Below are 230,686 nucleotides of genomic sequence, written 5' to 3' on the forward strand. Positions count from 1 at the left end.
TAATGTAACATCTTGAGCTAAATCAAATTTTACATTATTGTCTTTATCACCTTTTGTAATGTTAAGATTGGTACTTCCAGTGGAAAAATCTACTCCGCTATCCATAATGACTGTTTTAGCATTTTTACCGTCAACAGATAATTTCCAACCATTTTTTCTTACGACATCTTCTAAGTCTTGCAATTGTCTTAGATTCACTGCGTCTGCATCTTCACTACCAGCCGCTACACCTGTAATTTGTCGTGTTTTGCCAGCATCAACATCACCAACACTAACAGCACCTAATGTAGATTTCCAATAAGATAGCTCATTTTTTGCAGGTCCCTGCAGCACAGAAGTATAACCCGGAACACCAGCAGCCCTATTGGCTACAGAATTGCTTCCTAAAGCAACACCCCCTGCTACCTTCACTTGCGATTTAAAGCCTAAAGCTGTACCGCTGTCCACCTCCACCCGTACAAAACGACCAACAGCAACCGCGTCATTCTTTAGTGCCACTATATCTGCACCAACAGCAACGGATCCACCTCTATGGATCTCAGATTTAGAACCTATGATAACAGATGCCGCTAGCTTTTTATCTCCTTCAGCTAATACCGCCTTCGCTTTATAACCAATAACAACACTGTCCACGGTTTTCGCATCAACATCTTCACCAAAGATGACATTACTTCCCGATACATCACGTTGCATTCCCTCTGTTGAACCACTCCGTAAGATATTAGACACATTAATAATATCTGTATTTTCATCATCCTGTGCAAGCTGTTGGTTTAAAGAGCTATCAACCACAAATGACCGTAGACTGACGAGAGACTTTTTATATTGCCCTCCTGCATCTAGGGTTCTTGCCAATACATTTTTGCTATCCGCCATCAAAACATTCACGACAGGACTATAATCACTTACATCAGAGAGGGTTTTAGTTAAAAAATTTGCATAGTCATTGGCAGCATTAATCTTTTCTAATCCCACTTGATTGAGTACTGTTAAATAATTGTCTTTTGAAACAGAAGAAGCATTCAAACCAGCAACAGAGATAATGCTTTGCGGATAAGAGACACCAGCACTGTTAACACCTTCGAGAAAGGTGTTTCTAAAATCAGGATTTGCTGAAAAAACAGGTGTAACATTCGATAAAAATGTAGCCGCTGTAGCCAATGAAAGAACTTTAACAAAAGAAAAACGAGAAAATTTTAAATCGCTCCCTGCTAATTTTGTATATAATTTTTTCATAATGAACTCCCCAATGAAAAAATAACTATAACCACAAAAAAAACACATTTAAACGCTATAAAGTTCTTTGAAATTGGTTTTTCTAAATATATTCAAAAGCCTAAGGACTGATTGAAAAGATAGAGAAGTTTATAGTTAACGCGCTTTTTTCTCTTACCTTTCCTAAAAAGGTAAGTTTTTTGGTGGTTGTTTTTTTTAATCTTTAAACCTGTTGGTTGTTTTTTGCAAGGGGTAGAATTGGCTTAGTATATTGTTTTTATAACTTCCTCCAGTAAAATTGAAATACGTTTAAATATATATATTTGTCTTACTAGAAATTTTTTTAATAGATTTTTAGAGAGTGAAAGATTTTTTATATTTAAAAGTTAACGCAGAAAATAATGAACTTATAATTTATGAAAAGACTTATTATCTTATTTTGAAATAAGAAGTTCGTTTTGTTGAAAGTGTGCGGTTTTTCTATTTTTTAAACCTGTATTTATTATTATAGCGCTTATCAATTTGTGTATATGTATTTTTACATACGTAACAACAATTCACCCCTGCCTCATGAGATAGGGGTGAAAGGGAATTTTTATGTATTTTGTTTATTATCAATTCAATGTCATATTGAATCCCGCACCTACACCCCAGTGACCTCCAGAAGTTGTTGCGGATATGTTAGAGCGGTATTTTCCATTTTCTGAGGTGTAACCTGCACCAAAGGCAAATGCAGACTGACTGCGCCATAAACCAGTACCAAATCCAACACTTAATTTTCCAGGTGTATCATTGTAGCGTAAGTTAGACACCGCAAGACCAATAGCCGCTGCTTGTCTTGCCTCTTTTTTCACACTCTCAATACTATAGTTTAAAACATCAAACTTCATATCTGTATATTGCTTAGCCCGATCAACAGCATCATCAATCGCATCAATCACAATATTATTAACCCGTTGATCTGTATACTGCTTGGATTCATCAAGAATAATCTTCATCTGTTCTTTAGTATAATCATGAAGTTGACCACCATTTACAGCCTCTTTCGAACCTTTTTCAATTTTACCATCAGCGACATTATCAATCAGAACAGGTTCACTGGCATCCCCCCCCGCTAATGTGATTTTATTGGTTTTTTTGCCGTTTTCATCTCTATCATAACGAACAGCGTCCTCTTCAATGCCGTCAACTCTATTATTGATGTTATCAACTTTGGCATCAATATTGAGAACTGTATCACCAATATCAGCAATCGTATTGGAAATGGTATCAACTCTGTTGGTAAGATGCTTCACATCTTTTTCGACACCAGTGACCCGTTCATTGGTTTCCCAAAGTTGCCCACCATTGACGGCATCTTTCGAGCCTTTTTCAACTTTACCATCAGCTACATTGATAATTTTATTCGGCTTTCCATCGCGACCAGCATCATAGGCTTTTTCTTTATCATTCCACTTTAAAGCATCTGAATCGACCTTGTTGATGACATCATCAATACGGTTATTAATATTTGACATATTTTTATTGACGTCACCAAAAGCATCAGCGACATTATGGTGCTCTGTCTCAACAGTCGTACCATCAGCATTGACTTGAACAATCTTAAAAGTAGGATCTGTCCATTTGCCATTCTCATATTTAGCACCGCCACCGAAATAATTCGCAAGTTGGTTATTCATGGAATAAAGTTGGTTGCCCGTAATGGCATCTGTTGAACCTTGAGCAATCTCACCATCTAAAAGATACTTCAATTTGCTGTTTGTTTTCTGCCCATCTTTTTCATGACGTGCAACAAATGCTTCTTCTTCATCATCCCACAGTAAAGCATCTTTAGAGAAATTTTCAATTTTCTGATTAAACTCATTGGATACATTCGTTAAGCGTTGATTCACATCTTGAACATTATTATCAAGACCTGTTAAAGCATCACCAACATTGTAAAAATTAGCCTTCCCTACTTCACCACCTACAATAGCGGATAAAGTATATTTCAGCCCTTCAAAAGCACCGTTAATGAACTTTGCACCACCGCCAAAAAACTTTGCAATATCTGCTGATATTTTATTAATCTGACTACCATTGATTGCATCGTTGGAATTTTCAGAAATGCTACCATCTTTCACGTTACGAAGAGCAACTGGTCCGTTGTTCTTATCGCCGCCCAAAGTTACACTACCATAATTAACACTATTATCGTCATTCTTATCATAGAGAACCGCAGCAGCAGTTACTGTCTCAATATCTTTCGTAATATCCTTTATGCTTTTATCAAGTTGGTCTTTGTTAACAGCTTCATCCCCCTTCTCTGCTGCCTTAACACCAGAAATGGAACGCGCTACACCAGCATATCCCGCAATATTGATCTCAGTACCAGCTGTATCCTTACCTATGGTAATAACATCTGTATTTTTCTCTTGCTTAACAAGACTATTTTTTACCACTTCGGAAATCTTATTATCAATATTTGTGATAGAAGTATTAACACCTGTAAACGCTTCCGTAACATTATGATAGGTCTCCCCCTGAATAAGGAAAGCTGGTTCTATACCGTTCAATACATCTGTACTACCACCAAAATATTTTGATGTATTTTGAGCAACTTTTGATAAATTATCAGTCACAGCAGTAACATTCTTATTCGTAGCAAACAACTGTGAACCATTTACCGCTTCCGTTGATGTTTGAGAAAGTTCTCCATCTTCTACACCGGAAAGTGTACGATCCATACCACTTTTATTTACAATGCTGATTTCAGTACCACCTGTTGCCTTACCGATAGTGATAAGACCTGACCCATTTTCTTGCTTCACAAGACTATTTTTTGTCACATTATTAATCTGATTATAAATATCTGTGATAGAATTATCGACACCTTCAAAAGCATCAGCGACATTATGGTGTTTTTTCTGAGTAATGGTACCATTCGCTTCACGCTGAGAAATTTTGAACGTAGGATCTATCCACTCTCCATTCTCATAGCTCGCACCACCACCAAAATAATTCGCAATCTGATCACCCATCGTATAAAGTTGGGAACCATTTATTGCATCTGTTGAATCTTCTGAAACATCACCATCTAAAAGATACTTCAGCTTGCTATTTGTTTTCTGTCCATCTGTTCCATGACGTGCAACAAATGCTTGATCCTTTTCACTCCACAGTAAAGCATTTTGAGACAATTTATCAAACTCATTGGTTACATGATGTATATTTTTATTCACATTTTTAACATTTGCATCGAGCCCTGTCAAAGCTTCGCCAACGTTGTAAAAGGTCTTCTGTTCTACTTTACCATCTGTAGAAACTCTAGATAAGTTATATTGTGGACCTGAAAAAACTCCGTTATTAAATTCTGTACCACCACCGAAAAATTCTGCAATATCCTTGGATATTTTATTAATCTGGCTACCATTTATCGCGTCTGTTGACTCTTCTGAAATATCACCATTTAAAAGGTGGGTAATCTTACTATCTGTTTTACGTCCATTTTTTTCATGACGTGCAGCAAATGCTTGTTTACCATCATCCCATAATAAGGCATCTTGAGAGAACTTATCAAATTTATTATCTACATATTTTATACGACTATTCACATTTTTGACATTCGCATCAAGCTTTGTTAAAGCATCACCAACATTTTCAGCTATATACTGAGCTACTTCACCATCTGTAGAAACTGTAGATACGTTATATTGTGGACCTACAAAAGCACCATCCTGAAATGCTGCATTCCCACCAAAGAATTTTGCAATATCTCCAGAAATTGTATTAATCTGGCTACCATTTATAGCTTCTTTCGAGGACTTTCCGATGTTACCATCCGCAATACCAGAGATAACTCGATTTTCACTATTAGAATTGGCAACATTGATTTTGGTACCATCTTTTTGCGCACCAATTGTAATGAGCTTCTGCCCTTCATCCCATTTAACAAGACTATTTGCTGTTACATTGTTAATCTGTGTATAAATATCTGTTATAGAATTATCGACATCTTTAAAAGCATCCGTTACATTATGGTGTTCGTTACCCTGAACAGTAAAAGTTGGCTTGAAACCATCAATCACACCTGTACTACCACCAAAATATTTTGATATATTATCAGCATAATTGAAAAGCTGATGACCATTTATTGCTTCTGTTGAATCAGAACTGACTTTTCCAACTGCAACGCCAGAAATAATTCGATCCTTGCCTTCAGAGTTGGCAATATTGATTTCGATACCTTCTTTTTCAGCACCAATGGTAATATTTTTTTTACTTTTACTCCATTTAACAAGACTATTGTCTTCTATCTCAAACTTCATTTTATATAATTGTGAAAGATTAACAGCATCATGCTCATTGCTACCATCTGCGACTCCTGTAATTTTTGTATTGGCGGCATGAATACCACCCTTGGTCATTCTTGGTCCATCTTTGATCATGAAACCGGCATTACTCATTCTGCTATCCCCTGTTTCTACACGACCAACTTTAATATATTCGCTTAAATCAAACTTTACTTCATTGTTATCACCTCTGGTAATTTTTATATTTGTGTTCTCACTCTCATTATTATCATCGTCTTTCTGCTTAACTGCAACAAACTTTACTGTACTTCCTGCCCCAACATCTGTAGCATTATCACCATCAACAGAAAGCTTCCAGCCTGTTTTAATTCCTGCTGTAAAATCTTGTAATTGTTTATAATTTACTGCATCAGTATCATCAGTACCAGCTTTCACTTTTGTAATCTTTTTGCCACCAGCATCAATACCATTGGCTGTTATGCTTGGACCACCATCAACAAACTTAAAGCCATCGTTGCTCATAATGCTGTTGCCTGTCGTGACACTCGTGAGCTTAAGAGTATCATTCAAAGAAAATGTGACTTTATTACTGTCTTTTGCAATTTTTATATTTTTGCTTCCGTCCTCACCCGCATCCGCAACAAGATCTACTGTACTCCCAGCTTTAACATCTGTAGCATTGTTACCATCAACAGAAAGTTTCCAACCTGTTGCCATCCCTGCTGTAAAGTCTTTCAACTGTTTATAATTTACAGCATCCGTATCTTCTTTCCCTGCCGCTACTCCTTTAATCGTTTTATCACCAGCATGAATACCATTAACAGTTATGCTCGGCCCATTACCATCAGTAAACCCAAAGCCAGCAGCATCCATAATGCTGTCTCCTGCTGTGACAGTCATTACCTGAATATCATCAGCTAGATCAAACGTGACAGTGCGATCACTATCTTTTTCGATCTTGATATTTTTTGTACCGTTATTGTCAGCTGACTGAAAATTTACTGTACCATTTGGACCAATAGCCGTAGCATTTCCACCGTTAACAGCAAGCTGCCAACTCGTTTTGGTTGCATCTTGTACAGCTTTCAGCTGTTTATAATTTACAGCATCAGTATCTTTTTCCCCATCTGCTACGTTTGTGATCTTTTGCTTGGCTGCATCAATACCATCAATAGTCATGCTTGGACCATTATTACCATTAATAAAAAAGCCATCTACAGTCATGCGTGAACCGTTTCCACCGTTAACAAAAAAGCCATCATCACTCATCGTGCTTTGGCCTGTGGAGACTTTTGTCAATTTAAGATGATCATTTAAAGTAAATTCAATTTTATGCTTATTCTCTGTCGTGTTTTTTGCAATCTTTAAGTTGTCTTTTCCCGCTTCTTTTTCACTTTTCACTGAAAAATCTACGACATTGCCTGAATTCACGTCTATAGGATTTGTATCGTTCGCAGAAAGTTTCCAAGCTCCTCCTCCTGCTATGACATCTCTCATAGCTTTCAACTGGGCAACATTCACTGCATCAGTGTCATTACTCCCTGCTGCAACATTTGTAATCTGTCGCGTTAAATTCTGGTTAGTATTACCAACACTAAAATCACCTGCAGTGCTTTTCCATGCAAGATCACTCTTTGTTGTTGTAGTATTTGTTACAGGATCATAACCAAAAACACCACTCTCAACACGAGAGACAGATCCTCCCCCCACAGCAACACCATCTATAACACGTACTTGTGCGTTTATACCAATTGCAACTGAATGAGCCGTCTCAGCATAAGTATGGGAACCTATGGCAATCGAATTTTTACCTTTAGCTATTACTTTTCTTTCCTCCCCGTTGTCTGCAGGTTCCCCACCACCTATTGCAATAGAACCAAGAGCTTGAGCTTCAGCCTTCGTGCCTATAGCAACCGCGTACTCGTCAGTTGCTTTGGTCTTTAATCCTAATGCAATACTATCGTAACCAGATGCAGATGCCACCTTACCAATAGCAACACTATTTATACCGCTCGCTGTTGCATCTGAACCAACCGCAATCGCATCATCCAACGTAGCTTGGGAACGCACACCTATAGAAATGCTATTTTTACCAGAAGCGGTTGCGAGACCACCAAAAGAAACAGCAGATTCGCCCGATGCTTCTGAGCCTACACCCATAGCAACACTTGCTATACCACTTGCAAGTGCGGAAACACCAAAAGCTTGTGCACCCCCTGCCTTTGCTGTCGCACCTGCACCAAATACGGTTGAATAATTACCCGTCGCTGCAGATCCACAACCCGTTGCAAAAGAATAAACACCATAAGCCTCAGGCATAGCATTTGCAGAACCACCGTACAGCGCTCCCATATAGCCACTCACCGGCTGACCACGACTGTTAATCGTCACACCATCACCAGCCCAAGTAACCTTTTCAGTCGTAGCACCATAGGGATGACGTCCAGAAAACTCCTGATCATTAATAAATCTATTATATTGTTCCTTTGCAGTTATTCGATTACCATCAGGAATTGCCTGCTGTTGTTTGCCACCACGACCGATAACATTGTCTGCACCACAGAAATCATCATCACCAGCAAAAACAACACTCCCATGACTACCGTATGGATACAAGACACCACCACCATTTGTGCTTCTAACTGTCTCTCCTGTTATTGAGAGATTCGCAGCAAAAACGGGAGAAACACTCGATAAGAGTGTCGCCATTACCGTACTAAGAGAGACAACTTTAATTAAATTTGGTGTGGAATATTTTTTTTTCATAAGAACCTCCTCCAACAGAGTTCAACATCATTACAACGCGCAGAAACACTCATGACAAAACCCTTAGTTTGCGCACTTCAAAAACCAATAAATCAAGGCAAAACCCTCCCCCCCCTTCGATACCGCTATTTTTTACGGCATCGTCCTACAATCTTTGCAACAACATCGAATCTAGAAAAGTCCCCAACCCTTTTAGCTAGAGGGATTCAAGCTAAAAAATAAATAAAAACACAAGACTTTGAAAATATACCGTTATCTCCATTCAAAAATACTGCGATTTATCTCTTAACAAAAATAGTTTCACTAAAGAGCAATTCTACTTTTCAAATAAAGCGCATCAGAAGAATGGCAAGAGTGTAAAAATAATTTTTTATAAATTTGTAAAAATACTTCTCAATAAATTAGCTGTTCTTATAAGCACAAATTTATGATTTTTTTAACTTATTGCACAATGTAATAGATAATGATTATCATCATAATCTCACTTTTTGTTGCGAGGTAAACTGTTTCAATATATTATATATCTTTTTGAAAGAAATCTGTCTTAAATATAATGATGCACGATCTGTAAAAAGTTTTAACGTGCTCATCTTATCATCTTCATAAAAAGACAAAAGCGCGCCTAATAGTCTTTCGTTCTTCTCTCTTATATATCTGTTACCCTTCTATAGGAACAAAACATCGTCATTGTATTTTCACTGTTGTATAAATTTTTTAATATCACAAACCGAAAAGAAGCTGTTTTCTAAACTCTTTCCTCTCACAGAACCCACTGTATTTTCACTGTTGTCCGTATCTTTTCTTCAACCAACAAATATTTCAGGAATGGCACTATATTAGCTTCTTTTTGAAGAAATTTTGTTTGTATCACTACTCGTCATTCTTTTTATGAACCATTTTATCTTTAATCAGAGAAATATATTGATTTATAATGATAGTTTCTCGTTTTTCAGATCGAATAAGAGACTCGAAGATCGTGAGATTTTCACATTCCAAACTTGGTTATACAGCAGAAAATCAAAAAAGTTTTATTTTTTTAAAGGCTGTTCATTCGTATCTTATGAAATTTTAGATATGCTTTTCAGTTTCGATTTTACGCTTTAAATGTAATTTTAAAAGTGGCAAAGTGGCTTCGACTTCTTCTATATCATTGAGGTTTTGAATAAGCTCTTGCAATCTTCCATAAAGCTCTGCTGCTAATTCCGCAACATCTTCAGGAGAAAGTGTTATTTTTGCATCATGATAGGTCGTATAAACTAAATGTCCCAGCTTTTTCATCAGCCCAGTAGGAATCGCCTGCGGTTTAAAACCAGCGGCTTTCGCCTTTGCCACATCTGAAAACATCTCACCATTTCCCGTTACTAGCCAATCTAATGAAACACCACAAATTTCTTGATATTTGGAGAGCGCAGAGGCTGTAGGCTCACTTATACCAGTTTCATAAGTTCCTACAGAGCCAGCAGTGATACCAAGATGCTCAGCAAACTGCTTACGCTCTGTAAAACCAAGAGCGTGACGCACTTCACGAAAACGTTTTGCCAACTCAGTTTTAGGTTTTGCTTCCGGACGAGCCAAAAAAAACACTCCAAAATCAATATAATTGTTGACTAAATAATTATATTGATTTACATCTATTGTTACTGCCCCTTAAGAAGAGCAGTTATCACATACATAACCCCACAAAAACGGATGTTACAGCATCCATTCAAGCAGGAGCGAAAATTATGACAATTACAAAAAATGCAATCGCCGTGGTATTTTTCTGAGCTGCGCCCCTGTAATATAACCTTGGAAAAACTCAAGCCTATCAGAGGCTATTTTCCAGAGTCAAAAACATTTGGACACAGGCCAATGAAAAAACTAAATGCGCCACTGCCAACTCTATCAGTTTGCATGCCAAGCCAATTCTTGCCAACTGCTTTCTCAAAAGTTGCAGTCATATTCTTTCAAAAGCAAAAAGCCTAATACGATTCTCTTCATTTCATGCTGTGTAATATACCACTGAAATCTTATTACAAAAATATGCTAATGCATTTCCCATAGGTTTTTATAAGGTAAAAAGTTTATCAATGTCTAAAAATCAATATAAAATAGGCAAAATAATTGGTATTCTACAAAAAATGAGATTATCACTCGTTATTAAAAAGTTAGACGTTTACAAACCCTGTTTGCTTATTTTATATATTAATGGCACTGATTTAGCTGTAACTGGCAATAGAGATTTCAGGGTGTTTGGTTTATCGTCAGAATACTCTTCCTCTACGCATATTAAAAGCCTTTTGGCAATGTATTTTAAATGCTATAAATTCTATAGTAAACACATTGCCATCCATATTTACAATTGGGCGCTTCAAAATCTTGGAGTAATAAAATCTTTAATAGGCTTTGATTTAAAAGCGCGTATTTTGCAGAAAATTGACAAAACCATGAGGTTCGTATACATGGCAATTTTAAGTGATGATAGTGGAGTGATACTTAAAAAAGCTGCATGGAAACCCGCAACGTTGAGGAATTAAGCATGACCTCTTTATGCGATAAAGAATTATCTGATACACTGGTTGGTCTTTATGACGACTATCAACGCGGTTTCGACATTGGAGAAGAGCTTAAACTGTGCGTGGATTTGGCGTTATCTCTTGAATTGGAACTCAGTATTCACCGTTTAAGTGAAACAGATGCTGTTTTAAAAAAAGAGATTGTGCAAACCTTGCATCGTCGTAGAAATACTCATTCCAATGAAGATGAAATTGATACAATTTTTCATATGGATTTTGAAAAATAAAAATAATACAATACTCTCCCCATATGATACGATATTACCTCATTGCTTTACTTTCTACTACGCTTAGACAAAAAACTTTCAAGAAGATTTAAAGTGTTACGTTTTCGTCTTCTTAACAGCAGTGAGGTGAATTAAAGAAACGCATCAATTCTTTTAGATCATTATCAAAAAGTAAAGGGTATTCTCTAGCATACATCAATTTATGCTTTATTCATTAAGCACCAACTTTTCATTTTCTCAACTCTCCTTTAAAAGCAAAATATGAAATGTGCTGCAGCGTAGATATTTATAAAATAGCGTATATTGACCACACTTAAATGTAATTTATTGTTTTTCATGTTTATAAAACAGCACTATGAGTATTCCAACAAACGCAACAATGCTTTGAAAAAAATATATCGATTGAGGTGATATGTTACTGTTATCGCTTGCCATAGTGAGGTAGACTCCGAGGATCAAGCATCCAGAGATACCATTAAAACTTGCCTGCAATCTTCCTTGGTATTCAGGATCACAAGAGAGTTGTGATAAAGAAATCGAAAGAGCCCAACTCGAAAGTCCAAATCCAATCATAAAGTAAACAGGAAAAACAACAAAATTGTGTGTATTAACAGATAGAATAGCAAGGCCAATAGCCATAAAAGCTAATAAAATGGCTAATGTTTTCCTTATGGATAAAACTTTACAAAGAAGTGGTGAAAAAAACGCACCTGTCAATACACCCATAGAATAAAGCACCTCAAATATTGCAAAGGTCCTGTTATCCGCATGTAAAACCTCTTGTATATAAGGAACGAGAATAACAGGAATGGTCATCAAAAGAGTCATAATAATCATCTGGCTTATATAAGGTACAACAAGAGCTGGATTCTGTTTAAAATAATGAAGGGATGCTGTATAATTTTCCCACCAATTTTGCTGGTTTTGTTTTTTAGATCTTCGGTTTTTAGGTACCTTCATTGCAAAATTAAATAAACCAGCAATGATAAAGAATATACCACCTATTAGAAGAGTTCCTTTTGTTCCTGCATAGGACAGTATAAATCCACTTAAGCCCATACCTACAATAGTGCCAAGTTCATAAACCATATCGATGGTTGCATTTGCATTGATGAGCTGTTCCTTCAGCACAATACTTTGAATTAAAGAAATAGCTGATGGCATATAAAAAGGGATAAAAATACCCAAAAGAGCAGATAAGACCATCAATTCAATTTCTATACCAAAACGCCAAAGCATTACCCAGCCCACGATTACCAAACCTCTCACAAGATTTGAAATAATAATCTGCGTTTTACGGTTATATTTATCTGCCAATATGCCAAAAATAGGCGCAAAAATAATGCCAGGCGTCCAAAGAAAAAGCATCATCAACGCTACACCACGGATTGAGCCCGTCTGATTGTAAGCGATCCATGACAATGTAATATAATTTAGTCCACTTCCAAATGTAGCAAATAAGCCGCTCAAAGTAAAATAGAGAAAAGTTCTATTTTCAAATAAAGCAATGCGTTCCTTCAAATTTGAAGTGAACATAAATTATCCTCTAAAATGAATACCAGTCGATATGCATAATACATCCTGTTTAAAAACAGGCATTCTTACAATTTTCATTTTAGATCATTAAATTTAAGAAAGCAAAATTTCTTTTTTGAGGCTTTTACAATCTTTGTGCTGTTTTATGATTAATTCTTCTATGAAAATGGAACATTTATGGACAAAAACAAATTTAATATTTTATGTGCGTTTTATTCAGAAGCTACACCTTTATACATATGTGAAACAATTTTACGGTATGGAAGCTTCACTCACATTATTGTCCTTATTATTCCGTGCACTAAAATATGTTCGAGTATATCCTTCCATGTCGTTCTTCTATCACCACACTTTGGCTCTAAAAGAATAAACATACTATTATCTTCACGATAAATACTGCTAACTTTTCTACTCCCCTTCTCTAAATCTTTTAAAATAAGCCAATTACAGTTAGTTTTCCAATTAAAATATATAACGTAATATCTTCCTGAGCAGTTAAATTATTGCAATCATATCTCTAAAGTTTCAGATTTAGAGTACAGATACATAAAGGAGGATTTATCGTGGATAACTTGATTAATAAATGATTTTATTCATAATCAAAACAAACCTTATTTATATGATGTCGTATTTGATGATGAATTAAAGAAATAGGAGCAGTTCCATCAATTGTTATAAACTGCTCATCTATTTCCGATAACACTTTGTAAACTTTTTCAATAAAAGAGAGTTTTTCTTCGTATTTTAAGTTTAAATCATCCCTTTTCTGCAACCGTTCCAGTATAGTAATGGGCGGATCAGCTCTATCTTTTCTCAAACCACTGCCCTCGCTATAAGCATTTGATATCCGATCCCCTCAAAAGCAGCAGAGCAATTCTTGGAAAACATCGCTGAGATATTGAAATATGCCTTGCAAAAGCGTTTAAATCAAATGTTTCACTATATTTTTCGGTATATTCATAAACTGAAATTAAGAATATTATAATAAGACCTCAAACAACGACGACGCCCAAATCAGCCGTAATAAAGCCTCCTAAAACTGAACCAATAATACCTCTCTATCAGACAGACTACCATGTAAAGGTTTTAATACAATACCTTAGCGCTAATGCCATAAATGTTTCTGATAGATAACGAAGTTTATTGTCACAACAACATCTAACAACGGTCAATAGAAAAACCTAAACCTTGAGTATAAATAAAATCAACTTGAAAGCGCAAAATATATCTCTAGGACATAGTTATATTCGTTATCTGGCTTTCCCCTTATTGGCAAGCCTCCGCAACAGACGCAGTAAAAATACCAGCCTCTATCGCTATTCATTCTCCTGAATAATAAGCTATCACTACCATAAACATCAGCGTTCAAATTTTTCCTACCGAAAAAACTTGACATGCCCAGTAATATGTGTGTATTCATTATTTGTAAACATGATGTGTGCTGATTTATAATACTGCGTGTTTTTAAGAGATTCCGAAATGGGGGGGATAATGTGCACAAGAAACTGATGTTTCGGTTTTATGGGCTTGTTGTCTTGCTATATCTTTCTGATATGGTTTTATTTTTAAGTAATCTGTGGAATGCTTATCGCATAACATCCTCATCGGTTTTCCTAGGCGTAACCATGGCTTTGGGCACCATTATGCCCTATCTTTTGAAAAAAAGCGGTCTTGTGCGCATTAAAGCCTCATTGCGGTTGGTCGATTTATACAAAAGGCGAATCATTATCTATAGCCTTCTTTTATTGATTGCACTTTTCCATTACGCTGATTCCCCCTTTGGTTTTATCGCTGTCTCTATCTCTATCGGCTATCTCTCTTTGATTACCTTAAGCACACTCGAGACTTATAATACTAAACTAGCACTTAGTGGTTATATTAGCGCCCAAAAGGCTTCCCGCATTATGCAAACAGTGGTGCAAATTGGCGCCTTTTTGGGAGCAGCATTGAGTGGTTATCTCTTAGAAGCGACCAGCCCTCGAGGGGCAGCGGCTGAAATTGGCTATAATGGTTTGATTGTGACACTTTGTTTGTTTGACATCATTATAAGCCTTATAGCCGGATATATTATCTTTTGCGATGAATACAACGCTACAGATACCACAGCACCTGCAACCGATAAGAAGACAGCACCTATACCGCAAGCGGATGGACTCTCCCGTGAGCTTAAACTTTTATGCGTCTGCATAGGGCTTATTGGCTTTCATATTTGCGCTTATAATACGCTGGCAACCATTCTTTTTCAGAGTGTGAAAAATTTTGGCTCTGAATATTATGGACTTTGCAGTGCGGTTGCGGGCATGGGCGCTTTTTTGGCTGCTTTTATCAAAATCCCTCGCTTTGAATTTATTCTCCCAGCCCTTATGTTGAGCGTGGCTGATCTTATTTTTAGCACCACACAATCGCCCTATTTGGCTGTGGTCTTTTGCTTTTTTATTGGCTTTTCAATGAATACCATGCGAATTAATGCCCGCAAACATACGATTGAAGCGACTAAAACAGAGGCTCAAGCAGAGCTGGTGGGAAGCTATAGCGGTATGCTTTATACTCTCTCCCAATCGGCAGGTTATGTTATCCTTGGTCTTCTTACAAGCTCTGCCCTTATGGGTCCTCAAGCAGCTGTTTATCTTCTCCCCCTTATAGGGCTAATAATCTTTATTTATATTCTTTTCCTTTTATTGCAGCGGAACAAAGTATGAAAAAACCTATTCTTATTGTCGACCCTTTCTCCACGGGTGCCCTCTATGCCCCTGCTTTGCAAAAATTAGGCTATGCTTGCTATGGTGTTGTCTCTCAACAAGCTCCTTTTTCACACTATATGCTTTCTTATCAGGGAGAGGGCATGGCAGAAGCGAAGCTTCATAGTGTAGATGAGATAAAGAAACGCTTTCCTATCGGCGCGATAGAGGCCGTGGTCGCAGGCGCCGAAGGGGGTATTTATTGTGCAGATCAATTGGCGGCTTATTATGGTTGTCTTGGGAATAACCCCTTGACTACCGATTGGCGACGGAAAAAAGCAGCGATGCAAAAACGCCTTTGTGAAAATGATTTATCTTACATCCGATCAAAGATTCTTACAAAAAACGATTGTACTCTCGATGATTTTGAAAGCCACAGCGGCTATGTGGTAAAGCCGAATGATTCTGGTGGAAGCGATGGTGTTTTGTTTTTCTCCAGCCGTGAGAAAGTGGCGGCATGGTCCTCTAGAATCGACTGGACACAAAAAAATATTTTTGGCGCACCTAACGATGCTTATTTGCTCCAAGAAAGATTGGAGGGAGAGGAATACATCGTCGACGCCGTTGTAAATGGAGAGGCTATAAAGATATGTAGTTTGTCACGATATAAAAAAGGTATTCATAATGGAAGTACTTTTGTTTATGAAACGCTTGATGTGCTTGATGCTCAAGATCCCTCTTATGCCCCTCTTATCTCTTATGCAAAACAATGCATTCGCGCACTGGGGATTGAATATGGACCTGCGCATATGGAAATCATGCAAACAGCTCGTGGTCCAGTAATGATCGAAGTAGGAGCCCGTCTCCACGGAGGAATTGCACCCACCTTGTTCGCGCATTGCTATGAAGATGATTTACTTGAAAGCTCCGTTAACCTTATTGCAGGCGTGTTTTCGCAAACCCCAAGTCGCTTTAAGAAAAAAGGGCGTATTATCTTCCTTATCAACGAGATCGACGGTCATATTATAAAAGATGTTAACGTATGGCGGCAAAAGCTTCATTCTTGGGAAAATGTGGTTCATTTTACGCTCTTTTTTAAAGAAAACGAGCCCCTCCCCCTAACCATCGATTTAAATACCTGCCCTGCCATTATAGCAATTTGGGGACACAGTGATGATGAATTATCAGCTTTGGAGAGGGTCATTCGTAGCAATTTCTTATAAAATACAACAATTGGGAGGAAAACATGGATTCAGCAGCGCAAATAATTGAAAATATAGACAAATATGAAAAATGGAAGCAGGTCGTTTTTAAAGAATTCGATGCAACCATGAATAACACAATTAGACCTTTTCCCTGCCTATTCGGTGTAAATGGATACTCAAAAAATATGCTTAGATTTGGGTTCTACAATAAGTTGACCGCAAAAAATATGATGGAAGACCTGATAACTTATTGCGATAACTATAAAAGTTTTGGAAAGAACACATCTTTTGTTGCATTCGAGAAGCCTGCCCCCGTACAAAGTATCGAAGTTTATAGAGAAAAATTCTTGTCTATACTTAAAGATTTGCGAACTCTTGATGACCAAGAATGGCCTAAGCATATACCAAAAAATATGGACAATCCTTTATGGGAGTTCTGCTTTCATGGCGAGCCTATGTTTATAGTTTGCAATACCCCATCCCATATAAACAGAATAAGTAGGAGAAGTTCTACATTTATGTTAACTTTCCAGCCTAGGTGGGTTTTTTCTGATCTGCTCGATACAGAACAAAAAGCAAAAAATGCATTCTCCGCTGTAACAAAAAGACTTGAACCTTTTGATATTATAACAAAATCTCCTTTTTTAGGAAAATATGGCGAACCCCAAAATAGAGAATGGACGCAATACTTCCTGCAAGATAATAATATTGAATCCCCACCTTGCCCATATCATATAATGGAGCACGATAATGACTAAATTTTCTAAAATTAAATTAAATAAAAATATCTATGATATATTCAAAATGATGCTTCCAGAGCAAGGATCAATAGAGATACAAAGAGATTTTCCCAAAAAAAATACACGATTGGCATATTCACCAGGTCGATGAAACTCTCTTAATTATAGAGGGAGAGTTAGATTTTTTCTATAGCGAAAAACATATAACCTGTACACCAGGAGATATTATACATCTACCTGCCAATACAAGGCACAAATCAATTGCGGCAGATGTAGGATGCATATATGCAATTGCTACAGAAAATCTCACTATTGGAGATATTAGAAATGGGTAACCGCACGCTCTTTAATGGATTCTTTCTCATACAGGATTTTATTCTTTTACTCCTGCTTCCCATAATGCGCCCATAGATTCTGCGGAAAATAAGGCTATGAAGTTTACGTCCTCTACCCAAACCAACGTAGAAACTTTTCAGAAACGACATTTTACAGTACAAAATAGAACGTTATTCTTTAGGAATAAAAAATGGATCAAGCTTAACGGATTAAACAAAAAGGAAATAATTTTGTTTACAGCTTTATTGTCGAGCATTCACGAATGGATTCTGGTATTATCTCTATCTGAAACTCCCTACAAGCATGAAGCAGAAAAGTTATCAAGCATATTTAGTATACCTAATGAAAACTGCTATTACCATGCGTGATGGCTCTAAAATGTAGATGGATTTGAATTTTTAAATAATTTTTAACTATTACATCACTTTATTTTCATACTTTTTAAATAATATTCAATAACTTAAGTAAAATAAATATTTTTATTTTGGGTTTTGTTGTGTTGTTAATCTAAAGCATGTGAAGAGAATATATTAAAGAATTAAAATATTTATATATCGAAATTGAAGATGTCCTATTTTACCCAAAAAAGAACTATTATGACATAAGTGAATTTAGCTATTAATCTTTTGTTGCCAACAAGTGGAAAAATGATGCTGAATGTAGAAAAAATTGCATAAGAACCTTTAACAAAAATGATTAAAATTTAGATAGAATTACAAGGTATAAAATAGAATTTATTCCATCAGCGCTGCAATTTTTTCTGGTTAATTTATTCTACCAATATCATTAAAGCTTTCTTCTAATGACATCGTCTATCATTGGAGGGAGATATATGATTGTTTTTCGAATTGTGACAGCACACAAATTTCGTGATTTATTTTGTCCATTAAAAGATGTTTGTTAGTTGAGTAAGTTAAAAAAATACATAGAATTCCGTATAATGAAGTGTGTATGTATAAAACTTCTCAGGATGATCGTATTAATAGCAATGTTAAAGGGGGGCTTTTTTTGGAAAAATTGTAAAGAAATTATGAGTATCTCTAGGAGAAAAAACTCTGATTTTTAAAACAGAGAGAAACATTGATTATAACAGCTTATTAAGCTAAACGCAGAATATTTATCCTAATAATTGATGGTTAATTGTAACGGGATAGTTTTTTGATAATCATAAAGAAAAAGGTATAGAGCGTGTTTCTTTTAGTTAAGAAAGAGTGTTGCTCATTTTTTTTCTAAAAGTAAGCAACTTCAAAGCTAATTTTTTGTTCTTATAGTGGTGAGAAAATAATTGTCGAAGTCAGTGAAGGGAAGCTTCCAATAGATTGTTACAAAGTTTAATAAAAGTTGGAATACTTAAAAATTCTTTAGTTTCTATTATGATTTAAGAATACCAGGTTAGGATACGGAGAATTCAAGAGCTCAAAACTTTGTGATAATATTGGTTTAGAATTACATCTTGTTCATTCAGACGAGATGAGCCAATTATTATATGTCATAGAGACATATGGGTGGAAAATTTAAAAAAAGCTTATCCAGAATCTGACTTAAAGGTTATTGGAACTTTAGTAGTAAGATTGGCTTGGTCTCATGTTTCTCAAAAATTAGTAACCAATCTTGTTGTGACTAGACTAAATTTGGAAGATCTGCTCACTGAGCGTTTTTATAATATTATGAAATGATAAAAATATTAATATTTCTTCTTGTCCGGGACATGAAGCCGGTGCTATTTGTATTTATTATCCGTTGCACCATTGTCCGAAATATATTTTAAGTGGTTGTCATTTGAAATATGCCTTGGAAAATTATTTGGCAAGAGAGCGTACTTATATGTATTGGAAAGTAATTTCCTATTATTTGTCTCAATCTATGGGTACAACGTTGTCAAGTATAGAATTCATGCTGACAGATGACTTGCGAAAAATAAGTGTCTATAACGCATTTAGACTAAAATTTTACGAAAAACTAGAATTTAGTCCCGAAACATATTCGACAATGGAGAAAATCATAAAATGGCTTGAATCTCTGTTTAAAAGGGAGGAGGTTATTGCGTAATTCTGTTTTTCTTATGATTGTGATTGGTTGTTTGACGAGTTTTTGTGCTAGTGGTGTATTATCTATTGGCCTTTCTTTGTTACAATTCCAAGATACAACGGGAGAAACTTCTGCTACTTTAAATGTCGTTAATTTAATCGCAATTGGAATTGCTGGCTTATGTTTGGGAAACATGTTGGCGCACTATCAAGGCTTTATAATTGGGTTTTATAGTCAAATTATTTGCGCTTGTTTATTGTCTTTCTTATTATTTATGAACAATCCGGTGCTTATTTTATTTGTATTTTTTTTACTTGCTCTCTTGATGGGGGTTGATAACCCAAATAACAATAGTGCCTTGAATCAGCTGGTTCCAGCTCCCAAACAAAAAGCTGGAGTTTTTGCATTTTACACTAGTTGCTGTCAGTTTTTTGTTATTATATCCCCATTGCTTATATATTTTATAATTGCGCATTTGGGGCACAAAATAGCTATAGCCTTTATTGTATTTATCTATCTTTTGAATGCCTGCTTATGGTTTCGTATAAAGTCTATACAACAACTAAACAGAGCAAAAGAGCTATTAAAAAAGCCATCTCAAAAAGCTTATGGAGTTGGGTTCAGGTGCCTTTGGCGGATTTCTGCGTTGCGTTTTTTAACGATTAATCGTATTTTGAATAATTCTCTCTATACGGGGCCTATTGTTTTATTGCCACTTGTTCTTGCTTCTATAACATCAGATAATATAAAATTTACAGCTATTCAAAATTCTATTTTTGCTTTGTTAGCACTGGGTTTTGTGATCAATGGTCTTATCTCATCTTATTATTTACGGAAATTTCCATCTTTAATTCGTTTTTTTGTATGGGGGGCACCGGCTTTTGCCGTGATCGCAATCTCTTTTGTTTTATATTTAAATTTTACTCAATATTCCCTTTATATTATGGGTTTTTTATTAGGTATTGGGCAATTTTATTTTAGGATATCGGGAATAACAATTGGACAAGCTATAACACCTAGTGAAAATTTAGCCGAGGTGATTTTGGCAGGCGATGCCAGTGTACGCATCATAACAGCTTTATTTTCTATTGTGCTTTTATATGCAGGAAATTTTTTTTCATTTTCTATATTATACATCCTATGTGTATTTATAGGCTTTTGCGCCCCTTTATTTATTTTGCACGGACTATCTATTTACATACAAAGCTTAAAGATAAAAGAAAGCGCCACATGAATGATATTCAATTATTACGTCAGCCTTTTTTTGATTATCGTATAGATAAAAATTTTGTACAAATATTCATGACATTAATTTTAAATGAGCACATTGCGTGAGAAAAGCTGAGGTGTTCGTTACCTCTCATGTGGATAAAACGCATTTAGCCCGTTAAGCAACGAAATTGCAAATAGCACTATGATCACCATTAATTCTAAAAGCTCTACCAGAAGTTAGTGATAATGGCAAAAATCCTTTAATGATATTTGAAGAGATCGTTTATGCTAGATCAGGTTATCTAAAGATCGAGAGGAGAGGAGCTTAAAAAGTATAAAATTCATGGAAATTCAACAGCAATTTCTAGGTGTACATAATGATAGGCATAGATCGACGCGAACTGGTCAAATTCAAACAATAAAAAATCCTGCAAATGCTGAGCTTTTTAAACTATGTCATATCAAGCATATGAAAGTTCGTTTTAAATTAATGGCGGAGAGAGAGGGATTCGAACCCTCGATATGGTTTCCCATATACACGCGTTCCAGGCGTGCGCCTTCAACCACTCGGCCACCTCTCCAGAAGTTTGCACTATACCCAGAAAGAAATAACGTGCAAGTCTAAACTATACATTCAAAACCCAAAAAACAAATTCATTTATTAAAGTAAGAGCTTTTATCTGTTGAATAACAAGCACATCCCTTCTTTTTAAGAAAAAACTTTTTTCGTGGATAGGTTTGTAGAATACAATAATGAGAATAAAAAGATTGTCACCAGTTATAAACTTTCATGCTCATTTACGCACTTTCTGCTTCACAAAAAAATACTTCTCTTAAAATTGGCATACAGTCCATAGTTTTACACAACCAAATAATTAAAATCACTTACTTATACGTCATAGGAAGGGATGGTATGTGGGGAAAGAACATTTTAAGAGAGGATAAGTGGCTCTTATGCATTTTCTTAAATAGCACGAATTTTTGCAACATTGAGAGCTGTAAAATAGTGTGATGGTGTCAGTTTTCTCTTTCATAGGATTATATAATAAGCCCTACTCTAAATCCTCTATTCAATTTCACACTTCTATATTTAGTTGATACTAAAGAAAATAAAATTCAGAAAAAAACTTTGCATTTTTAATTTAATATGTATGAATATATTTTATTTTCTGAAATGAAAAAATAGTCTCATTTTGATCAAATACAAAATAATAAAAATGCAAACCTGTTTTCATTTTTACCATATACTTTTAAATTCAGCTTTACAGTTTTCAAAATATCTAAAGTAATCTCAATTATTTAAAAGAAATTACGTATTACTTCATACTTTTGATTATCGCATTCTTTAAGCGTGATATGGTCTCATCACAAAACAGAATACTCTAAAAATACTATTTTCTTTCTCATCCACACGTTTGTAAAAAAACATCTCTTAAAGCTTGCCACATCTACCTCATACGGTATCTATGAATGGTATAAAATCTATTGGATAGCATCATCTTTCCTTAAATAAAAAGTAAAAGCCAAGTACTATCAAGCTATTTGTCGCCTAATGTTAAAATATCTATTGCTATTTGAGAGAATGCATAAAAGGAATTTATTCTTTCTTAGAGTGTTTTTATCCATACATTACTCCTCCTTGTAATGTATAAAAGAGTAATTTTTATTAATTAAATATAGAGAACTTTAAAACGAAAAAACCCTACAATATTCAGGGTTCTCATTATGTAAAACGATAAATTACCATTATAAATTAATATACTGTATTAATGTTTTACAGCACTAAAGATCTGATTAGTCTGCAAAATGAGCTCGTTCTTTCCCCTTAATGTTCTTTATCACCTTATATCCTTGCTTAGAGCACGTACAGCTCGTGCAGTTTCACATTGTAATGCTTTTTGTGCTAAAATTTTCATATCTTCAAAACTATGAGTCTGTAAACACGCCTTTACTGGAGAAATATCGCAAGATATCATAGAAAGCTCATTAATTCCCAATCCAGTCAAAATCATTGCACCAAAAGGATCTCCAGCCATACCACCACATACACTAACCCAACACTTATGTTGTGCAGCTCCCTGAATAGTCTGATAAATCATACGCAAAACTGCTGGATCAAGGCTATCAGCTTCAGACACAAGGTACGGATTTTGCCGATCAACAGCCATTGTATACTGTGTTAGGTCATTGGTTCCAATTGAAAAAAAATCAACATGGGCGCTCAATACATCTGCCATAATGGCCGCTGCTGGAACTTCGATCATAATACCAAGTTTTAATTTTGGTGCATTAATATCGTTGCGGATTTCTTCTGCAATCTTTTTTATAGCGACAATCTCTGAAACAGACATGACCATCGGAAACACAATCCATAGATCTCCACCCTCTTTTGCCGCTCGATATAAAGCACGTAATTGAGGCACAAAAAGATCACGTCGACGTAACAAAAGCCGCGTTCCTCGAACACCTAAAAAAGGATTGTCCTCTTTAGATAAATGTAAATGCGTAACCTGTTTATCTCCACCAATATCAAGTGCACGAATAATTAATGGCTTATCTCCTACAGCTGTAATCATCGCCCGATATATATTAAATTGTAGCTCTTCATCCGGAATATATGGATTCTCTAAAAACAAAAATTCCGTGCGCATGAGTCCAACACCTTCAGCCCCTAAATCAAGCGCAACAGGAACCTGATTTGCGTAGTTGACATTAGCCATGATACGAATTCTTTGACCATCTGTCGTTTGCGCTGGTAATCTACATGCATTTATTTCACTGACACGTTTTTGCGCAACAGTATCAATATGCCTTTGAGCATCTTCAACGTCTTCAAGCGTAGGATCAAGATAAATAAACCCGTTATCGCCATCAATAATAGCCTGAATATCAGACTGAATTGCTAAAATATCATCACCTGTAGCAACAACCATTGGAATACCAAGAGTACGCGCCAAAATAGCTGTATGAGATAATGGACCTCCCCATGCTGTTGCTAATCCTTTTACCCTTGTACAATCAAGTTGTGCTACATCAGAAGGAGAAAGGTCATTTGTAACCAGAATTACACCATGTGGAATATCATTTAAAAAGAACGATCTATAGGATGGATTGATTTCACCTAAAACACGTCGACCAACATCAACTAAATTAACAGCACGTGCTGCTAACAAAGGATTATCTACCTTAAAAAACATATCTGAAAATTGACGAACCGCTCTATCCCAAGACCAAGCGACACCATGACCTTCCGCTATAAAACGACAAGCTTGAGCTATTAAATTTTCATCTTCAAGCAAAACCATTTGCGCAGAAAAAATCGCAGCAGAATCTGCTCCCATACGCACTGTAATATCAGAAATCACAGATGCCATTTTATGTTTTGTTTTTGTAAGAGCATTTTCAAGACATGCTGCACCAGCTGCAAAATCAATTGGCTGATCTATTATGGAAATATCATTTTGCCTTAAAACAAAAATCTTACCAAATGCTAATCCTGAACTCGCTCCAACACCAGAAATGCCTTTTTGCATAGAGCGTGGATACCAACCATGAAAAGCCTTTGTTTGAGATTCCATTGCTCTCATCAGACATTTTTCACTAATACTCACTTTTTTTGCAATAGCAATGGCATCATTGAGAAGTTGTGCTCCTTCTGCAGCATCTGTAGAAAAAATCAGAACATCACCATTTTTTGCTCCTAATTGCAATAAACCAACCAAATTTTTCATTTCAACGGTATATTGACCATGGCGAACTCTGATAGAGTTTTGAGCCTTTTTCGCAAAATCAACCCATAGAGAAGCTGGTCGTGCATGAAGACCACTTGGATAATCTAAAGTCCATTCCTGACACACCGAAAGGTCACCAATAAAAGTTTTTTCTATCTTCATCTCTTGGTCAAACAAAGTTGTAACAATTTGCTGTTTGTCCATAGTTGTTGCAAGTACTTCAAGCTGTTTTTTATCAAATAAAAGAGACGTCAATTTTTTACAAATTTCTCTATAGCGATCTGGACACGCTGCAATGGCAATAACCAAATATGCTTTCTTGCCATCCTGCCACTCAACACCAGCAGGCACCTGTATAACAGCAACAGCATCCTTGATAATTAAATCACGATTTTCAGCCATACCATGAGGAATGGCTATACCATTTCCAAGCCAAGTATTGGTTGTTTCTTCACGTGCAAGCATACTTGCCAGATAACACTTATCAACTGCACCAACCTGCACAAGCAATTCAGCAGCAGCATAAATTGCATCATTTTTATGATCAAAAGCAGCTGAAAGTTGTACAGATCTTATAGACAAGATTTCACCATCAGTAAAATCTACATTCATTGTTTCTGCTTTCTCATATCTCATCATGAATTCAAATTGCCTCACATTTGAACACCAATATCTCTGATACATTCCTTTTCAAAGCTGCATTTCCCAAAATACAAGCTATAAATACCACCACAGCTCTCTTTATATTCTACAGAATATAGCTAAGTGAGGTGCTTAAATACCTCAATATAACCGATAAAACAATTAGATATTATTATCCACCTAAGTGCTTAAAACCATCATAAACAAGTCTGCCTCTTACTCTTTTACTTTACAAAGACAAAACCCCATTTTTTACAGCACCAATCACCTGAAAAACTATGCTTTCAAAATGCTCTCATTATCCTAAGTTATCCAACATAACTTTTCATTATTCTCCCTACAAGAAAGCATCCTTCCTAATCATCCGTAACTTCAGCTAATATTTTAATTGATTCCTCAAAGTTTATTTAACCTATTATCCCTCTTTATAAATTCATTACATAATTACAAATTGCTCCATGCAACTTATCATCTTTATTCCGTGCTACCCATCTCTTATGATATCAAACTCTCGATATATAATATTTATATATTTTAAGCTACACCTTTACTTCAATCAATATCGCAAATACACAATGCCCTCTGTCGCACATTTGCAAAGTACGACATCCCCCCCAAGCACCATCACCAACTACTAAAATCAAGAAAAACTCTACAAATAAGATAAATAAAGTAAAAAATGAAAAGCAATTATTGCCTTAACCCTAGCTCTTATGCTTGTTTATTTTCAACAATACACAATAATAGTGAAATCAGAAAAAATATTCTTGAAGGGCGCTGATTGCACGTTGGTTATTTTTATATCTTTAAACACCGTAATCCTTAAAAATATAATTTCACTCTCGATTTACCGAAAATTCCTTAATGCACGTCACTTTCAAAGTAGTTTTGACTACCTTCTTATGGATTTTTATCCCTATGTCTTTTTAAATGAATATCCCCACCTATCCACACTACCACCTAAAAACAGTATGACAACTCATCAATACCACAATGCCGATAAAAAGACCCATCTTTATCAAAATGATTACATCAATAATGCTCTCATTAAATTTCTCATAATTTTCTGAAAACAAACTGCTTCTCTTATAAGAAATTACTCAACGCTTCTTCATACATAAAAAGAAAGTCTCTCCTCACTGATTATTATACAGAAACTTATCAATAAACTCTATCATAATATCAATATGTTCAGTATTTAAATACTAACATAACAGCGCACAAACTTTTTCCCTCATTGAGAAAAGCCATTTCCCCAATTCTACCTTTTTATCTTCTACATTTATTATAGTACCAACGCAAAAAGGGAAAGATGAGATTCATCTTTCCCTTTGAATACTTATAAAACCACAACTACAATTCAATGAAATCCCGTTGATGGCTAGAGAGTGTTACAGATTACTCTGCTGCCTCCAGCATAGGAATGACTGAAACATAGGAACGATTACCCGCTTTGCGTTGAAAAGAAACCTTTCCATTTGATAATGCAAAAAGCGTATGATCTTTTCCAATACCAACATTGTTACCAGGATGCCAACGTGTACCACGCTGGCGAATAATAATATTTCCGGCAATAACGGTTTCACCACCAAATTTTTTAACGCCTAGACGTTTCGATTCTGAATCACGACCATTACGCGAGGAACCACCAGCTTTTTTATGTGCCATAGACGCTCTCCTTTAATCTTTCTTACTCTTTGATGCTACAGACGCTTTCTTCTGCGGCGCAGTCTTTTTTTCAACCGTTTTTTTAGCCGTCTTCTCAACAGAAGCAGCAGCTTTTGTTTCTTGTGGTGTAGTTTCTTCTTCTTTTATAGGTTTCGCAGCAACTTTTTTAGGTTTTGAACCACCCATTAAAATTTCTAAAACACGAAGCCTCGTAAATTCTTGACGATGGCCACGCGTGCGTTTAGAATTTTGGCGACGGCGCTTCTTAAATGCGATAACCTTGCGCCCACGTGCCTGTTCTAAAATCTCAGCTGTCACCAATGCATCAGCAACGACAGGGGTACCAATAACCGCATTACCTTCTTGCCCAACCATTAATATGTCATTGAATTCAACAACATCACCCGCATTTCCACTAACTTTTTCAACTTTTACCACTTGATTAGCAACAATGCGGTATTGCTTACCACCAGTTTTAATGACTGCGAACATTTTTTATCCTTCCGTTCACTCCAGCTCTTATTTAATTTCTGCCTTGAAATAAGGGAAAATAGGCTGCTTTTTATCAGTCGTAATAGATCCCAAAGAAGGATAAAACCTTCTTCAACACAAATATGCGCAGATTTCCCCACGCTTATATTTTGTATATATGAAGGAATTTCTATTCTCTGTCAATAAAGTCCCATAAAAAAGAAAAAAAGGTTGTACCAAAAACAATTGAAGGTTATCTACCCCTTATACACTCAAATAGTGCCGATTTTTGTTTCACTTTATTATGGAGAGATGGCTGAGTGGTTGAAAGCACCGCACTCGAAATGCGGCATAGGGGCAACTCTATCGGGGGTTCAAATCCCTCTCTCTCCGCCACAGTTTATAAAGCGATATTATTAAAACTGTCTTTAATCGTAGCTTTCCGGTTGTAGCTTGTCAGCAGGTTTTGTACCAATTTATTTTTTTCGAAGGATTTTAAGGGGGGGCTCAAAGGGTCTTCAAAGACCTCTCAAAGGTCTTTATCGTTTTTGCGAATAAATTCTCATTTTTACAATTTTTGCACTTTTTTGATTTTCTGTTACATAAATCTAATCCAGATAATAAGAGAAGGCATAGTAAAATTAAAGAATTATCTCATATTTCTCCTCCTTCTACTTTTGCTTAGTTAGTACAAAACCTACTGTAAAATTATATTATTTTGCACGTCTTGCTTGAATATGTGCTAGCAACCCTAATGTTGAACTATCACGATTATCCGCTTTACTTTCTCCACGAAGAATTGGTAGTAACTCGTTTGCTAATTCTTTACCAAGCTCAACACCCCATTGATCAAATGAATTAATATTCATTAAAATCCCTTCAACAAAAGTACGATGTTCATAAAGCGCAATAAGACGACCGAGTGCAAAAGGTGTTAATAAATCCTGAACCAGCGTAATGCTGGGACGGTTTCCTTTAAAACTTCTATGAATAGCTAAATAACCTGCTTCACGTTCATCAACTCCATTTTTTATCAAGATATGCTGAGCATCTTCAATACTACGCCCCTTCATCAAGGCTTTTGACTGTGCTAAACAGTTTGCTAGCAACATCTCATACATAGAATGTAAATTTTTCTCATGCCCTTTTATAAATAAAATAAATTCTACAGGAATAACATCTGTTCCTTGATGCAGAAGCTGAAAAAAAGCATGTTGACTATTTGTTCCTGAATCCCCCCAAACAATTGGACCACTTGAAAAACTTAATGGTTTTCCATCCAGCGAGACTTGCTTACCATTTGATTCCATATCAAGCTGTTGTAAATAAGCTGGAAAATGTATTAAACGCTGTGCATAAGGAATGATAGAACGTGATGAATAACCACAAATAACACGATGCCAGAATCCTAAAAGAGCAAAACGAATAGGAATATTTTTATGCAAAGGCATTGTTTTAAAATGTTGGTCCATTTGCAATGCACCATTGAGAAATTGGCGGAAATTTCCACCACCTATTGCAAACATAACAACAAGTCCAATGGCTGACCAAATTGAATAACGTCCTCCCACCCAATTCCAAAATTTAAAAACTCTTGTGGAATCTATGCCAAATTCTGCTACTTTATCAAGCGCACTTGAAACAGCAACAAAATGCGTACCAATGGCTTCTTCTCCTAAATGTGAACAAATCCACTGACGTGCAACTTGAGCATTGACCATTGTTTCAGCCGTTGTAAAAGTTTTAGAAGCAATGACAAACAGCGTTGTTGCTGGATTCAAAATAGAGAGAGTATCAGAAATATGGGCACTGTCAGCATTAGAAACAAAATGACACTGTGGACCATCATGATAAGGTTTTAAAGCATATGTGACCATTGCAGGACCAAGATCAGAACCACCAATACCAATATTGACAATATCACTTATTCTCTCGCCACTGTTTCCCTTATAGCTGCCATCACGCACCTTTTCAGAAAATCTTTCCATATCTTCAAGGACGTCTTGAATATCGCGAATAAGATTATGACCATCCAACATGAAAATTTCATCAGCAGGTAAACGTAACGCAATATGAAGAACTGAGCGTTTTTCAGTTGTATTAATAGCCTTACCAGAAAACATTGCGTCACGCCGGCCTAACACATCTGCTGCGACAGCTAAATCATCTAGAAGTTGCAATGTTTTAAATGTCACACCACATTTTGAAAAATCGAAAAGAAGATCATCAAGTCTGAGGGAAAAATGGAAAAAACGCTGTTCATCTTCTACAAAATGCCGACGAATATCATAGACCCCATCCTTTGCGGCATGGTTTCTTAAAGCTTTTAATGTGGCTTCAAAAGCCATTTCATTTCGAATCGAAAAGCTATCTCCCATAAGCTTATCCTATACGGTTATTGATAATGAAATCTATGCCCAAACAATAACAAAGCAGAAAGCATCTCCTTTATTGATCGCTATTTTCACTGCTCACATAAAAATGAAGGAATATACAAAATATAAAGTATAAGATCCGAAAATGATATTTTTACAAGAATAAACTTTCAAATCTTTTCTATCATATACATCATTTAACTTGATTGAGTTCTTTTATTAAGCGTAAATTTTCTTCTGCTTTTGGTCTTATAAAACGCCCTAAAAAAAGATAAACAACCGGTGTAACATAAAGCGTAAAAATAGTTGCTAAACCTAAGCCACCAACGATAACCCAACCTAAAGCTATACGAGCTTCTGCGCCAGCACCTTTGGCCAAAACCAAAGGAATACCTCCTAAAATGGCACAAATCATTGTCATACAAACTGGACGAAGGCGAATGTTTGCTGCTTCTTCTACGGCTTCACGCACGCTTCTTCCCTGATCGCGTAATTGATCTGCAAATTCAACAATGAGAATACCATTTTTTGCCATAACACCAATTAACAAAATTAATCCAATTTGGCTGTAAATATTAAGACTTACACCACTTAATAGCATAGCAATTACAGCACAACCAATCCCTAATGGGACAGTGGCCATGATAATGAATCCTGAAATAAAGCTTTCAAACTGAGCAGCCAAAATCAATAAAATAATCAAAAAGGCAATGCCAAAAACAATCATAAAATTGGAAGATGTTTCATTAAGCGTTTCGGCTTCCCCTAAAGGAACCAAGTAGGTTCCTTTCGATAACAAAGGAGAAGCAATTTTCTGTACAGTTTGGTAAGCTTCCCCTAAAGCAATATCTGGAGCAAGATTTGCGCTTAAAATAACAGCACTCATGCGTTTTTCCCGTTTTAGTTGGGGAGCAATAGCTTTTTCATGTAAACGCGCAATAACCGATAAAGGAACATATCGATTGTCTTTGGTTTTTAAAAAAATATTTTCTAAATCGCTAGGACTCTTCATAGAATTTGTACGCGATATCAATTTAACATCGTAAGAATGATCATCCACGTTAATGGAACCAATCTTTTTACCATCCAACATTGCTTGTAATGTATCGCCCAAATTCGTGATATCAATCCCTAAATCGGAGGCTTTTTTTCGATTGATTTCAATAAAAAATTGCGGTTGTGTTGCATCAACAGTAAGGCGTGGGCGAATAAAACGCGGATCATCTTGTAAAGCACTAACCAGCTTATCAGCAATGGGTTGTAATGTTGCATAATCATTGCCAAGAATTGCAAATTGCAACCCTTGCCCAGTTCCACTCACACCTAGAGAATTTCCCTGCGCAGCAAACACAAAAACTGCGGGAAACTGTTTAACCTTTGCATTAACATCTTTCACGATTTCTTGCTGACTACGTAAACGTTTATTCCAAGATGAAAGCAATAAAATCAAAAAAGCAGTATTGGGTGAACCTCCAATACCCGCGATAGAGTAACTGTTAGCAATCTCCCCTGCATCACGTAATGGCTGTAGACTTGCTTCAATTTGCTCTACCTGCTCGTTCAAATATTGTGTCGAAATACCTTGTGGTCCATTAATGACCAAAAAGATAAGAGCTCTATCTTCTGCTGGCGTTAATTCCTGTTGCAGTTTCATATAGCCCCCAATACAAAGCCCCCCAAAAATAAGTGAAGCAAAAACAACAGCCCAAGGTTTTTCTAAACACTTATGCAAACTGTACGTATATGCCTTATGAAAAAAAGTACCTAATTTATATAAAAAAGTAAAATAATGATGGGACTTTTCCTCTTTCTCCTCAATATGTTCTTTGAGAAAACGTGAAGCCAACATGGGACAAAGCGTTAAAGCAACAATTGAAGAAAGCAAAATAGAAATTGCCAAAACAAAACCGAATTCTCTAAAAAGTCCTCCAACTTGCCCAGGAAGAAAGGAAATAGGAACAAACACAGCCACTAATGTCAATGTTGTTGCTAAAACAGCAAAAAATACTTCACGTGTTCCTATCACCGCTGCTGCTCTGGAACCTAATCCCATGTTGCGCCACCGAACAATATTCTCAAGAACAACAATGGCATCATCCACAACAAGCCCTGTTGCTAAAACAAGTCCTAAAAATGTGAGAATATTCAATGAAAACCCTACAAGATAAATAGCTGCAATGGTACCAATCAAAGCGACAGGAAGAGATAAAGCAGGTATCAGCGTTACACGAATGTCTCTGAGAAAAAGAAAAATGACCAAGATAACGCTCAAAATAGCAATGACCAAAGCAACTTCAACCTCATGAAGAGCGCTTTTAATAAAAATTGCATCGTCATTAATAACGTCTATATTTACAGAAGAAGGAACAATACTTTTGAGATTATCAACAACGGCTCTCACACCTTCAGAAATATTAAGAGTGTTGGATTGTGCTTTACGCACGATACCTAATCCAATACCTGTCTTTCCATTGATACGAAGAATAACTGTTTCTATATCCGGCGATAAAGTAACATGCGCAACATCACCAAGATGCACATGAGGCTTTAAAACAACTTGTTCAAAAGATTCTGGTGTTGTTAAACGTGCAGTAGCACGTACAACTAAAGTTTGCTTAGAATTGCGTAATGACCCTACTGGCACATCTGTTGTCATATCAGCAAGAACACGTGAAATATCTGCTACAGTTAATCCATAACTTGCAAGTTTTGCTTGATCTATATCAATCTGAAAAATCTTTGTGCGAGCACTATCGACCTGTACATCACCAACACCATCAACAGCAGAAATAGCATCAACAATCTGATCGTTTACAATCGTGGTTAAATCATCAACACTCATTGTTGGTGACGTTACAACCAAATACATCATGGCAGCAGCATTCGAATCTGCTTTAATAATCAAAGGCAAATCCGCATCTTTCGGTAAAGAATAGGTAACACGAGAGAGAGCATCACGAATATCAGATGCAGCAACATTCAAATCAACACCGACATTAAAGTTAATCTTCACACGGGAGCGTCCAAAAGAAGACGTTGAAGAAATCGCCTTAACACCTGAAACACGAGAAACAGCATCTTCTATAATTTTTGTAACTTCACGATCAATTGTTTCCGCCGATGCACCAGAAAACATCGTCACAATCGTTGTTACGGGAGTATCAACATCGGGTAATTCTCTTACATCAACATTTAACCATGCTGCAAATCCTGCAATGATGATCATAGCATTCAAAACAAGAGTAAAAACCGGTCTGCGAATAAATAAGGTAATGAGACCACCTTGCTCCACCTTTGACGTAGGCTGTTTTGTGCTCAATTCTTGGCTCATTGTATATCCGTTCCATAACCTACTGATAATTGCTGTTGAAGAGACTTTGGATCATCAATAGTTACTTTACTTCCTGGATAAAGCATTTGCACCCCTTGAATGACAACTTGATCACCATTTTCTAGGGGAGCTTTCACGAAAACCTGATACGCTTTATGCTGAATAATTGTTACGGGAATAGACTCTACTTTTCCTTCTCTCACACGCCAAACGAATGATCCTTTACTATTCCATTGAACTGCAAGAGGATTAACGACAGGAAAAGAACCACCATGAAACTGCAAGGAAACAGAAAAGGACATACCAGACATGAGCGTATCTTTTTCATTATTGATTTCAACCTGAACATGAAGTGTGCGACTTTCTGGATCAACGATATTATCAATCGCATAAATATGACCAACAAAAGATCTATCTGGCTGCGCGATTAACGTTGCCGTTACCTCATCTCCTTTATGGATGCGCGACACATATCGTTCAGGGGCCCATATATCGACCAAAATACGTTCTCTATTCTCAATACGGCCTATTACAGTATTAAGGTCCACGTTATTCCCCGCATCAACGGGCAAAATACCAACAACTCCAGGAATCGGTGCTCGAATTGTTCGCCGATCGAGATCTAATTCAGCATTACGCAAAACTAAATTTGCGTTATCCAATTCTAAGCGTGCCATAATTTCTTGAACTTCCGTTGCTGTATTGCTGGCGCGTAATTTAAGAATGCGCGAAAGCGTTAACGCATTGTTATCACGTTGCACTTTTGCTTTTGCAGCCGCTATTTCTTCTTTTTTAGAATCAAGCTTTGCAATCACATCATCGGCTTGTACTTTTGTACCCGCTGATACAAAAAGCTTATCAATAACACCTGAGGATAAAGGGGTAAGCTCGACTTCTGCAAGAGCTTTTCCACTCCCAAGAACGTTAAGTTGTTCATAAAGATCTTGAACTTTTACAAGATCAACGACAACATTTACCGGTGGCCTTCCCATTTTTTCATTTGAAGCTTTATCCGATACTCTTGTTTTATCCACCATAGAAATGGGTTGGTCCGCACTCTTTTTTCCAGCCCAATAGGTAACCGTTAAAACAACGATTAAAAACACCAATGGAAAGCTCTTTTTTAATAACGCCATACATCCGCCCTTGCTGTGCCATCTTCATCTGAAATAGTTTTCAACAGTAATATCGGCGTTTTACACAAAAACCCAACAGCGGGTGTATATATCTTACCCCCACCGCAAAAAACACATCTCATCTCTGCTTGACTATCTTTCATAGATTAAAACGTCAAGTTAACTATCGTTCATATTGCTTTGTATGGTCATGATAAAAAAATGTTCATATCAAAACCAACTGAAGCCATAATATATTATATCTTTTTTTAAAATATCTCATAAAAAAGAGAAATTTTTTTTATTACTATCCAAGTTTCACTTGCATTTCTTTAATGAAACGATTAGGAACCCTTTGTCTTAGACAATGTAAAAAATTGAAATGTATGCACCCGTAGCTCAGCTGGATAGAGCACCAGACTACGAATCTGGGGGTCAGGAGTTCGAATCTCTTCGGGTGCGCCATCATCAACAATATCTTCTTATAAAGTCAGACTTTTTAAATTCTTTATTTTGTGATTTGTTATTTTGTATTTTGTCATTTCATTTTGTTGTGAGTCGTTTCTTTAGCCATTTTGCTAAAATAAGATGTTATGAGTCCTTCAATTCAGCTCTAAGGTGCTTTTATTAGCTTATAATCGTAGCGATTGCATGAGTAGCGTGTGTTGTTGTTTTCTTTTTTCAATCTATGCGCTTGTTTTTGGTCTCTTCCGGATTATACTCTCTACTCAGTTAGGTAATTTTTTACGTGCTTATTTCTAATTATTCCATAACTGGATGCTTCTGGATATTTTATTCCTAGCAGTCCCATCTTAAGAGGGACTTCAGATGTGCCGCCATAAATTCCGGTTTACCACCATGTGAAACTTTTTCAGTGTGTTGTTGGAAAGAATAAATAAACTACTTCTCAAACGTACTACTATGAAACACTTATGGTATCCATTAATATCATCAGCATTTGTTGCAAACCAAAGATTCTTTTTCCTAAAAAACAATAAAACTCTTCTTGTGCTTCTTTAGCATTATCTCTTGCATGGCATATCATCGATTTCTATGATATCTTAATATTTTTCTGTTCTCTATGAATTTTTCTAATTAATCCATGGAGTACAGATCCCAAACGTTAATAAAAGCTAAGTTTAAAGAATTTTTCCATGCCTAAAACTGATATTGAAATTGCTCGCACTGCTAAAAAGCAACATATTATTGAAATTGCACAAAAAATTGGTATCTCACATGAAAATCTCATTCCCTATGGTCATGATAAAGCTAAAATTTCTTCTGAATACATAAAATCGCTTAATAAAAATCCAGATGGTAAACTTATCCTTCTCACAGCTATCAATCCCACACCTGCCGGAGAAGGCAAAACAACAACAACAGTTGGACTAAGTGATGCTCTTAATCTTATTGGTAAAAAAACAATAGCTACCTTGAGAGAACCATCTTTAGGTCCCTGTTTTGGTGTAAAAGGTGGTGCTGCTGGTGGTGGTTATGCGCAAGTCATTCCAATGGATGATCTTAATTTACATTTTACCGGTGATTTTCATGCTATTACAGCTGCTCATAATCTTCTTGCCGCAATGATAGATAATCATCTTTATTGGGGAAACACTCTAAACATTGATCCACGTCGCATTGTTTGGAAACGCGTTCTTGATATGAATGATCGTGCATTGCGCGATATTGTCATTTCATTGGGGGGCATAACAAATGGTTTTCCACGCCAAACAGGTTTTGATATTACTGTTGCATCAGAAATTATGGCGCTTCTTTGTCTCTCTGAAAATTTAGAAAACCTTACACAAAGACTCAAGAAAATTATTGTTGCTTATCGTTATGATAAAACGCCCATCACCGTTGCTGATCTCAATGCGGAAGGTGCAATGGCAGTTCTTCTCAAAGATGCTATACAACCCAATCTCGTACAGACAATTGAAAATAATCCTGTTCTCGTTCATGGAGGACCTTTTGCCAACATTGCTCATGGTTGCAATTCAGTTATAGCAACAAAAACTGCTTTAAAACTTGCTGATTATGTTGTCACAGAAGCAGGGTTTGGAGCAGATCTTGGAGCAGAAAAGTTCTTCAATATCAAATGTAGGCAAGCAGGTATTGTACCAAATGCTACAGTGATCGTCGCAACTATTCGTGCATTAAAAATGAACGGTGGTCTGGATAAAAATAACCTGACAGAAGAAAATATTACCGCTTTAGAAAAAGGAGCTGCCAATCTTTTACGACACATAGAAAATATGAAGCACTACGGTATTCCTTGTGTTGTGGCTATCAATCATTTTGACAGCGATAGCGATGCTGAAATAAAAACATTACAAAAAATAGTTGCAACAACTGGACACAAAGCTATTATCTGTAAGCATTGGGAACAAGGTGGAAAAGGCGCTATAGAACTTGCACAAGAACTCGTTACCTTGATTGAAAAGCACGATTCTGATTTTAAAGTTCTCTATCAAGATGATATTCCACTCGTTCAAAAAATTAATTGTATTATAACAAAGCTATACGGTGGACGTGGCGCCATCATCCCAGCCCCTATTCTCAAACAACTTGAAACTTGGGAAAAAGAAGGTTTTGGCGTCTACCCTATTTGTATGGCAAAAACACCTTATTCTTTTTCTTCTGATCCCAAGCAATACGGCGCTCCTGTTGATTTTGAAATTCCCATACGAGAAGTTCTTCTCTGTGCGGGAGCCGGCTTTATTGTTGTCATTTGTGGAGATGTTATGACCATGCCCCGGGACTACCCCATTATCCCACGGCTGAAAAAATTCATCTTGACGAAAATGATCAAATACAAGGACTTTCATAAATTTATAACCGTAAATTCTATCATTCATTATAAAAAGCGTTTTATTATAAAAAAAATAGAATTTTAAAAAGCGATATAGACAAATGTCTTATTTATATGATATAAGCGTTTGTCCTTTTGGATATGCCTTTAAAAGGACGTAGGTTTTTTCCTATCATTTATGACACTGAAAAAAGCAGGATAGATAGTGCAAGTACTCGTTCGTGATAATAATGTTGACCAAGCGCTCCGTGCGTTGAAAAAAAAGATGCAGCGTGAAGGTATCTTCCGTGAAATGAAAATGCGTACTTATTATGAGAAGCCATCTGAGAAGCGTGCTCGTGAAAAAGCTGAAGCTATTCGTCGTACACGTAAGCTTGCTCGTAAGCGTGCGCAAAGAGAGGGTTTTGTTAGTAACGGACGGACTGTTGCGGTAAAGTAATATACTTTATAATATTATATAATTGCATAAGCAATAGATAGTAAGCTACTAGAAAATTTTATCTTCATAGGCGATTGCAATAAATTGCTTGTGTGTGGGTTTTTGTGTACAATGTTATCTAATATGTTAGTTATTTGAAAATAATAAGATTTCTATCATAGAGGTGGTTTTTATTTCACTCTTATATTTCAAAAAATAGATAACAAACTACACTTGAGATATTTAAGCGACTTTTTCCTATGTAAATTGAGTGCGGGGTGTTTTATTATCACTTTTCGCTATAATTTTCTCCTTCTGGATATCTATTACATCACTGCTTCTTATGTACAAATTTCATGATGAATTTCTTTTTTGTCATTAAATATTCTACATCTTTCGATCATCCTAGGTCTGATTACAAAACAAAAATAACTATCGCAATATGCGATTGTGTGTAAAATATAATATCAAATTCATAATCCTCTTTCCCTTCAGTTATGTAACGAAACAATATAATTCCATAACTTTTTATATCTCTTGATTCTGTTTCTCTAAAGGATGACGAATTTCAACCACTGCACTATAGATTCTTTTTTCTTGATAAATTTCTTCTATTCATCACTTATGTAATTACCCTCATCAGTGTATCGAATAAGCCTTTCTATTTCATTCAACTTTCTTCTATACTGAGTTAGAGAAAAAAAATTGACAATAAACAGAGAAAACACTGTGTTTTAATATGGATGAATGTGCCTTTTATTACCATTTTTGATGGAAATGTTTTTAAAATTTAAATAACGAGTTAAAGTTTCTCAACACTTTCTCATATTGAATCAATGAAGATTATTTTCTTGTACATCATAAGCGGGATTCGTACGCAAATAGAATAAAAGCTATTTAAGAAAAAACAAAAAGGCTTCTTATGAATACCATAAATAATAGGAATAGCATAACATTGAAAGCTGGTAAATAGAACGATGAAGCCAGCTTATCTACCATACGGATAAGCATTATCATGGCATAAGATTAGAGTGTAGCAAATTTTATAAATGAATTATCACGAAAAAGTATCCTGTTAAAATTAGCCTTCATATATCAATCTACTCTATAAATGTTGCTCATATTTTTACGCTTAAATGTTTTATTTATCGTATTATTTTGTTCATTCAAAACTTCTTTTCAAGCCACACAATAATCCCTTTACTGAACAGCTCTTTGTTCATAATATGCATACATGCACTTTTACTTTGAGAAACAAACTCAGAAAAGAGATGCAATACTTTAGCCCTAATTTCCTGTACAAAAACTGCTAAGGCTCCAGTATACTTTACTGTTTTATCACGCCTACAGCTACATAAAAATCTCATGTTTATTTATATCTACTCCCTCATAAACAAGATAAGCACTAAGAAATACAAACCTTTTGTTTTCCTTATTTTGATATTTTTGTAGCAATTTTTTCATCGTTTAGATCTCTTTAACGAGCAATGTGTCATACTTTTTATCAGTTTCCAGTCTTATCTTTCAGATTTTAAATTTCCAATATATGACGAAATAAAGGAGTTCGGTGTGCAAAATTCTCGTTGGTTTCGCATTTCAATACTCATATCATGTATCTTAATAGCAATAGTCATTGTATTGGGTTCACCTCATTTGTTGCATGCACAAACATTTAATCAAAATTTAGGGCCCAGTGGTTTACCACTTCCGCGATTTGCTTCGATTAAACCCACCAGCGTTAATGTACGCGTCGGACCAGGAAGCAACTATTCTATCATTTTCACCTACAAAAAGAAGGGCTTACCTATTGAAATCATTCAAGAATATGATCAATGGCGCAAAATTCGTGATGCAGAAGGCGATGAGGGATGGGTGTATCAATCGCTTTTATCGGGAAAGCGAACTGCTATAACTATTCCATGGCAAAAAGATAAAACAAAAAGGCTGATGCTACGAAAAAAACCCACCGACAACGCAGAACTTGTGGCGGAAGTAGAACCTAACGTCATTGGTAATATCCTCCAATGTGATGGACAATGGTGCGAACTAAACATTAATAATACACGTGGATGGCTTCAGCAACCCCAGTTATGGGGAATCTATCCTGATGAAAAAGTAAAAGGTTGGTGAATACTCAAACTCAACAAGTTTAATTTTTATTCCTCATTGAATATCCTCACTGCCTATCACAAGATTGATTTTTTGGTTTCAATCGCACGATTAAATCAACATGTGAAATTTCCATACCTTCTGGTGGCTTAGGCAAATTTCTAATAATGGGAGCTTCTTCCAAATTATAAGGAATATCAAGAATACGATTTTCGCCTTCTATATAAAAATGGTAGTGATCAGAGGTATTGGTATCAAACCAAGTTTTTGAGCCTTCTACGGCAATAATCCGTAATAATCCCGCTTCCGTAAATTGATGAAGCGTATTATAAACCGTTGCTAAAGATACAGGTACACCTGCCCTCACCGCTTCCTCATAGAGCTCTTCAGCAGTAATATGACGATTTCCTTGAGAAAAAATCATATGTGCAAGTTCCAACCGCTGACGTGTTGGACGCAGACCATTTTGACGCAAACGTTTTTCTAACATAGAAATGGAATAATATTGCACAATTTTTCCACACTCTTTTGTGAACTGCTGCTCTTCATTCATATCTAAATTGTCTGCACTCACTGACATATTACAAACCCAAATATATTCCTGCTAAATAAGATCAAAATACAAAAAAATGGGAATAGTATGGTGTAATCTTGTATTCCATTTTTAAATAATTACCTATGTAGAATACATAAAAAAAGGCTTTTGTCATTAAAAATGATATAAAATCATTTCCCTCTCTTTAAAATTTGCTCTAAAAGTAGGTTGGGAAAAGCGCAGAAATAGAAATAAAGATATATGCAAATAAATGGAGTAACAATGGCTGAACAAAAGTCTCGCTACACTTATGAAGAGCTTCTAAGCTGCGCTCGCGGCGAAATGTTTGGTAGAGGTAATGCGCAATTGCCAGCACCGCCAATGTTAATGATTCATCGAATCACTCAAATTAGTGAAACTGATGGTAAATACGATAAAGGAATGGTTCGCGCCGAATTTGACATTACACCAGACATGTGGTTCTTTAATTGTCACTTTATAGGCGATCCCGTCATGCCAGGATGTCTCGGACTGGATGGTATGTGGCAATTAACAGGTTTTTTTCTTGGTTGGCTAGGCGAACCAGGCAAAGGAAGAGCAATATCAACAGGTGAAGTAAAGTTATCAGGGATGGTAACTCCACAAACCAAAATTCTTGAATATGAAATAGATTTTAAGCGTATTCGACGTGGAAATTTAGTCTTAGGAATAGCTGATGGGTGGCTAAAAGCAGATGGAGAGACTATTTATAAGGCGAACGATTTACGCGTTGCTTTATTCAAAGAAGATTGAACGTTATTTCCGTCAGAAAGAACTTTTCACTATTCTGTATGGAACGAGGAGGTATGAATGCGTCGAGTTGTTGTAACCGGAATGGGAATTGTCTCCGCAATTGGAAATAACCCTGGAGCTGTTTCAACCAGTTTACGTGAAGCAAAATCCGGAATTTCTTACGCACCTCAATATGCTGAATTAGGCTTTCGTAGCAGAGTTTATGGCAAGCCCGATATTAATATAGAAGAACTCGTAGATCGACGTGCTCTACGTTTTCATGGGCGTGGAACAGCATGGAATCACATCGCCATGGATCAAGCAATTGCTGATGCGGGTCTAGAACCGCATGAAGTGTCGAACGAACACACGGGTATTATTATGGGTTCTGGAGGTGCTTCAACACATTCAATCGTAGAAGCTGCTGACATTACACGCCAAAAAGGTCCAAAACGTGTTGGACCTTTTGTTGTCCCTAAAGCGATGAGTTCTACAGCATCTGCAACATTAGCAACTTTCTTTAAAATAAAGGGGATCAATTATTCAATCTCTTCAGCTTGTGCTACCTCCAATCATTGTATTGGTAATGCTTACGAAATGATTCAATATGGTAAACAGAAGCGCATCTTTGCCGGTGGCTGCGAAGATTTGGATTGGACACTATCTGTTTTATTCGATGCCATGGGCGCTATGTCCAGCAGATATAATGACACCCCTCACAAAGCTTCACGTGCTTATGATGTTAATCGTGATGGTTTTGTCATTGCTGGAGGGGCTGGCGTTTTAGTCCTTGAAGATTTAGAACTTGCTAAAGCACGTGGTGCAAAAATCTACGGAGAAATCGTTGGATACGGTGCGACATCCGATGGACATGATATGGTTGCCCCATCAGGAGAGGGAGCAGAACGATGCATGCGCATGGCTCTTGCAACAGTCAATAATAAAATTGATTATATCAATCCCCATGCGACAGCAACTCCTGTTGGTGATCCTCCTGAGATAGAAGCTATCCGTCGTATCTTTGGAGCAGGTGATCAATGCCCCCCCATTTCCGCTACCAAGTCTCTAACAGGACATTCCTTGGGAGCAGCAGGTGTTCACGAAGCAATTTATACATTGTTAATGATGAATCATAATTTTATTTGTGAAAGTGCCCACATTGAAGAACTTGATCCAGCTTTTGCTGATATGCCAATCGTTCGTGAACGACGTGATCATCAACAACTGAATACCGTATTGTCGAATACTTTTGGCTTTGGCGGTACCAATGCAACGCTTGTTTTCCAACGTTATGTATAAACAAAAGCTCTTAGTAATTGAAAAAAGTACGGTCTTACGGAGAATAATATGAAAGGTTTGATGGAGGGCAAACGCGGCCTTATTATGGGAATTGCGAATGACCATTCAATTGCTTGGGGCATTGCCTGTCAGCTCGCACAAGCAGGAGCGGAATTAGCGTTGACTTATCAAGGAAATGCTTTTGGAAAACGTGTTCATCCCCTAGCAGATAAACTTGGCTGCAAATTAGTGCTAGAGTGTGACGTTGAAAAAAGTGAAAATATTGATTACGTCTTTGAGCAACTTGAAAAAGAATGGAAAACAATTGATTTTATTGTCCATGCCATTGGTTTTTCAGATAAAACTCAGCTAAAAGGGCGTTACGTTGATGTTACAACACGTGAAAACTTTCAACGCACGATGGTTATTTCAGCTTATTCCTTTACTGAAATTGCTCAGCGCGCCGGTAAGCTTATGCCCAATGGAGGAACACTTTTAACTCTTACCTATGGTGCTTCACAGCAAGTTGTGCCTAATTATAACATCATGGGTGTTGCTAAAGCAGCTTTAGAAGCTATGGTACGTTATTTAGCTGCGGACTTTGGTCCTCAAAATATCCGTGTCAATGCGATTTCCGCTGGTCCTGTTAGAACTTTAGCAGGTAATGGTATTGCAGCTGCACGTGCAATATTTTCACATCAACGGCGTAATGCCCCATTACGGCGTACCGTAAATATTCATGAAATTGGAAAATCTGCTCTTTATCTACTCTCTGACTTATCATCAGGTGTTACAGGTGAAATTCATTATGTTGATTCAGGATATAACATCATGTCTATGCCAATACTTGAAGAACTGAAAAAAAGTGACGATTCCCAAGAAGGATAAATTTTATTTCATTGCACTAAAAAATAAAATCAATCATGTGCATAGTGCTTTAATCGGGTATTGAGTACTTTCTCAGCTATATAATAGTGTATTGACTTATAATAATATGACGTAAGGAATATGTGCAAATATTTGTAAGAATAAGTCAATACAAAACCAGATGTACGATGCCCTGTTTCGCAAAATATTTTATAAAAATCCGGAATATTTCTTCAATCCATGGTTGATAAATTTTGTATTTTATGACGTTATTTACCTTACTAAAGCATACGCTTTTGTCGTTGCTTATAAATCAATCCCCAGCCCTCATGCCACCGTAGTTTGAAAAAGAGATTAGAGAATTATTAAAATCCTTAGTTTCAGCTTTTGTGTAGCAAATTGAAAAAAATATTCCTACCGTTTGATTTATTCTTGAAACGCAAATACAATCTAATTTAGGATGAATATGAAGGCGTAAAGAAATCAATCATTAATCTTACTATATTCTTTAATGAAAGCATTTCTTCTAATGTATCAGGTAAAATAGAACGCCCAAAAATACTATAGCTGTTGCTCTTTCATGCATTTTTTTAAAGATATCGCTCAATGCACGCCATTCCATTTCACAATGGTACCTGTAAAACGTATAAAAATCCCTGTGAAGTACATAAAATCCTTTTTTCACCACCATTTTAATGTTTATACAGATGACAAACCGACACCGTCATTTTACTTGCCATGTTCTAATATTGAAACAACACTTGAGATGATTCATTAGAAGTATCTTTAATAATTTTTATCCACATATTAATCTACTTGTGACAAGTAAACGCATATTTTTAATTAATTCAATACAAAAATAAATTATTCATATAAACCAATTTATTATCTTTATAATCAGATTATTCTTTCAGTTTAAATGACAGCCACAAACAAGCACAATAACATTTTTTTCAATCTTAGACTTTCAAAGTTATAATTCCAAAAATCATTTCTTGCATATAAAAAACAGAATTGATATGTGAGAAAATAAAAGGCTTAAATATCTCTACTGAACAGCTTCAAGTACCTAGAGCTGTCTCAACATTGGGGGGTGTAATGATGATCGGCTTCCTCCTTCATAAACGTAAAAATGGGGATGTGCACAATGGCTTTATCGTTACACTATTTACGGTCACCGTCGCGAATTAGACTTGGGAGTTTTAAGAGAGATCTCTTTAAAACAAGCGCGTGAATATATAACAGCAATCGTGTTTTTTTGGGCGTTCTATTTTACCTGACACATCAGGGAAATGCTTTCATTAAAAAATGAGAAAAATAAAGGTGTGAGATAATCTCCATTATTTAAAAGATATTGCTTTAGATAGCGTAAAACTGAATTTAAAAATGATTGTAGAAATGGGAACTAGTTTTCATCTTTAAAATTTCATCTTCTTCCCAAAACAGATTGTCTTCTTGTTTTAAAGAATTACAAAAACAGAGATACACAATATCCCTGCCCCGATATTCTTAGCTTATACGTTATATAAATAAGATGCTTCTACCTAATGAGTCTTGTATTATTCTGTTTGCAAATATCATTGTGAGATGAATTTAAGAGACAATAAAAATATCTTGTTCATTACATTACACAAACATGTGTAAGTGGAAACGGATAATTTATCTTCAAAGAGATAGCTCTTAGACAAAAGCAAAAACTTTTATATTTCAGCCATGTTTCATAAAGAATCGAATGATATGAATCTATAATTTGCTGGAATATGACTGCCTTATACAACCATCAATACAATCTATTTTATATGTCTATCATAGCATGTTTCTATTTTTTATGATTTGAATTATTAAAAAACAGGATATTATTGTATTTCGTCCTTGAGGGCGCGGCTTAATAATGTGTTTGCTGCTTCAGTTATGTTTTTACCACAATAGAGAATTTGATAAATTTGTTCTACAATGGGCATTTCTACCCCAATACGCTGCGCCAACGTATGTACTTCCTTGGTATTCAAGTATCCTTCCACAACCTGACCAATTTGTTTTTCCGCTTCTTTTATATCTATTCCTTTACCAAGAAGTATTCCAAAACGACGATTACGTGACTGATTATCAGTACATGTCAAAACCAGATCACCTAAGCCTGTCATTCCCATAAATGTGGAAAGCTCAGCACCCATAGCCCCCCCTAAACGACTGATTTCAGCTAGTCCTCGTGTGATAAGAGCTATTCGTGCATTTGCCCCAAAACCTATGCCATCTGATATTCCTGCACCAATAGCAATAACATTTTTGACTGCTCCCCCTAATTGAACACCAATCATATCTGAACTTTTATAAACTCTAAAACTTTTGTCACAATGAAAAAGTTGCTGCAATTCTTTACCAAACTCAACATCAGAAGCTGCTATCGTCATTGCAGTAGGCCAACCAATAGCTAGTTCTTGAGCAAAAGTTGGTCCAGAAAAAACAGCTAAAGGAATTTTTTCACCTAAAATCTCACGAGCAACCTCTTGTAAGAAACGTCCGGTACCATGTTCTAAACCTTTTGTCGCCCAAATAACGCGTGAATGCTGATCTAAATAAGGCTGAATATTATACAAAACTTGATGAAATACATGGCTTGGAACAGCGATTAATATATTGTGACTTGCTATTATAGCAGTTTCAAGCGAAGCTTCAAGTAATAAATTGTCAGGAAATCGAATATCGGGTAAATATACTTGATTACAACGTTGTTCCTGTAATTCTTTGATATGTTGAGGACTATATCCCCAAAGTAAAACATTATGACCATTACGGGCAAGAGCTATCGCTAATGCAGTACCAAAAGAACCAGCACCTATAACTGTCATTGCAACGGTTTTCATTAAATTTTCTGATTATTCTCTAAATTTTTGATTTCAATTACATATTATTATTACAAATAATTTTAATGCTATCTTTAATATAAATTCTTTAAATCTAAAAATATTACTGCTTCGTAGCTTTTTTATCTCACACAATATAAAAACTTGTTTCGCACATTCTCTTTCTTTGTAGTAAATTTTACAAACATAACTTTTTGTATATTCTACAAATAGCTATTTGTCTCAAAAATTAAAGATTGACTAAATACCCCACGGATTTTCTCTTTTAAATTAAAAGTATATTCAAAATAATGATACTCATTCCACTGATATCTTGTACTTATCTCCTGCTTTATATCCTACGAATTTCTTCTACGAAGCTGATACATGCCGCATCAGAGCTCCGTAGATATTTCTAACAACTACTCCACAGGAAACTGCGTATTTGGATCTTGCTCCATGGGCATTTCTGAACCAGGTGCTTGATCTACAGGAATTTGCGTACCTAGACCCTGCCCCATGGGCATTTCTGAACCAGGTGCCTGATCTACAGGAGTTTGCGTACCTAGACCCTGCCCCATGGGCATTTCTGAACCAGGTGCTTGATCTACAGGAGTTTGCGTATCTAGACCCTGCCCCATGGGCATTTCTGAACCAGGTGCTTGATCTACAGGAGTTTGCGTACCTAGACCCTGCCCCATAGGCATTTCTGAACTAGGTGCCTGTTCTACAAGAGTTTGCGTACTTGCACCTTGCTCCATCGAAACCTCTGAGCCCTGTATCTTTTCTGGCTGTTTTCTTACGGATATATCTTTGGTTGATAACTGCTCAGACACTGAAGAATCATCTCTACTTGATATTTCCGGTTCAATAACACGTCCTGAACCACCCATCATATTATAATTCAAATGAGAAATAGCCCACCAAGTTCCCCCAATAATAACAAAAACGCAAATAGCAGCAAACCACAACGCGCTTAAATTCCACTTGGCGTCTGGACCAGAATTCAAGTGCAAAAAGAAAACAATTTGTACTATAATCTGAATAATCGCCATCCCAATAAGATACGCAACCTTTGTACTAACTGCCCAACTTTCCATCATTCCATACATCACAGGAATAAAAGAACCCAAAGTGAAAAATACAGCCAGAATAAAACCAACCAAATAGGAACCAGTACTGGGACCATGTGTTTCATTTTGCACGCTCATCACAACGCTCCTAATAGATAAACCATGGTGAAAACACCAATCCATACAATATCAAGTAAATGCCAAAAAATGGAAAGGCATGCTAAACGTGTCTTATTGTTCTGATCCAAGCCATTACGACGAAGATGAAAAAACATCACAACCATCCAAAGAAGGCCAACACTTACGTGAAGTCCATGGGTGCCAACCAAAGCAAAAAATGCTGACCAATAAGCAGAGAGAATTTCCCGTCCAAAAAGCTGTAAACCTGTTGCAGGATCAATACCCGCATAAGCATTTGGATCGAAATAAAAAACCTCACTCAAAAGTTCATGAAATTCGTAAAGTTCCATACCAATGAAGCAACACCCCAATACAAAGGTAATAGCCATCCATAAACGCACACCACTGATGTTATTTTTATGTGCTTGTACCATTGCAAAGCCATAAGTGACGGATGAAAACAACAAGAAAGCAGTCTCAACCAAAACAAACTTTAAATCTATAAACTCACTGCCCGCTTTACCACCACCATAAGAAGCAGAAAATACAGCAAAACTTGAAAACAGTGTCGAAAACAGGATTAAGTCTGAAAGAATATAGACCCAAAAACCAAACGTCATTACCGAGCTACTATCGTGGTGAAGTTCATCTATAGTGCTCGCGTTATTCATTGTTACAGCACTCATACTATTACTCCTCGTTCTTTAAGAACAGCCGTAAAGGCATCTTCAGTTTTTTGCACTTCTTCAGCTGGAATATAGTAACCATGATGATCACCTGTTAATGAATGACACACAAGCGTTGCGATAAAACCAACCAGTCCAACCGCAACAAGCCACCAAATATGCCAAACAAGCGCAAAACCAACAACTAATGAGAAGAAGCCAGCAATAATTCCAGCCGATGTATTCGAAGGCATATGAATTTTTGTAAATCCACTTGTCGGCCGTTGATAACCACTTTTCTTTATATTCCAATAAGCATCATCAGACTGTATCTTTGGAAGGAGGGCAAAATTATAGGAAGGAGGCGGTGAAGAGGTAAACCATTCAAGTGTACGTGCATCACCCCAAGAATCATTTAATGTTACCGGTAAGTGCCCTTTATGCTTAATACCGTACCAAATCGCCAAAACAACCTGTAGCACGAAACAAAGGATACCAAGTAAGATAATACAAGCACCCAATGCAGCAATAATAAACATCGGCTGCCAACTAGGTTCCATGTAATGCTGAAGACGACGCGTCGCCCCCATTAAACCAAGCGCATAAACGGGAAAAAAGGCAAGGTAAAAACCAATAAACCAACACCAAAAAGATGTAATACCTAGTATGCGATTTGGTTTATAACCAAAAACTTTTGGAAACCAAAATGCAATCCCCGCTAAGTACGCAAAAACCACACCTCCAATAATTGTATGATGGAAATGTGCTATCAAAAAGAGCGAATTATGAAACTGCCAATCAGCAGGAACAATAGATAATAAAACACCTGTTAATCCACCACCAACAAATGTAAAGATCATACCCATGCACCAAAGCATAGGAGGCTCAAAGCGAATCCGACCTCTATACATCGTAAGCAGCCAATTAAAAACTTTTACACCGGTTGGAACTGCAATAATCATCGTAGCAATACTAAAAAAGGTATTTACAGCTTCACCCCCACCCATTGTGAAGAAATGATGTCCCCAAACAAGAAGCGAAAGAATCAAAATAACCAACATGGCCCATATCATTGAAGTATAACCAAAGAGGCGTTTTGAAGAAAAAGTTGATACAACTTCAGAAACAATTCCAAAAGCAGGAACAACCAAAACATAAACCTCAGGATGACCAAAAACCCAAACATAGTTAATCCATACCATCGGATTTCCGCCACCAACATTGGTAAAGAAATTCATGTTCAAATAACGATCACATGCCAAGAGTGCAAATGCTACAGCCAAAACAGGATAAATGACTACAATAAGAACATTGCTGACAAAAGCACTCCAACAAAAAATAGGCATTCTCATCATTGTCATTCCAGGAGCACGCATTTTAATCATCGTTGCAATGAAATTCACTGATCCCATTGTTGTTGCAATACCAGAAAGCTGAAGTGACCATAAATAATAATCTACCCCTGTATCTGGACTCGTTTGCAATTCTGTAAAAGGTGGATACATCAACCAACCACCACGACCAAAATTCCCAACACCTAGGGATATGTTAATCAATATCGCCCCTGCAGCCGTAATCCAAAAACCTAGATTATTTGCAAAGGGAAAAGCAACATCACGCGCACCAATTTGAAGTGGTATAAGATAATTAAAAAGACCAAATAAAATAGGCGTGGCCATGAAAAAAATCATGATCGTACCATGCGCCGAAAAAATTTGATCAAAATGCTCAGGGGGCAAATAACCTGCTGTTTCACTCCCAAGAGCTAAAGCTTGATGCGTTCGCATCATAAGTGCGTCCGCAAAACCGCGAACAAGCATAATAATTCCAAGAACGATGTACATAATACCTATGCGTTTATGGTCAACCGTTGTAATCCAATTTCGCCATAGAATCCCCCACCACCCAAGTACTGTTAGAGCAATAACAGCAATTAAACCAACCAAAACAATCGCAATACATGTATACAAAACGATCGGTTCATGTGCAAGCGCATGAAAAGCACCTGCCGTAGGATCTGTAAGTCTTCCAAACATTTCTCAACCCATTTCAAATGAAATTCAAGTTTAAAAGAAACCTTTGTTAAAAGGGCTCTTTACTTTATTGACTCTGTTAAATAACATCAGGATCAAATACTGAACATAGTGCACCCCATAGCGTCTGAACAGCAGCACGTTTCATTAAATCTTCATTACATACCGTCTTTTCATCGACACATCGATTAACAACACGATAGTAAAGCCGCTTCTCAACAGGTGCAAAATAACGAACTTCAGCATCTTTTTCCTTCGCAGCAATATCACCCATACGAGGCGCAATAGAAAGTTGACGATAAGATGAACGATCAAGTACTCGACCATTAGCCCGAGCTTTTACAATCCAATCCTCAAAATCCTGCAAAGACACAGAATGCCACTTAAACCGCATACCCGAAAAACCATCACCACTATAATTTGCTGAGGCTCCTTTGAATACTCCTTGCTCTTCAGCGACCAAATGCAACTTAGCATTCATCTGCGGCATAGCGTAAAGAACAGTACCCAATTTGGGAACCCAAAAAGCATTGACAGAATTCTCTGACGTCAATTGCAATAAAACTTGACGTCCTTCAGGCGCATAAATCTCATTAATCGATGCAACACCGTATTCAGGATAAATAAAAAGCCATTTCCAATCAAGAGCAACAGCATCAATCTGTAATGGCTTTCCTTCACCTACAACTTCCACTGGAAGAGGATTTGTAGGTTCAAGCTTATAGGTATAATAAGCTGTTAATGAACCTAAAACCATTACAATTACAACTGGAATACCCCACATCAATGCTTCAATTTTATTTGAATGTGCCCAATCAGGAGAATAGTCCGCTTTCATATTCGATGCACGATATTTTATAGCTAAAAATACCACACTCACCATAACTGGGATAACAATACAAAGCATCACCACCACACAAACAACGATCAAAATGAGCTGTTGACGTGCAACATAACCTGATGGCTGCATAACATCAATTTTACAACCAGACAAAAGCAGTGCTCCCCCTAAAATCACAAGCATTTCTAATTGTCTAACAAAGCTTTTCATCTCTATTTACCCCCGTCATACGCACTAAAAACTGTCATAAATATATACCTCACATTGTACAGATTTGAAAATAATTATCAAGAGAATTAAATGCCTATATTACTCTTATTAAACGCTTACTCTTTACCTATCACAATTTAATTGTTTTGCTTAATTGTTTTGCAATATACTCAAGTGCAAACCGATATCCATCACCTCCACACCCAGTTATGATAGCGTCTACACCTGCAGATGTATAAGAATGGTGACGAAAAGCTTCACGCTGATAAATATGAGATAAATGAACTTCTACTTTCGGCCCTGAAAACATTTTTAGGGCATCAAGAAGTGCAACAGATGTATGACTGTAAGCCGCTGGGTTAATGATCAATCCAGAACTTGCCTCTATTGCTTCTTGTATCCATGCTACTAATTGCCCTTCACAATTACTTTGATAAAAATTTATTATGATATCATTTTTTTTTGCCCATTCTCTGCATCTTTTTTCAATATCTTCTAGAGTTTCAGTTCCATAAATTTCTGGCTCACGTTGACCTAGAAAATTTAAATTAGGACCATTTAAAATCGTTATTATCTCTGACATAGCAAGCCTTTTCTTTCAGATCTATCACTTATTAAAAAAATATTTAGCATGTTTTTACGGCAATAAAGCGCCATCCTTAATCTCAAAGAATTCTGCGCGTCCTTTTAAGTCATCAAATAAAAGACGATCTGTTCCTGTCATAAATGTTTGTACAGCTAAATCATCAAGAATATCAAATAGAGCAGCACGTCGATGCGAATCAAGATGGGCAGCCATTTCATCAAGAAGAAGAATGGGAGATCTTTCCGACATCATACCTGTTAGACGTGCATGACACAAAACTAAACCTGTTAGCAGCGCTTTTTGTTCACCTGTTGAACAAGATGTTGCTGCTCTATTTTTATCAGCATAAAAAACCTGCAAATCTGCACGATGTGGTCCTTCTAACGTCCGACCAGCAGCACGATCCATTGCGCGATTATGCCGCAATCGATCACAAAATTGTTCTTCAACTTCAGTTGCTGATATTTCACTAAGAGCTGTTTCTAAAAAACCATCAATTTGCAAAAAAGCTCGTGGAAAAGGTATCTGTGAGGGCATTTGTGTAAACATGTCATTTAAAAGACGAATAACATCAACACGCGCCGCAGAAATAGCTGTCGCCAATTCTGCCATTTGCTTTTCTAAAGCATCAAACCAAGCACAATCTTCATTTCCATCTAAAAACAAACGATTACGTGCGCGCATAGCTCTATCATAATCGGCTATGCGGCGCCTATGCAAGGGATCAATCGCCAAAACCATACGGTCCAAAAAACTACGGCGCTCAAGTGAAGGACCTGTAAAAAGACCATCCATAGACGGTGTTAGGACACTAATATGACAATAATCTGTTAGGCAATCACTCGACTCATTCACACCATTAATATGGACCTTTCGACTGTTATCGCTAACCTCAAAAGCTGTACCAATCTTTACTTCACCATAAAGAGCGCATTCAAGACGCGCAAATACAACAAATCCTCCACCACCACCATCTACAAAGCTAACGTCAGAATAAACAGCACGCCGCAAACCACGACCAGGAGAAAGAAAAGATAACGCCTCTAAAAGGTTCGTCTTACCAGCACCATTATGGCCAGTAAAAACCACATGCTGACCAGAAAAATGAATATTGAAAAAAGAATAATTGCGATAACGTAAAAGCTTCAGCTGCCTCACTGCCACTTTGTGCACATGACTGGCCATGCATTGCAAAACAACTGCCCCTAAACGCGAATAGGCATCAGTACATAGAGCACATTCGCATCATCATTATCACGAATCAGAGCTGGTGCTCCAGCCTCAGCCAACATAAAAACCATCTCATCACTTGAAAGCTGCCCAGCAATATCCAAAAGATAACGTGAATTAAATCCTATCTCAAGCGGTTCAGATGCATAAGTTACTGATAATTGATCTTCTGCACTGCCCGAATCTGGGCTATTAACAACAAGCCTTAACTGTCCATGCTCAATCGTTAATTTAACTGCACGCCCCCGATCACTTGAAATCGTTGAAACACGATCAACTGCAGAAGAAAAGTCCTGCCTATTAACAATTAATTCTTTATCATTTCCAAGAGGGATAACACGTTGATAATCTGGAAATGTTCCATCAATTAATTTTGATGTAAAAATCACAGAGCCTATAGAAAAACGAATTTTTGTCTCCGAAAGCTCTATACATACATCGCTATCATTTTCTTCTGAAAGAAGTTTTTGCAATTCTCCTACAGCTTTACGGGGAACAATAACACCAGGCATTCCCTCAACTCCCGAAGGAGCTTCCATCTCAACTTGTGCCAAACGATGACCATCAGTTGCAACCAAACGCAATTTCAAAACACCATCATTAATAATATGGAAATAAATACCATTAAGATAATAACGGGTTTCTTCAGTAGAAATAGCAAATTGTGTACAATCAAGTAAATGTTTTAAGCCTGATGCCGATAGAGAAAAACGATAACCAAATTGCCCAGGAAGCGACTCTGGAAAGTCTGCCTTCGGAAGACATTGAAGCTGAAAATGTGCACAACCCGAAACAACGGACATTGTACCTGCTTGATTCTCATCGAGGGATAATACAACTTCATTGCTATCAGGAAGTTTTCGAATGATATCATAGAGCAAATGTGCCGGAACAGTTGTTGCTCCAGCTTGTTTAACATTAACCGCAAAAGATTCCATAACCTCTAAATCAAGGTCTGTTGCTTTTAACTGTACACGGACATTTTCTGCATCAATCAACACATTCGATAAAATAGGAACAGTATTACGGCGCTCTACCACACGGTGAACCCGACCAAGAGACTTGAGAAATTGACTGCGATCAACTGTAATACGCATAAAAGCCCCGTATGATTTACTAAAAACTATAAGAATTCCTTAGAATTAAAGAATAGATCCCTTTAGAGAATCGCCTGCTAGAGTTTATTAAACCTCTCTTAAAATGGCAAGTCACTCCTGCATAAGAAAAAATAAATCTTTTCATTAAATTCTTTAAAGTCTCTCCAAAGAAAGAAACGATAAACACTATACAGCCTGTTCTCCAATCAACCGCTTAAGCAACTCAAGTTCCTTAGCCAAGGTCTGATCACCACAAACCAAATCTTCAATTTTACGCACAGCGTGTAAAACTGTTGTATGATCACGCCCACCAAAACGGCGCCCAATTTCTGGCAATGAGCGAGGAGTTAATACTTTTGCTAAATACATTGCAACTTGCCGTGGCTTCACAACCGTACGTGTTCGACGATTAGATAACAAGTCCTGTTTAGAAACATTATAATGGCGTGCTACCGTACGCTGAATTTCTTCAATCCGAATACGCTTAGGTTCACCAGGACGTGTCAAGTGACCTAATAACTCATCAATCCGCTCTAAAGATAAATCAGACTCAAAAGATTGACGAAACAAGAGCTGATTAAATGCACCTTCAATATCACGCCCAGACCCTAAAACCGTTTTCGCAATATATTCCAAGATATCATCAGAAATTGATACCATGCCATCATCTTGTTGTGCCACCTTCAACCGCTGGCGCAACATTTGCAAACGCATTTCATAATCTGGTGCTTCAATTTCAAGAGCGACCCCTCCCTGAAGACGAGAGCGAACGCGAAGATCAAGCGATTCTAATTCTGCTGGTGGACGATCTGCAGCGACAACAACCTGTTTTGCACTATCAAGCAACATATTAAGCAAATGGCAAAACTCATGTTGTATCGACTTACCCTGCAAAAACTGCATATCATCAATAATCAAAAGGTCGATATCACGAAGCTGTTCTTTAAAAGAAAGAGCATCATTATCACGAATAGCTGTTGCAAAACGCCACATAAAATATTCAGCAGTTAAATAAATAACGCGCGCAGACGTTAAACGCTTCAATGCAGAAGCAGCAATCGCTTGAAGCAAATGTGTTTTTCCTAAGCCAACAGATGCGTGAATAAAAAGAGGATTAAAACGTAAGGCACTTTTATGCCCTTCTGCAATGGAACGCGCTGCTGCTAAAGCAACACGATTAGAAGCCCCCTCAACAAAACTTTCAAAAGTATAGCGAGAATCAAGTGGAGATCCAAAAACTCCCGTTTGAGAATTCTTAACTGAATGCTCTGCGCAACTTTCAACAAAAGATGAAGTCGCCTGCTCCTCTAGCACAACAGGAGGAACACTTCTTTTACAAACGACATCTCTTGAAACGCGTTCCATACCACGAACAATAACTTCAACACGAAGAATTGCTGAATTCTCTTGTTTCCATAAATGTGTCAGAAGAGAACCATAGTGATTATTAATCCATGAACGTAAAAAAGCAGTAGGAACAGAAAGCTTTACAAGAGTATGACTATATTCAGCAAGCTTCACACGTCCAAACCAACTGGTATAAGCCTCAACACCAACCTGCACCTTTAATTGCGCCATAACACGTATAAAAGCCGCCGCACTTTCCTCCTCTGAAACAATAGAATGCCCTATAGAAGCATTTCTACAAACGTTCTCATCACTTTCCGTCATCCTATTCTTTATTATGTTCTCTGCCGACAGGATATTTACCGAAACCCTTTTAAAGGAACTAGCTTTAGAGTTCAATTTATCCACCATCTTCCATCCTGATAAAAATAAAATTTTGTCCTGCCAAACAACTAAAATAAATCTAGCGAAGGCAAAACGCCCTACCCCAAATAAGATTACTCACCCTCCCCTAGGATAGCCTCATCACAACCCCACTAACAAAGATGACCAATAAGATTTACTTGCACTCATGATATGACCCACCCTTCTAAAATGGTAAACATATCCATTAAGAAAACTAAAAAACCGTCAGAAAACCTCTCCAACACAAAAGTTTCGAAAAGCCTAAATCAAAACATCTTGTATTCAACAAAATACAGAATAATGCGCTGATGTGACCCCTTCATGCTTCTTAGTCTTCATAAGAACCATACAAAACAGCAGAGGTAAAATGCAAGAGGTCAAAATAAAATCAAAAAACCCGAAAAAAATGCTTATATTAATGAGGACTGAAAAAAATATTGATTCAATTCATTTTTTTTCTCTAAATTTACCAATAATTAAAGAATCTCTTCAGATTTAAAAAAAAAAATAAAATGCTTGACAAAAAAGACTCTGTACAAATCCACAAAGCTTGTGGATAACCATACCTCCCCCTATAAACTTTCTCTCCTTTTTCAAGTGGAGAATCATTATCGATTCTTATTTTCAATAGAAACTTTTTGAAATAATAAACAAAAAGCCAGCATCCTCATGGATACTGGCTTTGTTCTCAATTAAAGGAGAAAAGCTTAAACGCTGAGAGCCTTCAAACGTTTAGCTAAACGCGATACTTTCCTCGCAGCAGCATTTTTATGAAAAACCCCTTTAGAAACTGCACGCATAATTTCAGGTTCAAAATTCTTAAATGCAATCTCTGCAGATGCCTTATCGCCACCCGCTAAAGCATCATCAAACTTACGTATAAAAGTACGAACGCGTGAACGGCGGGCCTTATTAACCTGTGTGCGCGCCGCAACCTTGCGCACCGCTTTTCGAGCAGAAGGTGTATTCGCCATAAATATAATCTCTCTTTCAACACCTTGGTAAAATGAGTCTCAATAACAACTCTACCAATATAAATAAATCCAACCAAAGCAAAACTATAAAGCTGCCTATAACTGTGTGGTTTATAGCGCAATCCTAAAGCTAACGTCAATTAGATTTTCAAAGATAGCCATAAAAAAACGAAGCCAAACTCTTTGATCCGCAACTTTATAGCTTAATAATAGATATTCCTTAACAAACAAAAGAATTTAAACGGCTAACTTACGCAAGACATATTGCAAAATTCCACCATGATGCAAATAATCTAGCTCATCTTCAGTATCAACACGGCATAATAATGGAACGGTTTTTACCGTACCATCAGAAAAAGTAATTTTCGCTACAGTCTTTTGACGAGGTTTCAAGTTATGAATCCCTTCAATTGTCACCTTTTCATCTCCCTTTAAGCCTAAAGATTTCCAACTTAGTCCCTCTTCAAAGACAAAAGGGACAATGCCCATACCAACAAGATTAGAGCGATGAATCCTTTCAAAAGACTGCACAATCACTGCTTTGACACCAAGAAGATTGGTCCCCTTGGCAGCCCAATCGCGGGATGATCCATTACCATATTCAATACCTGCAAAAACAACGAGTGGAATACCTTCTTGTTTATACGCCATTGCTGCATCGTAAATGGTTTGTTCTACCGCTGACGGATAATGAACCGTATAACCTCCTTCTCGACCATTTTTCCCTAACATGAAATTACGAATGCGAATATTGGCAAAGGTCCCACGCACCATAACTTCATGATTCCCACGACGCGTTCCATACTGATTAAAATCAGCCACTTTAACACCATGATCCATTAAATATTTTCCGGCAGGAGAAGCTGCTTTAATAGAACCAGCAGGAGAAATATGATCCGTCGTGATTTTATCACCAAATAAACCTAAAATCCGTGCATCTTTAATATCTGGTAAGATATCAGGTGTTTTCTGCATATCATCGAAATAAGGTGGATTGCGTACATAGGTGGATTGCTCATCCCAAGAATAGGTAGAACCCGTAGGAATCTGAACTTTTTGCCAATTTTCATCTCCCTTAAAAACATCTGCATACTTTTCGGCAAAAACCTTCCGCGTGACATTTTTTTCGATAAACTCCTGTATTTCTTGAGAAGTTGGCCAAATATCTCTCAAATAAATGGGGTGGCCATTTGAATCTTCACCTAGAGGCTCCTTGGTTAAATCTTTACACACCGTCCCGATGAGCGCATGTGCAACAACTAACGGTGGTGAAGCTAAATAATTCGCTTGCACATCAGGGGAAACACGCCCTTCAAAATTACGATTTCCTGAAAGAACCGCAGATGCAATTATACCATTGTCATTAATCGTTTTGGAAATAGCTGGATGCAAAGGACCAGAATTCCCAATACATGTTGTGCACCCAAATCCTACTAAGTTAAATCCTAATGCATCTAAATCTTTTTGCAGACCCGAATTTTGAAGGTAAGCTTCAACGACTTGTGAACCAGGTGCAAGAGAAGTTTTTACCCATGGTTTACTCTTAAGACCCTTTGCCACAGCATTTCGTGCCAAAAGACCCGCTGCAATAAGAACACTTGGATTCGATGTATTCGTACACGACGTAATCGCAGCGATCACCACATCACCATGACCAAGCGTATATTCTTCACCCTCAACCTGATAACGCTTATCTTGTCCAGAAGTCTTCTTATAGTCTTCGACCAATGCCTTCTCAAAACCCTGCCCAACATTTTCCAACGCAATACGTCCTTCAGGACGTTTAGGACCAGCCATAGAAGGGACAACGGTTCCCATATCTAATTCAATTGTATCACTAAAAATGGGATGAGCCACCATTTCATCATGCCACATCCCTTGTGCTTTGGTATAAGCCTCCACTAAGGCAATCCGACTTTCATCACGCCCTGTCATATTGAGATAACGCACTGTCTCCTTATCAATTGGGAAAAAACCACACGTTGCTCCATATTCAGGTGCCATATTTCCAATCGTTGCCCGATCAGCAAGCGTCATATGCTCCAAACCAGGACCAAAAAACTCAACAAATTTACCGACAACACCCTTCCGACGTAGCATTTGGGTCACCGTTAATACGAGATCGGTGGCTGTTACACCTTCCTTAAGTTTACCTGTTAGACGAAAACCAATCACTTCAGGTAACAACATAGAAACAGGTTGGCCTAACATTGCTGCTTCTGCTTCAATACCACCAACACCCCAACCTAAAACCCCTAAACCATTTACCATAGTCGTATGCGAATCAGTTCCCACACAGGTGTCAGGATAAATCGTCTCACAGCCCTCTTCATTCTTCATCCATACACATTGTGCTAAATATTCTAAGTTAACCTGATGACAAATCCCTGTTCCTGGAGGAACAACGCGAAAATTTTGAAAGGCTTGTTGCCCCCATTTAAGGAAACGATAACGTTCACCATTGCGTTCATATTCATGCTCAACGTTTTCCTTAAAAGCCATGGAATTGCCAAAAGCATCAACAATAACTGAGTGATCAATGATGAGATCAACGGGAATGAGAGGATTGATTTTTTCAGCGTTACCGCCAAGTTTAACCATAGCATCACGCATTGCAGAAAGATCAACAACTGCTGGAACACCTGTAAAATCCTGCATAAGAACACGTGCAGGACGGTAAGCAATTTCTGCCCCAGCGCTCCCTTTGTCGTTTAACCACTTAGCAACATTGAAGATATCCTCTTTTTTAACTGTGCGACCATCTTCGAATCGCAATAAATTTTCGAGAATAACTTTCATCGAAAACGGTAAACGAGAAACACCTTCAAGTCCGTTCTTCTCCGCTTCAATCAAGCTATAATAAATATATTCTTTGCCACCAACATTTAATACTCTACGACAATTAAAGCTATCAATTTGAGTCATGACTGTCCACCCTCATACTATAACCACCCAATTTCCAGGAATGAACAACACAAACTACGAGTCAAGGTCGCAGCTTGAGCGCAGACGCAATTACCTCCGCCATCCATTTCCCCTCCACCCTCTAGGCATAATGCGGAAATCAGCGCCAGAAACCATTTTACACCAGATATTGATGTAAGGTATCCCTTATAGAACTATTTCTAGAACTATTCTAGGTACAATTGCATAAAAAATGTGTTTTTTATTCTATAATGCAATAAAGAATATGAAAATAAAAACAAAATAGGCAATCACATGGTGTTATCAGGCAAAGATTTAGCCGCTTACAGAAACGAGGAAATTCTGTTTAAAGGTCTTTCTTTTTGTTTATTTTCACAGCAACTTATGACAATCACCGGTCCTAATGGTATCGGAAAGTCTACATTACTCCGAATCATTGTCGGTCTTCTTGAAGCTGCTGAAGGTCATATAATACTTAAAGACCATGATCAAATATACCCTGTTGCAACTGCTTGTCATTATCTTGGTCCTCAAAATGCTATGAAACCTCTCTTATCTGTCATTGATAATTTGCAATTTTGGGCAGATTTTTACGGTCAACATTTACGTTTTGCGCATGAAGCTCTTGCCGATATTGGTCTTTCTAACCTTGAACATTTACCCTTTAACGCTCTATCAACTGGACAACAAAGACGCGTAGCTATTGCTCGCCTTTTGCTCTCCTATCGTCCTCTTTGGATTTTAGATGAACCAATATCTGGGCTTGATAACCATGCCCAAAAACTCCTTGCCCGTATTTTCCAACGTCATCTCAATCAAGGTGGTATGATTATCGCTGCAACTCATAATTCCATAGGCATTCCAGAAAACCATAACATCGCTCTGGAAAAATTTTTACCTCTCTAGGAGAGAATAAAATGAAAGCACTGTTCTGGCGTGATCTTAAACTATTATTAGCGCTACAAGCCACTTCACTAACAGGATTATTGTTTTTTATCGCTGTTGTTGTCATAACCCCCTTTACCATTGGACCAGATCCCAAAATTCTTGCACAAATAGGACCAGGTATATTGTGGTTTGGAGCCCTTCTTGCAGGACTCCTCAATCTGAACAAACTTTTCCAAATCGATCGTGATGATGGTAATCTCGACCAATTTATCCTTTCAGGAAAAAGACAAAGTTTTACACTAATTGTCTTTACAAAATGTCTTGCCCATTGGGTAGGAACAATGCTTCCTCTTATTTTTGCCACACCTATTTTAGCCCTCATGCTCCATTTAGATATAACAATAACTTTTACAACAATACTTACCCTTTTATGCGGAACACCAGCTATTATTTTTATTGGTGCTATAGGCGCTGCACTCGCAACCTCATTGTTGCACAGTACTTTGCTTATTTTTATCATTATCTTGCCGTGGATCATTCCAATTATGATTTTTGGTGTTTCCGCTGCTACAGCCCCAATAAACCCAAATACCTCTTTTCTCACTTCTCTAGCTCTTCTCAGCGCTTTTTCACTTCTTTTGAGTCTCTTTAGCTCTTTTGTTGCTGCGATAACGCTTAAACTTTTATCAGAATAATAAAAGATGATTGCCGCATAGCAAAACTCTGCCTATTATGAATTTTATGAATAAACTATCTCGTACATATAAAATCAGGTTACTCCCTGCAAGTTTCACCCTTTTCATGAAAATAAGCAGAGTCGTCTTACCTTGGTTGGCCGGCATAACATTGTGTTTCCTTATCTTAGGGCTTATTCTAGTGATGCATTCCCCTGATGACTATCAACAAGGCATTACTGTTAAGATTATGTACCTTCATGTACCCTTTGCGTGGTTGTCTACATTCTGCTATGTAACGATGAGTGCAGCGGCATTAGGAAATCTGATTTGGAAATATCATCTTGCTGATGTAGCACTTAAATGTGGAGCGCCTATTGGGGCAATTTTTACCGCCTTGGCTCTCATGACAGGAGCGCTTTGGGGGCGACCTACATGGGGAACATGGTGGGTTTGGGATGCACGATTAACATCAGTTTTAATTCTGCTTTTTATCTATCTCTCCATTATCCTGCTTGGGCGTGCTTTTGACAACCAAGTAAAAGCCGCTCGCGCTACTGCAATTCTTACACTTGTTGGATTTGTTAATATCCCTGTTATTAAATTTTCCGTTAATTGGTGGAATACATTGCATCAACCAGCATCATTGTTACGTGCTGGAGGATCAACAATCGACAATGCTATGTTATGGCCCCTTATAACAATGCTCTTTTGTTTTATCTTTATGTTTATTGCTCTTTATTTGATGGCTATGCGAAATGAAATCAATAGTCATTATATCCGAATACTTCAGATTAAAAAATCCCGTCGTGTACAACAACAGGACGCTTCATCATGCTCGACCTAAATGGCATCCACGGCGGACTTTTAGGAAATCTATCTCAGAAAATTGATTTTTTCCTGAGCACCCTTAAACACGAGCAAATTGTTGTTTTAAGCTATGTGCTTTCTGCAATATCCCTCTTATGTCTTATTGGATATATTCTTTGCAAAGCCCTATACCAAAAAAAAATTCTCCAACATCTAAACAAAAAAGAGCTGTCACAAAAAGATAAAGTATAATGAAAAACATCCCTCCAAAACTTAAAAAAAATATATCTTTACCTGTTCTGCTTGTTTTTTTGGGACCATTTGTGCTTTTTCTTCTTCTCATGATGTTTTTTTTCAACTTTATGGATAAAAAACACCTTCAAGATTCTTCTCTTCTCCCAAACGCATTGGCTGAAAAACCTGCTCCCAATATTCATCTTCCTCTTCTTGATAAAGAAAGTTATCTCAATTCAAAACAGTTTAAAGGACGTGTCACATTGGTCAATTTTTGGGGCTCTTGGTGTTTGCCCTGTCGCGAAGAGCATCCTATTCTTATGCAAATTGCACAAGATAAACGTTTTGATCTAATTGGTATTAATTATAAAGATAATAAAACAAACGCCCTGCGCTTTTTAAACAGTTTTGGTAATCCTTTTAAATTTATTGGCTTTGATATTTCAGGATATACAGCCATTGATTGGGGAATATATGGCCCCCCAGAAACCTTTCTCTTGAATAAAGAGAGCATCATTATTGCCAAACATGTTGGTCCCTTAACATGGCAAATTTATCAAAAAAAAATTCTACCAAAAATTGAACAAGCGATTATGACAGAAGAAAAATAATGCAGGTGTGTAAAAACATAACGTTTTATCATGCTATGTATGCTATTTTATTTATACGGCCACTTATTCTTCTTAGAAAGATTTGACAAGAGTATTATCATTGTTGATTCAAAAACATGTCTAAAGAAATATCTGTAGAACAAACCTCCAAAATATGACAAAAATTTTAAGTAGTTTTCATTTTTCTTTAGCGATTAAATATCTGTTTGGGAGCTTTATTTTTGATTATTTGGACAAAACAATATTGCTATAGAACCATCGTTAGCTTAGTGACAGCAACCAACTATTGTTTTCAAAATCATATAGTATTTTTTCTCCGCTTTTTTATCTGAAATACACATTGTTATGAGGGGACTTCACCACTATTCTCATCTTTATAAAATAATAAATCTGCTCTTTTGCAGCGTCATTTTTATATTTATTCCCATTACACTTATCTGTTCGTAATAGACTCCATAAAGTCTATATTGAATCTATACATTCTTATTCTCTCGATAATTTCCCTTATGATTATAACTAATAAGCTTTATTAAGTCTTAATAAGATAAATTCGAGTAAGAAAATATGACTACAATCAAAAAGTCTCATTTAACAGAGAAGATAAGTTATGAGTGCATAATCAATTTATCAATGAACATTATAAAAGAATTCATTGTAAGAAATAAACTTTTGAGATGTAAAAAGTACAAAAGAAGCTTTTTCGAGAGGAGAAAATATATTTTACAGAGAACTCTTTTTTAAGCACTCTATGACGTAATTACTGATCTCAACAGAACGATCACTCGTATACATTAAAAAAACTCTAAGACAAGCAATATTCTAGAAGTTCATATGAGATTATGCGTAAACTTTTATGACGCAAATAAAATAGGCTTTTGTTGCAATCATCATTTTTTATGAAAAATATTTGATTATGTTTTTTCTTCTAAAAATTCTTGCGGTGTAAAACAATATGTTTTTGAGCAAAATTCACATGTGACTGAAATATATTTATTTTTAACCATTTTATTGCGTTCATCAATAGAAAAGCCTTCTAGGATTCCTTTAATTTTTTCGTGTGAACAAGAACATTGATCGACAAGAGAAAAAGGGTTAAAAACTCTAATACCTTGTTCATGAAAAAGACGGAACAAGAGCTGTTTACTACCGACTTGGGGATCTGTTAATTCTGAACTTTCAATCGTTGCCATGAGTATTTTAGCTTCCTGCCATTGGTTATCCAATTGGGTATGAGTTTTCGTTTCTTCTTGCTTTTGATGAGGGGCATCTATTTTATGATGAGATGATTCTTGGGGTAAAAGTTGGATCAAAATACCTCCAGCTCGCCAGCTTTTCTGCTGTTTTCCTTGTTGGTCACGATTAATTAATATAGCAACAGCCAGACGGATATCGGTAGGAATTTGTTCTGATTGATCAAAATAAATACGAGAAGCTTCTTGTAAATTTGATCCATCTAATGCAACTATCCCTTGATAGGGTTGCATATGGGGACCTTGATCAATTGTGAAAGCTAAAGTGCCTTTTCCTAAAAGTGTTTCTGAAGAGGTTTGACCATTGTTTATGGCTTGTTTAAGCTGTTCTTTATCAAAACGAGCGTATCCACGTAAACTGGAAGGAGGCAAAAAATCGCACACCAACATATTAACTGGTCCATCGGAATGAGTTTGTAAAATAAATTTTCCCGTAAGTTTTAGAGAAGTTCCAAGCAGAACCGTTAAAAGTAAAGCTTCTGCTAGAAGATAAGAAACCGGTTCAGGGTATTGATGTCTTGTGAGAATAGAATTTAAAGTTTCCCCAAGTTGTACGGTCCGTCCACGGATATCAAGTTCTTCAACTTGAAAGGGAATAACACCATCATCTTCATGCAAGAAGTTGTTGTTGAGAGAGGCTTCATCTTTAGCTTGTTCACTCATAGCTTTGCCTTTTTTATATAATTTGTTGTAGGGAGGCTATTGTGGAGAGAAAAACGCATCTTGTAAACACCAAGAAAGAATTGCTTTTTGAGCATGAAGACGATTTTCAGCCTCATCGAAAACAACGGAGTGCGGTCCATCAATCACAGAATCAACCACTTCTTCACCACGATGAGCAGGAAGACAATGCATAAAAAGAGCATCAGATTTTGCTAATTTCATGAGAGATTCATTGACTTGATAAGGCTGAAAAATAGAATGACTGCGAGCACGAAATTCTTGTCCCATGGAGACCCATGTATCGGTCATAATACAATCAGCATCTTGAGCCGCTTTTTGGGGATCATGGGTTAGTGTAAGATGCGCTCCTCGTTCACGTGCCCAATGTATAAATTTCTCCTGTGGTTCACTGCCCTTTGGAGTAGCAATACGCAAATGAAAATCAAAAAGAGCTGCGGCTTCAATTAAGGAATGGAGCACATTATTACCATCCCCCATCCACGCAAATATTTTGCCAGCAATTGGCCCTCTATGTTCCTCATAGGTTAAGATATCTGCTAGAATTTGGCAAGGATGTGTATCATCTGTAAGAGCATTAATGACAGGAATTTGTGCATATTGTGCCAATTCGAGCATACGTTGGTGTTTCGTTGTTCGTAATATCACTATATCCACAAAACGGGATAAAACGCGCGCCGTATCAGCTATGGTTTCACTATGACCAAGTTGCATCTCTGAACCCGTGAGCATGATTGTATCTCCGCCAAGCTGGCGCATACTGATATCGAATGAAATACGGGTTCGTGTGGATGGTTTTTCAAAAATCATCGCAAGTGTTTTACCTATAAAAGGTTTTGAATCTTTTCCTGCTTTAAAAGATGCTTTAAGGATCTTTGCATAATCGATCAGTGCACGTGCTATTGCTGGCGTTAAAATGGATAAGTCCGTGAAATGACGAAGAGCATTTGTCATGTGTGTGATATTTGTCTTTCTTTGTTTACTTGCGAAAGATAAGCTATTGCTTTTTCAATACGATGTAAACTTTCATCTATTTCTTCTTCCCTAATGATAAGAGGAGGCAATAAGCGCACAACGTTGTTGTTGGCTGCAACGCTTAAGAGATATTCATTTTCCAAAGCATTAACGACAAGATTTGAAGGTACAATACACTGAATACCCAACATAAGCCCCATCCCCTGAACTGCGCAGATAATATCAGGATAGATATTGAGAATGTACAAAAGTCCACTTTTTAGTTTATCCCCCATACGCTGAACATGGTTGAGAAAACTTGGCTCTAACAAAATATCAAGAACACTATTTCCTACAGCCATTCCAAGAAGATTTCCTCCAAAGGTTGAGCCATGTGTCCCAAGTGTCATGCTTTTTGCAACTTTATCCGTTGCAAGGCAAGCACCTAATGGAAATCCCCCTCCTAATCCTTTTGCGAGGGTAAGAATATCAGGCGTGATATCACTCCATTCATAAGCAAAAAGCTTTCCTGTTCGTCCTATACCCGTTTGGACTTCATCTAAAATCAATAACAGACCATTATCATCGCATATTTTGCGCAAAAATCTTAAATATTCATGAGGAACCGTTCGTATTCCTCCTTCTCCTTGAATAGGTTCAATAAGAATAGCGGCGGTATTTTTATTAATAGTGTTACGCAAAGCGACTTCATCACAAAAAGGTACTTGAATAAATCCACCAGCTTTAGGTCCAAAGCCTTCAAGATATTTTTCATACCCAGTCGCAGCAAGTGCAGCAAGTGTACGTCCATGAAATGCCCCTTCAAAAGTAATTATTTCAATGCGTTCTGAATGACCAGCAGCATAGTAATAATGGCGTGCAGTTTTGAATGCGCACTCCAATGCTTCAGTACCTGAATTGCAGAAAAAAACCTTATCCGCAAAACTATTTGCACAAAGCCGCGTGGCAAAAGATGCTTGTTCAGGAGATTGAAAAATATTAGAAACATGCCAAAGTTTTTCAGCTTGTATTTTGAGCGTATCAACTAATTTTGGATGTGAATACCCTAATGCGTTAACAGCAATACCAGATGTGAAATCAAGATAATGTTCTCCTTTATCGGAAATAAGCCATACACCATGCCCTTGTTCAAAATGCAAATTTCGTCGTGCGAAGCATTCATAAAGTGGTTGTATAGAGACGACATCCATCATAATTCCCTTTATATTTTAGTCTTTTCAATATATATACAAAGCAACACTACAAATAAAACAGCATGGTATATTTCGTTACGGTGCTTTCAACATTTCATTACGATTAGTGATTACACCTATAGAATAGATCATTACACCAATTGAAAAAAAGTCAATGAGGGTTCTACAAATAAGCATTTTGGGAAAAAGCCTTAAACAAAAGTGAAAGTTTAACCTATGATTGATTTGCAAGTTGGGGAAAACATTCTAAATAAACTCTTCAAGAGGTAAAGACTCTTGTCATAGAGTGAGTGCATATTGTAATTTACAATATAATAAGCAAGATGATGTGTTTTGATTTGTAAATCCACAGGTTGGATGATTTTTTTATGCTCACGTAGAGTGTAAAGTTCTTTCATTCAGCGTAATGAAACATTATTTAAACATTTGAAGATGCAACGGGGGAGAGCATCTTAGTGACGTAATCGGAATGGAGTGCTGGTATGGGTTGGACATGTGAACGCGTTGAGCTTCTTAAAAAGCTTTGGAGTGAAGGGTTAAGTGCAAGTCAAATTGCTGCTCAATTAGGTGGGGTCAGTAGAAATGCAGTCATCGGCAAAGTACATCGATTAAAGTTACCAGGACGTGGTAAGACAGCACAAGGAAGCACGCGTGCGCAAAAAACTCCCGTGGGAAGCAGCAGTCCATCATCTCCACGTGTGCGTCGCAACACATCCACGGTATCGCCAATAAACACATCATCTGTAAGTATTGAAGAAACAGCTTTAAAGACAGAATTTGTAGTGGAAGATGTAAAAGAAGTTGATATGTCCACAAAATCCAATGTCGTTGTGCCTATATCACGTCAACTTAATCTTCTACAATTGAGTGAAAATACATGTAGATGGCCGGTTGGCGATCCATTATCAGCAGATTTTCATTTTTGTGGTGCAGATTCTGATGAAAATAGCCCCTATTGTGCCTTTCATGCTAAGCTAGCATTTCAACCAATATCTGAAAGACGTCGGATAAGAGTATAATACCCACGGTAGAATCTCATATTCTACGCCTTCTGCGCTTCGTTATTAAATTTTATTATCGAATTATTATGAGAAAGAAATTTGATGGAGCTTTTAATGAATGAAAAAAATTCTTCATGAAACTATTCAACGAAACTGTATCTTTTGGTGCTATTGCGCAGCTGTGTGTTGTAAAGTTATATTACTGTTTATTTTCATAATTTTCTTTAATTTAGTTGTACTGCTTTTAACACTATCCATAGCAACATCTTTTGAATAAGATCGTTTCTCAATTTCTCATGTTTTTATTCTTCGTGTATTTAATAGAGTAATGCTGTGGTTTATAAAAATAATTTATTGCTTTGCAACCTGAATGAGATCCATCTATATCTCTCTCATTTTAAGTCCTATTATATTGAATCAATCAAAATCTTTCGTTTGGGCGTCACGAGCGAGATGAGAACTGTGGAGAGTTAAAAACACTTAAAGAAAAGCATGCCTCTTATAAATGCTTTCAAGTGCCAAGGACTTAAAGGGTTGTTGCAACATTGGGAGATGGCAAAGTGTATGATGATGCCAGCTTGCTCTTTTATTAAGTATAAAGATAGTGAGTGCTTCATGGATTTATCGTTATACTCTTCACGAATGCCGTCGCAAAATAGGCTTGGGAGCGTTGAGAGATGTTTCTTTAAAACAAGCCTGTGAATATATGCAATTCAATGTCATTCTGTTTTGCGTGAGGGATGTGCCCCGTTAAAGAATGCGAAAAACAAAAGCGTAAAGCAATACGTAGAATGTAAAATAATATCTTTATAATTTTTTATAAAAAATTATAAAGAAGGGAATATTGTATTCAAGGCTCTTACGAAATATACAAAAACAATAAATTATAAGTATAAATAAATATAAAATCTAGAGCGACCACAATAACATCACTTTCCTTCTCCCGACACAAAACGGCGCAACCAAACATAAAGCGCACCTTCTCCGCCATGCTGACGCGCTGCTTGCTCAAACGCGTGGACATAATATCGAAAAGCTGGTGTTGATAACCAATACGGAACAAATCTATACAAAGCTCCATCGCTCCCAACGGATCGTCCTTTTCCTGTAATCACAAGGACATAACGCAATCCTCTCTGCTGAGAGGACTGTAGAAATTTTTTTAATAAAAAATAAGCTTCTTCCTGCATATAACCATGGAGATCAAGACGCGCCTCAAGAGGACAACGACCTTGGGAAATTTTACGATATGCAACATGATCAAAGAAATGAATCTTTTGTGCTTGTGTAACTGACCTCTTTTCTCTTTTAATAATTGTCGAGGATTGTTGATTTTCCTGAGACAATGAGGAGATTTGAGTTACAGGCTGTTTTTTATCATTAATATTTGCAATAGTTTCTGAAGCAGAAGAGAGCATCTTACCGTGAAGCGGTGTTATCGTACGACAAACCATCTCCCATAAAAAACGATCTTGTGGAGCCAATAAATCTATTTTTTGTCTCCATTTACTTGAGGACATTTTAATTTCTCATAAATCATTGAATGCTTATGGAAGAAAAACAAAAAGTATTTTAATTTTCATTTTCTGTAGCAAAAAGCTTCCAGTTGGGATCTGACGATAAACTATTGCGAACAAAAGTCCAAATATCCCTGATTTCTACAATAGCATCAGGATCACCGTCTATACGCTCGCCCTGTTCATTATAAGTAACAGAAATCATCTCACTGACAATACGTATCGTTAAAAGTTCATCTTTTTCTTGTATTGCCGCCGCAACAAATTCGATCTTATTAATTCCAACAAAAGTGAATTCTATTCTTTCTTTATTTTTTTCTCGTTGCTCAATAGCCGTACAAAAGCTCTCAAAAACATCCTGACAAAGCAAGCTTTTAAGTTGATTGCGATCACCTTTGGCAAAAGCTATTACAATCATTTCATACGCAATTTGTGCACCTTTTATAAAAAGTTGAGGAGAAAAATGAGGATCAATTCTATGCAATTCCCGCAAATTTTTATTCAAAACACTCCCCTCCGGTGAAATTTTATCAATTTCACTAAAGTCGTCTTTTTGTGAATTTTTCTGATGAGGGAACGAAACAATATTATCAGCCGTTTCTGCTTCAACTTGTTTTTTAGAACGTCGTGAATAAGGATCAAAGGGTGGCTTTTCAAACCCAATTCGTTTCCCTAATACATTACGGAGTTGCACAAAAATAACAACCATAACAACAAGAGCTATGACAAGTATAACGTCAAATTCCATAGGCGCTGTCAATCTCCAAAGCTTAAGTCTCTAATAAACATTGCAGTCAATACCATTTATCAATAAATATGTAAAATAAGGAATCTTATCATTCAAATATTTTTATAGATTTTGTATTTAAACGGAGTTCTCTTAAGAATTTCTCCCCCTACTCATCCAGAAGGAAACTTTCATGTGATAAAACTTTATTCTATAAATCCTCGTTTTTTTGTTGTTATCTTTCTTTGCATTCTTTTAATCGAGATTGCTGGTTTTATCTTTGTTGGTCAAGAAATTGGTATTTTGGCAACCTTGAGTTTGGTTATTCTCACAACCATAGCTGGGGTTGTTTTATTGCGAATTCAAGGGATTAGCCTTTTAAAAAATATACAAAATGAACTTATCCAAGGACGTACATTAGAGAATAATATTATTAATGATGCTTTCATCATGTTTAGTGCAATTTTACTTATTCTTCCCGGCTTTGTCACTGATCTCTTGGGAATATTACTTCTTATTAAACCAATTCGCTCTGTTGCTTGGCATTTCTTTGCATCATTGAAAAACAAAATGAATCCCAATACTAGAAGAAAAAATAACTCTGAAAAAATAATTGATCTTAAAGCAGAAGATTACACAATTCATGATACGACAGAATCTCCATGGCGCAAAAATGATGATAACCATTGAAATGCCTAAAAAATCTGTAACAAACTAAAAAAATATTCAAGATAAAGAGCGCATTTCTTGCAACCTTTTGCAAGGCGTGATAACCAATCTGGTCTTTAGATCTAAAATAAATATACATATTATAATGAGAGAGGTTTGTCGTATGGCCGAAGGTGAAATGAATAACAGTGGTGGAGAGCCGGTTTTTGCTGTATTAACTCAATATTTAAAAGATTTATCATTCGAAAACCCTGGTGCTCCTCGTTCATTGCGTGCACGTGAAAAATCACCACAAATTGATATCAATATTAACGTCAATGCTAACCCAATTGGTGATGACAATTACGATGTCGTTTTGTCTCTCTCCGTCAAAGCCAATGATGAAACTGAAACCTTGTTTCATGTAGAACTTATTTACGGTGGTGTTTTCCACCTTAAAAACATTCCACAAGAACATGTTATGCCACTGGTCTTTATTGAATGTCCCCGTCTTTTATTTCCATTTGCTCGCCAAATTATATCTGATGCTACTCAAAGTGGTGGTTTTCCACCTTTGTGGATTGATCCTATTGATTTTGCAGCACTCTTCCAAAAGCGTCTTTCTGAAGAACAAAAAGACAATCAAATACAGCCCTCTTAAAAATTTATTTTTTTGCTATCAAAAAGCCCCTTGATATATTATTGGTATATTAGGGGCTTTTTTCCTTTAGACGACTTTTGCGGCATGATAAGCCGCAAGCATTGCAATATTGACAACATCTGTATCGCTTCCACTAAACGGTACAATTTGGACAGATTTTTCCAATCCAATTAAAATAGGACCAATGATGGTTGCTTCACCGAGTTCTTGTAACATTTTGCTTGCAATGGAAGATGCGTGATATCCAGGCATAACCAAAATGTTAGCAGGCTCCGTTAATCCCATAAATGGATATTGCTGCATCAATTTGGAATTGAGTGCCACATCAGCACTCATTTCTCCATCAAACTCAAAATCAACTTTGCGTTCATGCAAAATATTAATCGCATCCTGAATTTGCTGCGTCGTCTTCCCTTTCATATAACCAAATGTAGAAAATGCTAAAAATGCTACCCGTGGTTGATATCCAAATCCTCGCACAAATGAAGCTGCTTGTTCCGCTATATCTGCAAGTTCTTCAGCATTAGGATTTTCATAAACGGCTGTATCCGTAATAAACACAATTCGTCCACGGCAAATAGCCATTGAAATACCAATCAATCGTTCTTTTGGTTTTTCATCAATTGCACGACGTATATCGATCAACGCTGTTTCATAATTGCGTGTCACCCCTGTAACCATTGCATCAGCATCTCCTAGTGCCACCATACACGCAGCAAAATAATTGCGATCATTATTGATACGACGATGACAATCACGCAACAGCCAACCTTGACGCTGCATTTTTTTATAAAGATAATTCGCATAAGCATCTGTACGGCAAGAAAGCTTAGCATTCATAATAGAAATACCTTCACGCTCCAGATCAATTCCAGCGATAACAGCCGCTTCTCTTACTTGCTCTTCACGACCAACCAAAATCGCTTGTCCCAATTTTTGATGAACATAGGAAACGGCTGCCCGCATAACTTGCTCTTCTTCACCTTCTGCAAAGACAATTTGTTTTGGCGCTTGACGAACATGGTTATAAACCCCACGCATCATCGAGGAAGTAGGATCACGTCTCGCATTCAAATCGCGCTCATAGGCCTCTAAATCATCTATGTTCTTTTGCGCAACACCGCTTTCCATTGCTGCTTTTGCTACCGCTATTGAAACAACCGTAAATAAACGCGGATCAAAAGGAACAGGGATGATATAGTTAGGACCAAACTTTAATCGCTTTCCATGATAAGCTTCTGCAACGCTGTCAGGCACTTCTTCATGCGCTAAATTAGCAAGAGCCTTTGCCGCAGCAATCTTCATGTCTTCATTAATAACTCTTGCACGCACATCAAGCGCACCACGAAATATATAAGGAAAACAAAGAACATTATTAATCTGATTTGGATAATCGGAACGTCCTGTTGCGACAATGGCATCATGACGCACTTGCATAACCTCTTCCGGCGTAATTTCTGGATCGGGATTAGCCATAGCAAAAATGATCGGCTGGGGTGCCATGGATCTTACCATTTCAGGAGTAAGAGCACCTTTAGCAGAAACCCCAAAAAATATATCTGCACCTTCCATTGCTTCCATAAGCGTACGTTTATCTGTTTGAATAGCATGCGCAGATTTCCACTGATTCATTCCCTCTTTGCGTCCTTCATAGACCACACCCTTTGTGTCACATAATATGATATTTTCGGAACGAAAGCCCATCGCTTTAATCAATTCAATACAAGCAATCCCTGCAGAACCAGCACCATTACAGACTAACCGCGTATTTTGCATATCACGCCCTGTTAAAGTCAAAGCATTGAGAACACCCGCAGCAACAATAATCGCTGTACCGTGTTGATCATCGTGAAAAACAGGTATATTCATCATCTCGCGTAGGCGGCTTTCAATCATAAAGCACTCTGGCGCCTTAATGTCTTCAAGATTAATTCCACCAAAAGAAGGTTCTAAATGGCGCACCAAATTGATAAAACTTTCTGTATCGTTTATATCAATTTCTAAATCAATGGAATCAATATCCGCAAAACGCTTAAACAACACTGCTTTGCCTTCCATGACCGGCTTAGAGGCAAGTGCCCCTAAGTTGCCTAACCCTAAAATAGCGGTTCCATTTGAAATAACAGCAACAAGATTACCTTTTGCTGTATAATCATAAGCTAGCGCTGGATTTTGAGCAATTGCCTTAACTGGAACTGCAACACCTGGTGAATAAGCAAGTGCTAAATCATGCTGTGTTGCCATAGACTTTGTTGCAATAATCTCAAGCTTTCCTGGTCGACCACGACTATGAAAATCTAGAGCTTCTCTTTCGCTCGCACTGTAAACAGTTTGAGACATTTTCTGATCCTGCTCGCTCTTTTTCATCTCACTTTATTTTCTCCAAAAACAGTGTAAATTTTGCTTGATAATGCGTATAGTCATTAAATTTGATTCATATATTAGAAATCGCTATTCTTGCCTTAGCAAATCTGATGATGCGTTGCAATTTAGAGATAAATAGATATTGAAGTAAACAAAAAAGAGTAAAAACTTCACTTAAAGGAAACAGGCCTCGTACAAATGGATAAAAAAAACAATCATAAAAATAATTTAATTCCACAGCCTGCCTCCCCATCTGCTTCCTCTCAAGAACGTCTTACACCTATGATGGAGCAGTACATAGAAATCAAAGCCGTCCATCATGATTCCCTTCTCTTTTACCGAATGGGGGATTTTTATGAATTATTTTTTAATGATGCGATTGAAGCTGCTCAGGCTTTAGGAATCACACTCACAACACGCGGAAAACATTTAGGACAAGATATTCCTATGTGCGGTGTTCCCGTTCATGCAGCAGATGATTATTTACAAAAACTGATTGCTTGTGGTTACCGAGTTGCTGTTTGTGAACAAATAGAAGATCCTGCTGAAGCAAAAAAACGTGGCTCAAAATCTGTTGTTCGGCGTGATGTTGTTCGCCTTGTAACCCCTGGAACGATAACAGAAGAAAAACTCCTTGATCCAACACGCGCAAATTATTTTATGACACTTTCCCGTATAAAAACTAGCGATGGAGAGGAATTTGCTCTTTCTTGGATTGATATCTCAACAGGCATATTTCGTGTAACAGAGAGCCGCCAAGAAAAACTTTTAGCAGATATTATGCGTGTGGATCCACAAGAAATCATTGTTTCTGATTCATTTTTTCATGATAAATCTCACAAGTCACTTTTTAGTGTTCTTGATCGTATCGTTTCACCTCAACCTGCTTGTCTCTTTGATGCACTCACCGCTGAACGCGATATTTGCAATTATTTTAAACTCTCAACTCTTGAAGGCGTTGCCGATTATTCACGCTGTGAACTCTCTGCAATTGTAGCTGCTATTCGTTATATCGAAAAAACACAAATCACGCATCGCCCTCCCCTCATGCAGCCTGAGCGCCAAAATGAAAGTGCAACTCTTTTTATTGATGCTGCAACCAGACTAAGCCTTGAACTTATTCGAACGACATCAGGTCAACGGGATGGAAGTTTATTAAAAGCTATTGATCGCACTGTAACAGGAGGAGGATCACGCCTTCTTATTGACCGCCTTATTGCTCCCCTCACAACTCCTTCAGCTATTGATACGCGTTTGGATTCTATCGATTTTTTTCTACATAATCCTTCTCTTGCGGAAACGATAAAACTTATTTTAAAGGGGGGACCAGATATGCCCCGCGCCGTTTCACGTTTGGCTCTTGGACGAGGAGGTCCCCGTGATATGGCGACAATCCAGCGCGGCTTTGAAATCATTCGTGAATTGCATCAACTTCTTAATAATGAGCTTCTGCCTCAAGAAATAAGTGATGTACAACAGGTGTTCTCAAACTTACCTACAGCGTTGTACTTTCATTTAGAACAAACATTAGCTGATGATCTCCCACTCCTTAAACGTGATGGTGGTTTTATTCGTTCAAATTATCATAAAGAGCTCGATGAAATGCGTGCTTTACGTGATGAATCGCGCCGTGTCATTGCTGAACTTCAAGCGCAATATGCCCAAGAAACAGATATTAAGACTCTTAAAATAAAGCATAATAATATTCTAGGTTATTTCATTGAAGTAACCAGCACACAAGCATCTGCCCTTACAAATAATCCACAAGCTAAAGCACGTTTTATTCATCGGCAAACAATGGCAAACGCTATGCGTTTTACGACAACAGAGCTTGCTGACCTTGAAAGCCGTATTGCCCACGCTGCCAATCACGCATTGACACTTGAACTAGAGATTTTTGATATTCTCGTTCAGGAAATTACCGAACAAGTTGATTTTATTCGTAAAGCCTCTGAAGCACTTGCTATTTTAGATGTCTCTGTCGCTTTAGCATATCTTGCTGAAGAACAAGGATATTGCCGCCCTAAAATTGATCTTTCACTTACCTTTCATATTACAGCAGGACGCCATCCTGTCGTCGAGCAAGCACTCCGCAAACAAGCAGCAGAACCTTTTATTGCCAATAATTGTGATCTCTCTGTACAAGAAAATCAGCAATATGCAGCAATCTGGCTGTTGACAGGGCCTAATATGGGAGGAAAATCAACTTTTTTGCGGCAAAATGCTCTCATTGCTATTATGGCGCAAATGGGGTCCTTCGTTCCAGCAACTTCAGCACATATTGGTATCGTTGATCGCCTATTTAGTCGCGTTGGGGCTTCCGATGATCTTGCACGGGGGCGCTCAACCTTTATGATGGAAATGGTTGAAACAGCAACGATTCTCAATCATGCTAGCCATCATTCCCTTGTTATTCTTGATGAAATAGGGCGTGGGACATCAACTTTTGATGGACTTTCTATTGCTTGGGCTGCTGTTGAATATCTCCATGAAGTTAACCATTGTCGTGCTATTCTCGCTACCCATTTTCATGAAATGACTGCACTTACCGAAAAACTTGACAGACTGCATAATGTAACCATGAAAGTCAAAAATTGGGATGGTGATGTAGTTTTTCTTCATGAAATCACACCAGGAGCTGCTGACCGTTCCTATGGTGTACAAGTCGCAAAGCTTGCTGGACTTCCCCCAGCCGTTATTACACGAGCAACAGATGTACTCCATCAATTAGAACAAGGTGAAATGGCTGGAAAAGGACATAAACTCATTGATGATTTACCACTCTTTTCTCTTAAAGCAACATCTCCCGTCAATGAAGCAAGAAACAAACATTGTGTACTTCACGAAGCTTTAAAAAATATCCATCCCGATGAACTCTCCCCTAAACAAGCTTTAGAAGCAATTTACCACCTCAAACAGCTTGAAAAGAGTAACCCTTTATAGAAAACAAATGTTATTTTTTATTAAAAAGCTTTCTTAATAGGAGATAAAGTATCCCTTTTTGATATGCCACAGCACAAACTGTTGTTTACCGTATTCCCATCTCTTTTCTACACAATATATTTTGATAAGTGTAATGCATATAGAGGCAAAATCCTATGCATTATATTTCATATTTCCTTAGATCAACATTGGCCCGTATACAAAAAATTGGTCAATATCGACTATTTTTACAAGATAGTCGTTTTTTGCAAAGATTGTCATGAAATCTCCTCCACCTTGCAAATACGCAACATTTAATGAATTATGCTTTTTCACAATCAATATTATTGTTATCATAGCAACAGTTTTAGTTTAAAGCTGTCGGTGTTGGGATGCCTCCCCATTTTTCATAATAAATTCATGGATAATGGATCTCGCATTTTCTTCACATTTTAAGTTATGCTTCACATTTTAAGTTATAAAGAGCTCTTTTACTGTTTTCATATGAAACATATAATCAGATATATCACAGCAGTACTTTATTTTCATAAACATCCTTGAACTCCTTCCCGCACCTCAAAGGATAAGGATTTTCATTCGAATCAAGTCTGCAAACAGTCCAGATTCTAAGGGATTTACCTTAACTTCCTAGTCATGTAATTCACTTAAACTCAAAGTTTGATAAACAAGTCTAAGAATATTCACCACACACTAAATATATTAAGTAGGATGCCGTATATCACAGCTCTAAATGACAGTGTTTTTACGGTACAACAAGATAATGCCACCAGTACAATAAATATCTTTCATAAATATAAGAACAGGAAATCGTAATTTCGTATAAAATTGAAATATGATATGAAACGTAATCATACCATATCTATCTTTATCTGTCTTACATAGCTGCTAAAATAAGCAATCCGCAGCAGCTTTTAGTTGTATTGATAGCTTTTTAATCATACTGATCATGACTCGAAATATTCTGATAAGCTCATAAAATAATTAGCTTAGAATATCGTGTAAAAGATGCAAAAAATCAGAATACTATCTCTCTTTTATAAGACGCATCATTCATCTCATCAAATATTACGTACTGCACCCTTTGCAGCAGATGTGGTCATCGCTGCATAGGCTTTGAGAGCCTTTGAAACTTTACGCTGACGCTTCTCAATCGGTTGCCAAGCGCCTTTTCCTTTTGCTTCCATCTTAGAACGGCGCTGCTTCATCTCAACGTTATCCACCAACATATGAATTCTACGATTTGGAATATCAATTTCTATGATATCCCCCTCCTCCACCAACGCAATTTCTCCTCCTTCAGCAGCTTCTGGTGAAATATGTCCTATCGAGAGCCCTGAACTTCCCCCTGAAAAACGTCCATCCGTAACAAGTGCACAAACCTTGCCCAATCCTTTAGATTTGAGATAACTTGTTGGATAAAGCATTTCTTGCATTCCAGGTCCACCACGTGGACCTTCATAACGGATTAAAACAATTTCACCTGTTTTAATCTTATCAGTTAATATAGCTGAAACAGCTGAATCTTGGCTTTCAAAAATTCTTGCCGGACCTTTAAAAGTTAAAATTGATTGATCAACGCCTGCTGTTTTTACAATGCAGCCATCTTTTGCAAGATTTCCATAAAGAACTGCCAATCCTCCATCTTGTGAATATGCGTGTTCCCTATCGCGAATCACACCTTTTTCACGATCAAGGTCAAGGCTCTCATAGCGACAAGATTGACTAAAAGCTGTCTGTGTTGGAATACCACCAGGAGCGGCACGATAAAATGCATGAACTGTTGGCTCATTAGTTTGCTTTACATCCCAACGGTAAAGAGCTTCTTTCATTGTTTTTGCGTGAACCGTATAAGTTGATGTATCAATGAGTCCCGCCGCATCCAGTTCGCCTAAAAGCCCCATAATACCACCAGCGCGATGAACATCTTCCATATGTACATTTGCAACAGCAGGAGCAACCTTACATAAAACAGGAACACGACGTGAAAGATGATCAATATCCGTCATGGTAAAATCCACCTCACCTTCTTGCGCCGCGGCTAAAAGATGCAGTACTGTATTGGTTGATCCCCCCATGGCAATATCAACGGTCATTGCATTTTCAAAAGCCTTGCGTGAAGCAATAGAGCGCGGCAAGACTGTTTCATCATCTTTTTCATAATAACGTTTAACCAATGCAACAATCTGTTTTCCAGCTTCTTCAAAAAGCATCCGTCGATCTGCATGTGTTGCTAACATTGATCCATTTCCGGGAAGCGAAAGCCCCAATGCTTCCGTTAAGCAATTCATGGAGTTGGCTGTAAACATTCCTGAACAAGAACCACATGTAGGACAAGCAGCACGCTCCATTTCAGCCACTTCTTCTTCTGAATTCTGTTCTGAAGCTGCTGCAACCATGGCATCGACCAAATCAACCGTTAGATCTTGATCCTTCCATTTAATCTTACCTGCTTCCATAGGACCGCCTGAAACAAAGATTGTCGGAATATTCAACCGTAAAGCAGCCATTAACATACCAGGCGTAATTTTGTCACAATTAGAAATACAGACAAGTGCATCTGCACAATGTGCATTAACCATATACTCTACAGAATCAGCAATGATTTCACGTGAGGGCAACGAATAGAGCATTCCATCGTGCCCCATCGCAATTCCATCATCTACAGCAATGGTATTAAATTCTTTCGCAACACCACCGGCAACTGCTATCTGTTGTGCGACTAATTGCCCAAGATCTTTTAAATGAACATGCCCTGGTACAAATTGTGTAAAAGAATTCGCAATCGCAATAATGGGTTTACCAAAATCAGTATCTTTCATCCCTGTTGCACGCCAAAGTCCGCGGGCTCCTGCCATATTACGCCCGTGGGTTGATATTCTTGAACGGTAAGAAGGCATTATTTTTTTCCCCTCAAATAATTCCATTTTGCTTTTTGTGCTGTAACTTCATTATAAAAACAAGAGCTTTAATATTCAAAAGAGAAAAATACCTTGTACTGCGGCATTTGAAGCACAAAATTAAAAGCTCTGCATAAACTTTTTCATAAAGCCTTTGTTTTTTATTACCTGTTAATCAACATCTAATCCTTGTGCAAGTCCACGTTTGAGACAAATATCAAAACGCTTCAGTGTGACATGAACAGTTCCAGATTTTTGTATGCCAGATTTGGTTAGTATATTGCATCTATCTGTTTGCGTAATCTCTGGAATTGGAAAGAATATAAAGAAATCGTGGTAAAAATCTATTATCTCCTTACAATTCAGCTTTACACCTTTCAAACGCATTCATAAAAATATCTTTTAAATAATGATGACGCATTATCTCATGCTTTTGTTTTTACACTCTTCAATAGAGCTACTCCCCTCAGGAAGAACAAAACACACCAAACAAAATACACTTGTATAGCCTTTATGTACTCATTTTAAAGAGACATCTTTCAATGCACTCGAGCCCATTTCACGATAGCGCCTATGAATGGTATAACAGCCCCCGTGAATAATATAAATCTATAAGGGACATCTTCACACTTATGAAGAAGATAACTGACACCATCATACATTTTTCTCATCCCCAATATTGCGAACATCCTTGGTAATTAAGACAATTAACAAGAGATATTTTTATTCCTTCCTTCAAGCGTTTTTATCTACACGGCCTTCCCTGCGTGTGACATACAAGCAAGTGACTTTAATTGTTTTAATACAAGAGGATCTAAAATGAGAGAACCTTATGATATTCGGGACTCTCATTCCAGTTGTAAAAAATTAATTATGAATATAAACCAATACTTATCTCATTATAACTCACATTACACCCTTTACGAAAAAACAGATAGAATTTACAAAGAGTACAGCGTTTTCTCGTAAGGTAATCTAGTGCAGAGTTACAATTTGTAGTTCATGCTCATTGGCTCCAGCAAGAGCGATAGAACGCTCATCGGATAAAATGATAGGATAACCTGTTTCACCAAAGAGAGCCCATATCGTAATGCCTGGGGTCATCGGTGGAAGATCTGGAAAGTTTTTAGCCAGATCATCTGTACAAACTTTTTTTAAATAGGCAATCTGTCCCGCATCAGAGTAGGATGTGTTCTGAAACGACAAGTTTTGTTTGTGTTCTCCCATTTCACTGTTCCTTTACGCCTTAACTTTTATGACTCACCACTACTGACTTTAATTGGAATCTGTTTTATTTCTTTTTTTAATTTTGGTTGATACAGATTAATTGATAAAAGACCATTTTTCAACTCTGCATTTGTAACATGCATCCCTTCCGCGAGAACAAAGGTTCGCTGGAATTGTCGCGCAGCTATACCGCGATATAAATATTGATGATTTTGGTTGTCTGTTTGTTTACCATGAATAACCAATTGATTATCATCGAGTAAAATATTAAGATGGTTAATCTTAAATCCAGCAACAGCCAAAGTTATCCGGATATGATTTGCATCATCACTTTTATGCAAACGTTCAATATTATAGGCTGGGTAAGCCTCATCAGCTTTACCGATACGTTGCAATATTTTTTCTACGGTTTCAAACCCTAAAAGAAAAGGATTGGAGAAAGGCGTCACATGTGTCATTCATGAGTATCCTCTTTAAAACGGCTTTACTTGACCAAACTCTATAAAAGTGTTCGCTGCACTCCTCTCATATGGCGAGCGTGAATGATAACTTCAAGAGAGAAGATTTAAGAGAGTTCAATGCCTCAAAGTAACATAAAATTATCAAAGGTGCGAAATTTATCTAGTATATTGTATAATAAAGATGAAATTGCGGAAATATTTCGCCGTTTTTCTGTGCAACGCCCAACACCTAAGAGTGATCTTAACTATATAAATACTTTTACACTTTTAGTTGCCGTTGTGCTTTCGGCTCAAGCGACAGATGTAAGCGTTAATAAAGCGACAAAAGAATTATTTTGCCTTGCTGATCAACCGGAAAAAATGGTTGCATTAGGGGAAGAAGAAATAGCAAATCATATCCGTTCAATTGGCCTTTGGCGTGCAAAAGCACGTAATGTTTATGCGCTTTGCAACTGTTTAATTGATTATTATGGCGGTCAAGTACCCGATACGCGTGAAGCACTCATGGCCCTTCCTGGAGTGGGGCGCAAAACGGCTAATGTGGTCTTGAATGTTGCTTTTGGTCAGCCTACATTGGCAGTAGATACACATATTTTTCGCTTAAGCAATCGTCTTGGTTTGGCGCCTGGCAAAACACCAGAAATTGTTGAGAAAAAATTATTAAAGATTATACCGGTTCATTATATTCGCCATGCGCATCATTGGCTAATTTTACATGGTCGCTATATTTGTCAAGCCCGTAAACCACAATGTACGCAATGCATTATTGCCGATTTATGTAAAGCAGCCATCAAAACAAATGCAATTCCAGCACCTTTGGTTGAGCTTCAAGGCAATGGAGCGCCGATTTTTTTGTAATACGGTCTTGCTATTTTGTGTATACTAGCTTATGAAAACGTCTTTAAGAGCCGCCCGGCAGGGCATGCCGTGGCTGTTTAAATGCTTGTTCAAGCGTTGGTCCGCTTGAGTGAATAAAATGTTTGATTGAATAAATTAATGTACGGAGTAGCAAAATGCCCAAGATGAAGACCAAATCATCCGCTAAAAAGCGGTTTAAAATCACTGCGTCAGGCAAAATTAAAGTAGCAGCTGCCGGTAAGCGCCACGGCATGATTAAGCGTTCGAATAAATTTATTCGCGATGCACGTGGAACAATGGTTTTGTGTGAACAAGATGCTAAAAAAGTCATTCAGCATTATTTGCCGAATGGTATTTAAACCTTACGCTTTTGATTTTGAGGAGATTATAATATGGCTCGTGTGAAAAGAGGTGTGACAGCACACGCTAAGCACAAAAAAGTTCTTAAACAGGCTGAAGGTTTTTACGGTCGTCGTAAAAATACCATTCGTGCAGCTAAAGCAGCGGTTGATCGTTCAAAGCAATACGCTTATCGTGATCGCAAAAATAGGAAACGTACTTTCCGTGCTTTGTGGATTCAGAGAATTAATGCGGCTGTTCGCGCAGAAGGTTTAACTTATGGACGTTTTATTGATGGCTTATCAAAAGCCGGTATTGAGGTTGATCGTAAGGTTCTTTCAGATATAGCAATCCATGAGGCAGAAGCATTTTCTGCTTTAGTAGCTTCGGCAAAAAAAGCTTTAGAATATTTAAAAGATACGACACCTAATGCTTTCGAAGGCGCTGTCAAATAAGCCAGTCGTGTTCTCTTAAAGCATTCATTTATTCGAGGTCCCGTGCTGGCTATTGCGAGTGCGGGTTTTTCTTTATTAAAAAATAGGCAAAAATATGAATGATATTGAGCATCTGGAACAAGAAATTTGTTTAGCCTTAGAGGCAGCAGGTGATGAACAAGCACTTGAAGAAGTGCGTATTGCAGCATTGGGTAAAAAAGGTAGTATCTCTGAAAAATTAAAAGAATTAGGAAAAATGGATGCTGGCGAGCGCCATAAAGTTGGACCAGTTCTTAATGGATTAAAAAATCGCATTTTAGAATTATGGGCACAAAAGCGTGATCTTTTGAAAAGACAGGCAATGGATGCCCGTCTTTCTCGTGAAACAGTTGATGTTACCTTGCCTGTTCGCTCTTCACCTATAGAACGGGGACGCATTCATCCTATTTCACAAGTGATTGAGGAAATTATTGCCATTTATACAAAGTTGGGTTTTTCTCTTGCAGAGGGACCTGATATTGAAACAGATTATTATAATTTTACGGCATTGAATTTTCCTGAAGGGCATCCAGCGCGTGAAATGCATGATACCTTCTTTTTTGATGTTGATAAAATGGGAGAACGAAAATTATTGCGAACCCATACATCACCCGTACAAATTCGTACACTAGAAAAACAAAAAGCACCGATACGAATCATTATTCCTGGAAAAACTTACCGCATGGATTCGGATGCAACACATTCTCCCATGTTCCATCAGGTAGAAGGTCTTGTCATCGATAAAACCTCCACCATTGCCCATATGATGTGGCTACATGAAACCTTTTGTAAAGAATTTTTTGAAGTTCCCTCTGTAAAAATGCGTTTTCGTCCCTCTTTTTTCCCTTTTACCGAACCATCTATGGAAGTGGATATTCAATGTGATCGTTCTGGTTCAGAAGTAAAGTTCGGAGAAGGACAGGATTGGTTGGAAATTTTAGGATGCGGAATGGTGCATCCCCAGGTGTTGAAAAATGTTGGTTTAGATCCCGATGAATATCAAGGTTTTGCATGGGGCATGGGCATTGATCGTATTGCCATGTTGAAATACGGTATGCCTGATTTGCGGGCTTTTTTTGATGCTGACCTGCGTTGGTTAGACCATTATGGCTTTCGTTGCTTTGATATGCCTGCTTTTTTTCCTAATAAAAACGTGTGATCTTAGTCATCGCTTTCATGTGAGGTTTTAAAATGAAGTTTACATTGTCGTGGTTAAAAGATCACTTAGAAACAAATGCATCTTTGAATGAAATTTGTGAAAAATTAACCGCTATCGGTCTTGAGGTTGATCACGTTGATGATCGGTCTTCTTTAAAAGGTTTTATGATTGCAAAAGTTTTAATAGCAATAAAACATCCTGATGCCGATAAACTTCAAATTTTATCAGTGGATACAGGAACTGCTACACCTGTTCAAGTTGTCTGTGGAGCACCAAATGCACGAGCAGGTCTTGTAGGTGTTCTGGCACTACCAGGCACTTATATCCCAGGACTTGATGTGACATTATCTGTAGGAAAAATCCGCGGGGTTGAAAGTTTTGGGATGATGTGTTCGCAAGCGGAGCTTGAATTATCAAATGAACATGAGGGAATTATCGAACTTCCAGAAGATGCACCTATTGGAGATTCATTTGCAGCTTATGCTGGTTTAGATGATCCGATCATTGATATTGGTTTGACCCCCAATCGTTCCGATTGTACAGGTGTTCGCGGTATTGCTCGTGATCTTTCTGCCGCTGGAATGGGAAAATTAAAAGAATTATCTTTGTCAAAATTTGAGCCTTCTTTTGAAACACCTCTCGATGTTTCATTAGATTTTTCGCAAGGTTCATCATTATGTTTAGGTTTCGCTTGGCGTGAAGTACGCAATGTTCAAAATGGCGAATCACCACAGTGGATGCAACAGCGTTTGAATGCAATTGGTTTGAGACCGATTAATGCGCTTGTTGATATGACCAATTACATCAGTTTTGACCTTGGTCGTCCACTCCATGTTTTTGATGCAGATAAAATTAAAGGTAATTTGTGTGTACGTTGCGCGCGTGAGGGAGAGCAGCTTCAAGCACTGAACGGAAAAATCTATCATCTGGGCGCTAAGAATTGTGTCATTGCAGATGATGAGGGGGTTGTTTCGATTGCCGGTATCATGGGCGGTGAAAGAACGAGTTGTGATGAAACAACACATCGCGTTATTATTGAATCGGCGCTTTGGGATGCGCGAAGCATTGCACAAACAGGAAGAGCATTAGGTCTTATCAGTGATGCACGTTATCGATTTGAACGAGGTGTTGACCCGGCTTTTATAGAAACAGGACTTGAGATTGCAACAGAATTGGTCTTACGTCTTTGTGGTGGTGAAGTATCTAAAAAGAGGATCGTTGGCTATCAGCAACAAGAAATCAAACAGATCGCTTTTCCTTTTTCTGAAATTAAACGTTTAACAAATTTGGAAATAGAGCCTGAAAAAGTCATCTCTATTTTAACAAAACTTGGATTTTTTGTTGAAGGAAAAGGAGATGTTATTACGGTAAAAGTACCATCATGGCGCCCTGATATTATCAGTAAAGCCGATTTGGTGGAAGAGGTTATGAGAATTTATGGGTTAGATAAAATTAAACCTATTCCTTTGGAAAACTTTGCAGAAGGAAAAGATCAAATTTTAACATGCGCACAAATTCGTTCACGTGCTACACGTTTGGCTCTAGTGCAACGTGGTATGAAAGAAGCGGTAACATGGTCTTTTATTTCTGAAAATCAAGCTCTTGCTTTTGGAGGAGGTCAAGAAGAGCTTAAATTAGTTAATCCTATTGCTGCTGATATGTCAATGATGCGTCCTTCCCTTTTACCTAGTTTGATTATAGCGGCACAAAGAAATGCTGATCGTGGTTTTTTCGATCTTGCTTTGTTTGAAGTTTCAAGTATTTATGAGGGCGACACCCCTGATAAACAACACCGTGTTGTTAGTGGAATTCGTCGCGGAACAGAGCAATTTAAAGGGGCTGGGCGTTTTTGGAATGGAAATGCAACCGTCGTTGATGTTTTTGATGCCAAAGCAGATGCTTTAGCTATTTTAGAAGCATGCGATATGGATGTTGGGAAAGTGCAGATTGAAGTTGGAGCACCTGATTGGTATCACCCTGGTCGTTCAGGTGTCATAAAACTTGGATCAAAGATTATTCTTGGTTTTTTTGGTGTTTTTCATCCTGCTACATTAGAAAAGTTAGATGTCAGTGGACCTTTATGCGGCTTTGAAATTTTTCTAGACCGAATTCCAGAATCAAAGAAAAAAACGACCAAAAGCCGCCCTCCTTTGAAACTCTCACCTTTTCAAATGGTGCGGCGTGATTTTGCCTTTATAGCGGATAAAACTGTTGCCTCTTCTCTTATTATTCGGGCGGCAAGTGGAGCCGATAAAAAACTTATTCATTCAGTGCAGGTTTTTGATATTTTTGAAGATTTAAGCTTTGGTGAAGATAAAAAATCTGTTGCAATTGAAGTAACTATTCAGCCCATAGAACGGACTCTAACAGATGAAGATTTAGAAAAGCTTGCCTCAAAGATCGTGGATAATGTTACCAAAATGACAGGTGCATATTTACGCTACTGAGTATTCTCATTTTTTATGAGATATTTTACATGAAGTGGGAGCATTTTTGAGTGCTCCCTTTTTGTTTGGCATTCAAGAGCTATAGAACTTCTTGAAAGGGAACCTCCTTACCAAAACAAGCTGCTTAAATCATCAATTTTTTCAATATGAAAAAACTGTTTTTAAACATCTTGAAAAGTTATTTTTTCTCTTAATCCTTCATTGCAAATGTAAAAGATAACTGCTATTGCTAAATGATAATGCAAATTATTTGCAATAAAAAGAAGGCATATAAAGGAAAGAGAGAATCAATGAACGTAAGAACGTTTTTCACCATAGTTTTTGGAAGTGTTATTTTTTTTACACCCAATTTTGCTTTGTGTGCTGGTAAATTTAAAGCTGTTACGACATTCACTATCATTGCTGATATGGCACGCAATGTAGCAGGTGATGCCGCTGATGTTGAATCCATTACAAAACCAGGTGCGGAAATTCATGAATACCAACCCACCCCACGCGATCTTATGCGTGCTCAGGGAGCTAACCTTGTATTGTGGAATGGTTTAGAGTTAGAGCTTTGGTTTGAAAAGTTTTTTCAAAATATCAAGGATGTTCCAAGTGTTGTTGTTTCAAAAGGTATTATACCCATTAAAATTGGTGAGGGACCCTTTAGCGGTAAACCCAATCCTCATGCGTGGATGTCACCGACCTCTGCTTTGATTTACGTTGATAATATTCGCGATGCTTTTGTAAAATATGATCCTGAACATGCTGAAATTTATAAACAGAATGCTGAAATTTATAAACAGAAAATTCGTGCAACGATTGATCCAATTAGGGCTGAATTAGAAGCTGTACCGCAAGATAAACGTTGGCTTGTGACCAGTGAGGGGGCTTTTAGCTATTTGGCGCGTGATTTTGATCTAAAAGAACTTTATTTATGGCCCATCAATGCTGACCAACAAGGAACACCACAGCAGGTCAAGCATGTTATCGATATGGTTCGCAAATACAATATTCATGCAGTTTTTTCTGAAAGCACTATTTCCCCTGCGCCTGCCAAGCAGGTTGCCAGAGAAACAGGGGCTAAATACGGTGGTGTTCTTTATGTTGATTCTTTAAGTGAGAAAAATGGTGAGGTACCCACTTATATTGATTTATTACGTGTCACGAGTGGACGTATTAGCAATGCTTTAGTAGAGGGAGTAAAAAACCAATGACGGAATGTGGAATTTTTGCCCAAGGAGTAACGGTAACATATCGTAATGGACATACAGCTTTACGCGAAGTGAATTTTGAAAGTCCAAAGGGTTCTATTACGGCATTGGTTGGTGTTAATGGATCCGGTAAGTCAACGTTATTTAAAGCGATTATGGGGTTTGTACGCCCCTCAAAGGGAAAAATTCGTATGTTTGATTTGCCCGTTGATATAGCTTTGAAAAAAAATCTTATTGCTTATGTTCCTCAAAGTGAAGATGTTGATTGGAATTTTCCTGTCTTGGTTGAAGATGTTGTATTGATGGGGCGGTATGGTCATATGAATTTCTTTCGCTATGCCCGTACACAAGATTATGAAGCCGTTCGTATTGCCTTAGAACGCGTTGATATGTTGGCTTTTGCCAAGCGCCAAATTGGAGAACTTTCTGGTGGACAGAAAAAGCGTGTTTTTCTAGCGCGCGCTCTTGCACAGAAAGCAAAAGCTATTTTATTAGATGAGCCGTTTACAGGGGTTGACGTTACAACAGAAGATAAAATCATTGCTTTGTTACAAGATCTCCGTAAAGAAGGAGCAGTGATCTTGGTTTCAACTCACAATTTGGGTTCTGTTCGCGAATTTTGTGATCATACAGTTTTAATAAAAGGTACTGTTTTAGCTTCTGGGTTAACAGAAAAAATCTTTACAAAGGAAAATCTGGAGAAAACTTTTGGAGGGTCTTTGCACCACCATATTTTTGATCTTCAAACCACAAAAAAAAATGATGTTTTCATGGGAAGAAAGCAGTCTGCAGTTTGTGAAGATATTGAAAGAGTGGAGCACGTTGCATGATTTCTTGGTTGCTTGAGCCACTGAGCTATCAATATATGGTGAATGCAATGTGGGTTTCTGGGTTAGTTGGGTGTGTTTGTGCCTTTCTTTCAGCTTTTTTGATGTTAAAAGGTTGGTCATTGATTGGTGATGCACTTTCCCATTCGATTGTTCCTGGTGTAGCAGGAGCTTACCTTTTAGGGTTACCTTTTTCACTCGGCGCTTTTTTTTCTGGTGGTCTTGCAGCAGCAGCAATGCTCTTTTTTAACCACCGGACAAAGCTTAAAGAAGATACCATTATTGGGCTCATTTTTTCTTCCTTTTTTGCCTTTGGGTTGTTTCTCAAATCATTAAAACCAATGGCTGTTAATATTGATACGATTGTTTTGGGAAATATTTTAGCAGTGAGTTCAACAGATATTCTACAATTGGCTTTTATCGGCTTTGTTTCGTTGCTTATATTGCTTTTGAAATGGAAAGATCTTCTTGTGTCATTATTTGATGAAACGCATGCGCATGCCATTGGATTAAACGTAAAATTTTTAAAGATTCTCTTTTTCACATTGCTTGCCGCTTGTACTGTTGCTGCGATGCAAACCGTTGGAGCATTCTTAGTCATTTGTCTTGTTGTGACACCTGGGGCAACGGCCTATCTTTTAAGTGATCGTTTCGTGAACATCTTGGTTATTGCAGTTGTAATTGGAACCTTCACAAGTGTCTTGGGTGTTTATGTGAGTTATTTTTTGAATGCACAAACAGGGGGGGTTGTAGTGCTTTTTCAAGCATCTTTATTTGTTTTGGCTTTTATTTTTGCTCCTAAACATGGGTTTATTGCTGCGCGCTTACGCATAAATGCGGCAAAAAAGGGTGTAATATTATCATGATTGATCAATTACTGCTTCCGTTTCAGTTTTCTTTTATGCTTAAGGGTATGCTTATTGTCATGATTCTTTCTATTCCCATGGCGATGCTTTCCTGTTTTCTTATTTTGAAAGGATGGGCGCTGTTAGGCGATGCCATTTCTCATGCAGTTTTTCCAGGTGTTGTTGTTGGTTATATGACAACACCATGGGTAATCGCATTTTTAACTTCTTTGCCATTTGCTTGGTTTCAGCATATGCGTCCAGAGAATATTACAATGACTTTGATTACTTGCGGTGCTTTTGTTGCAGGAATGGTGTGTGCACTATTAACGGGTTTTTTAGGGAGCAATAGCCGTATCAAACAGGACACGGTGATGGGTGTGGTCTTTTCTTCAATGTTTGGTTTGGGGCTTGTTTTAGCCACGTCTATTTATAGTAGCTTAGATTTGAATCATATTCTATTTGGTAATCTCTTGGGTGTTAACTGGCTTGATATAACGCAGACGGCAATCATTTCCGCTGTTGTCACTTTTATTTTAGCAGCAAAATGGCGCGACTTTATGCTGTATATTTTTGACACAGTTCAAGGACGTGCAATGGGGTTACCAATATCTCTACTCCACTATACCCTGCTAACGATGATTTCTCTTACAATTGTTGCAGCTTTGAAAGCTGTAGGTATCGTACTCGTTATTTCTTTACTGATAGCACCAGGAGCAATTGCCTATCTTGTCACAAAGCGGTTTTCTTTTATGTTAATGATCGCGATACTTGTTGCAGCTTTTTCTGGTTTTTTAGGGATTTATCTCAGCTTATTTATCGGCTCTGATTCTGCTTCCACAATTGTGTTGATCTTGACGTTGATTTTTATGGCTATTTTCATGATGATTTTCTTTCGTCGAAACACAGTTCAAGAGACTTGAAAGTGTTAAAATTCATGCATATCAGCCATGCATTTTTATATATTGTTTCTCATTTTTATTTTAATTAGAGTCCGGGGTGCTAGGTTATTTTTCCTCCTAATATCTAGCAGGTGAATGCAGTAAATTTTCTCCCCCCCAAAACTGCATTCTTAATTAAGAGGCTGCATTGATTTCTTCTGCAGCCTTTTTATTTTTTTGTTTTTCTAAAATCTCTCCTCTTTTCTTGAAATCATTTAAAATGATTATAATATTGTGTAAGCTATTCGGTATTTTCAAGGAACTTATAACAGCAAAGACACTTACACATGAAGGGATAGAGCGTAATTGTGCACTCAGACATGTAAACAGAAAAAAACAGATACAATGTTTTTGTATAGGGTTTTGCGTAGAGGAAAATAGTACGAGAAAATGAAAAAAGATTTGAAGATATCGCACCCTTTACGTATCTGCTATTATATAGCAGGGTGGGCGATGGTTATATTAGGTATTATCGGTGTCGTATTACCTATTATGCCAACTGTGCCTTTTTTATTGGTTGCCTCATGGTGTTTTACGCGTTCTTCTCCACGTTTTCATCAATGGTTGAATAATCATCGTATTTTGGGTCCCCCTATTAAGCGATGGGAAGAAAAAAAAGCAATCTCTCCATTTGTTAAAGTTTTTGCAATGATGAGTATGACAGGAGGATTTTTATCCTTTTTTGTAATGCTACACCCTCCTTTGTGGATTTCTTTACTTGTTGCGGTTATATTATTGCTGATTGCCATTTATATTGTAACACGTCCATCTTCCTAATGATAAAAAAGGCTTTATGGGATACTCTTTTTAGCTTCGGCTTATTTGTAAAAACTATGAGAACTTTTAAGTTTTGAATATAAGCTCTCCATTTCCAAAATGCATATGAAATAGCAAGCTTTTTGAACGCAATTAATTAATAATATGTTTGTGAAATAATTTTTATGAACAAAGAAAATTGTTTATGAACACTCAAAATGTTCTCTCTTGGTAAACAATGATAAATCACATTCATGGAAGAGAGTCTTTATTTCTGTAAAGCATGTTTGTATGAATCTCTACATATACATCATTAAAAAGTCATTGATATGATAGTCATTTCTTTCTAAAAGACATTTCGTTTTTTTCATATTTCTTAATGAGGATATAATACAAAGCTTACTAAACACCATCATTTTTATACTTATACAGTTAAGAAGCCGGTCTATTATATCAATCTTTAATGTTACATCTGTTATTAACTTAAGAATAATTCATAAGAAACAACAGAGTTTTTCAAATGGTTTTATATATACACGCATTCTTATTATAATATGCGAATAAATAATTTTTCTGTCTTTGTATAAAGCTTATTCGAAATAAAAATATTATTGCATTCTTTGTTTTTTAATGAAGTCATGCCCCTCAAGTAAAACAAAAGGTCTCCCAAATCATGTTATTTACACATTTATTTTTAATGAAACATTTCTCAACGCTTTACTCATTTCATAATAGCAGACTATACATGGATAAAGTAAAATCTCCTGTAACATGTATAAAATCTATTTGAGCACCATCATCCTTGCCTTGCAAAATACACACCGACAGTCACCATGCTATTTGTCATCCTCCAATGTTGCCTTAGTAATTCCTAATGCTACAATTATAGCTTGTCATCTGGTTTTGTATATTTTGACACTAAATTTTGTACCAATTTATTTTTTTCAAAGAGTTTAAAGATGTTCTCAAAGGGTTTTGAAAGCCTTTTCTCATTTTTACTTATGGAAACGCACTTTTTTCTGATTTTCGGTAATTTTTGCAATTTTAGGTGTCAAAATCTATTTTGATAAAACGCGCATTTAATGGTCAAAATTGTACATAAAAACAACAAATTACCACGTATTCCTACTTAATCCAACCTCTTCCTACTTAGTATAAAACCTACTGTCAAACTACAACAATAACCCTTAGAACTTGAAAACCTTCATACATGCAAGGAGATGAGTGTGCTTGATTTAACAGGGTTAAAATGAGAAAATCTCCTTGGCTAAACTTCCTTGGCACGTTAAGTGTTTTTTTAATGCGTCGTAAATACTTTTAAGTCTTATCTATCGCGCCTTATGTAAGTGAAGCGTATGCGTGGTAGGCCAAGTAGAATCTGCTCAAAAACAGCCGAACTGTTTACAGACCAGCAAAGGTTAAGAATCCTCATCCTTAGGGTAGAACAAAAATCAATCTTATAAACAATATGATGAGTCAATATACTTGTTTTAAAGAACTGGAAACTATGTCTTTATAGGTCTAGCAATTCGCTTTTTATTACCAAAAAAATTGAGATAACGTTGTACTTCTTTTGAATCACCAATCGTTTTTTCAGGATTATCTGAAAGTTTTACAGCTGGTCGACCATTGGCATAGGTCACCTTACAAACAAGGGAAAGAGCATCAAGAGTTTTGATTTCCTGAGGTGCACAGCCTGTAAAATCATTGGTAAGATCCGTGCCCCATCCAAAACTCATGCGCACTCTACCATGGAAATGATGATAGGTTTTTTCAATTGTATTGACATCAAGAGCATCAGAAAAAATTAAAAGTTTTTTGCGTGGATCTTTTCCTTTTTCTTTCCACCATTGAATAATACGTTCGCCACCTTCAATAGGGGGCGCACTATCGGGTCTGAAACCCGTCCAATCAGCAACCCAATCTGGTGCATTGCGTAAAAATTCTTCTGTACCAAAGGTATCAGGTAAAACAATGAGAAGATTTCCACCATAATAACGATTCCAATCTTGCAAGACTTGATACGGAGCTCTGCGTAATTCATCATCGTTGTTGCTGAGAGCCGCAATAACCATAGGCAATTCGTGTGCATTGGTTCCAAGAGCTTCTAAATCCGTATCCATGGCAAGAAGAACATTAGAAGTTCCAGTAAAAGAATGACCAATGCCTTCTTTTAATGCTTCCACACACCAGCGCTGCCATAAAAAAGAATGGCGGCGCCTTGTCCCAAAGTCAGATATTTTAATATCAGGCAATTTTTTGAGACGTTCAACTTTACTCCACATTTTTGCTTTAGCACGCGCATAAAGTACATCAAGAGCAAAACGATCTAGTTTTTTGAGAGCAGCACGTGAACGTAATTCACTAATAATAGCAAGGGCAGGAATTTCCCACATGGAACTATGGGCCCAGGGTCCATGAAAATGAAGGATATATTGGCCATCTTTGCGGGTGAGTTCATATTCTGGGAGTTGAAAATTCTCAAGCCACTGAAGAAAATCCGGTTCAAAAATTTGTTTGCGTCCATAAAATGTATTACCAGCAAGCCAGATCATTTCTTTTTTTGTAAAGCGCAAACTAAGAGCATGATCAAGTTGAGCACGTAATTCACTCTCATCAATATCATCGGCAAGACGTATTGTTTTAGAGCGACTTATGAGGGAAAAAGTAACATTAACATTAGGGTATAACCCCCAAATCATCTGCACCATAAGAAGCTTATAAAAATCCGTATCAAGAAGTGACCGAATAATGGGATCAAGCTTCCAAGTGTGATTGTAAACACGTCTAGCAATATCCGGATGATTCATAACCTTTTTCTTTCATTTTCATAAAATCTAAAATATTATGCACCAACACGGCTAATATAGACGGTGCAATATAACAACTCTACAGTTTTGGGCAAGAATAAAAAGCCTGCTCTCTTTTTTCATCTTTAAGATTTGACAATACGCATAATTTCATGCTGACCTGTTTTTTGTAACTTTATCCCTATATGAACTTCGGTATATTCTTTGCTATTAACATAGAGCATATTTTTAGGTCCCCATTTTACTTTAATGCGATAAACGGCATCATAAAACTTCATTGTTGCTTCATATTTTGGCCAAATAGAGGGTAAATGTGGCTGCAAAAACAATAGGTCTCCCTGACGCTGTATTCCAAGAATAGCTTGTGTTGCGGCGCGATAAAACCAACCGGCTGAACCTGTATACCAAGTCCAACCGCCTTGACCACATCGTGGTTCAACAGCATAAATATCTGCGGCCATCACATAAGGTTCAACACGATAAATTTCAGGATCTTGTCCATGGGTAATTGGGTTTATCATAGAAAATAAAGCATAAGCTTTATCGTTTTGTTCCATTTCAGCCAACGCAAAAATACTCCAAATGGCACCATGCGTGTATTGACCACCATTTTCTCGAATTCCTGGAGGATAACCTTTTATATAACCAGGCTCGAGCGTACTTTTATCAAAAGGCGGCCAAAAAAGGCGAATGAGTCCGCCTTTTTTATCATAGAGCTGTTCCAACATTGATTTCATCGCTTGTTTTTGACGTTCAGGCGATGCCATTTGAGAAATGACAGCCCAAGATTGAGCAATGGTATCAATTTGACATTCATCATTGATTTTAGAGCCAAGAGGTGTTCCATCATCAAAATAACCACGTCGATACCAAGCACCATCCCAACCGTTTTTCTCTAGGTATTTTGTTAAATGTTCAAGGTACGTACTCCATATTTGCATATGGCTATTATCACCACGTTTTTGGGCTAAAGAGATAAATGCTTGTAATGTGTACCCAAGAAACCATCCTAACCAAATGCTTTCGCCTTTTCCTTCCACACCAACCAAATTCATACCATCATTCCAATCCCCACCTAAAATAAGAGGGAGACCATGTGGTCCGCAGCGTTTAATGGCAAGGTCTAAAGCTAAAGCACAATGTTCATAAACTGTTGCAACCTTTGAGGATTGGGTGGGTTGAAAATAAGCATCCTGTTGCCCACTTTTGAGAACATCACCTTCAATAAAAGGAATGAGCGTATCAAGAAAAGCGTCATCACCAGTGGTAGTGACATAAAGAGCTGTTGCATATGCAAGCCAAACGATATCATCAGAAATGTATGTACGAACACCAGCATTTGTGTCAGGCAACCACCAATGTTGCACATCACCTTCAAGAAATTGGTGCGCTGCTGCATTTAACAATTGTTCACGTGCTAATTGTGGTTCCAGCAATAACAAAGACAAGCTATCTTGTAACTGGTCACGAAAACCAAATGCACCACTCGCTTGGTAAAAGCCTGCGCGTGCCATGATGCGGCATGCGTAGATTTGATAAGGAAGCCAATGGTTGACCATAAGATTAAAAGAAGCATCAGGTGTTTTGACTTGGAAAGGAGAAACAAAATCACTCCATTGCTGTTTTTGTTTTGTGAGCTGAATTTCAAAATCACTTGCACGTACTTGATTGAGTAATTTTTCAGCTTCTTGCCTATTTTCAGCACTACCAAGATAGAATATGATTTCTTTTGTTTGCCCTGGTTGAAGATCAATATCATAAGCGAATGCTGAACAAGGATCACATCCTGCTTCAATGGTATTCGAAAGAGCACCGGCTTTACGGATCGCATTTGGACGTGTTACGGTTCCCGTTGCACCAATAAATTCAGCGCGATTGGTCGTAGTGCTGGTTGGCATTTCGGATGCTGATAAAAATGTAACTTGTTGAGATTTCTCGATGTGATAGGGATTTTGAATAAAATGTGCACCCCATCTGTCCTCATAAGAGGAAACAATAAAGGGGGCATATTTTGTACGGACATTTCCCAAAACCCATTCAACATAATTATAAAGGCGTAAACTGCGTGGTTTTTTCCCTTCATTCGTAAGGATAAGACGTGAAAAGCGAATAGGTTTTTCGGGATCAAGTGTATGAGTCAGTTCTAATGCGATTTCTGAATGTGTTGATTTAAAAGTTGAGAATCCAAACCCATGACAAGCCTCATAGACAATATTTTCGTCACATTCAACAGTAGAAACGGGTGAGAAACGTTTTAAAGACTGGCGATCAACCAGATAAAGAGCTTCTCCTGGTCGGTTAGACGTTGGATCATTCGCCCAAGGAGTTAGTTGATAATCGCGGCTATTGTTAGCCCAAGTAAAAATTGCACCTTCAGCAGAGACATGAAAACCAAATCTGTGATTAGCAATGACATTAATCCACGGATGCGGTGTAGTGGTACGTCCATGAAGACGTATTACATAATGATTGTGCTGATTAAAACCACCGTAACCATTCCAATATCTTAGATCTTCTCCATTTGGGAGAAAAGAGGATGGTTTTTGTTGGCTAATAAGACCAATGGAAGAAAAAAGATTTTGTTCAGTTTGTGTTGTAAATTGCTGTCCTTCGTTATATCTTGGCAAGTTTAATTGATCATAAGATTCTTGATAATTTTTACGAACTGTGAGATTAAAATCATTCTCATCAAGTCGTTTAAGTTGTTCAGATAAAGAGCCATTTTGGGCATCAAGAACGATACGCGCTGATGCAAGAAGCGTTTTAAAACTATTTTCACTCATTTGATCGCGTCGAAGCATGAAAATATGTTGGCGTTCATCTGCTTTTTGCGTGTGGTGATAATAAGATTCACAGACCCACTCAAGAGCGCGTTGTGTATTTTGTATGTAGGAAAATGTTTGTTCATTAAGAATGACCAAATCAACAATGAGTCCGCGCATACGCCAATATTCATGTGCTTTAAGGAGCTCGCGCAGTACAGTTATATTTCCCTCGTTATTTAATCTAAGAAGACAGAGTGGATTGTCTCCTGAGATAGACATAGGCCAAAGATTAGACTGTTTTCCTATCGTTTTTGCTAATATTTCAGAAGGAAGACGCCACGTTCTTTCTGGATAAATAAGCGGTGTTGCATATTTTTGATAGATAATAGCTTCTTTAAGCTGGGTTCCGCTCTGATACAGTGCGACTTGTGAGCGCGTCCATGCCATTGAAAGTTCTTTTTGAAACATATCAGGTTGTCGATAATGTTTAATATGATTATTTAGCGCTTCTTTTGTATGAGCAGCAAAAGTCCAAAAAATAAGTTCTGCTTTTTCATGGGCTGAAATTTTTATACGGCATCGCAATGACATAACAGGGTCAAGAACACAACCTTGACTATTACTGAAACGAGCATTTTGGTCAAATGCAGTGGGCCGATGAATGGATCGCCCCCGACCAATAAACAGAGAGCGATCTGTTTCAGCTTCTGTCTCTTGGAGAATATCTGTTGTACTAGAAACAAAATGGGCAACATAGATTTCAGGATCACTAGGCGAGCGTTTGCGCCTTTTGGCAAAAATTGTTTTACCTTCTTCAGTAATTTCTGTCTCTATAAACATACGGGAAAAAACAGGATGAACTTGGTCTGTATCCATCGTTGCAAGCGCTAATTCACCATAAGAAGTCACTTCAATGAGTCGGTCTTTATTTGTCGTATTCATCAATTGAATACGTCTCCCTTCGCCACATCCTTCAGATGTAATAAGACATTCAAGTGTTGATTTAATACCATCAACCATTTTTGTATATTCAGCCTTTTCATCTGTAAAAATGCTGACAGCTTCTTCTTCAATAACACGTGTTGGCTCACCAGTAACAGACCACCACCGTCCACTATGCGTATCACGTAAGAAGAATAAAGTACCTTGTTGATCTTCTGTTGCATCAGGAATAAAGCGCGTAATCGCATAATCGTGCCAACGGCTGTAACCAGAACCATTCGCTGTTAACATGGTAGAATAAAAGCCATTAGACAAAAGTAAAGTTGCTCGTGGTTTGAGTAACGGGTTTGTAATAATGCGCAAAGGGGCTGCGTCAAATGCTTGAGACTTATTGCGCATACGATTAACAGCTTTGGTATGAATAATAGGAATGAGATGAGGCGCTCTTTCCTGTAAGAGCAATTGTGTTGCTTCAATAACGGGATCACGGTGAAAACGATCACGCATTCGCCCTTGAAAAATAACATTGTTAAGAGCAAGAATAGACATACCATGATGGTGCGCATAATAATTGCGTACAATGGCGTATTTTTCCCCTGTTTTCACGCGTGTTGGAGTAAAATCAACAGAGTCATAATAACCATATGTTCCTAAAGCTCCAAGATCACGGAGTCGTTTTAAATTAGCGACAGCGCAAGCAGGAGCATATTGTGCCGCTAGAAGGCTGGCATAGGGAGCAATGACAGCATTGCGTGAAAGACCACGTTGGAGTCCGAGGTTTGGAACACCAAAATGAGCGTATTGGTAATTCATTAAATGATCGCGAGCATTAAATGCGGCTTCTGAAATACCCCATGGCAATTCCCGTTTATGGGCATATTGTATTTGACAACGAATAATCAATCGATTTGTTTGATCTAAGAGAGACCCTAAAGGTTCATGCATTACGAGAGATGGCATAAGATATTCGAACATTGATCCAGACCATGATAGGAGTGCACCTTTCCCACCTATGGGTACGAGAAGTCGACCAAGACGAAACCAATGTTTAAGTTTTATATCTCCTTTTGCGATGGCAAAAAAGCTTGCAAGACGTGCTTCTGAAGCAAGTAGGTCATAACAATTTTCATCGAGTTTGTTTTCTTGAACACGATATCCAATGGATAAGAGATGCCGTTTAGGCTGTTCTAAAAAGTCAAATTTCATATCAAAGGCTATTTGCCGTGCCATTATAGCCAGCCTGTTTAGGTTTTTACGTAATTTTTCAGTATCACAATGAGCAGTCGCATCATGATGATGAGCGTTACAGGTGTCGATAAGGCATTTAGCCCAAGAAAGCGCACGAGCAGATTCTATCGTTTGAATTTTGTGGTCAAGTTCACCGACTAAGTGCACAATATCGTGGGCTGCAAGTGAAAGATCTATGATGTGAGAAGGGACCGTATTTTCTTGTTCTAAAAAAGTGAAGACAGAGTCATGAAAACGAGTGATGTTTTCTTCGATTTTTTGGCGTAAAGAGCGTAAACTGGGTTGATGATCTGGAACTTCTCTGACAGTTTCTTCAAGAATAGCAAGAACATCCGATAAGCCTTCTCGATCACTTTGGAAAAAAAGAGGCGGTTTTTCAGCCCATTCACTTAAAGCAGAAGAGAGTGTTACCAAATGACCGGCAAGATTTCCTGAATCAACGGTTGATACATAAGTAGGCAAAAGAGGCCTGAGTGTCTCCGTTTCATACCAATTATAGAGATGACCACGAAACTTTTCCATTTTTGTAAGAGAGCGTAATGTACATTCAATACGGGTGATGGTCTCTTCAAAACCAATCCAGCCAAAATCACGTGCTGCAATAATAGAAAGGAGATAAACGCCAATATTCGTAGGCGATGTACGTTGAGCAACAAGAGGTTCAGGATCTTCTTGAAAATTATCGGGAGGCAGATGGTTGTTTTGTGCATTGACAAAGGTTGTATAATAAAGCCATGTCCGCCGTGCAATAGAGCGAAGTTTTTTTTCATCTTTTGAAGAAAGATCAAGGCTATCTTGAAAGGTTGAAGGTTGACTCACAATCCAAGCAATAAAGGGTGAAAAAAACCATGCTATCCCAAAAGGCAAAGCAACCAAGCTTGCAAAACTATCAGAAAAAAGAGGGAGTGCTATAGTAAGAATACCAATAAGCGATGCTGGTGCCATTGTAAAAACATAGACACGCAAACTATTGGGCATTGATTTTGTTGCGGCAGAAGTTTTCCATTCAAGAAGATGCTGGTTTGAAATCGTCATACGATAGAGTGTACGAATAATCGCATCGGTCATAAAATACGCCGAATGAGCAAGAAACGTCGTTTTAAGAAATATATCAGCGCTTGTAAGAGCAATTTTGTTCCAAATTAATTGAAAATGTCCACGCAAAGAATGATCTATATTGGATGAGACAAGCGTTTTTAATACACATAGAATGGGTGAAATGAAGGAGCTAAACAACAAGAATAGTTGCCAGACGATTGCACTCTTTAAAGACAAAAAAGCCCATCCTGCAAATGCTGCGATTAACCACATAAGTGGAGTGAGAGAACGACGTAAATTATCCTGCATTTTCCAACGCGTCACGGAACTTATTTGACGGTGGGAAAAAAGATAAGGCAAAAGCTGCCAATCACCGCGGACCCAACGATGATAACGCATAACATCAATATTGTAAGCGGTTGGATAGTCTTCAATGACTTCTATGCTACTTACCAGAGCAGTACGAGCATAACCTCCTTCTAAGAGATCATGACTAAGAGTAGTATTTTCTTTAATTTTGCCATCAAGCGCTTGTTCAAATGCATCAATATTATAAAGACCTTTACCGATAAAGGTGCCTTCTCCTAAAAGATCTTGATAAGTATCAGAAACAGCAAAAACATAAGGATCAATGCCACGGTTTATAGAAAAAACCCGTTGGAGAATTGATGTTTTTTTTCCTGTTGTAAGAGAAGGAATAATGCGTGGTTGTAAAATGCTATAGCCCTTTACAACCTTTCCACTTTGTAGATCAAAAACGGGATGATTGAGTGGATGGTTAAGCTTTCCAACAAGTTTCGCGACGCTCTCTGGAGTAAGACGTGTATCACAATCCAGCGTCATAACAAAACGGCAATCCATAGGAAGACGTGGATTGGGAGGATAAAAGCTTGTATTTTTATCGCCTCTTAAGAGTCGATTAAGTTCATGAAGTTTTCCTCGCTTTCGTTCCCATCCCATCCAACATTTTTCGCTTGTATTATAAAGGCGTCGGCGATGTAAAAGGAAAAAAAGCGGAAGTTCATCACGATGATAACGATTATTGAGTTTATCAATATTCTTTTGCGCATAGTGCAATAAATCAAGATCATCTTGCGTTTCTCTCAATGGAGCATCCACCCAATCTGTAATGAGTGCAAAATGAATGGCACCTTTAGGATTGGAAAGATAGTGCACTTCAAGATTGCGCACTTGTTCATCAATATCATCGCGTGATGTCATCAAAGTAGGTACAACAACCATTATCCGTGCATGTTTTGGAATACCTTCTTTATATTCATAACCAATGAGTTGTCTTGATGGGACAAACCACGAAACAACAGTATTAAATAAAGCAAAAGCAGCATCGATAGCAGGAAAAAGCGCCAATACAGTAAAGCAAAAAGACATCCATTGTGTCATGCCAGATAGCTGTAAAAGGGCGTAAATTACAAGCAAAAGAGCAAGCGTCAGAAAAGAGACAGGAATGGCGATGACTCTCAATTTTGAGCAACAGGAAGCGCGTGTCCATTTTATGAGAAAGGGCGGAATATATCCACAAGCCTTTTCAAATATACCACAACCATCATCAACAAGGTACCACCCCACACAAGAATGATGAGGCATATCTTTAGAAGTGGAATTTGCCATTTCTACAACTTTATGTGCAACTTCCAGTTCACTAAGAGGCGAAAAGCGAGAAACTTTTTCAATGACTTGTCGATAAATATTGCGTGAGTGAGCATCAATTTCAGAAAAATCACTATTTTTACGCAAAATAGAATCGACACAACTCACTGTTTCAAACCATGCTGTCCAATCAACATCATCTATAGCTTTAAGAGCACGGATAATATTACCCATGGTCACACCATCTGCTGCTTGTCGGGTATGTTCATCGGCTGTTGCAATCTCTAAGCTACTGCCTTGGCTTTTCAATTGCTTTTCAAGCCAAGTTAATGCTACGGTTGAATCGACAGATGCACTGCGCAGGCGATAGAATAAATGTGCTGAAAAAGTTGGATCAACAATAAATGATTTATACTGCGTAAAAAGAGAGTGTAGATTTGTTTTATTTTTTACAAGAGAAATTTTATCTGCAACTTGACTAGCAAGATGGCGCATATGTCGTGCTTTTTCGATACGTACTGAAAGACGACGGACATTTTCAATGAGCAGCATTTGCATAACTGAAGGAAGAGCCCACAATTCACCAATTGTGAGCGCACAAACTTCTTGAAATCCGTTGGTCATAGCAGTGAGTGTTTCTTGTGAAAAGCTGCTATCGGTATGCGCAATATAAAGCCAAGTTAAAGCAAAAATTCGTGGTATTCCGGCTTTGTGTGTAGAAAGAGGAAGTTGCTTTATGAAGGACTTGGGTAGATTACAACGTAGCTTTTGTATGGTTTTATCAATGGTGTAATGATTATCAATGAGCCATTGAGCAGATGGTGCGATGGTTTCATCATTTCGAGCAGCAAAATCACTGGTATGAAAGGCATGAAGAATAAGTTTAACATTTTCATTCAATCTCTTGCGAAAATCTCCTACTCCTTCATATTCAGGGAGTAAAATTTCTTTACCAGAAGCTATATCATGCCCTAAGTTATAAAGATCTTCCTGTACCTTATAAATTGCACGAAGAGGAAAATCCGTATTAATAAAATGATCTTTTTTCTCTTTTTGAGAAAAAAAGCACTTTATGAAAGGTATTATGCACGTCATAGTGTCCCATTGTTATTCAATTACATCGTTTTTTATTTAAATTTTAAGCATTTTATCTGAATAGTGAACCGTTGTTAGATAAAAAACAAACTTTTTGTTTTTATTTGCAAGCATTTATAATTTTTGTTTCAATAATTTAAAAATAAGCAGACAATTTTTTTAGAAAATAAAAAGGTCACTCCTAATGAGTGACCTTAATAATAAAACCAACTTTAATGATTGATGATTAATCTTGTTCTTGTTTTTTCAAAGCTGCACCCAAAATATCACCAAGAGAAGCACCTGAATCTGTAGAACCATATTGTGCAACAGCTTCTTTTTCTTCTGCAATTTCTAAAGCTTTAATCGATACTGAAATTTTACGTGTTTTTTTATCAAATGCTGTGATGCGAGCATCAACCTTTTGCCCAATTGCGAAACGCTCAGGACGTTGCTCATCACGATCACGCGCAAGATCAGCACGCCGAATGGTTGTCTCAAGGTTGTGGTCAATCAATTTCACACCAATGTCATTGTCGTTAACAGCAATCACTTCGCATGTTACAACTGCACCTTTTCGCAATTCGCCAGAAGCAGCTGCTTCTCCAACTTTATCACTGGAAAGCTGCTTAATTCCAAGAGAAATGCGCTCTTTTTCAATATCAACATCAAGGACCACAGCTTTAACGATATCGCCTTTATTGTAAGTATCAATAACTTGTTCACCAGGACGATTCCAATCAAGATCAGACAAATGAACCATACCGTCAACATCGCCTTCAAGCCCAATAAACAGACCAAATTCTGTTTTATTTTTGACCTCTCCTTCAATTTGCGAATTGACAGGAAATTTATTGGCAAAAGCTTCCCATGGATTTTCAAATGTTTGCTTTAAGCCAAGAGAAATACGCCGTTTAGAAGGATCAATCTCAAGAACAACCACTTCTACTTCTTGTGATGTAGACAGAATTTTTCCAGGATGAACATTTTTCTTTGTCCAGCTCATTTCAGAAACATGGATCAGCCCTTCAATTCCTGGTTCAATTTCAACAAAACCACCGTAATCAGTAATGTTGGTAACAGCACCCGTAATTTTTTTACCAATCGGATACCGGACACTGATGCTTTCCCAAGGATCACTTTCAAGCTGTTTCATTCCAAGAGAAATACGGTGCGTATCTTGATTAATGCGAATAATCTGCACTTTAATCGTTTGGCCAATTGTGAGCACTTCAGATGGGTGATTAACACGCCGCCATGCCATATCTGTAACGTGCAAGAGACCATCAATCCCACCAAGATCAACAAAGGCACCATAATCTGTAATATTTTTCACCACACCTTCAACGATTTGGTTTTCTTCAAGATTTTGTACGATTTCTGAACGTTGCTCAGCGCGACTTTCTTCTAAAACAGTGCGGCGTGAGACCACAATATTGCCACGACGACGATCCATCTTCAAAATTTCAAAGGACTGTGAATTATGCATGAGAGGTGAAACATCACGAATGGGACGAATATCAACTTGGCTGCGAGGCAAGAAAGCAACGGCACCATCAAGATCGACTGTAAAACCACCTTTTACTTGGCTAAAGATCACTCCATCAACGCGTGCACCAGCATTGAATTTTTCCTCCAAACGGACCCAACTTTCTTCGCGCCGTGCTTTTTCACGCGATAAAACAGCTTCACCCATCGCATTTTCAATGCGTTCAATGTAAACCTCAACTTCATCGCCAACTTGCAAAGAACCATCTTTTGCTTTAGCTCCAAATTCTTTGAGAGGAATACGTCCTTCGACTTTAAGACCAGCATCAATAATGGCCATGTCTTTTTCGATTGCAATAACACGACCTTTAACAACAGATCCTTCATTAAGATCATTAGTTTGAAAAGATTCTGTTAAAAGGGCTTCAAAATCCGCTGTTGTGGGATTGTATTGTGACATAGGAACTCCTAATATATACCTTGTATTATAAGGTATGAGCGCTAGGTTAGTGTTAACATAAATAACTCCCTAGCCTTTTTCCTTGAATAAAGGAAAAAAAGTTAGCGCTAGGCTGGAAGTTACCTTAACGAATTTATCCAATTATATGCATTTTTATGATTGGATCAATAAAGCTGCATGCAATTTCAAATGTTGCTTCTATACTCAATTCTGACGTATCAAGCAAGTGGGCGTTTTTTGCTGGTTTTAGTGGACTTTGTTTGCGCGTTATATCGCGACTGTCGCGCTGTTCAAGTTGAGCTAGGATTTCATGATAATTTGCTTGAACACCTTTTTTTAAAATCTCTTGGTAGCGGCGTTTGGCGCGTGTTTGAACATTGGCTAGAATATAAAACTTGATATCGGCATCAGGACAAACAATCGTTCCGATATCACGCCCATCAAGCACACAGCCGGGCAAAACTTTAGCAAAGTTGCGTTGTTTTTCGACAAGAATTTTGCGTACAGCAGGGTTAATTGCTATTTTTGAAGCCGCTTCACCAAGTTCATGAGAAGAAAGAAGAGCAGGATTTAAGGTGTTAAAATCAAGTCCTTTAGCATAAATAATAGCATTTTTTTCATCATTAAGAGCTAAATTTTGCTGTAAAAGCGTATGAGCAACACTACGATAAGTAAGACCAGTATCGAGATGACGAAGGCGATAATGTGCAGCAATTTTGCATGCTAAGGTTCCTTTGCCTGAGGCAGCAGGTCCATCAATGGCGATAACAAAAGGCTTCACGCGATTTTTCCCCCAAGTTGTTTTATAAAAGGAATAAATTCTGGAAAGCTCGTAGCAATCATTCGTTTATCATCAATGGTAACAGGTTTTTCTGATACAAGCCCAAAAATGAGAAAACACATAGCAATTCGATGATCAAGATGTGTGGCAACATACCCACCCCCCAAACCTTTGGCAGAACCTTTTCCATAAACAATAAGAAAATCTTGACCTTCTTCACAGTCTACGCAATTAATTTTTAATCCTTGAGCAACAGCAGACAATCGATCTGATTCTTTTACACGCAATTCTTCAATTCCTAGCATAACTGTTTTGCCTTCTGCAAAGGCTGCTGCTACTGCCAAAGCAGGATATTCATCTATCATCGATGAAGCACGTTCTTTGGGCACCGTAACGCCTCTAAGGACCGATGATTTTATCCGTAGATCAGCAACATCCTCTCCACCTGTTTGACGTCGGTTCAAAAATTCAATTTGAGCACCCATTTCCCACAATGTTTCGATAAGTCCTATTCGAGAGTTATTTATCAAAACATTTTCAATGGTGATATCAGAGTCTTCTATAAGAAGGGCTGCGATAATTGGAAAAGCAGCAGAAGAAGGATCACCCGGAATATGAATCGTTTGTCCAGTAAGATGGGGTTGACCATTAAGATAAATCAAACGCGCACCTTCGTTATCTTTTTCTATTTCAAGTTGCGCACCGAATGCTTTTAACATTTTTTCCGTATGATCTCGTGTCAGAACTGGTTCAATAACAGTTGTAGTGCCGGCGGTATTGAGTCCAGCAAGCAGGATTGCTGATTTAATTTGGGAGGAAGCTATTGGAACACGATAACGAATCGGATTAGCCATTTTCGGACCATAAAGCGTTAAAGGAAGGTGATCGTCGCGCGTTGCCTCAATTTCAACCCCCATGAGACGCAGTGGATCAAGGATACGTCCCATTGGACGTTTAGAGAGAGAAGCATCACCAATAAAGGTTGTTTTCATATGATACGGACCAACCATTCCCATAACCAAACGAGCACCTGTTCCAGCGTTTCCAAAGTCTAAAGGTTTTTGTGCAGCTAAAAGGCAACCATTCCCTGTTCCTCGTATGATCCAGAAGTCTTCTTTTTTAATAATACAGGCACCCATAGCTTGCATAGCAGCAGCTGTATTGAGTACATCAGCGCTTTCAAGTAATCCATGAATATATGTCTCACCACTTGCTAATCCTCCCAATATAAGAGAGCGATGAGAGATTGATTTATCTCCTGGTATTTGAATTTTTCCAGAGAGACTACTCGATTTATAGGTGGTTATAGGGATTGCTTTTTGCATGGAAATTCTATTTAATTCTATCTAACTTTTATCAAATTGTGCATCCTTTAGCACATGCTTTAAAAGACGTCATGAAAAAATCACTGTGGAACAGTGTATTTATCTTTGACAAAGGTATTATTTTTCGATTAAGCACCATAAAATTTATCTTTTAATGGAATAATAGTTAATCAAAGAGGCACGGTTTATGGCAAAACAAGAACTTGGAACTAAACGTGTTGATCCAGAAACAGGAAAAAAATTTTACGATCTAAATCGCGATCCTATTGTGTCGCCCTATACAGGAATTTCTTATCCGCGTTCTTACTTTGAAGTTGCAGCAGCTGAAGCAAATAATGAAGAAGAAGTTGATACTGAAGAGCTTGATACAGCACTTGAAAAATCTGCTTTTATGCTTCTTGAAGATGATGATGTGGATTCTAAAGATGACGATCTTCCTGATTTAGAAGATAGTGATGTAGATCTTGGTGATGATGATGATACATTTTTGTCTCATGATGGTGACGATGAAGATGATGACGTTACTGATATTCTCGGAGGCGGTGTTTCTAATGATGACGATGCTTAAAAGAAGTAAAAGAGGACATCTTTTCCATTGAATGTAAATTCTTCTTGATCTTCAATTTTGATCGTTCTAGAAAAGCTGGAATTGTATACTGTCTTTTTGGGACAATTTGTTTTTATAGGGGCTATAGCTCAGCTGGGAGAGCGCTTGCATGGCATGCAAGAGGTCAGCGGTTCGATCCCGCTTAGCTCCACCAAAAAGACCAACTGTTCTATCAAGGGAATCAATTATAATAAAAGATGTGTGCATCAATTTAAAAGGTTTATGTGCTATTTAATTATCATTCCAATAGCGCCTGTTCCTTGCATTTTAATGATATTATAATACATTTTTAATCATTTGTTGGATTATAAAATTTACTGTCGCAACCGTGAAAGTAGATAATTTTTTTATGCTTTGCACAGAAATAGAAAATGAGCTGTTTAACCTGCGCCTTGTCTTAAAGGACAAAATTTGAATTTCCTTTACCACAATATTTCCACAAATATCATAATATGTTGGTTACCGGTATCTTTTTAAAAGATATGAAGTACTTAAACAAAGAGTAGAGAATAAAATATTAAAATATACTTCTCAATTATTGCGAATCAGAACTTTTTTCGAGTATTTTTAGCCTGATCAGATGTTCTGCCAATTAAAAATTATCCACCTTGAGTAGCGTATACCTGCTCAATACTAAGGTATATTAACACTTAAATAATATATTGAATCAATTAATTTTTTCCTTGCACGTCACAAACAAGGTCGAGGTGTAAGAGCAAAGTGGTGCCATCATTATATGTGCTAATTCCCAATGTTACGGATAATTCTTACATTTGAGAATGTATGTTCATAAAAAAACATTTTTAGTCTTTTCTTTCACAGTTTTTATCCACATACCCATTGTGCTTGTTATGTGCAAGCCAATGGTTTTATTGATTCAGCCTCAAGAAATCTGAAACGATAAAACCCTACGCCATTCGAGATTCTTACTTTAATATGAATAACGATATATTATCTTTATAAATCAACATATTAAACCATTTAAGAAAAAGAATAAAAATGCTTCTCATAAATATTCTCAAATGCAAAAGCTATCACAACATTGGAGACTGACTTGTTACTTCATAGGCGTTACAAATCTTTCTCTGAATACTCCCTACCCTGAGTATTCATTGTGTGTAAAGTTGCATATACCTTATCATCCTATAAACGGGAGTGTTTTTACAATACAATAAGATAACTTCTTTCAATTAAGATGAACTGGATGGACGAGTATGTTTTATTTCATACAATACTAAATACACTTAGTTTTTTTGAAGACTGTAGCGCCCTCTTTATACAAAACAACGTTTTTTCGTTTAATGCATTTCTCGTTTTTTTATATTGAATATTTTACCCTTTTTATGATGCCCGAATTGCATTTGTTTTAATTGCTATTTTATACGCTTAACAAAGAAAATATTCATATAATAATCAGCCAGTAATACGCATAATGAAAATAAAAAATGATATTATATTTTAAAATTTTTCTTCAATAACCTCTAGTACTTAGCCCAATGCGAAATGCCAACACTAAATAGAAGATGGTTTCTATTATAAATTTTTTTAACAAAGGAGGTAAAAATGTCGAGAGTATCTTCAAATATATTGTGTATTGCAAAAGCTTTCTGTCGCTTGAGTTTATTCTAAAAAATAACAATTTATTTCATTGAACGATCGGAAAAACGACACTATTTTATCATATTATGCGGAATTTTGCTTTTGAATAATTTTATCCCATCAATTCCCTGATTGAGATTTTCAAAAATCTTCCCTAATGCCATCCACATCTTTTTAATTGCTGTTCATAGAGCCTCGATATCCTTGCCATGCGCTGTGCTGTCTGTGAAAGCGCAGCACTGACATGCCCACCACTACGTGCATAAGCACCATGCCCCATATGATAATTTAAATAAAGGCTATATGCATCATCAAACCTCACCCCATTGCGTTGAACACTTTGGCTATGATACCAAGCAACAAAATCAGCAGCATCTGCGAAATTCGTACGCCATGCAAAAGACTTTCCTGTAGAGCGAAGATACATTGCCCATGTACTATCAAGCGCTTGAGCATAACCATAAGCTGTCGACCGACGCTTCCATGGAATAAAACCAAGTAGTTTTTTGCGTGGAGGACGTGCATTGTGACGAAAGCTCGATTCCATCTTAATGGTTGCAAGAATAATAGGCATAGGAATTCCATAGCGCATTTCCGCTCTTTGAGACACCTTACCCCAATTGTCAAAAAAACCATTTTTTTGTGCTAAAATAGCACAAGCATTATTTGTGTGGATGGGAGTGGTTGTTGCACATCCCTCTAGCAAAAACACCAGTGCCCCTAAAAACAAAAGGTGTCGCATATTCCTATTCCTCTCGTTTAAGAAATAAAACAAGATAGAGATACTAAAAAATGATTACCAATCAATAAAGAACATGATCTAACTTGTAATATTTAAGAAGCTTGCTTTGCTTTATTCCTCATCAGCAAAACGCAATGTTTGCGACTGAGCCAATGTTGTCATTTTTGTTGGTTCAGAGTAATTTTCTTTTAATTCGACAGTTTCAATGCGATTTGCCCGTTTCATGATTTTGGAGGACGATATCAAAATTCCCTCTATATCTTCACCTGCTTTATGAAAGTGCTTCTGTAGTGCGCGAACACGCGTATCCATTCGTCCAAAATCTTCCATCAATTTTGCTACTTCTGATTGAATTAAATGCGCTTGTTCACGCATCCGCGCATCTTTCATAATGGTTTGTACCACTTGGACAGAGAGCATCAACAAAGATGGTGAAACAATAATCACATGGGCTCTATTGGATTTTTGTACCAATGCCTCAAAGTCCTCATAAATTGTTGCGAAAATCGATTCAGATGGCACAAAAAGGAAAGCAGTGTCATGGGTTTCTCCAGGAATCAAATATTTTTGTGCAATATCACGAATATGAACTTCCATATCGGTACGAAATTGGCGTTCTGCCTCTTGACGCTCTTGCGCTGATTCTGCCTTACGCATAGCATTCCAAGCTTCCAGAGGAAATTTAGCATCAACAACAAGAGAAGGAGCTTTATTTGGCATATGAATGAGACAATCTGGGCGCTTTCCATTGGAAAGAACAGCCTGAAAAGCATAAGCGTTTGTTGGTAAGGCATCGGCAATAATTGCTTCCATCCGCCCTTGACCGAAAGTACCACGCGTCTGCTTATTGCTTAAAATGGACTGCAACTGAACAACTTGTCCCGTAAGCGATTGAATATTATTTTGTGCTGCATCAATCACTGCTAAACGTTCTTGCAAACGATTCAAATTTTCATAAGTGGATTTGGTCTGTACCTGAAGTGTTTGGCCTAAGCTTGTTGTCATCCCATTGAGTTGCTCACTGAGTGATTTATTCAATTCAGCTTGCCGTTGACCAAAAATTTCCGCCATCGTTTGCATTCGTCCTTGCATTTCAGCTTGTGTTTTCAGCAAAGTAGCCATCTGCATTTGTGCCTCACGTGCGCGTTCAGCAATTTCATTTTCCAAAAATGCTTTTTTTCGATGAGAATGTATCAACATAAAAAATGCCAAACAGACAAGTATAAATAAAAGCAAAAGCATTAGTTTAGAAAAAAAATCACCAGCGAGTATGGAAAAAAACGAATCAAACATAAATTGTAATATAACGCTCTTATTGTAAAAAAACGCAAGAATCCGTTATTCAATATTGACCAATAACAAACCATTGATTAATCTCTACTTATGCCAATGAGATCTTTAGTTACTTTACCTGATCCGATTTTACGGGAAGTGTCCAAACCTGTTGAGCAGGTCGATTCAGCTCTCCAAAAACTTGCGGATGACATGTTGGAAACCATGTATAATGCTAAGGGCGTTGGTCTTGCTGCTATTCAAATTGGTATACCGCTACGTATGTTGGTTATAGATGTCTCTGGAAATTCTGAAGATGAGCAGAAAAAACCACTTGTTATTATCAACCCTGAAATTTTATGGCTTTCAGATGAGCGTAATATTTACAAAGAAGGTTGTCTTTCTATTCCTGATTATTTTGCAGAGGTTGAACGTCCTAAACGCCTTCGTGTTCGCTATCAGAACCGTGAAGGAAAACAAACAGAAATTGAAGCAGACGATCTCTTAGCAACTTGCTTGCAGCATGAAATTGATCATTTAGATGGGCGCCTTTTTATTGATTACATTTCAAAGATCAAACGCGATATGGTGATACGAAAATTTAAAAAACGCGCAAAAGAAAAAAACATGCAGGAAGCAGTTTTGTAATGGCTTTACGATTAAGTTTTATGGGAACACCAGATTTTTCTGTTCCTATTTTACATGCTTTACTGGATGCAGGTCATGATGTTGTTGCTGTTTATAGTCAACCCCCTCGCCCAGCAGGACGTCGAGGGCTTAAATTAATCCCCTCACCTGTTCACAATGTAGCAAAAAAGAAATCCATTCCTGTCTTCACGCCTCAAACACTTAAAACAGCCGAACAACAGGAGCAATTTGCAGCACTTTCTGTTGATGCTGCTATTGTCGTGGCTTATGGACTCCTTTTACCTAAAGCTATTCTCGAAACGCCGCGTTTTGGTTGTTTTAATGCCCACGCTTCACTCTTACCACGTTGGCGTGGTGCTGCGCCTATTCAACGAGCAATTATGGCTGGTGATAAAGAAACAGGTATCATGATCATGAAAATGGATGAAGGACTTGATACGGGGCCTATCGCTCTTTCTCGCTCCATCCCCATTACTGATAACACCACCACTGCTGAGCTTTCAAACAGACTTTCACATATTGGCGCAGAACTTATGGTAGAGACTTTATCAACTCTTGAAAAAGGACAACTTAAACTGACCCCACAATCAGAGGAAGGCATTACCTATGCGGCCAAAATTAGAAAAGAAGAGACCCGCATTGATTGGACAAAACCTGCAGAGTTTATTCATAGGCATATTCGCGCGCTCTCTCCCTCTCCTAGTTGCTGGTGCAACATGAATATCGGTGGACGAGAAGAACGTGTAAAAATTCTTGATAGTCGCTTAACAACAGGTCCTTCTCTTGAAATTGGACGGATAGAACCAGATTCTTTGATTATCCATTGTGGGCAAGGACGGATAGAAATAACCTCTCTCCAAAGATCTGGCGGTAAAATTCTTGAGTGCGCAACATTTTTGCGAGGTGCTCATATTTCTGCTGTTTTTTAAGATGCCACGTTTTAAACTCACTCTTGAATATGATGGTTCAAATTATGCTGGTTGGCAGCGTCAAGCAAAACTTCACACTATACAAGGAGCTCTTGAACAAGCACTCTTTTCCTTTAGTGGACAACAATTGACCATAACAACAGCAGGACGAACGGATGCAGGAGTACATGCTACGGGACAAGTTGCGCATGTTGATTTTGAAAAAAACTGGCATCCCCATACTGTACGTGATGCGCTCAATGCTCTTTTACGAAAACAGGGAGAAGCAATTTCAATCCTAAACGTAGAAAATGTCCCTGATGACTTTGATGCACGATTTTCCGCTATAAAACGCCATTATCTTTTTAAAATACTTAATCGTCGCTCTCCACCAGCCTTAAATGCCAAACGCGTGTGGTGGTTGCCAAAGCCTCTTAATGCTGACGCCATGCATGAAGCAGCGCAAAAGCTTGTAGGACAACATGATTTTACAACTTTCCGTTCAGCACACTGCCAAGCCAAAAGCCCTATTCGCACCCTTGAACGCCTCGATATTCAAAGAGAAGGTGAAGAAATTTTCCTTTATGCACAAGCTCGTTCTTTTCTTCATCATCAAATCCGTTCATTCGCAGGAAGCCTCATGGAAGTGGGTATTGGACGTTGGACAGCTCAAGATCTCGAAACAGCTCTTCATGCTAAAGATCGTAAACGTTGTGGTGTTGTTGCCCCCCCCGCAGGACTTTATTTAACCAAAGTAGAGTATTAATGATCCTTCAAGAGTGAACATCTCAAAAGTCGTTAAAGCAGTTTATAAAAAGAACGAATTTCTTCAAAAGCTTCTGCTGCTGTATTAACAAATTTTACAAAATTAATATCAGTAGGAGAAATTGTACCTTGTGCAGACAGATACTCAAAATTGACAGTATTGCTCCAAAATTCTTTGCCAAACAATAAAATTGGTACCTGTTTCATACGCCCCGTCTGTACTAAAGTTAATGTCTCAAACAGTTCATCCAGAGTCCCAAATCCTCCAGGGAAAATGGCTAGGGCTTTCGCTCGTACTAAAAAATGCATTTTGCGCATCCCTAAATAATGAAAATTGAAACATAAATGCGGCGACACATACGAATTAGGCTCTTGCTCATGTGGTAAAATAATATTCAAGCCAATCGTTGGAGCACCAACATCACAAGCACCACGATTTCCCGCCTCCATGATTCCTGGTCCGCCCCCCGTAACAACCACAAATTCACGATATTGTGTCGTAGCAGAATAAAGTGAGCACAAACGTGAAAACTCTCTTGCTTCATCGTAATAATGTGACATAGCATGCAAATTTTTCTTTTGTATTTCATTCTTTGCAGCCCACGCTGCTTGCCCAGGTTCAGGAATACGCGCACCACCAAACAAAACAACTGTTGATTGAATATCATATTCTTTAAGGGTTATTTCCGGCTTTAAAAATTCAAGACTAATACGTTGTGAGCGCAGCTCTGGACGCATCATAAAATCTTGATCGATATAGGCTAAACGATAAGTAGACGAACGCACTTGTGCTGAATTAGAGACTTTATGGATCTGTTGTAGAGCATCCTTCGTATGGAGAAGTGGTGTCCAGTTTTCTTGCTCCCTTTTTCTTTTTTCTTTACAGCCTTTTTTCATGCACCTGTCCTACTTCCTCATCGTTTTATTGACTGAACACATTTCTTCGCGTAGTTCATAGAGAATAAATCTTGAAGCTTTCAACTTGTTTAACGGAACTCTCGTCATGACCCATATCACACAACTTGAAATTATTATCGAACAAGCTTTTGACGATCGCGATTCCATCGATACTACCACAAAAGGCGAAATACGTGAGAGTGTTGAACATGCATTGAACCTTCTTGATAAAGGTGAAATCCGTGTTGCAGAACGACAAAAAAATGGACAATGGCATGTTCATCAATGGTTGAAAAAAGCGGTTTTGCTCTCTTTTCGGCTTAATCCTATGCAAATTATTACTGGTGGAATCAATGGGACACATTGGTGGGATAAAGTTCCTTCAAAATTCTCTGGTTGGCAAGAGGCAGATTTTAAAAGTGCTGATTTCCGTTCCGTTCCTGGAGCCATTGTACGTCATTCTGCTTACATTGCACCCAATGTTATATTGATGCCATCCTTTGTCAATCTTGGTGCTTTTATCGATGAGGGCACAATGGTTGATACATGGACCACCGTTGGTTCTTGTGCACAAATTGGTAAACATGTCCATCTTTCTGGCGGTGTTGGTATTGGAGGTGTTTTAGAACCACTGCAAGCAAATCCAACAATCATTGAAGATCATAGCTTTATCGGTGCTCGCTCTGAAATTGTTGAAGGCTGTATTATCCGTGAAGGTGCTGTTTTGGGAATGGGAGTCTTTATTGGAAAATCAACAAAGATTATTGATCGTACAACAGGTGAAATTTTTATTGGTGAAGTACCAGCCTATTCAGTGGTTGTACCAGGTTCTCTCCCTGGAAAACCTTTACCAAATGGTGAAGCAGGACCTAGCCTTTATTGTGCTGTTATTGTAAAACGCGTTGATCAAAAAACACGAGAAAAAACATCCATTAATGATCTTTTACGTTCTTAGACACAAGATTAATGCATAATAATATTTCATCGTTTTTTAACTTGAATAATAACCTCGAATACAAGGATTCTCTCATTTCAAATCCTTTCATAGTGAATCAATCACTATCATTTCCTTACACATTACAAACGCAGTTGGTGTGTGGGTAAGAAACACTTTAAGAAAAGAGTGAAATACTTTTAATGAATTCTCTCAAATGATAAGGACTGTCATAATATTTTGAGCTGAAAAAGAGTATGATGGGTACGCTTTGCACCTTTCTGACGCGTAAAAGCGGTAATGCCAAATGGATTTTATATCATTCACAGTGTATTTTACGTTATATTTTTCATAGCCCCGTTGTGAAATGGAGTTTGATGTATTGAGTGATGATTTACGAAAACGAGCACGCCAATATGCAACATAAATGTATTTTGTTTAAAGCATTCTGTTTTACGTGAGAAAGTGACACCATTACGCAATACACAAAAACATGAAGCACGGCGCAATTCTATTTAAAGTATCCTTTAAACACCTGAACCAATCGACAAAAGCAAAAGCGCAATCAATGAGAGAAAATACCCTTTTTTCATTATTTGTTCATTTTGAGCGCTTGAATAAATGCCGATTGTGGAATTTCTACTTTTCCAAATTGGCGCAGCCGCTTTTTGCCTTCTTTTTGCTTTTCCAAAAGTTTGCGCTTACGCGTAACATCACCCCCGTAACATTTCGCTGTTACATCTTTACGCAAAGCACGAATCGTTTCGCGCGCTATAACTTTACCACCAATAGCCGCTTGAACTGGAATCTGAAACATATGCTGAGGAATAAGATCTTTCAGTTTTTCACACATTGAACGCCCGCGCTTTTCTGCAATCGTGCGGTGAACAAGCATCGATAATGCATCAATAGGCTCTCCATTCACCAAAATAGACATTTTAACTAAATCACCTTCTGCATAATCTGTCATTTGATAATCAAAAGAAGCATAACCCTTTGAAATCGATTTTAGCCGATCATAAAAATCAAAAACAACTTCATTCAGTGGTAAATCATACGTTACCATAGCACGGGTTCCAACATAGGACAAACCAACCTGTACCCCACGCCGCTCTTGGCATAGCTCTAAAATTGACCCAAGATAATTATCAGGAGTCATGATTGTCGCTCGAATCCATGGTTCTTCTATGGAAGAAATTTTAACCACATCAGGCATATCCGCTGGATTGTGCAACTCTTTAACAGAACCATCATTCATATTCATGCGATAAACAACTGAAGGTGCTGTCGCAATTAAATCCAAATTAAACTCACGCTCTAATCGCTCTTGAATAATTTCAAGATGCAGAAGTCCCAAAAAACCACAGCGAAAACCAAACCCCAAAGCCGCAGACGTTTCCATTTCAAAAGAAAAACTCGCATCATTTAAGCGTAATTTGCCCATGGCTGCACGCAAATCATCAAAATCGGCAGCATCAATTGGAAAAAGTCCACAAAAGACAACAGGTTGCGCCGGCTTAAAACCAGGCAAAGCATTTTCACAAGGACGACGCTCTTCAGTAATCGTATCCCCAACCCGTGTATCTGCTACCTCTTTGATAGAAGCAGTGATAAAACCAATCTCGCCTGGTCCTAATTCATCAACCTGTACCATTTTAGGTGTAAAAACCCCAACGCGCTCAACTGGATATTTTGCTCCTGTACCCATCATACGAATGGTTTGTCCTTTTTTTAAAATACCATCTATCACCCGTACCAAAACAATGACACCAAGATAGGCGTCATACCAGCTATCAACCAACATTGCTTTCAAGGGATTTGCAACATCGCCTGTATGTGGAGGTGGTAATTGTGCAACAATTGCCTCTAGAACATCAGGAACACCCAAACCTGTTTTTGCTGATATTTCTACTGCTTGAGATGTATCAATGCCTATCACATCTTCAATTTGTTCTTTAACACGCTCAGGTTCTGCTGCTGGAAGATCAACTTTATTGAGAACAACAACCAACTCATGGGAATTATCAATGGCTTGATAAACATTTGCTAACGTCTGCGCCTCTACGCCTTGGCTTGCATCCACCACCAACAGAGAACCTTCACAAGCTGCCAATGAACGCGAAACCTCATAAGCAAAATCCACATGACCAGGTGTATCCATAAGATTTAAAATATAGGTTTCACCATTCTTTGCTTTATAGTGTAAACGTACCGTCTGTGCTTTAATAGTAATTCCACGTTCACGCTCAATATCCATGGAATCGAGTACTTGTTCTTTCATCTCACGTGTATCAAGCCCACCTGTTATTTGAATCAAACGATCAGCTAAAGTGGATTTGCCGTGATCAATATGCGCCACGATGGAAAAATTACGAATATAATTACGATCTATTGTCATATAAGGCGATTTAGCAAAGAATAATACAAAACGCAAAGACCAATTATGCTCCGGCTTCTATCAAAAGAATATAAACCTAAAAAGCTTCTCAAAACACAACTTTTTATAGCCTAAAAAATGAGGCTTTTGTTTGCTAAATTAAATCCAAGGGTGCTAAAATGATCCTTTCACATCTTATTTGATAACTCATATGCTGTAGTAAGCTGGCACCATCACACACTTTGCCAACCTCCAATATTACGACGATCCTTTACACTTGAAAAAGTTTATAAGAGATATGCCTTTCTTGTACAGTCTTTACCCACATGCCCCCCACCCACTTGTGATGTGTAAGCAAGTGATTTGGATTGATTTAACATGAAAATGATTTGAAGTGAGAAAGTTTTACAGTATTCAGGGTTCTAACTCAATGTGAATAATGATATATTATAATTATAAATCAATGTATTATCATATTTATATGATGGGCGTGTATATCATTTAGGCTTGCAATAAATTCGCAAGAAATGCTTTTTTATTTGTATGCAATAATCTTCTTTTTTAGCAATCTTATATAAGATAACATGAATATCGAGGGAGTTTCTTCTCAATTTTTAAAACTTTAGAAATATGCTCTATTGAGTGATGTTTTTATATAACTCCTTCCTTCCTCTATTAAAGATAAAACACACCAATCCTCTTTGATTCATTGGATAACGCATTGATTTATAATGATGCTCTGTGGTTTTTCTATACTTCATGTGGACCGTCAATGAATATGATGTATATTGAGAAAATTATCTTTTAAAAAACGATTTAATGTACAACGTTATGGGGTACTTTGGACGTTCTATTTTGCGTGAGAAGCGTAACTCTATTAAAGGACAAAAGAAATAACGTGCGACAGTGCATAGTTTTCATTATTCAAAAACATTACCGTAGATGTTTTTGAAAGTTGTAAAGCCGAATTTAAATATAGGCGTTAATTTTTACCTTTATATCACCTCATGCTTTGGCTCAATAAAGGTTGTCTGCCCGTTTCAGAAGTTAGGCAAACAGATAGAAGCATACTATTTCTCCAATTTGGCATGCAAAAGCTGGAATAACTTATAGAACTTCTTAATCATCTTAATATTAAAAAAGCCTTAAAAATGAAAACTCTACAAGAAAAAATCTCATGCAATAAAATCATAATAAAAAAATGTATAGCTAATCAATTTTTTTAATTGCTTTATTTTTTTTACGCCATTGTGAAGGTTGTAATTCAGCCACAATGATCCCAATCAGAATAAGCAAACCGCCTAATAAAGCTAAGGGAGATAAATGTTCTCCAGCCAAACGCCCAACAATACCAGCCCATACTGGTTCACCTGCGTAAATGAGTGTCGCACGCGTAGGGGAAATAGACTTTTGTGCCCAATTCATAGCTAATTGAATAATGGCACTCATTAATGCCAATCCTATACCAATATTAAACCACACCCACGAAAATTCAGGAATGCTTTCACCCATCAAAGGCATACAAGCAAATGAAAAAAAACCACTAAAAAATAACTGAATAATGGTTACACGCCGACTATCAACCTTGTTCGCAAAAATTCCGATGAGTATGACTTCTCCAGCAATCGCTAAAGCGCCTAACAAAGTTAAAATTTCGCCTTTTGAAAAATCAAAATTTCCCGGCTTTTGTCCTGAAATCAATACAAGCCCAATAAAAGCGAAAATAATACCAATCCAACAAGCTAAACGGGGAGGTTTTTTAAAAACAATCCATTGCAAGATTGGAACCATCGGTACATAAAGCGCTGTGATAAAAGCTGACTGACTACTAATAATTGTTTGAAGTCCAGCTGCTTGAAAAGCATAACCAAAAAACATGGCTAAACCTATCGCCATCCCAGCGAAAACTTCATAAACAGTTATACCTTTTATAGAGCGCCAAAAAATTACCCCACATATAAGAGATGCAACAATAAAACGAAATCCAACAAAAAACAGAGGACCACTATAGCGTACCGCAATGTGAATGACTAAAAATGTAATGCCCCACAATATTGTCGCAGTAAATATTGCCAATTCTGGCTTACTTAATAAAGGATATTTAAACTGTTTTAGATTCACCATGAAAAACTTTCTCTTCCAATTTTCCCCACAATTTATGAAACAATAAGCGTTCCAACTCCCTGTTCGGTAAACAGCTCTAGTAAAACAGAATGAGGAGTTTTACCATTTAAAATGACAACACCTTCCACACCATTTTGAAGGGCTTTTATACAAGTCTCTACTTTTGGAATCATACCTCCTGAAATTGTCCCATTTTTAATAAATTTTTCAGCTTCAGAAACTGTCAATTCTTTTAAAAGTTTACCCTGTTTATCCAAAACACCAGGAACATCAGTGAGAAATAAAAGGCGTTTAGCCTCTAATGCACCAGCAATAGCTCCAGCAAAAATATCAGCATTGATATTATAAGTTTTACCATCGCGTCCTGGAGCTACAGGAGCAAGAACTGGTATCATTTCAGAAGATGCTAAAAGATCTAGCAATGTGCGATCAACTTCAACAGGCTCACCAACAAACCCCAAATCTAAAACACGTTCAATATGCGAATCAGGATCAATGACAGTTTTATAAGCCTTTTCGGCAAAAACCATATTGCCATCCTTGCCGCATAATCCTATTGCCCATTCACCCTCAGCATTGATGAGAGCAACAATTTCTTTATTTATGGAACCCGCTAAAACCATTTCAACCACTTCAACGATCCGCTCATCGGTTACCCGTAGTCCGTTTTCAAATCGCGATTCAATCCCCATTTTCATTAAAATTTCAGCAATTTGAGGCCCACCACCATGAACAACAACAGGATTAATTCCCGATTGCTTTAATAGAGCAATATCACGCGCAAATGCTCGCCCCAAATCAGGATCACCCATAGCATGGCCGCCATATTTTACCACGACCGTTTCATTTTCATATTTTTGCATATAAGGTAAAGCAGACGATAAAAATGCTGCTTGTTTTTCCAAAACATCTACATCACCGTTTTTAGCATCATCCATCAATAGAGCCTCCTCATCACTTTTTACCATCTCTTAATGAAATTTAGGAAAAGTGAAAACAATAAAACCAAACTTTACTCTATCCACCCCCTCCCCTGAAAATCGTCAATTTTCCTCTAAATTACGAAAAAGGAATAACGAAATGAAATACAAAATACTTCCTTTAAAAATTGACAGCGAAAAATTAAACAAAATAGACGTAAAAAAATGTCATTATTTTATGATCTTATATATAAAATTGAAAAGCAAAATTTTGAAGCTAAGCCGTACATTCAACTCATTAGTTTATCCCTATGGATACTTAACAATGAATAGGAATATATACAACCATTGATTTTGTAAGATAAAAATAAAGTTTCTTATCATAATAAAATTAACATATTCCCAAGATAAGAAATCACTCAACCGCTTTATATCTTATCTCAATAAACTATAACTTTGGTTTTAAAAATTTGACTTTTTCTCAATCATTAAACATGAGGAAATGTCAACTGAACGCTCCTCATGGAGAATTATAATAAATTGATTTATAATAATAATTTATCTTTTTATATCGTAAAATTGAAAAAAGGCTTTGCAAAATTATCATATATTTTGATTTTATTGCGAGTAGCTCTTCAGAAGCATTTTCGTAAAAGCATTTAATTGTTTAGATTACTCTCTTCGTAAGGTTTTATAAAACTTCTCATTTTTCATGATCTGTCATTAAGTTTTTCTTTCTGCATAGCGATACATGCTTGAATTATTCAATGTTTTTTAGAATTTTTAATTCTTTTAATTATGTTATTTTATGAAAAAAGATTCATTTCGTAAATTTCCCTTTCCATATCACTAATCAATTTCAACAATATATCGTGCTGTTTTCTAAGCATATTGTGCTATTTTTTATTGTATTTATTTTTTCTTTTTAAAGGTAACTTCCTCTATCTTCCCACCAACTTTTTATTATGCCAATAAATTCAATTAAGTGAATTCCATCGAATCTGTTTCCCCACAAGAGAGATACATCGAATACCTCAAAACTTGTTTTGTTATGTCTTCTTTAGCATTCAACACACATTATCTCATTCCACAATTTCTTTGGAACAAAATAAACTTGATTATAGCGTTTTTTATTATCTGGAAGAACTATTTATGACATCAGAAATACAAAACTAAATCCGCATCTAAAAAGACATGATTACTGCTAAAAGCTAAGATGAGGCATGTAAAAGCTATTCCGAATAAAATAACCCTTATTTTAAAGGAAGCAGTGATTAAAACTATGAAAAATGCCAAAAATAAAATCGGTTATAAGAAGTTGATACTTTATTTGAAAAAGATGGATTGCCTAACAGCTTATTTAGCGTTTCTTGGCAAGCCGCTACCTATTTTATAGTTTTATTATAGAGCCTTTAAAAAGAAATTTTGAGTGAAAAAATAAACACAAAAAATACTGAATGCATAAAGGCAGTTATCATGACACTGGCAATATTTATTATCAATCACTCAATTGCGTTCTTATATGGATAAGCCCTTTTTAAAATGTCATAGACACTCAAAAATAAGACTTATCCATAAAATTCATGAAATATAAAAACTATCAGCAGCAGGAGTTTATCCTAAATTAGCTGTCTCTCTCTTTTCTTTTCAAGAAAAAATGCTTTTCAAAGATAATGAGACAATAGAAAGCTTAATGAAAATAACTTTCCCACAGTTCTCTCTAATTATTCTGAGAACATTCACATATTTTAACCAGAAATATTTTCAAAAAATTCTTTCATACGTGAAAAAAAACCATGTGATTGCGGTGAATTTTCATGATTTGAGAGTTTCTCAAATTTTTGCAACAATTCACGTTGTTCTTGTGTTAATTTCTGCGGTGTCTCAATCGTGATATGGATGTAAAGATCACCCCTTGCTTGCTGACGGCGCAACATAGGCATACCTTTGCCTCTAAGGCGGAATTGACGTCCATTTTGTGTCCCTTCTGGAATCTTAACGCGTGCTTTAACACCATCAAGGTCAGAAACTTCAAACTCTCCTCCTAAAGCAGCTGTTACCATTGAAATAGGAACGCGACAGTGAAGATCTGCTCCTTCTCGCTGAAAAAACTCATGCGGTTTAATGGAAAGGAAAATATAAAGATCACCATTGGGGCCACCACGAATACCAGCATCACCCTCACCAGAAAGGCGAATACGCGTTCCATCTTCAATACCAGCTGGAACATTTACGCTTAATGAACGTTTTTTCTCTATACGCCGTGTCCCCTGACATTTGGGGCATGGATCCGTAATAGTTTCACCACGTCCATGACATGTAGGACATGTCCGCTCAATAGAAAAGAAACCCTGTGCAGCACGCACACGACCAGATCCATGACATGTTCCACAAACTTGCGGCTTAGAGCCTTTTCTCGCTCCTGATCCTTCACAAACATCACACGTAACGGAACTGGGAATATTAATTTCTGCAGTTTTTCCTGAAAATGCCTCTTCTAAAGTCACTTCCATATTATAACTCAAATCTGCGCCACGTTCGCGACTATCACCACGCTTACGGTGTGTCCCTCCCATAATCTCACCAAAAAAGTCTTCGAAAATATCCGCAAATCCACCACCAGCAGCAAAACCACCAAAGGGATTTGCTCCCCCTTGACCACCGCTATTTTCAAAGGCCGCATGGCCAAATCGATCATAAGCAGCACGCTTCTGGGGATCTTTAAGAACTTCATAGGCTTCGCCAATTTCTTTGAATTTTCGCTCTGCCTCTTTATCCCCCGCGTTGCGATCAGGATGATATTGCATTGCTAACTTACGAAAAGCAGATTTCAACTTTTTATCATCACATTCGCGAGTCACGCCAAGAATTTCATAATAGTCAACCTTCATCATGTATTCCTGATAATTTTTCTGTCATCCATCTTTATGGATAATATTGCTTTTAATTTATATTTTTAGCAACAAAGTTGCAACTTATCTCAAATAATAAAGCCCCGCCTTATATTTCAAAGGCCGGGTTTATCAATTAATCAACACATATGCTGACACTATTTCTTCTTATCATTAACTTCTTCAAAATCAGCATCAACAACATCATCATTCTTTGCCTCTGTTTCAGTGTCAGCGCTCGCTGCTTGTGAGGCTTCGTACATAGCCTGTCCAAGTTTCATACTGACTTCTGCTAATTTTTGCATCTTTGTTGTTACTTCTTCCGTATCACTGCCTTCAAGCGCAGATTTCAAATCAGATATTGCTGTTTCAATCTGTCCCTTTTCTTCAGCTGATACTTTATCGCCATATTCATTGAGCGACTTTTTAGTTGAATGAATAAGAGCCTCCGCTTGATTTCTAGCTTCAACACCTTCACGGCGTTTTTTATCCTCAGCCGCGTGCTCTTCTGCATCCTTTACCATTTTTTCAATATCAGCATCACTTAAACCACCTGATGCCTGAATACGAATTTGATGCTCTTTACCTGTTCCCTTATCTTTGGCCGAAACATTAACAATACCATTCGCATCGATATCAAAAGTAACTTCAATTTGAGGTATACCACGTGGTGCTGGAGGAATACCAACAAGATCAAATTGAGCCAATAACTTATTATCACTTGCCATTTCCCGTTCACCTTGGAAAACACGAATCGTTACAGCACTCTGGTTATCATCAGCTGTCGAAAAAACTTGCGATTTTTTCGTCGGGATAGTGGTATTGCGCTCAATAAGGCGTGTGAAAACCCCACCCAAGGTTTCAATACCCAAAGATAAAGGTGTTACATCTAGCAACAACACATCTTTGACATCGCCTTGCAATACACCTCCTTGGATGGCAGCACCCATTGCGACCACTTCATCAGGGTTAACGCCTTTGTGTGGATCCTTACCAAAGAAGCTCTGCACAACTTGCTGAATCTTGGGCATACGTGTCATTCCACCCACTAAAACAACCTCGTCAATCTCACCGGCCTTTAATCCAGCATCTTTCAACGCAGCTTTACAAGGTTCGATGGTACGCTGCACTAAATCGTCAACGAGAGATTCAAATTTTGCCCGAGTCAATTTCATTGTTAAGTGCTTGGGACCTGATTGATCTGCCGTGATAAATGGTAAATTAATTTCTGTTTGCTGTGATGAAGAAAGCTCAATCTTTGCTTTTTCTGCCGCTTCTTTTAAGCGCTGTAAAGCGAGTTTATCATTTTTCAGATCAATTCCTTGCTCTTTTTTGAATTCATCGGCAAAATAACCAACCAAGCGCATGTCAAAGTCTTCACCCCCTAAAAATGTATCCCCATTGGTTGACTTAACCTCAAAAACGCCATCTCCAATTTCAAGGACTGAAATATCAAATGTACCACCACCAAGGTCGTAAACAGCAATTGTTTTTCCGTCCTTTTTGTCCAAACCATAAGCTAAAGCAGCAGCAGTTGGCTCATTAATAATCCGTAAAACTTCAAGTCCAGCAATTTTACCTGCGTCTTTCGTGGCTTGACGTTGCGCATCATTAAAATAAGCAGGAACCGTAATAACGGCTTGTTCAACTTTTTCACCAAGATAAGATTCTGCTGTTTCCTTCATCTTTTGCAAAATCATAGCTGAAATTTGTGACGGAGAATATTTCTTTCCCGCCTCTTCAACCCATGCATCACCATTGTCACCTTTAACAATTTTATAAGGAACAAGCGCTTTATCTTTTTCAACCATAGGGTCATCAAAACGGCGCCCTATCAAACGTTTAACTGCAAAAACTGTCCCTTCAGGATTTGTCACCGCCTGCCGTTTAGCAGGTTGCCCAACAAGCCGCTCCCCCCCATCAGTAAAGGCAACAACGGAAGGTGTTGTTCGCGCTCCTTCTGAGTTTTCAATAACTTTTGCGTTTTTGCCATCCATAACAGCCACACAAGAGTTCGTTGTCCCCAAATCAATACCAATTACTTTTGCCATATTATAATCTCCATTCAGCAAGCTACCTCAACCTTCATAAAGCATCTTTTTAAGATAGCTCCTCATAACACCTAAAGCCCGTATATTGCTTCAAGCAACATAAATAATAATAAACTGCAAGTCGCAACAAGCCTTGCTGCCTCGTATATAAGAACAGGCTTTTATTGCTACAAGAGAATAATGAGAGAAACATCTCCAAAATAAAAAATTTATTTTAAAATAGGCACGCTAATGACCCATAAATACCATATTTATGAGAGACTTGAGAGTATAATATATTTTTCTTGCGATTCTTAAAAAATATATCTTTCTATAAAAATTAAAAAATAAAAGAATGATTGCACTCTCGCTCTTGATCTTCTCATCATTGATAAAATCATACTCACGTAAAAGCTTTTTAAAAGGCGAATAATTTATATCACAAATATTATAAATTTTCCTTGGACTAAAATAGTCATCATATCTAATGCTCATATCAGTAAAGGTATTATCTATCGATCTCCTTTCAAAAATTCTCCTTCTAACGGTCTCATTGTTTGCGGCTTTTGAAATCTGTGCTTTAAATTCACCTAAAGCGTTTTTTCTTAACTGTATAATTTTGAACTTTGAAAATATTAAAAATACCTCTGTATAAACGCTTTAAAATGCCAAGAGCTGTCATAATATTAAAAATTGGTAAAGTGGTTGATGATTGTTCTGTATTATATCTTCATTAAGTAAAATAGTAGTGCATCATAGATTTTATACCATTTGCAAATACTATTTATGAGATGAACACGGAAGCGTTAAGAGGTGTGTTGTCATTGTAAATCTTACTGTCTTCTTTTAAATTTCAAGAATTCTATGATTTTTATATTCAAATCAATTTCATTTTAGCATTTCTTTCTTTTATTTTAAATAAAAGCTCTGCTAAAATAAAAAATATTCAAAGTGTGAATCTTATGAAGGAGGGTAAATCAATGATGACATCTATTATTAAGAAAATAACAAATCTCATCTTTAAGAATATAATACATACACAATATCCATACAAAAAGGTTATCATAAATATCGTGTGTGCTCTTCTCTTTGCTGGTATAACCCTGCCAGCAGGTGCTCAGCAATATAAACTTGGCGACATAGAAATTCTCAATCCTTGGACACGCGAAACACTTAGAGGTATAAGAGTTGGTAGCGGTTATCTCTACATTATTAATCACAGTAATACCCCAGACCGTTTGGTTTCTATTTCCACAAACGGAGTAAAAACAACAGAGATACACTCTATGGCTGTCGTTAATGATATTATGAAAATGGAAAAAATGCACAATGGCATTGAAATTCCGGGAAATGGCGAAATCACGCTTAAGCCTGGCGGTGATCATATTATGTTCATGGGGCTTTCACAACCATTTAAGTTAGGTGATAAAATTAGCGCAAAATTAACATTTGAGAAAGCAGGAACCATTGATGTTGATTTCTCTGTAAACGCTATGAAAGTACCATCACCTTCTAAATCCTCTCCTGTTCACTAAGCTCCTTTTATTATAAATACACACTTTATAAAATGAAGAAGCGTGAAATTTTTTACGCTTCTTTATTTTTTGTTTAATGCCATCAGTAAAAAATTATCCCCTTTGATGAATTAACTATGGTCAATTTCAGGAATACGTAAAACTTGTCCAGGATAAATTTTATCGGGAGATTTTAGCATTGGCTTATTGGCTTCAAAAATAAATGTGTTTTTATTACCTTGCCCTTTTCCATAAACCTCTTCAGCAATTTTCCAAAGATTATCACCAGATTTAACCTCATAAAAGCGAGAAGTTTTTCTAGGCGTTGTATCTATAACCTTTAATTGATCAACATCTACAGAAGAGATACCTTGTGAATTGCCAACAACCAGCAGTGCTTTTTCAAGTGTTTCCCTATCTGGAACTTCACCGCTTAAAATAGCTTTACCGTCTTCAACTTGAATATTGACTTTTTCTGTACCGAGTTGAAAATGATCAAATGCTCTCTTAAAATCCTTTTCTTTTGGTTCATGGTCCCCAATACCTAATTTTTCCCCTACAGTTTTAATAAAATTAAAAAATCCCATTACGACCTCCTTTCGTGTAGCAGAAACAAATTTTTGTGCATATATTGCCACATTCTTTTCTTTGCTCTTAAAACACATAGGCAGATTTTCTAAACTTCAACAATCAAAACTACATCTGTTCAATTATGAGACAAATACAATAATAAACTTTGTAATAAACCTTGATAAAAAAAGCCTTTATGAAAATTTTCTCTCAAATGAAGGGATCTTAATAGACGTAAAAACATTATAAATTATGAAAGCAAAACAAGATTTTACAGTAATGACAGAAGGTTTTTTACTTTGCTACAATTTGTATCATATTTGTTTTGCAAAAAAAATATGAACTCCCATATAAATAAGTGTGGGTAATTTGCTACCACAGCAATAGAAAGGTCTAAGAAACCATGAAAGATACACCAACAATCACGCAAACGATTGTACTTGTTGATGATGATCGCAATATTTTGACATCTTTATCTTTTGCGCTTGAGACAGAAGGATATCGGGTTGAAAGCTATACAGATGGAGCATCTGCACTCAAGGGTCTCACACTTCACCCTCCACACTTAGCTATTTTTGATATTAAAATGCCCCGAATGGATGGGATGGAACTTTTGCGTCGTTTGCGTCAAAAATCTGATCTTCCAGTTATTTTTCTTACCTCTAAAGATGATGAAATTGATGAATTATTTGGTCTCAAAATGGGAGCTGATGATTTTATTACTAAACCTTTCTCCCAACGTCTTCTTATTGAACGCGTGAAAGCTATTTTACGCCGTTCTAATGCACGTAACCAACCGCTTTCTACAGGAACTTCTTCCACCTCTTCTCTCAAACGCGGAGATCTTGTGATGGATCAAGAACGCCACACCTGTACATGGAAAGATAAACCTGTTATTTTAACCGTTACGGAATTTTTGATTCTGCAAACCTTAGCACAAAGACCAGGAGTTGTAAAAAGTCGTGATGCTTTAATGGATGCTGCTTATAGTGATCAAGTCTACGTAGATGATCGCACCATTGATAGTCACATTAAACGTCTGCGTAAAAAGTTTAAACAAGTGGATGATGATTTTGCAATGATTGAAACACTTTATGGTGTAGGTTATCGTTTCCACGAGGTATAAAACTACTTTGTCGCAAAAATTTGAATGGCAATCAAATCGATGACAGACAATTTTCAACTGGAAACTTTACAAAAAACAACCGTTAATGGTACATCCTCAACGCCATTTCTTATGTTCGCTCGTTTGCATCTTCGAACACAACGTCTCTTTAGACAATTGCTTTTTTCCAGCCTCACACGTCGCATTGTTATATTAAACATTGCTGCTCTTGCCGTTTTAGTTACAGGCATTTTATACCTTAACCAATTTCGCGATGGTTTAATTGAAGCAAAAATCAAAAGTTTATGTACCCAAGGAAAAATTATTGCTGGGGCTATTGCTGCTTCTGCAACAGTAGATACAAATTCTATCCTCATTGACCCTCAAAAACTCTTAGAGTTACAGACTGGTGAAAGCGTTACACCCGCTCCTCAATCAACCGATTCTTGGGATTTTCCTATTAACCCTGAGCAAGTTGCCCCTCTTTTACGGCGTCTTATTACACCTAAAACGACAAGAGCACGTATCTATGATCGTGATGCTACTCTCCTTCTTGATTCGCGCGTTCTTTATTCTAGTGGAGAAGTTTTTAGTTATGATTTACCCCCACTTAAAACAGAACAAAACATGTGGGATCGCCTTACTTCATGGTATTCAAGCGCATTTTATGGCAAAGGTATTGCTCTTGACAGAGAACAAACAAAAACCAATGGTATTGCTTATCCAGAAGTGTACCGCGCATTAAACGGATCTCTTGCTACGGCTAAAAGACGCAACAGACAAGGGCAATTAATTGTTTCTGTTGCCGTTCCTGTTCAACGCTATCGCGCAGTGGTTGGAGCTCTTCTTCTTTCAACCACTGGTTCCGATATTGATAACATTGTAAAAGGCGAAAGACTGGTTATCTTTAAAGTTTTTGCCGTTGTAGGTAGCGTACTTTTGGTTCTTTCTCTCTTTTTGGCCCATACGATTGCCCATCCATTAAGTAAATTATCTGCCTCGGCTAATCGAGTGCGTAATGGCAATAATCAGCGTGTAGAAATTCCTGATTTTTCAATGCGTGAAGATGAAATTGGTCACCTTTCAACTTCTATTCGTGATATGACTAATGCCCTTTATATGCGTATTGAAGCCATTGAACGCTTTGCTGCTGATGTAAGCCACGAATTAAAAAATCCTCTCACCTCTCTACGCAGTGCTGTTGAAACGCTCCCTCTGGCTAAAAATGAAGAAGCACAAGAGAAATTGCTGGAAATTATTCAACATGATGTGCGCCGCCTTGATCGGTTGATTACAGATATTTCTGATGCATCGCGACTCGATGCAGAGCTTGCACGAGAAACCGCAGAGATTGTTGATATGACACCGCTTTTGGAAAGTCTTGTTCATGCTGTTCAGGAAGTGTATCGTAATACGCAAACTATTGATATAAGCCTTAATATTGTCCCACGTCCTCATGGAAAAGCTTATCTTGTATTGGGACATGAACTTCGTTTAGGACAAGTGATTTCAAATCTTCTTGAAAATGCGCGTTCTTTTATTCCTCGGAATCGTGGCAAAATTTGCATTACTATGAAAAGTCATGCTTCAACCCTTATTTTAACCATTGAAGATAATGGCCCAGGTATTCGTTCAGAAAATATTGAACGCATTTTTGAACGTTTTTACACAGATCGACCAAATGAAGACGCTTTTGGACAAAACTCTGGACTTGGCCTTTCTATTAGTCGGCAAATCATCGAGGCTCATAATGGGACAATTACAGCCGAAAATATTATCGATCCTACACTTGGGAAGTGTAAAACTGGTGCACGTTTTACTATTATGCTTCCGCTTGCTAAATAAATCTTTTATCCAAAGTAAAAGGCATGAAAACAAAATGTGAAATACTCCACGCAAATTGCCTTCAACTGGGCGGCAAGGGGCTGTTAATTATAGGTCCATCGGGATCAGGAAAATCAACCATCACCCTTTCTTTGCTTGACCGCGCTGAGTGGTCAAAACGTGAAGCGAAGCTTATCAGTGATGATTATACAATGTTGCGTGCGGAAAATGGAAAGCTTCACGGATACACTCCCGATAATTTAGAGGGCGGCATCGAGATTCGTGGCGTTGGTCTTTATATGATAGAATTTAAAAAGCACACAACTATCGATTGCGTTATTTTTCTCGGTCCGGAATATGAACGTTTTTCCACAAATAAAACTTTTCAATTTGAAAATTTGCACATTCCTCTTTTAAAACTTCCCTCTCTTCGTGAAGCCGATTGTACAGCCATTTGTCAAGCTATTGAAGCATTTTTGTTTAGAAAAATATGGCAAAAATCTGTCTAATTTTTTTCTAAAGATAAAAAAATCACAATTTTTGCCTTTTTTTTGCAAATTTTTCTTGGCAGCAAGATAAAGCCTTGTACAATGTCTTTCCCACCAACTATGGTCGGGTCTTATTAGTTAACAGGAGTTTGCGTAAATGATTGGACTCGTGCTTGTAACGCACGGTGAGCTGGCTGTCGAATTTTTACATGCCGTGGAACATGTTGTTGGAGTACAAGAAAAGTTCGCAACAATATGCGTTTATCCCGATGACGATATAGATCAGCGCCGAGGTGATATTATAGCCGCAGTAACCGATACAGATACGGATCATGGCGTCATCATATTAACAGATGTGTTCGGTGGAACACCATCAAATATAGCTATCCCTGCTATTGAAAAAGGACGCGTTGAAATGATTGCGGGTGTTAATTTGCCCATGCTTATTAAACTGATTTCTATTCGCAAATGTCCTGATATTTCATTATCAGACGCGTTAAGAATAGCACAAGAAGCAGGGCGTAAATACATTAATGTACCAAGTATAATTTTATAGCGGATAATAAAATACCAATGTTTTCCAAAGATACCCTCCCATGTATAAGTCGTCATTTCAATATCTGTAATAAACGTGGATTGCATGCACGTGCTTCTGCAAAATTTGTACAAACTGTTGACAATTTTAATGTTACTGTTGAAGTTGAAAAGGACGGAAAAATTGTTGGCGGATCATCAATTATGGGACTTATGATGCTAGCGGCTTCATCCGGTTGCAACCTCACCATTCGTGTTTCAGGACCAGAAGCAACAGATGCTCTTAATGCTCTTGAAAAGCTCATCAATAACAACTTTGGAGAGGAAAACTAGTGCTTTTTCATCATAAACAAGGATGATGATTCTTAGAAAATAGGAACTTTCCATCATTATTTTGAATTTTAATTTCTCTTCCCGCTTTTATACCAATATTCATATCCATTATAGATTGGCATAATTATCATAAATGTAAAAGCTTATAGTAATTTTGTTATGCTCGATTTTTTTCTTCCTTTCCTAACATTATTTGACCAATTTGAATAGTTTTGCGTATTATGGCTATTCCCCGATTTAATCATATAATTAAATTTTTACAGAAAAGAGAACTCTTCACCTTGTATTAAAGTATGCTTTATTTTAGACTAAAGATAAACGTCAAAATAATTTCGCACATCAAAAATCTATCAACTTTTCTTATTTTCTGCTAACTTTGTAGCCTTTATAATACACAAGTAATCTTCCATTGCACATCATTGTGATACAGATCCTGAAAACGCAATTCTTATCAATGTCATAACCATTTCTTAAAACGAATAAGCTTTGTACGCTCATAATTATAGTAAGCATTTTTTAGACATTATTTTTCTATACTATTGCCTTGTTTTCTGTGATACGTGCCCCGCCCTTATTATCTATATTGCGCTTGAGATAGCATCTTTCATTATAAGGAGATAATATCATGGGTCGTCTATTTAGTGCTCTTCAGATTCCTCAACAAACAACAAAAGCCCTCGTATCATTGCAAAATGGCTTACCAAAAGCGCAATGGATCAACCCGCAAAATTTTCATGTCACCTTATCTTTTTTTGGCGAAGTTGAAAGCTCCTTAGCAGATGAAATTATGCATACCTTTAACACTATAGAACTTCCTTCTTTTACGCTACAGATAAAAGGTTTTGAAGTTTTTGGTTCAGAAAATGCTCCTCATTCTCTTGTGGTTCGCATTGAACCTTGTGAAAAGCTTATTCTTTTACATGAAAAGACGCAATATATCCGGAATAAATTAGAGTTAAAGCCTGATAAAAGACTATTTATTCCGCATATCACTCTTGCACGAATATTTGATATTAATCTTAAAGATCTTTCTTATTATCTATCTTTTCAAGATGATTTTTTTGTTCCTCCTTTTGAGGTTGATCATTTTGTTTTATTGTTATCGGCCTCTCCCTTAAATAAGGCTCCCTATATTGTAAAAGGAAGTTGGGCGCTTCAAAGATAAAAGGGTGTTTATAACACCCTTTAAAACCCCTTTAAGAAAAGACTTCATATATGTGTGATTGCAGGGAATACTGCATTTTATGTTAGAGATTTATTATTGATGTGTTTTAATCCGAATCAGCTTCAACAGAAGCTTCTTTTGCTCCTCCTTTAGCTACACCCACTATAGCTGGACGCAGCACCCTTTCCCCGATAATATAACCTGCCTGAACCACTTGTTGAACAGTATTATCTGGAACATCAGCATTGGGAATTTCAAACATCGCTTGATGAAAGTGAGGATCAAATTTTTGCCCCTCTGGATGAATTTTTTGCACCCCATGACGTTCTAATGCTGCCATCATGGCACGTTCAGTCATTTCAACGCCTTCTGCCAATGATTTCAAACCAGCATCACTCTCCCGTGCACCTTCTGGAATAGCTTCCAAAGCACGATTGAGATTGTCAGAAACCGATAACATATCCCGTGCAAAATTAGCAATGGAATAAGCCTTTGCATCCGCCACATCTCGCATAGTACGGCGTCGAAGATTTTCCATATCTGCAACAAGACGTAAAAGTTGATCTTTCAATTCTTTATTTTCATCCTGCAAAGAGGCTAAAAGATCACTAATCTCATTGCTTTCAGTTTCAACGACTTCGTGTTCCTCTGTTTTATGTGTTTTTAAAAATTCATCGGCTGCCTGTTTAAGTGTATTACGATCAGCTGGATTTTTTAAATCACAATTTTCAAATGAAGCGTCAGTAAATTTGTTTTTTTCATCAGACATAAAAATTTTATTCCTTCATAAGATTCGTTATTCTCGATATCGAAATTCTACAGACAAAAATCAAGGGGTATCGATGTATATAATACAATGAGCTTTTATAGTACAAATACTTACTTGCATCGTTTTAACGCAATAACTGTGACACAAGTTGAGCTGTATAATCAACCATGGGCACGATCCTTGCATAATTAAGCCGTGTAGGACCAATAACACCTAAAGCACCAATGACTCTTTGTTGTGAATCACGATAAGGTGCTACAACTAAAGAAGAACCAGAAAGTGAAAATAACTTATTTTCTGAACCAATAAAAATTCTAACCCCAGAACCTTCATCCGTTAAATCGAGAAGCTGTGCCATACTCTCACGCGTTTCAAGATCATCAAACAAATGGCGTAATCGTTCTAAATCTTCTTCTGCTTTCACATCTTCAAGTAAATTGCTACGCCCGCGAACAATGAGGTGTATTTTATGATCAGCACCTTCTCCTCCCCAAAGAGCTAATCCCGTTTCAACAAGATGATGCGATAAATCATCAAGTGCAGCCCGTGTTTCTGCGCATAAGCGGGCAATTTCCCCTTTAGCTTCACTCAATGTACGCCCTTGGATATGGGCATTGAGAAAATTCATTGCTTCCGTCAATTGTGCATGAGTAACCCCTTCTGGTAAATGAACAATACGATTTTCAACTTCACCTTGTTGAGTCACCAAAACGGCAAGAGCGTGCTCCCTATCAAGGCGCACAAATTCAATATGTTTCAATGTTCCTTCTTGTTTTGTTGCTAAAACAAGCCCTGCCCCACGTGAAAGATCTGAAAGAACTCGGCTTGCTTGAACAAGAAAATGTTCAACCGATTGTGCATGACCAGCCTCTTTGACTTGCATTTCAATATTTTCTCGCTCTTCGTTTGGCAAATCACCCGCTTCCATAAATGCATCAACAAAAAAGCGTAAACCTGATTGTGTTGGCATTCGACCCGCAGAAACATGTGGTGCATAAATCAAACCGAGATGTTCAAGATCACTCATCACATTGCGAATCGTCGCAGGCGATAATGTCTGTTGTAAAAGCCGCGAAAGATTACGTGATCCTACAGGTTCACCATCATTAAGATAAGCTTCAACAATATGGCGAAAAATATCACGCGAACGTTCATCAAGATATTTTAGTTCATTATCAATAGTTTTGTGCTTCATCACAATTGTTTCACTACTTCTAAAATCCTCATCTCTTATATAAGTTTTGCCAAGGTTTGGTCAAATAGTCTAAAGTAGTATAAAAACATATTATCCTATTGAGCTGTAAAATGCTACCTTTCAGAGTGATGCTTGATAAATTACGCGGGAAATATTTTTTGTTAGAGTGTGTGAGAAATATTTAAGATTAAGAGTTGATCTGTAAAGTGGTCTGCTGTAGGGACTTGTCAAGAAAATCTAGATTGATTAAAAACCGCTGTAAATAGAAAATTTCACCCTTTAGAGCAAGCAGAAAATTGGAAATTTACCATAAAATGCTATCATAAAAAAGACATGTCTTTCTTATCTTTGCAAGATTATCTTCGTGCAAGATAAAAATTTTTATTGGAATAAAATATCATAAAACGTGTAAAATAATCATATCATGTAAAATCAAGCAGAATGTGTGTGTATGAGCATTTAAACCGGTTTTTAGCACAAAAATAATTCCCCTTTCATTTTTGGAGAAATCTATATGAGAAGCATAGCAGATAAAAAACTTGTCATTGCTACACATAACACCGGAAAATTGCATGAAATCACTACTTTAATTACGCCTTTCGGTTTAATAATACAATCGGCAAAAGAACTGGGCTTGCCAGAACCAAAAGAAACGGGAAAAACATTTGAAGAAAATGCTTATATTAAAGCTTTTTCAGCAGCAAAAAAAACAGGACTTCCTGCACTCTCTGATGATTCAGGCTTAGAGGTAGATGCATTGGAGGGTGCGCCAGGCGTTTATACCGCTGATTGGGCAATTCAAGCCGATGGTACACGTAATTTTCCAAAAGCTATGAAAAAAATAGAAAATGAACTCCAAAAAGTCGGAGCACGAGAAAAAAGTCAACGGAAATGCCGTTTTATATCCATCATTTGCATTGCATGGCCTGATGCTCATGCAGATTACTTCCGCGGATGCGTTGAAGGAACGTTCATTTGGCCTCCACGGGGAGACAAAGGCTTTGGTTTTGATCCTATTTTTTTACCCGATGGATATGAAAATACCTTTGGAGAAATGTCAACAGAGCAAAAACACAACTGGAAACGTAATGATCTTCTCCCTCTTTCGCATCGCGCACGTGCTTTCAAACTTTTGGCAGAAAACCTTTTAGCATTCTCATGAATGAACCTTTCGGCATTTACATTCATTGGCCCTTTTGTGCAGCTAAATGTCCTTATTGTGACTTTAATTCGCATGTTCGCATCCATGGTGTTGATCAACCACGTTTTGTCACCGCCTTTAAGCGCGAAATAGAAACGCAATACCACAAAATAGGCCCACGCCATATTACAAGTATTTTTATTGGTGGAGGAACCCCTTCTCTTATGGAGCCACAGACTGTCGATGCCCTATTGCAAGCACTTGCAAAAAAATGGGTAGTCGATGATAAAGTTGAAATTACATTAGAAGCCAATCCATCCAGTGTGGAAGCAGAGCGCTTTCGTGGATACCGTGCGGCAGGTGTTAATCGCTTATCTCTAGGAATACAAGCGCTCAATGATAAAGCATTGCGCAAACTTGGCCGACTCCATAATGTGGAACAAGCTCTTTGCGCCATTACTTTAGCACGGAAAATTTTTCCACGTTTATCCTTTGATCTCATTTATGCCCGTCCCGAACAAACCCTTGAACAATGGAAATCTGAACTTGTACAAGCAATTGATTTAGCAGCGGACCATCTTTCTCTTTATCAATTGACAATCGAAGAAGGAACTGCCTTTAAACGGCTTCATGATGCAGGAAGACTTATCCTTCCCCCATCAGAGCTAGCAACAGATCTGTATCATCTTACTCAAGAAATAACGGCACTAAATGGACTTCCTGCCTATGAAATCTCAAACCATGCAATGCCCGGTGCCGAATCAGCACACAATCTTCTTTATTGGCGTTATCACCAATATGCAGGCTTTGGTCCAGGAGCACATGGACGTTTCATTGAGCATACACCGAATCATTCCTATTTCTGTTCAAAAACATTGTCATCACACCTTGAAAACCGCGAACGTTATGTCACAATAAATGAAAAGCATCCCGAACAGTGGCTTAATTTGGTAGAAACAACAGGACATGGCTGTATTGAAACAGAACATTTAACCACTGAACAACAGGCAAATGAAATGCTCCTTATGGGATTACGCCTTTGCGAAGGCTTAGAACTTATACGCTATGAAACCTTAAGCCCTAAACGCATTCCAATGGAAAAACTGATCGATTTACAACACCAAGAATTGATAGAAATGGTGGATAACCAACGCTTAAAAGCAACAACCAAAGGACGTATTGTTCTTGATCACATCATCAGCCAACTCGCAAACTAAAGTTTTTATAACAACATACTTATTTTAATCATAATTATCATTTTTCACAGCAAAGGTGAGATTAGAATATCGTGAGATTCTCTCATTTCAAAACTATTTATAGCAAGCTAGTTACCGCCATTTGCTTACACCTTAAAAAGGGAGAAGCATGTGGATAAAAACTATAAAAAGGAGTAAAAAGGCCTCTGATGAACACTCTTAAATGCTAAAAGCTATTGCAATATTTTGAGCTAGAAAATGTATGGTGCTCTAACTTTATTTTTCATAAACATAAAGATGAGGAGGCACTGTAGACTTTATACGCTTCACGGAAAATTTTATACTACACTATTCATAAGCACCGTAGTGGCATAAATGTGATAAACATTGAGAAAATTTCTTTAAAACAAGTATGTGAATGCATAATACGATAATGTATTGTTCTTTATGAAATCGTGGCACCATTTAAAGAACCAGAGAAATAAGCATGAAGCCATGCATCAGTCTCTGATTATTTAAAAAGATATTACTCTAGTTACTTTTGAAAACCGTAAAGCCGAATAAAAAAGGAGAGTAAAAAAGCACGCTGATTTTCACCTTTATACCTTTTATATTTTCCCTCAATCAGGTTGTGGTTGTATGTCTGTTTCAGAGATTATAAAAAATAGATATACACAATACTTTTATCCTATTCTGGCATATAAAAGCTGTTGTCGCAAAAAAAATACTGAACCAATATTTATTTGAGATACGCGGCTGTATGATTGGTGTTGATTTATAGATAACAGCAACATCATGAGCTTTATTACACAAATAATGCACTCAAATGGCAAATATACCAAATATGAATCGAGATTGCTTTGTTAGCGAGCGAAATGACATTAATCCCATATAATTTCACTTGTATGCGTACATGCTTATGAGTATCTATACGCGTCCTTTAAGGTTATTTTATTAAAAAATTGAGAATAATACTAGGACAATCCTTGGCTAAAGAAGTCAACGTGATGCTACAAAAGAATTTCTGTGTACCTTTATCATAACCAATATTAAAGCTGATTAAATAAGCTCACCTTCTATCTCGTAATGATATTGCAACGGAAGTTCTTGGGGACAAAAAAAGCAGAGCAAAATATATGAAATAAAATAAACTTAAAGCGCTTTTCCTATAGTCTTTATTCTAAGAGAGTCTAATTGAAATAAGAGGTACCTTTTGTGAGAGCTCAGAAACCATATTAAAACATGAGCTGTGAATGAGCGCATTTATGTTGTACAAACTTTTTACAATAGCAACATGTTTTTGTGTGTCTTCATGGCTTCAACCTGTCACTACACAATGATGATATAATATTCATTGTTTTCCATATATGATTGCACTGCCTTTCTACACCTTAAAGAACGAATATTTTCAATCTAATATGGTCTAAATAGTTCTGCTTCTTCAAGCAGTCCTCTTTTGGCTTTCCAATTATGTAATTCAATTAACTAAAGATTCTACAGACAAGAATCCCAACTTAAGAATATTCATCACTTACTCTAAAACCACTTAATATATTAAGTTTTACGGAACTCGTATCACCATACCTTAAATGGTAATATCTTATGGCACAACAAGATAAAAGTATTTTTGAACCAGCAATCTTTTCTTTATGAAAAAAAATCAATAATAAAACGCTCATAAATAGTAGTAAGCGTTTCCACTGCATCAAGGGACACACACTCATCTACCATATGCATCGTTTGCCCTGGTAAGCCGAATTCAACCACTGGGCAATAATCCTTAATAAATCGCGCATCCGAACTACCACCTGAAGTGGAACATTCTGGTATATTCCCTGTTACACTTTTAATAGCATTGGATAAAGTTTGAATAAGTTTATCATTTTTGGTTAAAAAAACATCCCCTAAACTTGGAATCCATTCAAGCTGATAAGAGGGATATTGGTTACCATTGTTTTTTGATTGCACCAAAGCAAGACGCTTTTCAATTTCCTCCACCAGTGTTTCTTTTGTCCAAAGATCATTGTAGCGTATATTAAAACGAACTGTTGTCTGCGCTGGGATAATATTGACTGTTAAATTACCGGTATCGATGCTTGTTAGCTCTAGATTACTAGGTTGAAAATTCTCTGTCCCTTTATCTAAAGCAGTTTGTGTCAATGCTTGAATAAGCTTACTTGCCAAAGGCAAGGGATTAGCAGCCCGCTCTGGAAAAGCAACATGACCTTGGCGACCCTTCACGGTAATAATACCAGAAATCGATCCGCGGCGACCAATTTTGATAATATCACCAACAGTCTTTACGCTTGTTGGTTCCCCCACAAGAGCCGCAGTCCATTTTTCACCTTTTTTTTCTGCCCATTTGAGAAGTTTTACCGTACCATTAACAGCAGGCCCCTCTTCATCACCAGTAATTAAAAGGCTTACCCTTCCTTTAATGGGTCGTTTCTCAAAAACTCGCGCTAGAGCCGCAATAAAACAAGCGATTCCACCCTTCATATCAACAGCACCCCGCCCATATAATTTTCCTTGATCTATGACAGCTTCAAAAGGTGGATAAGTCCAATCTTCCAATGCACCTGGCGGTACGACATCCGTATGACCCGCAAACATAAGATGGGGTCCTTCACTTCCCATTTTTGCATAAAGATTTTCAACATTGTCTGTATTTTTATCCGTAAAAATAGGGCGCTCGACATGAAATCCCATTTTTTTCAAAAATTGTTCCAAAGTTGATAACGCCCCTGCTTCATGAGGTGTAACAGAAGGACAACGAATAAGTGCCTGTAATAGCTGAAGTGGATCTGTAAGAACAGACATAAAAAACCTTCCCATTTTTTATAAGTCATCGGAACTTAGGGTTATTACGCTGAATTACAAAAAAGATAAAGTAAAAACATTGAAGACACTCAGCAAACCAAGCAGGGGAGAACAATCGTGCTGAGAGCTTCAATGGCTTCCTCATTATACATGAGCAAGCACACACACAACAAAACACTCAACAAAAAGTTCCGTTAAATATTGCCTTCATTTGAAAGTTTTTTACGCCTCTAAATTATATGAATCAAAATTAATTGCATGCAGTCTAGGAGCATTTTCTTTCAACCAAGCACGATATGTTTTACTATCAGGACATAGCTCTTCACAAAGAGCCCAAAATCTTGGCCCATGATTCATTTCAACAAGATGAGCAACTTCATGGGCAACAACATATTCCACAACTTCTTTTGGCGCCATAATAAGGCGCCAAGAAAAAGAAAGACGCTTATCTATTGAACAAGAGCCCCAACGACTTCTCGTATCTTTATAACAAATGGATTTGACTTTACGCTCTACCTGATGAGCATAATGTGCCACCAAAGGCGTTATAATAAGCGCCGCTTGTTTTTTTAAAACGTCAGCAATGCGTCTTGGAAGATATTCTAATTGACCATAAACAATAATTTCAGGCCCTTGCTCCGCATCTGCTGTAATGATTTCTGTTACTCCACGTCCCTCTCTATGTTTTATGGTATGAGAAACACCCAATAAGGGAATTGTCGCCCCCTCTTTGAGATAAGCATTTTTATGAGAGATTTGTACATGAGCAAGACGTGCCTCAATCCAAGATCGATGCTTTTCAATAAAATTTTCAACCGCATAGAGATTTATTGCTGGTGGTGTTGTTACACAAATCTCCTGACTTCTGGCATCAATACGTAAGGTAAGACGGTGCGCATACTTATTTTCCCGCACCCGTACAGGTACAGAGCGCTCAGAAAAAATAAAATGCTGTTTAGAAATGCTCATATATTTTTATCTTCATCAATAAATGTACCCCTTACTTTGCATTAATCTGATTAATAAAAGATCTCAATACTGTTTCAAGGCAATCTAAATCTTGTGGACGAGAAAAGCGATGATCTGCATCACGAACAAGTGTCAATGTTACATCATGGAGAGGTAAATGATCAAGTAAAGTCAATGTATGCTGATAGGGAATATCTTCATCTTCCATCCCTTGTAGAATATGGACTGGACACCCAACATCAATGCATCCTTTCATAACACAATTTTCGCGCCCATCTTCAATCAATGTTTTTGTAAAGGGCATTGGCTCTGTATCATCAACTGCAGGTCGTTCAATATAGCCTTTCTCCTCCAAAATCTTCCATTCTTCTGGGCCTAATTTTGGTTCCACCAATGTTTGTGTAAAATCAGGTGCTGGAGCAATCAATACCATGCCAGCAAGCTTCTTATTTTTCTGTGCTAGCATCATAGCAAGCCTTAGCGCAATCCACCCACCCATAGAGGAACCAATCAAAATTTGTGGACCCTCACAATAGGTTTCAAAAGTCGCTAAACTTTCCTTAACCCAACGCGAAATTGTTCCTTGAAAAAAATCACCTTCAGATTCTCCATGTCCAGAATAATCAAAACGTAAACAAGACAAATCATTCTTCTGAGCAAACTGATCAACTAACGTTGCCTTACTTCCTAACATATCGGATTGATAGCCAGGAAGCCAAACCAAACCTGGAGATTGGCGCCCCTTGCGATAGCGTACTGCAAGTGCGGTGTTCTCAAATGAAAAAAACTGACAAGGAATATTTTGATCCATGATTCTTTATCCTCCATAAAATAATTTCTTTAAATTAAGAGAAAAACTTTTATAATCTAAATCATCCCAAAAAGTAATAAATCAAATAATGAAAATAACACGAATTATAGTTGTTTTTAGGTACATAATTGTATATTAAATTAACTGTAGTTGAATCAAAATTTAAGGAGCATAAACCATTCGTAAACCGTTTAAAATGACACCTACCCAAAAAGACGGACCACGTTCAAATCAGGATATTCGGGTACCTCATGTTCAGCTTATCAATGATGAGGGACAACATCAGGGAGTTGTTTCGATACAAGAAGCTCTTGCTATGGCTGCAGATGCGGGACTTGATTTGGTTGAAATTGTACCAAATGCGGAGCCACCTGTATGTAAAATCATCGATTTGGGAAAATTAAAATATCAAACCCAAAAAAAAGCTGCTGAAACACGTAAGAAGCAAAAAGTCATCGAAATCAAAGAGATTAAGATGCGCCCAAATGTTGATGTCCATGATTATGGAGTCAAACTCAAGGCTGTTCATCGCTTTATTGATCATGGTGATAAAGTAAAGATTACTTTGCGTTTTCGTGGTCGTGAGATGGCTCACCAAGATCTTGGATTAAAGCTTCTTCAGCGTGTGAAAGAAGATACAAGTGAAATTGCCAAAATCGAATTGGAGCCAAAGCTTGAAGGCCGGCAAATGATGATGGTGATAGCACCTAAATAGTTTTGCATTGGAATAATATTCGCATGCAATTCATCAAAATGATGTGTATAGTATTATTTAGAAGCACCACATAGAGTTTTTGTGGTGCTTTTAAGGTTTTATAAATGTGTATAAATCCTTTTAAGAGTTTAATAATGCTTGATCGATTTATAAGAAGAATTCATTATTTTGCATATTAAATGAGAAAACTCAAACATCGTAAGGTCTTCTTATTTCAAGCTCTCTGTATCATGCAATGCGGCAAAATTGTTTGCTTACACATCACAAATGGAGATGATACATAAAAATTATCAAAAAAGCAGAAATGTTTTTTGTGAACTATTTCAAGTGCCAAAGACTATCACAATATGGAAATTGGTAAATACAATAGTGAAACTTGCCGGTACCTTTTATTGAAAACTAAAAATAATGATGAACAACGAATTTTCGTTATACCTTTCACAGAAACTTTGCACTACATTCTTCACTCTCACCATCGTGAAATTGATGTGATGAACCTTGAAAGAAAAAGCTATTTTTGTAAAAAAGATTAAGGGGCTTCTTAATTAAGAGTGTTTCAATCTTGCATAAAATAATGAGAGAATATAGAAGCTCTTCATGGCTAAAAAACAAATTTCCTCTTTTGACAAACATCTTATTATCCGCCTTTTGCGAGAAAATTTTCGTAAACATATGCGTTGGTATAGTGCGGCTATCTTCTCAATGATCATCATTTCTTGTACCACAGCAACCAGTGCATGGATTATGCGGGATGTTGTTAATCAGATTATTGATGCACAAAATTTTCCTATGATTGTTTTGATTTCTAGCTTCATTGCTTTTATCTTTATTCTCAAAGGAGTTGCAACTTTTTTCCAAACTTACTTTCTAAACAAAGCAGGCAATAGTATCATTGCTGAACAACAGCGTAAAATTTTTGCACGACTTATGGAACAAGGAGTCTCTTTTTATCATAATAACACTTCATCTGATCTTCTTGTTCGTGTAACTCATAATGCGACAGCCGTACGTAATATAATTGATACTATTATCACAACTTTTGTACGTGATTTGCTTTCCGTTAGTGGTCTGTTGCTTGTCATGTTCATTCAAAACTTTGTGTTAATCTCCATTACTTTAATCGTAGGACCACTAGCTTTTTTAGGCGTTCGAATGGCTTTAAAACGCGTTCGCAGCTTGATGGAAAAAGAGCTCCTTTCACTTGGTGAAATTATCAAAATCGTACAGGAAACGGCTGTTGGTATTCGAATCATCAAGGCCTTTTCACTAGAAGAAGTCATGAAAAAACGGATGGACAAAGCCATTTGTGATGTTGAAAAACAAACAAACAGTATTGCAACACTCGAAGCTATTACCAATCCAATTATGGAAACACTCACGGGTGTTGCCATTGCAGGTATTATTTGTTTTTCCGGTTATCTTGCAACCCAACGCGCAGGTGTTCAAGGTGAATTTATGTCCTTTATTGTTGCTTTACTTTTAGCTTATGAACCCGCAAAAAGACTAGCAAATGTACGTGTTAAAATTGAATCTGGCTTGGTCAATATCCGTACGATGTTTGAAATACTCGATTGTCCCCTTACAGTTGTAGAACATAAAGAAGCTAAAGATCTGAATAAAACGCAAGGAACTATTCGTTTCGAACATGTTTCTTTTGCATACACTAATAACAAAATGATATTGAAAGACATCAACCTAGAAATAGAAGCCGGAAAAATGACAGCATTGGTGGGACCATCCGGTTCGGGAAAATCAACCCTTATCAACCTTATTATGCGCCTCTATGACCCCACAAAAGGACGCATATTGATTAATGATCAAGACATTCGCTACACAACATTTCGCTCTCTGAGAAACCTGATGGCCTATGTAGGACAGGATACTTTTCTCTTTCAAGGAACTGTTAAATATAATATCGGACTTGGAAAAGAAGGAGCTAGTGATGACGAAATTATCGAAGCAGCAAAAGCAGCAAATGCTCATGACTTTATTATGAGTTTGCCAAATGGTTATGATACACAGATAGGTGATAATGGCTGTAATCTTTCAGGAGGGCAAAAACAACGACTCGCTATCGCTAGAGCAATGATTCACGATAGTGAAATTCTGATTCTTGATGAAGCAACGAGTGCGCTCGATTCACACACCGAAGCACAAATTAATGAAGCTATTCATCACCTTACTAAAGGACGCACAACGATCATTATTGCTCATCGCCTTTCAACGATTGCTCGTGCTCATAAAATTGTGGTCATACAAAATGGACAACTAATTGAACAAGGTACTCAAAAAGAATTGCTAGCAAAAGAACATGGGTTTTATAAAAAACTTCATAATATCCAGTTCAAAAAACATACCTCCTAATTTCTAGATCCTTAAATAAAATTTGAAATAAAAAATGGATAGAAGGTAATGCTCCATTTATAAAAAAGACTTGTTACCAAGAAAAAGCATTACTTTAATCAAAGTTTGCGAAGAATTTATGGTTTATTGAAAATAAACTTCTTGGATTTAAATGAAAACTTTACTCGCTATTTTGTTGAATGCAATTGACTTTAACCATGAAATTTCAAAAACCCCTTCCCTTCCTCAAATAAGTGTTGAAACATTCATAAGTGTTGTGAATCCTGAAAGAGAGAGCATCAAGGTTTGAAAAAATTATCGCGGATGATAATGAATCTGGATCAATACAACCTTTATCCGTGTTTATCCCTGCACTGATAATTTTTTTCTCCACACAACTTTTAAAGGACAAAGACTCTACCCAATCTGATCTGTAAACAATCTAGATTTTTATTGAGCTCATTCCACTTGATAACAACTTATGTGATTCACTTATACAAGGCTTACCCTAAATATTCACCACGTGCTTTCAGAATACTGTGTCAAAAAGGCTTACATACCTTATATCACCACACCTCAAATGTCGGTCTTTTATGGTACAACAGAATAAGCTAACAATTATAAATTGTGTTGCAAATTATAGATACACTCCGTTTAAAAGAAAAACATTGAAAAAATAAGAGAGGTTTTATTATAAAACTTTTTTACTGTTGTAGCTTGCTTTAAAGCAAGCTTTGCTGTTTTTTCTACATTTAGAAACTAAAATGATATTCCTCCAATACTTTAACTGCTTGAAGAGTTTATAAATGCACAACGTTAGTGCTTATATAAGGCTATAATTTCAATATGCAAAAAAACAGATGAAAAGCAAAATGACATTCCTCTTTCTTTTAACCGCTAAAATAGAAAAATACGACATATAACTCTGATAAATATTTTTACAAAAATATCTTTTAATATACATTTTAATACTTTGATTTATAATCATAATTTGTTATTTTACATCTTAAACAAAAGATAAGATGTAATTTGCTTATTGCAAATTTTCTTTATATTTATGATGAATCAATCAAAAGCGCTTGTTGTACGTCATAAGAGATATTGGTATATGCATAAAAACTCTTAAGATAAGCAATAAAAATACCTCTACACTTTCAAGTGAAAAGATTGTCAGCAACATGAGAAGCTGAAAAATAGAATGATAATGCCGGCTTATAGCTTTAGTAAATACTTATACCTTTATTAATAACGGTAGTGTGGATTTTATACCATTCATAAGAGGTACTTTATACCATTTCACAAGCAATCTTATGAAATAGACTCAAGCGCACACTGAGAAATGTTGCTTTAAAACAAGTACATAAACTTGCAATACAATAATGTTATATTTTGGAGTATTCTGTTCGCGGAGCTATTCGTTATAAGAAAAGTGATCTCATTCAAGACACAATAAACAAAAATCTAAAATAATAGGTAATTTTTATTATTAAAAAATATTGCTTTAAATGCGTTTGACAATAAAATCGATGTCTTATGAATTCTCCGCTTAACGCTTTTGTTTATCACGTTCTTTAATGGAATCATGTCCTTCACATAAAAACAGAATGCCATTGTGTTGCAAATTCACGTGCTTGTTTTAAAGAAATCTCTCTCAAAGTCTTCCCCAAGCCCATTTCGCGATAACGTCCGTGAATTGTATAATGATAAATCCATTAAGCTGCCCTATCTTTACGCTTATGGAGTAACAAGCCGGCACCATTCACACTATTCTGCCAGTCCCTAATGTTGCGACAGCTCTTAGTTCTCGAGATGATTCATAAGAGGCATTTTTAGTCATTTCTTAATAGTTTTATCCACACAGAATTCTCCGCTTGTAGCATGCAAGCCGAATGGTTTTGATTGATTCAATACGAAAGAGATTAGTAATGAGAGAATCATATAATATTCAAAGTTCTAATTCAAGTTGAATAACAATAAATTATCTTTATAAATCAATATATTGCACACACTCCATTCTTTAGGCAACAGCACGATATGGGCTTGAAAACAAGGTAAGGTATTTCTCTAAAATAAATATATAGCAGCAAAATAACATACTATCTTTCGTGAAGATTTTTTCCCTTTAGAGAATAGCATAAACAAAAAATCGAATATTTCAGATATATCTCTTCACGCCTCAACAAAAAGCTTCTTCTTTTATAGGATTTCTAGTCTATCTCTTCTTCCTCAGATTTAGAAATGAGAGACAAAAAACGAAGAAATTGTTTTTTTAAATTCAATCTTTAATAATCTCTTTCATAAAAGAGACCTATACTAGAATTTTGTTCATTTCCTATGGCACCTTTAGCTTTGAGATGACGCGAAATATCTAAATTAATTGTCCCTTTCGTCGTTCCATCAGACCCTGCTTCAAAGCCCAAATAAATATTATTGTGTATGTAGCGTCCAATACGTAAGCCTGTATTCCCCTTCTCATTAACGATAACATCAAGATCATCAAGTCCAATTTTAGTTCGTAAAGTATTCAACAAAGATGTATTAGAACTACCTGCAAGATCAGCCGCTGCTGCTGCAAGTTGAGCAATCTGAAATGGTGATAATTCATTAAGAGAGCGATTAAAAATCAAACGCGCCAAAATCTCATCCTGAGGCAAATTTGGTTGTGATGAAAAATTAATATCAAGATTATCAACCGTCCCACTTACAGTTACAGTGACGCGAATATCACCACTGTTATTGTTGGTTACAAAATAAACCGTAGGATTAAGATTACCACTAAAACTCGCTTGTCCTTGATCAAAATTAAGACGTTGCGACAGGATATCAAAACGTCCACGAATCATTCTAAATTCACCAACTGGATGCACATCATTCAATGGACCTGCTAGATTAATGCGTCCTCCCAGTTCAGCATCTAAGCCTTTTCCGCGTACAAAAAATTGATTGCGTGCTGTAATACGCATATTTGATAGCACGACAGATGAAGATTCTTGTGTAACTATACGGCTTTTGCTTTTGTTCGTGTTCTTAACATCAGCACGTTCAAGTGTTGTTTGAATCGATTTAGTTAAATTCTTATTTCTAACATCAAGAAACTTGGCACTTTTAAAATGATCAGGAACAAAAACTTCAGCTTTTTCAACGATGATATCACCACCAAGAACAAGACTATTTAAAAAATGACCTGTCATTGTCATCTCACCTGATAATGTTGCCAGAATCATAGAACCATCATTATAATTGGCATTATCAAGATGAAATATCAAATCTGTCTCTAGACCATTAGAGATACGACCTGAAGCAGAAATTCCTCCCCCCTCAAACGAAGAAGCTGAAGCTTTTTCTATAAGGATATGATCACCTTTCAATTTGCCTTCAATCGTTATATCATTCAATCCTACATTTGTTTGTGAATCAAAAAAGCTACCGTCGCCTATAGAAATATTTCCTATCAATTGTGGCTTTGATAATGACCCATTAAGAGCTGTATCAATTCTTGCTGTACCCGTTATATGTGCACCACGCTTAGCTAATAAGAGATTAACAAAATCAAGAGGCATTATCCCTTTAACGTTTAATTTTGCCTCTGAACCATTAAGAGATAAAGGCCCATGGATGGAAAGATCTAATCCTTTATCTCCAGTAGCTATCATATTTTCAATATGAAATGTCGATTTTTTATAAGAACCACGAGCATTTATATTGATTGACATCGGTCCTTTATGCGTCATAGCGGTTAAATTTTGACTAGAAAGCTCAAAATGAGCAGATGGATCCTTCATTGTTCCATCAATATCAACTTTACCTATTACTGTCCCATCAAGCGCTTGTCCTGCAATAAAACCATTCGCCAAACGTGCAGATAAATTTTGCAAATTAATATGAAGATCAAGCGCATTTTTCTCTAGAGATACACGCCCCTGAGCTTGTGCTTGTATTCCTTCTCCTGTTAAATTTGCATTCAAAGTAAGATTTTGATCTACAGTGTTTCCCGTAGCAGAAAAAGAAAAAGGCATAATTTTTTTATCTTGAAAAGCAACGGTTGTCAGTCCCTCACCTTTTATATCGTAAGTTATATCAGGTTTTTTTAAATGACCACGAATCATAACCTGCCCTGTTACACTCCCTGCTGCTCCAAGATCGGATTTCCACAAATTGACTAAAGTAGCAGGAAGGGCATTCATTGTAAGTTGTAAATTCAGGGTATCTTGAATATTTCCTGCTAAGATGATGTTGCCCCCATTTATTGCAATTCCTAATTCATTGATTGTCATTCCATCTTTATCAAAAGAAATTATAGATGGCTTCGGCAATGTTGCATGAAAAGTGTGTTGTTTTAAGTCCACAGCTTCAATTTGCACTTCTCGTTTTATACTTTCTGGAAGTTCCTCAACCATTAAACGACCAGAAAGCCGTGCATTGAGAGTATCATGCAACATCGCTTGGACAGTAAAAACCGTTTGTCCATTATTCCTATCGGCGTGAGCATTTAAACGATTGACCATTACCAAAGGTGTTTGAATATGTTCTGCATTGATAACTCCTTCAAACTGAGTCATGCCAAAAGGGTCGAATATGTCAGCATCTATTGCCAATTTTTTTATTTTATTCTTGGAAAAATTCAAATGGTTAACATGCGCCTTCACATTGGTTTTTTGTCTGCCATTTTGTTCATCAAAAATAAAATCTCCTTTTACTTTTCCACTACCATCCTGCAAAAATAACGCTGAAAGTACGGAAATATCATCGGCATCAATATGCAGCGCTCCTTTCAAAAAACCGCCAAGTTGTTGAGAAAGATCACCCGTTATTTTTGCACTTCCCCCTCTAATATCGATATTTTCAAGTTTTCGAATTTTATGAGAATCTTTAAAAGAGGCCGATAAATGCAAAGGTTTCTTAGCAAAAATTCCTTCACCTTTTATCCCCCCCGTTAAAGCAGTAACTGGTGCTGTATTATCTACAAGTACATCTATGTTAAATGTTGTGTTTTGAAGTTTCTTCCCTACGATTAATGCTTCAGCAATATGGGCACGTGTATTTAGTTTTATATGGCTATTGCGCCCTCTCGCCGTACTTTCAATCGTAAGCGCACCGCTTATCTTTGGATCTAATTTGGACAAATCAGATATTTCAGCAGATAGATCCATTTTAGCGCTTTCATCTGAAAAATAACCATTAGCCTTTATGTTTGTATATTGATTTTTCAAATTAAAATGACGAAAAATGAAACCCTTCGTATTTCGAGTAGCACCACCTGAAAGAGTGATGTTTCCTTTGAATAAACGATCAAAAGACTGCACGCCTATTTTCATATCGTCAGCCATTCCTGATAATTGGAGATCAAAAATGCCACTCAATAAATTGATCGTTCCTTTGGCTTTAATATCTGCACTACCAGAAAGTGATTGTTTACTGAACACTTCCAAAGGAGTTAATGTTTGAGCTTTTAAACCGAGATCGCCTTTAAAAACAAAATTCTCCATTGTCCCTTTTAACCAAGAAGAAAAACTCTGAGCCGTAACACTCAGATCATGAATCAAAATTGGTTTGTTCGAAACAATATCCGTATCTAAATGCACATGAACCGCTTGGCTTAAATTTTCTACTAACGCTCCCTTAATCTTTTTAACCCCTTGAAGCGTCCCTTTAACCTGAACACCAACATGACGAGAAGCTGCATTATCAAGATTTTCGCTTACTCCTCCCATATCAAAAATTGCATCGCGAATATAAATATTTTTATTGCTTAAATGATTTACAACCAACCGCCCATTCCAAGATTGTTGACCTTCGCGACCATAGTCAATGTTCAAAGCAAGAGTATTCGCAGGTTTTGGCACTTCTGATATAGGTAAATGAACAGACTCCTTTTCGTTATCAAGAGCCATTTTGCCATCAACAAAAAGCCGTCGCAAGAATCCATCGGCGGTTATTTCAGCATTGGCTATAACATTCATTGCTTTGTTCTGAATAACCATCTGATCAAGGTGTGTCACACCTTCTTTTGTTCTTCTTGCCTTTGCTTTTAATGTTATATCAGATTCGAAGAGACTACGATATTGAACAGGTATTAAAGGGCTCAGTGTTCCCTCTAATTTCGTAGAAAAACTCTGTCCTTCTGGAACACTTGCAAGAATAACATTACCATCTAAAATAGAATGATGATCGGACTCTAAAGAAAGTTTGATAACCAAATCATCAAAAGTACCATCACCTTTCACGACGAGACTTAATGCTGGACGTTGTTCAATGTTAAAAATATTCGCCAAAATACCATTTTGTGGTTCGTTAGCAGAAATATCAATTTGAGCTGTACGATTACTATCAGATATCTTGGTGAGAACAGAAAAAGAACCCGGTGCATCTAAACGATGCGCCGCTATATCGACATCAAAATTACCACCAGCCAAGGTGAAATTGCCTTTTAAGGACATATCAGCAGAAAAACCAAAAAGATTCTGTTCAAATGTCACATGTTGAGCTGTAAGCGTATTGATAGAAAGAGCAAGCGGCAATTTTGGTAAAGAGAACTTACCCGTCTCAAGGGAAGAAACAAAAGAAGAATTGCCTTGCGGTTTGCGTAAAAATGTAACCTGTTCTGCCGAAAGCTGGTTAATATCCATCCGCCCTCTCAGCAACGCTAGACGATTCCAATCCATTTTAGCATTGGTAATTTTAAGCCAAATCCCTTTTTTATCACTGACAGTAATAGTATCAATTGATGTTTGAGAAGACAGTGTCCCTTGCATATTGTGTAAACGAACTTGACGATTAGGTGTTGAAAGCTTTCGTTCAATTAAAGAAACAAACCATGAGCGATCATCTGTTTTCATTTCGCTAGAGGGAAGAATGTCTCCTCTTTGCGCAAAAACAAAACCACCCACCCAAAAAAACAAAAATACAAAGAAGAAAGCTGATAAACGTACACCTTTTTTCATTAAAATGCTTGCCCTATACCTACATAAAAACCAATGCGAGGGTCACCCTTCTCTCTCTTTAAAGGAAAGGCTAAATCAACGCGTAAAGGACCAAGACCCGTCATATAACGACCTCCTATACCGGCTCCCCATTTAATTTTTTGAGAAAAATCAAAATTCGCCTTTTCCCCTACTAAACCTCCATCAAGAAAACTGACAAACCCTATTTTATCATTTAAAGAAACACGCAATTCTGCTGACCCCTCAATAAGCGCCCGTCCACCAACAACCCCATCATTTTCTGTTTTGATACCAATATTACGGTAAGCATAACCACGAACAGAGCCCCCACCACCAGCAAAAAAAAGCGTATTTGCGGGTACTTGTGCTGTATCATTCCCAAGAATTGTACCAAGCTTTGCCCGCGCAGCAACAACAAAACGATCCCCTTCATCCAACGCCCAATAAGAACGACCTTCTGCTGTTACTTTTGCAACAAAGTTGCTAAAACGCATCTCATAAAAAGGCTCAATGAAAACTTCACCATATAAACCTTTTGTTGCATTAAACTTATTATTACGACTATCGTAAATCAAACCGCTAGGGAAACCGATTGTTGTAAAATTACGGCTCCCAAAATAGATATCGCGTGAATAACCATTTGAAACTTCTACAGCAGCCTGTCCCGATAGATTACCATTAAAAATATGCGTAATACCTAATTTTCCTTTGATGGCTTTTGTCGTATAATTTTCTAAAACATCTTGTTGTATTTTTAATTCTGACCTGAAATCTGTATCTGGCGTGAGTACACCGGGCTTTATAAATGTGCCACCGAAAAGATAATCAAAATTTTTAAAATTATATGATTGCTTTTTATTGCTACCAACACCACTTATTTTTGTTTCAATTTTAAGAGTCTCTGCATGACCAAAAAGATTGTTATGCATCCAATAAGTCTCAAAACCAGCACCGTCTAAAGTTGAATAGCTACCGCCTACACCAAAACGACGCGGTTTACGTTCTTGTACAACAAGTGCAAGCGGTAAACTACCATCTAGATTAATAGTATCAGCCTCACGTATATTGATAGCACGAAAAACACCAAGGCGCGCAAGACGTTCATTTGCCTTAGCTAACGCATCAGAATCGTATATCTGCCCTGGTTTCAATCCGGTCATCCACGCGATATAAGCTGAATCTACACGTGGTTTCTTACTTATATTACGCACACTTAAAGGACCATAATAAGCCTTTTGTCCAGGAGCAACAACAATCCGTCCTTCAACACGCAACGCAGCATGGTCAGCCACGACCTCACTCTTCATAATTTTAGCTTTAGCATAACCTTGTTGCCGCCATCCTTCTATCGCCCATTTTTCTGCTTTCAAAATGGTTTCAGATTTAGCAATAGCCCCAACTTTATAGCCCAATTCTTCAATTGTGGGCATTTTATGCGCTTTACGTTTTTCAAACGGAGCTACTTTATCAATATTTGCAATACTAAAAACATATTGTGGACCAGCATTAATTGTAATAACAATATTAGACCGTGCTGGAAGTTGAGTTACCGGACTTAAATCAGCGACTTCTAAGCCATTAATTTTAATACTAATAACACCACCATAGCGTCCATCAGCATAAAGAGCAGAAAGAATTGCTCGATAATCTGAACGCGCCTTGGCGAGCAAACCAGAAGAACTGGCGGATGCTTTCTCTTTATCAGCAACAAGAGAAGAAACAGATTTAACTATTTTTATACCTTCTAATGGTGCACCTGGCGGTGCAACAACATCAACTTTATAAAATTTCTCTGTACTTTTGGCATAATGTGAAGAAGAATTTGTTTTCTTTTGACCAAAAAGAGGGATGCCGAAAAAATCAAATGCAGCAAGTGGCTGTGGAAAAGAAAAAGCAAAACACAAGCCTATAAATACACAGCGCACAGTCCCTGATTTTAACAAAATTCTTGTCTGGTATACCATAAAATCAGATACCTTATAATACACTTTGCATCTACTACGCTTTAAATAATATAAAAATAAGAAAGGTAAATATAATTACTTTGCACATTTTACACGTTTTATCACATCAAATAACACTCTGCGATACATAACGTTATCCTCCCCTTATATTTTCATAAAATTCTGCACTGTTGTATAACACGAACAGCCTCATTCTTTTTTTCTTAACATATTTATTTAGCTTATTATAAATGTTTTATTGCGTCCCATATCATCATGGTTAAATTTGTACAAATGACTTTCCATGGGAATGCTAAAAAACTGCCCACGTATATAGTTCTCTCTATAAAAAAAGCTATAGAGATGCTTCTTGATTTTTATAAATAGATATGATTGTCTCTACCAAGTCTAAAGGGGAAAATAAATAAATGATCGCACGTATTACAACTGTTGCTTTTCGCGGTCTAGAAGCAGTCCCTGTCGATGTACAGGTTATGATTTCGTCTGGTAAAATAGGAATGGCTATTGTTGGATTAGCTGATAAGGCAGTTGCAGAAAGCCGTGAACGTGTACAAGCAGCCCTCCACGCTTGTGGACTTTCTATGCCTACTAAACGAATTACGATTAATCTTGCACCAGCTGATTTGCCTAAAGAGGGATCGCATTATGATTTGCCAATCGCTGTAGGCTTAATGCTTGCTATGGGAATCCTCCCTCCCGAAGTAGCTCAAGACTATATCATTTTAGGAGAATTATCACTGGATGGTTCACTTACCGCTGTTAATGGTGTTTTACCAGCTGCCATGACAGCTTTATCACTCGATAAAGGACTGATTTGTCCCTTCCAATGTGGACCTGAAGCAGCATGGGCAAATGCAGAAATAAATATTCTTGCCCCAGAGACTCTGCTCACTATAGTCAACCATTTCAAAGGAACCCAAATTCAAAAACGTCCACAACCGCGCCAATATACTATCGAAACTGGACTTCCAGATCTTTGCGAAATCAAAGGACAAAAAACAGCCAAACGTGCCTTAGAAGTTTGTGCTGCTGGACGCCATAACCTTTTGTTTGTAGGTCCCCCTGGTGCTGGAAAATCTATGCTAGCGCAACGCTTACCTTCCATTTTGCCACCTCTTGATAGCCGTGAGCTTTTAGATGTCTCTCTGATTGCTTCTATTACAGGAGAAACGGTTCATAATACCATTTCACTTCATTGCCCCTTTCGTTCCCCACATCATTCTGCTTCCATGGCCGCAATGATTGGTGGAGGGCTTAAAGGACGACCAGGAGAGGTCTCCCTTGCTCATAATGGTGTGTTATTCCTTGATGAATTGCCTGAATTTTCTCCACAGGTTCTTGATTCTCTTCGTCAACCTTTAGAAAGTGGGGTGTCAGTTATCGCCCGCGCTAATCACCATATTAGCTATCCTGCTCGCTTCCAACTTATTGCCGCAATGAATCCTTGCCGTTGTGGTATGGCAGGCGAAAAAGACCATGTTTGCCCTAAAGGGATACGCTGTCAAATCGATTATCAGTCCCGTATTTCTGGTCCTCTGCTTGACCGAATTGATTTACGGATTGATGTCCCTGCTTTGACGGCTATGGACCTTATGCAACCAGAACAATCAGAAAAAAGCTGTGACGTTGCCAAACGCGTCGCACGGTGCCGTACCATTCAAGCTAAACGTTTTTCAACAATGGGGTTTGATCATATTCGTACCAATGGCGATTGCCCTGCCAAAATTATAGAACAGATTGCCATTCCTGATAAAAGTGCGACCATACTCTTACGAGATGTGAGTGAAAAAATGCACCTCTCTGCACGCGCTTATCATCGCATTCTCAAAGTTGCACGCACAATTGCTGATCTTGACGGATCAGATACTCTTTCACGCTATCATCTCGCAGAAGCTATTTCCTATCGACTAGGCGCAGAAAGATTAACAGCCCTTAATTAAAAAACTACTCATCAATAAAAACTTATTGGAAAATAACGCAAATAAAGTTCTGTAAGTTTACCATCCTCTTCTAGAGATTTCAGCGCATAATTGAGTATATCAACCAATTTTTCATTCTTTTTTGCAACAGCAAGCTGCATTCCTTGCCCCAATAACTGTGGCGCCATATATGCCCCCCCAACAAAATGGCAGCAATCAACAGATTTTTGTTTTTTGAACCATAATGATAAAGCAAATCCATCATCAAAAATAAGGTCAATTTTACGCTCTTGTAATGCTTTATAGAGCTCTTCTCTCTTTTTAAACCCTTGCCATTTGGCTTTAGGAAAATAATGTTGAAAGAGTTTTTCGTGAACACTTTTAGACAAAACACCACTGGTTAAATGTATCAATTGATCGCTTATTGGCTCATCGAGATTTAAACGTCGAGAAGCAACAAATCGCGCTGGAAAGCGCAAATATGACTTTGTAAAAACAAGATCTTGCTGGGTTTTACTTGTTTCTTTTAAACCCGCAATAATGACTTCTGCACCACCATTTTTAACATGTTCTACAAGCTCTTTCCAAGGAATCACTTCTATTTCACAAAGCTTCTCTAATTTTAATTTTGAGCAAATAGCGCGCAATAAATCGATATTATAACCTGCAAGATACCCCGATTGATCAATAAAATTAAAAGGAGGAAAATCAAAACTTGTTACAAAACGCAAACGAAAGATATCCGTTGTATCAGGTTGTACCAAATGTTCATGCGAATCAAAAAAAGAAGGCAGCCTTTCAGCTTCTGCGTAAGAGGAAAATAGAACCCCCCCTGCTACAAATAAAATACGAATAAAAATATTGTATGGATTATTGAATAAAAAGTACTGTAAACGCAATTGAAGATGTTTCACATATATAGATTTTTTTATTTTCAAAATCTCTCCCCCATTTTTCAAAACTAAGATGCAACACTTCTTAACTATTATCTAACGCACTTCACCAAAATATCTGGCGTTTAATAAATAAAATTCTTGCTATTTTTGAAACCATTGAAAATGCTTAGATTTCTGATGTTAATTTTCCAAAATGAATATATAAAAAGTAATTTTAGAGAAAAGCGATTTAATTTTTTAATATAAGAAATAAGCTGTATATACTTTAGTGGTACACTTTATTTTATCAAAATATCCCGCGTACCTTAAAATATTAAGACCATTTCCTTGCGTATCACAACCTGGGAAGTATATAGATACTATTGAAGAAAAGAGTAAAAACACCCCTCAAATGCCGAGGGTTTTCTCAACATTAAGGTTGCACCAACATTTAAGAGCTGAAAAATAAAATGATGATTCTGATTTGCACTTTATTGTCACGATGGGAAAGATGGGGGACATAAATCTTGTAGTATTCACAGGGTATTTTGCGTTATACTATTCAAACATCGTTGTAAAATGAGTTTGGGAACATTGAGAGATGCTCCTTAAAAAAGCGCGTGAATAAACAGTACAATGGCGTTTTGTTTTTAATGAGCGATGCAACCTCACGAGAATGCAAGAAACAAAAGCGTAAGATAATGCGTCATTACCCTCATTATTCAAAAACATCACCGTAAGACGTTTTTTTTAAATTGTAAAGTTGAATATAAAGATGATCGTGGAAACATGTTTTTACATTTACGCATTTATATTTTCCTCAAATAAAGCTTTTTTCACATTTTAAAGATGACACAAACCAATATACATAATATTTTCGCCTCAATCTAACATACAAAAGTTTGAACTGCTTAGAGAGCTCGCAACCTTTGTTTTAAATATATGGTAGAATTAGGATTGAAAAATTGATTTATGGATAAAACAAGTGAGACCTTTATTAGTGTAACACAAAATGCATAACTAATTCTGAAACAGAACGTATATGCAAAAATAAACAAAGTAAATAGCATCGTTTATGAAACAGCTTTTTGTATAAGTCATAAGTGTTTATTCGCCTTATATCACCGCCCTAGTGTTTTACAGCATAACAGTACACTATCATTTTATCATTCTCTCCATTATATATCGACAGATATTGAATCTAGATCTGATATACGGTAAATATTTAATGTGGTTATTCCATAAATAACTGATCAGAACATTGAGCTTTAAAAAAAGCGGATAAAATATTGTAAATTGAACACAGGAATGGACTAACTTATGAGTGATGAAATAACCTCACCAGCACAAAGCAATAACTATGATGCCGCTTCTATCAAAGTTCTCAAAGGTCTTGATGCTGTACGCAAACGTCCTGGTATGTATATCGGTGATACTGATGATGGATCGGGGTTACATCATATGGTCTATGAAGTTGTAGACAATGCTATCGATGAAGCTTTAGCCGGTCATGCAACTCTTGTAAACGTCACACTCCATGCTGATGGTTCTTGTTCTGTTCGTGATAATGGACGTGGAATTCCGACAGATATCCATCCAACAGAAGGTATTTCTGCAGCTGAAGTTATTATGACACAGCTTCATGCCGGCGGAAAGTTTGATCAAAACTCTTATAAAGTTTCAGGCGGATTACACGGTGTTGGCGTCTCTGTTGTGAATGCATTATCCGTTTGGCTTAAATTGCAAATCAAACGCAATGGTAAAATTCATGAAATATCATTTACCCACGGGGTAGCTGATGCTCCATTAAAAGTTGTTGGCGATTGCGATCAAGAAAGTGGAACAGAAATTAGATTTTTACCAAGCTCTGAAACCTTTACTATGGTTGAGTTTGATTTTGAAATTTTGGAGCGCCGCTTACGGGAATTAGCCTTTCTAAATTCTGGGGTTTATATTCTTCTTGTTGACGAGCGTCATGCTGATATTAAATCCGTTGAATTGCATTATGAAGGTGGATTAATAGAGTTTGTGAAATATATTGACCAATCAAAAAAAGCTCTGCTTGATACTCCTATTTATATTGCAAGTGAAAAGGATGGTATGAGCGTTGATGTTGCCCTGTGGTGGAATGATTCCTATCATGAGAAGGTCTTGTGTTTTACCAATAATATCCCTCAGCGTGACGGTGGAACGCATTTGATAGGTTTTAGAAGTGCCCTTACACGCCAAATTAATGGCTATGCTGAATCTTCAGGTATTGCTAAAAAAGAAAAAGTGAACTTAACCGGTGATGACTGCCGTGAAGGATTAACAGCTATTCTTTCTGTCAAAGTTCCTGATCCAAAATTTTCTTCACAAACAAAGGATAAGTTAGTCTCTTCTGAAGTGCGCCCTATTGTTGAAAGTTTGGTCAATGAAGGTCTTTCAATATGGCTGGAAGAACATCCTCATGAAGCAAAACTTCTCATTAGTAAAGTGGTAGAAGCTGCAACAGCACGTGAAGCAGCACGCAAAGCACGTGAACTCACAAGACGAAAAGGGGCGCTTGATATCACTTCTCTACCAGGAAAGCTTGCCGATTGCCAAGAACGAGATCCCGCAAAATCAGAAATCTTTATTGTCGAGGGGGATTCGGCTGGCGGTTCAGCAAAAAGTGGGCGCTCACGTCAAAATCAAGCAATTTTACCCCTTCGTGGAAAAATCCTCAATGTTGAACGAGCACGTTTCGACCGCATGCTCTCATCTGATATGATTGGAACACTTATTACAGCTCTTGGAACGTCTATCGGTAAAGATGAATTTTCACCGGATAAATTACGTTATCATAAGATTATTATCATGACAGATGCGGACGTTGATGGAGCCCATATTCGTACTCTGCTGCTCACTTTCTTTTTTAGACAAATGCCCGAGTTGATTGAACGTGGACATCTTTATATTGCTCAGCCTCCTCTTTATAAAGTGTCGCGTGGAAAATCTTCCCAATATATTAAAAATGAAGCAGCGTTTGAAGAATTCTTGATCGATACTGGATTAGAAGAAACAACGCTTGAGCTTTCAACGGGAGAAGTTCGTGCAGGGGCTGATTTGTATCAACTCGCTAAAGATGCTCGTATATTACGTCAACTTTTAAATGGTCTTCATACCCGTTATGACCGTAATATTGTTGAACAAGCAGCAATTGCTGGCGCTTTTAATCTTGAAGTCTTTGCAACACAAGAAAAAGCGCAAAAAATAGCAGATACTACAGCACACCGCCTTAATCTGATTGCTGATGATATGGAACAAGGTTGGAGTGGACAATATACAGCAGATGGAAGTTTATGTTTTGAGCGTATTTTGCGTGGTGTTAAAGATGTTGTTACGCTTGATGTGGGACTTATAAATTCAACTGACGCACGCCAAATTGATCGCATTTCCCAAAATTTTATCGACATATATCATCCTCCTGTTCTTTTACGTCGCAAAGATAAAACAGAGCGTATTTTTGGTCCTATGAGCCTTTTAGAGAGCATTTTTACAAACGGTAAAAAAGGTGTTACTCTTCAACGTTATAAAGGTCTTGGGGAAATGAATGCTGAACAACTTTGGGAAACAACGCTTGATCCCAATGCACGTTCTCTTTTACAAGTAAAAATTAATGATGCAACCGATGCAGATTCACTCTTTTCTCGTCTCATGGGTGATGAAGTTGAACCTAGACGTATTTTTATTCAAGACAATGCCTTAAGCGTTGCCAATCTTGATATCTAAAGGTACTCTTCTGTTTTTGGCTGTGTAAACGTCGTAGTTTTATACGTTGTTTTTTCGTAGTTGAACATTCCCTCTCTATTTCATTTACGATAAAAGAAAAATAAGGAAGATCATATACATGGCAATTGAAACAGAACGTGTAGGAACCAAGGGTGGCATGGAGCACTCTTTTGGTTTTACAAGAGTAGATGAAACACAAAAACAATTCATGGTGGATGGTGTGTTTCATTCTGTTGCTGAAAATTATGACAAGATGAATGATATCTTATCCTTAGGGCTACACCGTGTGTGGAAAAATTCCATGATTGCTTGGCTTTCCCCACCAGCACTTTCTCATTGGAAAGTTCTTGATGTCGCTGGCGGTACAGGTGATATTGCTTTTCGTATTCTTAATGCTTCACGCCAAAAAGCCCATGCTACGGTGCTTGATATTAATGGCTCAATGCTCAGCGTTGGCAAAAAACGCGCACAAAAAAATGGTCTTGCCCCTCTGATTGATTTTGTTGAAGCCAATGCAGAAAATCTACCTTTTGAAGATCGAAGCTTTGACGCTTACACGATTGCTTTTGGAATTCGCAATGTTCCTCATATTGATCAAGCTCTTAGAGAAGCTTTTCGTGTTTTAAAGCCCGGTGGACGTTTCTTATGTTTAGAATTTTCAAATGTCGAGATGCCTTGGCTCGATAAAATTTATGATCTTTGGTCTTTCCATGCTATCCCTAAGCTGGGTCAATTTATCGCAAATGATGGCGATGCTTATCGTTATTTGGTTGAATCTATCCGCAAATTTCCTAAGCAAGATGATTTTTCCCATATGATCAAGCATGCGGGGTTTTCGCGGGTATCGTACCGCAATCTCACCGGTGCGATTGCAGCGCTGCATTCAGGGTGGAAAATTTAAAAATGGTGCAAATTTCCCCTTACTTTCAATTGATGCGTGCAGGATGGGTTTTAACACGTGAAGGTGTTTTAAGTGCTCTTCCTCATGATGATCTTCAAGGATTTCCAGCGCTATGTCATCGTATAGCGAGTGCATTAGCACGACGCAAAACAAAAAAGAAACAGCGATCTGAAAATATTTCATATGCCATTAATAAGCTTGGACCCTCTTACATAAAACTTGGTCAATTTCTTGCAACAAGGCCTGATATTGTCGGCCGTGATATTGCGGAAGATTTGTCACAACTACAAGATCGTGTCCAAACATTTTCTTGCACCGCCGCTATTGCTCAAATTGAAAGTTCTCTTGGTCGCTCTATTGATGATTTATTCGTAAATTTTTATCCCCCCATTGCCGCCGCTTCTATTGCTCAAGTTCATCCAGCTGAATACAGTGATGAAACTGGCCATAAGAAAAAATGTGCTGTAAAAGTTATTCGTCCCAATATCAGAGCACGTTTTTCTAAAGATCTTAGAGGATTCTATCTCATTGCTCATTTGCAAGAGCGCTATATCCCTGCCTCTCGAAGGCTTCGTCCTGTTTGTGTGGTGGATACTTTAGCACAAATAACACGACTTGAAATGGATTTACGCTTAGAAGCAGCAGCTATATCTGAAATGGCTGAAAATATTCAACATGATACAGGCTTTCGGGTTCCACGTATTGACTGGGAACGGACAGGACGTAATGTTCTTACAATGGAATGGATTGATGGTATAAGAATATCCGAAACTTCCAAACTCAAAGAAGCAGGATTTGATTTGAAGGCGCTTGCTATTACGCTTATTCAATCTTTTCTTCGTCATACACTGCGTGATGGTTTTTTTCACGCCGATATGCATCCTGGTAATTTATTTGTAGATGAAAAAGGATGTATTGTCGCTGTTGATCTAGGTATTACAGGACGGCTTGGAAAAAAAGAAAAGCATTTCCTTGCTGAAATTCTTTACGGCTTTATTACCCGCGATTACCATCGAATTGCACGTGCCCATTTTGAGGCAGGCTATGTTCCTTCACACCATAATATTGAAAGCTTTGCGCAAGCCAACCGCGCTATTGGCGAACCAATTCACGGACAATCAGCACAAAGCATTTCCATGGCTAAATTGCTCACTTTATTGTTTGAAGTCACTGAATTATTTGACATGCAAACGCGACCTGAACTTTTATTGCTGCAAAAAACGATGGTTGTCGTGGAAGGTGTTGCCCGCACATTAGACCCCACTTTTAATATGTGGAAAGCTTCTGAACCCATTGTCAAAGAATGGATTAGTAAAAATTTAGGACCCGTAGGCGTTGCAAAAGACTTTAGTGAAGGAGCACAAGCTCTCCTTTCGCTGGCACGCAAAACACCACAATTGGTTCAAAATTTCCAACAAATAGAAGAAGATTTTAATCAAATGAGAAAAACAGGTTTTAATCTTTCTCATGCTACCCTCAAACAACTTGCTGTAGAACAAAGTCACAGAAACCGTTATGGTCGTTATAGTCTTTTCATCATTGCACTTTGTTGCGCTTGTCTTACTTTTTACTTTTTTCATCTTTTCTAATCTCCTTAATATGCTAAAAATATCAACAATGAAATCATTGCAATCATTTTATTTCTTGGAGGTATTTTATGGCCAGTATTACCATTCGTAACCTGTCTCCTGAAACCAAAGAAGCTTTGCGCATACGCGCCGCGCAAAATGGTATTTCTATGGAAGAAGAAGTCCGGCGCCTTTTAAGCAATCCCTCTCTTCTCACCACACAACCCCTTCATGCTAGCGCTGTTGAAATGCAATCATTGAAATCAAAATCTCTCCTTCTTATTATTGGTGGAAGTATTGCATCCTATAAAGCACTTGATTTGATTCGCCGTTTACAAGAACGTGGAGCACATTTAAAAGTTGTGATGACAAAAGCAGCGCAAAAATTTATTACGCCTTTAGTCGCTGAAGCTTTAAGCGGTGGTACTGTATATACTGATTTATTTTCACGCGAAGAAGAACACGATATCGGACATATCCGATTAGCACGTGATGCTGACCTGATTATTTTAGCTCCTGCTACAGCCAACCGTATTGCAAAAATAGCCAATGGCATAGGAGATGATCTGGCTAATTGCATTCTTTTAGCGGCACGCTGTCCACTCTTGATTGCACCCGCTATGAATCCGTCCATGTGGACGCATCCAGCCACTATTCGCAATGTTGCACAATTGCGCGCAGATGGCGTTCATATCATCGGACCAGAAATCGGAAATATGGCTGAACGTGACGAGATGGGATATGGACGCATGAGCGAACCTTTAACTATTGTCGCTACCATAGAGAATCTTTTGAATGTGCATGAAAAACCTCTCTCTGACCGCCATTTCATCGTTACCTCTGGCTCTACCCATGAACCAATTGATCCAGTGCGTTATATTGCTAATCGGTCTTCAGGTAAACAAGGTCATGCCATCGCAACCGCTCTTGCACATTTGGGTGCAAAAGTAACACTTATTTGTGGACCTGTTAATCTCGCAGACCCACAAGAAGTAAAAACCATTCATGTTGAAACAGCACAACAGATGTTACAAGCCGTTCAAACCGCATTGCCTGCTGATGGTGCTATCTTTGTTGCCGCTGTTTGTGACTGGCGCAGTCAAACGCAGTCTTTACACAAAATTAAAAAGAATGCTCATAAAATACCACCATCCCTTCATATGGTTGAAAATCCTGACATTTTAGCAACGATTGGACACGCTCCAAACCGCCCCTCATTGGTCATTGGTTTTGCTGCTGAAACATGTGATATCATTGCCAATGCACAAAAAAAATGTGTTGAAAAAGGAGCTGATTTCATTCTTGCTAATGATATTTCTCTTCAACTAGATGGTACAAGTGTCATGGGCGCTGATACAAATCAAGTTTATCTCGTAAGTAGAAAAAAAGTTGAACAATGGCCCCATATGAGTAAACAACACGTAGCGCAAAAATTAGCAAACGTGATTGTATCATTTTTTGCCCCCAAAACACCTACTCCTCATGAGGAAAATATACCCCTTTGCAAATAAGAACTCTTCAAACGCGTTGATATTAAAACACCTTATAAAATAGAACTGACAATAGGTGTCTATCCATCTCAATTAGTATATAATATTTCTGGTTTATAATGATAATATCGCATTGTTCATATTAAATTAGAATCCCAAATATCATAAGATTCTCTCATTCCCAATCTCTCTCATGTTGAATCAATAAAAATCATTTTCTTGCACGTTGTAAACAAGGATAACTGTATGAATACAAAACGTTTCAGAAAGAACTAAAAGCGCTTATAATGGACCGTCTCAAGAACCAAGGGCTTGTCTCGGACAAACACTGAGAATGATGGTGCCAGCGTGCTCTTTTTATTAAGCGTAAAGTTAGTGATGCCCTATAAGTTTTATATTATTCACGAGAGCTTTACCCATATACCATTCACAAACGCTGTTGCGAAATGGGTGTGATGAGCGTTGGGAAATGTTTTTTTAAAAAATCCTATCTCACCCTAGCCTTCATAAAAGTAGGATCTATTGCACCACTGTCTCGCCAGCTTATAAAAAAAACAAGCTATCATTCACTTTGGCTACCATCAATTTTGACAAAGCTCTTGTAATGGATAAAATTTATAAAAAGCATTTTCTTTCTTCAATGTTTTTATCCACATATCGGTCATATTTATGATATGCAAATAAATGATTTTGATTGTTTCATGATGAGAGCAGCTAATGAGAAAATATGAAAACTTTATTTTGAGCTCTTATTCGCTATGAAAAATAATGTATAAATCAATGATATTATAACATCTCAATGCAATTTGAAGCATATCTCACACTGACGCTTATAAAGAGTGTAGACAAAATTCACTGCACCACTGTCTATAAGTTTATGAAACTGAAGCCTTTATTATTTTTCTCAGTGATCGGTCTTTAAAATTAAATGTATGTGTCCTCTCTCCAGAATACCAAGACCACAAAAACTAGAATTTTATCCATGATATCCTCACATTGTGATGTTTCATGAGAAGCATTTTTATTCCTTTATTGAAAGCTTTGTATCCATACATTGGTCTCGCCTATAATGTGTACGTAAATAATTTTTTGATGTTGAATAGAGTCTTTGAAATTAAAGAATATTTCTATATTTGGGATTCTTATTCAAGTTGAAAATGATCAATTCTCTTCGATAAATTAGTGGTGTTATTATCTAAAAATTATTTGATACAGTGCACCACTTGTATGAAAAGTGCTTCAATGAATGCTTACTTCATTGCACTTATAGCTTTTAAAATTCAAAATCTCATCATTTTTAAGCATCCGTGGTTTCTCCCTTTCTTTGCTTCCTCAAAAAACTGCTCTTCTATGGGATCGGACGGTCAATTGCCTAAGCTTATTTTTTCCACTTCTATCATATTAATCATTCTGTTGCCCAAAATTAGAATATCTACGGAGCTACTACGTTACCCCTATTCCATTGAACTCAATATTTTTTTGAAAGCGAGGGGCAAAAGCATGCCGCCAAATAGTAGAAAAGTACAGAATTTTAGGAATTGTGTAAAACAATTAAGCACTTAGATAAACGAAGTTAGATAACTCTACTGAATAAATAGAAGTAAACAACTTTTCTCCCAAATAGTTCTTATTCCTTAATTTTTTACATATATCATATAAACGCAATAATCTACACTATGTACAAAAATACTAAAAATTTCTTCTACAACAGCTACTTTTTAAATTCTTCTTTGTTTTTAAAAATCAAAATTTCTATTTATTCAAACTTTATTTTTAACAAAGAAACCTTAACCGTTTTTTATAATGTTCTTGAAAAAAATCTTGTAATTCAAAGAAAGAAAAAATTACACTGTACATACTTTAAATATATTTCTTGTTTTTTTTGCTTCTTTCCTTAGTTTATTAATCTATGATTTTTACTGCTGCTTATCGTGCTTTACAACGTCTTATGACCTCGCAATATCGTATTATGATACTGAAAGCATTGGGGGTTACTTTTTTCATTCTCACCATTTTATGGTTATGTGTGCACCAACTTTTTGTGTCTTACTTTTGGCCCTGGATTGCTCAATTTCTTCCTGGACTCCCTAGTTGGGCGGGATGGATTGGTTTTAGCATGCTTATCATTTTTAATCTTGGTTTGGCTCTTTTGTTGGCTTTTTTGATTGCACCGATCTCAGCTATGATTGGTGGTTTTTTCATTGACTCTGCTGCTGAAATCATTGAAAAAGAGGATTACCCAAACGAGCCTATTGGACAAGCTTTGCCGTTTCAGCGTTCTCTTATCATTTCCTTTAAATTTGTTATTTTAAGCCTTCTTGGTAATGGAATTGCTTTTATTTTATTCTTCATACCAGGTATTAATTTAATTGCTTTTTATCTTATTAATGGTTATTTGCTCGGTCATGAATATTTCTTGTTTGCGGCTTACCGTTTTCGAACAGAACAAGATGCCCGTGCTTTTTTACATACTCATTACACAACGGTTTTTGGCGCAGGATTATTGATAGCGCTTTTTGTTTCGATTCCAATTCTTAATTTAGCAACACCGCTTTTTGCAGCTGCCTTTATGACATATTTACACAAAATGCTTTCCCAAAAGACCATAGCACGCATTACACAAAAATAGTGTTCCTTGACTTTAAGGTTAATAAAACTTGCCAGCCAAAGAAAACATAATATAAAATTTTATGCTTTATCTTTTATTAAAGCAATATATTGATTTATAATGATAACTTATCGTTTCACAACATGAGTGAAAAACCTAAATATTATGAGGGTTTTTCATTTTAATCCTATTCATATTAGGTCAATTGAAATCGTTTGTTAATATGTCATAAACGGAGGTGGTGTGCGGATAAAAGTACTTTCAAAAAGGCGTGAAATATCTTTATATGAATCCTCTTAATGCAAACATTATCGTCGTATTGAAAACTGAAAAAGAATATGATGGTGTCGCTTTGTACTTTCTATTTCAGTAAAAACGGATAGCATAATGTCTTTTATACCATTCATGGAGAGTGTATACTCTTCATAAGAGAGTTTTGGAAATTATTGAAAGATATCTGTGTAAAATAAACACGTAAATGAGTAATATAATGGTATTTTGAGCGTATTCTATTTTAATTGTGAAAAGCACGCGCTTTAAAAAAACCTTTTGAAAAAAATCTTGCTCTGATGTTAGCGTTTCGCTAATATGATGTCGTCTTATACAGTATTTTAAATGGATTATTTTAGCCTTATTAACGCCTTATATTATAAGGTTTCTTTTCTTCAGAACCGTTGATACGAGTGATTAATTGGATATTCATTTTTATTAAAAAATAAGGGATTTGTTAACCATCGCAAGGAGTGAATTTTAATACCAAAGTAAAAAAATAAAAACATGTAAGTTCTTAAACTTATGAGAAATTTGTTATAGAGAATACTCTTCATAGATATGATTGTTATGATATTGGAAAATTAAAAAGTTAAAAAACAAGCTATACGTACACTGATAAAAGTATTAAATAGACTCCTTTGTTCCACCGGTAAAGCAAATGTGACTGCTTAGATTCATATTCTTTCAAATCATGCGAAAGATGTGTAATATTTAAAGGAAGGTTATAAAGATGAACTGGATTACAAATTATGTTCGTCCTAAAATTAACTCTATATTGGGGCGCCGTGAAATTCCAGAAAATCTATGGATTAAAGATCCTACCAGTGGTGAAATGATCTTCCATAAAGATCTGGAAGCTAATCAATTTGTAGCTCCCAATTCTGGTCATCATATGCGTATTAGCGCTAAAAATCGTCTCATGCATTTTTTTGATGATGGTGTTTATACAGCTCTTGAAAATCCAAAAGTTGTAACAGATCCTTTAAAATTTCGTGACGAAAAACGCTATATTGACCGGTTAAAAGATTATCGTTCTAAACTTGGTGTTGATGATAATATCTTAAGTGCACGTGGTACGATTGAAGGCTTACCAATCATTGCAACCGTTCAAGATTTCGCCTTTATGGGTGGATCACTCGGTATGGCTTCAGGAGAAGCTATTATCAAAGCTTTTGATACTGCCATTGCCGAAAGGCGTCCGCTGGTTCTTTTTTCTGCTTCTGGTGGCGCACGCATGCAAGAAGGAACGCTCTCGTTGATGCAAATGCCTCGTACAACTGTAGCGATTGAAATGTTGAAAGAAGCAAAACTTCCCTATATTGTTGTGCTGACTAATCCAACCACCGGTGGTGTTACTGCTTCTTACGCCATGCTTGGTGATATTCACATTGCCGAACCTGGCGCTATGATTGGTTTTGCTGGTCCACGCGTGATTCAACAAACTATACGCGAAACCCTACCAGAAGGTTTTCAAAGTAGTGAATATCTGCTCGAACATGGTATGATTGATATGGTTGTATCACGTTTAGAAATGAAAACAACGATTGCGCGTCTTTTACGTTTGATGATGAAACGCCCTGCTGTTTTTAACCCTTCCGATCCATCCCCTACAGACTCTCAAACATCGCTTTCTACAACAAAAGCAGCTTAAATTTATGCAACAAAGCCAAATACAAAAGGTGGTAGATGATTTACTAAAAAATTATCCGAAAAAATTTGATCTTTCTTTAGAGCGTATTATTCACCTTTTAGAGCGTCTTGGTAATCCACATTTAAAACTTGCCCCTATTATTCACATCGCTGGAACAAATGGCAAAGGATCTGCCTCAGCAATTTGCCGTGCTCTTTTAGAAAGTGCAGGATACTGCGTTCATGTCTATAGCTCACCTCATCTCGTCAACTGGAATGAACGCTGCCGGATAGGTCAAAAAGGAGGTGGTCAACTTGTTACAGAAAACCAATTGGCTGAGACAATCCGTGAAATTATAAAAGTAAATCGTCAAGAGCCGATTACTATTTTTGAAATTTTTACAGCCGCTGCCTTTATGCTGTTTAGTACACATCCAGCTGATGTTGTCATTTTAGAAGTTGGGTTGGGAGGACGTTTTGATGCTACCAATGTCATTAACAAACCAGCTGTATCGCTTATTATGCCCATCGATTATGATCATGAGAACTTTCTTGGAAACACAATTGCTCAAATCGCTTTTCAAAAGGGGGGAATTATCAAACCAAACGTTCCAGTAGTCATCGGGAAGCAAAATTATGAAGAAACTCTTGCTACTTTAATACCCCTTGCCGATAAAAATAAAGCACCTTATTCTCTATTTGATCAAGATTATCAAAGTTATAAAGAACATGGACGTATGGTTTTTCAAAACAATCAAGGTCTCATGGATCTTCCCCTTCCTAACCTTATTGGAGGCCACCAAATTGCCAATGCTGGCGCATCTCTTGAAGCAGTCTATCAAGCGGGCTTTCAACTTTCAGAACAAGCCATAAATGATGCTTTGAAAAATATCTATTGGCCCGCACGGATGCAACATCTTATCCAAGGACATTTGGTTGATCAACTGTCTCCTAATATTGATTTATGGTTAGACGGTGGTCACAATCCTGCTGCTGGAAAAGTTATTGCAGCAGAACTTACACAATGGAGAAAAAAAACAGATCGTCCTATTATTATGATTGCTGGCATGCTCAATACCAAAGATGCTGTCGGTTATTTTCGTTCCTTAGCGAACCTTGTCGATAAAATATATACGATACCGCTAATTAACAATAATGCCAGTATCTCTCCAATAAAATTAGCTGAATCAGCGCAAAAAGCAGGAATCTTTGCTACTCCACAAGCACATCTACAAGATGCTTTGCATAAGATTAGAGCCGAATATAAAGAGGCAATTGTCCTTATTAGTGGTTCCCTTTATCTTGCGGGCGATATTTTACGTGACAATAAAACACCTCCATGCTAGAAATTGATTATTTTAAAGCTTTGAAAGATAGACTTTTTAATCATGCAACTTGATTGTGCACTTTATCAACATCCTAAACTTATTACTGTTTTTGGCGGATCTGGTTTTGTAGGACGACATGTCGTTGAAACTTTGACTAAGCGGGGATATCGCGTTCGTATCGCTGTTCGTTATCCACAAAAAGCTTATTACATGCTCCAAATAGGAGAAGTAGGACAAACCCAAATGCTTAAAACGGATATCAAGCATCGTGCCTCTGTTGCACGCGCGTTGCTTGGAGCTGATGCGGCAGTGTTTTTACCTGGTAGCTTAAAACAAGCAAATCAATCGAATTTTAAAAACACACAAATTGATGGTGCTTACAATGTTGCTGAATTAACAGCACAAGCTGCTATTCCGCTCATCTATATGTCAGCACTTGTGGCTAACGAGAATGCTTCATGTCTTTATGCACGTGTTAAGTTTATGGGTGAACAAATCGTTCATAACAAGCATCCTCAAGCAATTATTATCCGTCCATCCGTTATCTTTGGACCAGAGGATTGTTTCTTTAACACCTTAGCAGATTTGTCACGTTTTTTACCAATTATGCCTCTTTTTGGGGGTGGGCAAAGCAAATTGCAACCCGTGTATGTTGGTGACGTTGCTGAGTTTATCGCGCGCGCTTTAGATGGACAGGTTGCTTGGGGAAAAAATTATGATCTTGGTGGTCCCCAGATTATCACCTTTCAAAATACTCTTGAAAATATACTCAAAATTATTCACCGTAAAAAAACAATCCTATCCATACCTCTTTCTGCTGGTCTATTGATTGGAGGAATTTTGGGAACTATCGGTAAATTGCCTTTTGTACCAACACTTGTAACAGCCAATCAGATACGTTTTTTGCAAATGGATAACATTGTTTCTAAAGAGGCTATAGAGAATGGATATACTCTAGAAGGTGCGGGAATTACCCCCAGAGCAATGGCTGCATTCTTGCCAAGTTATCTTTGGCGATTTCGTCCACATGGTCAATTTTCCCAAAACTTACACGTCTAGAATAAATTTTTCCAAAACTGAGTTATTATTTGATTTATAATTTATAGCTCGTTGTTAGCGATTCTGAAATCAGAATGCTCAATAGAGTAATGTTTTTGCGTTTTAAATGCTCTATTCAGTATCACAAAAAATGTTTAATCGTATACCTATAGTATTTTGATAAAAATCGTTGAAAACAGGAGAAAAGCACTTCTTATAAACTGTCTTTATCCAAGAGCAGATGCAACATTGGAATCCTAAAGAACCGATTCTGAATTGCCTATTCATAAATATGATAACCTATGACTTTGCATTATATTATTTTGGTAGAAAGCTTAATAATGAGATTAAAGTAATTCTTCCTTTTTCAACAACCGCATAAGTGAGTAGAATACGAGTATAATACTTTCGATATTATCCCATAAAAAATCGATATAAAAACTGTGAAGCAATGCACAATTTTTATTATTTAAAAGGTATTCTCTTTGGAGATTTTTAAAAGCTTTAAAGTTACGTGAAAAGGATAGAGTTTTGTTTATATAATAAGACTTATCATGAAGATCTCTTATTCTATCAGTAACATCATTATTCAGATTCATAAATGCATATTTGTTGCACAAATTTATGGAGATTTTAAAAGAGCTTTTTCACATAAAGAAGTCCTCTTCTTGTCTTGCATTTTTTTTTAATTTCTCCTACCGTCTTGGAAAAACTTATTTTAAAGGAATAAAGAATGGCAGCTCAAGATTTTGTTGTCAAAGATATTGCACTTGCCGCTTATGGTCGTAAAGAACTTGATATTGCTGAAACTGAGATGCCTGGTTTGATGGCTTGTCGTAAGGAGTTTTCCTCTAATCAACCTTTGCGCGGAGCGCGTATTTCTGGCTCATTGCACATGACAATTCAAACAGCTGTTTTAATTGAAACATTAAAAGCGATTGGCGCCGATATACGGTGGAACTCTAGCAATATTTTTTCTACGCAAGACCATGCAGCAGCAGCTATCGCCGCAACTGGTATTCCTGTATTCGCCGTTAAGGGTGAAACATTGGAAGAATATTGGACTTATATAGATGCAATTTTCCAATGGCCAGATGGTAATCCTTCCAATCTTATTTTAGATGATGGCGCTGATGCCACAAACTATATTTTAATGGGAAGTCGTGCAGAACAAAATAAAGATATCCTATCGCATCCAAAAACAGAAGAAGAAGAAATTTTTTTCAAACAAATACAAAAGCGTATGGATGCAACGCCAGGATTTTTTACACGACAGCGCGCAGCAATTAAAGGTGTAAGCGAAGAAACCACAACAGGTGTAAACCGTCTTTATCAGTTACAAAAAGAAGGGCTTTTGCCTTTTCCTGCTATTAATGTCAATGATAGCGTCACTAAATCAAAGTTTGATAATAAATATGGATGTAAAGAATCATTGGTCGATGGTATTCGACGTGGAACAGACGTGATGATCGCTGGTAAAACTGCCATTGTCTGTGGTTATGGTGACGTAGGAAAAGGTTCAGCAGCATCTCTTTCTGGTGCTGGGGCTCGTGTTAAAGTAACAGAAATTGATCCTATTTGCGCTCTTCAAGCAGCTATGGATGGCTATGAAGTTGTTAATTTGGATGATGCTGCTTCCAGTGCTGATATTATCATCACGACAACAGGCAATAAAGATGTTGTTCGTTTAGACCATATGCGACAAGTAAAGGATATGTGTATTCTTGGAAATATTGGTCATTTTGATAACGAAATCCAAGTCGCAGCCCTTAGAAATTTGCCATGGACAAATATTAAACCACAAGTTGATATGATCACCTTTCCCGATGGAAAACGCATCATTTTGCTCTCTGAAGGGCGTTTGTTAAACCTCGGGAATGCGACTGGGCATCCCTCTTTTGTCATGTCAGCCTCGTTTACTAATCAAGTTTTAGCGCAAATTGAACTTTTTACCCGTGCAGAACACTATACAAATGAAGTCACTGTTTTGCCTAAACATCTTGATGAAAAAGTTGCACGTCTACATCTTGATCGGTTAGGAATAAAATTAAGTGTTTTATCAGAAGAACAAGCCGCCTATATTGGAGTCACACCACAAGGACCTTATAAACCAAACCATTACCGTTACTAAACATTTCCTTGGGTTAAAAAAGGGAAAGATATCGTGCGCAGCTTTGGTGACTATAACCCCAAAGAAAAAGCTCAAAAAATGATTCGAATCTATGCGTATATATTTTGCCTTTTTTTCTTTTTTTCTCCAACATGCGCTGTTGCTCAGTCATTGGAAGGTTATTTACCATTTTTCTTCACTTTGCCGAATGGTCCATGGCTGCTTTTAGCGCTGTGTGGAGGAATTTCTTGTGCTTCACTTCTCACGTGCCTAGCTGTTATTATGCGTGCAAAAAAAACTGCACAGAAGACTTTGAAGATAATTCAGGCAAATTTTTCTGAAAAACTTAAATATTATGAATGGCTTCTGGAAGAAACCGAGCAATTCCTTCTTATTTGGGAAAATCCAACAACCTTACCCCGTGTCGTTGGTGCCCTTTCTGCATTGCAAAAAATAGGAATCGACCAGAAAGATTTTCAGCGTTTTGAGTTCTGGGTTGAAGAAAATTCTCTTCGAGAACTTGATTATGCATTGACTCAACTACGTTGTAAATGTCACCCTTTTGATCTTTCTATCACCACCACAAACAATGTATTGCTGCAAGTTACAGGAGTCATCGCAGGAACAGTCGCTATTGCTCGTTTTCAAGATATCTCAAAACAACAGAGTGAAAATGCTCGTTTACAGAAAGATATCGCCCGCCTTCTTACTGAACTGAGAATGCAGCGTAATCTTCTTGATCTTATTCAAGAGCCCGTATGGATAAAAGATTGTGAAGGAAAAGTTTGTTTTATCAATCGCGCCTTTAGAGAAATGACAGATTTTCGTGAAGGCAGTGATGAAGTGGGGGATCTTTTCAATGAAAATACACAACGCAAAACAAATGAAACAGAAACAATTTTTCAAGAACATGTTCACACAGTTATTGATGGAGAACGACATCGTTTTCATCTCACACGTATTACAACAGCCGAAGGGATGTCAGCTTTTGCGCGTGATGACAGCGCATATGAAAATATTGCTCATGAATTAAGTTATGTCCTTCAAAGCCATTGTGAAACACTTGACCAAATTTCAACAGCTGTAGCTATTTTTGATACAAACCAAAAATTAAAATTCTGTAATCATGCTTTTAAAATTTTATGGCCGTTGGAGACTTCCTTTTTAGAAAGTGAACCAAGCCATACATTATTTCTTGAACGTCTACGTGAAAAAGGGCTCATTGCTGCACACCCCGATTGGCGCGCATGGAAAGAAGAACTTTTTAAAGCCTATCGACAAACAGAATCGAACCAACAAATTTGGAATCTTCCAGATGGGCGTACGGTGCGTGTTATCTCGAACCCTCATCCACAAGGAGGTGTCACTTGGCTTTACGAAAACCTTACAGAAAAAATTGATCTTGAACGCCGTTATAATACACTTATTAAAATACAAGGTGAAACACTTGATAAACTTTCCGAAGGCGTGGTTGTTTTTGGTACTGATGGACGCCTTCGTTTATCGAATCCTGCCTTGTCGAAATTGTGGTCTCTTCCTTATAATTTACTGGTAGAAGGGACCCATATTACACAGTTACAAAGCCATTGTTCAGCCTTAACCTTAGGACAAGAATGGGATCAATTTACCAAATTCATTACCGGTTTTGCTGAAAAACGTGAAACATTTTCAGGTCGTATAGATCTTAAAAATGATATGATTATTGACTATACTCTGGTCCCTCTTCCTAATGGACAAACGATGCTTACTTTTGTGAATGTTACGGACACTGTCCATGTTGCGCGTGCTCTTCAAGAAAAAAATGAAGCATTAGAAAGTGCTGATCGTTTGCGTAATGAATTTGTCCAACATGTTTCTTATGAATTACGCACACCTCTCACCAATATTATTGGATTTTCCGATATTTTACGTGATCAAATTTTCGGCTCTATCAATGAACGTCAACAAGAATATCTTGAACACATTCATTCAGAATCAGGAACTCTTTTAAATATTGTTAACGATATTCTTGATCTTGCTACCCTTGATGCAGGCATTATGGAGTTGGACATAAAATCGGTTAACATTGCCGATGCTATGATACAAGCAGTAGCACGTGTAGAAGATCGCCTTAATGGACGTCATATTACGCTTTTACAACAAATTTCTCCTTCCTTAAATTCTATTTCTGCTGATGAAAAGCGCTTGCATCAAATTTTTGTGAATGTACTGAGTAATGCTATTAATTTTGCAACGGAGGCGAGTACTATTGAATTTTGCGTCGATGAACAAGATGATAACATTGTCTTTAGCGTTCACAATCAGGGCTCTGACATCCCAGAAGACATCCTTGATCGTATTTTTAAACGTTTTTCTTCCCATTCACACCATGGTGGGCGTGCGGGAGCGGGTCTTGGCCTTTCCCTTGTAAAAAGTTTCGTTGAACTACACGGTGGACATGTTGAAATTCTTACCGGTTCTGGAAAAGGAACAACAGTTAAATGTTTTTTCCCACTCTCCAAAGGAGATAAGATTTTTTAATTTTAACCTTTATGATAACAAAAATTTTTCATCCATTTCATGGAACTTTTAATGAATTTTAGTTTTTTTCTTGAAAATGAAGAGGCAACAAAGCTTTTTGCACAAAATTTAGCTCTTTCTTTAAAGCCAGGAGATCTTGTGACGCTGCAAGGGGATCTTGGAACTGGAAAGTCAACCATTGCACGTACAATCATTCAAACACTTGCGAACAATAACACTATGGATGTTCCAAGCCCTACTTTTACTCTTGTGCAAAGCTATCAACTTCCAAAGTTTGAAATTATTCATGCTGATCTTTATCGCCTTTCTATGGCAGAAGAAATTGATGAATTAGGGCTTCATGAAGCTCGTGAGAAAAATATTTTACTTGTTGAATGGCCAGAAAGAAATACAGCTCTTTTAGAGCTTGCCACTTTTGCAGTCACCTTACACTATAAAGAACATGGGCGTCATGTAACAGTTAGATCAGCGCAACATTCCATTGAATGTTTGCAACAGTCTTTCGCAATTCGTACATTTTAAAAAAACATGAACATCATCATTTTTTAATTTGATAATACCTCAATACTACCTATGAAATCTGAGATGATGGACAACATAAAGAAGGATTCATGGAGGTACCAACCATGGAAGATGAAACGAAATGCTGACTCTTTCATATAACAATGACATAAATTGCAAAGGACAGCCGTTAATTTATAGGAATTCATCAATTTATTTTAGAGAATCTGATACCTACAATTTTGATTCTAGAGAATAGTATAAGAGAATTTTAAATTGAAGTGGTAACCCTTTAGAAGAGCATTATATAACCTGTAGTGAATTGCTTGTTTCTTTCTGCTTAAAAATTGTGAGCTTCAGAAAAGTAATTTGCAAAGTTTTTGCTTAAAATCTCCTTTTATGTGTTGAAAACACTATCTATTTCAATAGTCTTATCTAAGAAGAAATACCTTTATGAAATTATCATTCACCTAATATTTTTAACGCGCCTATAAGGAAAGAATTGCCTATATTCTTCATACAAAGCAATTTTTTATAAAAAATAGTCAATTGAAACATGCATAAAAGCATGAATTCTTAAATTCATTTAAAATTTTGATTTTTATTGTCTTTTCATTATAATATAATGCAAAAAAGAATATTTTAAAAAAGTCAAAAGGAGAGACAAAATTTCTCTCCTTTATAGTGATTATGTGTGGAATTAACTAAGCCCATCTTTTATCCATTCAGAAAGACGTCCTTTAGAGGTAGCGCCAACCATATTCGATGAAATATTTCCATTTTTAAACATTAATAATGTAGGGATAGAACGTACTCCGTATTGGGTAGCCAGTTCCGGATTTTCATCAATATTTACCTTAGCAATTTTAACTTGATTTTGCATTTCTATTGAAATTTCATCCAAAATTGGAGCAATCACTTTGCAAGGGCCACACCATTCTGCCCAAAAATCAACCACAACAGGGATGGAAGAGGTTAGAACTTCACTTTCGAAATTGTCCTTATCAACTTTTATACACGTCATTTATTTATCCTTTTATATTCACTTTTTATAGATTGGTATAATAACAATTCATATCAAGTTATTGCAAAGATAAATTATTAAAGGACTTTTTTACACCAGGGATTGTGCGTTGTGTTTGTTTGAGCGATTTTATGAAAGTAAATAAAATGTAAAAATGCTTTGCAAGGAAAAGAGTAACTTATAAGGCAACTTCACGAAGAAATGCCTCAAGTTTTTCTGGAGGAAGTTTAAAAATTTTGGCTTCTTTACTGTAGATAAGCAGAGCCTGGATATCTTTATCGGGATGAATAGCTTGCAACAATTTTTGGTAAAGGGCCATTTGCAACCAGTGATGGGAAGCAATAGCAGCTTCATTTTCTGGTGGAGTTCCGGTTTTAAAATCGGCAAAGATAATGCTGTTTTGCTTGATGTAGAGACGGTCAATTTGACCAGAGATTGCTTGTTCTTTTCCACGAATTTTCACAATACCCATTAAGGAGACCTCAGCACGTGAATGCTCAGAGAAAAGGGGTTTGAGATAAACATGATCTAATATTTTCCAAATATGGCAAAGAGCATCTTCTCTTTGACTCTCATGCCAATGAGAGGCTTTGATATTGAGATAGTTTCGAGCATAATCTCGACGTTTTTGTGGGGGACAATCGGGCAAATATTGTAACAATCGGTGAACGAGATTACCATATTCAATGGAAAAAGCTCTGTTTGTGTTCATGGCTCCTAAAACAGGTGAAGTGGTAAGCTGTTTTGGACTTGAGGACAGCTCTGTATCAGCTTCAATGGAAAGGCTCGCCACTGACGGTTTTAACGGTTTTGGTAACACTGGTTCTGCTGGTACTTTATGAGAGAAAAAAGCAGGCAAAGGTGGTAAGGTTTGGCATTCAGCGGAAGGAACTTTTGAGTTTATAGAAGCAGAAGAAGCAGGTGTAATGCAATAACGCCAAGCTGCAATATCTTCCGAAGAATCTTTTATAGCAAGGGCATGCGGTTCAAGGGCTTTTTTTACGAGTTGTAACCATGTATGAGATGGCGTTTTCGGACCTTTATACCCACAAATAAACAAGCGATCTTCAGCGCGTGTCATTCCTACATAAAGAAGACGCCTATATTCTTCTTCTGCACGCTCTTTTAAATATGAAATTGCTTGTTTAGAGAGTTTTGTATCAAACTTTTCATTGGGATGCCAAATAAAGGCTTGTTTTCCGTTCCATTGTGCATTGTTTAAAGGAACTTTAAGCAAGTGAGGCGCATGCTGAGGATGCCAAATCGCACTACCAGGATCGACTAAAAACACAACAGCAGCCTCTAGTCCTTTTGCAGCATGAACAGTCATGATACGAATTTCTTCATTACTTTGTTCAAATTCACGTTTAATTTCTGGTTCGCTTGCACTTAATGTTTCTAAAAAAGCTTGTAATCCTGGTAATCCTGTTTTTTGAATAGTGAGCGTATAATCCATAAAAGCATCGAGCACATCATTTGCTTCAGATCCTAAACGAGACAGAATTTTTTGTCGTCCCTTATCATTGTTCAGAATATAGCTATAGAATTCAAAAACTGGTATTTTATCCACTAAAGCGCGATAATGGTTTAGCTTTTCAAAAGCATCTTTAAAAGATACCTGCGATGATATATGCGCGCACAGACTTTGCCAAAGAGAGCCGGTGCGGTGTACGGCAAGCTGATAGAGTTCCTCTTCACTAAGAGCAAAAAGTGGGCTTTTTAAAACACAAGCAAGAGAAAGATCATCTTGTGGCTGCAAAACAAAACGCGCAAGCGCCATTAAATCACGGATACTAATATGTTTGGTAAGCTGTAAACGATCAGCCCCTGCTACGGGAATATTACGGTGTTTAAGAGCACGGGAAAGAGCTGAGACAAATTGATCACGTTTACGGACCAAGATCATAATATCACTTGCACGTATTAAGCGTCCTTTTGCTGGAAGCATTTCGCCTTTTTGTAACCAGTCGGCAATCGTTTCAGCAATTTTTTCTGCTAAACGAACTTCAGGTGTATCTAAATGATTAACAGTTGTATGCCAATCTTGAGGAAAGTCACTCGTTTCTTTGGAAATGGCATCCCATATAACAACTTCACCGGGACTGTGAATACGGATAGCTTCATGCACCGTTTTTGTATTTTCTGCCGAAAGCCCTTTATAGTTTTCTGGTGTTTCAAAAACAAGATCAACACTTTTAAGAACATCTGCTGTAGAGCGAAAAGAATAATGCAGTTGTATTTTTTCAAATTGTTGATTTGTTTGTTGCACTTTTTTTTGAATAATTCGTCCATTTGCAGCAAAATTTTCTGGAGCAGCGCCTTGAAAAGAATAAATAGATTGCTTTTCATCTCCAACAGCAAAAAGAGTCCGTATGTTTGTTCGTTGGCTATACCCTGAAAAAAATTCCTGTGCCAACAGTTGAATAATTTGCCATTGCTCAGGGTTGGTGTCTTGTGCTTCATCAAGTAGAATATGATCAAGTCCCTGATCAAGTTTATAGTGCACCCATTGGCTTGCACCTTTGCGCTGTAACAAATGAAGTGTACGCTCAATAAGGTCATCAAAGTCTAAGAAGCCATTGGACTTTTTTAGATTCTTATAAATTTTGAGATAAATAGTACAGAGCTGAAAAGCAGCCATATTGAGGGTGGCAACCTTTGCGCATTGATATTTTTCTAAAAGAACAGAAAGCTTGTTTTGTTTATCTTCAAGCATTTGTTGAATAAAAGGCCAAATTTCGTCTGATTTTTTATGAGATAAATGTGAAAAATTACGCGGCTCACCTTTTGTTGTAAAATAAACATCAGAAATAAGATTGAGAATATTTGTCTCATCATGCACCTTTTCTAATTGGGAAAGTTTTGCCACCATATCCTTAAAGCTTTGATTACCATTGATTTCACAATGCTTAAGAGCATAAAGAGGAAGGCGCGCTGTTTGTTTAATTTGTTCCAGAAGATATTGATTTGTTTCATTGGGCGCTAAGTTAAAAAGCGCGCGCAATTTTTCTTCTCCATTTTCAGATAAAAGAGAAGATAAAAAATCAGACAATTTATGTTGCTTTTCAACTGCCTCATAGAGCAATTGGTTAAAAGTATGTTCGCTAATAACTTGAAGTAACTGTTGCAAAGCAGGTTGTACATCACGACGAGCTAAAAGTTGACGACGAGATTCTTGTCGTAATTTTTTTCGACTGATATCATCGGGAAGTTCAAAATGCCCTGCAATATTGGCTTCTAACATAAATTGATGCAAGAGAGATTCACAAAAAGCATGAATCGTTTGGATTTTTAAGCCACCAGGCGTTTCGAGGGCACGCGCAAAGAGTTGCCTTGCATAAGTTAGTTTTTGCGCATTAACAGTTTTTTTTTCAAACCGTGTTAAGGTTTCTTGCAGCTGTGCATCATCGAGCTCATTCCAACTGGAAAGCGTGCGAAAAATTCGTGATTGCATAACAGCAGCAGCAGCTCTTGTATAAGTAAGGCATAAAATACGTGCTGGAGGCGTACCGTTTAAAAGCAAACGGATAACACGTTCACTTAAAACGTGGGTTTTTCCAGATCCAGCATTTGCAGAAACCCACACGTTTTTTTGGGGATGTGTTGCTGTTGCTTGTGCATCAAGAGCGGCTTCAGGAATAGAAAAAAACGTCATGATTACTCTTCTTTATGAAAACCACTTGACCATTCCCACAACCGAGCCAAATGGTCGTAGTCACCTTCATATCGTTTTGACATGGGGACAGCATGTGAGAGATAGCCTTGTTGTGGATTTTGATAATAAATTATGAGTGCGATAAGATTTTCCCATGCATTTTCAGCAAGATCAACAGCACTTAGATAAGTTTTTCCGTCTTTTTTCTTTAAAAGAATTGATTGGGATTTAATTTCACCTTTTTTGTTAAGGGGAATGTAAAATAAATTTGAAGGTGTAAAATCTTGAAAATCTGGGAAGCCCCCTTGTATGAGCAAAGCTGTTTCTAAAGCCAATTGCGGAAATAATAATTCACGAACTTGTTTTGATAAAGGAGGCGTTCCGGTTTTGAAATCTAGAATTTCAACCGTTTTATCTGGCAAAACATCAAGACGATCAGCACGTCCTGAAAGGGTTACCCCTGTTGTTCCTATAGGGATTTTTTGTGATACTACTTCCGAATATCGCTCTCGCAGTCCTAAACTTTGTTCCCATTGAATAAAGCGTGGAGCAAGATTTTCAAAACTATTCCACCAAATTACTTCAATATCGGGTGGAAAGTTGAATTTATCAAATTCTTTACGTCCAATAGAAAGCAGTACGTTGAGTGCATTTGCATCATTTGGATTTTTCATTTGTGTACAAAAAGCCGCAAGAATAGCGTGATAAAGTGTTCCACGTTCTGAAGCGCTAGGATCATGAATAAGTTCTTTAAGTGGTTTGAGCCTTAAGATTTTTTTGGCATAAATAGCATAGGGATCATATCGCAATGTTTCTATTTCAGTGACTGAAAAATGGCGCGGGCGTATATCAAGAGGTGGAGAAGGGCAAGGACGTTCCACCTCAGAAGTTATGCTTGTATGATCAAGTATCTTTGCCCAATGGCGTAGTATTTCACCTCGTTCACGGATTTGTTCCCAAACCTGTTTTCCTACAACTGTTTCCATGCGTTGTAGCCAGCGTGAAGGAATGGAAGGCGTATGATTAACGCGCAATGCGCGACTCATCACCACTTTATCCATTCCCATTGCCCATTGAAAATCATGCGCAGAAAGACCAATACGCTGCTCTGGTGGTTCCAGAGTTAACATCATTTTCATCGGTCGCGATAAAAAAGCATCATTTCGGGTTGATATCGGCCATGACCCTTCATTAAGACCGCCGATGACCACTGTATCAACCGTTTGCAAACGCGATTCCAAAGTACCCCAGATGAATAAACGTGGATGTCCTCCAGGCGAAGGTGCGACGGAACGAGTTGCTATTATAGCAGAAAACATAGCAGGCCATTCACAAAGATGAAATGTTAATCCTGATTGATCACTGACCAATTCACGTAAAAACTTTGATAGGGCTTGTCCTGCTTCGTGTTGATAAAGATGTGCAAGAGAATTATCCTCATTGCGACCAAAATTTTCAAAAACTTCAACAGTTGCTATCGCAGCTTCGTTGATGGTGCATTCTTTCTCTTGTTTCATAAGAGATGTTAAAGGTTCAACAGCTGTCCTCAAAAGATGACAAAGGAAACGTGCTTCTTCACATTTCTGCTGATCAAGGGTGTCGATTTCAGAACTATTATGAAAGTATGTTTCAATCCATTTTTCAAGAAATTGATCACACTCGCAAAGATTGATGCGCCCTGTATTCCCTCGAAGAACAAAAAGTTCAAAATTTTCTGCCATTTCCCGTAAACGATGACGATTTTGTTGGAGTGTTGTAAGGGGATGTTTAAGAAGAGAAAGAAAAGCAATGGGATCATCAGGTTGCAATACATTTTCTAAGATAAGTCGTAAGAGAGTTACAGGCAATGTTTGGGCAAGTGGTATTCCCCCTGAATCATTTGCTTCAATTCCAAATCGTTGTAATTCCACGGCAACACGGCGTGCTAAATTACGGTCATTTGTAATAAGAGCTGCGGTTTTTTGGGGTTCTTCAATAGCTTTGCGTAAAGCAACAGCAATAGCGAGAGCTTCTTCACGTTCATTGATAGCTTCAATAAATGACCAGTCTGCACAAAGAGCCTCATAATCGTTACGGACAATTTGTATCCATTTATCTGTCGTAGAAGCTGGTCGAAGTGCCTCTGATAAAAGAGCCATTCGTCTTTTCTTTGTGCTACTTTGTTGGCCAATTTCGCAAACATGATGACGTTGACACTCCATGAGAGAAAGAAGTTTTTTTAAATGATATTGAGGATGGCTAAAAACATTTTCTGCTGGATCAAAAAAATCGCAAGCTGTTTTTTCTTTATTGCTTGTGCTTAATGCATTCCATTGTTCTTCATCCATATAGAGATCAAGACCAGGAAGAACAACAGCCCCTTTGGGCAGAGAAGCTATAACCTTTAAAAGATGAGAAACTGCGGGCATAGAACCCGACACACCAGCTGCAATGATCGGTTTATCAGGCAGCATACGTCGTAAAGCCTCTGCATGCATTGTGAGTGCTTGATTACGCCATTCAACGGGATTGCTTCGTTGTCTTTCTTTCAAGATTTTGGGCCAATTTTGTGTAACAATAGTCAGAAAGTCAAGCGTTATTTGCCACCATTCAGCGACCATATCAGGTGCAATATCTTTAAGCTTCGACCAATCTGCTCCTTCTGTTTCAATTTCATCCATCAAATGCGCTAAATCCTGAGCAAGCCAAATCGCATCAGCACTATGAGCCGGAATAAGCACATCTTCTGTACCAAACATGGCACGCAGATGCGCAGGTAAATTTTCACGCCATGGGCGAATAAGGCGCGCTAAAAGCAGTAAGCGTTCACTTTTTCCAATGGGTGGATTCAGAGCGCTGGTATGATTTTCAACAAAAAGGAAACTGTCTTCATCGACATCTCCTAGAGCACGAATGGTTGGTAAGAAAGTTGATTGTGTATCGCTTCTTTCAACAAAAGCTAAACGTAAAGCGCGAGCAGCACGACGTGTCGGAACATAAATAAGGCTATCGGCAAGGGCAGTTTGAATGTCTCCACTTGAAGCGAAATTATCAATAAGGCTACCAGAGAGTAGTGCATCAACAAAGTGAGGCAAAAAAGCAGTTCCCAGAGAAATAGAAAAAACATGCGGTTTATGGGTCATATGATCTCATATTTGGGATAACAAATTTTAGCTTATTGATTATTTGTATTATTTTGACTGTATACAATTTTCATACAAGAAAAAACTGAAAAGCTCTATTTATACAGGAGATTTTTAGCTGACATTCAAAATACTGAAATATATGACCTTGTCTTAAGCTATTGTGAAAAAATATATCAAAATTTTAAAAGACGTTACAATTACAAATATATTATAACTTATTGAATATTAATAAATAAATTTACCGTATTCTTTATACAGTGCAATCTGAAAGTGTTCTTTACATACTCCTTTTGTTTTCAGAAAAAATAACAATATTCAGATCCTCAACTCAATATGAAAAATCATTATCAACCAAATTGTTACATAAAAAATTCTTCTTTACATTAAAAGCTTACTTGATAATCTTTAAAAGTAGAAAATTTTATCTTAGGAGCTCTTTCTGCTTCATAATTTAATGAAAAATGGTTCTCCGCTAAAAAAACTGGATCACCTTCTAAATCATACGCAATAGCAGAACGGTGATTGCTGAGAAACTTTTGCAACTCATCTTTGCTCTGCGCTGAAATCCAACGGCATAAATTAAAGCGCGCAGACTCAAAATTCACTGGCAAAGAATATTCTATTTTTAATCGTTCTTTTAAGACATCAATTTGCAAAGCACCAATAACACCAATGAGAGAAGGCGACCCATCATCAGGAATAAACAATTGTACAACCCCTTCTTCAGCCATTTGTTGCAAAGCTTCTTTGAGCTTTTTTGCTTTCATTGGATCGCCTAAACAAACACGACGCAAAATCTCTGGTGCAAAATTTGGTACTCCCTTAAAGAGGATATCTTCTCCTTCAGTCAAAGTATCGCCGATACGCAATGTTCCATGATTAGGAATCCCTACGATATCACCAGCATAGGCTTGATCAGCAATTTGGCGCGAACGCGCAAAGAAAAATTGTGGAGCCGAAAGTGTCATCGGTTTTCCTGTTCGGACCAACTTTGTTTTCATACCACGTTCAAGTGTTCCCGAACATACCCGAAAAAATGCAATACGATCACGATGATTAGGATCCATATTCGCTTGAATTTTAAAAACAAATCCCGTCATTTTAGGTTCAGTTGCTATGATATTGCGCTGATCTGCACTTTGATCACGAGGACTTTGACCAAAATCAATAAGTGCATTGATCAAATCACGAACACCAAAATTTCGTAAAGCTGAACCAAAATAAACCGGAGTCATATGACCTTCACGGAAAGCTTGAAGATCAAAATTCTTGCAAACACTTTGAGCAAGTTCTACCCCTTCAATAAAAGTGGAACGTTGATATTCAGGGAGTAAATGGAAAATCTCTCTGGGATTTGAAACTATTTGCTGTGTTATCTCATCATCTTTTTGACGAAAACGATTATGATGAAGGTCATAGGTACCAACAAAATCTTTACCCGTCCCAATGGGCCATGTTATAGGGGCGGTATCAAGAGCAAGCTTTTCTTCAATTTCATCTAAAAGCTCTATAGGATCACGTGCCTCACGATCCATTTTATTGATAAAAGTAACAATAGGAATATCCCGCATCCGACATACTTCAAACAGTTTTAGTGTTCTAGGCTCAATCCCGCGGGCCCCATCCAATACCATGATAGCACTATCAACAGCTGTAAGCGTGCGATAAGTATCGTCTGCAAAATCTTCATGGCCTGGGGTATCTAGGAGATTAAAAATATGATTTTCATATTCAAACGTCATCACCGAAGTCACAACGGAAATACCACGATCACGCTCAATATTCATCCAGTCAGAACGGGTTTGAATACGATCTTTTTTGGCTTTTACTTCTCCTGCAAGTTGAATAGCACCACCAAACAATAAAAGCTTTTCTGTTAATGTTGTTTTCCCCGCATCTGGGTGAGCAATAATTGCAAATGTACGGCGTCGCTTTACTTCCTGCACTCTTCGTTCCATTATTCCTCCATAGGTCGTGCAAGTGTTTCAGCAATCAGTGCACGCATTTCACTAATCCCATAAAGCGCTATAAATGATCCCCATCGTGGACCTCGCTCTTGTCCAAGAAGAACTTCATACAACATTTGAAAAAAAACATTGGAAACACCAGGCCCACCTTCAGGGCTTTTTTTGCTATGATCTTGATAGCGTTCCGTTAACCGTGCAACATCAAGAAGCATATTTTGTAATATGTTGCCATCAACAGTTTCAGGTAAATGAGCTAATTTTTCATCAATTTGTGCTAATGTTGCTCGTTCGCTATCATCTGGTATACGAAATTTCTTGTTTGGTTTAACAAAAACATCAAAATATTTAATGGCAAACTTCACCAATTGATCAAGTTCTGGATAAGTTTGTGCATTTGCTCCTTTAGCGTAACGAGAAATAAAACCCCAAAGAACTTCTGCATTCTCCGCATTTGAAGCACTTACTAAATTTAAAAGCATCGCAAAGGATACAGGCAAATCAACCTGCGGTGGACAACCATTATGAATATGCCATACAGGATTACTAAGCCGTTCTTGCCAACTTTGACGACCATAAGCAGAAAGATGAGCATAATATTCATCCACAGCTTTAGGAATAACATCAAAATAAAGCCTTTTTGCTGTTTTAGGTTTTGAAAACATATAAAGCCCTAAACTCTCTGTTGGGGCATAAGTAAGCCATTCATCAATGGTTAAGCCATTTCCCTTGGATTTGGAAATTTTCTGCCCTTTCTCATCTAAAAAGAGCTCATAGTTGAATCCTTCTGGGGGCTTTCCACCTAATACTTTACAAATTTTAGAAGAAAGATTTGTGGAATCGATAAGGTCTTTTCCGGCCATTTCATAATCAATGCTAAGTGCTGTCCAACGCATTGCCCAATCTACCTTCCACTGACACTTAACTTTGCCCCCTGTAACCTCTGTTTCTATGGTTTCTCCTGTTTCAGGTTCAATATAAGTGACAGTCCCTTTTTCAACATTACGCGCAATCATCGGTACCTGTAATACTTTTCCAGAAAAAGGAGAAATCGGTAGAAAGAGTGAATAGGTCGCTTGCCGTTCTTCACCTAATGTTGGTAAAATAATTGCCATAACCTTGTCATAACAAGCAAGGATTTTTAAAAGTGTTTCATCAAAACGACCGGAATTGTAATAATCCGTAGCACTTGCAAATTCATAATCAAAACCAAAACGATCAAGGAAAGCCCGTAACCGCGCATTATTTGCCGCTCCAAAAGAAGGATAATCATCTCCAAAAGGGTCGGGTACACGGCTCAACGGTTGACCAAGATAATGTTCCATCCTCTCGCGATCAGGCACATTCTCAGGAACCTTGCGCAAACCATCCATATCATCAGAAAAACAAAGTAATTTTGTTTTTACTTTATTCTCCGTGAGAATATGAAATGCATGACGCACCATGGTTGTACGTGCAACTTCCCCAAAAGTTCCAATATGCGGTAAACCAGAAGGGCCATAACCTGTTTCAAATATCAGACTGTCTGGATAACCCGTTTTTTCATACCGTTTGATAATCTTACGTGCTTCTTCAAATGGCCAAGTTCTCGATTGAGAAGCTGCATCTTTTAATTCAGGCGTAAGGTTGAGGGTATCACACTGATCACGCATCATTATTTATCCTAAAAATTACACTCTTTCAAAATAGGGTGTATGGTTCTTGAATTTATTCGTCAATAATAGCAAGCAAAAAGATGAAAATTTCTTTATACTCTAAGCCACAATACAAAAACCGCCCTCGTTATAAACATATTCTGTTCTGATAAAAATCAAAAACATTCAATATTATAAAGCAAAATTGACTTGTTTTGATTATCGAAGCCTTCATTGCTATTATTGTCATGGGTTTTGCTTATTATATTTATTAGCGCAAAAGATAAGCTTCTAGTATTGAACGAAAGAACGGTAAAAACCAACAGAAAAAATGCTTAAACTAGGCATTTCATACAAAAGCACTGCACCTACTTTACACTTGTCACCGTAACTTTCTATTTCTTTTCTTTATCACCTTGATGATGCATTGCTAATGTACGCAAACGTAGAGCATTTAATTTAATAAAACCAGTTGCATCTCTTTGATCATAAACACCTTGATCATCCTCGAAAGTTACTAACTCACTGGAATAAAGTGATTTCTTACTTTGGCGCCCTTCAATAATTACATTCCCCTTATAAAGCTTTAACGTGACTTCACCTTCAACATGTTCTTGAGATAAATCAATAGCTGCCTGCAACATCTTACGTTCCGGCGAAAACCAAAATCCATAATAAATGAGTTCTGCATAACGTGGCATCAACTCATCTTTTAAATGAGCTGCGCCACGATCTAACGTTAAAGATTCTATAGCTCTGTGAGCCGTCAAAAGAATGGTTCCACCTGGTGTTTCATAAATACCCCGCGATTTCATACCCACAAAGCGATTTTCTACCAAATCTAACCGACCAATACCATTATCGCACCCGTAACGATTTAATTCTGCAAGTAAAGTTGCAGGAGATAAATTTTTTCCATTGATTGAAACAGCATCGCCTTTTTTAAAGCCAAGAGTAATTCTGGTTGCTTGATCTGGAGCATCTTCCGGCGAAAGAGTACGCATATGGACATATTCAGGAGCAGGAAGTGCTGGATCTTCTAAAATCTTTCCTTCTGATGAAGAATGCAATAAATTTGCATCCACTGAAAAAGGCGCTTCACCTTGCTTATCTTTTTCTACAGGAATTTGATGAATACGAGCAAATTCAAAGAGATCTGTCCGACTCTTAAAATCCCAATCACGCCATGGAGCAATAATCTTTATATCAGGATTAAGCGCATAAGCGGAAAGCTCAAAGCGTACCTGATCATTGCCTTTTCCTGTTGCTCCATGAGCAATGGCATCTGCCCCTGTTTCCTCAGCAATTTCAATAAGGCGTTTTGAAATAAGTGGACGTGCAATTGATGTTCCTAAAAGATAAGTCCCCTCATAAACGGTATTGGCTCGAAACATCGGAAACACAAAATCACGCACAAATTCTTCGCGCAAATCTTCAATGTAGATCTCTTTAACACCTAGCATTTCAGCTTTACGACGAGCAAGTTCTAGCTCTTCCCCCTGCCCCAAATCTGCTGTAAAAGTTACAACTTCAACACCTAGCGCACTTTGCAACCATTTAAGAATAATTGACGTATCCAATCCACCTGAATAAGCCAAAACAACTTTTCTAATATTTTGCCACTTTTTCATTTTAACGTTCTATATGAGCTACTTTTTTATTTCTACCCAAAAATCAAAACGATGCAAGAAATATAAAAATAAATTCTTTTTAAGCAACATTAAAAAGACGCAAAAAGCGTAAATAAAGGTGCCTCAAAGTATAAATAGTGAACACTGCTTAAAAACAAAAGGAGATTTACGTGTCATTTCTACCGGAGTGGTCTATTGTTGTACAATTTGCTTTAGCATCGTTGATTTTAGCACTTATTCCAGGACCAGATATGATGCTTTCTGTAGGACGAACCATTACACAAAGCAAAAAAGCTGGAATTATGTGCGCCTTGGGTAGTGCAACAGGGTTTGCCATTCAGGTTACGGCTGTAGCACTTGGCTTATCAGCGCTTATTTTTGCTGCACCACATACTTTTGTTCTTCTGAAAATTGTTGGCGCCTTTTATCTTTTATGGTTTTCCTTTCAAGCGTTACGGAGAAACCCCAATTTTTCCTTTGAACAGACATCTTCTAAATCTCAAAGCGCTAAACGTAACTATCTTGCTGGTATTGGAATTAATCTTCTCAATCCTAAAGTTATACTCTTTAACGCGACATTCTTACCACAATTTATCAATGCGAATGATCCTATGGCAACACAAAAATTACTCTTTTTAGGACTCTCTTATATTCCTATTTCTTTCCCCATTACAATTGCAATCGTTTTTACAGCGCATAAACTTACCAAAACTCTCAAAAAGAACCCTCTTTATATTCGCTTTCTCGACTGGCTTATTGCTGGTACTTTTACCAGCTTTGCCCTCCATCTCCTTGTGGTTACAAAACATTGATTTATAAGTGTAATGTATCGCTTTTAATTTAAATAAAAAAACAAATATTATAAGATTTTTTCATTTCAAACCTGTTTATTTTGAATAAAACAATACCTTTCCTTTGTACATCACAAGAGAAGCTGGAGTTTTCGTATGGATAAAAACTATCTAAGAAAAGAATAAAAACACCTCTTATGAACCATCTCAAGTGCTAAAAGCTGTTACAACATTGGGAGCTAAAAAATAGAATGGTGGTACCAATTTACACCTTTATTAAACATAAAGGTGTAGGAGTACAATACATTTCACAGAAGCTTTTTGTTATACTCCTCACAAGCATTATCGTGATATGAAGAGTGCACTAAGAGATACTTAAAAAACATATCAATGGATAACTCAATGGTATTTATATTTTAGATCCTCTGTTTTGCTTGTGATGCGTGATCTTATTTAAGAAAATAATAAACAAAAACATGAGGCACTGCACAATCTCCACTTTTTAAAATATATTACCGTAGATGCTTTTAAAAGACATAAAACCGAATTAAAGAGTATGATAATAAGGTAAAAATTAGTTATAATCCTTAAGACCTCATATTCCCTCTAAATTAGGCTTCCTTCTTAATTTCAGAGATTATACAAACGAGACTATAGACAATATCTTACCCCATTTAGCATATAAACGCTGAAACTGTTCGTCTAGCACTTATCCATCTTAGTATCTGTCTCACATATGCCATCGCATGAGGTTTGGATATTAAATTACAAACAAAAAAGTATAGGCCTTGATATAGCTGAAAATTACGTTAACTAATGACCAATAGCATTTTCAAGTCGTAAACGTTCAGATTTACGTAAGCGCTCTGAAGCCGATTTAAGCTGTCCACATGCAGCTAAAATATCGCGTCCACGCGGTATCCGAATAGGAGAAGCATAGCCCGCTTGATTAACGACATCAGCAAAACGCTCGATTTGCTCCCAATCAGAGCACTGATAATTACTCCCTGGCCACGGATTAAAAGGGATTAAATTAATCTTAGCAGGAATCCCTTTCAATAACTGAATCAATCGCTTAGCATCATCTAAACTATCATTGATATCTTTCAGCATAACATATTCAAATGTGATTCGTTTTGCATTGGAAAGACCAGGATAATTACGGCAAGCCTCCATTAGTAAAGCAAGCGGATATTTTTTATTAATGGGAACAAGCATATCCCTTAGTGTATCGTGTACTGCGTGGAGTGAAATTGCTAACATAACACCAATTTCTTCTCCAGTTCGGATAATTCCAGGAACAACTCCACTAGTTGAAAGCGTAATTCGACGTTTTGATAAAGAAAGTCCATCGCCATCAGAGGCAATCAATAAAGCTTTTTTAACAGCTTCAAAATTATAAAGAGGTTCTCCCATTCCCATCATAACAATATTGGTAATTTTTCGTCCTTCAATGGGAACAATTGCTCCATCAGGGGTATTCTTATCAGGAAAATCACCCAAACAATCACGTGCAACCAATAATTGTGCCAAAATTTCTTCTGCGGTCAGATTACGAACAAGCATCTGCGTTCCCGTATGGCAAAAAGAGCAGGTTAACGTACACCCTACTTGCGATGAAAGACATAAAGTACCACGTCCTTCTTCAGGGATATAAACCGTTTCAATTTCAACAGGCCTTCCAGCTCCACGTGCAGGAAAACGTAAGAGCCATTTACGCGTACCATCTTTTGATATTTGTTCTCCAACAACTTCTGGGCGCGCAATGGAGAAATGACACTTAAGTGTTTCTTGCATTGCTTTAGAAATATTCAGCATATCATCAAAATTTGAAACACCACGCACATAAAGCCAATGCCAAAGCTGACGCACACGCATACGCGTTTGATGCTCTGGTACACCAACTGTCTTTAAAGCTTGCATCATTTCATCTTGCGACAAACCAATTAAAGAGAGCTTAGAACTCTCCTTCACGACCACATTATCTGTTTTTCGTGCAAAACATGAACCAACTGGTCTAAGGTCATAGGAAATGGCCATTGCTTTCCAATTCACATCACTATTTTAGAGTTATCGAAACCTTAATGGCACTTTTGAACTGCATTTAATGCAGCAGTGACCCCTTTTAAGGAATAAGTATAAGTGGTATGCGTTCCTCGTTTTGATATCGCTTGCACTGTCATATTGCTTCCAGCACGCATAGCAGAAACAAGCTGCTTTTCTAGCTCTGATGACGCCAGCCAAGCTGAGGAATCTTTCGTGAAAAAATCAAAGTCCTTACCTCCAATGGTCACTGTCACTCTCGACCCTTCTTGAAGGGTATAACCAGCCATAAACTGCGGTTCAAACGAAATAGGTGAATGAGAACGCTTGGTAACCAAGAAAAAGTTATCACCATGATTAACTGTCGTTGGAAGAGCCTTCAAAGGTACCGATAACACATAGCAAATCGTATTTTTGGGCGATTTATAAGAATAGGCTCCCCACGCTTCAAATTGATTTAAACGGCTTGGCGTTTGTGCATATGCCACTCCCGCTGTAACAAGAACCATTACAGATGCAGCAATAACAGTCTTTTCAAACATCTTCATTTAGCTCACTTCTTTAGTCTCTAACAAGATTTTCTTCATTAGAAAAATTCAACAAAAACTCCTCGATATTCATGTGTTATTGTCCTAATTCCTTCAATAAGCGAAATATTTTCACACTAATCAAAATAGATTTCTACGTTTCATTGTGACCTTTTAATCGTTACCAAAACATAAACTTGTTACTCAATAACCACATTAAAAAATAATATCTTCATTTTACGCTACTTATTTCGTTTTTGTATAAAAAACGATTTCTTTAAGCTATAGAACTTCAAAACGAGATAAAAATATACCATCACTCTGTTAAGAAATAAACCATACTCTTTATATCACAAGCAATCTGATGCAAAATTTTGAAAATACACCCCGGACTCCCCGCAAAAAAGCTTAATCGCCTTACGAATATCACTTCTTGACTTTATGCATTCAATACATTTATGTTCGCAAAATACTCCATCTTTTACTCATTATAGTGCATTCATATTTCGTATTCAATATCGTCCCGATAACACTTTTTCTCAATCTTCAAAAGACCTTGTAAAAATAATAAAATATTATCAAGATATTAATAATAAAACATAAAGAATTTAGATTCTATCTCAATAATCACATACAACTTTGTTTCTTTTGATCTTATTTCCTTATATATTTCATATCCAATTATTAATTTCTAAAATGATTTTAGTAGCTTATAATAGCTTAATCGTATTATTTTAATGTATTAGACGATATTTTTCTTTCTGTTATAAAAAACTTCTTAAGAATTCTTTGGGAAAGTCTCCTTATCTTATTTCTAAGTAATTTATAAAAAGAAATATAAAACTTTTTTCTATAGCAGTTCTAACATTACCGTTTTTTAAACAATATTTTAATCAATTAAAGACACTTAAATAAATCTTCCTATGCATAAAAACTCTTTCACCCAACCTAAAGGTATAATTTTCATTCTTACCGTACAAAATTGTTCTTTAGCATGAGCTCTATACAACAGCAGACATCTAAATCATATCTATAAAATAGTTGATCTCTCCACTTGTGAAGAAGAAAGCTGGCACCATAACACTATTTTCCAGCTCCCAATGTTCTGCTACAACTCTCGATACTTGAGACGATTCATAGGAAGCATTTTTACCCCTTTCTTGTACAGTTTTTATCCACACGCTAATTCCGTTTACAACGTGCAAGGAAATGGTTTTGATTGATTCAACATAAACAAGTTTGGAATGAGAGAATTTTACAATATTCGGATCTCTCATCCAACATGCGAAATAGTGAATTATATTTAAAATCAATATCTTGCTATACTGAAGATACAATATATCTCTTATTTCTTCTTGAGCATTAAAATATTATCCCTAAACACTCAAACTCAACTTACAAAAAAATTCAATGCACAAATAAACTTTTCTGTTGATTTCTTTCCCGCTTTCAAAGGACGAAGATTCTTAATCCAATCTGGACTGAAAAAGTTTGGATTCTTGTCGAGCGGTCTCCTCTTTTCTTCCCACTCATGTGATTCACTTAACTAAAGGCTCTACAGACAAGTCCTGCTTAAAAATATTTACCACGCACTCTAAAGCACTTAATATATTAAGAAGACTTACAGAATTTATCTCACCATATCTCAAATGATAGTGTTTTTACAGTATAACAGGATAAAAGAATCCACGAACATAATAATTAGATGCTTTAATATACGAGAACAAGAAAGGACAAGCCCTTCGTTTTTGTTGCTTGCTCTTTAAAAAGAAGGTCACTTAGAAGTGATTTTCTTAAATCTCATGACATAACCTTTTGTTATTAGTCTTAAGATGCAAATTATATTATTTCCTACGCTCTGTAGTGCATACCTCGCAATTTATACGCTCATAATAACTTTTAAGCTGCATTTGATTCTGAAGTCTGAATCAATAAAGAATAAAGCGCATTGGCATTATGCGTACTGCGCAACTTTTGTACAACATCAGTGTGACGCAAAACACGTGCGATCTGTGATAAAGCTTTTAAGTGATCTGCACCAGCATTTTCAGGTGCTAAAAGGAGAAAAACGAGATCTATAGGTTCGTCGTCAAGAGCTTCAAAATCAACAGGACTTTCAAGACGTGCAAATATACCAATGATCCGATTAATATCAGGTAATTTTCCATGAGGAATCGCAATACCTCCACCCAAACCCGTTGAACCAAGCTTCTCGCGTTGTAAAACAACATCAAAAATCACATGCTCACTAAGACCTGTTAGCTTGGAAGCTTTTTCGGCTAAAATTTGCAGAACCTGTTTTTTCGAATTAGCATTAAGAGCCGGAATGATCGCTTCCGGTGCTATTAACTCACTCAAATTCATACTTTAATTTTCCTCTTACACGCTAAAATGCTCATCAATAAACCTATAAACGCTATAGATACTTAATGTTCTTTCACTTTTCGCAACATCGCATGTGTTTTTACTTTTCAATTTATAATGGGTGATGGCTCAATACATCTCATATCACTTCTAAAACAATAATAAATAGTATTCAGATCATCATTAACGGCATGAGAAACCAAACAAATGAAGTTGTTCATAAAGTTAATTTCCTTACGACTCTAGAAAAGGCCATTATTCATAAATTTATTAAACTTGTCATAAGAGTTGATGTATAATCCGCCATCAGAGTTTTTCTTTCTTTAAAAATGAGCCCTTAAATTAAGATGAAAAGCATACTGAGCAAAATGGACCTTTACTTTGAAAATTACTGTATAGCTTGAACATCGACTTATAACAAGAATATAAAGATTTTTAGAAATTTAATGATTATTTTAAAAGATTTATAGATTTAGCCTGATATCTGTAGCCAAGCTCCTATTTTCAAATAGGCCATATAAACCAATAAAATACGACAACTCCTATTGAATAACCGCAATATATAAACCGGTGCTCCCATCAAAATACCTAAAACAGCATCATCGATATATTATTTGATTCGACAGAGAAAAATATGATAAATATCTCTTACCTTTCAATAACACACGCATTTATTGAGCGCTTCGTTTATCACTCATTATCACGTTAATCTAGTGATATCTTTTTTATAATACAATTATGAGTAAGCTAAACTTATAAAACAACAAACTAACCTCTAATGATGAAGCCTTTTTCACCACTCAATAACAACATTAAGGTTATAGTCATAAAAGAAGTTTTGGCATAAATAAGGAGATTTTCAGTAATAATGTTTGGTTAAACTTAAACGGAAACTCGTGAAAGCTGTAAAATCAAAGAGAAAACTGATTTCCCAAATAAATTCTGCGTACATCAACGTTGTTGATAATATCGTTAGGACAACCGTGAACTAACACCCGTCCTGTATGAATAATATAAGCGCGATCGACAAGCCCTAATGTCTCACGCACATTATGATCCGTTATTAAAACACCAATGCCACGCCTCGTTAAATGACGAATAAGTTGTTGAATATCGAAAATAGCGATAGGATCAATTCCTGCAAATGGTTCATCAAGTAACATAAAATGGGGACGAGAAGCTAAAGCGCGCGCAATTTCAAGTCGCCGACGTTCACCTCCAGATAACGAAAGTGCAGACATTTTACGTAAATGATCAATTTTAAATTCATGTAAAAGGCTATCTAACTCTTCACGTTGTTTAAGGCGATCTTTTTCAACGACCTCTAAAACAGCTTTAATGTTATTTTCTACTGAAAGACCACGAAAAATAGACGCTTCCTGTGGAAGATATCCAATACCTAAACGCGCACGTCGATACATCGGAAGATGCGTAATATCAAATCCATCAATTTTAATGGATCCTCCATCAGATTTTATAAGCCCTGTCACCATATAAAAACAAGTTGTTTTACCTGCCCCATTGGGCCCTAAAATGCCAACGGCTTCTCCCGTACGAATACCAAAAGAAACACCATTAACAGTTCGTCTTCCTCGATAAACTTTAATCAAATTACTGGCAATCAAGGTCCCTTTTAAGGGATTTTTTGAAGCTTCACTTTCAAGATTATACCTATCGGTCTGTTTTTTTCTTTTGATTCCAAACATGAAATCTTAATGGCCATTCTTTTGATTTTGTTTTAAAATAATAGAAACACGACCTTTTTTCTTAGGCGTCTCACAACCTTCTAAAAAAGCCTTTCCGCTTTCCATATTTGCCGTTAGTTTGCACCCCGTTGCCACATTGTCACCATCAGTTAACACAACATGATTCCCTGTCAAACTCATCATTTTTAACTTTCCATCAAAAACGCCTTTATCACCCGTAGCAACTTGCGTAGCAATTTTTATATAAACTTTTCCTAAAGCTTCCATTTTTTGTATACTCGACGAACCAAATAAAGAAACAGATGATGCCTTTGTATCTTCCTTGTTTTTATCAATTTCTTTATATGCTTTATCGTAGTAAACAACTAATTCTGCCGTTCTTAAAAGACGTTCACCTTGCACCACTGAAACATCACCCTTAAAAAGCGCTATCCCTTCTTTATCACGTATTTCCAAAGAATCTGCATGAAGTTCTACTGGTTCTTTGTCGCTTGATAGACTTATTCCAAAATGAGCCACTTCAGCATATCCTAAAACTGCTCCTTCTCCTAACATTCCCATGCTAAAAGCCAATATCATACCTATCCATCTTTTGTACGATTTCATTATTTCAATTCTTCTGTTTGTATATACACATACTTCTCTTTATAAATATCCTTTAAAGATTTGTATTGATATTGCGTTATTGCTTTTGAAGCACTAAATGCACACCACCATGAAAATATATGTTTTTTCCTTTTTCTCGAATTTGTAAGGCGTTTGCGGCAAGATTCAAACCGGCTTGCTGAATATTAACACGTTGATCTGTTTTTAACTGTCCCTCGGATAAGTTAATACTAGCTGACATAAATTGTACCATCATCCCATCATTCGTCGTAATCGTGAATGGCTTATCCAACTGTAAAAAACCATTAATGTTATCGTAAACCCCCCCTTGTGCTGAAAGAAAAACCTGTCTTTGTTGGCCCATAAATGCTCTAGCTGTAATGTTTTGCAACCCAATCATTCCAGCGTGTGTATGGTCTTGAAATGCCTTTTCTGCTTTAAGCCAATAAGGTTCATGAGCACGCGTATACCCTTCTAATTTTGGATTGAGCATCGTCAAATTCATCACGCCACTTTCTCTATTATTCAAAGGCATAGAATCAGAAGTAACGGGAACCAAGAAAAACGTAAACCAGCAAAAAACCAGCGCTGAAATCAACGCTAAGAGAGGTAAAAAAAATTTTAATATGCTAATGCGACGCGAATGATGGGATGCTTTTTTTAAAACATCTCCAAAAGATGATCGCGTTGAAAAGGCTTTATAATGATTGTGTACGGACATACTCTCCTGATCTCTTAAATCCTCCGCATTTTTAATCTGTATACCCTTTATAGAAGGTATTTTCAAATTTTGTTTCTTGCAATTTGTTTTTTCTTGATTTTATTTTGCTTTTATCCGTTTATATATTGTAATATGCATGGAGTGCACAATTACAAAATTTTTTTGTGTGAAAGTGAGGCTATTGTGGTAAAATCAGAGCTTGTGCAAATTATCGCTCGTCATAACCCGCATCTTTTTCAACGGGATGTGGAGAATATTGTAAACGCTATTTTTGAGGAAATTGCAACAGCACTTGCAAATGGCAATCGCGTTGAACTTCGTGGATTTGGAGCTTTTTCTGTAAAAAGCCGTTCAGCCCGTAATGGACGTAATCCACGAACAGGTGAAGCCGTTTCTGTTGAAGAAAAGTGGATTCCTTTTTTTAAAACTGGCAAGGATTTACGCGACCGTCTTAATCAGTGAGAAACTTATGATAATTAAACGTATTCTTCTAACAAGTATCGGTGTGATTCTCGCAGCGGTTTTGATTGTTTTTATCGTGGCTAATCGTCAAATGGTTCCGTTAACCCTTGATCCTTTTCGAGCAAATCCTGAAAGTTTTACTTATCATGCTCCCCTCTTTATATGGCTCTTTATTTTCTTTGTTTTTGGTATTTTATTAGGAAATCTGATCAGTTGGTTTTCCTATCACAAATACAAAAAAGCTCTCAAAAAAAGTAAAGCCGAGATTGAAAAATTGAAAACATCTATCACAAATCTGGTGTAATGGTATTTAAATGAAATCTTTTCTCTCTGTATTTTATATTCAGTACAGAGTTAAAAGTGCTCTTTTTCTTTTTTTATACATGTTTTAATTGACTTTAGCTTTTTTGCACTTTTACGAAACATTTAAGAGCTTTATAATATATTTTTATACCTCATATACCGTGATACAAAACATGCCCGCACAATGCTTTCAATTCAATAGATATCCGCAGGAAAAGCTGCCCCTTATTTTAGAAACGGGTATAAGCGAAAACTATGCTCTCATTGATTCTGGTCATGGACAAAAATTAGAACGTTATGGAGCTTACCGCATTATTCGACCAGAAGGTCAAGCACTATGGAAACCCGCTTTACCACAAAAACAATGGGCTGATGTTGATGCTATTTTCACAGGAAACCTTGATGAAGAAGGGGTTGGGCGTTGGCATTTTCCTAAAAAGCCACTTGATGAAACATGGGCTCTTGCTTGGAATGGATTGTCTTTTCTAGGCCGTTTTACTTCCTTTCGTCATGTGGGGGTTTTTCCTGAACAAGATGCCCATTGGCGCTCTATGGAAGAACAAATTGTTAAAGCCGAACGCCCTATAAAATTGTTGAATCTTTTTGGCTATACAGGTATTGCCTCTTTGATTGGAGCACGAGCGGGTGCGAATGTTACCCATGTTGATGCTTCTAAAAAAGCCATTGCGTGGGCAAAAGCTAATCAAGAAAGAGCAGGATTACCAGATCATTCTATTCGCTGGATTTGCGATGATGCTATGAAATTTGTCGAGCGTGAACTGCGTCGTAAGAAAAGCTATGATATGATTCTTCTTGATCCCCCTGCTTATGGGCGTGGACCCCATGGTGAAATTTGGCAACTGTTTGATCATTTACCCACTATGATCACAAATTGTCGTAAACTTCTCTCTGATAAACCGCTCTCTGTTGTCCTTACAGCTTATTCTATTCGTGCTTCCTTCTTTGCACTTCATGCTTTAATGCGTGATGCATTTGTAAATCTTGGTGGTACGGTCGAATCAGGAGAACTCATTTTGCGTGAAGAAGTTGCAGGACGTGCTCTTTCTACTTCTCTTTTTAGCCGTTGGATTGCTTGAATATGTGTAGACCCAAAACTGGTAGAGTGAAAGAAGTTACCTCTCTTAGCAACCCCATCATAAAAAATCTTAAAGCACTTAGCCAAAAGAAAAACCGTAATAGAGAAGGTCTTTTCATGGCAGAAGGATTGAAATTGGTCATTGATGCTCTCAATCTTGGCTGGACAATACAGACGCTTATTTTTTCTAAAAGTGAAATCGGTAATGCTACTATCGAAAATACTGCTGCACGTGCTGTAGCCAACGGTGGTTTTGTTATTAAAGCCTCACAAAAGGTTATGGAATCACTTACCCGACGCGATAATCCACAAACAGTTATTGGTATTTTCAAGCAAAAATGGCACTCTTTTGAAATGATAAAAGGGCAGATTAAAGATGTTTACATCGCGCTTGATCGTGTACGTGATCCTGGAAACCTTGGTACCATTATTCGAACAGCTGATGCTGTAGGTGCTAAAGGTGTTATTTTAATTGGCGAGACAACAGACCCTTTCTCGCCTGAAACAGTCCGTGCAACCATGGGATCTATTTTCTCTGTACCACTTTATCGTTTTGATGAAAACGGCTTTTTAAACTGGTCTTCTCACTTTAAAGGTATGATTGTTGGAACACACCTCAAAGGTTCTCTGGATTATCGCACACTTGACTTCAAAAATGGCCCTATTATCCTTTTAATGGGAAATGAAAAACAGGGATTATCAGATCTTCTTACGAATCGGTGTGATAAACTTACGCGTATTCCACAAAGCGGACGAGCAGACTCGCTTAATCTAGCTGTAGCAACAGCTGTTATGCTTTATGAAATCCGTCGCCCCTATTTAATACTGGAACCATGTGAGGAAAAACATGATTCGTAAATCACTCCCTTTTCTTCTCTTGGGCTTGGCTTTTACAGTAGTACTTGATCAAGCTGTCAAATACTGGGTTATGCACAATATGCCTTTAGGAACAGAAATTTCGCTTATTCCTTTTCTTTCCCTTTATCATGTGCGCAATTCTGGCATTGCATTTTCGTTTTTTTCTTCCTTTTCTCAGTGGGGAATCATCGCCATCACGATCATTGTGATTATCTTTCTTCTATGGTTATGGAAAAATACTGAATATAATAAGTCTTTAATGCGCTTTGGTCTTATTCTTATTATTGGGGGAGCCATCGGCAATCTCATTGATCGTATTCGCTTTCATCATGTCACTGATTATATACTTTTTCATATTGATGATATTTTTTATTTTGCTATTTTCAACCTTGCAGATAGTTTTATCACTCTCGGTGTTATTGCCATCCTTATTGAAGAATTGCGTACTTGGATGAAAGCAAGGCGTCATTCCAATAGTGCATCTTCTCATTGATATGTTCAGTGCCTTAGAAAACAGAGATTATTGACCATCACAAGTCTGATTACACATTGATTTCTCTTAATCAATTCTTGTTGCTCGTCATTTCACGTGTTTCTCTTCATGGGACTATAAGATCTTACTTTCTTTCCAACTTTACATTTCTACACTTAGTTAGTGCAAAAGAAATGAACCCAAATAGAATCAATATTTTTTATCCATGTGTCCTACATCACAATTTTTGAGGAGACATTTCACAGCATTTGAAGTTCTGTTTATTTGATTAGAACAATTGCTTTTCGTATGTTTTTTAGTTTTTACAGATATCGCTTTTACAGAGCCTTTCTTAAGTGCTTCGTTTAAAAACTCTCCTTTTTTATTTTATATATTGTTTAATAAAAAACATTTTTTCAACTATTTTCAATGGTGTCTTGTTAAAACAACATATTGATTATAAATATAAATTACCGTTTTTCATATTGAATAAAAGCCCTTACTATCCTAAATCTCTTTTATTTGGAATCTGTTCATGTTGAATCCATTAAAACCATGTCTCTTGTAAGACACAAGCAAATCAATAATCTTGATTTATTTAATATGAACAGATTTTCAACCAGAGAATCTTGCGATATTCGGAGTATCATTTAGCATTCAAAAAGACAATTTATCATTATACATCAATATTTATATAAAAATCCAATTCAATAGCTCTTATAACCGTGCAAAACAGATGCAATATTGGAGGTTGAAAATAGTGTGATGATACTTGCCGCTCTTCTCATAAACGCAAAAATAGTGAATATTTTATAAGGGATTGTATTACATAGTTTCTGTGAACAATAGAAAAGTTTTTAAGTGTAGTCTTTTTATCTTGCAAAAATATGGCAAAAAATGGAAATATTTTTTATTAAAATGAACTATTTCCTTACCAATTTGTAAGGTTCCTTCTTCATATAAATCTCTTGTAATTTTTAAATAAATCTCCATAATAAGAGCATATATGCTGGAATTCTGTCAGTGATTCTTAAGGGTTTTTGTATTTGCCTAATTAAGGCTTATACCAAGCTTATCTGTGTAATGACAGAGACACCTTTAAAGCCCTATACCTGGCAGAACATATGCTAAAGGATTTTATATTATGGCTAATTTTAAAGATTTACGTTCGGCACCTGCTTCTCATGCCGATGCATCAATTGATCAGGGATTACGCGACTATATGTTGGGTGTCTACAATGCAATGGCCATTGGTTTGCTTATTACAGCTGCTGCCGCTTATGCAATTGTATCATTAGCAACGACAACAGATATGAGCCAAGCAGCAGCTCAAATCAATAGCAGTGTTTATCTAACACCATTTGGAGTAACATTTTATACATCGCCATTCTCTTATATTGTTATGTTTGCACCACTCATAGCAGTCTTATTTCTCAGTTTTAAAATTAATACATTGAGCACAAATGCTGCTCGTAGTCTCTTTTTTGGTTATGCTGCTCTGGTTGGTCTTTCACTGTCTTCAATCGTTTTGCGCTATACGACAGAAAGTGTTGTGCAAACCTTTGTCATTTCCGCCGCAACTTTTGGAGCTCTTTCACTTTATGGATACACAACAAAGCGTGATCTCACAGCAATCGGTTCATTCTTATTCATTGGATTGATCGGCTTGTTGCTTTCCATGATTGTGAACATTTTTCTTGGATCAAGCGCTTTGCAGTTTGCTATCTCTGTGATTGGTGTTTTTATCTTTGCTGGTTTAACAGCCTACGATACCCAGAGCATTAAGTTGATGTATTATGAAGGAGATGAAAGCGATACCAGAGGACGTAAAGTTATTATGGGCGCGCTGAATCTTTATCTTGATTTCATCAATATGTTTGTCTTCTTGCTACAGTTTCTTGGCTCAAACCGTGATTGATTGCAAAAATCATTACTTAATTAAAGAACCTTGTTTCTAAAAGAGACAAGGTTCTTTTGTTTTTAGTGTAAATCTTTACCCTCTGCTTCTTAGAAACTATTCTTTTCGCAAAATGACAAAAATCCCTTATAAGCAAAAATTCCCTTGGTTTACCGGTTTTATCCAACAAAAACTCCATAGCTCCCTTTTAAATACAACTCACAGCCGCTCTCATCATCAATCAAACATCGTCAATCAAAATAGTAATTATGATCTGACCGTTGCTTCCTATAATGTGCATAAATGTGTAGGTGTTGATAAAGTTTTTAATCCTACAAGAATTGTCCGTGTTATTACTGAATTACAAGTTGATATCCTTGCTCTTCAAGAAGCAGATAAACGTTTTGGGGAACGCATCGGTTTGATTAATCTTCAGCTATTAAAAGCTGAAACCGGTTTGATTCCTGTACCTCTTAATACTATGTCACCTCATGGCCATGGTTGGCATGGGAATGCTCTTTTTTTGCGAAAGGGATATGTACATGATACTTTACAAGTCACTCTTCCTAGTATTGAACCACGTGGGGCTGTAATTGTAGAGTTGGAAATGGCAGCAGGCCCTATTCGTATTATTGCGGCTCATTTTGGCTTATTACGTTACTCTCGTAAACAACAAACAAAAATGCTCCTTGAAATTTTCCAAAAACGCCCCCTTATGCCTACACTCCTCATAGGAGATTTTAATGAATGGCGAATGGGAAAAGGCTCATCTTTAAATCATTTTTCTCCCTATTTTGATAGCACTTTTGAAGTTGTACCAAGCTTTCCCTCTCGTTTTCCTTTGTTAGCCCTTGATAGAGTTTTTTCTTTTCCCCACCAATTGGTAACAAGTATTGAAAATCATTATTCACCACTTGCACGCATTGCTTCAGATCATTTGCCTATCAAAGCCTATCTTAATCTTTCCAACGCAATCAATATTCTTAAAAATAAATAAAAAAAATTAATGTGCCTCATCCCAATTTTGAGCCGTCATAACTTTTACTTCAAGCGGTACAGATAAAGATAGAACCGGTATTGTAGCATTTTCCATAACATTTTTAACAACAGTCATGGTTTTTTTACTTTCTTCTTCTGGTACTTCAAAAATCAGTTCATCATGAACTTGCAGCAACATTTTTGCTGATAGTTTTTCTGCTTTTAAAGCATCTTCCATATGTATCATAGCGCGGCGAATAATATCGGCCGCAGAACCTTGAATTGGAGCATTGATAGCTGCCCGCTCATTAAGAGAACGAATTTTTACATTCTTTGCTTTTATTTCTGGATAATGGATACGACGTCCAAAAATTGTTTCTACATAACCATTTTCACGTGCAAAGATTTTGGTCTTCTCCATATAATCTTTAATTCCTGGAAATCTTTCAAAATACAGTTGAATATAACGACCCGCTTCTTGGCGTGAAATTCCCAATTGATTGGCTAATCCAAAAGCTGAAATACCATAAATAATACCAAAATTAATCGCTTTTGCACGCCGTCGTATATCTGAATGCATTCCTTCTATCGCAACACCAAACATTTGTGATGCCGTTATAGCGTGAATATCATGCCCTTTAGCAAAAGCTTCTTTTAATGCTTTTATATCCGCAATATGTGCAAGAATGCGCAACTCAATCTGACTATAATCAGCAGAAAGTAACACATGTCCTTTGGGAGCAATAAAAGCTGTTCGAATTTTACGTCCTTCAGCAGTTCGCACTGGAATATTTTGCAAATTTGGCTCTGATGATGATAACCGACCTGTTGATGTTATTGCCAAAGAATAATTCGTGTGAACTCGCCCTGTTTTTGAAAAAATATAAGAAGGCAAGGCATCTGTATAGGTAGATTTTAGCTTTGAAAGTTGACGCCACTCAATAATTTTACGCGGTAAAATATGACCTTCAGCAGCCAACTCTTCTAAGGTCTGTGCAGAAGTTGACCATTGTCCACCCTTTGTTTTAGCGCCTCCAGGCAATCCCATTTTGCCAAAAAGGATATCCCCTAATTGCTTTGGCGAAGCAAGATTAAACTTTTCATCAGCTTGTTTGTAAATTTCCTCTTCTAGAATCAAAGCAGCTTGTGCCAACTCTCCTGAAAGACGCAATAAAATCTGCCGATCAATAAGAATCCCCCGTTCTTCCATTCTTGCAAGAACTTCTACAAGAGGTCTATCAAGACGCTCATAAATTTTTGTCATTCCACGAGCAACAAGTTGCGGTTTCAATACTTGCCAAAGACGTAGCTTTATATCAGCATCTTCCGCCGCATAAAGGGTTGCTTGTTTTAAATCTACTTGTGCAAAAGAAGTAATTTTTTTCCCGTTATGCGTTAAATCTTTATAGGCAATTGGTTTATGCTCAAGCCAACGTTCAGACAAATCATCCATATTATGGGTTAACATTCCAGCATCAAAAGCATATGATAAAAGCATGGTGTCGTCAAAAGAGCTTATCATAATGTCGTATTGCTTCATCACCAACCAATCATATTTTATATTATGACCAATTTTTAACACCGCTGAATCTTCTAATATCGGTTTTAAAAGTGCTAAAGCTTTTCGAGCCCCAATCTGTGAAGCAATGCGCCCGCCCCTCAAAAGGTCCTCTTCTCCTTCATCAAAATGTTCAAGAGGTATATAAGCTGCTTTTTCCGGCTGTAATGCGAGTGAAAAACCAACAAGCTTTGCTTGCATCGGATCAAGAGATGTTGTTTTAGTATCAAAAGCGAAAAAACCCTGCTCTTGTGCTTGTGATAACCAGTCTTTTAAAATTTCCTCATCAAGAATTGTTGTATAAGCATCTCTTGTAATTTTTTGAGTCAGCGCTTGATCTTTACGTTCTTGTGCAAAAACTTGTGGAGAATTTTCAGAAAAATTATGAAGGGATGCGCGCTCAGTATTCTTGATATAAGAATCATGCCTGATATCAGAATCATTCCTGGGGCTTAGTTTTTCCCATTCAACATTTATATCAAGTGCGTCAATAACAGCTGCATCGCATGTTGTTGCCTCTGCCACGCGACGCGTTAATGTTGAAAACTCCATCGCTTTCAAAAAAGCAATTAAACGTGGACCATCTTGTGGCTCCAAAATAAAATCATCTAAATCATTATCTATAGGAACATCTGTTTTAAGCCTGACAAGTTCACGAGATATTTTAACTTGTTCTCTATAAGCTTGAATGTTTTCACGTCGTTTTGTTTGTTTAATTTCTGTTACGTTTTGCAATAGAAGATCAAGAGAACCAAATTCATTTAACAACTGAGCTGCAGTTTTTGGACCAATGCCTGGAATACCCGGTACATTATCCGTTGAATCTCCAATTAATGCTTGTAAATCAATCATTTTTTCAGGCGCAACACCCCATTTTTCTATAACTTCTGAGATACCTATATGCTTATCTTTCATTCCATCATACAAAGATACATGCGTATTTACGAGTTGCATAAGATCCTTATCGGAAGAAATAATGGTTGTTTTTGCCCCAACCTTTGTTGCCAACTTTGCATAGGTAGCAATTAAATCATCCGCTTCAAAGCCTTCCTTTTCAATACAAGGCAAATTAAAAGCCTTCGTTGCTTGGCGTATTAGCGCGAATTGAGGAATTAGATCTTCAGGAGGTTCAACGCGATTCGCTTTATATTCAGGATAAATTTGTTTCCGAAAAGTATCAGATGAATAATCAAAAATAACAGCAAAATGTGTTGGAACAACACCCGTAGCTGTATTACGAGCATCACAAAGTAATTTCCATAACATATTGCAAAAACCAGCTACTGCTCCTACAGGAAGTCCATCCTTTTTACGTTTTAAAGGCGGCAAAGCATAATAAGCACGAAAAATATAGCCTGATCCGTCAACCAAAAAAAGATGATCTGTTGCTTTCATGACAATTTTTTCTCCATTTCAGCTAAAAAAACAAATTACCCTTATATATTTTTTCACTTTGCCTCTAAAAAGCCATTTTTTCTCTTCATAAGACGTGAAGTCGTTGCACTTTATATTAAGTACCTAGAGCTTTTCTTTGCTGTTACAGGATTAATAGCTTTCATTTTGCTCCTCCTATGATAGCTGAGGTACGATGTAGCGACAGGGTCGTTGTGGTGTTCCCCTCCCCACAACGACCGTTTTTTTTGACATCGATATTCTTTAATTTCAATCGTGACTCTTTTAGATAAAAGATGATGTTATTCATGAATTTTGAAGTTATTCCACAGAGCTTTTTCACCCATTTTGTAGATAAAATCAGCGTGTAACTTTTTTTCTTGCATACTCAATCTTGAAGGTAAAGCCTGCGGGCGAATTTTAACGGCATAAGATGTATCTTTATCGTTCTGGATATGTTCATCAATACCCCTTCTGTTATCAAAACCCAATACACCTTGCTTTCCACCGATGAGCTCAATATAAACATCGGCTAGAATCTCTGCATCAAGCAAAGCACCATGAAGAACACGATGGCTGTTATCAATTCCAAAACGTTTGCATAAAATATCAAGAGAATTAGGACCCATAGGAAATTTACGCCGCGCCATAGCCAATGTATCAAGAATATTATCAACACTGATAAGCGGTTTGTTGACGCGTTTTAATTCTGCATTAATAAAACCAATATCAAAACTCGCATTATGCGCAATCATTGTCGCGTCTTTGATAAATTCCAAAAATTCATCAACAATATCACTAAAACTTTTCTCGTTTTTCAAGCGTTCATTGGTTAATCCGTGAATTGCTACAACTTCATCAGGAATAATAACGCCTTCAGGGTTTAAATAAACATGAAATTGGCGTCCTGTGAGATAACGATCAACCATTTCTACACAACCAATTTCGATTATGCGATCTTTCTCTTTATCTAAACCTGTTGTTTCTGTATCAAAAATAATTTCACGCATAATTTTAATTCTTTAGCAATTTTTTTATCACATCAAAAACCTGTTGACGTGTATTCTCTAAATCTTTCCCTGTATCAATAATAAAATCAGCGCGTTCTCGTTTTTTTTCATCTGGCATTTGTTGAGCGTTGATAAAGGCAAATTTTTTCTCATTCATACCTTGGCGAATCATTACACGTTCTTTTTGTATTTCTGGTGGAGCAGAAACAACAATAACGCTATCCACACGACTATCACCATTTTTTTCAAACAGAAGTGGAATATCAAGAATAACTAATTTTTTCCCTTGTTCACGCGCTATATCAATAAATTCCCTTTCTTTTTCTTGCACCAAAGGATGAATTATTTTTTCTAATGTTTGTAATTTTTCTTTATCATCAATCAAAATTTCAGAAAGTTTCAAACGATTAACTTCACCGTTTTCAACAACACCTGGAAAAATACGCTCTATGAATGACAAAGCTGGCTCACTTTTATAAAGCTGTTGTACTGCTTCATCAGCACTAAAAACAGAAATACCCGCTTGCTTGAAAAAATCAGCAACTGTTGATTTTCCCATAGCAATTGATCCCGTTAATCCTATGATCTTCATTCTCTTTTTTCACTCATATCCTCTAAAATAGCTGTCCGTAACGCTTTTGTTACCTGTGGTCTTATTCCGAACCACTGTTCAAACCCTATAACAGCCTGATGTAGAAGCATCCCAAGTCCATCAACCGTCTTGAGATCACAAGCCTTTGCCTGTTGTAAAAAAGGAGTTATCAATGGTGTATAAATAATATCTGTTACTAATGCCGTTTTTTTTGCTTTATGAAAATCGCAAAAAAAAGAATCACTTTTTTCTTCTGGACTTTTTATGCCAATAGAGGTTGTATTAACAATCAAATCAGCTTGATGAAGTATTTCATGGATTTTATGCCAATCGTAAACTTTAATGATTTTTCCAAAATGCTGAGCTAAATTATCAGCACGTTGTTTTGTACGGTTAATTAAATAAATCTGTTCAAATCCGCGTCTTTTTAAGGCATATATGATAGCGCGTGCGGCACCACCTGCTCCAAAAACAAGAGCTGTTTCCCCTCCCCAATCAGATACAAAATCATCAAGATTAGCGCTAAAACCATAGGCATCACTATTCGTGGCACAAAGCTTATCTCCTTCATACCAAAGTGTATTAACAGCACCAATCATTGTTGCTCTCTCATCTTTATAATCTGCTAAACGAAAAGCTTCCTGTTTATAAGGCAAAGTAACATTTCCTCCACAAAAGCCTATTTTTTGTAAAGACGCAATAAAATGACTGAACTCTTCAGATGTTACTTCTTGTGCAAGATATTCTCCTTGTAAACCATATTGTTTAAGCCAAAAATTGTGAATTCTTGGCGATTTTGAATGATGAATTGGAGAACCAACAACAAAAGCACGCGGATAATTTGTTTTTTTTATTGTTAAGTCAACCATCAATAATTCCTAAGTGGCGCAGTTTTATGAGTAGAGGCAGCAAAGGTAAACCAACAATGGTAAAAAAATCTCCTTCAATTTTTTCAAAGAGATGAATTCCTTCTCCTTCAATTTGATATACTCCCACGCTGTTTAAAACATCTTTTCCTACGCGTGCTAAATAACGTTCAATAAATTCTGATGAGAGTAAACGGACGGACATATGTGCACTAAAAGCTTCAACCCAAATTTTTTGACCATTTTTAAATAAAGCTACCGCACTATGAAGAGAATGGGCTTTTCCTGATAACTCACATAAACGTTGATGTGCTTCTTTAATATTTGTTGCTTTGTGAAAAACTTGACCTTCCAAATCAAGAACTTGATCACAACCAATAACGAAAGCATCAGGAAAACGATCTGAAACATTTTTTGCTTTTGCACTCGCAAGAAAACAGCTGAGTTCTTTAGGTTTTTTTTCTTTTGCTTTTTTTTCTACTTCTCTTTCATCAAAAGAAGCTCCTTCAATGGAAAAATTTAAGCCTGCTTTTTTTAATAATTTTGCACGATAAAAACTAAGAGATGCTAATATTAAAGTATCTGCGTTCATGAGAATTTTCTCTCATTTCCTTCACGAAATCGTGATAACAGTTCAAATATTGCAGCAGCAGTTTCTTCAATAGAACGTCTTGTGACATCAATAATAGGCCAACCAAAACGTTCGCAAATGCGTTTTGCATAGATTAATTCTTCAGCTATGTTGATACGATTTGTATAATTATCAAGAGCAAAACTTTCTCCCAAATCTCGATTTTGGCGGATATGTGAGATTCTTTCAGCTGAAGCAATTAAACCAATAATTAAAGAATTTTTTGCCTCTAAAAGGGATTCTGGCAAATCAATATTAGGAATAAGAGGAATATTAGCCGTTTTTATTCCGCGATTTGCTAAATAGATACTTGTTGGCGTTTTAGAGGTTCTTGAAATTCCCACAAGGATCACATCTGCTTCGGATAAGCTACTGGAAGACTGTCCATCGTCATGCTCTATTGTAAAATCCAGTGCCTCAATACGGCGAAAATAATCTGCATTAAGATCATGTTGTGCGCTCGCACGTAAATGTGTTGGCATTCCAAGGTAAGACTGAAAAGCATTTAAAACAGGATGCAATATATCAATACAGGGAACTTTCATTTCTTTACACCTTTTTTGAAGGAGAAGTTTAAATTCTTCATCAATCATTGTGTAAAGAACAATACCTGGCTCTTGTTGTATTTCATTAAGAGCTTTCTGTAACTGTATTCTATTACGAATCATAGGATAGATATGCTCTGTTGCCTGAATCATTGCATATTGCGATGCTACAGCTCTTCCAACAGAAATTAATGTTTCTCCTGTTGCATCAGAAAGCATGTGTAAATGAAAGAATTTTTTTTCTTTTGTCACAAAAATTTTAACTCCTTGTTAAGACATGTGTATATATCCTCACCGTTTTTTATAAAACTAAAATTTATGAAAAATTCTCCTTTTTTATGCACAAATTAAATGCTTGTGATAATTTAATCCCTCTTATAAAAAAAGAGGGGATAATATCTTTAAGATAGTGATATTTTTATTCTTTTTTCAGTTCCTTTTGTGGATAAAATTGAGGATAAATAATAATCCACACTAAACACAGTTATAAATAAGAATAATCCTTTCTTTAATATAAATTTATTAATATAAATTTCTGTAAAAAATACTTTTGAATAGCATTTCATTAATGCTATAATTCTAACTCACATTTTTGTTATTAAAATAATTAAATACTATTTGGATTTTATATTTTTTCAAGTTTTTCATATAATTACTTAATATTACAGGAACAAATTTCATATAAATGGTACTTGCAGATTAAAAAAATTGAGTGTAGGATATTTTTTCTTAATAATATTTCACTCATAAATTTCCATAAATTATTTAGAACAATCTTCTCCTTAATTACAAAGAGCATATTTCATGCAAAAAATGAAACTACAAGAACTTAAAAGCAAAAATCCCGTTGAGCTTGTTTCTTTTGCTGAAACATTAGAAGTTGAAAATGCCTCCCTTATGCGCAAACAAGAATTAATGTTTGCTATCTTGAAAAAACTTGCTCTACAAGACGTTGAAATTATAGGAGAAGGTGTTGTTGAAGTTTTACAAGACGGATTTGGATTTTTGAGATCTGCTGATGCTAATTATCTTCCTGGTCCTGATGATATTTATCTTTCACCTGCACAAATACAGTCGTTTTCTTTAAAAACAGGCGATACAATTGAAGGACCCATACGCAGTCCAAAAGAGGGAGAACGTTATTTTGCTCTCCTTAAAATTAATACAATTAATTTCGAAAAACCTGAAAAGATTCGTTATAAAATCCACTTTGATAATCTTACTCCTCTTTATTCAAATGAACGTTTCCAAATGGAAATACAAGATCCTACAGAGAAAGATATGTCATCACGCGTGATTGATTTGATATCTCCATTGGGAAAAGGACAAAGAGGGTTAATTGTAGCTCCTCCTCGAACGGGAAAAACAGTTTTACTTCAAAATATTGCTCATTCTATTACCACTAATCATCCTGAATGCTATCTCATTGTTCTTTTAATAGATGAACGACCAGAAGAAGTTACTGATATGCAGCGTTCAGTAAAAGGAGAAGTGGTTTCTTCTACTTTTGATGAACCAGCAATACGTCACGTACAAGTGGCAGAAATGGTCATTGAAAAAGCCAAACGTCTCGTTGAATATGGGCGTGATGTTGTTATTCTTCTCGATTCTATTACACGTCTTGGACGTGCATATAATACAGTTGTTCCTTCTTCGGGTAAAGTTTTAACAGGTGGTGTGGATGCAAATGCCCTCCAGCGTCCAAAACGTTTTTTTGGTGCAGCACGTAATATTGAAGAAGGCGGATCTTTAACTATTATTGCAACGGCTTTGATTGATACAGGAAGTCGTATGGATGAGGTTATTTTTGAAGAATTTAAAGGAACAGGTAATTCGGAAATTGTTCTTGATCGAAAAGTTGCTGATAAACGTATTTTCCCTGCTATGGATATTTTAAAGTCAGGAACGCGTAAAGAAGAACTTCTGGTAGAACGACAAGATTTACACAAAATTTTTGTTCTTCGTCGTATTTTAGCATCTATGAATGTAACAGATGCAATTGAATTTTTGATTGATAAATTAAAGCAAACAAAAAATAATAGTGAATTTTTTGATTCAATGAATACGTAGAGTTATTAAAGTTTTTATTAGGATAAAACCTGTGGATACAATCTTTGCTGTTTCGAGTGGATTGTTACCTTCAGGGGTTGCAGTCATTCGGCTTTCTGGTCCTCATGTTGTGGATATAGTTAAAACGCTTTGTGGTCGTTTACCTAAAGCACGTTTTATGCATTATGGAAATCTTACTGCTCGTGATGGTAGTTTTTTAGATTCTGGTTTAACTGTTTTTTTTCCTTCTCCTCATAGTTTTACGGGGGAAGATTGTGCAGAATTCCATTTACATGGAGGAAAAGCAGTAGTTAATCGTTTTCTCGATGAATTGTCGACATTTTCTGGATGCCGTATTGCAGAGGCAGGTGAATTTTCACGTCGTGCTTTTATGGAAGGAAAATTAGATCTTGTTCAAGCAGAAGGTCTTGCTGATTTAATAGAAGCAGAAACGGAAAGCCAACGGCGTTTAGCTGTTATGGGTACAAGTGGACATTTAACGACGCTTTATCGTGATTGGCGTCATAAGCTTATGAAGGCGCGTGCTTTTATTGAGGCAGAACTTGATTTTGTTGATGAAGCAGATATTCCCAACGCAATATCTGATAAAGTTTGGAAAGATGTTGATGATCTTTGTACTTCTATTCGGGAATATATTACTGAAGGAGAACGTGCGAGTATTTTACGTGATGGATTAAAAATTGTTATTGCTGGTGCTCCAAATTCTGGAAAATCAAGCATTATGAATCGTCTTTCAGGAAGATCTGTTGCTATTGTAACGGAAGAAGCAGGAACAACCCGTGATGCCTTAGAAATGAGAATTATTCTTGGTGGTTTACCTATTTTTTTAACAGATACTGCTGGTTTTAGAAAAACAGAAAATAAAATAGAACAGATGGGAATAGAAGTTGCTAAACAGCATGTTATGGAAGCTGATTTGGTTATTTTGGTTTATGATATAGGAAATCCTACGCAAGTTGATTTACCAGAAACATCGGCTGAAATATGGTGTGTTGGCAATAAGCTTGATCTTTATGAAAAAAGTGATCAGCGTTGGTCTATACAATTTTCCGCATTAACTGGTTTAAATTTTGATTATTTTATAAAAGAACTTGAATCATTTTGTCATTATCGTGCTTCTGAAATTGGAAATATTGTTCCAGCACGTAAAAGGCAACTTCAATTATTAAAGCAGGCTGTTAAAGAGATTGAATTTTCTCTTAATTATCATTCTCTTGATCTCAGTTTACGTGCAGAACATCTCCGTTGTGCAAGTGATTTTCTTGGGAAAATTACAGGAGATATTGATGTTGAAGATTTGCTTGATATTATTTTTTCAGAATTTTGTGTTGGTAAATAATGATTCACGTGAAACATTGATTATTTCATAGACAGATTATAAAGATTATGTAATTTATATCCTGTTTCACGTGAAACCTTAGAATATTTTCTACGGAATGAATTAAATGCAATCATATGATGTTGTTATTGTTGGTGGTGGTCATGCTGGCTGTGAAGCGGCTTCAGCTTCAGCACGTGTAGGAGCCAAAACAGCGCTTGTTACACATAAAATATCAGCACTGGGAACAATGTCGTGTAATCCTGCTATTGGTGGACTTGGAAAAGGGCATCTAGTTCGTGAAATAGATGCGTTAGATGGTCTTATGGGAAGAGCAGCAGATGCTGCTGGAATTCAGTTTAGACTACTTAATAGACGTAAAGGACCGGCAGTAAGAGGACCACGAACACAGGCAGATAGACAACTTTATAAAAAAGCAATTCAAAAATTATTAAAAGAACAAGAAAATCTTACTCTTATTGAGGATGAAGTTATTGATCTGGTTGTTAAAGATAATTGTGTATCAGGTGTTATTTTAAAAAAACAAGGAACAATTTTTTCTGGTGCTGTTGTTTTAACAACAGGTACGTTTTTAAATGGCTTTATTCATATTGGTAATAAAACATGGGCTGCTGGTCGTATGGGAGATCAGTCAAGTGTAAAACTTGCTGAACATTTGAAAAAATATCATATAAAACTTGGACGATTAAAAACAGGAACCCCTGCTCGTTTGAGTAAAAAAACAATTGCTTGGGAAGCTCTCCAAAAACAACAAGCAGATGAAAATCCCATACCCTTTTCTCTTTTAACAGAGAAAATTGAACAACCACAAATTGAATGTGCAATAACACGTACAAATGAGAAAACACATCAAATTATTCGCGAGAATATTTATCGCTCTGCTTTATATTCTGGAAATATTGAAGGGTTAGGACCACGTTATTGTCCTTCTGTTGAAGATAAAATTGTGAAATTTGGAGAACGTGATGGACATCAGATCTTTCTGGAACCAGAAGGATTAAATGATGATACTGTTTATCCAAATGGTCTTTCTACTTCTCTTCCTGAAGATGTACAAATTTCTCTATTGAAAACCATTGAAGGATTGGAAAATTCTATAGTTTTGCAACCTGGTTATGCTATTGAATATGATTTTGTTAATCCACAACAATTAACGAGAAACTTAGAATTACGTTCTTTACCGGGTTTGTTCTTAGCAGGCCAAATTAATGGTACAACAGGATATGAGGAAGCAGCAGCACAAGGACTTTTAGCTGGATTAAATGCTGCACGTAAAGTAGGTAAATTAGATGAAATACTTATAAGTCGTTCTACTGCTTATATTGGTGTTATGATTGATGATTTGGTTTCACGTGGTGTTTGTGAACCTTATAGGATGTTTACATCACGTGCTGAATTTCGTTTATCTTTACGATCTGATAATGCTGATACGCGTTTAACACCTTTGGCACAAAAATGGGGTATTGTGAGTAAAATACGTTGGGAATGTTATCAGAAAAAACAACAACGGCTTGATCAAGCACGATCAATATGTCAAAATTTTTTTTTAACACCCAATGAAGCTTCTGCTCATGGATTACATGTTAATCATGATGGAATTCGGCGTTCGGCTTATGATTTTCTTGCTTATCCTCATATGACCTTAGAGCGTCTTTCAAATTTTTGGCCACAATTACAAACAATTGATTCTAAAACAGCAGAATCTTTAGAAATTGAAGCACAATATGCGGTTTATTTAGATAAACAAGCACAAGATATTGCCTCTCTTCAGAGAGATGAGCGTTTAGAAATTCCTTCTTCTCTTGATGTTCAGGCAATTTCAGGTCTTTCAAATGAACTTAAATCAAAAATTCAAGAAGTGTCGCCGCGTTCAATTGCTGATGCACAAAAAATTGATGGCATGACACCCGCCGCGTTATCACTTATTATTACACATATTCAACGTCAACGACGTGAAAAGGCTAAAACAGCTTAATGAATTTTTCTACAGAAAAAAAATATCAACAATTATTAAATATTGTTCCTTCTGTTTCACGTGAAACGATGGAAAATTTAATTCAGTTTGAGTCTTTAGTACTTCAGTGGAATGCACATATTAATTTGATATCTGCTACAACTATACCAGATCTATGGACACGACATATTCTAGATTCAGCACAAATTTTTCCTTTGTATGCTCATTCTTTACATTGGTGTGATTTAGGATCAGGAGGAGGTTTTCCTGCAATTGTGATTGCTATCTTTTTGAAAGAAAAAAAAACAGCACATATTAATCTTGTTGAAAGTAATGGGAAAAAAGTTGCTTTTTTGCGAACAGTTATTGCTCAACTTAATCTTCCAGCAACGGTTTATCACGCTAGAATTGAAGATATATATCAAAAAATTCCCATATCTGATATTATAACGGCACGGGGATTAGCGCCGCTTGATACTCTTTTACAACTCATTTTTCCTTTATTAACAGAAAAAACAATAGCTCTTTTGCAAAAAGGTCGGGATTACGCTACAGAAATAAAAAATGCCTCTGCCAATTGGCACTTTGATCTGTTAAAACATAAAAGTAAAGTTGATGAAAATTCTGTTATTTTGGAAATTTCTCATATTCGATCATATAGAGGGTAGAGCAAAATGAGCGAAACACGAATTATCGCTATTGCAAACCAAAAGGGTGGAGTCGGAAAAACAACCACAGCAATTAATCTTGCTACAGCTTTAGCGGCTATTGGTGAAAATGTCCTTATTATGGATGTTGATCCACAAGGTAATGCTAGTACAGGTTTAGGGATTGATCGTAATAGCCGTCCTTTATCTTCTTATGATGTTTTGGTTTCGGGCGTTTCAATTACACAGGCGGCTTTAAAAACAGCCGTACCCAATCTTTATATAGTTCCCTCTACACTTGATCTCTTAGGTGTGGAAATGGAAATTTCTTCATCAAAAGATCGCATACAACGCTTACGTAAAGCTCTCTATGATGATCCGGAAATGGAAAAAAAATTCAATTATATTTTAATTGATTGTCCTCCCTCCCTTAATCTTTTAACACTTAATGCTATGGGGGCTGCGGATTCTGTTTTAGTGCCTATGCAGTGTGAATTTTTAGCACTTGAAGGTTTAAGTCAATTACTTGAAACAGTAAAACAAGTGCGATCCGTACTTAATCCATCTTTAGAGATCCAAGGTATTGTTCTAACAATGTATGATGGACGTAATAACCTTTCAAATCAAGTTGTTGAAGATGTACGTTCTTTTATGGGAGATAAAGTTTATCGTACTGTTATTCCACGAAATGTAAGAGTATCAGAAGCGCCTTCTTTTGGCAAACCTGTATTGCTTTATGATCTTAAATGTGCTGGGAGCCAAGCTTATTTGCGTCTAGCATCAGAAATGATTCAACGTGAAAAACAAGCACGTGCTGCTGCTTAAAAATGTAAAATTTTTTGTAAGAAAACTCAAAGAGCAAAATTATGAACGATGATCTATCAAAAAAAAGACTAGGACGTGGATTAGCGGCATTGATTGGAGATATCAATTTAAACAACAATATTGCACGTTCATCAAGCTTTGATAAATTAAATGAATCCGGTAGTCTTTCTGAGCGATTTATTTCTATTGAATCTATTTCATGTAATCCTCACAATCCTCGGCGTCATTTTACTGAAACAGAGCTTGATAATTTGACACAATCAATTCGTCAACACGGTGTGGTTCAACCGGTTATTGTGAGGCCTTTAAGAGATCATCCTCATCGGTTTGAATTGATTGCGGGTGAACGGCGCTGGCGTGCAGCACAACGTGCAAATTTAAGTCAATTACCCGTTATTATTCGTGATGTGGACGATAAAACGGCTTTGGAATTGGCAATTATTGAAAATGTTCAACGTGCAGATCTTAATCCTATCGAAGAAGCAAAGGGATATGAGATGCTTCTAAATGAACATGATTATACGCAAGTAGATTTAGCGCAAGTTATAGGAAAAAGTCGTAGTCATGTTGCAAATACGCTTCGTTTGTTAAAACTTCCAGAAAAAGTACAACAATTCTTAACTGATGGACAACTTTCTGCAGGTCATGCACGTTGTCTTATAACCGTTGATGATCCACAAAATTTAGCTGAGAAAATTATTCGTGAAGGGCTTTCAGTACGTCAAACAGAAATACTTGCATATGAGCAAGCTAATCCTAAAACTAAAAAGCGTACCAATACGGAGAAAGATGCTGAAACAAAATCTTTAGAAAAATTACTTGCAGATGTGATAGGAATGAAAGTTATTATTCGACATGGTAAAAAAGGTGGAGATTTAAAAATACATTACTCTTCATTAGAACAATTAGATGAAATTTGTCGGCGTTTACAAAGTTAATCAATTGTTCTAAAAAGTTTTTTAACAGTTATCTTTTAAAATTTTTATTATTCTATACATATGCTCTTTAGCAAATTCTATATTGCTTGGAGGTAAAAAGTTTTTTTCATAAGTAGAATTTCCTTCATCAGTAAGTACATACAATGTCGCTTGAAGTGCTAGGTGAGCAATAACAAACTCTTTCGGTGTTATATTATTTTCTTTTAAAATATTCACAAGTTTTGGATTATTAGAAATATAGGCAGCGTATTTTTCAATATTATCATTATAATTATTGAAATCACTTTTTTTATTTGTTTGTTCTGGTTCTGAAGATAAATTTTTACATTCTATTTTTATTTTTTCCAGCTTTAAAAGAAGATCTTCCGTTAAGGGATAATTTGCAATGAAAGGCGGTATAAAAGAAAGATCATCTATTTCTTGTTTTTTTTCTTGAGCGTATGATGCAAAAGGAAAAATGAAGAAAAAGCACAATAGAAGTTTAAACATGACTAAAAATTATCCTTTCTTTTTTGAATTTCAATAAATATTTTTTCGTCTGTTATTCTTTATTTTTATAAAAAAATTTGTTAAATATAATCGAAATAAACCCAATTATTAGGAATGATAAAAACACGGTGATTTTTTAATGTGTCATAGCTGATTAGTTGCTCAAAATGAGTTTTTCACAGTTATCTAAAAGAATTGTCGCTTTAAAAAAATGTTTTTTAACAAATTCAAGATTGTTTAGAAATATAGTATTTTTCTCAGTAGAATATTCCTTTTCAGGTACAAATATGAGAAGCGTTGATATTTCTTTAAGAGCTAAGGTTCCTGAAGCAAAATCTTTCGGTGTTATATTATTTTCTTTTAAAATATTTACAAGTTTTGGTTTACTAGAAATATAGGTAGTGTAATTTTCAATACTAGATTGGATACTAGAATCATAAGTTATAAGATTATTTTTTGTTTCTGGAAGTAAGTTTTTACATTCTTTTTCAATTTTTTCCAGCTTTAAAAGAAAATCTTCCGTTAAGGGATAATTTGCAATGAGAGATGATATAAGAGAAGAATTATCTGTTTCCTTTTCCTCTGCCATTGTTTGTTGAATATGTATCACGAAAAGAAAAAGCAGGAACAAACGTAATACGAACTTACGCATAGTTAAAAATTATCCTTTCTTCTTCGAATTTCAGCAAAGACTTCTTCATCTGTTTCCTCTTCCATTACAAGGTTTCTTCGCAACACACTATCATCCCAGCGGAGAAAGGGATTGGTGGCTTTTTCTTGCCCTAAGGTTACTGGTAAAGTCATAGCGTTTTTTGCACGTAGCAAAAAAACTTCTTCTATTCTTTGGTGGAGTTTTTTATTATGTGGGTCAATTGTTAGTGCGAAAAGAGCGTTATTTTTTGTATATTCATGTCCACAATAAAGAAGTGTTTCATCAGGAAGTTTACGAAGTTTTTTTAAAGAATTCAGCATTTGTGTTGGTGTTCCTTCGAAAAGACGTCCACAGCCCAATGAAAAAAGTGTATCTCCAGCAAAGAGTAAATTCTTTTCAGGAAAATAGTAAGATAATGCGCCTAGAGTATGACCAGGTGTTGAAAGAGCTAAAAGAAGATGTGAGCCAAAAGAAAAACTTTCATCAGGTTGAAGTGTTTTATCAAGATGATTGATCTTTTCTTTTTCTGCTTCTGGTCCGATAACCGTAGCGTTGTAAACTTGTTTTAATTCTGATAGGGCTTCTACATGGTCGTGATGATGATGAGTTACAAAAATAGTGTTAAGTGTCCAATTGCGGCGCTTTAAGGCATTGTGAATCGCTTTGCCTTCAGGAGCATCTATTGCAGCTGTCATACCACTTTTTTCATCATGAAGGAGTACACCGAAATTGTCTTCTCGACAAATAAAATGTTCAATCAACATATTTTTTCTCGTGAACAGTGTTTGGCGATGAATCTATAAAATAATCGGTAGTGATGATTTTTTTAAGAATCAGATTTGTCCTCTTCTGTAAAAAGTCCTTTTGAATGTTTTATAATTATAGGCATTTGGGTAAGCATGAAAAGGACTGTTATAGGCATGACGCCAAATACTTTGAAACTTGTCCAGAAATTATCGCTAAAATTACGCCAAATTATTTCATTCAAAATGGCAAGAAAAATGAAAAAAAACGCCCAACGATAGGTAAGTTTTTGCCAACCTAAATCATCAAGTTTTAAGGTAGAATCAAGAGCATAACGTAAAAGTGGTTTTTTAAAAAACATCCCACCAAAAAGTACAAAAGCAAATAAGCTATTAATGATTGTTGGTTTCATTTTTATGAAAGTTTCATTATGAAGCCAGAGAGTTAGAAAGCCAAAAACTAAAACAAATATTCCTGAAATAAGAGGCATAATAGGAATTTGTCTTGCAAGGATCCATGATAAGCTTAGGGAAATAATAATAGCCACCATAAAAATAGCTGTTGCAGGGAAAATAGGCTTACTAAAATTTTGAAAAAATCCAATGTTTTTTATCAGCCATTCTCCCTTATAATTGGCAAAAAAGAAGGCAACCAATGGACCCATTTCCAAAAGAAACTTAAGTGTTGGTGAGAGAGAAATTTTTTTATTGTTATTCATCTTTTTTTTAGAATTATTGTGTAAATTAAGATTAGATAAAGGCTGTTTCATGCGTGTTTTCCTGCAATAGTTTCGGCAAAGTCAGAAGCAGAAAAGGGTTGAAGATCTTCAATATCTTCTCCTATACCGATAAAATAAACGGGTAATTTATATTTTGCTGCGATAGCGACAAGAATTCCTCCTCGTGCAGTCCCATCTAGCTTTGTCATAACTAAACCATTAACACCAGCAATATCACGGAAAATGTCCACTTGGTTGAGTGCATTTTGTCCGGTTGTTGCATCAAGAGTTTGAAGGATTGTGTGGGGTGCTTGGGGGGTGTGTTTTTTTAAAACACGAATAATTTTTGCCAACTCATCCATTAATTCAGATTTATTTTGTAAACGCCCTGCTGTATCAATAATTAATACATCACTGTTTGTTTTTTTTGCTTTTTCATAAGCATCAAATGCTAAGCTGGCGGCATCTGCACCCAATTTTGTCGAAATAACAGGAGAATTGGTACGTTCACCCCAAATTTGTAGTTGCTCAATAGCGGCGGCTCGGAAAGTATCACCAGCTGCCAGCATAACTTTTAATCCTCCTTCTGTTAATTTGGCTGAAAGTTTTCCAATAGTTGTCGTTTTTCCAGTGCCATTTACACCTACCAGCAAAATAACATGAGGTTTATGGCTGAGATCAAGTTCTAATGGTATTGCAACAGGTTCCAGAACTTTTTTGACTTCATCAGCTACAATAGTATGAATGTCATCTGGGGAGAGGTTTTTTCCGTAACGACTGGAAGCTAAAGTATTTGTGATGCGTGTTGCCGTCTCTACACCTATGTCAGCTTGGATAAGAATATCTTCGAGCTCTTGCAATGTATCTTCATCAAGTTTTCTTTTAACAAAGAGATCGCCAATTGATCCGCTTAGGCGTTGTGAAGAAAGGGATAGGCCTTTTTTAAGGCGCCCAAACCACGCTGTCTTTTTTTGTTCAACAGAAGGTTCAGATAAAATTTCTTCATTCTTTTTTTCACGGATGTTGTCTGTGACAATAATTTTACCAGAAAAGGGAATTTTATCAGAATGGGATTCTAGAAATGGAGATTTTTCATCATATTTTGTAAGTATTGACTCTGGATTTTTTGTTTGTTCTTTTTTTTCTGTGTCTATAGAAATTTGATTATTTTTTGTCTTTTCATTATTTTCTTCTATTATATCGCTTTTATCAGGAATAGAAATCTGTTGTTCAATTTCTTGCTCTTGAGATTTGTTAAAAGAGAATATTTTTTTTATAAAAGATTTAGTCATAATAATTCTCCTGCTCAAGCAGCGTTTAATTTTGGAGGGACAGCAATCAATTTATCGCCATCATGATCAACGATAAGTGCTTGAACAATTGTTCCTGCTTTTGCACCTTTAACTTGTACAAGAGTATAATCTTCTGTTCGTCCGATTTCATCTTTTTCAACGAGAATTGTTTGTAGACTGTTTTGTAAATGAGCAAGATGCTTTTGGTAAGCCATATCACCTGCTTTACGCAATTTTTCAGCACGCAGCTTAACTATTTTACGGTTGATTTGTGGCATACGTGCGGCAGGTGTTCCTTCTCTTGGACTAAAGGGGAAGACATGGAGATGGGTTAAATTACAGTCTTTGATTAAGGCAAGACTATTTTGAAACATCTCTTCTGTTTCTGTAGGAAAACCAGCAATTAAGTCGGCACCATAAACCATTGTAGAACGTTTGGCACGCAATTCTTGGCAAAATTGAATGGCATGTTCGCGCAGATGGCGCCGTTTCATCCGTTTTAAAATCATATTATCACCTGCTTGCAAAGATAAATGCAAATGGGGCATGATTCTTGTTTCATAAGCTAAAAGATTTATGAGTTCTTCGTCTGCTTCAATAGAGTCAATAGATGAGAGGCGTAATCGGGCTAAGTCAGGGACATGATGCAAAATAGCTGAAGTTAATTTTCCTAGAGTAGCTTTTCCAGGAAGATCGTGGCCATAACTTGTAAGGTCAACACCTGTAAGGACCACTTCTTGGATACCCCCACCTATCAGCTTTTTAATTTGTTCTATGACAACACCCATGGGAACTGAACGAGATGGTCCTCGTCCATAAGGAATAATGCAAAATGTACAGCGGTGATCGCATCCGTTTTGTACCTGTACAAAAGCGCGGGTGCGCTCTTGCATTGCACTGACCATATGTGGAGCAATTTTTTGTACTTCCATAATGTCATTGATATGCACCTTTTCAGAATGATTAATACCAAAATCAGGAAGTTGACGATAAGAATGAGCGTGAAGTTTATCTTCGTTTCCTAAAACAAGATCTACTTCTGTCATTGAGGCAAAATTTTGTGCTTCTGTTTGGGCTGCACACCCTGTTACAATGATACGCGTATGAGGATTTTCACGTCTTGCTTTGCGGATAGCTTGTTTTGCTTGTCGTACGGCTTCGGCAGTGACAGCACAGGTATTAAAGATAATAGCACCATCTTTAAGTTGATCTAGCCCTGAAGAAGTACTTTCTTTGCGAATGATTTCCGATTCGTAGCTATTAAGTCGACAACCAAAAGTTACAATTTCTATTGCCATCAGGAGTGATCCTTTTTGTAGCACCCTGTTAAAGGGCTTAAAAAACCACTAAAGTGATATTTAATTGGTCCTGTCATGATAATATGATCGTCTTCTCGGTAAAAAATATTAAGTGTTCCCTTAGGTAAATTTACATCAACATGGCGCTCTGTAAGTCCACGACGATAAGCAGCCACTGCACTTGCACAAGCAGCACTCCCACATGCTTGTGTTAATCCTGCCCCTCGCTCCCATGTACGTAAATTTAGACTTTTCTTTGACGTTATGCAAGCAATGGAAATATTGCACCGTTCGGGAAACAGGGGGTCATGTTCAAGTTTTGGCCCATATTTTTCTAATGGAATATGTTGAATATCATTTTCAACAAAAAAGATAGCATGGAGATTGCCAATGGATATGAGACAAGCGTCTTTTAGGGGACCAGCCATAATTTCTACGTGATTGGTATCAACTATTTCACGTGAAACAGGCATCTCTTTTGCATTGAAATTTGGGCATCCCATATCAACAGAAATGAGATTATCGGTTTGGTATTTTCCTTCAATAATTCCAGCGGGAGTTTCTAAATGAAATTTTTCACCAAAATTGTGATCTTTAAGCCATGCGATGACACAGCGGGTACCATTGCCACAAGCTTTAGCCATTGATCCGTCAGCATTCCATATTTCTATGCGGAAGTCGGTTTTTTTCTGGGTTGGTGTGTGGATAGCCATGATTTGATCAAAATGCATTTCAGGATCTGCCGACAAAGCAAGGATTGCTTGTGGTGTAAGAGCGTATGTGCTTTCACGCATATCAACAACAATAATTTGATTTCCAAGACCGTCCATTTTGCTAAATGGCGTTTTCATGAAACTTCTCTATTTCTAATGATTACTTATAAAAAGATATATGACTGAAAATATTATAAATTTCTAGTGTTTAATAAATATAAAATTGGGTACATAAATTATTTCTTTTAAAATAAGTGATTTTAACCTGTTTTTTTTAATTTGTTAATTTATCTTTGTAACTATAACAAATATTCGCTTAATTTTTTTGTGAACTTATTTATTGTCGTGGGAGAGAGTACAGACATGGCGTTTTCAAAAGTTTCGTTTTTCGTTGCACTATCAACTGTAATGTTTTTAGGGGGGTGTTCAACAACACGGTTTGATGGTAATGACGATGGTAACGCATTAGAAGTTTTTTATCCATCTCAAAAAATGACAATATTAGAAGCGTCTGATCTGTCGTCTACTTCTTCGTCGATATCTGAAGATGCAAACGCTCCGATGTATGAAAAAGGAGATTCTCAGAGCGATGGACGAATGGCTAGTCTCGAATTGCCAAGCAATGCCACTGATTTATTTCCTGCAAGTATTGCTGGGGTATGGAATCTTTCTATGGGAGGAAAAGTTTGCCGGATTGCAACTCCACAAACAAAGTTTGGACAAGGGTACCGTGCTGGTCCTTTACACTGTCCAGGAATTGTTTCCCAAGTGAGATCGTGGGCTGTTAAAGGAAAAAGATTATATTTTTATAATAACTCTGGACGTGTTATCCTCGTTCTTTATTCTTCAAATGTTGATCGTTTTGAGGGACGTACACTTGATGATCATCCCGTTATTTTAAGTCGTTAAATCATTTTTGATCGTTTATGACAAACTAAACTAGACGGACAGATTCTTGAAAAGTATTTGTATTTTTCATTGAGGTCGGTTTGAAAAAGGTTTTTTGGATGATTCTCGTTTCAACACGTTATAAGGAGCTTGTCGCTAAAGGAGAGGTTTGTTTTGATCCCGCTCAATTAGCTATAACAGAATATTTTGATCATTTATTAAAAAAAATTGCGGAACAAAATATCTCTCATTCTTTGCCTTGGATATTTTGCTCTTTCTTTAACAGAATATTTAAAAGGAAAAAACAAAATATTTCTTGCGTTGTAAAACAAGGAGATGAAACAGTTTTTTTTCAGGGACTGTATATTTATGGTGAAGTAGGACGGGGCAAAACCATGCTGATGGATTTGTTCTTTTCTTGTTTGCCTAAAGTTCATAAAAAGCGTGCCCATTTTAATGATTTTATGGCTGATGTGCATGAGCGTATTAATTCTTATCGTCAAGCATCTGGGTGTACAAAATTTAAACAAGATAATCCTATTTTAGCTGTTGCTAAAGATCTTGCACGAGAAGCAAAAGTACTTTGTTTTGATGAGTTTAGTGTAACGGATATTGCTGATGCTATGGTATTGGGGCGGCTTATTTCTGCTCTGTTTGATAAAGGAATTTTCTTTATTGCGACTTCAAATGTGGCGCCGGATAACCTTTATTGTAACGGTTTGAATCGTGAGCTCTTTTTACCTTTTATTCAAGTTTTGAAAGCATATGTTCGTGTTGTTAATCTTGATGCAAAAACAGATTATCGCCTTGAAAAATCAAATCTACAACAGATGTATGTATCGCCGTTGGGGGTCCAAGCAAATGAATATATGGATCAAGCATGGGCACTTGTATTGCAAGGACATAAGGAGATGTCTGATGAGCTTTCTATAAAAGGGCGCTTTATTCCTATTCCGCGCTTTGGTGCAGGATGTGCTCGTTTTGATTATGGGGATTTATGTGCAAAACCTTTGGCCGCGGCTGAATATTTGTTATTAGGAGAGCATTATCATACGATTTTTATTGATAATGTACCGGTCATGGATGATACATGTCGCAATGAAACAAAACGGTTTATTTTGCTTATTGATATTCTTTATGAGCGGCATATACGGTTGTTTATGTCGGCAGCCGCAGGGATAGGGGATTTGTATAAAGGGCATGCGCAGATTACGGAAACATTTGAATTTCAAAGAACACAATCACGTCTTTTCGAAATGCAAAGCTACGATTATTTAAAACTTTGGGAAGAACATTTTCTTTTGAAGAAGAAGCATTGATTATACTTTTACCTTTACGTAAACTGTCAAAACAATAACTTTTTGAAATTAAAGAAATATAATAATTCTGTTGTATTTTTTTTAAATTCACTTTATCGATACATCGTGATAATTTTCTAATAGTTGTTTCAGCGGAGGGTTGTTGTTTCTGTAAGGAGATAAATTTGTAAATTTCATTTCTTTACTCCTTTTTATGATATTGTTTGAATATGGTTGAAGTCAAAAATATTCAGTATACGGACGTTGATTGGGTGTGCGCTGAATGATCTAAAAGTTAGGAAAAAATAAAATGGCACGGAAAAAAATAGCTCTCATTGGTTCAGGTATGATTGGTGGTACTTTAGCACATATTATTGGGCTTAAAGAGCTTGCTGATGTGGTCTTATTTGATATTACAGAAGGTGTGCCACAAGGTAAGGCTCTAGATATCGCCGAATCTTCTCCCGTTGATGGTTTTGATATCAGTCTAAAAGGTGCTAATGCTTATGAAGCAATTGAAGATGCTGATGTTGTTATTGTAACAGCAGGTGTTGCGCGAAAACCTGGTATGAGCCGTGATGAACTTTTGGGCATTAATTTAAAGGTTATGGAACAAGTTGGAGCTGGAATTAAAAAATACGCTTCTTCAGCGTTTGTTATTTGTATTACCAATCCCCTTGATGCGATGGTGTGGGCATTGCAGAAATTTTCAGGTCTCCCTACACATAAAGTAGTTGGTATGGCTGGTGTTCTTGATTCAGCGCGTTTTCGTCATTTTTTATCTGAGGAATTTAAGGTCTCTATTAGAGATGTGACAGCGTTTGTTTTAGGGGGGCACGGTGATACAATGGTTCCTCTCGTGCGTTATTCAACAGTTGGTGGTATTTCTTTGCCTGATCTTATAAAGATGGGCTGGACAACACAGGAAAGAATTGATCAAATTATCCAGCGTACCCGTGATGGCGGTGCAGAGATTGTTGGTTTGTTAAAAACAGGTTCTGCTTATTATGCACCAGCAGCTTCTGCTGTTTCTATGGCTGAGGCCTATCTAAAGGATACTAAGCGTGTTGTGCCTGTTGCAGCTTATCTTTCAGGAGAATATGGGGTTAATGATACCTATGTTGGGGTACCTGTTGTACTTGGTGCAGGTGGTGTTGAACGAGTCATTGAAATTGATCTTGATAAAGAAGAAAGAGGTGCTTTTGATCATTCAGTAAATGCGGTTAAAAAGCTTTGTGAAGCTTGTATTGCTCTTGTACCTAGTCTCAAGTAAATTGAACAAGATTTAATTCATTAAAATAAGTATTTAGAATGTTAAAACTTTAGGATTAATAAGATCCATAAAAGAAAAGGACAAATGCATGAATATCCATGAGTATCAGGCCAAACGTCTGCTTCATGAATATGGAGCACCAATTGCAAATGGTGTCGCTGTTTATTCTGTAGAGCAAGCTGAAAAATGGGCGGAAAAATTGCCCGGACCTCTCTATGTGGTTAAAAGTCAGATACACGCTGGTGGTCGTGGTAAGGGTAAGTTTAAAGAACTTGGTCCTGATGCAAAGGGTGGTGTTCGGCTTGCACAATCTGTTGAAGAAGTTGTTGCAAATGTTCAAGAAATGCTTGGAAAAACTTTGGTAACCAAACAAACTGGTCCAGAGGGTAAGCAGGTCAACCGCCTTTATATTGAAGATGGTGCCGATATTGAACGGGAGCTTTATCTTTCACTTTTGGTTGATCGTAGCGTTGGTCGAATTGCTTTTGTTGTTTCAACAGAAGGTGGAATGGATATTGAAACGGTTGCTGAAGAGACACCAGAAAAAATATTCACGCTTCCCATTGATGCTGTAGAGGGTGTTACTTCAGCTGATTGTGCAAGACTTTGTGATGCGTTGAAACTACAAAGTAGTGCGCGAGAAGATGGTGAAAAGCTTTTTTCGATTCTCTATAAGGCATTTTGTGAAAAAGATATGAGCCTTTTAGAAATCAATCCGCTTATTGTGATGAAAGATGGTCACTTGCGTGTTCTTGATGCGAAAGTTTCTTTTGATAATAATGCTCTGTTTCGTCATCCAGATATTTTAGAATTGCGCGATCTTTCAGAAGAAGATCCAAAGGAAATAGAAGCATCAAAGCATGATCTTGCTTATGTTGCTCTTGAGGGTACGATTGGTTGCATGGTTAATGGTGCTGGGCTTGCTATGGCAACAATGGATATCATTAAGCTTTATGGAGCAGAGCCAGCGAATTTTTTGGATGTTGGTGGTGGAGCATCAAAAGAAAAGGTGACAGCTGCTTTTAAAATTATTACGGCCGATCCAAATGTTAAGGGCATTTTAGTTAACATTTTTGGTGGTATTATGCGTTGTGATGTCATTGCTGAAGGTGTGGTTGCTGCTGTTCGTGAGGTTGGTTTAAAGGTTCCCTTGGTTGTTCGTCTTGAAGGTACTAATGTTGAGCAAGGTAAAGCAATTATCAATGAGAGTGGTTTGAATGTTATTCCTGCTGATGATTTAGATGATGCTGCCCAAAAAATTGTTGCAGCCGTGAAGGGAGCTTAAGCTATGTCAATTCTTGTGAATAAAGAGACAAAAGTTCTAGTTCAAGGGCTTACAGGAAAAACAGGAACATTTCATACAGAACAGGCACTTGCTTATCATGGTACGCAAATGGTTGGTGGCGTTAATCCTAAAAAGGGTGGAGAAACATGGGAAGGTTTAAAAGGCGAAACTCTTCCTATTTTCGCTAATGTTGCAGAAGCAAAAGAAAAAACAGGTGCAGATGCTTCCGTTATTTATGTTCCTCCTGCAGGGGCTGCGGCAGCTATTATAGAGGCTATAGAAGCTGAAGTTCGTTTAATTATCTGTATTACGGAAGGTATTCCCGTTATGGATATGGTTAAAGTGAAGGCGCGATTAGAAAACTCAAAGTCTCGTCTTATTGGTCCTAATTGTCCCGGTATTCTTACACCAAATGAATGTAAAATTGGTATTATGCCTGGTTCTATTTTTAGAAAAGGTTCTGTTGGGGTTGTCTCGAGGTCGGGAACTTTAACTTATGAAGCCGTTTTTCAAACGAGTCAGGAAGGTCTCGGACAAACAACTGCTATAGGGATTGGTGGCGATCCTGTTAAGGGTACTGAATTTATTGATGTGTTGGAAATGTTTTTAGCGGATGATGAAACCGAGTCTATTGTTATGATTGGTGAGATTGGTGGTTCTGCTGAAGAAGAAGCAGCACAGTTTCTGCAAGATGAAGCAAGAAAAGGTCGAAAAAAGCCAGTTGTTGGCTTTATTGCTGGCCGTACGGCTCCTCCAGGACGTACAATGGGACATGCTGGTGCTGTTATTTCTGGTGGTAAAGGTGGAGCAGAAGATAAAATTGCGGCAATGGAATCAGCAGGGATTCGTGTGTCTTCTTCGCCATCACAGATAGGTAAGACTTTGATGTCAGTTTTGAAAGGCTAAAAGAAAGTTTCACCTGAATAAGAAAAGGTTCTTAGATTCAGGTGAGAAAACTTGAGTATAAAAAGGTAAAACTTTTTTGAATGTTCGAATCACTGCTTGTTTGTAAGCATTTAAAGGTCAAAAAGAGATATAAGGAGACGGAATAAATGTTCCGGAGAAGTATATGGCAAGGCAGGACGAAATAAATAGCCTTTTTGCACAGACATCATTTCTTTATGGTGGGAATGCGGATTATATAGATCAACTTTATGCTCAATATGAAAAAGATCCTACCAGTGTTGATTCACAGTGGCGTGCTTTTTTTGAAGGACTTCATGATAATAAAGAAGATGTTCTTAAAAATGCTGAAGGAGCAACATGGCAGCGTGATCATTGGCCATTAAAAGCAGAGGGTGAATTGATTTCTGCTCTTGATGGTGATTGGTCTTCTCTTGAAAAATATTTTGGCGATAAATTAAAGGAAAAAGCAATAACAGGTGCTGCACAAAAGGGAAAAACTTCCAGTGAACAAGATATTATTCGTGCAACACGTGATTCCGTTCATGCAATTATGATGATTCGTGCGTTTCGAGAACGGGGACATCTTCATGCGCAACTTGACCCTCTTCAATTGGCCGAAAAACAAGAAGATTATAAGGAACTTTCTCCAGAAGCGTATGGTTTTACTCCAGCTGATTACGAGCGTCCCATTTTTATTGATAATGTTTTAGGGTTGGAATATGCAACTATTCCGCAAATGCTTGAGATTCTCAATCGTACCTATTGTTCAACAATCGGTGTGGAATATATGCATGTTTCTGATCCGGTTCAGAAAGTATGGCTTCAAGAACGCATTGAAGGGCGAGATAAAAAAAATTCTTTCACACACCAAGACAAGA

157 protein-coding genes, 4 tRNA genes and 4 pseudogenes (1 of these 165 cut by a window edge) are annotated in these 230,686 nt (G+C 36.9%); 84 read left to right on the top strand and 81 right to left on the bottom strand.

Annotated elements, in window-relative coordinates; all coding sequences use genetic code 11:
* From ACFIK2_RS04280 to ACFIK2_RS04290, 3 genes and pseudogenes are all read right to left on the bottom strand, one after another.
* Window positions 1-1,236: pseudogene (locus tag ACFIK2_RS04280) on the bottom strand (hypothetical protein); the annotation flags it as partial.
* A 593-nt stretch (window positions 1,237-1,829) separates the two neighbouring features.
* Complete coding sequence (locus ACFIK2_RS04285; RefSeq protein ID WP_375676923.1) at window positions 1,830-8,273, bottom strand: Vomp family autotransporter; 6,444 nt, start codon at window positions 8,271-8,273, stop codon at window positions 1,830-1,832.
* A gap of 1,068 nt (window positions 8,274-9,341) precedes the next feature.
* The gene (locus tag ACFIK2_RS04290; RefSeq protein WP_375676924.1) at window positions 9,342-9,848 is read right to left on the bottom strand and encodes a helix-turn-helix domain-containing protein; all 507 of its coding nucleotides are present in this window, start codon (window positions 9,846-9,848) and stop codon (window positions 9,342-9,344) included.
* Window positions 9,849-10,342: 494 nt separating this feature from the next.
* Between ACFIK2_RS04290 and ACFIK2_RS04295 the strand changes: the two genes are divergently transcribed.
* Complete coding sequence (locus tag ACFIK2_RS04295; RefSeq protein WP_375608751.1) at window positions 10,343-10,789, top strand: hypothetical protein; 447 nt, start codon at window positions 10,343-10,345, stop codon at window positions 10,787-10,789.
* Between the two features lie 2 nt (window positions 10,790-10,791).
* Window positions 10,792-11,055 (top strand): hypothetical protein, encoded by a 264-nt coding sequence (locus tag ACFIK2_RS04300; protein ID WP_375629580.1) that lies wholly within the window; start codon window positions 10,792-10,794, stop codon window positions 11,053-11,055.
* Between the two features lie 324 nt (window positions 11,056-11,379).
* Here the strand turns inward: ACFIK2_RS04300 and ACFIK2_RS04305 are convergent, their stop codons facing one another.
* Window positions 11,380-12,591, bottom strand: coding sequence for an MFS transporter (locus ACFIK2_RS04305; RefSeq protein WP_375676925.1), 1,212 nt, complete (start codon window positions 12,589-12,591; stop codon window positions 11,380-11,382).
* A gap of 589 nt (window positions 12,592-13,180) precedes the next feature.
* Complete coding sequence (locus tag ACFIK2_RS04310; protein ID WP_375676926.1) at window positions 13,181-13,408, bottom strand: hypothetical protein; 228 nt, start codon at window positions 13,406-13,408, stop codon at window positions 13,181-13,183.
* Window positions 13,409-14,099: 691 nt separating this feature from the next.
* On the opposite strand from ACFIK2_RS04310, the gene ACFIK2_RS04315 reads away from it, so the two are divergent.
* The 6 genes from ACFIK2_RS04315 to ACFIK2_RS04340 all read left to right on the top strand — a co-directional run bounded on the left by ACFIK2_RS04315 (window position 14,100) and on the right by ACFIK2_RS04340 (window position 20,812).
* Entirely contained in the window at window positions 14,100-15,290 is a 1,191-nt protein-coding gene (locus ACFIK2_RS04315; protein WP_375632732.1) for a hypothetical protein, read from the top strand.
* Complete coding sequence (locus ACFIK2_RS04320) at window positions 15,287-16,492, top strand: ATP-grasp domain-containing protein (RefSeq protein WP_375632720.1); 1,206 nt, start codon at window positions 15,287-15,289, stop codon at window positions 16,490-16,492. The genes ACFIK2_RS04315 and ACFIK2_RS04320 overlap by 4 nt, the downstream gene beginning before the upstream one ends.
* Before the next feature lie 23 nt (window positions 16,493-16,515).
* Window positions 16,516-17,232 carry a YqcI/YcgG family protein gene (locus tag ACFIK2_RS04325; RefSeq protein WP_375632722.1) on the top strand — a complete coding sequence of 239 codons (717 nt, stop codon included), beginning with the start codon at window positions 16,516-16,518 and terminating at the stop codon, window positions 17,230-17,232.
* A 146-nt stretch (window positions 17,233-17,378) separates the two neighbouring features.
* Entirely contained in the window at window positions 17,379-17,549 is a 171-nt protein-coding gene (locus ACFIK2_RS04330) for a hypothetical protein (protein WP_375632734.1), read from the top strand.
* Window positions 17,550-19,055: 1,506 nt separating this feature from the next.
* A complete protein-coding gene (locus tag ACFIK2_RS04335; protein WP_375632726.1) occupies window positions 19,056-19,226 on the top strand; it encodes a hypothetical protein in 171 nt (56 codons plus the stop codon).
* 365 nt (window positions 19,227-19,591) lie between these two features.
* Entirely contained in the window at window positions 19,592-20,812 is a 1,221-nt protein-coding gene (locus tag ACFIK2_RS04340; protein ID WP_375634037.1) for an MFS transporter, read from the top strand.
* Window positions 20,813-21,281: 469 nt separating this feature from the next.
* On the opposite strand, the gene ACFIK2_RS04345 is transcribed toward ACFIK2_RS04340, so the two are convergent.
* The 4 genes from ACFIK2_RS04345 to rplU all read right to left on the bottom strand — a co-directional run bounded on the left by ACFIK2_RS04345 (window position 21,282) and on the right by rplU (window position 27,323).
* Window positions 21,282-21,371 (bottom strand) — tRNA-Ser (locus tag ACFIK2_RS04345).
* A gap of 1,257 nt (window positions 21,372-22,628) precedes the next feature.
* On the bottom strand, window positions 22,629-25,160 hold the full coding sequence (gene ptsP / locus ACFIK2_RS04350; protein ID WP_375676927.1) for a phosphoenolpyruvate--protein phosphotransferase: 2,532 nt from the start codon (window positions 25,158-25,160) through the stop codon (window positions 22,629-22,631).
* Between the two features lie 1,401 nt (window positions 25,161-26,561).
* Window positions 26,562-26,831, bottom strand: a complete 270-nt coding sequence (gene rpmA, locus ACFIK2_RS04355) for a 50S ribosomal protein L27 (RefSeq protein WP_100130483.1) — start codon at window positions 26,829-26,831, stop codon at window positions 26,562-26,564.
* A 12-nt stretch (window positions 26,832-26,843) separates the two neighbouring features.
* Window positions 26,844-27,323, bottom strand: coding sequence for a 50S ribosomal protein L21 (gene rplU, locus ACFIK2_RS04360; protein WP_375629522.1), 480 nt, complete (start codon window positions 27,321-27,323; stop codon window positions 26,844-26,846).
* Between the two features lie 285 nt (window positions 27,324-27,608).
* Between rplU and ACFIK2_RS04365 the strand changes: the two genes are divergently transcribed.
* A tRNA-Ser gene (locus ACFIK2_RS04365) sits at window positions 27,609-27,698 on the top strand.
* Between the two features lie 317 nt (window positions 27,699-28,015).
* Here the strand turns inward: ACFIK2_RS04365 and pgi are convergent.
* The 3 genes from pgi to ACFIK2_RS04380 form a co-directional block, all read right to left on the bottom strand.
* Window positions 28,016-29,680: a glucose-6-phosphate isomerase gene (gene pgi, locus ACFIK2_RS04370; RefSeq protein ID WP_375634032.1), complete on the bottom strand. Its 1,665-nt coding sequence runs from the start codon at window positions 29,678-29,680 to the stop codon at window positions 28,016-28,018.
* Window positions 29,681-29,870: 190 nt separating this feature from the next.
* Window positions 29,871-33,008 (bottom strand): efflux RND transporter permease subunit, encoded by a 3,138-nt coding sequence (locus ACFIK2_RS04375; protein ID WP_375642746.1) that lies wholly within the window; start codon window positions 33,006-33,008, stop codon window positions 29,871-29,873.
* Window positions 33,005-34,144, bottom strand: coding sequence for an efflux RND transporter periplasmic adaptor subunit (locus tag ACFIK2_RS04380; RefSeq protein WP_375634028.1), 1,140 nt, complete (start codon window positions 34,142-34,144; stop codon window positions 33,005-33,007). The genes ACFIK2_RS04375 and ACFIK2_RS04380 overlap by 4 nt, the downstream gene beginning before the upstream one ends.
* A 367-nt stretch (window positions 34,145-34,511) precedes the next feature.
* On the opposite strand from ACFIK2_RS04380, the gene ACFIK2_RS04385 reads away from it, so the two are divergent.
* The 4 genes and pseudogenes from ACFIK2_RS04385 to ACFIK2_RS04400 all read left to right on the top strand — a co-directional run bounded on the left by ACFIK2_RS04385 (window position 34,512) and on the right by ACFIK2_RS04400 (window position 39,483).
* Window positions 34,512-34,588: transfer RNA gene (locus ACFIK2_RS04385), tRNA-Arg, on the top strand.
* Window positions 34,589-35,277: 689 nt separating this feature from the next.
* Window positions 35,278-36,953, top strand: a pseudogene (locus ACFIK2_RS04390) (formate--tetrahydrofolate ligase).
* 187 nt (window positions 36,954-37,140) lie between these two features.
* On the top strand, window positions 37,141-37,374 hold the full coding sequence (gene rpsU, locus ACFIK2_RS04395; RefSeq protein WP_375617550.1) for a 30S ribosomal protein S21: 234 nt from the start codon (window positions 37,141-37,143) through the stop codon (window positions 37,372-37,374).
* A gap of 1,548 nt (window positions 37,375-38,922) precedes the next feature.
* On the top strand, window positions 38,923-39,483 hold the full coding sequence (locus ACFIK2_RS04400; RefSeq protein ID WP_375634026.1) for an SH3 domain-containing protein: 561 nt from the start codon (window positions 38,923-38,925) through the stop codon (window positions 39,481-39,483).
* A gap of 46 nt (window positions 39,484-39,529) precedes the next feature.
* Here the strand turns inward: ACFIK2_RS04400 and irrA are convergent, their stop codons facing one another.
* On the bottom strand, window positions 39,530-40,042 hold the full coding sequence (irrA, locus tag ACFIK2_RS04405) for an iron response transcriptional regulator IrrA (protein ID WP_375610040.1): 513 nt from the start codon (window positions 40,040-40,042) through the stop codon (window positions 39,530-39,532).
* A 237-nt stretch (window positions 40,043-40,279) separates the two neighbouring features.
* Here irrA and fabA point away from each other — a divergent pair, with 237 nt between their 5' ends.
* From fabA to fabI, 3 genes are read left to right on the top strand one after another with little or no spacing between them, the layout of a single operon-like run.
* A complete protein-coding gene (gene fabA / locus ACFIK2_RS04410; RefSeq protein ID WP_273722474.1) occupies window positions 40,280-40,789 on the top strand; it encodes a 3-hydroxyacyl-[acyl-carrier-protein] dehydratase FabA in 510 nt (169 codons plus the stop codon).
* Between the two features lie 57 nt (window positions 40,790-40,846).
* Window positions 40,847-42,067 carry a beta-ketoacyl-ACP synthase I gene (gene fabB / locus ACFIK2_RS04415; protein WP_375634024.1) on the top strand — a complete coding sequence of 407 codons (1,221 nt, stop codon included), beginning with the start codon at window positions 40,847-40,849 and terminating at the stop codon, window positions 42,065-42,067.
* A gap of 48 nt (window positions 42,068-42,115) precedes the next feature.
* Window positions 42,116-42,934, top strand: a complete 819-nt coding sequence (gene fabI / locus ACFIK2_RS04420) for an enoyl-ACP reductase FabI (RefSeq protein WP_375634021.1) — start codon at window positions 42,116-42,118, stop codon at window positions 42,932-42,934.
* Between the two features lie 1,835 nt (window positions 42,935-44,769).
* On the opposite strand, the gene gpsA is transcribed toward fabI, so the two are convergent.
* The 11 genes from gpsA to acnA form a co-directional block, all read right to left on the bottom strand.
* Entirely contained in the window at window positions 44,770-45,777 is a 1,008-nt protein-coding gene (gene gpsA, locus ACFIK2_RS04425) for an NAD(P)H-dependent glycerol-3-phosphate dehydrogenase (RefSeq protein ID WP_375634019.1), read from the bottom strand.
* Between the two features lie 401 nt (window positions 45,778-46,178).
* Window positions 46,179-46,967, bottom strand: a complete 789-nt coding sequence (gene cyoD, locus ACFIK2_RS04430; protein WP_375676928.1) for a cytochrome o ubiquinol oxidase subunit IV — start codon at window positions 46,965-46,967, stop codon at window positions 46,179-46,181.
* Window positions 46,967-47,635 (bottom strand): cytochrome (ubi)quinol oxidase subunit III, encoded by a 669-nt coding sequence (locus tag ACFIK2_RS04435; protein ID WP_375617543.1) that lies wholly within the window; start codon window positions 47,633-47,635, stop codon window positions 46,967-46,969. Before ACFIK2_RS04435 ends, cyoD begins: the two co-directional genes overlap by 1 nt.
* Window positions 47,632-49,650, bottom strand: coding sequence for a cytochrome o ubiquinol oxidase subunit I (cyoB, locus tag ACFIK2_RS04440; RefSeq protein WP_375676929.1), 2,019 nt, complete (start codon window positions 49,648-49,650; stop codon window positions 47,632-47,634). Before cyoB ends, ACFIK2_RS04435 begins: the two co-directional genes overlap by 4 nt.
* Window positions 49,651-49,726: 76 nt before the next feature.
* Window positions 49,727-50,698 carry a ubiquinol oxidase subunit II gene (cyoA, locus tag ACFIK2_RS04445; RefSeq protein WP_375634015.1) on the bottom strand — a complete coding sequence of 324 codons (972 nt, stop codon included), beginning with the start codon at window positions 50,696-50,698 and terminating at the stop codon, window positions 49,727-49,729.
* Between the two features lie 130 nt (window positions 50,699-50,828).
* Complete coding sequence (aroQ, locus tag ACFIK2_RS04450; RefSeq protein ID WP_375632160.1) at window positions 50,829-51,281, bottom strand: type II 3-dehydroquinate dehydratase; 453 nt, start codon at window positions 51,279-51,281, stop codon at window positions 50,829-50,831.
* Between the two features lie 54 nt (window positions 51,282-51,335).
* Window positions 51,336-52,469, bottom strand: a complete 1,134-nt coding sequence (recF, locus tag ACFIK2_RS04455) for a DNA replication/repair protein RecF (RefSeq protein ID WP_375611469.1) — start codon at window positions 52,467-52,469, stop codon at window positions 51,336-51,338.
* Between the two features lie 20 nt (window positions 52,470-52,489).
* A complete protein-coding gene (dnaN, locus tag ACFIK2_RS04460) occupies window positions 52,490-53,611 on the bottom strand; it encodes a DNA polymerase III subunit beta (RefSeq protein ID WP_375633700.1) in 1,122 nt (373 codons plus the stop codon).
* Between the two features lie 186 nt (window positions 53,612-53,797).
* Window positions 53,798-55,369 (bottom strand): chromosomal replication initiator protein DnaA, encoded by a 1,572-nt coding sequence (gene dnaA, locus ACFIK2_RS04465; RefSeq protein ID WP_375611430.1) that lies wholly within the window; start codon window positions 55,367-55,369, stop codon window positions 53,798-53,800.
* A 701-nt stretch (window positions 55,370-56,070) separates the two neighbouring features.
* Entirely contained in the window at window positions 56,071-56,337 is a 267-nt protein-coding gene (gene rpsT, locus ACFIK2_RS04470; protein WP_273790272.1) for a 30S ribosomal protein S20, read from the bottom strand.
* Window positions 56,338-56,574: 237 nt separating this feature from the next.
* Window positions 56,575-59,262, bottom strand: a complete 2,688-nt coding sequence (gene acnA, locus ACFIK2_RS04475; RefSeq protein WP_375634012.1) for an aconitate hydratase AcnA — start codon at window positions 59,260-59,262, stop codon at window positions 56,575-56,577.
* A gap of 294 nt (window positions 59,263-59,556) precedes the next feature.
* Between acnA and ccmA the strand changes: the two genes are divergently transcribed.
* The 5 genes and pseudogenes from ccmA to ACFIK2_RS04500 all read left to right on the top strand — a co-directional run bounded on the left by ccmA (window position 59,557) and on the right by ACFIK2_RS04500 (window position 62,479).
* Entirely contained in the window at window positions 59,557-60,168 is a 612-nt protein-coding gene (gene ccmA / locus ACFIK2_RS04480) for a heme ABC exporter ATP-binding protein CcmA (RefSeq protein WP_375617535.1), read from the top strand.
* An 11-nt stretch (window positions 60,169-60,179) separates the two neighbouring features.
* Entirely contained in the window at window positions 60,180-60,845 is a 666-nt protein-coding gene (gene ccmB / locus ACFIK2_RS04485) for a heme exporter protein CcmB (RefSeq protein ID WP_375617534.1), read from the top strand.
* A 46-nt stretch (window positions 60,846-60,891) separates the two neighbouring features.
* The gene (locus tag ACFIK2_RS04490; RefSeq protein ID WP_375633698.1) at window positions 60,892-61,671 is read left to right on the top strand and encodes a heme ABC transporter permease; all 780 of its coding nucleotides are present in this window, start codon (window positions 60,892-60,894) and stop codon (window positions 61,669-61,671) included.
* Window positions 61,659-61,911: pseudogene (locus ACFIK2_RS04495) on the top strand (hypothetical protein). The gene ACFIK2_RS04490 and the pseudogene ACFIK2_RS04495 overlap by 13 nt, the downstream one beginning before the upstream one ends.
* Window positions 61,886-62,479 carry a DsbE family thiol:disulfide interchange protein gene (locus ACFIK2_RS04500; protein ID WP_375633697.1) on the top strand — a complete coding sequence of 198 codons (594 nt, stop codon included), beginning with the start codon at window positions 61,886-61,888 and terminating at the stop codon, window positions 62,477-62,479. Before ACFIK2_RS04495 ends, ACFIK2_RS04500 begins: the two are co-directional and overlap by 26 nt.
* 911 nt (window positions 62,480-63,390) lie before the next feature.
* On the opposite strand, the gene ACFIK2_RS04505 is transcribed toward ACFIK2_RS04500, so the two are convergent.
* From ACFIK2_RS04505 to ACFIK2_RS04515, 3 genes are read right to left on the bottom strand one after another with little or no spacing between them, the layout of a single operon-like run.
* Window positions 63,391-64,392 (bottom strand): Hsp33 family molecular chaperone, encoded by a 1,002-nt coding sequence (locus tag ACFIK2_RS04505; protein WP_375676930.1) that lies wholly within the window; start codon window positions 64,390-64,392, stop codon window positions 63,391-63,393.
* A gap of 36 nt (window positions 64,393-64,428) precedes the next feature.
* A complete protein-coding gene (gene argF, locus ACFIK2_RS04510; protein ID WP_375636344.1) occupies window positions 64,429-65,364 on the bottom strand; it encodes an ornithine carbamoyltransferase in 936 nt (311 codons plus the stop codon).
* Window positions 65,361-66,575: an aspartate aminotransferase family protein gene (locus ACFIK2_RS04515; protein ID WP_375636452.1), complete on the bottom strand. Its 1,215-nt coding sequence runs from the start codon at window positions 66,573-66,575 to the stop codon at window positions 65,361-65,363. The genes argF and ACFIK2_RS04515 overlap by 4 nt, the downstream gene beginning before the upstream one ends.
* A gap of 485 nt (window positions 66,576-67,060) precedes the next feature.
* On the opposite strand from ACFIK2_RS04515, the gene ACFIK2_RS04520 reads away from it, so the two are divergent.
* Window positions 67,061-67,597 (top strand): GcrA family cell cycle regulator, encoded by a 537-nt coding sequence (locus tag ACFIK2_RS04520; protein ID WP_375617530.1) that lies wholly within the window; start codon window positions 67,061-67,063, stop codon window positions 67,595-67,597.
* 911 nt (window positions 67,598-68,508) lie between these two features.
* Here the strand turns inward: ACFIK2_RS04520 and ACFIK2_RS04525 are convergent.
* Window positions 68,509-69,099, bottom strand: coding sequence for a Smr/MutS family protein (locus ACFIK2_RS04525; protein WP_375617529.1), 591 nt, complete (start codon window positions 69,097-69,099; stop codon window positions 68,509-68,511).
* Between the two features lie 52 nt (window positions 69,100-69,151).
* Window positions 69,152-69,844: a Tim44/TimA family putative adaptor protein gene (locus tag ACFIK2_RS04530; protein WP_375617567.1), complete on the bottom strand. Its 693-nt coding sequence runs from the start codon at window positions 69,842-69,844 to the stop codon at window positions 69,152-69,154.
* Window positions 69,845-70,018: 174 nt separating this feature from the next.
* On the opposite strand from ACFIK2_RS04530, the gene ACFIK2_RS04535 reads away from it, so the two are divergent.
* Together ACFIK2_RS04535 and secB are read left to right on the top strand one after the other, a co-directional pair.
* Window positions 70,019-70,513 carry an FxsA family protein gene (locus tag ACFIK2_RS04535; RefSeq protein WP_375633695.1) on the top strand — a complete coding sequence of 165 codons (495 nt, stop codon included), beginning with the start codon at window positions 70,019-70,021 and terminating at the stop codon, window positions 70,511-70,513.
* A 142-nt stretch (window positions 70,514-70,655) separates the two neighbouring features.
* Window positions 70,656-71,132, top strand: coding sequence for a protein-export chaperone SecB (secB, locus tag ACFIK2_RS04540; RefSeq protein ID WP_375617527.1), 477 nt, complete (start codon window positions 70,656-70,658; stop codon window positions 71,130-71,132).
* Window positions 71,133-71,198: 66 nt separating this feature from the next.
* Here secB and ACFIK2_RS04545 read toward each other — a convergent pair whose 3' ends face one another.
* Window positions 71,199-73,499: an NADP-dependent malic enzyme gene (locus tag ACFIK2_RS04545; RefSeq protein ID WP_375633693.1), complete on the bottom strand. Its 2,301-nt coding sequence runs from the start codon at window positions 73,497-73,499 to the stop codon at window positions 71,199-71,201.
* Between the two features lie 195 nt (window positions 73,500-73,694).
* On the opposite strand from ACFIK2_RS04545, the gene mutS reads away from it, so the two are divergent.
* On the top strand, window positions 73,695-76,439 hold the full coding sequence (gene mutS / locus ACFIK2_RS04550) for a DNA mismatch repair protein MutS (protein ID WP_375676931.1): 2,745 nt from the start codon (window positions 73,695-73,697) through the stop codon (window positions 76,437-76,439).
* Window positions 76,440-77,497: 1,058 nt separating this feature from the next.
* On the opposite strand, the gene ilvD is transcribed toward mutS, so the two are convergent.
* The 3 genes from ilvD to ACFIK2_RS04565 all read right to left on the bottom strand — a co-directional run bounded on the left by ilvD (window position 77,498) and on the right by ACFIK2_RS04565 (window position 81,021).
* Entirely contained in the window at window positions 77,498-79,336 is a 1,839-nt protein-coding gene (ilvD, locus tag ACFIK2_RS04555) for a dihydroxy-acid dehydratase (RefSeq protein WP_375617524.1), read from the bottom strand.
* A 975-nt stretch (window positions 79,337-80,311) separates the two neighbouring features.
* Window positions 80,312-80,563, bottom strand: a complete 252-nt coding sequence (locus ACFIK2_RS04560; RefSeq protein WP_012754519.1) for a DUF1150 domain-containing protein — start codon at window positions 80,561-80,563, stop codon at window positions 80,312-80,314.
* 26 nt (window positions 80,564-80,589) lie between these two features.
* Window positions 80,590-81,021 (bottom strand): Hsp20 family protein, encoded by a 432-nt coding sequence (locus tag ACFIK2_RS04565; protein ID WP_375612819.1) that lies wholly within the window; start codon window positions 81,019-81,021, stop codon window positions 80,590-80,592.
* 120 nt (window positions 81,022-81,141) lie between these two features.
* On the opposite strand from ACFIK2_RS04565, the gene nth reads away from it, so the two are divergent.
* From nth to ACFIK2_RS04615, 10 genes are all read left to right on the top strand, one after another.
* Complete coding sequence (gene nth / locus ACFIK2_RS04570; RefSeq protein WP_375612818.1) at window positions 81,142-81,882, top strand: endonuclease III; 741 nt, start codon at window positions 81,142-81,144, stop codon at window positions 81,880-81,882.
* Between the two features lie 155 nt (window positions 81,883-82,037).
* Window positions 82,038-82,241 (top strand): 50S ribosomal protein L35, encoded by a 204-nt coding sequence (rpmI, locus tag ACFIK2_RS04575; protein ID WP_183193590.1) that lies wholly within the window; start codon window positions 82,038-82,040, stop codon window positions 82,239-82,241.
* Between the two features lie 33 nt (window positions 82,242-82,274).
* Entirely contained in the window at window positions 82,275-82,676 is a 402-nt protein-coding gene (gene rplT / locus ACFIK2_RS04580) for a 50S ribosomal protein L20 (RefSeq protein WP_012754515.1), read from the top strand.
* Between the two features lie 94 nt (window positions 82,677-82,770).
* Window positions 82,771-83,853 (top strand): phenylalanine--tRNA ligase subunit alpha, encoded by a 1,083-nt coding sequence (gene pheS / locus ACFIK2_RS04585; protein ID WP_375633688.1) that lies wholly within the window; start codon window positions 82,771-82,773, stop codon window positions 83,851-83,853.
* 32 nt (window positions 83,854-83,885) lie between these two features.
* On the top strand, window positions 83,886-86,300 hold the full coding sequence (gene pheT / locus ACFIK2_RS04590) for a phenylalanine--tRNA ligase subunit beta (protein ID WP_375676932.1): 2,415 nt from the start codon (window positions 83,886-83,888) through the stop codon (window positions 86,298-86,300).
* A 290-nt stretch (window positions 86,301-86,590) separates the two neighbouring features.
* Entirely contained in the window at window positions 86,591-87,499 is a 909-nt protein-coding gene (locus ACFIK2_RS04595) for a metal ABC transporter substrate-binding protein (RefSeq protein ID WP_375620851.1), read from the top strand.
* A complete protein-coding gene (locus ACFIK2_RS04600; RefSeq protein WP_273790252.1) occupies window positions 87,496-88,326 on the top strand; it encodes a manganese/iron ABC transporter ATP-binding protein in 831 nt (276 codons plus the stop codon). Before ACFIK2_RS04595 ends, ACFIK2_RS04600 begins: the two co-directional genes overlap by 4 nt.
* The gene (locus ACFIK2_RS04605) at window positions 88,323-89,189 is read left to right on the top strand and encodes a metal ABC transporter permease (RefSeq protein WP_375611406.1); all 867 of its coding nucleotides are present in this window, start codon (window positions 88,323-88,325) and stop codon (window positions 89,187-89,189) included. Before ACFIK2_RS04600 ends, ACFIK2_RS04605 begins: the two co-directional genes overlap by 4 nt.
* A complete protein-coding gene (locus ACFIK2_RS04610) occupies window positions 89,186-90,091 on the top strand; it encodes a metal ABC transporter permease (RefSeq protein ID WP_273790250.1) in 906 nt (301 codons plus the stop codon). Before ACFIK2_RS04605 ends, ACFIK2_RS04610 begins: the two co-directional genes overlap by 4 nt.
* Window positions 90,092-90,499: 408 nt before the next feature.
* Complete coding sequence (locus tag ACFIK2_RS04615) at window positions 90,500-90,886, top strand: YbaN family protein (RefSeq protein ID WP_375633686.1); 387 nt, start codon at window positions 90,500-90,502, stop codon at window positions 90,884-90,886.
* A gap of 1,484 nt (window positions 90,887-92,370) precedes the next feature.
* Here ACFIK2_RS04615 and pncB read toward each other — a convergent pair.
* From pncB to aroA, 5 genes are all read right to left on the bottom strand, one after another.
* Window positions 92,371-93,675 carry a nicotinate phosphoribosyltransferase gene (gene pncB / locus ACFIK2_RS04620; protein ID WP_375633685.1) on the bottom strand — a complete coding sequence of 435 codons (1,305 nt, stop codon included), beginning with the start codon at window positions 93,673-93,675 and terminating at the stop codon, window positions 92,371-92,373.
* Between the two features lie 125 nt (window positions 93,676-93,800).
* The gene (locus ACFIK2_RS04625) at window positions 93,801-102,371 is read right to left on the bottom strand and encodes a GH36-type glycosyl hydrolase domain-containing protein (RefSeq protein ID WP_375676933.1); all 8,571 of its coding nucleotides are present in this window, start codon (window positions 102,369-102,371) and stop codon (window positions 93,801-93,803) included.
* Window positions 102,372-102,597: 226 nt separating this feature from the next.
* The gene (gene rpsA, locus ACFIK2_RS04630) at window positions 102,598-104,298 is read right to left on the bottom strand and encodes a 30S ribosomal protein S1 (RefSeq protein WP_026500132.1); all 1,701 of its coding nucleotides are present in this window, start codon (window positions 104,296-104,298) and stop codon (window positions 102,598-102,600) included.
* A gap of 133 nt (window positions 104,299-104,431) precedes the next feature.
* Complete coding sequence (cmk, locus tag ACFIK2_RS04635; RefSeq protein WP_375633683.1) at window positions 104,432-105,079, bottom strand: (d)CMP kinase; 648 nt, start codon at window positions 105,077-105,079, stop codon at window positions 104,432-104,434.
* Window positions 105,076-106,404, bottom strand: a complete 1,329-nt coding sequence (aroA, locus tag ACFIK2_RS04640) for a 3-phosphoshikimate 1-carboxyvinyltransferase (RefSeq protein WP_375676934.1) — start codon at window positions 106,402-106,404, stop codon at window positions 105,076-105,078. Before aroA ends, cmk begins: the two co-directional genes overlap by 4 nt.
* Before the next feature lie 187 nt (window positions 106,405-106,591).
* On the opposite strand from aroA, the gene ACFIK2_RS04645 reads away from it, so the two are divergent.
* Both ACFIK2_RS04645 and ACFIK2_RS04650 read left to right on the top strand, forming a co-directional pair.
* Window positions 106,592-106,972, top strand: a complete 381-nt coding sequence (locus ACFIK2_RS04645) for a TIGR02300 family protein (RefSeq protein ID WP_375611400.1) — start codon at window positions 106,592-106,594, stop codon at window positions 106,970-106,972.
* A gap of 117 nt (window positions 106,973-107,089) precedes the next feature.
* Window positions 107,090-107,165: transfer RNA gene (locus ACFIK2_RS04650), tRNA-Ala, on the top strand.
* A gap of 1,599 nt (window positions 107,166-108,764) precedes the next feature.
* Here ACFIK2_RS04650 and ACFIK2_RS04655 read toward each other — a convergent pair.
* A complete protein-coding gene (locus tag ACFIK2_RS04655; RefSeq protein WP_375612813.1) occupies window positions 108,765-109,352 on the bottom strand; it encodes a hypothetical protein in 588 nt (195 codons plus the stop codon).
* Between the two features lie 111 nt (window positions 109,353-109,463).
* Window positions 109,464-110,645, bottom strand: a complete 1,182-nt coding sequence (locus tag ACFIK2_RS04660; RefSeq protein WP_375612812.1) for a DNA recombination protein RmuC — start codon at window positions 110,643-110,645, stop codon at window positions 109,464-109,466.
* Window positions 110,646-110,735: 90 nt separating this feature from the next.
* On the opposite strand from ACFIK2_RS04660, the gene def reads away from it, so the two are divergent.
* Genes def through truA form a run of 3 tightly spaced genes read left to right on the top strand, consistent with a single transcriptional unit; the run spans window position 110,736 to window position 112,946 of the window.
* Entirely contained in the window at window positions 110,736-111,272 is a 537-nt protein-coding gene (def, locus tag ACFIK2_RS04665) for a peptide deformylase (RefSeq protein WP_375620854.1), read from the top strand.
* Complete coding sequence (gene fmt / locus ACFIK2_RS04670; protein ID WP_375633681.1) at window positions 111,272-112,201, top strand: methionyl-tRNA formyltransferase; 930 nt, start codon at window positions 111,272-111,274, stop codon at window positions 112,199-112,201. Before def ends, fmt begins: the two co-directional genes overlap by 1 nt.
* Window position 112,202: 1 nt before the next feature.
* Window positions 112,203-112,946 carry a tRNA pseudouridine(38-40) synthase TruA gene (truA, locus tag ACFIK2_RS04675; RefSeq protein ID WP_375633680.1) on the top strand — a complete coding sequence of 248 codons (744 nt, stop codon included), beginning with the start codon at window positions 112,203-112,205 and terminating at the stop codon, window positions 112,944-112,946.
* A gap of 32 nt (window positions 112,947-112,978) precedes the next feature.
* Here the strand turns inward: truA and ACFIK2_RS04680 are convergent, their stop codons facing one another.
* The gene (locus ACFIK2_RS04680; protein ID WP_375633679.1) at window positions 112,979-113,842 is read right to left on the bottom strand and encodes an LOG family protein; all 864 of its coding nucleotides are present in this window, start codon (window positions 113,840-113,842) and stop codon (window positions 112,979-112,981) included.
* A gap of 106 nt (window positions 113,843-113,948) precedes the next feature.
* On the opposite strand from ACFIK2_RS04680, the gene dapD reads away from it, so the two are divergent.
* Window positions 113,949-114,797, top strand: a complete 849-nt coding sequence (gene dapD, locus ACFIK2_RS04685) for a 2,3,4,5-tetrahydropyridine-2,6-dicarboxylate N-succinyltransferase (protein WP_375633678.1) — start codon at window positions 113,949-113,951, stop codon at window positions 114,795-114,797.
* Between the two features lie 571 nt (window positions 114,798-115,368).
* On the opposite strand, the gene lepA is transcribed toward dapD, so the two are convergent.
* The 5 genes from lepA to dnaK form a co-directional block, all read right to left on the bottom strand.
* On the bottom strand, window positions 115,369-117,174 hold the full coding sequence (gene lepA, locus ACFIK2_RS04690; protein ID WP_375633739.1) for a translation elongation factor 4: 1,806 nt from the start codon (window positions 117,172-117,174) through the stop codon (window positions 115,369-115,371).
* Between the two features lie 1,188 nt (window positions 117,175-118,362).
* Window positions 118,363-119,277: a DMT family transporter gene (locus tag ACFIK2_RS04695; protein WP_375617501.1), complete on the bottom strand. Its 915-nt coding sequence runs from the start codon at window positions 119,275-119,277 to the stop codon at window positions 118,363-118,365.
* 32 nt (window positions 119,278-119,309) lie between these two features.
* A complete protein-coding gene (gene argB / locus ACFIK2_RS04700) occupies window positions 119,310-120,215 on the bottom strand; it encodes an acetylglutamate kinase (protein ID WP_375633738.1) in 906 nt (301 codons plus the stop codon).
* A gap of 1,730 nt (window positions 120,216-121,945) precedes the next feature.
* Entirely contained in the window at window positions 121,946-123,088 is a 1,143-nt protein-coding gene (gene dnaJ, locus ACFIK2_RS04705) for a molecular chaperone DnaJ (protein ID WP_375611466.1), read from the bottom strand.
* A 158-nt stretch (window positions 123,089-123,246) separates the two neighbouring features.
* On the bottom strand, window positions 123,247-125,139 hold the full coding sequence (dnaK, locus tag ACFIK2_RS04710; RefSeq protein WP_375633677.1) for a molecular chaperone DnaK: 1,893 nt from the start codon (window positions 125,137-125,139) through the stop codon (window positions 123,247-123,249).
* Between the two features lie 959 nt (window positions 125,140-126,098).
* On the opposite strand from dnaK, the gene ACFIK2_RS04715 reads away from it, so the two are divergent.
* Window positions 126,099-126,653 carry a copper chaperone PCu(A)C gene (locus tag ACFIK2_RS04715; protein ID WP_375633676.1) on the top strand — a complete coding sequence of 185 codons (555 nt, stop codon included), beginning with the start codon at window positions 126,099-126,101 and terminating at the stop codon, window positions 126,651-126,653.
* A 110-nt stretch (window positions 126,654-126,763) separates the two neighbouring features.
* Here the strand turns inward: ACFIK2_RS04715 and lysM are convergent, their stop codons facing one another.
* Window positions 126,764-127,219 carry a peptidoglycan-binding protein LysM gene (gene lysM, locus ACFIK2_RS04720; protein WP_375606145.1) on the bottom strand — a complete coding sequence of 152 codons (456 nt, stop codon included), beginning with the start codon at window positions 127,217-127,219 and terminating at the stop codon, window positions 126,764-126,766.
* Between the two features lie 386 nt (window positions 127,220-127,605).
* Here lysM and ACFIK2_RS04725 point away from each other — a divergent pair, with 386 nt between their 5' ends.
* From ACFIK2_RS04725 to thpR, 6 genes are all read left to right on the top strand, one after another.
* Window positions 127,606-128,328, top strand: coding sequence for a response regulator transcription factor (locus tag ACFIK2_RS04725; RefSeq protein WP_005774392.1), 723 nt, complete (start codon window positions 127,606-127,608; stop codon window positions 128,326-128,328).
* 39 nt (window positions 128,329-128,367) lie between these two features.
* Window positions 128,368-130,152 (top strand): stimulus-sensing domain-containing protein, encoded by a 1,785-nt coding sequence (locus ACFIK2_RS04730; RefSeq protein ID WP_375633993.1) that lies wholly within the window; start codon window positions 128,368-128,370, stop codon window positions 130,150-130,152.
* 23 nt (window positions 130,153-130,175) lie between these two features.
* Window positions 130,176-130,640: an HPr kinase/phosphatase C-terminal domain-containing protein gene (locus ACFIK2_RS04735; RefSeq protein ID WP_375612806.1), complete on the top strand. Its 465-nt coding sequence runs from the start codon at window positions 130,176-130,178 to the stop codon at window positions 130,638-130,640.
* 136 nt (window positions 130,641-130,776) lie between these two features.
* Window positions 130,777-131,175, top strand: a complete 399-nt coding sequence (locus ACFIK2_RS04740) for a PTS sugar transporter subunit IIA (RefSeq protein WP_375606142.1) — start codon at window positions 130,777-130,779, stop codon at window positions 131,173-131,175.
* A gap of 17 nt (window positions 131,176-131,192) precedes the next feature.
* Window positions 131,193-131,486 (top strand): HPr family phosphocarrier protein, encoded by a 294-nt coding sequence (locus tag ACFIK2_RS04745; protein WP_012754483.1) that lies wholly within the window; start codon window positions 131,193-131,195, stop codon window positions 131,484-131,486.
* A 625-nt stretch (window positions 131,487-132,111) separates the two neighbouring features.
* The gene (gene thpR / locus ACFIK2_RS04750) at window positions 132,112-132,651 is read left to right on the top strand and encodes an RNA 2',3'-cyclic phosphodiesterase (protein WP_375633674.1); all 540 of its coding nucleotides are present in this window, start codon (window positions 132,112-132,114) and stop codon (window positions 132,649-132,651) included.
* 106 nt (window positions 132,652-132,757) lie between these two features.
* Here the strand turns inward: thpR and grpE are convergent, their stop codons facing one another.
* Together grpE and hrcA are read right to left on the bottom strand one after the other, a co-directional pair.
* Window positions 132,758-133,420, bottom strand: a complete 663-nt coding sequence (gene grpE / locus ACFIK2_RS04755; protein WP_375633673.1) for a nucleotide exchange factor GrpE — start codon at window positions 133,418-133,420, stop codon at window positions 132,758-132,760.
* Window positions 133,421-133,544: 124 nt separating this feature from the next.
* On the bottom strand, window positions 133,545-134,615 hold the full coding sequence (hrcA, locus tag ACFIK2_RS04760) for a heat-inducible transcriptional repressor HrcA (RefSeq protein ID WP_375633672.1): 1,071 nt from the start codon (window positions 134,613-134,615) through the stop codon (window positions 133,545-133,547).
* A 514-nt stretch (window positions 134,616-135,129) separates the two neighbouring features.
* Here hrcA and rdgB point away from each other — a divergent pair.
* Together rdgB and hemW are read left to right on the top strand one after the other, a co-directional pair.
* Window positions 135,130-135,777, top strand: coding sequence for an RdgB/HAM1 family non-canonical purine NTP pyrophosphatase (gene rdgB, locus ACFIK2_RS04765; protein ID WP_375633671.1), 648 nt, complete (start codon window positions 135,130-135,132; stop codon window positions 135,775-135,777).
* Window positions 135,774-136,973: a radical SAM family heme chaperone HemW gene (hemW, locus tag ACFIK2_RS04770; RefSeq protein ID WP_375633670.1), complete on the top strand. Its 1,200-nt coding sequence runs from the start codon at window positions 135,774-135,776 to the stop codon at window positions 136,971-136,973. Before rdgB ends, hemW begins: the two co-directional genes overlap by 4 nt.
* Window positions 136,974-138,599: 1,626 nt before the next feature.
* On the opposite strand, the gene dapE is transcribed toward hemW, so the two are convergent.
* From dapE to ACFIK2_RS04785, 3 genes are all read right to left on the bottom strand, one after another.
* Window positions 138,600-139,772, bottom strand: a complete 1,173-nt coding sequence (dapE, locus tag ACFIK2_RS04775) for a succinyl-diaminopimelate desuccinylase (RefSeq protein ID WP_375676935.1) — start codon at window positions 139,770-139,772, stop codon at window positions 138,600-138,602.
* A gap of 222 nt (window positions 139,773-139,994) precedes the next feature.
* On the bottom strand, window positions 139,995-140,741 hold the full coding sequence (locus tag ACFIK2_RS04780; RefSeq protein ID WP_375676936.1) for a M48 family metallopeptidase: 747 nt from the start codon (window positions 140,739-140,741) through the stop codon (window positions 139,995-139,997).
* Window positions 140,742-140,772: 31 nt separating this feature from the next.
* Window positions 140,773-141,552 (bottom strand): alpha/beta hydrolase, encoded by a 780-nt coding sequence (locus ACFIK2_RS04785; RefSeq protein WP_375633669.1) that lies wholly within the window; start codon window positions 141,550-141,552, stop codon window positions 140,773-140,775.
* A 196-nt stretch (window positions 141,553-141,748) separates the two neighbouring features.
* Here ACFIK2_RS04785 and infC point away from each other — a divergent pair, with 196 nt between their 5' ends.
* Window positions 141,749-142,267, top strand: coding sequence for a translation initiation factor IF-3 (gene infC / locus ACFIK2_RS04790; RefSeq protein WP_375617486.1), 519 nt, complete (start codon window positions 141,749-141,751; stop codon window positions 142,265-142,267).
* 597 nt (window positions 142,268-142,864) lie between these two features.
* Window positions 142,865-144,631 (top strand): ABC transporter ATP-binding protein, encoded by a 1,767-nt coding sequence (locus ACFIK2_RS04795; protein ID WP_375620868.1) that lies wholly within the window; start codon window positions 142,865-142,867, stop codon window positions 144,629-144,631.
* Window positions 144,632-146,159: 1,528 nt separating this feature from the next.
* Here the strand turns inward: ACFIK2_RS04795 and ACFIK2_RS04800 are convergent.
* From ACFIK2_RS04800 to ACFIK2_RS04810, 3 genes and pseudogenes are all read right to left on the bottom strand, one after another.
* A pseudogene (locus ACFIK2_RS04800) lies at window positions 146,160-146,437 on the bottom strand (Arm DNA-binding domain-containing protein); the annotation flags it as partial.
* Between the two features lie 455 nt (window positions 146,438-146,892).
* The gene (locus tag ACFIK2_RS04805) at window positions 146,893-151,551 is read right to left on the bottom strand and encodes a translocation/assembly module TamB domain-containing protein (RefSeq protein WP_375633988.1); all 4,659 of its coding nucleotides are present in this window, start codon (window positions 151,549-151,551) and stop codon (window positions 146,893-146,895) included.
* Window positions 151,551-153,515, bottom strand: a complete 1,965-nt coding sequence (locus ACFIK2_RS04810) for an autotransporter assembly complex family protein (protein WP_375633986.1) — start codon at window positions 153,513-153,515, stop codon at window positions 151,551-151,553. The genes ACFIK2_RS04805 and ACFIK2_RS04810 overlap by 1 nt, the downstream gene beginning before the upstream one ends.
* 407 nt (window positions 153,516-153,922) lie before the next feature.
* On the opposite strand from ACFIK2_RS04810, the gene ACFIK2_RS04815 reads away from it, so the two are divergent.
* Window positions 153,923-155,455 carry a YifB family Mg chelatase-like AAA ATPase gene (locus ACFIK2_RS04815; RefSeq protein ID WP_375617482.1) on the top strand — a complete coding sequence of 511 codons (1,533 nt, stop codon included), beginning with the start codon at window positions 153,923-153,925 and terminating at the stop codon, window positions 155,453-155,455.
* Window positions 155,456-155,466: 11 nt separating this feature from the next.
* Here the strand turns inward: ACFIK2_RS04815 and ACFIK2_RS04820 are convergent, their stop codons facing one another.
* A complete protein-coding gene (locus tag ACFIK2_RS04820; protein ID WP_375617481.1) occupies window positions 155,467-156,372 on the bottom strand; it encodes a transporter substrate-binding domain-containing protein in 906 nt (301 codons plus the stop codon).
* Between the two features lie 1,257 nt (window positions 156,373-157,629).
* Between ACFIK2_RS04820 and gyrB the strand changes: the two genes are divergently transcribed.
* The 11 genes from gyrB (at window position 157,630) to tsaE (ending at window position 176,049) form a co-directional block, all read left to right on the top strand.
* Window positions 157,630-160,062: a DNA topoisomerase (ATP-hydrolyzing) subunit B gene (gene gyrB, locus ACFIK2_RS04825; RefSeq protein ID WP_375617480.1), complete on the top strand. Its 2,433-nt coding sequence runs from the start codon at window positions 157,630-157,632 to the stop codon at window positions 160,060-160,062.
* Between the two features lie 118 nt (window positions 160,063-160,180).
* The gene (gene ubiE, locus ACFIK2_RS04830) at window positions 160,181-160,963 is read left to right on the top strand and encodes a bifunctional demethylmenaquinone methyltransferase/2-methoxy-6-polyprenyl-1,4-benzoquinol methylase UbiE (RefSeq protein WP_375617479.1); all 783 of its coding nucleotides are present in this window, start codon (window positions 160,181-160,183) and stop codon (window positions 160,961-160,963) included.
* 2 nt (window positions 160,964-160,965) lie between these two features.
* On the top strand, window positions 160,966-162,552 hold the full coding sequence (gene ubiB, locus ACFIK2_RS04835) for a 2-polyprenylphenol 6-hydroxylase (RefSeq protein WP_375676937.1): 1,587 nt from the start codon (window positions 160,966-160,968) through the stop codon (window positions 162,550-162,552).
* Window positions 162,553-162,620: 68 nt separating this feature from the next.
* Entirely contained in the window at window positions 162,621-164,042 is a 1,422-nt protein-coding gene (gene coaBC / locus ACFIK2_RS04840; protein WP_375633663.1) for a bifunctional phosphopantothenoylcysteine decarboxylase/phosphopantothenate--cysteine ligase CoaBC, read from the top strand.
* 1,888 nt (window positions 164,043-165,930) lie between these two features.
* Entirely contained in the window at window positions 165,931-166,650 is a 720-nt protein-coding gene (locus tag ACFIK2_RS04845) for a sulfate transporter family protein (RefSeq protein ID WP_375633983.1), read from the top strand.
* A 982-nt stretch (window positions 166,651-167,632) separates the two neighbouring features.
* Window positions 167,633-168,553, top strand: a complete 921-nt coding sequence (gene accD / locus ACFIK2_RS04850; protein WP_012754464.1) for an acetyl-CoA carboxylase, carboxyltransferase subunit beta — start codon at window positions 167,633-167,635, stop codon at window positions 168,551-168,553.
* A 4-nt stretch (window positions 168,554-168,557) separates the two neighbouring features.
* Window positions 168,558-169,877 (top strand): bifunctional folylpolyglutamate synthase/dihydrofolate synthase, encoded by a 1,320-nt coding sequence (locus ACFIK2_RS04855; protein ID WP_375633661.1) that lies wholly within the window; start codon window positions 168,558-168,560, stop codon window positions 169,875-169,877.
* 42 nt (window positions 169,878-169,919) lie between these two features.
* Entirely contained in the window at window positions 169,920-170,918 is a 999-nt protein-coding gene (locus ACFIK2_RS04860; protein WP_375633660.1) for a complex I NDUFA9 subunit family protein, read from the top strand.
* Between the two features lie 712 nt (window positions 170,919-171,630).
* The gene (ahcY, locus tag ACFIK2_RS04865; RefSeq protein WP_375676938.1) at window positions 171,631-173,028 is read left to right on the top strand and encodes an adenosylhomocysteinase; all 1,398 of its coding nucleotides are present in this window, start codon (window positions 171,631-171,633) and stop codon (window positions 173,026-173,028) included.
* Between the two features lie 33 nt (window positions 173,029-173,061).
* A complete protein-coding gene (locus tag ACFIK2_RS04870) occupies window positions 173,062-175,527 on the top strand; it encodes an ATP-binding protein (RefSeq protein WP_375676939.1) in 2,466 nt (821 codons plus the stop codon).
* Window positions 175,528-175,578: 51 nt separating this feature from the next.
* Window positions 175,579-176,049, top strand: coding sequence for a tRNA (adenosine(37)-N6)-threonylcarbamoyltransferase complex ATPase subunit type 1 TsaE (gene tsaE, locus ACFIK2_RS04875; RefSeq protein WP_375633657.1), 471 nt, complete (start codon window positions 175,579-175,581; stop codon window positions 176,047-176,049).
* Window positions 176,050-176,728: 679 nt separating this feature from the next.
* Here tsaE and trxA read toward each other — a convergent pair.
* The 6 genes from trxA to ACFIK2_RS04905 all read right to left on the bottom strand — a co-directional run bounded on the left by trxA (window position 176,729) and on the right by ACFIK2_RS04905 (window position 189,061).
* Complete coding sequence (gene trxA, locus ACFIK2_RS04880) at window positions 176,729-177,052, bottom strand: thioredoxin (protein ID WP_375633656.1); 324 nt, start codon at window positions 177,050-177,052, stop codon at window positions 176,729-176,731.
* Window positions 177,053-177,230: 178 nt separating this feature from the next.
* Window positions 177,231-180,707 (bottom strand): double-strand break repair helicase AddA, encoded by a 3,477-nt coding sequence (addA, locus tag ACFIK2_RS04885; protein ID WP_375633655.1) that lies wholly within the window; start codon window positions 180,705-180,707, stop codon window positions 177,231-177,233.
* A gap of 2 nt (window positions 180,708-180,709) precedes the next feature.
* Window positions 180,710-183,829, bottom strand: coding sequence for a double-strand break repair protein AddB (addB, locus tag ACFIK2_RS04890; RefSeq protein WP_375676940.1), 3,120 nt, complete (start codon window positions 183,827-183,829; stop codon window positions 180,710-180,712).
* Between the two features lie 386 nt (window positions 183,830-184,215).
* Window positions 184,216-185,790 (bottom strand): peptide chain release factor 3, encoded by a 1,575-nt coding sequence (locus tag ACFIK2_RS04895; protein ID WP_375654788.1) that lies wholly within the window; start codon window positions 185,788-185,790, stop codon window positions 184,216-184,218.
* Window positions 185,790-187,451: a lysine--tRNA ligase gene (locus tag ACFIK2_RS04900; protein ID WP_375654790.1), complete on the bottom strand. Its 1,662-nt coding sequence runs from the start codon at window positions 187,449-187,451 to the stop codon at window positions 185,790-185,792. The genes ACFIK2_RS04895 and ACFIK2_RS04900 overlap by 1 nt, the downstream gene beginning before the upstream one ends.
* Before the next feature lie 374 nt (window positions 187,452-187,825).
* A complete protein-coding gene (locus ACFIK2_RS04905) occupies window positions 187,826-189,061 on the bottom strand; it encodes an argininosuccinate synthase (protein WP_375617466.1) in 1,236 nt (411 codons plus the stop codon).
* A gap of 170 nt (window positions 189,062-189,231) precedes the next feature.
* On the opposite strand from ACFIK2_RS04905, the gene ACFIK2_RS04910 reads away from it, so the two are divergent.
* Window positions 189,232-189,873 carry a LysE family translocator gene (locus ACFIK2_RS04910; protein WP_375617465.1) on the top strand — a complete coding sequence of 214 codons (642 nt, stop codon included), beginning with the start codon at window positions 189,232-189,234 and terminating at the stop codon, window positions 189,871-189,873.
* Window positions 189,874-190,665: 792 nt separating this feature from the next.
* Here ACFIK2_RS04910 and rlmN read toward each other — a convergent pair.
* The 6 genes from rlmN to lptC all read right to left on the bottom strand — a co-directional run bounded on the left by rlmN (window position 190,666) and on the right by lptC (window position 197,819).
* On the bottom strand, window positions 190,666-191,892 hold the full coding sequence (gene rlmN, locus ACFIK2_RS04915) for a 23S rRNA (adenine(2503)-C(2))-methyltransferase RlmN (RefSeq protein WP_375676941.1): 1,227 nt from the start codon (window positions 191,890-191,892) through the stop codon (window positions 190,666-190,668).
* Window positions 191,893-191,933: 41 nt separating this feature from the next.
* Entirely contained in the window at window positions 191,934-192,437 is a 504-nt protein-coding gene (locus ACFIK2_RS04920) for an invasion associated locus B family protein (protein WP_375633737.1), read from the bottom strand.
* A gap of 1,884 nt (window positions 192,438-194,321) precedes the next feature.
* Window positions 194,322-194,786: a PTS IIA-like nitrogen regulatory protein PtsN gene (gene ptsN / locus ACFIK2_RS04925; protein WP_375636394.1), complete on the bottom strand. Its 465-nt coding sequence runs from the start codon at window positions 194,784-194,786 to the stop codon at window positions 194,322-194,324.
* A 911-nt stretch (window positions 194,787-195,697) separates the two neighbouring features.
* Entirely contained in the window at window positions 195,698-196,492 is a 795-nt protein-coding gene (gene lptB, locus ACFIK2_RS04930; protein WP_012754448.1) for an LPS export ABC transporter ATP-binding protein, read from the bottom strand.
* Between the two features lie 6 nt (window positions 196,493-196,498).
* On the bottom strand, window positions 196,499-197,098 hold the full coding sequence (locus tag ACFIK2_RS04935; protein WP_375639478.1) for an LptA/OstA family protein: 600 nt from the start codon (window positions 197,096-197,098) through the stop codon (window positions 196,499-196,501).
* 76 nt (window positions 197,099-197,174) lie between these two features.
* Complete coding sequence (gene lptC, locus ACFIK2_RS04940) at window positions 197,175-197,819, bottom strand: LPS export ABC transporter periplasmic protein LptC (RefSeq protein WP_375617462.1); 645 nt, start codon at window positions 197,817-197,819, stop codon at window positions 197,175-197,177.
* A gap of 183 nt (window positions 197,820-198,002) precedes the next feature.
* On the opposite strand from lptC, the gene ihfB reads away from it, so the two are divergent.
* The 7 genes from ihfB to ACFIK2_RS04975 all read left to right on the top strand — a co-directional run bounded on the left by ihfB (window position 198,003) and on the right by ACFIK2_RS04975 (window position 203,904).
* On the top strand, window positions 198,003-198,281 hold the full coding sequence (gene ihfB, locus ACFIK2_RS04945; RefSeq protein WP_273790186.1) for an integration host factor subunit beta: 279 nt from the start codon (window positions 198,003-198,005) through the stop codon (window positions 198,279-198,281).
* A 7-nt stretch (window positions 198,282-198,288) separates the two neighbouring features.
* Window positions 198,289-198,585, top strand: a complete 297-nt coding sequence (locus ACFIK2_RS04950; RefSeq protein WP_375617461.1) for a lipopolysaccharide assembly protein LapA domain-containing protein — start codon at window positions 198,289-198,291, stop codon at window positions 198,583-198,585.
* Window positions 198,586-198,757: 172 nt separating this feature from the next.
* Window positions 198,758-199,681, top strand: a complete 924-nt coding sequence (locus tag ACFIK2_RS04955) for a class I SAM-dependent methyltransferase (protein ID WP_375639476.1) — start codon at window positions 198,758-198,760, stop codon at window positions 199,679-199,681.
* 2 nt (window positions 199,682-199,683) lie between these two features.
* Window positions 199,684-200,538, top strand: coding sequence for a TrmH family RNA methyltransferase (locus ACFIK2_RS04960; protein ID WP_375617459.1), 855 nt, complete (start codon window positions 199,684-199,686; stop codon window positions 200,536-200,538).
* Window positions 200,528-201,031 carry a signal peptidase II gene (gene lspA, locus ACFIK2_RS04965; RefSeq protein ID WP_375617458.1) on the top strand — a complete coding sequence of 168 codons (504 nt, stop codon included), beginning with the start codon at window positions 200,528-200,530 and terminating at the stop codon, window positions 201,029-201,031. The genes ACFIK2_RS04960 and lspA overlap by 11 nt, the downstream gene beginning before the upstream one ends.
* A 1,123-nt stretch (window positions 201,032-202,154) precedes the next feature.
* Complete coding sequence (locus ACFIK2_RS04970) at window positions 202,155-202,928, top strand: Bax inhibitor-1/YccA family protein (protein WP_375611347.1); 774 nt, start codon at window positions 202,155-202,157, stop codon at window positions 202,926-202,928.
* Window positions 202,929-203,040: 112 nt separating this feature from the next.
* Window positions 203,041-203,904, top strand: coding sequence for an endonuclease/exonuclease/phosphatase family protein (locus ACFIK2_RS04975; RefSeq protein ID WP_375633969.1), 864 nt, complete (start codon window positions 203,041-203,043; stop codon window positions 203,902-203,904).
* Between the two features lie 6 nt (window positions 203,905-203,910).
* On the opposite strand, the gene polA is transcribed toward ACFIK2_RS04975, so the two are convergent.
* The 6 genes from polA to ACFIK2_RS05005 form a co-directional block, all read right to left on the bottom strand.
* On the bottom strand, window positions 203,911-206,838 hold the full coding sequence (polA, locus tag ACFIK2_RS04980) for a DNA polymerase I (protein WP_375676942.1): 2,928 nt from the start codon (window positions 206,836-206,838) through the stop codon (window positions 203,911-203,913).
* Window positions 206,839-207,137: 299 nt separating this feature from the next.
* Complete coding sequence (gene dnaQ / locus ACFIK2_RS04985) at window positions 207,138-207,845, bottom strand: DNA polymerase III subunit epsilon (protein ID WP_375629128.1); 708 nt, start codon at window positions 207,843-207,845, stop codon at window positions 207,138-207,140.
* 4 nt (window positions 207,846-207,849) lie between these two features.
* Window positions 207,850-208,437 (bottom strand): dephospho-CoA kinase, encoded by a 588-nt coding sequence (gene coaE / locus ACFIK2_RS04990; RefSeq protein WP_375636405.1) that lies wholly within the window; start codon window positions 208,435-208,437, stop codon window positions 207,850-207,852.
* A complete protein-coding gene (locus tag ACFIK2_RS04995; RefSeq protein WP_375629126.1) occupies window positions 208,434-209,306 on the bottom strand; it encodes a shikimate dehydrogenase in 873 nt (290 codons plus the stop codon). Before ACFIK2_RS04995 ends, coaE begins: the two co-directional genes overlap by 4 nt.
* Window positions 209,299-209,895, bottom strand: a complete 597-nt coding sequence (locus ACFIK2_RS05000) for a Maf family nucleotide pyrophosphatase (RefSeq protein WP_375633961.1) — start codon at window positions 209,893-209,895, stop codon at window positions 209,299-209,301. Before ACFIK2_RS05000 ends, ACFIK2_RS04995 begins: the two co-directional genes overlap by 8 nt.
* On the bottom strand, window positions 209,892-210,731 hold the full coding sequence (locus tag ACFIK2_RS05005; protein ID WP_375633959.1) for a pyruvate, water dikinase regulatory protein: 840 nt from the start codon (window positions 210,729-210,731) through the stop codon (window positions 209,892-209,894). The genes ACFIK2_RS05000 and ACFIK2_RS05005 overlap by 4 nt, the downstream gene beginning before the upstream one ends.
* 552 nt (window positions 210,732-211,283) lie before the next feature.
* Here ACFIK2_RS05005 and rho point away from each other — a divergent pair.
* The 6 genes from rho (at window position 211,284) to ACFIK2_RS05035 (ending at window position 218,252) form a co-directional block, all read left to right on the top strand.
* Window positions 211,284-212,549, top strand: a complete 1,266-nt coding sequence (gene rho, locus ACFIK2_RS05010) for a transcription termination factor Rho (protein WP_015857121.1) — start codon at window positions 211,284-211,286, stop codon at window positions 212,547-212,549.
* Window positions 212,550-212,580: 31 nt separating this feature from the next.
* On the top strand, window positions 212,581-213,888 hold the full coding sequence (mnmE, locus tag ACFIK2_RS05015; protein ID WP_375633957.1) for a tRNA uridine-5-carboxymethylaminomethyl(34) synthesis GTPase MnmE: 1,308 nt from the start codon (window positions 212,581-212,583) through the stop codon (window positions 213,886-213,888).
* A 106-nt stretch (window positions 213,889-213,994) separates the two neighbouring features.
* Window positions 213,995-215,863 (top strand): tRNA uridine-5-carboxymethylaminomethyl(34) synthesis enzyme MnmG, encoded by a 1,869-nt coding sequence (mnmG, locus tag ACFIK2_RS05020; protein WP_375676943.1) that lies wholly within the window; start codon window positions 213,995-213,997, stop codon window positions 215,861-215,863.
* Entirely contained in the window at window positions 215,863-216,510 is a 648-nt protein-coding gene (gene rsmG / locus ACFIK2_RS05025; RefSeq protein WP_375676944.1) for a 16S rRNA (guanine(527)-N(7))-methyltransferase RsmG, read from the top strand. Before mnmG ends, rsmG begins: the two co-directional genes overlap by 1 nt.
* A 6-nt stretch (window positions 216,511-216,516) precedes the next feature.
* A complete protein-coding gene (locus ACFIK2_RS05030; RefSeq protein ID WP_273790170.1) occupies window positions 216,517-217,314 on the top strand; it encodes a ParA family protein in 798 nt (265 codons plus the stop codon).
* A 41-nt stretch (window positions 217,315-217,355) separates the two neighbouring features.
* Window positions 217,356-218,252 carry a ParB/RepB/Spo0J family partition protein gene (locus ACFIK2_RS05035; RefSeq protein ID WP_375612765.1) on the top strand — a complete coding sequence of 299 codons (897 nt, stop codon included), beginning with the start codon at window positions 217,356-217,358 and terminating at the stop codon, window positions 218,250-218,252.
* A gap of 21 nt (window positions 218,253-218,273) precedes the next feature.
* Here the strand turns inward: ACFIK2_RS05035 and ACFIK2_RS05040 are convergent, their stop codons facing one another.
* The 7 genes from ACFIK2_RS05040 to dapF form a co-directional block, all read right to left on the bottom strand.
* The gene (locus ACFIK2_RS05040; RefSeq protein WP_375633638.1) at window positions 218,274-218,741 is read right to left on the bottom strand and encodes a hypothetical protein; all 468 of its coding nucleotides are present in this window, start codon (window positions 218,739-218,741) and stop codon (window positions 218,274-218,276) included.
* 154 nt (window positions 218,742-218,895) lie between these two features.
* The gene (locus ACFIK2_RS05045; protein ID WP_375633637.1) at window positions 218,896-219,393 is read right to left on the bottom strand and encodes a hypothetical protein; all 498 of its coding nucleotides are present in this window, start codon (window positions 219,391-219,393) and stop codon (window positions 218,896-218,898) included.
* A 2-nt stretch (window positions 219,394-219,395) separates the two neighbouring features.
* On the bottom strand, window positions 219,396-220,157 hold the full coding sequence (gene gloB / locus ACFIK2_RS05050; protein WP_375636415.1) for a hydroxyacylglutathione hydrolase: 762 nt from the start codon (window positions 220,155-220,157) through the stop codon (window positions 219,396-219,398).
* A 62-nt stretch (window positions 220,158-220,219) separates the two neighbouring features.
* Complete coding sequence (locus ACFIK2_RS05055; RefSeq protein WP_375636417.1) at window positions 220,220-220,906, bottom strand: septation protein A; 687 nt, start codon at window positions 220,904-220,906, stop codon at window positions 220,220-220,222.
* Window positions 220,903-222,147: a signal recognition particle-docking protein FtsY gene (ftsY, locus tag ACFIK2_RS05060; protein ID WP_375636420.1), complete on the bottom strand. Its 1,245-nt coding sequence runs from the start codon at window positions 222,145-222,147 to the stop codon at window positions 220,903-220,905. The genes ACFIK2_RS05055 and ftsY overlap by 4 nt, the downstream gene beginning before the upstream one ends.
* Window positions 222,148-222,161: 14 nt before the next feature.
* The gene (gene mtaB / locus ACFIK2_RS05065; RefSeq protein WP_375633947.1) at window positions 222,162-223,445 is read right to left on the bottom strand and encodes a tRNA (N(6)-L-threonylcarbamoyladenosine(37)-C(2))-methylthiotransferase MtaB; all 1,284 of its coding nucleotides are present in this window, start codon (window positions 223,443-223,445) and stop codon (window positions 222,162-222,164) included.
* Window positions 223,445-224,296 carry a diaminopimelate epimerase gene (gene dapF, locus ACFIK2_RS05070; protein WP_375671703.1) on the bottom strand — a complete coding sequence of 284 codons (852 nt, stop codon included), beginning with the start codon at window positions 224,294-224,296 and terminating at the stop codon, window positions 223,445-223,447. Before dapF ends, mtaB begins: the two co-directional genes overlap by 1 nt.
* Before the next feature lie 225 nt (window positions 224,297-224,521).
* On the opposite strand from dapF, the gene ACFIK2_RS05075 reads away from it, so the two are divergent.
* From ACFIK2_RS05075 to ACFIK2_RS05100, 6 genes are all read left to right on the top strand, one after another.
* Entirely contained in the window at window positions 224,522-225,067 is a 546-nt protein-coding gene (locus ACFIK2_RS05075; RefSeq protein WP_375633631.1) for an AprI/Inh family metalloprotease inhibitor, read from the top strand.
* A 98-nt stretch (window positions 225,068-225,165) separates the two neighbouring features.
* Window positions 225,166-226,365, top strand: coding sequence for a cell division protein ZapE (gene zapE, locus ACFIK2_RS05080; protein WP_375633630.1), 1,200 nt, complete (start codon window positions 225,166-225,168; stop codon window positions 226,363-226,365).
* Between the two features lie 289 nt (window positions 226,366-226,654).
* Window positions 226,655-227,617, top strand: a complete 963-nt coding sequence (mdh, locus tag ACFIK2_RS05085; RefSeq protein ID WP_375617436.1) for a malate dehydrogenase — start codon at window positions 226,655-226,657, stop codon at window positions 227,615-227,617.
* An 88-nt stretch (window positions 227,618-227,705) separates the two neighbouring features.
* Window positions 227,706-228,902, top strand: coding sequence for an ADP-forming succinate--CoA ligase subunit beta (gene sucC / locus ACFIK2_RS05090; RefSeq protein ID WP_375633629.1), 1,197 nt, complete (start codon window positions 227,706-227,708; stop codon window positions 228,900-228,902).
* Between the two features lie 3 nt (window positions 228,903-228,905).
* Window positions 228,906-229,808, top strand: coding sequence for a succinate--CoA ligase subunit alpha (sucD, locus tag ACFIK2_RS05095; protein WP_375633942.1), 903 nt, complete (start codon window positions 228,906-228,908; stop codon window positions 229,806-229,808).
* A gap of 163 nt (window positions 229,809-229,971) precedes the next feature.
* A protein-coding gene (locus ACFIK2_RS05100) for a 2-oxoglutarate dehydrogenase E1 component (RefSeq protein WP_375633940.1) crosses the window boundary here: on the top strand, window positions 229,972-230,686 show its 5' end (the start). It continues 2,285 nt past the right edge of the window; only the first 715 of its 3,000 coding nucleotides appear in the window; its start codon is at window positions 229,972-229,974; the stop codon falls past the right edge of the window.

The organism is Bartonella sp. AP88XZML (assembly GCF_042195565.1).
Lineage (GTDB): Bacteria > Pseudomonadota > Alphaproteobacteria > Rhizobiales > Rhizobiaceae > Bartonella.

Bases quoted from the DNA above. Each gene is read 5' to 3' on its own strand.
- ACFIK2_RS05075 (WP_375633631.1), top strand. From the start codon at position 224,522: ATGGCGTTTTCAAAAGTTTCGTTTTTCGTTGCACTATCAACTGTAATG.
- ahcY (WP_375676938.1), top strand. From the start codon at position 171,631: ATGGCAGCTCAAGATTTTGTTGTCAAAGATATTGCACTTGCCGCTTAT.
- nth (WP_375612818.1), top strand. From the start codon at position 81,142: ATGCCTCAAAGTAACATAAAATTATCAAAGGTGCGAAATTTATCTAGT.
- acnA (WP_375634012.1), bottom strand. From the start codon at position 59,262: ATGACTCAAATTGATAGCTTTAATTGTCGTAGAGTATTAAATGTTGGT.
- secB (WP_375617527.1), top strand. From the start codon at position 70,656: ATGGCCGAAGGTGAAATGAATAACAGTGGTGGAGAGCCGGTTTTTGCT.
- dnaQ (WP_375629128.1), bottom strand. From the start codon at position 207,845: ATGCGTGAAATTATTTTTGATACAGAAACAACAGGTTTAGATAAAGAG.
- ACFIK2_RS04595 (WP_375620851.1), top strand. From the start codon at position 86,591: ATGAACGTAAGAACGTTTTTCACCATAGTTTTTGGAAGTGTTATTTTT.
- ACFIK2_RS04655 (WP_375612813.1), bottom strand. From the start codon at position 109,352: ATGCGACACCTTTTGTTTTTAGGGGCACTGGTGTTTTTGCTAGAGGGA.
- ACFIK2_RS04490 (WP_375633698.1), top strand. From the start codon at position 60,892: ATGAATAAACTATCTCGTACATATAAAATCAGGTTACTCCCTGCAAGT.
- cyoD (WP_375676928.1), bottom strand. From the start codon at position 46,967: ATGAGCGTGCAAAATGAAACACATGGTCCCAGTACTGGTTCCTATTTG.
- rpsA (WP_026500132.1), bottom strand. From the start codon at position 104,298: ATGTCACAATACAATCCCACAACAGCGGATTTTGAAGCCCTTTTAACA.
- ACFIK2_RS05045 (WP_375633637.1), bottom strand. From the start codon at position 219,393: ATGCGTAAGTTCGTATTACGTTTGTTCCTGCTTTTTCTTTTCGTGATA.
- ACFIK2_RS04970 (WP_375611347.1), top strand. From the start codon at position 202,155: ATGGCTAATTTTAAAGATTTACGTTCGGCACCTGCTTCTCATGCCGAT.
- ACFIK2_RS04300 (WP_375629580.1), top strand. From the start codon at position 10,792: ATGACCTCTTTATGCGATAAAGAATTATCTGATACACTGGTTGGTCTT.
- rplU (WP_375629522.1), bottom strand. From the start codon at position 27,323: ATGTTCGCAGTCATTAAAACTGGTGGTAAGCAATACCGCATTGTTGCT.
- ACFIK2_RS04375 (WP_375642746.1), bottom strand. From the start codon at position 33,008: ATGAGCCAAGAATTGAGCACAAAACAGCCTACGTCAAAGGTGGAGCAA.
- rdgB (WP_375633671.1), top strand. From the start codon at position 135,130: ATGAGAAGCATAGCAGATAAAAAACTTGTCATTGCTACACATAACACC.
- ccmB (WP_375617534.1), top strand. From the start codon at position 60,180: ATGAAAGCACTGTTCTGGCGTGATCTTAAACTATTATTAGCGCTACAA.
- rpmI (WP_183193590.1), top strand. From the start codon at position 82,038: ATGCCCAAGATGAAGACCAAATCATCCGCTAAAAAGCGGTTTAAAATC.
- ACFIK2_RS04325 (WP_375632722.1), top strand. From the start codon at position 16,516: ATGGATTCAGCAGCGCAAATAATTGAAAATATAGACAAATATGAAAAA.
- fabA (WP_273722474.1), top strand. From the start codon at position 40,280: ATGGCTGAACAAAAGTCTCGCTACACTTATGAAGAGCTTCTAAGCTGC.
- coaBC (WP_375633663.1), top strand. From the start codon at position 162,621: ATGGCCAGTATTACCATTCGTAACCTGTCTCCTGAAACCAAAGAAGCT.
- pgi (WP_375634032.1), bottom strand. From the start codon at position 29,680: ATGGGAGATAGCTTTTCGATTCGAAATGAAATGGCTTTTGAAGCCACA.
- dnaN (WP_375633700.1), bottom strand. From the start codon at position 53,611: ATGCGTATTACAGTTGATCGCAGTCAATTTCTCAAGTCTCTTGGTCGG.
- ACFIK2_RS05040 (WP_375633638.1), bottom strand. From the start codon at position 218,741: ATGTTTAAACTTCTATTGTGCTTTTTCTTCATTTTTCCTTTTGCATCA.
- ACFIK2_RS04715 (WP_375633676.1), top strand. From the start codon at position 126,099: ATGATGACATCTATTATTAAGAAAATAACAAATCTCATCTTTAAGAAT.
- argF (WP_375636344.1), bottom strand. From the start codon at position 65,364: ATGACAAATGCTCTTCGTCATTTCACGGACTTATCCATTTTAACGCCA.
- cyoA (WP_375634015.1), bottom strand. From the start codon at position 50,698: ATGAAAAGCTTTGTTAGACAATTAGAAATGCTTGTGATTTTAGGGGGA.
- ACFIK2_RS04900 (WP_375654790.1), bottom strand. From the start codon at position 187,451: ATGATGCGTGATCAGTGTGATACCCTCAACCTTACGCCTGAATTAAAA.
- gloB (WP_375636415.1), bottom strand. From the start codon at position 220,157: ATGTTGATTGAACATTTTATTTGTCGAGAAGACAATTTCGGTGTACTC.
- ACFIK2_RS04725 (WP_005774392.1), top strand. From the start codon at position 127,606: ATGAAAGATACACCAACAATCACGCAAACGATTGTACTTGTTGATGAT.
- dapF (WP_375671703.1), bottom strand. From the start codon at position 224,296: ATGAAAACGCCATTTAGCAAAATGGACGGTCTTGGAAATCAAATTATT.
- ACFIK2_RS04380 (WP_375634028.1), bottom strand. From the start codon at position 34,144: ATGGCGTTATTAAAAAAGAGCTTTCCATTGGTGTTTTTAATCGTTGTT.
- ptsN (WP_375636394.1), bottom strand. From the start codon at position 194,786: ATGAATTTGAGTGAGTTAATAGCACCGGAAGCGATCATTCCGGCTCTT.
- mtaB (WP_375633947.1), bottom strand. From the start codon at position 223,445: ATGGCAATAGAAATTGTAACTTTTGGTTGTCGACTTAATAGCTACGAA.
- infC (WP_375617486.1), top strand. From the start codon at position 141,749: ATGACACCTACCCAAAAAGACGGACCACGTTCAAATCAGGATATTCGG.
- ACFIK2_RS04860 (WP_375633660.1), top strand. From the start codon at position 169,920: ATGCAACTTGATTGTGCACTTTATCAACATCCTAAACTTATTACTGTT.
- ftsY (WP_375636420.1), bottom strand. From the start codon at position 222,147: ATGACTAAATCTTTTATAAAAAAAATATTCTCTTTTAACAAATCTCAA.
- ACFIK2_RS05035 (WP_375612765.1), top strand. From the start codon at position 217,356: ATGAACGATGATCTATCAAAAAAAAGACTAGGACGTGGATTAGCGGCA.
- aroQ (WP_375632160.1), bottom strand. From the start codon at position 51,281: ATGTCAGAGATAATAACGATTTTAAATGGTCCTAATTTAAATTTTCTA.
- gpsA (WP_375634019.1), bottom strand. From the start codon at position 45,777: ATGAAAACCGTTGCAATGACAGTTATAGGTGCTGGTTCTTTTGGTACT.
- ACFIK2_RS05000 (WP_375633961.1), bottom strand. From the start codon at position 209,895: ATGAACGCAGATACTTTAATATTAGCATCTCTTAGTTTTTATCGTGCA.
- ACFIK2_RS04435 (WP_375617543.1), bottom strand. From the start codon at position 47,635: ATGAGTGCTGTAACAATGAATAACGCGAGCACTATAGATGAACTTCAC.
- mnmG (WP_375676943.1), top strand. From the start codon at position 213,995: ATGCAATCATATGATGTTGTTATTGTTGGTGGTGGTCATGCTGGCTGT.
- ACFIK2_RS04695 (WP_375617501.1), bottom strand. From the start codon at position 119,277: ATGGTGAATCTAAAACAGTTTAAATATCCTTTATTAAGTAAGCCAGAA.
- dapD (WP_375633678.1), top strand. From the start codon at position 113,949: ATGACCCATATCACACAACTTGAAATTATTATCGAACAAGCTTTTGAC.
- lptC (WP_375617462.1), bottom strand. From the start codon at position 197,819: ATGTCCGTACACAATCATTATAAAGCCTTTTCAACGCGATCATCTTTT.
- coaE (WP_375636405.1), bottom strand. From the start codon at position 208,437: ATGAAGATCATAGGATTAACGGGATCAATTGCTATGGGAAAATCAACA.
- pncB (WP_375633685.1), bottom strand. From the start codon at position 93,675: ATGAATCATCCGGATATTGCTAGACGTGTTTACAATCACACTTGGAAG.
- lspA (WP_375617458.1), top strand. From the start codon at position 200,528: ATGATTCGTAAATCACTCCCTTTTCTTCTCTTGGGCTTGGCTTTTACA.
- sucC (WP_375633629.1), top strand. From the start codon at position 227,706: ATGAATATCCATGAGTATCAGGCCAAACGTCTGCTTCATGAATATGGA.
- ACFIK2_RS04810 (WP_375633986.1), bottom strand. From the start codon at position 153,515: ATGGTATACCAGACAAGAATTTTGTTAAAATCAGGGACTGTGCGCTGT.
- gyrB (WP_375617480.1), top strand. From the start codon at position 157,630: ATGAGTGATGAAATAACCTCACCAGCACAAAGCAATAACTATGATGCC.
- ACFIK2_RS04625 (WP_375676933.1), bottom strand. From the start codon at position 102,371: ATGACGTGCATAATACCTTTCATAAAGTGCTTTTTTTCTCAAAAAGAG.
- ACFIK2_RS04780 (WP_375676936.1), bottom strand. From the start codon at position 140,741: ATGAGCATTTCTAAACAGCATTTTATTTTTTCTGAGCGCTCTGTACCT.
- ACFIK2_RS04785 (WP_375633669.1), bottom strand. From the start codon at position 141,552: ATGGATCAAAATATTCCTTGTCAGTTTTTTTCATTTGAGAACACCGCA.
- ccmA (WP_375617535.1), top strand. From the start codon at position 59,557: ATGGTGTTATCAGGCAAAGATTTAGCCGCTTACAGAAACGAGGAAATT.
- rlmN (WP_375676941.1), bottom strand. From the start codon at position 191,892: ATGGCCATTTCCTATGACCTTAGACCAGTTGGTTCATGTTTTGCACGA.
- rpmA (WP_100130483.1), bottom strand. From the start codon at position 26,831: ATGGCACATAAAAAAGCTGGTGGTTCCTCGCGTAATGGTCGTGATTCA.
- ACFIK2_RS04560 (WP_012754519.1), bottom strand. From the start codon at position 80,563: ATGGGAGAACACAAACAAAACTTGTCGTTTCAGAACACATCCTACTCT.
- dnaK (WP_375633677.1), bottom strand. From the start codon at position 125,139: ATGGCAAAAGTAATTGGTATTGATTTGGGGACAACGAACTCTTGTGTG.
- ACFIK2_RS04795 (WP_375620868.1), top strand. From the start codon at position 142,865: ATGGCTAAAAAACAAATTTCCTCTTTTGACAAACATCTTATTATCCGC.
- dnaJ (WP_375611466.1), bottom strand. From the start codon at position 123,088: ATGAAGGTTGACTATTATGAAATTCTTGGCGTGACTCGCGAATGTGAT.
- mutS (WP_375676931.1), top strand. From the start codon at position 73,695: ATGGATAAAAAAAACAATCATAAAAATAATTTAATTCCACAGCCTGCC.
- zapE (WP_375633630.1), top strand. From the start codon at position 225,166: ATGATTCTCGTTTCAACACGTTATAAGGAGCTTGTCGCTAAAGGAGAG.
- hrcA (WP_375633672.1), bottom strand. From the start codon at position 134,615: ATGAAGCACAAAACTATTGATAATGAACTAAAATATCTTGATGAACGT.
- ACFIK2_RS04730 (WP_375633993.1), top strand. From the start codon at position 128,368: ATGACAGACAATTTTCAACTGGAAACTTTACAAAAAACAACCGTTAAT.
- irrA (WP_375610040.1), bottom strand. From the start codon at position 40,042: ATGTCAGTGAGTGCAGACAATTTAGATATGAATGAAGAGCAGCAGTTC.
- ACFIK2_RS04305 (WP_375676925.1), bottom strand. From the start codon at position 12,591: ATGTTCACTTCAAATTTGAAGGAACGCATTGCTTTATTTGAAAATAGA.
- argB (WP_375633738.1), bottom strand. From the start codon at position 120,215: ATGGATGATGCTAAAAACGGTGATGTAGATGTTTTGGAAAAACAAGCA.
- ACFIK2_RS04845 (WP_375633983.1), top strand. From the start codon at position 165,931: ATGATTTTTACTGCTGCTTATCGTGCTTTACAACGTCTTATGACCTCG.
- ACFIK2_RS04545 (WP_375633693.1), bottom strand. From the start codon at position 73,499: ATGAAAAAGAGCGAGCAGGATCAGAAAATGTCTCAAACTGTTTACAGT.
- ACFIK2_RS05030 (WP_273790170.1), top strand. From the start codon at position 216,517: ATGAGCGAAACACGAATTATCGCTATTGCAAACCAAAAGGGTGGAGTC.
- ACFIK2_RS04680 (WP_375633679.1), bottom strand. From the start codon at position 113,842: ATGAAAAAAGGCTGTAAAGAAAAAAGAAAAAGGGAGCAAGAAAACTGG.
- rsmG (WP_375676944.1), top strand. From the start codon at position 215,863: ATGAATTTTTCTACAGAAAAAAAATATCAACAATTATTAAATATTGTT.
- ACFIK2_RS04610 (WP_273790250.1), top strand. From the start codon at position 89,186: ATGATTGATCAATTACTGCTTCCGTTTCAGTTTTCTTTTATGCTTAAG.
- ACFIK2_RS04605 (WP_375611406.1), top strand. From the start codon at position 88,323: ATGATTTCTTGGTTGCTTGAGCCACTGAGCTATCAATATATGGTGAAT.
- ACFIK2_RS05055 (WP_375636417.1), bottom strand. From the start codon at position 220,906: ATGAAACAGCCTTTATCTAATCTTAATTTACACAATAATTCTAAAAAA.
- aroA (WP_375676934.1), bottom strand. From the start codon at position 106,404: ATGCAAAAAGCAATCCCTATAACCACCTATAAATCGAGTAGTCTCTCT.
- addA (WP_375633655.1), bottom strand. From the start codon at position 180,707: ATGACGTTTTTTTCTATTCCTGAAGCCGCTCTTGATGCACAAGCAACA.
- ACFIK2_RS04660 (WP_375612812.1), bottom strand. From the start codon at position 110,645: ATGTTTGATTCGTTTTTTTCCATACTCGCTGGTGATTTTTTTTCTAAA.
- ACFIK2_RS04975 (WP_375633969.1), top strand. From the start codon at position 203,041: ATGACAAAAATCCCTTATAAGCAAAAATTCCCTTGGTTTACCGGTTTT.
- cyoB (WP_375676929.1), bottom strand. From the start codon at position 49,650: ATGTTTGGAAGACTTACAGATCCTACGGCAGGTGCTTTTCATGCGCTT.
- truA (WP_375633680.1), top strand. From the start codon at position 112,203: ATGCCACGTTTTAAACTCACTCTTGAATATGATGGTTCAAATTATGCT.
- ACFIK2_RS04295 (WP_375608751.1), top strand. From the start codon at position 10,343: ATGTCTAAAAATCAATATAAAATAGGCAAAATAATTGGTATTCTACAA.
- ACFIK2_RS04955 (WP_375639476.1), top strand. From the start codon at position 198,758: ATGCCCGCACAATGCTTTCAATTCAATAGATATCCGCAGGAAAAGCTG.
- ACFIK2_RS04500 (WP_375633697.1), top strand. From the start codon at position 61,886: ATGAAAAACATCCCTCCAAAACTTAAAAAAAATATATCTTTACCTGTT.
- tsaE (WP_375633657.1), top strand. From the start codon at position 175,579: ATGAATTTTAGTTTTTTTCTTGAAAATGAAGAGGCAACAAAGCTTTTT.
- ACFIK2_RS04935 (WP_375639478.1), bottom strand. From the start codon at position 197,098: ATGAAATCGTACAAAAGATGGATAGGTATGATATTGGCTTTTAGCATG.
- ACFIK2_RS04995 (WP_375629126.1), bottom strand. From the start codon at position 209,306: ATGGTTGACTTAACAATAAAAAAAACAAATTATCCGCGTGCTTTTGTT.
- ubiE (WP_375617479.1), top strand. From the start codon at position 160,181: ATGGCAATTGAAACAGAACGTGTAGGAACCAAGGGTGGCATGGAGCAC.
- accD (WP_012754464.1), top strand. From the start codon at position 167,633: ATGAACTGGATTACAAATTATGTTCGTCCTAAAATTAACTCTATATTG.
- fabI (WP_375634021.1), top strand. From the start codon at position 42,116: ATGAAAGGTTTGATGGAGGGCAAACGCGGCCTTATTATGGGAATTGCG.
- ACFIK2_RS04815 (WP_375617482.1), top strand. From the start codon at position 153,923: ATGATCGCACGTATTACAACTGTTGCTTTTCGCGGTCTAGAAGCAGTC.
- ACFIK2_RS04905 (WP_375617466.1), bottom strand. From the start codon at position 189,061: ATGAAAAAGTGGCAAAATATTAGAAAAGTTGTTTTGGCTTATTCAGGT.
- lepA (WP_375633739.1), bottom strand. From the start codon at position 117,174: ATGACAATAGATCGTAATTATATTCGTAATTTTTCCATCGTGGCGCAT.
- sucD (WP_375633942.1), top strand. From the start codon at position 228,906: ATGTCAATTCTTGTGAATAAAGAGACAAAAGTTCTAGTTCAAGGGCTT.
- ACFIK2_RS04960 (WP_375617459.1), top strand. From the start codon at position 199,684: ATGTGTAGACCCAAAACTGGTAGAGTGAAAGAAGTTACCTCTCTTAGC.
- ACFIK2_RS04520 (WP_375617530.1), top strand. From the start codon at position 67,061: ATGGGTTGGACATGTGAACGCGTTGAGCTTCTTAAAAAGCTTTGGAGT.
- polA (WP_375676942.1), bottom strand. From the start codon at position 206,838: ATGAAAGCAACAGATCATCTTTTTTTGGTTGACGGATCAGGCTATATT.
- trxA (WP_375633656.1), bottom strand. From the start codon at position 177,052: ATGACGTGTATAAAAGTTGATAAGGACAATTTCGAAAGTGAAGTTCTA.
- fmt (WP_375633681.1), top strand. From the start codon at position 111,272: ATGGCTTTACGATTAAGTTTTATGGGAACACCAGATTTTTCTGTTCCT.
- fabB (WP_375634024.1), top strand. From the start codon at position 40,847: ATGCGTCGAGTTGTTGTAACCGGAATGGGAATTGTCTCCGCAATTGGA.
- ACFIK2_RS04320 (WP_375632720.1), top strand. From the start codon at position 15,287: ATGAAAAAACCTATTCTTATTGTCGACCCTTTCTCCACGGGTGCCCTC.
- def (WP_375620854.1), top strand. From the start codon at position 110,736: ATGCCAATGAGATCTTTAGTTACTTTACCTGATCCGATTTTACGGGAA.
- mdh (WP_375617436.1), top strand. From the start codon at position 226,655: ATGGCACGGAAAAAAATAGCTCTCATTGGTTCAGGTATGATTGGTGGT.
- ACFIK2_RS04735 (WP_375612806.1), top strand. From the start codon at position 130,176: ATGAAAACAAAATGTGAAATACTCCACGCAAATTGCCTTCAACTGGGC.
- rplT (WP_012754515.1), top strand. From the start codon at position 82,275: ATGGCTCGTGTGAAAAGAGGTGTGACAGCACACGCTAAGCACAAAAAA.
- ptsP (WP_375676927.1), bottom strand. From the start codon at position 25,160: ATGATGAGATATGAGAAAGCAGAAACAATGAATGTAGATTTTACTGAT.
- lptB (WP_012754448.1), bottom strand. From the start codon at position 196,492: ATGTTTGGAATCAAAAGAAAAAAACAGACCGATAGGTATAATCTTGAA.
- ACFIK2_RS04950 (WP_375617461.1), top strand. From the start codon at position 198,289: ATGATAATTAAACGTATTCTTCTAACAAGTATCGGTGTGATTCTCGCA.
- ACFIK2_RS04515 (WP_375636452.1), bottom strand. From the start codon at position 66,575: ATGGATGTCGTCTCTATACAACCACTTTATGAATGCTTCGCACGACGA.
- ilvD (WP_375617524.1), bottom strand. From the start codon at position 79,336: ATGCCTTCTTACCGTTCAAGAATATCAACCCACGGGCGTAATATGGCA.
- ACFIK2_RS04565 (WP_375612819.1), bottom strand. From the start codon at position 81,021: ATGACACATGTGACGCCTTTCTCCAATCCTTTTCTTTTAGGGTTTGAA.
- ACFIK2_RS04855 (WP_375633661.1), top strand. From the start codon at position 168,558: ATGCAACAAAGCCAAATACAAAAGGTGGTAGATGATTTACTAAAAAAT.
- pheS (WP_375633688.1), top strand. From the start codon at position 82,771: ATGAATGATATTGAGCATCTGGAACAAGAAATTTGTTTAGCCTTAGAG.
- ACFIK2_RS04315 (WP_375632732.1), top strand. From the start codon at position 14,100: ATGTTTCGGTTTTATGGGCTTGTTGTCTTGCTATATCTTTCTGATATG.
- ACFIK2_RS04920 (WP_375633737.1), bottom strand. From the start codon at position 192,437: ATGTTTGAAAAGACTGTTATTGCTGCATCTGTAATGGTTCTTGTTACA.
- hemW (WP_375633670.1), top strand. From the start codon at position 135,774: ATGAATGAACCTTTCGGCATTTACATTCATTGGCCCTTTTGTGCAGCT.
- rpsT (WP_273790272.1), bottom strand. From the start codon at position 56,337: ATGGCGAATACACCTTCTGCTCGAAAAGCGGTGCGCAAGGTTGCGGCG.
- dapE (WP_375676935.1), bottom strand. From the start codon at position 139,772: ATGTCTGTTCTTACAGATCCACTTCAGCTATTACAGGCACTTATTCGT.
- rho (WP_015857121.1), top strand. From the start codon at position 211,284: ATGCAAAAAATGAAACTACAAGAACTTAAAAGCAAAAATCCCGTTGAG.
- ACFIK2_RS04600 (WP_273790252.1), top strand. From the start codon at position 87,496: ATGACGGAATGTGGAATTTTTGCCCAAGGAGTAACGGTAACATATCGT.
- addB (WP_375676940.1), bottom strand. From the start codon at position 183,829: ATGACCCATAAACCGCATGTTTTTTCTATTTCTCTGGGAACTGCTTTT.
- ACFIK2_RS04615 (WP_375633686.1), top strand. From the start codon at position 90,500: ATGAAAAAAGATTTGAAGATATCGCACCCTTTACGTATCTGCTATTAT.
- ACFIK2_RS04740 (WP_375606142.1), top strand. From the start codon at position 130,777: ATGATTGGACTCGTGCTTGTAACGCACGGTGAGCTGGCTGTCGAATTT.
- ACFIK2_RS04805 (WP_375633988.1), bottom strand. From the start codon at position 151,551: ATGAAAAAAGGTGTACGTTTATCAGCTTTCTTCTTTGTATTTTTGTTT.
- ubiB (WP_375676937.1), top strand. From the start codon at position 160,966: ATGGTGCAAATTTCCCCTTACTTTCAATTGATGCGTGCAGGATGGGTT.
- pheT (WP_375676932.1), top strand. From the start codon at position 83,886: ATGAAGTTTACATTGTCGTGGTTAAAAGATCACTTAGAAACAAATGCA.
- dnaA (WP_375611430.1), bottom strand. From the start codon at position 55,369: ATGGTGGATAAATTGAACTCTAAAGCTAGTTCCTTTAAAAGGGTTTCG.
- thpR (WP_375633674.1), top strand. From the start codon at position 132,112: ATGGGTCGTCTATTTAGTGCTCTTCAGATTCCTCAACAAACAACAAAA.
- grpE (WP_375633673.1), bottom strand. From the start codon at position 133,420: ATGTCTGATGAAAAAAACAAATTTACTGACGCTTCATTTGAAAATTGT.
- ACFIK2_RS04645 (WP_375611400.1), top strand. From the start codon at position 106,592: ATGGCAAAACAAGAACTTGGAACTAAACGTGTTGATCCAGAAACAGGA.
- ACFIK2_RS04895 (WP_375654788.1), bottom strand. From the start codon at position 185,790: ATGGAACGAAGAGTGCAGGAAGTAAAGCGACGCCGTACATTTGCAATT.
- ACFIK2_RS04505 (WP_375676930.1), bottom strand. From the start codon at position 64,392: ATGAGTGAACAAGCTAAAGATGAAGCCTCTCTCAACAACAACTTCTTG.
- recF (WP_375611469.1), bottom strand. From the start codon at position 52,469: ATGGCCAGTCATGTGCACAAAGTGGCAGTGAGGCAGCTGAAGCTTTTA.
- ACFIK2_RS04745 (WP_012754483.1), top strand. From the start codon at position 131,193: ATGTTTTCCAAAGATACCCTCCCATGTATAAGTCGTCATTTCAATATC.
- ACFIK2_RS04530 (WP_375617567.1), bottom strand. From the start codon at position 69,844: ATGGAATTTGACGTTATACTTGTCATAGCTCTTGTTGTTATGGTTGTT.
- ACFIK2_RS04285 (WP_375676923.1), bottom strand. From the start codon at position 8,273: ATGAAAAAAAAATATTCCACACCAAATTTAATTAAAGTTGTCTCTCTT.
- ACFIK2_RS04525 (WP_375617529.1), bottom strand. From the start codon at position 69,099: ATGTCCTCAAGTAAATGGAGACAAAAAATAGATTTATTGGCTCCACAA.
- lysM (WP_375606145.1), bottom strand. From the start codon at position 127,219: ATGGGATTTTTTAATTTTATTAAAACTGTAGGGGAAAAATTAGGTATT.